205 protein-coding genes, 2 tRNA genes, 1 pseudogene and 1 riboswitch (2 of these 209 only partly in view) are annotated in these 229,677 nt (G+C 70.1%); of the genes and pseudogenes, 100 read left to right on the top strand and 108 right to left on the bottom strand.

What is annotated here, in order from left to right:
• Positions 1-382: the end of a sensor histidine kinase gene (locus J2853_RS44755; protein WP_307567999.1), read on the top strand. Its footprint begins 1,385 nt before the window's first position; only the last 382 of its 1,767 coding nucleotides appear in the window; the start codon falls outside the window, past its left edge; it ends in the stop codon at positions 380-382.
• A gap of 167 nt (positions 383-549) precedes the next feature.
• Here the strand turns inward: J2853_RS44755 and J2853_RS44760 are convergent, their stop codons facing one another.
• Positions 550-1,371 carry a spermidine synthase gene (locus J2853_RS44760; protein ID WP_307568001.1) on the bottom strand — a complete coding sequence of 274 codons (822 nt, stop codon included), beginning with the start codon at positions 1,369-1,371 and terminating at the stop codon, positions 550-552.
• Between the two features lie 174 nt (positions 1,372-1,545).
• Between J2853_RS44760 and trhA the strand changes: the two genes are divergently transcribed.
• Positions 1,546-2,220: a PAQR family membrane homeostasis protein TrhA gene (gene trhA / locus J2853_RS44765; RefSeq protein WP_307568002.1), complete on the top strand. Its 675-nt coding sequence runs from the start codon at positions 1,546-1,548 to the stop codon at positions 2,218-2,220.
• A 93-nt stretch (positions 2,221-2,313) separates the two neighbouring features.
• On the opposite strand, the gene J2853_RS44770 is transcribed toward trhA, so the two are convergent.
• Entirely contained in the window at positions 2,314-3,513 is a 1,200-nt protein-coding gene (locus J2853_RS44770) for a M20 metallopeptidase family protein (protein ID WP_307568003.1), read from the bottom strand.
• Between the two features lie 122 nt (positions 3,514-3,635).
• Here J2853_RS44770 and J2853_RS44775 point away from each other — a divergent pair, with 122 nt between their 5' ends.
• Together J2853_RS44775 and lat are read left to right on the top strand one after the other, a co-directional pair.
• Positions 3,636-4,193 (top strand): HdeD family acid-resistance protein, encoded by a 558-nt coding sequence (locus J2853_RS44775; protein ID WP_307568004.1) that lies wholly within the window; start codon positions 3,636-3,638, stop codon positions 4,191-4,193.
• 102 nt (positions 4,194-4,295) lie between these two features.
• Complete coding sequence (gene lat / locus J2853_RS44780; RefSeq protein WP_307568005.1) at positions 4,296-5,597, top strand: L-lysine 6-transaminase; 1,302 nt, start codon at positions 4,296-4,298, stop codon at positions 5,595-5,597.
• Between the two features lie 203 nt (positions 5,598-5,800).
• Here the strand turns inward: lat and J2853_RS44785 are convergent, their stop codons facing one another.
• From J2853_RS44785 to J2853_RS44820, 8 genes are all read right to left on the bottom strand, one after another.
• The gene (locus tag J2853_RS44785) at positions 5,801-6,079 is read right to left on the bottom strand and encodes a helix-turn-helix domain-containing protein (RefSeq protein ID WP_370879502.1); all 279 of its coding nucleotides are present in this window, start codon (positions 6,077-6,079) and stop codon (positions 5,801-5,803) included.
• Positions 6,080-6,235: 156 nt separating this feature from the next.
• A tRNA-His gene (locus tag J2853_RS44790) sits at positions 6,236-6,311 on the bottom strand.
• Between the two features lie 76 nt (positions 6,312-6,387).
• Positions 6,388-6,990 carry an oligoribonuclease gene (orn, locus tag J2853_RS44795; protein WP_307568007.1) on the bottom strand — a complete coding sequence of 201 codons (603 nt, stop codon included), beginning with the start codon at positions 6,988-6,990 and terminating at the stop codon, positions 6,388-6,390.
• A 22-nt stretch (positions 6,991-7,012) separates the two neighbouring features.
• A complete protein-coding gene (locus J2853_RS44800; RefSeq protein ID WP_307568009.1) occupies positions 7,013-8,155 on the bottom strand; it encodes a DUF2510 domain-containing protein in 1,143 nt (380 codons plus the stop codon).
• A 55-nt stretch (positions 8,156-8,210) separates the two neighbouring features.
• Complete coding sequence (locus J2853_RS44805; protein ID WP_307568010.1) at positions 8,211-9,602, bottom strand: protein kinase family protein; 1,392 nt, start codon at positions 9,600-9,602, stop codon at positions 8,211-8,213.
• A 315-nt stretch (positions 9,603-9,917) separates the two neighbouring features.
• Positions 9,918-11,606 (bottom strand): serine/threonine-protein kinase, encoded by a 1,689-nt coding sequence (locus J2853_RS44810; protein ID WP_307568012.1) that lies wholly within the window; start codon positions 11,604-11,606, stop codon positions 9,918-9,920.
• Between the two features lie 139 nt (positions 11,607-11,745).
• On the bottom strand, positions 11,746-13,689 hold the full coding sequence (locus J2853_RS44815; RefSeq protein WP_307568014.1) for a serine/threonine-protein kinase: 1,944 nt from the start codon (positions 13,687-13,689) through the stop codon (positions 11,746-11,748).
• A gap of 85 nt (positions 13,690-13,774) precedes the next feature.
• Positions 13,775-14,419: a pyridoxamine 5'-phosphate oxidase family protein gene (locus J2853_RS44820; RefSeq protein ID WP_307568016.1), complete on the bottom strand. Its 645-nt coding sequence runs from the start codon at positions 14,417-14,419 to the stop codon at positions 13,775-13,777.
• Positions 14,420-14,486: 67 nt separating this feature from the next.
• Between J2853_RS44820 and J2853_RS44825 the strand changes: the two genes are divergently transcribed.
• Positions 14,487-16,067, top strand: coding sequence for an aminotransferase-like domain-containing protein (locus tag J2853_RS44825; protein WP_307568018.1), 1,581 nt, complete (start codon positions 14,487-14,489; stop codon positions 16,065-16,067).
• 174 nt (positions 16,068-16,241) lie between these two features.
• Here J2853_RS44825 and J2853_RS44830 read toward each other — a convergent pair whose 3' ends face one another.
• Positions 16,242-17,327 carry a GNAT family N-acetyltransferase gene (locus J2853_RS44830; protein WP_307568020.1) on the bottom strand — a complete coding sequence of 362 codons (1,086 nt, stop codon included), beginning with the start codon at positions 17,325-17,327 and terminating at the stop codon, positions 16,242-16,244.
• Positions 17,328-17,542: 215 nt separating this feature from the next.
• Between J2853_RS44830 and J2853_RS44835 the strand changes: the two genes are divergently transcribed.
• Complete coding sequence (locus J2853_RS44835; protein ID WP_307568021.1) at positions 17,543-18,568, top strand: phosphotransferase family protein; 1,026 nt, start codon at positions 17,543-17,545, stop codon at positions 18,566-18,568.
• A 245-nt stretch (positions 18,569-18,813) separates the two neighbouring features.
• On the top strand, positions 18,814-20,187 hold the full coding sequence (locus J2853_RS44840) for a GH39 family glycosyl hydrolase (RefSeq protein ID WP_307568023.1): 1,374 nt from the start codon (positions 18,814-18,816) through the stop codon (positions 20,185-20,187).
• A 76-nt stretch (positions 20,188-20,263) separates the two neighbouring features.
• Here the strand turns inward: J2853_RS44840 and J2853_RS44845 are convergent, their stop codons facing one another.
• The 8 genes from J2853_RS44845 to J2853_RS44880 form a co-directional block, all read right to left on the bottom strand.
• Positions 20,264-23,125 carry a hypothetical protein gene (locus J2853_RS44845; RefSeq protein WP_307568025.1) on the bottom strand — a complete coding sequence of 954 codons (2,862 nt, stop codon included), beginning with the start codon at positions 23,123-23,125 and terminating at the stop codon, positions 20,264-20,266.
• Between the two features lie 271 nt (positions 23,126-23,396).
• On the bottom strand, positions 23,397-24,200 hold the full coding sequence (locus J2853_RS44850) for a polysaccharide deacetylase family protein (protein WP_307568027.1): 804 nt from the start codon (positions 24,198-24,200) through the stop codon (positions 23,397-23,399).
• The gene (locus J2853_RS44855) at positions 24,197-25,138 is read right to left on the bottom strand and encodes a glycosyltransferase family 2 protein (protein WP_307568029.1); all 942 of its coding nucleotides are present in this window, start codon (positions 25,136-25,138) and stop codon (positions 24,197-24,199) included. The genes J2853_RS44850 and J2853_RS44855 overlap by 4 nt, the downstream gene beginning before the upstream one ends.
• A gap of 2 nt (positions 25,139-25,140) precedes the next feature.
• On the bottom strand, positions 25,141-26,019 hold the full coding sequence (locus tag J2853_RS44860) for a glycosyltransferase family 2 protein (protein ID WP_307568031.1): 879 nt from the start codon (positions 26,017-26,019) through the stop codon (positions 25,141-25,143).
• A 145-nt stretch (positions 26,020-26,164) separates the two neighbouring features.
• A complete protein-coding gene (locus J2853_RS44865) occupies positions 26,165-27,292 on the bottom strand; it encodes a GNAT family N-acetyltransferase (RefSeq protein ID WP_307568033.1) in 1,128 nt (375 codons plus the stop codon).
• The gene (locus J2853_RS44870; RefSeq protein WP_307568035.1) at positions 27,289-27,660 is read right to left on the bottom strand and encodes a hypothetical protein; all 372 of its coding nucleotides are present in this window, start codon (positions 27,658-27,660) and stop codon (positions 27,289-27,291) included. The genes J2853_RS44865 and J2853_RS44870 overlap by 4 nt, the downstream gene beginning before the upstream one ends.
• 152 nt (positions 27,661-27,812) lie before the next feature.
• Positions 27,813-29,498 (bottom strand): RNA polymerase sigma factor, encoded by a 1,686-nt coding sequence (locus J2853_RS44875; protein ID WP_307568037.1) that lies wholly within the window; start codon positions 29,496-29,498, stop codon positions 27,813-27,815.
• A 203-nt stretch (positions 29,499-29,701) separates the two neighbouring features.
• Positions 29,702-31,477, bottom strand: coding sequence for a substrate-binding and VWA domain-containing protein (locus tag J2853_RS44880; protein WP_307568039.1), 1,776 nt, complete (start codon positions 31,475-31,477; stop codon positions 29,702-29,704).
• Between the two features lie 521 nt (positions 31,478-31,998).
• Between J2853_RS44880 and J2853_RS44885 the strand changes: the two genes are divergently transcribed.
• Together J2853_RS44885 and J2853_RS44890 are read left to right on the top strand one after the other, a co-directional pair.
• The gene (locus J2853_RS44885; protein ID WP_307568041.1) at positions 31,999-32,772 is read left to right on the top strand and encodes a DUF4184 family protein; all 774 of its coding nucleotides are present in this window, start codon (positions 31,999-32,001) and stop codon (positions 32,770-32,772) included.
• Positions 32,765-33,769: a TrmH family RNA methyltransferase gene (locus J2853_RS44890; RefSeq protein WP_307568043.1), complete on the top strand. Its 1,005-nt coding sequence runs from the start codon at positions 32,765-32,767 to the stop codon at positions 33,767-33,769. Before J2853_RS44885 ends, J2853_RS44890 begins: the two co-directional genes overlap by 8 nt.
• Before the next feature lie 613 nt (positions 33,770-34,382).
• Here J2853_RS44890 and J2853_RS44895 read toward each other — a convergent pair.
• Together J2853_RS44895 and J2853_RS44900 are read right to left on the bottom strand one after the other, a co-directional pair.
• The gene (locus J2853_RS44895; protein WP_307568045.1) at positions 34,383-35,360 is read right to left on the bottom strand and encodes a D-alanyl-D-alanine carboxypeptidase family protein; all 978 of its coding nucleotides are present in this window, start codon (positions 35,358-35,360) and stop codon (positions 34,383-34,385) included.
• Between the two features lie 75 nt (positions 35,361-35,435).
• Complete coding sequence (locus J2853_RS44900) at positions 35,436-36,014, bottom strand: DedA family protein (RefSeq protein ID WP_307568047.1); 579 nt, start codon at positions 36,012-36,014, stop codon at positions 35,436-35,438.
• A 236-nt stretch (positions 36,015-36,250) separates the two neighbouring features.
• Between J2853_RS44900 and J2853_RS44905 the strand changes: the two genes are divergently transcribed.
• Positions 36,251-36,715, top strand: a complete 465-nt coding sequence (locus J2853_RS44905; protein WP_307568049.1) for a hypothetical protein — start codon at positions 36,251-36,253, stop codon at positions 36,713-36,715.
• Here the strand turns inward: J2853_RS44905 and J2853_RS44910 are convergent.
• The 3 genes from J2853_RS44910 to J2853_RS44920 are packed head-to-tail and all read right to left on the bottom strand — an operon-like array spanning position 36,705 to position 42,080.
• Positions 36,705-40,073: an ATP-binding protein gene (locus J2853_RS44910; RefSeq protein WP_307569036.1), complete on the bottom strand. Its 3,369-nt coding sequence runs from the start codon at positions 40,071-40,073 to the stop codon at positions 36,705-36,707. The two genes, J2853_RS44905 and J2853_RS44910, sit on opposite strands and share 11 nt — an antisense overlap.
• A 53-nt stretch (positions 40,074-40,126) precedes the next feature.
• Positions 40,127-41,188, bottom strand: a complete 1,062-nt coding sequence (locus J2853_RS44915; RefSeq protein WP_307568050.1) for a lysylphosphatidylglycerol synthase domain-containing protein — start codon at positions 41,186-41,188, stop codon at positions 40,127-40,129.
• 34 nt (positions 41,189-41,222) lie between these two features.
• Entirely contained in the window at positions 41,223-42,080 is an 858-nt protein-coding gene (locus J2853_RS44920) for a PIG-L family deacetylase (RefSeq protein ID WP_307568052.1), read from the bottom strand.
• A gap of 35 nt (positions 42,081-42,115) precedes the next feature.
• Here J2853_RS44920 and J2853_RS44925 point away from each other — a divergent pair, with 35 nt between their 5' ends.
• Positions 42,116-43,390, top strand: a complete 1,275-nt coding sequence (locus tag J2853_RS44925) for a glycosyltransferase family 4 protein (RefSeq protein ID WP_307568053.1) — start codon at positions 42,116-42,118, stop codon at positions 43,388-43,390.
• A gap of 237 nt (positions 43,391-43,627) precedes the next feature.
• On the opposite strand, the gene J2853_RS44930 is transcribed toward J2853_RS44925, so the two are convergent.
• Positions 43,628-44,020, bottom strand: a complete 393-nt coding sequence (locus tag J2853_RS44930) for a DUF8711 family protein (RefSeq protein WP_307568055.1) — start codon at positions 44,018-44,020, stop codon at positions 43,628-43,630.
• A gap of 133 nt (positions 44,021-44,153) precedes the next feature.
• On the opposite strand from J2853_RS44930, the gene J2853_RS44935 reads away from it, so the two are divergent.
• From J2853_RS44935 to J2853_RS44950, 4 genes are all read left to right on the top strand, one after another.
• Positions 44,154-45,494 (top strand): APC family permease, encoded by a 1,341-nt coding sequence (locus tag J2853_RS44935; protein ID WP_307568056.1) that lies wholly within the window; start codon positions 44,154-44,156, stop codon positions 45,492-45,494.
• A 485-nt stretch (positions 45,495-45,979) separates the two neighbouring features.
• Entirely contained in the window at positions 45,980-46,321 is a 342-nt protein-coding gene (locus tag J2853_RS44940) for an STAS domain-containing protein (RefSeq protein WP_307568057.1), read from the top strand.
• A 96-nt stretch (positions 46,322-46,417) separates the two neighbouring features.
• Positions 46,418-46,783, top strand: coding sequence for an STAS domain-containing protein (locus J2853_RS44945; protein ID WP_307568058.1), 366 nt, complete (start codon positions 46,418-46,420; stop codon positions 46,781-46,783).
• A gap of 108 nt (positions 46,784-46,891) precedes the next feature.
• Entirely contained in the window at positions 46,892-47,620 is a 729-nt protein-coding gene (locus tag J2853_RS44950) for a DUF427 domain-containing protein (RefSeq protein ID WP_307568060.1), read from the top strand.
• Between the two features lie 385 nt (positions 47,621-48,005).
• On the opposite strand, the gene J2853_RS44955 is transcribed toward J2853_RS44950, so the two are convergent.
• Positions 48,006-48,290 (bottom strand): hypothetical protein, encoded by a 285-nt coding sequence (locus J2853_RS44955; RefSeq protein ID WP_089205839.1) that lies wholly within the window; start codon positions 48,288-48,290, stop codon positions 48,006-48,008.
• A 228-nt stretch (positions 48,291-48,518) separates the two neighbouring features.
• Between J2853_RS44955 and J2853_RS44960 the strand changes: the two genes are divergently transcribed.
• The 7 genes from J2853_RS44960 to J2853_RS44990 all read left to right on the top strand — a co-directional run bounded on the left by J2853_RS44960 (position 48,519) and on the right by J2853_RS44990 (position 54,681).
• Positions 48,519-49,952 carry a helix-turn-helix domain-containing protein gene (locus J2853_RS44960; RefSeq protein WP_307568061.1) on the top strand — a complete coding sequence of 478 codons (1,434 nt, stop codon included), beginning with the start codon at positions 48,519-48,521 and terminating at the stop codon, positions 49,950-49,952.
• Complete coding sequence (locus tag J2853_RS44965) at positions 49,952-50,857, top strand: phosphotransferase enzyme family protein (protein ID WP_307568062.1); 906 nt, start codon at positions 49,952-49,954, stop codon at positions 50,855-50,857. Before J2853_RS44960 ends, J2853_RS44965 begins: the two co-directional genes overlap by 1 nt.
• 68 nt (positions 50,858-50,925) lie before the next feature.
• On the top strand, positions 50,926-51,315 hold the full coding sequence (locus J2853_RS44970) for an SRPBCC family protein (RefSeq protein ID WP_307568063.1): 390 nt from the start codon (positions 50,926-50,928) through the stop codon (positions 51,313-51,315).
• A gap of 92 nt (positions 51,316-51,407) precedes the next feature.
• The gene (locus tag J2853_RS44975) at positions 51,408-52,154 is read left to right on the top strand and encodes an IclR family transcriptional regulator (protein ID WP_307568064.1); all 747 of its coding nucleotides are present in this window, start codon (positions 51,408-51,410) and stop codon (positions 52,152-52,154) included.
• A gap of 214 nt (positions 52,155-52,368) precedes the next feature.
• Positions 52,369-53,547 carry a 4-hydroxybenzoate 3-monooxygenase gene (locus tag J2853_RS44980; RefSeq protein WP_307568066.1) on the top strand — a complete coding sequence of 393 codons (1,179 nt, stop codon included), beginning with the start codon at positions 52,369-52,371 and terminating at the stop codon, positions 53,545-53,547.
• Positions 53,540-54,217: a protocatechuate 3,4-dioxygenase subunit beta gene (pcaH, locus tag J2853_RS44985; protein WP_307568068.1), complete on the top strand. Its 678-nt coding sequence runs from the start codon at positions 53,540-53,542 to the stop codon at positions 54,215-54,217. Before J2853_RS44980 ends, pcaH begins: the two co-directional genes overlap by 8 nt.
• On the top strand, positions 54,217-54,681 hold the full coding sequence (locus J2853_RS44990; protein ID WP_370879503.1) for a peptidase associated/transthyretin-like domain-containing protein: 465 nt from the start codon (positions 54,217-54,219) through the stop codon (positions 54,679-54,681). The genes pcaH and J2853_RS44990 overlap by 1 nt, the downstream gene beginning before the upstream one ends.
• Before the next feature lie 80 nt (positions 54,682-54,761).
• Here the strand turns inward: J2853_RS44990 and J2853_RS44995 are convergent, their stop codons facing one another.
• From J2853_RS44995 to J2853_RS45010, 4 genes are all read right to left on the bottom strand, one after another.
• Positions 54,762-56,519 (bottom strand): bifunctional metallophosphatase/5'-nucleotidase, encoded by a 1,758-nt coding sequence (locus J2853_RS44995; RefSeq protein ID WP_307568071.1) that lies wholly within the window; start codon positions 56,517-56,519, stop codon positions 54,762-54,764.
• Between the two features lie 120 nt (positions 56,520-56,639).
• Entirely contained in the window at positions 56,640-57,248 is a 609-nt protein-coding gene (locus J2853_RS45000; protein WP_307568072.1) for a response regulator, read from the bottom strand.
• A gap of 126 nt (positions 57,249-57,374) precedes the next feature.
• Positions 57,375-58,355 (bottom strand): aldo/keto reductase, encoded by a 981-nt coding sequence (locus J2853_RS45005; protein WP_307568073.1) that lies wholly within the window; start codon positions 58,353-58,355, stop codon positions 57,375-57,377.
• Complete coding sequence (locus J2853_RS45010) at positions 58,352-58,714, bottom strand: MerR family transcriptional regulator (RefSeq protein ID WP_307568075.1); 363 nt, start codon at positions 58,712-58,714, stop codon at positions 58,352-58,354. The genes J2853_RS45005 and J2853_RS45010 overlap by 4 nt, the downstream gene beginning before the upstream one ends.
• Positions 58,715-58,950: 236 nt before the next feature.
• Between J2853_RS45010 and J2853_RS45015 the strand changes: the two genes are divergently transcribed.
• The 5 genes from J2853_RS45015 to J2853_RS45035 all read left to right on the top strand — a co-directional run bounded on the left by J2853_RS45015 (position 58,951) and on the right by J2853_RS45035 (position 63,178).
• A complete protein-coding gene (locus J2853_RS45015; protein ID WP_307568077.1) occupies positions 58,951-59,616 on the top strand; it encodes a DUF998 domain-containing protein in 666 nt (221 codons plus the stop codon).
• Positions 59,617-59,648: 32 nt separating this feature from the next.
• On the top strand, positions 59,649-60,623 hold the full coding sequence (locus J2853_RS45020; protein WP_307568079.1) for a phosphotriesterase family protein: 975 nt from the start codon (positions 59,649-59,651) through the stop codon (positions 60,621-60,623).
• Between the two features lie 65 nt (positions 60,624-60,688).
• Positions 60,689-62,131: a WGR domain-containing protein gene (locus J2853_RS45025; protein WP_307568081.1), complete on the top strand. Its 1,443-nt coding sequence runs from the start codon at positions 60,689-60,691 to the stop codon at positions 62,129-62,131.
• Positions 62,132-62,365: 234 nt separating this feature from the next.
• Positions 62,366-62,563, top strand: coding sequence for a hypothetical protein (locus J2853_RS45030; RefSeq protein ID WP_307568083.1), 198 nt, complete (start codon positions 62,366-62,368; stop codon positions 62,561-62,563).
• 93 nt (positions 62,564-62,656) lie between these two features.
• Positions 62,657-63,178: a GNAT family N-acetyltransferase gene (locus J2853_RS45035; protein ID WP_307568084.1), complete on the top strand. Its 522-nt coding sequence runs from the start codon at positions 62,657-62,659 to the stop codon at positions 63,176-63,178.
• 69 nt (positions 63,179-63,247) lie between these two features.
• Here J2853_RS45035 and J2853_RS45040 read toward each other — a convergent pair whose 3' ends face one another.
• Together J2853_RS45040 and J2853_RS45045 are read right to left on the bottom strand one after the other, a co-directional pair.
• A complete protein-coding gene (locus J2853_RS45040) occupies positions 63,248-64,522 on the bottom strand; it encodes a nucleotide disphospho-sugar-binding domain-containing protein (protein WP_307568086.1) in 1,275 nt (424 codons plus the stop codon).
• A gap of 74 nt (positions 64,523-64,596) precedes the next feature.
• Positions 64,597-65,517 carry an alpha/beta hydrolase gene (locus tag J2853_RS45045; RefSeq protein WP_307568088.1) on the bottom strand — a complete coding sequence of 307 codons (921 nt, stop codon included), beginning with the start codon at positions 65,515-65,517 and terminating at the stop codon, positions 64,597-64,599.
• Positions 65,518-65,692: 175 nt separating this feature from the next.
• Here J2853_RS45045 and J2853_RS45050 point away from each other — a divergent pair, with 175 nt between their 5' ends.
• A complete protein-coding gene (locus J2853_RS45050) occupies positions 65,693-66,556 on the top strand; it encodes a metalloregulator ArsR/SmtB family transcription factor (protein WP_307568089.1) in 864 nt (287 codons plus the stop codon).
• Positions 66,553-67,152 carry a dihydrofolate reductase family protein gene (locus J2853_RS45055; RefSeq protein WP_307568091.1) on the top strand — a complete coding sequence of 200 codons (600 nt, stop codon included), beginning with the start codon at positions 66,553-66,555 and terminating at the stop codon, positions 67,150-67,152. Before J2853_RS45050 ends, J2853_RS45055 begins: the two co-directional genes overlap by 4 nt.
• A 223-nt stretch (positions 67,153-67,375) precedes the next feature.
• On the opposite strand, the gene J2853_RS45060 is transcribed toward J2853_RS45055, so the two are convergent.
• Complete coding sequence (locus J2853_RS45060; protein ID WP_307568093.1) at positions 67,376-69,766, bottom strand: Tex family protein; 2,391 nt, start codon at positions 69,764-69,766, stop codon at positions 67,376-67,378.
• A gap of 101 nt (positions 69,767-69,867) precedes the next feature.
• Positions 69,868-70,800, bottom strand: coding sequence for a DNA-3-methyladenine glycosylase family protein (locus J2853_RS45065; protein WP_307568095.1), 933 nt, complete (start codon positions 70,798-70,800; stop codon positions 69,868-69,870).
• Positions 70,801-70,936: 136 nt separating this feature from the next.
• Here J2853_RS45065 and J2853_RS45070 point away from each other — a divergent pair, with 136 nt between their 5' ends.
• The 4 genes from J2853_RS45070 (at position 70,937) to J2853_RS45085 (ending at position 76,870) form a co-directional block, all read left to right on the top strand.
• Positions 70,937-71,212: a hypothetical protein gene (locus tag J2853_RS45070; RefSeq protein WP_307568096.1), complete on the top strand. Its 276-nt coding sequence runs from the start codon at positions 70,937-70,939 to the stop codon at positions 71,210-71,212.
• 251 nt (positions 71,213-71,463) lie between these two features.
• Positions 71,464-72,975 (top strand): bifunctional cytidylyltransferase/SDR family oxidoreductase, encoded by a 1,512-nt coding sequence (locus tag J2853_RS45075; protein ID WP_307568097.1) that lies wholly within the window; start codon positions 71,464-71,466, stop codon positions 72,973-72,975.
• Complete coding sequence (locus J2853_RS45080; protein WP_307568098.1) at positions 72,972-74,969, top strand: hypothetical protein; 1,998 nt, start codon at positions 72,972-72,974, stop codon at positions 74,967-74,969. Before J2853_RS45075 ends, J2853_RS45080 begins: the two co-directional genes overlap by 4 nt.
• 14 nt (positions 74,970-74,983) lie before the next feature.
• Positions 74,984-76,870 (top strand): CDP-glycerol glycerophosphotransferase family protein, encoded by a 1,887-nt coding sequence (locus J2853_RS45085; protein WP_307568099.1) that lies wholly within the window; start codon positions 74,984-74,986, stop codon positions 76,868-76,870.
• 87 nt (positions 76,871-76,957) lie between these two features.
• Here J2853_RS45085 and J2853_RS45090 read toward each other — a convergent pair whose 3' ends face one another.
• The 5 genes from J2853_RS45090 to J2853_RS45110 all read right to left on the bottom strand — a co-directional run bounded on the left by J2853_RS45090 (position 76,958) and on the right by J2853_RS45110 (position 81,899).
• Positions 76,958-78,718: a sialidase family protein gene (locus J2853_RS45090; protein ID WP_307568100.1), complete on the bottom strand. Its 1,761-nt coding sequence runs from the start codon at positions 78,716-78,718 to the stop codon at positions 76,958-76,960.
• Positions 78,719-78,962: 244 nt separating this feature from the next.
• Positions 78,963-79,166 (bottom strand): hypothetical protein, encoded by a 204-nt coding sequence (locus J2853_RS45095; RefSeq protein ID WP_307568101.1) that lies wholly within the window; start codon positions 79,164-79,166, stop codon positions 78,963-78,965.
• Positions 79,167-79,361: 195 nt separating this feature from the next.
• Positions 79,362-80,210: a DUF4097 family beta strand repeat-containing protein gene (locus tag J2853_RS45100; protein WP_307568103.1), complete on the bottom strand. Its 849-nt coding sequence runs from the start codon at positions 80,208-80,210 to the stop codon at positions 79,362-79,364.
• A 56-nt stretch (positions 80,211-80,266) separates the two neighbouring features.
• On the bottom strand, positions 80,267-80,791 hold the full coding sequence (locus J2853_RS45105; RefSeq protein ID WP_307568104.1) for a histidine kinase: 525 nt from the start codon (positions 80,789-80,791) through the stop codon (positions 80,267-80,269).
• Between the two features lie 115 nt (positions 80,792-80,906).
• On the bottom strand, positions 80,907-81,899 hold the full coding sequence (locus J2853_RS45110) for a GTP-binding protein (protein ID WP_307568105.1): 993 nt from the start codon (positions 81,897-81,899) through the stop codon (positions 80,907-80,909).
• 84 nt (positions 81,900-81,983) lie between these two features.
• Here J2853_RS45110 and rpmG point away from each other — a divergent pair, with 84 nt between their 5' ends.
• Genes rpmG through rpmF form a run of 5 tightly spaced genes read left to right on the top strand, consistent with a single transcriptional unit; the run spans position 81,984 to position 83,100 of the window.
• Positions 81,984-82,148: a 50S ribosomal protein L33 gene (gene rpmG, locus J2853_RS45115; RefSeq protein ID WP_307568107.1), complete on the top strand. Its 165-nt coding sequence runs from the start codon at positions 81,984-81,986 to the stop codon at positions 82,146-82,148.
• 3 nt (positions 82,149-82,151) lie between these two features.
• Complete coding sequence (locus J2853_RS45120) at positions 82,152-82,397, top strand: type B 50S ribosomal protein L31 (RefSeq protein ID WP_307568108.1); 246 nt, start codon at positions 82,152-82,154, stop codon at positions 82,395-82,397.
• Positions 82,397-82,633: a 50S ribosomal protein L28 gene (gene rpmB, locus J2853_RS45125; RefSeq protein ID WP_307568110.1), complete on the top strand. Its 237-nt coding sequence runs from the start codon at positions 82,397-82,399 to the stop codon at positions 82,631-82,633. Before J2853_RS45120 ends, rpmB begins: the two co-directional genes overlap by 1 nt.
• Entirely contained in the window at positions 82,633-82,932 is a 300-nt protein-coding gene (gene rpsN, locus J2853_RS45130; protein ID WP_307568112.1) for a 30S ribosomal protein S14, read from the top strand. The genes rpmB and rpsN overlap by 1 nt, the downstream gene beginning before the upstream one ends.
• A 9-nt stretch (positions 82,933-82,941) precedes the next feature.
• Entirely contained in the window at positions 82,942-83,100 is a 159-nt protein-coding gene (rpmF, locus tag J2853_RS45135) for a 50S ribosomal protein L32 (protein WP_307568113.1), read from the top strand.
• A gap of 76 nt (positions 83,101-83,176) precedes the next feature.
• Here rpmF and J2853_RS45140 read toward each other — a convergent pair whose 3' ends face one another.
• From J2853_RS45140 to J2853_RS45150, 3 genes are all read right to left on the bottom strand, one after another.
• On the bottom strand, positions 83,177-83,788 hold the full coding sequence (locus tag J2853_RS45140) for a cellulose binding domain-containing protein (RefSeq protein ID WP_307568114.1): 612 nt from the start codon (positions 83,786-83,788) through the stop codon (positions 83,177-83,179).
• A 147-nt stretch (positions 83,789-83,935) separates the two neighbouring features.
• Positions 83,936-85,009: a lytic polysaccharide monooxygenase auxiliary activity family 9 protein gene (locus J2853_RS45145; RefSeq protein ID WP_307568115.1), complete on the bottom strand. Its 1,074-nt coding sequence runs from the start codon at positions 85,007-85,009 to the stop codon at positions 83,936-83,938.
• A gap of 344 nt (positions 85,010-85,353) precedes the next feature.
• The gene (locus J2853_RS45150) at positions 85,354-85,836 is read right to left on the bottom strand and encodes a GNAT family N-acetyltransferase (protein WP_307568117.1); all 483 of its coding nucleotides are present in this window, start codon (positions 85,834-85,836) and stop codon (positions 85,354-85,356) included.
• A gap of 155 nt (positions 85,837-85,991) precedes the next feature.
• On the opposite strand from J2853_RS45150, the gene J2853_RS45155 reads away from it, so the two are divergent.
• Positions 85,992-86,201 (top strand): EF-hand domain-containing protein, encoded by a 210-nt coding sequence (locus J2853_RS45155; RefSeq protein ID WP_307568119.1) that lies wholly within the window; start codon positions 85,992-85,994, stop codon positions 86,199-86,201.
• A 152-nt stretch (positions 86,202-86,353) separates the two neighbouring features.
• Here J2853_RS45155 and J2853_RS45160 read toward each other — a convergent pair whose 3' ends face one another.
• The 4 genes from J2853_RS45160 to J2853_RS45175 form a co-directional block, all read right to left on the bottom strand.
• The gene (locus J2853_RS45160) at positions 86,354-89,230 is read right to left on the bottom strand and encodes an ATP-binding protein (RefSeq protein WP_307568121.1); all 2,877 of its coding nucleotides are present in this window, start codon (positions 89,228-89,230) and stop codon (positions 86,354-86,356) included.
• 68 nt (positions 89,231-89,298) lie between these two features.
• Complete coding sequence (locus tag J2853_RS45165) at positions 89,299-89,919, bottom strand: TetR/AcrR family transcriptional regulator (protein ID WP_307568122.1); 621 nt, start codon at positions 89,917-89,919, stop codon at positions 89,299-89,301.
• 617 nt (positions 89,920-90,536) lie between these two features.
• Positions 90,537-90,887 (bottom strand): STAS domain-containing protein, encoded by a 351-nt coding sequence (locus tag J2853_RS45170; RefSeq protein WP_307568124.1) that lies wholly within the window; start codon positions 90,885-90,887, stop codon positions 90,537-90,539.
• Positions 90,888-91,282: 395 nt separating this feature from the next.
• Positions 91,283-91,651, bottom strand: coding sequence for an STAS domain-containing protein (locus J2853_RS45175; RefSeq protein ID WP_307568125.1), 369 nt, complete (start codon positions 91,649-91,651; stop codon positions 91,283-91,285).
• 271 nt (positions 91,652-91,922) lie between these two features.
• Here J2853_RS45175 and J2853_RS45180 point away from each other — a divergent pair, with 271 nt between their 5' ends.
• Positions 91,923-93,059, top strand: coding sequence for an acetate/propionate family kinase (locus J2853_RS45180; RefSeq protein ID WP_307568127.1), 1,137 nt, complete (start codon positions 91,923-91,925; stop codon positions 93,057-93,059).
• Positions 93,060-93,174: 115 nt separating this feature from the next.
• Here J2853_RS45180 and J2853_RS45185 read toward each other — a convergent pair whose 3' ends face one another.
• On the bottom strand, positions 93,175-93,627 hold the full coding sequence (locus J2853_RS45185) for an isoamylase early set domain-containing protein (protein ID WP_307568129.1): 453 nt from the start codon (positions 93,625-93,627) through the stop codon (positions 93,175-93,177).
• 330 nt (positions 93,628-93,957) lie between these two features.
• On the opposite strand from J2853_RS45185, the gene J2853_RS45190 reads away from it, so the two are divergent.
• Positions 93,958-94,587 carry a nucleoside/nucleotide kinase family protein gene (locus J2853_RS45190; protein WP_307568130.1) on the top strand — a complete coding sequence of 210 codons (630 nt, stop codon included), beginning with the start codon at positions 93,958-93,960 and terminating at the stop codon, positions 94,585-94,587.
• 107 nt (positions 94,588-94,694) lie between these two features.
• Here the strand turns inward: J2853_RS45190 and J2853_RS45195 are convergent, their stop codons facing one another.
• On the bottom strand, positions 94,695-94,979 hold the full coding sequence (locus J2853_RS45195; RefSeq protein ID WP_307568132.1) for a hypothetical protein: 285 nt from the start codon (positions 94,977-94,979) through the stop codon (positions 94,695-94,697).
• A gap of 134 nt (positions 94,980-95,113) precedes the next feature.
• Complete coding sequence (locus tag J2853_RS45200) at positions 95,114-95,320, bottom strand: hypothetical protein (RefSeq protein ID WP_307568134.1); 207 nt, start codon at positions 95,318-95,320, stop codon at positions 95,114-95,116.
• Between the two features lie 88 nt (positions 95,321-95,408).
• On the opposite strand from J2853_RS45200, the gene J2853_RS45205 reads away from it, so the two are divergent.
• The 3 genes from J2853_RS45205 (at position 95,409) to J2853_RS45215 (ending at position 97,348) form a co-directional block, all read left to right on the top strand.
• Positions 95,409-96,077 carry a cupredoxin domain-containing protein gene (locus J2853_RS45205; RefSeq protein ID WP_307568135.1) on the top strand — a complete coding sequence of 223 codons (669 nt, stop codon included), beginning with the start codon at positions 95,409-95,411 and terminating at the stop codon, positions 96,075-96,077.
• A 114-nt stretch (positions 96,078-96,191) separates the two neighbouring features.
• Positions 96,192-96,851, top strand: a complete 660-nt coding sequence (locus tag J2853_RS45210) for a hypothetical protein (RefSeq protein ID WP_307568137.1) — start codon at positions 96,192-96,194, stop codon at positions 96,849-96,851.
• Between the two features lie 23 nt (positions 96,852-96,874).
• Positions 96,875-97,348, top strand: a complete 474-nt coding sequence (locus J2853_RS45215; RefSeq protein WP_307568138.1) for a hypothetical protein — start codon at positions 96,875-96,877, stop codon at positions 97,346-97,348.
• Between the two features lie 22 nt (positions 97,349-97,370).
• On the opposite strand, the gene J2853_RS45220 is transcribed toward J2853_RS45215, so the two are convergent.
• The gene (locus J2853_RS45220; protein WP_307568139.1) at positions 97,371-98,585 is read right to left on the bottom strand and encodes a cytochrome P450; all 1,215 of its coding nucleotides are present in this window, start codon (positions 98,583-98,585) and stop codon (positions 97,371-97,373) included.
• A 593-nt stretch (positions 98,586-99,178) separates the two neighbouring features.
• On the opposite strand from J2853_RS45220, the gene J2853_RS45225 reads away from it, so the two are divergent.
• On the top strand, positions 99,179-100,102 hold the full coding sequence (locus J2853_RS45225) for a 4-hydroxy-3-methylbut-2-enyl diphosphate reductase (protein WP_307568140.1): 924 nt from the start codon (positions 99,179-99,181) through the stop codon (positions 100,100-100,102).
• 183 nt (positions 100,103-100,285) lie between these two features.
• Entirely contained in the window at positions 100,286-102,577 is a 2,292-nt protein-coding gene (locus J2853_RS45230) for a family 2 encapsulin nanocompartment cargo protein terpene cyclase (protein ID WP_307568141.1), read from the top strand.
• Here the strand turns inward: J2853_RS45230 and J2853_RS45235 are convergent.
• A complete protein-coding gene (locus J2853_RS45235) occupies positions 102,574-103,590 on the bottom strand; it encodes an alpha/beta fold hydrolase (RefSeq protein ID WP_307568143.1) in 1,017 nt (338 codons plus the stop codon). The genes J2853_RS45230 and J2853_RS45235 overlap by 4 nt on opposite strands.
• Positions 103,591-103,789: 199 nt before the next feature.
• Here J2853_RS45235 and J2853_RS45240 point away from each other — a divergent pair, with 199 nt between their 5' ends.
• Both J2853_RS45240 and J2853_RS45245 read left to right on the top strand, forming a co-directional pair.
• Positions 103,790-103,984 (top strand): hypothetical protein, encoded by a 195-nt coding sequence (locus J2853_RS45240; protein ID WP_307568144.1) that lies wholly within the window; start codon positions 103,790-103,792, stop codon positions 103,982-103,984.
• A gap of 301 nt (positions 103,985-104,285) precedes the next feature.
• Positions 104,286-104,834 (top strand): hypothetical protein, encoded by a 549-nt coding sequence (locus J2853_RS45245; protein WP_307568146.1) that lies wholly within the window; start codon positions 104,286-104,288, stop codon positions 104,832-104,834.
• Between the two features lie 162 nt (positions 104,835-104,996).
• On the opposite strand, the gene J2853_RS45250 is transcribed toward J2853_RS45245, so the two are convergent.
• The gene (locus J2853_RS45250) at positions 104,997-105,992 is read right to left on the bottom strand and encodes a helix-turn-helix transcriptional regulator (protein WP_307568147.1); all 996 of its coding nucleotides are present in this window, start codon (positions 105,990-105,992) and stop codon (positions 104,997-104,999) included.
• Between the two features lie 276 nt (positions 105,993-106,268).
• Between J2853_RS45250 and J2853_RS45255 the strand changes: the two genes are divergently transcribed.
• Together J2853_RS45255 and J2853_RS45260 are read left to right on the top strand one after the other, a co-directional pair.
• A complete protein-coding gene (locus J2853_RS45255; RefSeq protein ID WP_307568148.1) occupies positions 106,269-106,664 on the top strand; it encodes a hypothetical protein in 396 nt (131 codons plus the stop codon).
• A gap of 181 nt (positions 106,665-106,845) precedes the next feature.
• On the top strand, positions 106,846-108,216 hold the full coding sequence (locus J2853_RS45260) for a cation:proton antiporter (protein WP_307568150.1): 1,371 nt from the start codon (positions 106,846-106,848) through the stop codon (positions 108,214-108,216).
• 17 nt (positions 108,217-108,233) lie between these two features.
• On the opposite strand, the gene J2853_RS45265 is transcribed toward J2853_RS45260, so the two are convergent.
• Both J2853_RS45265 and J2853_RS45270 read right to left on the bottom strand, forming a co-directional pair.
• Positions 108,234-109,145, bottom strand: a complete 912-nt coding sequence (locus J2853_RS45265) for a bile acid:sodium symporter family protein (RefSeq protein WP_307568152.1) — start codon at positions 109,143-109,145, stop codon at positions 108,234-108,236.
• Positions 109,146-109,250: 105 nt separating this feature from the next.
• The gene (locus tag J2853_RS45270) at positions 109,251-109,835 is read right to left on the bottom strand and encodes a GNAT family N-acetyltransferase (RefSeq protein ID WP_307568154.1); all 585 of its coding nucleotides are present in this window, start codon (positions 109,833-109,835) and stop codon (positions 109,251-109,253) included.
• Positions 109,836-109,867: 32 nt separating this feature from the next.
• Between J2853_RS45270 and J2853_RS45275 the strand changes: the two genes are divergently transcribed.
• Positions 109,868-110,512: a DUF2461 domain-containing protein gene (locus tag J2853_RS45275; RefSeq protein WP_307568156.1), complete on the top strand. Its 645-nt coding sequence runs from the start codon at positions 109,868-109,870 to the stop codon at positions 110,510-110,512.
• Positions 110,513-110,524: 12 nt separating this feature from the next.
• Here J2853_RS45275 and J2853_RS45280 read toward each other — a convergent pair whose 3' ends face one another.
• Both J2853_RS45280 and J2853_RS45285 read right to left on the bottom strand, forming a co-directional pair.
• On the bottom strand, positions 110,525-110,749 hold the full coding sequence (locus J2853_RS45280; protein WP_307568157.1) for a hypothetical protein: 225 nt from the start codon (positions 110,747-110,749) through the stop codon (positions 110,525-110,527).
• Between the two features lie 30 nt (positions 110,750-110,779).
• The gene (locus tag J2853_RS45285) at positions 110,780-111,592 is read right to left on the bottom strand and encodes an AfsR/SARP family transcriptional regulator (RefSeq protein WP_307568159.1); all 813 of its coding nucleotides are present in this window, start codon (positions 111,590-111,592) and stop codon (positions 110,780-110,782) included.
• 233 nt (positions 111,593-111,825) lie between these two features.
• On the opposite strand from J2853_RS45285, the gene J2853_RS45290 reads away from it, so the two are divergent.
• Entirely contained in the window at positions 111,826-112,749 is a 924-nt protein-coding gene (locus J2853_RS45290) for a UbiA family prenyltransferase (RefSeq protein ID WP_307568161.1), read from the top strand.
• Positions 112,750-113,022: 273 nt separating this feature from the next.
• Here the strand turns inward: J2853_RS45290 and J2853_RS45295 are convergent, their stop codons facing one another.
• On the bottom strand, positions 113,023-115,572 hold the full coding sequence (locus J2853_RS45295; RefSeq protein ID WP_307568163.1) for an amino acid adenylation domain-containing protein: 2,550 nt from the start codon (positions 115,570-115,572) through the stop codon (positions 113,023-113,025).
• Between the two features lie 177 nt (positions 115,573-115,749).
• On the opposite strand from J2853_RS45295, the gene J2853_RS45300 reads away from it, so the two are divergent.
• Positions 115,750-117,063 carry an MFS transporter gene (locus J2853_RS45300; RefSeq protein ID WP_307568165.1) on the top strand — a complete coding sequence of 438 codons (1,314 nt, stop codon included), beginning with the start codon at positions 115,750-115,752 and terminating at the stop codon, positions 117,061-117,063.
• A 130-nt stretch (positions 117,064-117,193) separates the two neighbouring features.
• Here J2853_RS45300 and J2853_RS45305 read toward each other — a convergent pair whose 3' ends face one another.
• The gene (locus J2853_RS45305) at positions 117,194-118,258 is read right to left on the bottom strand and encodes a winged helix DNA-binding domain-containing protein (protein ID WP_307568167.1); all 1,065 of its coding nucleotides are present in this window, start codon (positions 118,256-118,258) and stop codon (positions 117,194-117,196) included.
• A 212-nt stretch (positions 118,259-118,470) separates the two neighbouring features.
• On the opposite strand from J2853_RS45305, the gene J2853_RS45310 reads away from it, so the two are divergent.
• On the top strand, positions 118,471-119,652 hold the full coding sequence (locus J2853_RS45310) for a sensor histidine kinase (protein WP_307568169.1): 1,182 nt from the start codon (positions 118,471-118,473) through the stop codon (positions 119,650-119,652).
• Positions 119,630-120,319: a response regulator gene (locus tag J2853_RS45315; RefSeq protein WP_307568170.1), complete on the top strand. Its 690-nt coding sequence runs from the start codon at positions 119,630-119,632 to the stop codon at positions 120,317-120,319. The genes J2853_RS45310 and J2853_RS45315 overlap by 23 nt, the downstream gene beginning before the upstream one ends.
• A gap of 121 nt (positions 120,320-120,440) precedes the next feature.
• On the opposite strand, the gene J2853_RS45320 is transcribed toward J2853_RS45315, so the two are convergent.
• The gene (locus J2853_RS45320) at positions 120,441-122,033 is read right to left on the bottom strand and encodes a tryptophan halogenase family protein (RefSeq protein WP_307568172.1); all 1,593 of its coding nucleotides are present in this window, start codon (positions 122,031-122,033) and stop codon (positions 120,441-120,443) included.
• Between the two features lie 213 nt (positions 122,034-122,246).
• On the opposite strand from J2853_RS45320, the gene J2853_RS45325 reads away from it, so the two are divergent.
• Positions 122,247-123,749, top strand: coding sequence for an aldehyde dehydrogenase family protein (locus tag J2853_RS45325; RefSeq protein ID WP_307568174.1), 1,503 nt, complete (start codon positions 122,247-122,249; stop codon positions 123,747-123,749).
• A 138-nt stretch (positions 123,750-123,887) separates the two neighbouring features.
• Here the strand turns inward: J2853_RS45325 and J2853_RS45330 are convergent, their stop codons facing one another.
• The 6 genes from J2853_RS45330 to glyA form a co-directional block, all read right to left on the bottom strand.
• A complete protein-coding gene (locus J2853_RS45330; protein ID WP_307569037.1) occupies positions 123,888-124,979 on the bottom strand; it encodes an acyl-CoA dehydrogenase family protein in 1,092 nt (363 codons plus the stop codon).
• 58 nt (positions 124,980-125,037) lie between these two features.
• Positions 125,038-126,165 (bottom strand): acyl-CoA dehydrogenase family protein, encoded by a 1,128-nt coding sequence (locus J2853_RS45335; RefSeq protein ID WP_307568176.1) that lies wholly within the window; start codon positions 126,163-126,165, stop codon positions 125,038-125,040.
• A gap of 11 nt (positions 126,166-126,176) precedes the next feature.
• A complete protein-coding gene (locus J2853_RS45340; RefSeq protein WP_307568177.1) occupies positions 126,177-127,616 on the bottom strand; it encodes a condensation domain-containing protein in 1,440 nt (479 codons plus the stop codon).
• Positions 127,613-130,939: a non-ribosomal peptide synthetase gene (locus J2853_RS45345; RefSeq protein WP_307568179.1), complete on the bottom strand. Its 3,327-nt coding sequence runs from the start codon at positions 130,937-130,939 to the stop codon at positions 127,613-127,615. Before J2853_RS45345 ends, J2853_RS45340 begins: the two co-directional genes overlap by 4 nt.
• Before the next feature lie 21 nt (positions 130,940-130,960).
• Positions 130,961-135,019: a non-ribosomal peptide synthetase gene (locus J2853_RS45350; protein WP_307568181.1), complete on the bottom strand. Its 4,059-nt coding sequence runs from the start codon at positions 135,017-135,019 to the stop codon at positions 130,961-130,963.
• A gap of 67 nt (positions 135,020-135,086) precedes the next feature.
• Positions 135,087-136,421, bottom strand: coding sequence for a serine hydroxymethyltransferase (gene glyA, locus J2853_RS45355; RefSeq protein WP_307568183.1), 1,335 nt, complete (start codon positions 136,419-136,421; stop codon positions 135,087-135,089).
• A gap of 271 nt (positions 136,422-136,692) precedes the next feature.
• Here glyA and J2853_RS45360 point away from each other — a divergent pair, with 271 nt between their 5' ends.
• From J2853_RS45360 to J2853_RS45390, 7 genes are all read left to right on the top strand, one after another.
• Complete coding sequence (locus tag J2853_RS45360) at positions 136,693-137,928, top strand: AMP-binding protein (RefSeq protein ID WP_307568185.1); 1,236 nt, start codon at positions 136,693-136,695, stop codon at positions 137,926-137,928.
• Between the two features lie 75 nt (positions 137,929-138,003).
• Positions 138,004-138,693 (top strand): NADPH-dependent FMN reductase, encoded by a 690-nt coding sequence (locus J2853_RS45365; protein WP_307568187.1) that lies wholly within the window; start codon positions 138,004-138,006, stop codon positions 138,691-138,693.
• Positions 138,694-139,042: 349 nt separating this feature from the next.
• Positions 139,043-140,836: a non-ribosomal peptide synthetase gene (locus J2853_RS45370; RefSeq protein ID WP_307568189.1), complete on the top strand. Its 1,794-nt coding sequence runs from the start codon at positions 139,043-139,045 to the stop codon at positions 140,834-140,836.
• Positions 140,833-141,585: a thioesterase II family protein gene (locus J2853_RS45375; RefSeq protein ID WP_307568191.1), complete on the top strand. Its 753-nt coding sequence runs from the start codon at positions 140,833-140,835 to the stop codon at positions 141,583-141,585. The genes J2853_RS45370 and J2853_RS45375 overlap by 4 nt, the downstream gene beginning before the upstream one ends.
• Positions 141,586-141,597: 12 nt before the next feature.
• Positions 141,598-141,795: an MbtH family NRPS accessory protein gene (locus J2853_RS45380; protein ID WP_307568193.1), complete on the top strand. Its 198-nt coding sequence runs from the start codon at positions 141,598-141,600 to the stop codon at positions 141,793-141,795.
• A 10-nt stretch (positions 141,796-141,805) separates the two neighbouring features.
• Positions 141,806-143,017, top strand: a complete 1,212-nt coding sequence (locus tag J2853_RS45385; RefSeq protein ID WP_307568195.1) for a cytochrome P450 — start codon at positions 141,806-141,808, stop codon at positions 143,015-143,017.
• A 56-nt stretch (positions 143,018-143,073) separates the two neighbouring features.
• Positions 143,074-147,582, top strand: coding sequence for a non-ribosomal peptide synthetase (locus J2853_RS45390; RefSeq protein WP_307568197.1), 4,509 nt, complete (start codon positions 143,074-143,076; stop codon positions 147,580-147,582).
• Between the two features lie 164 nt (positions 147,583-147,746).
• Here J2853_RS45390 and J2853_RS45395 read toward each other — a convergent pair whose 3' ends face one another.
• The 3 genes from J2853_RS45395 to J2853_RS45405 form a co-directional block, all read right to left on the bottom strand.
• A complete protein-coding gene (locus J2853_RS45395; protein ID WP_307568199.1) occupies positions 147,747-148,484 on the bottom strand; it encodes an aspartate/glutamate racemase family protein in 738 nt (245 codons plus the stop codon).
• Between the two features lie 92 nt (positions 148,485-148,576).
• Positions 148,577-149,212 carry a response regulator gene (locus J2853_RS45400; protein ID WP_307568201.1) on the bottom strand — a complete coding sequence of 212 codons (636 nt, stop codon included), beginning with the start codon at positions 149,210-149,212 and terminating at the stop codon, positions 148,577-148,579.
• The gene (locus J2853_RS45405) at positions 149,209-150,312 is read right to left on the bottom strand and encodes a sensor histidine kinase (RefSeq protein ID WP_307568203.1); all 1,104 of its coding nucleotides are present in this window, start codon (positions 150,310-150,312) and stop codon (positions 149,209-149,211) included. Before J2853_RS45405 ends, J2853_RS45400 begins: the two co-directional genes overlap by 4 nt.
• 129 nt (positions 150,313-150,441) lie before the next feature.
• Here J2853_RS45405 and J2853_RS45410 point away from each other — a divergent pair, with 129 nt between their 5' ends.
• Positions 150,442-151,509: a hypothetical protein gene (locus J2853_RS45410; protein ID WP_307568205.1), complete on the top strand. Its 1,068-nt coding sequence runs from the start codon at positions 150,442-150,444 to the stop codon at positions 151,507-151,509.
• A gap of 148 nt (positions 151,510-151,657) precedes the next feature.
• Entirely contained in the window at positions 151,658-151,888 is a 231-nt protein-coding gene (locus J2853_RS48085) for an inositol monophosphatase family protein (RefSeq protein ID WP_370879504.1), read from the top strand.
• Here the strand turns inward: J2853_RS48085 and J2853_RS45415 are convergent.
• The 3 genes from J2853_RS45415 to J2853_RS45425 all read right to left on the bottom strand — a co-directional run bounded on the left by J2853_RS45415 (position 151,866) and on the right by J2853_RS45425 (position 154,521).
• Positions 151,866-152,294, bottom strand: a complete 429-nt coding sequence (locus tag J2853_RS45415; RefSeq protein ID WP_307568207.1) for a VOC family protein — start codon at positions 152,292-152,294, stop codon at positions 151,866-151,868. The two genes, J2853_RS48085 and J2853_RS45415, sit on opposite strands and share 23 nt — an antisense overlap.
• 52 nt (positions 152,295-152,346) lie before the next feature.
• Positions 152,347-152,808 (bottom strand): helix-turn-helix transcriptional regulator, encoded by a 462-nt coding sequence (locus tag J2853_RS45420; protein WP_307568209.1) that lies wholly within the window; start codon positions 152,806-152,808, stop codon positions 152,347-152,349.
• A 162-nt stretch (positions 152,809-152,970) separates the two neighbouring features.
• Positions 152,971-154,521: an OmpA family protein gene (locus tag J2853_RS45425; RefSeq protein ID WP_307568210.1), complete on the bottom strand. Its 1,551-nt coding sequence runs from the start codon at positions 154,519-154,521 to the stop codon at positions 152,971-152,973.
• Positions 154,522-154,902: 381 nt separating this feature from the next.
• Between J2853_RS45425 and J2853_RS45430 the strand changes: the two genes are divergently transcribed.
• The gene (locus J2853_RS45430; RefSeq protein ID WP_307568212.1) at positions 154,903-155,973 is read left to right on the top strand and encodes a glycerophosphodiester phosphodiesterase family protein; all 1,071 of its coding nucleotides are present in this window, start codon (positions 154,903-154,905) and stop codon (positions 155,971-155,973) included.
• A gap of 141 nt (positions 155,974-156,114) precedes the next feature.
• On the opposite strand, the gene J2853_RS45435 is transcribed toward J2853_RS45430, so the two are convergent.
• Both J2853_RS45435 and J2853_RS45440 read right to left on the bottom strand, forming a co-directional pair.
• Entirely contained in the window at positions 156,115-156,831 is a 717-nt protein-coding gene (locus tag J2853_RS45435; protein ID WP_307568214.1) for a polyprenol monophosphomannose synthase, read from the bottom strand.
• 282 nt (positions 156,832-157,113) lie between these two features.
• On the bottom strand, positions 157,114-157,290 hold the full coding sequence (locus tag J2853_RS45440; RefSeq protein WP_307568216.1) for a hypothetical protein: 177 nt from the start codon (positions 157,288-157,290) through the stop codon (positions 157,114-157,116).
• 73 nt (positions 157,291-157,363) lie between these two features.
• On the opposite strand from J2853_RS45440, the gene J2853_RS45445 reads away from it, so the two are divergent.
• Positions 157,364-157,888, top strand: coding sequence for a PadR family transcriptional regulator (locus J2853_RS45445; RefSeq protein ID WP_307568218.1), 525 nt, complete (start codon positions 157,364-157,366; stop codon positions 157,886-157,888).
• Positions 157,889-158,091: 203 nt separating this feature from the next.
• Here the strand turns inward: J2853_RS45445 and J2853_RS45450 are convergent, their stop codons facing one another.
• Positions 158,092-158,778 (bottom strand): TenA family protein, encoded by a 687-nt coding sequence (locus tag J2853_RS45450; protein ID WP_307568220.1) that lies wholly within the window; start codon positions 158,776-158,778, stop codon positions 158,092-158,094.
• A riboswitch (TPP riboswitch) is annotated at positions 158,766-158,864 on the bottom strand. It overlaps the preceding gene by 13 nt.
• Positions 158,865-158,914: 50 nt before the next feature.
• Here J2853_RS45450 and J2853_RS45455 point away from each other — a divergent pair.
• Complete coding sequence (locus J2853_RS45455) at positions 158,915-159,526, top strand: hypothetical protein (protein ID WP_307568222.1); 612 nt, start codon at positions 158,915-158,917, stop codon at positions 159,524-159,526.
• A 277-nt stretch (positions 159,527-159,803) separates the two neighbouring features.
• On the opposite strand, the gene J2853_RS45460 is transcribed toward J2853_RS45455, so the two are convergent.
• Positions 159,804-160,676, bottom strand: a complete 873-nt coding sequence (locus J2853_RS45460; RefSeq protein ID WP_307568223.1) for an aldo/keto reductase family oxidoreductase — start codon at positions 160,674-160,676, stop codon at positions 159,804-159,806.
• Between the two features lie 133 nt (positions 160,677-160,809).
• On the opposite strand from J2853_RS45460, the gene J2853_RS45465 reads away from it, so the two are divergent.
• Complete coding sequence (locus J2853_RS45465) at positions 160,810-161,256, top strand: winged helix-turn-helix transcriptional regulator (RefSeq protein WP_307568225.1); 447 nt, start codon at positions 160,810-160,812, stop codon at positions 161,254-161,256.
• A 111-nt stretch (positions 161,257-161,367) separates the two neighbouring features.
• Here J2853_RS45465 and J2853_RS45470 read toward each other — a convergent pair whose 3' ends face one another.
• Positions 161,368-163,197, bottom strand: coding sequence for an ABC transporter ATP-binding protein/permease (locus tag J2853_RS45470; RefSeq protein WP_307568227.1), 1,830 nt, complete (start codon positions 163,195-163,197; stop codon positions 161,368-161,370).
• A 91-nt stretch (positions 163,198-163,288) separates the two neighbouring features.
• Positions 163,289-164,131, bottom strand: a complete 843-nt coding sequence (locus J2853_RS45475) for a LysR family transcriptional regulator (RefSeq protein WP_307568228.1) — start codon at positions 164,129-164,131, stop codon at positions 163,289-163,291.
• Between the two features lie 77 nt (positions 164,132-164,208).
• Here J2853_RS45475 and J2853_RS45480 point away from each other — a divergent pair, with 77 nt between their 5' ends.
• Positions 164,209-164,949: a CTP synthase C-terminal region-related (seleno)protein gene (locus tag J2853_RS45480; protein WP_307568230.1), complete on the top strand. Its 741-nt coding sequence runs from the start codon at positions 164,209-164,211 to the stop codon at positions 164,947-164,949.
• A gap of 100 nt (positions 164,950-165,049) precedes the next feature.
• On the opposite strand, the gene J2853_RS45485 is transcribed toward J2853_RS45480, so the two are convergent.
• Positions 165,050-165,559, bottom strand: coding sequence for a monooxygenase family protein (locus J2853_RS45485; RefSeq protein ID WP_307568232.1), 510 nt, complete (start codon positions 165,557-165,559; stop codon positions 165,050-165,052).
• A gap of 463 nt (positions 165,560-166,022) precedes the next feature.
• Entirely contained in the window at positions 166,023-166,235 is a 213-nt protein-coding gene (locus J2853_RS45490) for a 2TM domain-containing protein (RefSeq protein ID WP_307568233.1), read from the bottom strand.
• 126 nt (positions 166,236-166,361) lie between these two features.
• Here J2853_RS45490 and J2853_RS45495 point away from each other — a divergent pair, with 126 nt between their 5' ends.
• From J2853_RS45495 to J2853_RS45505, 3 genes are all read left to right on the top strand, one after another.
• Entirely contained in the window at positions 166,362-167,156 is a 795-nt protein-coding gene (locus J2853_RS45495; RefSeq protein WP_307568235.1) for an alpha/beta fold hydrolase, read from the top strand.
• Positions 167,157-167,233: 77 nt separating this feature from the next.
• Positions 167,234-168,487: an MFS transporter gene (locus tag J2853_RS45500; protein ID WP_307568236.1), complete on the top strand. Its 1,254-nt coding sequence runs from the start codon at positions 167,234-167,236 to the stop codon at positions 168,485-168,487.
• 39 nt (positions 168,488-168,526) lie between these two features.
• Positions 168,527-170,149, top strand: a complete 1,623-nt coding sequence (locus tag J2853_RS45505; protein WP_307568238.1) for an FAD-dependent oxidoreductase — start codon at positions 168,527-168,529, stop codon at positions 170,147-170,149.
• Positions 170,150-170,679: 530 nt separating this feature from the next.
• On the opposite strand, the gene J2853_RS45510 is transcribed toward J2853_RS45505, so the two are convergent.
• Entirely contained in the window at positions 170,680-171,867 is a 1,188-nt protein-coding gene (locus J2853_RS45510) for an ISAs1 family transposase (protein ID WP_307568240.1), read from the bottom strand.
• Between the two features lie 319 nt (positions 171,868-172,186).
• On the opposite strand from J2853_RS45510, the gene J2853_RS45515 reads away from it, so the two are divergent.
• Positions 172,187-173,587 carry an IS30 family transposase gene (locus J2853_RS45515; protein ID WP_307568241.1) on the top strand — a complete coding sequence of 467 codons (1,401 nt, stop codon included), beginning with the start codon at positions 172,187-172,189 and terminating at the stop codon, positions 173,585-173,587.
• 7 nt (positions 173,588-173,594) lie between these two features.
• On the opposite strand, the pseudogene J2853_RS48090 reads toward J2853_RS45515, so the two are convergent.
• Both J2853_RS48090 and J2853_RS45520 read right to left on the bottom strand, forming a co-directional pair.
• Positions 173,595-173,803: pseudogene (locus J2853_RS48090) on the bottom strand (DDE-type integrase/transposase/recombinase); the annotation flags it as partial.
• A 593-nt stretch (positions 173,804-174,396) separates the two neighbouring features.
• Positions 174,397-174,470: transfer RNA gene (locus J2853_RS45520), tRNA-Arg, on the bottom strand.
• A gap of 331 nt (positions 174,471-174,801) precedes the next feature.
• Here J2853_RS45520 and J2853_RS45525 point away from each other — a divergent pair.
• Entirely contained in the window at positions 174,802-175,602 is an 801-nt protein-coding gene (locus J2853_RS45525; protein WP_307568243.1) for a phosphotransferase enzyme family protein, read from the top strand.
• Positions 175,603-175,705: 103 nt separating this feature from the next.
• Positions 175,706-176,671, top strand: a complete 966-nt coding sequence (locus J2853_RS45530) for a cobalamin biosynthesis protein (protein ID WP_307568245.1) — start codon at positions 175,706-175,708, stop codon at positions 176,669-176,671.
• 416 nt (positions 176,672-177,087) lie between these two features.
• Here the strand turns inward: J2853_RS45530 and J2853_RS45535 are convergent, their stop codons facing one another.
• The 4 genes from J2853_RS45535 to J2853_RS45550 form a co-directional block, all read right to left on the bottom strand.
• A complete protein-coding gene (locus J2853_RS45535) occupies positions 177,088-177,867 on the bottom strand; it encodes an SDR family NAD(P)-dependent oxidoreductase (RefSeq protein WP_307568247.1) in 780 nt (259 codons plus the stop codon).
• A gap of 168 nt (positions 177,868-178,035) precedes the next feature.
• Complete coding sequence (locus J2853_RS45540) at positions 178,036-178,227, bottom strand: hypothetical protein (RefSeq protein ID WP_307568248.1); 192 nt, start codon at positions 178,225-178,227, stop codon at positions 178,036-178,038.
• A gap of 109 nt (positions 178,228-178,336) precedes the next feature.
• The gene (locus J2853_RS45545) at positions 178,337-179,242 is read right to left on the bottom strand and encodes a LysR family transcriptional regulator (protein WP_307568250.1); all 906 of its coding nucleotides are present in this window, start codon (positions 179,240-179,242) and stop codon (positions 178,337-178,339) included.
• 318 nt (positions 179,243-179,560) lie between these two features.
• Positions 179,561-180,178, bottom strand: coding sequence for a DsbA family protein (locus tag J2853_RS45550; protein WP_307568252.1), 618 nt, complete (start codon positions 180,176-180,178; stop codon positions 179,561-179,563).
• Positions 180,179-180,612: 434 nt separating this feature from the next.
• Between J2853_RS45550 and J2853_RS45555 the strand changes: the two genes are divergently transcribed.
• The 3 genes from J2853_RS45555 to J2853_RS45565 are packed head-to-tail and all read left to right on the top strand — an operon-like array spanning position 180,613 to position 182,469.
• Positions 180,613-180,747, top strand: coding sequence for a hypothetical protein (locus J2853_RS45555; protein WP_307568254.1), 135 nt, complete (start codon positions 180,613-180,615; stop codon positions 180,745-180,747).
• Positions 180,744-182,255, top strand: coding sequence for a cobyric acid synthase (locus J2853_RS45560; RefSeq protein ID WP_307568256.1), 1,512 nt, complete (start codon positions 180,744-180,746; stop codon positions 182,253-182,255). The genes J2853_RS45555 and J2853_RS45560 overlap by 4 nt, the downstream gene beginning before the upstream one ends.
• A 10-nt stretch (positions 182,256-182,265) precedes the next feature.
• The gene (locus tag J2853_RS45565) at positions 182,266-182,469 is read left to right on the top strand and encodes an SHOCT domain-containing protein (protein WP_307568257.1); all 204 of its coding nucleotides are present in this window, start codon (positions 182,266-182,268) and stop codon (positions 182,467-182,469) included.
• Between the two features lie 249 nt (positions 182,470-182,718).
• Here J2853_RS45565 and J2853_RS45570 read toward each other — a convergent pair whose 3' ends face one another.
• Positions 182,719-183,753 (bottom strand): 1-acyl-sn-glycerol-3-phosphate acyltransferase, encoded by a 1,035-nt coding sequence (locus J2853_RS45570; RefSeq protein WP_307568258.1) that lies wholly within the window; start codon positions 183,751-183,753, stop codon positions 182,719-182,721.
• Positions 183,754-183,788: 35 nt separating this feature from the next.
• On the bottom strand, positions 183,789-184,622 hold the full coding sequence (locus tag J2853_RS45575) for a patatin-like phospholipase family protein (protein ID WP_307568260.1): 834 nt from the start codon (positions 184,620-184,622) through the stop codon (positions 183,789-183,791).
• A gap of 135 nt (positions 184,623-184,757) precedes the next feature.
• Here J2853_RS45575 and J2853_RS45580 point away from each other — a divergent pair, with 135 nt between their 5' ends.
• From J2853_RS45580 to J2853_RS45590, 3 genes are read left to right on the top strand one after another with little or no spacing between them, the layout of a single operon-like run.
• Complete coding sequence (locus tag J2853_RS45580; RefSeq protein WP_307568262.1) at positions 184,758-185,678, top strand: ABC transporter ATP-binding protein; 921 nt, start codon at positions 184,758-184,760, stop codon at positions 185,676-185,678.
• On the top strand, positions 185,647-186,447 hold the full coding sequence (locus J2853_RS45585; protein ID WP_307568264.1) for an ABC transporter permease subunit: 801 nt from the start codon (positions 185,647-185,649) through the stop codon (positions 186,445-186,447). Before J2853_RS45580 ends, J2853_RS45585 begins: the two co-directional genes overlap by 32 nt.
• The gene (locus tag J2853_RS45590) at positions 186,447-187,574 is read left to right on the top strand and encodes a PucR family transcriptional regulator (RefSeq protein ID WP_307568266.1); all 1,128 of its coding nucleotides are present in this window, start codon (positions 186,447-186,449) and stop codon (positions 187,572-187,574) included. The genes J2853_RS45585 and J2853_RS45590 overlap by 1 nt, the downstream gene beginning before the upstream one ends.
• A gap of 96 nt (positions 187,575-187,670) precedes the next feature.
• On the opposite strand, the gene J2853_RS45595 is transcribed toward J2853_RS45590, so the two are convergent.
• The 12 genes from J2853_RS45595 to J2853_RS45650 form a co-directional block, all read right to left on the bottom strand.
• Entirely contained in the window at positions 187,671-188,567 is an 897-nt protein-coding gene (locus tag J2853_RS45595) for a hypothetical protein (RefSeq protein WP_307568268.1), read from the bottom strand.
• Positions 188,564-188,872 carry a hypothetical protein gene (locus J2853_RS45600; protein WP_307568270.1) on the bottom strand — a complete coding sequence of 103 codons (309 nt, stop codon included), beginning with the start codon at positions 188,870-188,872 and terminating at the stop codon, positions 188,564-188,566. The genes J2853_RS45595 and J2853_RS45600 overlap by 4 nt, the downstream gene beginning before the upstream one ends.
• Positions 188,869-189,231: a YbaB/EbfC family nucleoid-associated protein gene (locus J2853_RS45605; RefSeq protein ID WP_307568272.1), complete on the bottom strand. Its 363-nt coding sequence runs from the start codon at positions 189,229-189,231 to the stop codon at positions 188,869-188,871. Before J2853_RS45605 ends, J2853_RS45600 begins: the two co-directional genes overlap by 4 nt.
• 187 nt (positions 189,232-189,418) lie before the next feature.
• On the bottom strand, positions 189,419-190,378 hold the full coding sequence (locus J2853_RS45610) for a quinone oxidoreductase family protein (protein ID WP_307568274.1): 960 nt from the start codon (positions 190,376-190,378) through the stop codon (positions 189,419-189,421).
• Between the two features lie 87 nt (positions 190,379-190,465).
• A complete protein-coding gene (locus J2853_RS45615) occupies positions 190,466-191,041 on the bottom strand; it encodes an RloB family protein (RefSeq protein WP_307568275.1) in 576 nt (191 codons plus the stop codon).
• A gap of 62 nt (positions 191,042-191,103) precedes the next feature.
• Positions 191,104-192,393, bottom strand: coding sequence for an AAA family ATPase (locus J2853_RS45620; protein ID WP_307568276.1), 1,290 nt, complete (start codon positions 192,391-192,393; stop codon positions 191,104-191,106).
• A 91-nt stretch (positions 192,394-192,484) separates the two neighbouring features.
• On the bottom strand, positions 192,485-194,284 hold the full coding sequence (locus J2853_RS45625; protein WP_307568278.1) for a serine/threonine-protein kinase: 1,800 nt from the start codon (positions 194,282-194,284) through the stop codon (positions 192,485-192,487).
• Between the two features lie 37 nt (positions 194,285-194,321).
• The gene (locus J2853_RS45630; protein ID WP_307568279.1) at positions 194,322-195,080 is read right to left on the bottom strand and encodes an HAD family hydrolase; all 759 of its coding nucleotides are present in this window, start codon (positions 195,078-195,080) and stop codon (positions 194,322-194,324) included.
• Positions 195,070-196,155: an ABC transporter ATP-binding protein gene (locus J2853_RS45635; RefSeq protein ID WP_307568281.1), complete on the bottom strand. Its 1,086-nt coding sequence runs from the start codon at positions 196,153-196,155 to the stop codon at positions 195,070-195,072. Before J2853_RS45635 ends, J2853_RS45630 begins: the two co-directional genes overlap by 11 nt.
• Positions 196,152-197,012, bottom strand: a complete 861-nt coding sequence (locus J2853_RS45640; protein ID WP_307568283.1) for an ABC transporter permease — start codon at positions 197,010-197,012, stop codon at positions 196,152-196,154. Before J2853_RS45640 ends, J2853_RS45635 begins: the two co-directional genes overlap by 4 nt.
• Positions 197,000-197,881 (bottom strand): ABC transporter permease, encoded by an 882-nt coding sequence (locus J2853_RS45645; protein ID WP_307568285.1) that lies wholly within the window; start codon positions 197,879-197,881, stop codon positions 197,000-197,002. Before J2853_RS45645 ends, J2853_RS45640 begins: the two co-directional genes overlap by 13 nt.
• A 3-nt stretch (positions 197,882-197,884) precedes the next feature.
• The gene (locus J2853_RS45650) at positions 197,885-199,051 is read right to left on the bottom strand and encodes an ABC transporter substrate-binding protein (RefSeq protein WP_307568287.1); all 1,167 of its coding nucleotides are present in this window, start codon (positions 199,049-199,051) and stop codon (positions 197,885-197,887) included.
• Positions 199,052-199,406: 355 nt separating this feature from the next.
• Here J2853_RS45650 and J2853_RS45655 point away from each other — a divergent pair, with 355 nt between their 5' ends.
• Together J2853_RS45655 and J2853_RS45660 are read left to right on the top strand one after the other, a co-directional pair.
• A complete protein-coding gene (locus tag J2853_RS45655) occupies positions 199,407-200,162 on the top strand; it encodes a GntR family transcriptional regulator (protein ID WP_307568289.1) in 756 nt (251 codons plus the stop codon).
• 72 nt (positions 200,163-200,234) lie between these two features.
• Positions 200,235-200,501 carry a DUF6504 family protein gene (locus tag J2853_RS45660; protein WP_307568290.1) on the top strand — a complete coding sequence of 89 codons (267 nt, stop codon included), beginning with the start codon at positions 200,235-200,237 and terminating at the stop codon, positions 200,499-200,501.
• Between the two features lie 90 nt (positions 200,502-200,591).
• Here the strand turns inward: J2853_RS45660 and J2853_RS45665 are convergent, their stop codons facing one another.
• The 3 genes from J2853_RS45665 to J2853_RS45675 all read right to left on the bottom strand — a co-directional run bounded on the left by J2853_RS45665 (position 200,592) and on the right by J2853_RS45675 (position 203,269).
• Positions 200,592-201,374: a DUF4328 domain-containing protein gene (locus J2853_RS45665; protein ID WP_307568291.1), complete on the bottom strand. Its 783-nt coding sequence runs from the start codon at positions 201,372-201,374 to the stop codon at positions 200,592-200,594.
• Positions 201,375-201,509: 135 nt separating this feature from the next.
• Positions 201,510-202,160, bottom strand: coding sequence for a response regulator (locus tag J2853_RS45670; RefSeq protein WP_307568292.1), 651 nt, complete (start codon positions 202,158-202,160; stop codon positions 201,510-201,512).
• A gap of 89 nt (positions 202,161-202,249) precedes the next feature.
• The gene (locus tag J2853_RS45675) at positions 202,250-203,269 is read right to left on the bottom strand and encodes an LLM class F420-dependent oxidoreductase (protein WP_307568293.1); all 1,020 of its coding nucleotides are present in this window, start codon (positions 203,267-203,269) and stop codon (positions 202,250-202,252) included.
• Positions 203,270-203,377: 108 nt separating this feature from the next.
• Between J2853_RS45675 and J2853_RS45680 the strand changes: the two genes are divergently transcribed.
• A complete protein-coding gene (locus tag J2853_RS45680) occupies positions 203,378-204,880 on the top strand; it encodes a sulfatase family protein (protein ID WP_307568294.1) in 1,503 nt (500 codons plus the stop codon).
• Between the two features lie 16 nt (positions 204,881-204,896).
• Here the strand turns inward: J2853_RS45680 and J2853_RS45685 are convergent, their stop codons facing one another.
• Positions 204,897-205,802, bottom strand: coding sequence for a FadR/GntR family transcriptional regulator (locus J2853_RS45685; protein ID WP_307568296.1), 906 nt, complete (start codon positions 205,800-205,802; stop codon positions 204,897-204,899).
• A 69-nt stretch (positions 205,803-205,871) separates the two neighbouring features.
• Between J2853_RS45685 and J2853_RS45690 the strand changes: the two genes are divergently transcribed.
• From J2853_RS45690 to J2853_RS45750, 13 genes are all read left to right on the top strand, one after another.
• The gene (locus J2853_RS45690; RefSeq protein ID WP_307568298.1) at positions 205,872-206,702 is read left to right on the top strand and encodes a (Fe-S)-binding protein; all 831 of its coding nucleotides are present in this window, start codon (positions 205,872-205,874) and stop codon (positions 206,700-206,702) included.
• A gap of 85 nt (positions 206,703-206,787) precedes the next feature.
• Positions 206,788-208,203, top strand: coding sequence for a lactate utilization protein B (locus J2853_RS45695; protein WP_307568301.1), 1,416 nt, complete (start codon positions 206,788-206,790; stop codon positions 208,201-208,203).
• Positions 208,200-208,955, top strand: coding sequence for a LutC/YkgG family protein (locus J2853_RS45700; RefSeq protein WP_307568303.1), 756 nt, complete (start codon positions 208,200-208,202; stop codon positions 208,953-208,955). Before J2853_RS45695 ends, J2853_RS45700 begins: the two co-directional genes overlap by 4 nt.
• Before the next feature lie 275 nt (positions 208,956-209,230).
• Entirely contained in the window at positions 209,231-209,773 is a 543-nt protein-coding gene (locus tag J2853_RS45705) for a GNAT family N-acetyltransferase (RefSeq protein WP_307568304.1), read from the top strand.
• Between the two features lie 313 nt (positions 209,774-210,086).
• Positions 210,087-210,914 (top strand): sirohydrochlorin chelatase, encoded by an 828-nt coding sequence (locus J2853_RS45710; protein ID WP_307568305.1) that lies wholly within the window; start codon positions 210,087-210,089, stop codon positions 210,912-210,914.
• A 50-nt stretch (positions 210,915-210,964) separates the two neighbouring features.
• Positions 210,965-212,152, top strand: a complete 1,188-nt coding sequence (locus tag J2853_RS45715) for a nicotinate-nucleotide--dimethylbenzimidazole phosphoribosyltransferase (RefSeq protein WP_307568307.1) — start codon at positions 210,965-210,967, stop codon at positions 212,150-212,152.
• Positions 212,153-212,306: 154 nt separating this feature from the next.
• The gene (cobA, locus tag J2853_RS45720; protein WP_307568308.1) at positions 212,307-213,539 is read left to right on the top strand and encodes a uroporphyrinogen-III C-methyltransferase; all 1,233 of its coding nucleotides are present in this window, start codon (positions 212,307-212,309) and stop codon (positions 213,537-213,539) included.
• Positions 213,540-214,594: 1,055 nt separating this feature from the next.
• Positions 214,595-216,769 (top strand): dynamin family protein, encoded by a 2,175-nt coding sequence (locus tag J2853_RS45725; RefSeq protein ID WP_307568310.1) that lies wholly within the window; start codon positions 214,595-214,597, stop codon positions 216,767-216,769.
• On the top strand, positions 216,766-218,406 hold the full coding sequence (locus tag J2853_RS45730) for a GTP-binding protein (protein ID WP_307568311.1): 1,641 nt from the start codon (positions 216,766-216,768) through the stop codon (positions 218,404-218,406). Before J2853_RS45725 ends, J2853_RS45730 begins: the two co-directional genes overlap by 4 nt.
• A gap of 203 nt (positions 218,407-218,609) precedes the next feature.
• A complete protein-coding gene (locus J2853_RS45735) occupies positions 218,610-219,467 on the top strand; it encodes a single-stranded DNA-binding protein (RefSeq protein ID WP_307568313.1) in 858 nt (285 codons plus the stop codon).
• 561 nt (positions 219,468-220,028) lie between these two features.
• A complete protein-coding gene (locus J2853_RS45740; protein ID WP_307568315.1) occupies positions 220,029-221,327 on the top strand; it encodes a sensor domain-containing diguanylate cyclase in 1,299 nt (432 codons plus the stop codon).
• A gap of 25 nt (positions 221,328-221,352) precedes the next feature.
• On the top strand, positions 221,353-223,017 hold the full coding sequence (ettA, locus tag J2853_RS45745; RefSeq protein ID WP_307568316.1) for an energy-dependent translational throttle protein EttA: 1,665 nt from the start codon (positions 221,353-221,355) through the stop codon (positions 223,015-223,017).
• A gap of 72 nt (positions 223,018-223,089) precedes the next feature.
• Entirely contained in the window at positions 223,090-223,533 is a 444-nt protein-coding gene (locus J2853_RS45750; protein ID WP_307568318.1) for an acyl-CoA thioesterase, read from the top strand.
• 129 nt (positions 223,534-223,662) lie between these two features.
• On the opposite strand, the gene J2853_RS45755 is transcribed toward J2853_RS45750, so the two are convergent.
• The 4 genes from J2853_RS45755 to J2853_RS45770 form a co-directional block, all read right to left on the bottom strand.
• Entirely contained in the window at positions 223,663-225,198 is a 1,536-nt protein-coding gene (locus tag J2853_RS45755) for a glycoside hydrolase family 13 protein (protein WP_307568320.1), read from the bottom strand.
• Positions 225,199-225,221: 23 nt separating this feature from the next.
• Positions 225,222-225,620, bottom strand: coding sequence for a globin (locus J2853_RS45760; RefSeq protein WP_307568322.1), 399 nt, complete (start codon positions 225,618-225,620; stop codon positions 225,222-225,224).
• A gap of 245 nt (positions 225,621-225,865) precedes the next feature.
• Positions 225,866-226,891, bottom strand: coding sequence for a mechanosensitive ion channel family protein (locus J2853_RS45765; protein WP_307568324.1), 1,026 nt, complete (start codon positions 226,889-226,891; stop codon positions 225,866-225,868).
• Between the two features lie 449 nt (positions 226,892-227,340).
• Positions 227,341-227,625, bottom strand: coding sequence for a hypothetical protein (locus tag J2853_RS45770; protein WP_307568326.1), 285 nt, complete (start codon positions 227,623-227,625; stop codon positions 227,341-227,343).
• A 336-nt stretch (positions 227,626-227,961) separates the two neighbouring features.
• Between J2853_RS45770 and J2853_RS45775 the strand changes: the two genes are divergently transcribed.
• Entirely contained in the window at positions 227,962-229,518 is a 1,557-nt protein-coding gene (locus J2853_RS45775; protein ID WP_370879505.1) for an NsdA family TPR-like regulatory protein, read from the top strand.
• Positions 229,515-229,677: the 5' portion of a GNAT family N-acetyltransferase gene (locus tag J2853_RS45780; RefSeq protein ID WP_307568331.1), read on the top strand. It continues 332 nt past the right edge of the window; the window shows 163 of its 495 coding nt (coding positions 1-163); it begins with the start codon at positions 229,515-229,517; the stop codon falls past the right edge of the window. The genes J2853_RS45775 and J2853_RS45780 overlap by 4 nt, the downstream gene beginning before the upstream one ends.

Here is a 229,677-nt window from a genome sequence, read left to right on the forward strand (position 1 = left end):
CCAGGGTGGCCTGGTGGAGGCGGTCGAGGAACGTTGCTCGGGCCTGCCGGTGGCCACGAAGGTGGCCGCCGACCCGGCCCTGCGCGCACGGCGCTTCCCCGACGAGGTGGAGGGGGCGCTGTACTTCACGGTGAGCGAGGCGATCGCCAACGCGCTCAAGCACGCCTCGGCCTCCCGGATCGAGGTACGGCTGACGCAGTCCACCGGCCGGCTCGACGCCGTCGTCCTGGACGACGGAAAGGGCTTCGACCTGGACGCGACCGGCCGCCGGGGACTGGGCGCGCTGGCCGACCGGATGACCGCCCTCGGCGGCGGGCTGGACGTGTCGGGCGGACCCGGCGAGGGCACGCGGGTGCGCGCCTGGGTGCCCGTGCCCGGCTGAACGGACGCGGACCGTCCGGGCGCCGAGAACGGCGGACGCGGGGGCGGAGACCGGCCGGGCACGGCGGACGCCCCGAGCGGAGACTCCGATGGTCGGCCGGGTACGGCGGGCGCTCCGTGCGGGGACCTCCGATGGCCGGCGGGGGACGGCGGGCGCCCGGACGGAGGTCAGCCGAAGACGGCCGGCGGCGGGACGGGGACGACCACGGCGTCGCCGTCGTTCAGCGACCGGGCCCCGGCGACGAAGTTGACGAGCTCGTCGCCGTACACGCACCGGGCCTGGGTGAGGCCGCCCGCGGCCCTCCGGGTCAGGCCGGCGAAGGGGAGTTCGACGCGGGACGCGGCGACGATGAGATTGCCGAAGCGGCGTCCCCGCATGACGCCGGGCTCGGCGAGCAGAGCCACCTGGGGAAAGGTGCCCCGGATGGTGGCGATCATCCGGCGGGCGAAGGCCAGGCCCTTGCCGTCCGCGACGTTGACCAGCAGGGTGCCGGCCGGGCGCAGGACCCGGGCGGCGTCGCCCATGTATTCGGAGGTGGCCAGGTCGATCGGCATCGTGGCGCCGCTGAAGGCGTCCAGCACGATCAGGTCGGCCGAGTCGTCCTGGAGCCCGGCGGTGGCCGTACGGCCGTCGAGGACCCTGACCTTGAGCCGGGGCACCGACTTGAGCCGCAGCTGATCCCTGACGAGCTGGACGAGGTCCCCGTCCGGCTCGGCGACGATCTGCCGGGATCCGGGGCGGGTCGCCGCGACGTAGCGGGGCAGGGTGCAGGCGCAGCCCCCCACGTGCACGGCGTCCAGCGGGCCCTCACCCAGGAGGTCGATCACCACGGCCATCAGCTGAACGTATTCGAAGTCGAGATAGGTGGGGTCGTCCAGATCCACGTAGGACTGCGGGACGCCGTCCTTGGAGATCACCCAGCCGGAGGAACGGTCCAGGTCCTGGAGGAGGTCGACCTCGCCGAAGGTCACCGGATAACGGCCCGGCATCGGCCCCTTTGATTCCCGCCTGACCATCAGATCCGTGCCTCTTTCCTCTGATACACACCCGGAGGGAAATCCTTGGAAGAAACCGTATGTGTAGTCGAGCGGTCCTCGCGCTCGTCGTCACCGTTTACGGCAGATCACAACCTACGGTGACGTAACTTACGCTACCGTAGGTTTATGACCATGACCGGCACCGAAAGGCTCGCACTTCCGGAGTCCATCAAGCCTCGTCTCCGCGGCTGGCTGCACGCCGCGGCCCTGCCCGTCGCGCTCGTCGCCGGGTTCGCCCTCGTCGCCCTGGGCCCCACCCTGCAGGCGCGGCTCGCCGCCGCGATCTACGCGATCACCTCCGGCCTGCTCTTCGGCGTCTCGGCCACCTACCACCGGGGCACGCTCTCCCCGCGTCTCGAAGGGGTGCTGCGCCGCCTCGACCACGCCAACATCTACCTGATCATCGCGGGCACCTACACCCCGTTCGCGATGCTGGCCCTGGACGGGCCGGCCAGGACGGCGGTGCTCGGGGTGATCTGGACCGGCGCGATCGCCGGGGTGCTGTTCCGGGTGCTGTGGACCGGCGCGCCCCGATGGCTGTCGACCGCGCTCTACATCGGCCTCGGCTGGACGGCCGTCTTCGTGCTCCCCCAGCTGGTGGAGGGCGCGGGAGCGCTCGCGGTGGCGCTGCTTTTCGCGGGAGGGCTGCTCTACACGGCGGGCGGGGTCGTGTACGGCCTGCGCCGCCCCGACCCCTCTCCCCGCTGGTTCGGCTTCCACGAGGTCTTCCACGCCTTCACCGTCGCCGCCTACCTGGCCCAGTACGTCGCGGTGTCCCTGGTGGTGTACGCGGCGAGGTAGGGCGCCGGCGGTGCGAGGTCGGGCGGGCCTCCGGGTTCCGCGCCGGTCGGCTCGCGGCACGCCCAAAGCGGCGTGCCGCGAGCTCCGGGCGGGTCAGCTCGCCGCGAGCCCGAGACGGCGCATCGCGAGCTCCGCGTAGAGCGCGGCGCCGTCGGGGAGGACCGCGTTGTCGAACAACGCCTCCGGGGCGTGGTTGTAGGCGGTCTTGCCCGGATCGGCGCCCGTCGGGCACGCGCCGAGCGCCACGAACGCCGACGGCACCTCGTCACAGACGAAGGAGAAGTCCTCCGAGCCGGTGAACGGCTGGGGAGCCGGGAGGAACCGGTGCTCGCCGTACACCTCGCGGACGGTCGAGCCCACGAAGTCGGCCTCGGTGTGGTTGTTGACCGTGACCGGGTAGTTCACCTCGTAGTCGGCGTCCACCTCCAGCCCGTGGGCCGCCGCGATGCCCTTCACCAGGGTCACCACCCGCTCCTGGATCCGCGCGTGCGCGTCGGCGGAGAACGACCGGATCGTCGTCTCGAACCGGGCCTCCTCCGGGATGATGTTGTCGGCGGTGCCCGCGTGGAAGCTCCCGACGGTGACGACCACCGGGTCGAACACGTCGAACCCCCGCGTCACCATGGTCTGCAGCGCGGTGACCATCTCGCAGGCGGCGGGGATCGGGTCCTTGGCGCGGTGCGGCGACGAGCCGTGGCCGCCCGCGCCGCGCACGGTCACGACGAACTTGTCGGCGGCGGCCATCATCGGCCCGCCCTTGGTGACGAACGTCCCCTGGGGGATCACCGAGCTGATCACGTGCAGGGCGTAGGCGGCGACCGGGCGCTCGCCCGTCGCGTCCAGCACACCCTCGTCGATCATGATCTTCGCGCCGCCCTGGCCCTCCTCGCCCGGCTGGAACATGAAGAGCACGTTCCCGGCGAGCCGGTCACGCCTGGCCGCCAGCAGGTGCGCCGCCCCGGTCAGCATGGTGGTGTGCAGGTCGTGGCCGCAGGCGTGCATCCGTCCGGCCACCTGCGAGGTGACGGCCGCGCCGCTGCGCTCGGAGACGGGCAGGGCGTCCATGTCGCCCCGGAGCAGCACGGTCGGACCCGGCTGGGAGCCCCGAAGCACCGCGGTGATCGAGCTCAGACCTTCGCCGAGTCGTACCTCCAGGGGGAGCCCCGAGAGCGCCGTCAGCACCTTCTCCTGGGTGCGCGGGAGGTCGAGGCCCAGTTCGGGCTCCTGGTGCAGGGCGTGGCGGAGACGGATGAGTTCGTCCCGCATGTCGATGGCGGACTCGTGAAGGGACACCGAGCATCCTCCTGGAGATCTGGCAGTAAATGTCCTGGAGTGGACGATAGCTCTGTTTTAACCGAATTGTGGTCTCTTGGTGGCGATCTTCTGGAAAGGAACAGGACACACGGGGAGGGAACATGGAAGAGCTCGCTCGCACCTGGTGGGTGTATCTGATTCGCGGCCTGTGCGCGCTCCTGTTCGGTCTGCTGGCGCTCATCTGGCCGGGGATCACGCTGTACGCCCTGGTCGTGGTCTTCGGCGTGTACGCCATCGCCAACGGCGTCTTCGAGTTGTTCAGCTCGGGCCGGGGAGGAGCGCGGAGCTGGATGGTCGTATCCGGCGTCGGCAGCATCCTGATCGGCGCCGCGGTCCTCCTCTGGCCGGGGATCACCGCGCTCGTTCTGCTGCTCCTCATAGCGGCCTGGGCCGTCGTCGTCGGCATTCTGGAGATCGTGGCGGCGATCAGGCTGCGCAGGGTCGCGGCGGGGGAGTGGACGTTCGTCGTCAGCGGGGCGCTGGCGGTGCTGTTCGGCGTTCTGCTGTTCCTCTGGCCCGTCGCGAGCGCGATGGCCGTCCTCTGGCTCATCGGCGTCATGGCGATCCTGTACGGGATCTCCCTGGTGGCGATGGCGTTCAGGCTGAGGGGGGTCGGCTTTCACCGCCCGGGAACCTCGGAAAGACCTCACCCCGTCTGACGGGCGAAGAATCTTCACAGATAGTGAACTGTCTGCGTAAGATTTCCGTATAGATGCGTCATGAGCGGGGGATCATCTTTTCAGGTTCAACGTGGAGGAGACATGGACGTACACGGCTGTCTCGCTCGTCATCTGCTCGTCGACGGCTACCGGCTGGTGCTGGACCTTGAACGGAGCCGGGGCTCCCGGCTCGTCGACGCCCGCAGCGGCCGGAGTTATCTGGACTTCTACACCTGCTTCGCCTCGGCGCCGCTGGGCATGAACCCGTTCGACGATGATCCGGACTTCCTGGCCGTGCTCGGACGGATCGCCGCGAACAAGCCCGCCAACTCCGACCTCTACACCAGCCATCTCGCCGACTTCATCGAGACGTTCACGCGTGTCCTCGGTGATCCCGAGCTGCCGCACCTGTTCTTCGTGGAAGGCGGGGCGCTCGCCGTGGAGAACGCGCTGAAGTGCGCCTTCGACTGGAAGAGCCGCCACAACGAGGCGAACGGGCGCTCCCCGGAGCTGGGCGCCAAAGTGCTCCACCTCACCCGCGCCTTCCACGGGCGCAGCGGATACACCCTCTCGCTGACCAACACCGACCCGGTCAAGACCGACCGGTTCCCGAAGTTCGACTGGCCCCGGATCGAGGTGCCCGCGATCCACCTCGGCGACGTCGAGGCGGCCGAGGAGCGGGCACTGGCCGCGGCGCGGGCGGCTTTCGAACGGCACCCGCACGACATCGCCTGCTTCATCGCCGAACCCATCCAGGGCGAGGGCGGGGACAACCACATGCGGGCCGAGTTCCTGCTGGCGATGGAACGGCTCTGCCACGAGTACGACGCGCTTCTGATCATGGATGAGGTGCAGACCGGGGTGGGGATCACCGGCACTCCCTGGGCGTACCAGCAGCTGGGCATCCGTCCAGACATCGTCGCCTTCGCCAAGAAGGTCCAGGTGGGCGGGATCATGGCGGGCCGCAGGGTCGACCTGGTGCCGGACAACGTGTTCCAGGTCAGCGGCAGGATCAACTCGACCTGGGGCGGCGGCCTGGTCGACATGGTCCGCTCCCGGCGGATGCTGGAGATCGTGGAGCGCGACGGCCTGATCCCGCGTGCCGGGGAACTCGGCGGCGCGCTTCTCGCCTCCCTGCTGAAGGTCCGGGACCGTTTCCCCGAGCTGGTCGAGAACGTCCGCGGGCGCGGCCTGATGTGCGCCTTCGACCTGCCGGATCCGGCGGAGCGTGACCTCCTGGTCTCCTGCCTCAGGGAGAACGAGGGGGTGCTCGTCCTGTCGTGTGGCGAGCGGTCGGTCCGGCTCCGCCCGGCGCTCTCGGTCACGTTCGACGAGCTGGAAGAGGGGGTGGCCGCCGTCGACCGGGTCCTGGAGTCCTTCAGGGACCTGCGGCTGTCGGCGTAGCGGTCCGGAGGCCGTCCGTCGGCGTGCGGGGCGTCGCTCTCCCGGAGGCCGCCTGCCGGCTCGGAGATCGTCTCCCGGTCGTGAGCCGCCCGTCGGCCCGTGACCGCCTGTCAGCCTGGAAGCCGCCTGTCGGCCTGCGACGGCCCGTCAGTCTGGAAGCCGCCTGTCAGCCCATGACCGCCCGTCAGCCCGCGAGCCGCCTGTCAGCCTGGAAGCCGTCCTTCGGTCTGGAGGTGCGTCGGCTCCTCGCAGGCGGCTCGCTCCAGCCAGAGGCCGATCGCGGTGACCCGGGAGTCCACGCCGAGCTTGGCGTATATCCGGTTCACGTGGTTCTTCACGGTTTTCTCGCTGAGAAACAGGTGCTGGGCGATCTGCCCGTTGGAGCGACCTGTCGCGATCAGTTCCATGACCTCGGTCTCGCGCCTGCTCAAGCCCGTCACGACTCTGGGTTCGGCGTCGAACGGGGCATCGTCGACTCTCATCCGGCCTCCGTGGCAGCGAACACGGTCAGGTCGCCGAAACCCCCGGTCTTACGGCGTAGCGATAGCAGCGAGCATAACCCGCTATATCCATTTTTGGTGGCAAGTGGCAGGTTCAGAAAAACAGAACGGCCGGTCCCGTAGGACCGGCCGTTCTTCTGGGGTGAGTGACGGGACTTGAACCCGCGACATCTAGGACCACAACCTAGCGCTCTACCAGCTGAGCTACACCCACCATGTCTGCCGCAGCAGCACATGGAAAAGCATAGCGGTTTCTGGGAGCTGTTTCGCACAGGCTTTCCGGCGAAGGCTCAGGGAGTGCGGCTGGAAACGCTCTCCGCCAGCTCGCGGGCGGTGGCGGAATCGGGTCCCGGCTGGGGCACGAAGACCGCCGCGCGGTAGTAGCGCAGTTCCCTGATGCTCTCGGTGATGTCGGCCAGCGCCCGATGCCCGCCCTGTTTCTCGGGCGAGGCGAAGTAGACGCGTGGGTACCACCGCCGGGCGAGTTCCTTCACCGAGGAGACATCGATCATCCGGTAATGCAGGAAGGCGTCCACGGAGGGCATGTCACGGGAGATGAACGACCTGTCGGTGGAGATGGAATTGCCGCACAACGGAGCCTTCTTGGGCTCCTTGATGTGGCTCTTGATGTATTCGATCACCATGGTCTCGGCCTCGGGCAGCGTGACGCCGCCACCCAGCACCTCCAGCAGGCCGGAGGCGGTGTGCATCTCCCGCACCACCTCCGACATCTGCTCAAGCGACTCGGGCGGAGGCTTGATGACCACGTCCACACCCTTGTCAAGCTGGTTCAGCTCGCCGTCGGTGACCACGCAGGCCACCTCGACGAGCGCATCACGGCCAAGGTCGAGTCCGGTCATCTCACAGTCGATCCAGACCAGCAGATCACTCATAGCCTTCAGGGTAGTACTCCCTTCAGGAGAGCTTGAGCGACTTGACCACTCGGTCGGTCACCGACGCGTCGAGATTGTCCGGCACGGACACGTAGACCAGGGCCGGAGGGTTGGCCGTTCCCCGGTCCACGATCACGAAGGCGCCTCGCTCCTTCTTCCACTTCCAGCCGTTGGCCTCGGCCTCCTTGGAGAAGTCCAGGTCGAACATGAGCACCCAGGCGTCCTTGCCGCTCACCTTGATGGCCTTGTCCTGGGTGATCTTCCGTAGGTGCTCGGGGCTGTAGTAGACGGGCTCGACGGTCTGCAGCAGCGTCGCCGCGATCGTGCGCATGCTGTCGACGCCGCTGTAGGGCAACCCCCGGGGAAGCTCACCGGTGAAGATGTTGCCCAGCCAGTTGGAGCCCTCGCCGTCGTAGTCGGCATGGGATACCGCGACGGCCGCGGTGTTCCACCGCAACCCCAGCGGATCGGGGGCGACGCTCGCGGGCACCTGCCACGGTGAGTCGGGAAACTCGTAGGACAGGCCGGTTACGGGGTCCTGCACGCGTCCGTCCCTCGGCTGGGGCAGCGGGGGAGCGCTGTCCGAGGGATCCGGGACGGACGGCGGGAGCGTCGTCTCCGGCGCCGTCTCCGGCGTCGGCTCGAAGCTCGGCTCCTGCGCCGAGGGCAGCGGGACGGGAGCGCTCGCGCCGGTCTCGCTGCCGGGGTTGATCAGGAACATCGCGGCGACCACGATGACGACGATCAGGGCCACCGCTCCGCCGCCGCCCAGGATCCACGGCAGCGGGCTCTGCTTCCGCGGCGGCGGGCCCGACGGGTACCCGAACGAGGGGGCGGGCATCTGCATCGTGTTGCCGCCGGGCGCGCCCCAGTGCGGCCGGTCCATGCCCCCCTCCTGCGTCGGCACGGCCGGCCGGTTCCACTGCGGCCCCGTGGTCTCCCGGGACTCGGGCGGAGGTCCGCCGGGCACGGGAGGCCCGGCGGGGCTGGGGTGGAGTCCTGTCGGCTGGGGCGAGGGCCCGGTCTGCGGCGCCTGGGGCGCGGGCTGCCCGGTGGGGGCGTCCGTGGGGTGCGTGGCGTCGGTCCACTGACTTCCGTCCCACCACCGCAACTGTGGCGAGCCGTAGGGGTCGGGGTACCAGCCGGGTGGGGTCTGCGTGGTCATGGCCGCCAGAGTAGTAAGAACCGCTTAGCAGTGCATTATTGCCCTTGCGTGTCACTCATGAACATTTGTAGGTAAATGTCGCCTTGTCCTGGAGCTTCCTGCCCTGGGGGAGCGGGGAGAGCACCTGCAGGGTGGCGGTTCCCTTGAAACTTCCCTCGCCCTTGACCGTCCACTCCAGGCTCACCTCGTGTGAGGTCTTCCCGGCCATGACCTGGTCGGTCTGCGTGATCGGGGCCTTGCGGTCGCTTCGCTTCCACTGATAGCGAACCTCCCCGGCCGAGCCGTTGGTCGAGAGCACGCCCACGATCTTGACGGTCGTGTCGCACCCCTGTGTCTTCTTGGGGGCGACGACGTCCACCCCGGCCACCTCCAGGGGGGCCGACGAGCCGCGGAACAGCCAGAGCGCCAGCCCGCCCAGCACCATCAGCGCGAGGATCACCGAGGCGAGGATCGTCCGGCCCCGCCGCTGCCTGGCCGGGACCCGGCCGGCCCGGGACCCGGCCGCGGGCGCCTCGGTCCACTGCTGGTCACGGCCGGCCCGCCAGATCTGGGCGGCCGTGGTGTCCGCCGGCACCCCCGGCCCGAACCGCATGACCACGTCTTCGGTAGGGCGCTCGCCGGGCCTCGGGGCCCCCAGCAGCGTGACGATCTCTCCCTGGTCCGGTGTGACCGGCGTCCGCGCCGGGCGCCTGACCTGGGTGGGCATGTCGCGTTCCGCCCGCCGCCGCATGATCTCCACCAGCCTGTCGCGGGTGACGAACCCCGGTGGCAGCAGATCACGCCCGGCGAGCAGGACGTCGCGGGCCGGGGCGAGGCCGAGGTCGGAGGCCGTCGCCGCCGCTCGGTCGAGCAGTCCGGCCGATCGGGGGTCGTGCGGGGCCCAGCCGGCGGCCAGGCCCCGCGCGAGCGAGGCCCAGGCCGCCACGTCCCGCTCCGGAGCGGGGGGACGCCCGAGCAGCGCGTCGGCCAGTCCCCGCTCGGCGAGCAGCGCCGACCCGTCAGGGGCGATCACCACGGTGCCGGGATGCAGCGCCCCGTGGGACAGCCCGGAGGCGTGTACGGCCAGCAGCGTCTGGGCGACCTCCACGAGGACGGTGGCCGCGCTGCCCGCGTCGGGCCGTGGGATTCCGGGCACGTCGGACAGCAGATCGGCCACGGTCGGGCTGACCGGTGCGGCGGTGAGCAGCCAGATCTCGTCCTGGGCCGTGATCAGGTCGGCGATCGGAACCAGCCCGGTCATGCCGCTCTGGGCCAGCCTGCGGTCCGCGATCACGGCCGAGACCAGGCGGTCACGCGTCGCGCGATCGGTGATCAGCTGTGGATCGAACCTGAGCGCGGTCCCGGGCCGTCCGTCGGCCGAGACGGCGGACGACCAGGTGCCCAGATCGTCGACCCAGGTGTGTCCGGCCAGCCGGTATCCGGCGATGTTCGCCCCGCCGGTGTTCATCGTCGTGCTCGTTCAGCCATTACCGCCACCTCTGGTTCGCCTTCTCTCCGACGTGAACGCCGGAGAGGACTCCCATCGCATCGGGCGCGGGGGTTCGCGCTTCACGAGCCTGCCCGGCGGCAGGGCTCCCCGCGCCGCCACCGTCGATCCGGTGACCTCGTCGGACCGATGAAACGATGAAACACAGCCGCACCCGGCGGCGTGGTTGTCGCACGCCCGTTCGACCAGAACAGACATTGTCACGGGTGTTCGCCTTACTTCAAGGAGTTTCACCGAAGACGTGGCCGGCTCCCCGGAGAGCGCTCCACACGGCCCTCATCTCCCGATCGACAACCGGAGTACGGGGGTCGTCCCGACGGTGAGAGAGACGGTCAGTCTCGGCGGGTCCTCCTTGCCGGGAGGGTTCTCCTCGACCGGGGGCGTGGGAACGGACGGATCGACGGGCGGCGGGTTGGAGGGCGGTGTGGAAGGTCTTCCCGTCGGGGACGGCGGCGGTGGCGGCGGTGTCGTCGGTGGCGGGGTGGGAGTGGTCCGCGGCGGCCGAGCCGACGGCCGGGCGGGCGTGGGGAAGTCCGGAACGCCGATGGTGGAGCTGCCGGCGGAGGGGGTCGGCGAAGGCGTCGTGCGGGGCTTCCTCGTCGGTACGGCGGTCGGTTCGACCGGCGGCCTCCTGGTGGGTTTCACCGACGGCTCGGGCTTCGGGAGGGGATCGCCGGTGGGGGGCGCGGGAGGAGGGGTGGGCGCGGGGGTGCTCGCGGTGGCCGCCGGCTCGGGTGTCTCCCCGGTCGGCTCCTCTGTGGGCTCCTCGGTGGGCTCACCGGCGTCCTCGGCCGGGACGATCGTCTCCGCCGGCTCCGAGGGGCTCGGCTCCTGCGTGGTGGCCGTGCCCCTCGTCCGGAGGTCGGTCGTGCTGCCGGCGTTGACCAGCACCGCGGTCATGCCGCTGATCGTCGCGACACACCCGAGGCCGACGAGGACCTTGACCCCCAGCTTGCCGGCCAGGGACGTTCCCCCGTTCTGGCTCCGCCCCCGGTTTCGGTTCCGGCTACGGTTCCAGCCCCGGCCCCCGCCCTCGCCGAGATCCGTCTGGGCCAGAGAGGTGCTGGCGCTCCCGGGGGCCGGTGCGCCCTGCGGGAACAGCGAGGCCAGGAGCAGGGCGATCCCCGCCAGGCGCCGACGGCCGCGCTCCTGCCACTCCGGTCCGTAGGCGTCGGCGGCGACGGCCTCCAGCTCGGTGAGGAAGGCGGCGGCGGACGGCGGACGGTCGGCCGGATCCTTGGCCAGGCCCCGCTCCACCAGCCCCCGCAGGGGCGGCGGCACCTCCTCGACGGGCGGTGGCGCGACCTGGTGCTGCCGGGCCAGCGCTGCGGTGTTCGTGGCGCGGAAGGGCCGGGTGCCGGTCAGGCACTCGAAGAACACGACGGTGGCGGCGTAGACGTCGGTGGAGGGCCCGGCGGGGCCTCCGCTCCACTGCTCGGGCGCCATGTAAGGCGGCGTGCCGGCCGGGGCGTCGTCGTCGCCGGAACGGACCGCGATGCCGAAGTCGACGAGCTTGCTCGTCCCGCCGGCGTCGACCATCACGTTCTCCGGCTTGAAGTCGCGGTGCACGACGCCGGCCGCGTGCGCGGTGGCCAGCCCCAGCAGGGAGCCCTTGAGCACGACCAGCGCGGCCTCCGGGCCGGTCGGCCCCTCGGAGCGCAGGAGCGCGCGCAGGACGACCCCGTCCACCAGCTCCATGACGATGGCCGCGCCCTCGCCGGTTTCGATGTAGTCGTACAGCCGGACGGAGTGGGGGCTGTCCAGAGCGTGGAGCACCCGTGCCTCGCGCCGGAAACGCGCCACGAAACCGACGTCGTTCCGGAGCTCGTCGGACAGATACTTGATCGCCACCATGACGCCGTCGTCGTCGTGCCGCGCCATCACGACGGAGCCGCCGGCACCTGCGCCCAACTCGCGGATCTCGGTGTATCCGGGGACTCGCCATCCTGACGCCGTACCGTGCATAACGGTCTCCTCAGTTGCCTGGGCCCCCACCCATAACAGACGAACCGTAGCTTAGCGATCCACGATCGTTTTTCCGGTACCAACCGCAAAACAGTGTCACAGAGTGAGAGCGATCAGTGACCATCCCGTGACACCGCGATCACGTGACCCGTTTCGGGGGCGCCTGGGCGGTGTCCTTCGATGACGGCGGCGCGCTCGGGGCGGGGATCGGCGAGATCGTACGGACGATCGTCGTCTTCGGCTTCACCCGCACCGTGTGGGCCACCGTGGGGGTCGGCCTCGGCCTGACCGTGGGTCTCGGTTCGGGTCTGACCGTGGGCCTCGGCCTGATCGTGCGGGTGGCCGTGGGTCTCGGTTCCGGTTTCACCGTGCGGGTGGCCGTGGGGCCGGGGGCCGGCTTGACCGTGCGGGTGGCCGTGGGCTTCGCGGTCGGTTCGGGACACGGCGGAGTCCTGCCGTTCGCGCTGCCCGAGGCTCCCGCCGGGTCGCCGGTCGCCACCACGCTCCACGCCGTCCCGCAGGCCACCCTCGGGAAGGCGAACCTGACCGTCGGCGTGTAGCTGGTTCGCCCGGACAGCGGCACGACGGCCTGCCGTACCGTCTGGCCGGCGCGGAAGACCACCCGCAGGCGCACCTGCCGGGTGTTCGAGGTGTCCACGATGACCGAGACCACCCCCGCGCCTCGCGCGTTGAGGCCCGCCCGCGAGACGTCCACCCGGCGCACCTCGGGCTTCGGCGGGCCGGGGGTGGGAGGGGGTTCGGGGGAGCCGGAGGGGGACGGGGTGAGGGTCTCGGACGGGGGCCGCGGCGACGGGGAGGCGGTCGAGGAGGAGGGGGACCCGGACGGCGAGGCCGAGGAGGACGGCGGGACGGGCTGGGAGACCGACGGCTCGGCGGAAGGGGGCTCGGAGGGCCCCGGGGGTGATCCCGGCGGGGACGCGGAGGAAACCGCGGAGGCGGAGCCCGTGGGGGCCGGCGGCGAGGAAGGGGGATCCTGGCCCGGCACCCCGGGAGACGGGGCCTGCGGGGGTTCGGCGGCGGCGATATCGATCCTCTGGGTCTCCGGTGACCGCTCGCCGGCCAGCGCGTACATGCCGACGCCGCCCGCGATCACCACCAGCCCCGCCCCCACCGCGACTCCCACGCTCTTCGTGCGCAGCCTGCCGAGCACCGTCCGGAACAACGTGGTCCCGGCCGCCGGGCCGGGCTCGTTGAGCCGGAACAGCAGGGGGAGCAGCGCCACCAGCGCGGCCAGTTTGCGGCGCCCGCGTTCCTCCCAGTCCTCGCCGTACCCCGCGACGGCCGCGGTCTCCAGTTCGGTCACGAACCCGGCGGCGGTGGACGGGCGGTCCGCCGGATCCTTCGCCAGGCCTCTGGTGACCAGTGTCCTGACCGCGTCGGGAACCTCCTCCACCGGGATCGACGCGTTCTGGTGCTGGTACATCAGCACGGCCCGCTCGGTCGCCCGGTACGGCCGGTGCCCGGTCAGGCACTCGAAGAAGACGATGGTCGCCGCGTAGACGTCCGTGGCGAAGGACGCGGGACCGCCCGTCCACTGCTCGGGTGCCATGTAGGGAGGGGTGCCCGCGGGCCGGTCGGTCTCTCCGGCGTGTACGGCGATGCCGAAGTCGACCAGCTTGCTGTTGCCGTCGGCCTGGACGAGGACGTTCTCCGGTTTGTAGTCCCGGTGCACCAGCCCGGCGTGGTGGGCGGCCGCCAGCCCCGTGAGCGAGCCCTTGAGCACGACCAGGGCCGCCTCGGGGCCGGTCGAGCCGTGTTCGCGGAGCAGCTCCCGCAGGGAGACGGCGTCGACGGCCTCCATGACGATCGCGGCGCCCCCGGCCACCTCGACGTATTCGTAGAGCTGCACCACGTTGTCGTCCGCCAGCTCGACCAGGAGCCTGGCCTCGGCGCGGAAGCGGGCGAGGAAGTCCGGGTCGTCCCTGAGCTGCTCGGCCAGGTATTTGATGGCGACCTGGGCGCCCGAGTCGTCATGCCGGGCGAGCACCACCCGGCCACCGCCGCCCGCGCCGAGCTCGCGCAGCTCGGTGTATCCGGGGAGATTCCATTCGATGGCCGTCATCTGCCGCACTCCAGCTTCCGGGTCCCGGGCGAGGGACGTCCCTAGGAAGACGTGTGCCCTCTGGGACCGGTTTGCCGGAGGGGCCTTACCTAATGGGTATGGTTCGGGACGAGACGTGTTCGGGGACGTCCAGATCCAGGGTCATCGCCGGGTCGGCCTCGGGGACGCCCCAGGCCGAGTGGAGCGGCAGGACCCCGGCCCAGACCGGCAGCGCGTAGTCCTCCTCGTCGTCGAGCGGCGGGCCCTGCCGTACCTTCACCGACGCCTCGGCCAGGGAGAGGGCGAGGACCGAGGTCGCGGCGAGTTCCTTCCTGGTCGGCTTGCGCGCGGCGTCCCACTGACCGGGGGCGAGCTGCTCGGTGATCGCGCGCAGACCCGCCAGCCGCTCCTCGTCCTCCTCCACCGGGCGGAGATGGCCGTAGATCATGGCGGAGCGGTAGTTCAGCGAGTGGTGGAAGACCGAGCGGGCCAGTACGACACCGTCCAGATGGGTCACCGTGACGCAGACGTCGCCGGTGCCCCGCAGGGAGGTGGAGCCGGTGGAGCCGTGCAGGTAGAGGGTGTCGCCGATCCGGCCGTAGCCGGTGGGGACGACCATCGGGGCCCCGCCGACCACGACGCCCAGGTGGCAGACCAGCCCGGCGTCCAGCACCGCGTACAGGTCCTCGCGGTCGGTGAGCCCCCGGTGCTTCGAACGGCCGAGGGTGGTGCGGGGAGTCGTAGAGAGCATGGCCCTAACCTAAGGAGAAGTGGATATCGGGAACACATCCACTCATTGCCGCTTCCGGGAGACCACTTTGCCGCGACGCTCCGTCGACCTGCCCATCTCGGTGGACCGCGGGGCCGCCACGGCTCTCGTGGTCCAGCTCGGCGACCGGCTCCGCACCGCCATGCGCGACGGCACCCTCAAGTCCGGGGAGCGCCTGCCCTCCACCCGGGCCCTCGCCCGGCAGCTCGCCGTCAGCCGCACCGTCGTCACCGAGGCCTACCAGCAGCTCTACGCCGAAGGCTGGCTCGACGGCCGTCACGGTTCCGGCACCTACGTGGCCGAGATGGTCGTCCACGTCCCGCCCGCCGCCGGCTCCGAGCCCGGGTACGGCCTGCGATACGGAGACGCTCCCGAGCCCGGCCGCGGGGACGCCGGCGCGCCCGGCCCCGGCTTCGCCGCCGCCCCTGGAGCCGGCGACGGGCGCGACCTTGGAGCCGGTCCCGTCCCCGGAGCCGGTGACGGGCGCGGACCGGGGTACGGCCTCGCCTCCGGGTACGGCCTCGCCTCCGGGTACGGCGGCGCGCCCGCGTCGCCCGCCGGGACCACCCGTCCCCGATCCGGCGAGTCCATGATCGACCTGCGCCCCGGGCAGCCGTGGGTCCGCGACTACGACCAGGCGGCGTGGCGCAGGGCGTGGCGCAGGGCGGCCGACCTGCCGCCGGGCGTCAGCCCCGACCCCTACGGCCTCCCCAGGCTCCGCGAGGCCCTGGCCGAGCACCTCCGCAGGACCAGGGCGATCCCCGTCGGGCCGGAGAACATCATGATCACCAGAGGTACCGGCAGCGGGCTCGACCTCATGGCGGCCACGGTCCTGCGTCCCGGTGATCGGGCGGGCGTCGAGGAGCCCGGCTACCGCGTCGCCAGGAACGTCTTCGCCGCGAGGGGCGCCGAGATCGTGCCCTGCCCGGTCGACGAGGACGGTGTCATCGTGGACGGGCTCCCCGGCGACCTGCGCGTCCTCTACACCACTCCCGCGCACCAGTACCCCCTCGGCGGGCGCCTCCCCGTCCCGCGCAGGGAACGCCTCCTCGCCTGGGCCCGCCGTACGGGCGCCCTCGTCGTGGAGGACGACTACGACGCCGAGTTCCGTTACGACGTCGCCCCGTTGCCCGCCCTCCACGGTCTCGACCCCGAACGGGTGATCCTGCTCGGCACCCTCTCCAAGTCCCTGTCGCCCGACGTCGGCGTCGGCTGGCTGGTCGCCGCGCCGCTCCTTCTCGCCGCCGTCGCCCAGACCCGGTACGACCTGGCCGACCGCACCAGCGGCCCGGTCCAGCAGGCGGTGGCCGTGCTCCTGGAGAAGGGGGACCTGGACCGGCACCTGCGCCGGATGCGGCTGGAGTACGCGCGGCGCCGCGCCGCGGTCGTGGACATCCTCGGCTCCCGGATCATGGGCGACACCGCGGGGCTGCACGTCATGGTGGAGTTGCCCGCGCACACGGTCGAGCCCCTGGTCGAGGCCGCCCGGGACCGGGGCGTGCTGCTCGACGGGACGACGCGCCACCACCACGGCCCGCCGGTCAGGCACGGCCTGGTGATCGGGTACGGCTCCGCCTCGCTCGCCGAGGTCAGGCGGGGAGTCTCGGTGATCGCCCAACTGATCGGTTGACGCGGCGGCGGGGCGTGGGGAGGGATCGGGCCACGGCCGTGGAGAGCGGCCGGACGGCGCGCCGACGGGGAGAGGGATCGGCCACGGCCGTGGAGAGCGGCCGGATGGCCCGCCGTCGGGGCGGGGAGAGGGATCGGGCCGCGGCCCGGTGAGCGGTCCGGGCTCAGTCTCGGCTCATGGCTCCTGGATGGAGGTGCGCAGGCGGCCGAAGGTCTTCAGCACGCGGTCCGCGGTGCTCCTCAGGGCCGGGTTGGACAGGATCGTTCCCCGCGCCTTGCGGGCCGGCACCCGGAGCATCCAGTGCACCCCCGCTCCGGCGGTCGGCCGGGCGATCCGGCCCTCCGCCACCTCGTACTCGCCGTTCTTGAGCTTCTCCTTGTACTCCTTCTCGCCACGGCCCATGTCGATGATCTGGATGCCCGCCTCGGCCGCCTTCTCGGCCATGGCCAGGTGGTGGATCAGGCCGGGGGAGTACTTCGCGTAGGAGGTGTCATAGGCGGGGAACCAGCCCGCGAGCGTGGTGCCGGTGCGCACGCCGAAGTGGCCGGCCACCGGCCTGCCGTCGACGTAGAGCATGTCCAGGACCCCGCCGAAGTGCTCGGTGTCGGTGGCGAGCAGCCGCTCGACCAGTTCCACGATCCAGGGCCTGGCGAACCTGTCGGTGCGGCCGGTGCGCCGGTACTGATCGGTCTTCCAGCCGAGCAGCGTGTGCAGCGGCGCGAGATCGGTGGTGGCGTAGTCGTGGTGGATCGATCCCGCGTCACGCTGGAGTTTGCGGGTCTTGTAGGCCGTCGAGCGGTAGGTCTTGCCGGATTTCAGCTTGATCGTCTCGATGTACGACGCGTAGCCGTCCCGGAGATCGATGATCGGCGACGGATACCGGGCATGCCCGGACTGGAGCAGCGGCTGCCCCGGGATCAGGTGGTCGAACTCGAACACGGCCAGATCGCAGGCCTTGATCAGTTGATACGGATCGATCTCCAGGTCCTTGGCGTGGACCAGTCCCTGCGCGTCGGTCAGCCCCGCCGCCACCGGCATGCCGATGCCCATCGGGTGCCGTTCGAAGGGGAGGAATCCCACCACGTCGGGCCCGTCGTGCAGCACCGCGACGCGGACGCGGTCCTGCAGGGCACCCACGGTGAGGGTGAACTCCGGCGACAGGAACGGGCTGTCGAAGGCGGGATCGGCCCCTTGAAGGGTCCTCCACTGGTCGAGGTCGGAAGTTCCGAGGTCACGGGGACGAACGATTGAGATGCGCATGAGCTCCTACCGGGGTATGGGGGGTTCCCCTACGACATCCTGTGTGCGTTGAACCCAGCATGCTGGTCGGCACGTAATGTAGCGATAAAAGAGCTGAGAGTGTTCGACGGCTCTCGGGACCGCCCCGTTTCGGGGGTCTCGATCAGGTCCTCGTCCCCTCGGCCGGGGCGTTCCGACTAGCGGCATCGACCCGAGTGGCGTTCTAATTGAGGGCTATGAGCACCCCTGGGATCGACTGGAACCGTCTGGTCGGATGGATGGCCGCCAACGCACCCGATGCCGGGGAGCCCACCGGGATCTCCCTGATCGCCGGTGGCAGGTCCAATCTCACCTACGTCGTCGAGGCCCGGGAGCGCCGCCTGGTGCTGCGCCGCCCGCCGCTGGGGCACGTGCTGCCGACCGCCCACGACATGAGACGCGAGTGGCGGGTGATCTCGGCCCTCGCGCCGACTCCGGTCCCCGTGCCCGAACCGGTGGCCTTCTGCGGTGACGAGGACGTGATCGGCGCGCCGTTCTATCTCATGGGACACGTGGAGGGCGCGGCCGTGAGGAACGAGGGGGACGCCGCCGGAATCCCCGCAGGGCAGATCCGCCGGCTGTCCGAGCGGCTGGCCGAGGTGCTCGCCGCCATCCACGCGATCGACTACGAGGAGGTGGGGCTGGGCGACTTCGGCCGCCCCGAGGGCTACATGGCCCGCCAGCTGAAGCGCTGGGGCCAGCAGTGGGAACGGTCGAAGACCGCCGAGTTGCCCGAGTACGACCGGCTGGTGGCCCGCCTGCGCGACCGCCTGCCCACCCGTTCCGCCTCGGCGCTGGTCCACGGTGACTACCGGCTGGACAACACGCTGGTGCGGCTCTCGCCCGATCCCGACATCCTCGCCGTCGTCGACTGGGAGATGTCCACGCTCGGTGACCCGCTCGCCGACCTGGGCCTCACCCTGACCTACTGGCAGGACCCCGGCGATTCCGAACGCGCCTCGATCCCGGTCGCCGCCGGCGTCACCCTGGCCCCCGGGTTCCTCGACACCCGCGAGTTCGCCGCCCACTACGCCAAGATCTCCGGCGCCGACCTGTCCGATCTGAACTTCTACGTGGCGTTCGGCAACTACAAGCTCGCGGTGATCGTGGAGGGCATCCACGCCCGGTTCAAGCAGGGCAAGACCGTGGGGGAGGGCTTCGAGAACATCGGCGCGTCCGTTCCCACGCTCATCGAGCGGGCCCATCGCATCCTGGAGGGCTGAGGGACGCCAGGGCGCCTCCCGCCGCGGAGCCCGGGGGGCGCGTCACGCCTCCGAGGGTCGCGGCGCGGATCCCGGTAGAAGATTCAAGTGATCTGAAAGTCACGGCGATTACGCTGAGAGAGTGACCGGTAACACTTGGCTGTGAGCCGACCTGGTCACGGGCGGGTCGGTTCTCGGTTGTGGAACGCTGCAATGGCTTGGTCACGGAACGCTTCAACGGGTTGACGGTGAGGAGCGATGAACCGGTGATACCGACTAACGGACGGCATCAGCGACGGCGCCAGGTCTGGCCGATCGCGCTGGGGGCGACGGCTGTGACGGTGGTGCTCCTCGTGGGGATCCTCACGCTGGCCTCCACACCGGTCGAACCCAGGGGAGAGGTCATGACGGCCGCCCCGTCCCAGGCGGCGCCGGTGATCGAGCCGCCTCCGGCGTTGCGGGGCTGGCCGCGCTGGGGGCTCACCCACACCGAGTTCAGCGCGGGCAACGAGGCCGACCGGGCCTCCCGGTCCGCCTCGCACCTGCTCAGCCGGGTGCCCATGCTCCAGAACCAGCACATCATGGGCTGGGGTGTGGGCAACCCGGAGCCCGCCCCGGGCAAGTACAACTTCCGTGACCTCGACGACCGGATCAAGTTCATGGGCGCCTCCAGCGCCGTCCCGGTGATCACGCTGTGCTGCGCACCCGACTGGATGAAGGGCGGCACCGCGGGACGCACCGACTGGACACGGCTGGAGACCGCGCCCAAGCGCGCGAACTTCGACGACTTCACCGACCTGGCGGTGACGGTGGCCAAGCGCTATCCGACCGTCAAGCACTACATGGTCTGGAACGAGTTCAAGGGCTTCTGGAACCCCGCGAACAACCGCTGGGACGCGGAGGGCTACACCGAGCTCTACAACAAGATCTATGTCGCGCTGAAGGCGGTGAACAAGGACATCCAGGTCGGCGGGCCGTACATGTCGATGGTGAGTTCCAAGAACGACAAGAACTCCGAGATCCAGGGCGCCTGGGGGGTCGTCGACCAGCGCGACCTGGACGCGGTCGAGTACTGGCTTGAGCACAAGAAGGGCGCCGACTTCATCGTGGTCGACAGCGCCTCGCCCACCAAGGACGCCGGGCTGATCCCCGACGAGTTCACCGCGCTCGGCAAGTTCAGCGCGATCACCAACTGGTTGCGGCAGAAGAGCGACCTGCCGGTCTGGTGGGCCGAGTGGTACGTCGAGCCGCAGGCCAGCGGCTGGACCGAGGAGCGCCGCATCGCCGTGCAGACGGTGGCGATGATGGAGTTCGCCACCAGCGGCGCCACCACCTCGCTCTACTGGAGCCCCCAGCGCAGGTCCGGCAAGGCCGGCCAGGCGTGCCCGGGCTGCCTGTGGCACCCGAGCCAGGGCACGGAGCTGCCGATGGCGGGCATGCTGAGCGGCTTCGTCAAGTGGTTCCCCGCGGGGGTCACCCTGGAGAGCGTCACCTCCTCCGATCCCAAGGTGCGGGTGCTGGCGCAGGAACGGCAGCTCGTGATGGTGAACACCTCCAACGCGGCCGTGAGCACGACCGTGGACGGCAGGGTGTTCGACCTGAAGCCGTACGAGATCCAGTGGAGCGACCGCGGCGCCTAGCGCCGCGGTCCACCGCCCGCCCCCGGTCAAGGTTGCTGGGCCCGCCCCCGGTCAGGGCTGCTGGGCCTGCCTTCGGTCAGGGCTGCTGGGCGCCGATGACGACGAAGCGCTCAGCGATCACCACGAGGGCCACCAGGAAGGCGGGCACCGCGACCAGCAGGATCCACCGCCTCGCCCTGGAGACACGGCCGCGGCCTCGGCCGCGCAGGACGGACAGCTCGTAGGCGAACAGCGCGATCCACGTGACGCCCAGCGCGCCCAGGCCGATCGGGGTCCACGGAGAGGTGGGGTCACCGATCCCTGTCGAGGCGCCGGGCTCGGGGATCTCGACGCCCTCGGGGAAGGACTTCATCGTGTAGACGGCGGCGTCGTCACTGGTGAAGACCCGCTTGAGCTCCGGAGAGGCGTCGAGGGCGGTGCGGAACCGCGAGGCCCAGTCGTCCGGGAAGTTGTGGTTGAGCTGCAGGTAGCCCGCCTGTCCCCGGGTGGTGATGAGGTAGGTGTTGGGCGGCGAGACACGGAACTTGTCGATCACGGATGAGATCTGGGCCGGGTCTCTGGAGACGAGCGCCTGCTCGTAGGAGATCCTGTCGAAGTCCTTCTCCCCCCACGGAATGGCGGGGGTGACCTCCTCGCCGATCAGCGGGACCAGATACAGGACGCGGGCGCTCGGCTTGTCGTGGTCGTAGATGTAGTGCATAGCCGCGACCTCGTCGGCGGAGACCCGCTCGAACTGCTCGTTGCCGTAGCGGGCGACCAGGAAGGCCATCGACAGCGCCAGCGCGCACACGGCCGCCGACACCAGGGAGATCCGGCGGGTCAGCGCCGGGCCGAACCGGAAGCGCCCGCGGGCCGGCGCCGTCTCCTCGGGGGCGCCGGCCGTGGCGGCGGGAAGGTTGGGGAAGAAGGCGTAGGCGGCCAGGACGCAGGCGCCCGGCAGCGCGAACAGGTAGATCCGCAGGCCGATCTCGCCCCCGTAGTTCTGCAGGCCGAGGGCCAGCACGGGGGTGCACAGCAAAAGGAGCGCGGCCCTGTCGCCGACGCCGCGGCGCAGGCGGCGCAGCAGGCCGGTGGCGGCCAGGGCCAGGATGACGGCGCAGATCCCGAGCCGGGCCGTCAGCACGGGCGCGTGCTCGGGGTCGCTGCCGTCGATCCGGTCACCGGTGTTGCTCTGGAGGTTGTCCAGCACCCGGCCCAGGTCGCCGAAGAGCTCGTCGATGTGCCCGCTCCAGAAGGCCACCGTCTGGTAGCTGATCCAGGACAGTGCCACCAGGCCCAGGAGGAACGGGAGCCCCCAGCTGAGCGAGGTGCGCCGGAACAGGAGCAGGCCCGTCAGGATGCCGAGCATCATGAACGGGGTGATCTGGTGTGACGCCGTGGCGATTCCGAACAGGCCGATGAGCACGATGAGCATGATCGAACGGTCGTAGACGCCGGTGGGGCGACTCAGCTCGCCGGGGGTCAGCCCGCCCAGCCGGGCGGCCGCCCGCCGGATGAGGCCCCTGGAGGGCTGTGGTTTCCCGCGAAGGTCCCCACGGAGGTTCCCGTGAAGGTCCCCGCGGGGGTCCACCCTGCCGAACCAGCGCAGCAGGATCGCCACGAAGGCGAGGTAGACGGCGTAGGTGAAGCCCTGGGAGGAGAAGTAGTCCTGGCCGATCCACTGGACGATGACGAACAGCAGCGCGGCGAACCATCGGGCGCGGGTGGTGGCGACCACCTGGCGCAGGATCAGCACGAACGGCAGCAGGTAGAGGAGGTTCGACAGCAGAGGCGTCCACTGCATGATCGTCGTCAGGTCGGTGATCCCGGCCGCCTTCGTGACGAACGCGACCAGTGCGAAGAATCCCGGCCAGGCGAGGCGGGCGTCGAGGATGGCGGAGGACTCCCCGGTCCGGCTGATGTACTCCACGAAACCCGCGTGGACGTAGGCCGTGTGGAAACGGGCCTCGTTCTCGACCAGGGCCGCCGCGCCGTGGAGGGCGAAGGTGATCGCCGCGAGCTGGAAGAGCAGCAGGAACTTGCGGTCGGTGTTCTGCGCGATCGTGACGAAGAACGCGACGATCATCAGCATGATCGCGGCGAACGCGGTGCCCGGCAGGGCCGAGACGAGACCCAGGCCGTCGACCTCCGCCAGGTCCACGCCTCGCCACGGGCCCGGCGCCACCCGCAGGGCCAGCACGTACATGATCAGGCCCTCGACGGTGAGCAGCGGCGGCAGCCACACCGAGGCCGTCCGCATCAGCGTCGTCACCCGCGATCGCCTGACGGCGGGCGCGGCCGTCCCCGGCGGGTCGTCGGCCGGCGTCCGCGGGGGTGCGGGGAGGCGCACCTCCGCCGTGGTGTCGGTCTCCTCGGCCGGTGACGCCGTGGCGTCCGGAGCGCCGGCCGATGGACCCGCGGGGAGCGCCCCGGCCACGACGGTCTCGCCTCCGGAGCCGTCGCCTTCGGCCCGTGCCCCCTCGGGCGGAGCACCGGCGGCGTCCGCCGGGGTGGTCCGGCCCTTCGTGGTCTCGCCCTCGATGACGCGCACTCCCACCCCGCCGATCTCACCCGCGAAAGCGCCCCGCCCGGAGACGTTCCCCTCCGGGGTGTCCGAGGCGGGGGTGTCGGACGCCGGGGTGTCGGACGCGGGGGTGTCCGAAACCGGCGTGTCCGACGCCGGGGTGTCGGACACGGGGATGCCGGATGCCGACGTCCCGGCGTCCGGTCTTCCCATGGGATGGAAGGGCACCCGGAACGCGGGGATCCGGACGGTGGCGGTGACCTCCGGCGCGCCCTCCTCGCGCGACGAGCCGGAGGCGCCGGGAGACACCGGCCCGGTGGCCTCGCCTTCGGATCCGGCCGGCACCGGAGGCGCGGAACGCGTGGACCCGTTCTCATTGACCTCGGCGGTCTCCGCCGCCCCCGTTGTCACGTCATCGCCTGCCCGTTGCCTCACGTCGAACATCATGATGGTTGCGCGAACCCGGCTGGGGTGATCGGTTGTGAAGATTCGCCAAGGTTGAGCGTTATGCATGGGCAGGTAAAGACCAATGCCGCGATCGAAGATCGGCTCGCCGGCGGCGTCGGCTCCTGCCCGCCGAACCGCGCTCCCGACCGGTAATCCGTCGTCGTACTCATGTCCTGCCTCCCCCACGCCTCGGGCGTGTCTTTACGCGAGGCGATGCCTCGGGCGCTTTTTATGGCGAGGTCTCGCCCCGGGCGTGTCCCTATACGAGTCCGCGTACCTTGCGCAGGCCGTACCTGGTGCGCCTGACGACGGCGTAGCCCCTGGTCAGCATCCGCTCTCTCAGATAGATCAGCGGGACCCGGCTTCCCTCGACCGCGCGGCTGAACAGCTTCATGGAGGTGTTCTCGGCGATGGTCAGGCGCGGTAGCGCGAGCTCGTCGTGCCGGTCGGCGGCGAGGGCGTTGCTCACCGCGCAGGCGGCCCGGTATCCGGCCCGCCGGACCTCGCGCCGCACACGCACGCTGGAGTATCCGTACGGGTAGGCCATCGTGGAGACCGCCGTGCCGACTCTGTCTTCCAGCAGGGCCTTGTTGCGCCACAACTCCTGGCGGAGTTCGTGGTCGGAGAGCTGGTCGAGCTGGGGATGGCTGTGGCTGTGGCCGCCGATCTCGATGCCGCACGAGGCGGCCTCGCGGACCTGGCTCCAGGTCAGCATCGTGTCGAGCGGCCTGCCCGCCGCGTCCTTGCCCGCGTCGCTGACCCACCCGCTGGTCAGGAAGACCGTCGCGGGGAAGTCGTAGCGCCTCAGCAGGGGCAGCGCCTCGCGGTGGAAGTCGGCGTAGCCGTCGTCGAAGGTCACCACGATGGGTCGTTCCGGGAGAGAACGGTCATTCTCCTCATGCAGGAGGGCGGCCAGGCCGGCCATCGTCAGGGGCGTGAAGCCGCTCTCCTTGAGATAGGACAGGTGCTCCGCGAAGGTCGAGGGCCGTACCGCCAGCGGTTTCGTCTCGGCGTTGGGCCGGTCGGAGACCGAGTGGTACATCAGAATCGGCACGCGGATCATGAACGCCCCCGCTTCAGACGAAGGGAACCGACAACGTAACCCCAGGTGGTCCAGGCGAGGCCGACGACGATCGCCCCGGCTCTGCCGAGGCCGGACGGATCGCCTCCGAGCGCCTCCCCGACCCCGCGCAGCGCGCCCAGCGGAAGCGTCCTCAGCGCGTGCGCCCGCTCGCTCGCCAGCCCGTCGCCGGTTCCGACGTATCGGGTGACCAGCGCCTTGGAAAGGCCCTCGGCGTAACACCGGGACCGGAAATAGGCGAACGTGGAGCGCACGGCCGGCACCTTGTGGCCGATCACCGCGCCGGGTTCGAACAAGAGCACCGCGCCCGGCGTCCGCTGGGAGAGCCGGATGCAGAACTCGGTCTCCTCGCAGCCCAGGGGCCGGGGTCCGCGCCCCCGCACGCTGCGTCCGATGCCGGTGTGGAATCCGCCGACCTCGCCCACGATGTGCCTGCGGAAGGCCGCGTTCCCGCCCATGACATTGCGGATCGGCGCCCTTTCCGAGGGCATGCCCCGATAGGTGCAGCCCACGGTCCAGTCGAACTCGCGGGGAAACCAGCGCGGACGGCGCCCGACCGCCCACAGCGGCCTGGTCAGCCCGCCCACTCCCATGACGGCCGGGTCGCGGAAATTCTCCTCCAGCGCCTCCAGCCAGCCCGGCTCGGCGATCGCGTCGTCGTCCAGGTAGGCCACGACGTCGCCGGAGGCGGCCGCCGCACCGGTGTTCTTACCGCCGGACAGTCCCTTCTCCTGGAGGTTCTCGATCACGATCGCGCCGGGATACTCCCGTTTGAGCGACAGGTGAAGATCCGGGTTGTGGTCGACGACCAGGATGATCTCGTACGGCTCGCGCCGCTGGTTCTTGACCGATTCGACGGCTTCCCGGATGTCCTTCCAGCGCTCTGCGGTGTAGACGCAGATGACGACACTGCTTCTCATGATCAGGCGGCGCCCTGGTCCGCCGTGGGGGCGGCGGCGGCCGGCTGCGGCGGCGCGGGCGCCGGTCCGGTGCGCCACTCCCTGATGATGGTCTTCAGGACCCGGATGCCGTCGCGGACCGCGTGCAGGTTGCTCTCCCCGTGGATCCGGCAGCGCTCGTGGCTCGGGACCTCCTGAACCTTGAGCCCGGCTTTGGCGGCCCGGATGTTCAGCAGCGTCTCCACCTCGAAGCCGTCGCAGTCGAGGTTCAGGACGTCCAGGTGACGTGACCAGAAGGCGTTGTAGCCGTAGCAGAGGTCGCTGTAGCGGGTGCCGTAGAGCCTGTTCACCAGCGCGGTCAGCACCTTGTTGCCGAACTTGCGGTTGAAGGTCAGGTCGTCGCTGCCCCCGCCGGTCGCGTAGCGCGACCCCTTGACGAAGTCGGCGCCGGTGACCAGCGCGCCCACGAACTGGATGATCTCGCGGCCGTCCGTGGACCCGTCGGCGTCGATCATCACGATGATGTCGCCGGTGCAGGCGGCGAAACCGGCCGCCAGCGCGTCGCCCTTGCCTTTTCCGGTCTGCGTTATCACCCGGATGTTGGGACGCAGCCTTTTGGCGACGGCGACGGTCTCGTCGGAGGAATTGCCGTCGACCAGGACGATCTCGTCAATCCAGTGCGGCAGCGTCGCGAAAACGTGCGGCAGGTTCTCCGCCTCGTTCATGGCGGGAACCACGACGCTGACCGTGGGGGAAATGGCCACGTGGGGAGTAAGTGGGGTGAATCGTTCGATCGGTGGCATGGATCTCAGGGGCGGTTTGCCGTTGTACTGCTTGGTGATATCGGGACTCATGCTCAGAGATGATTTTCCGTTGTGGTGCTTGGTGGTTTCGGGGGTCATGACGGAGATCCTTCCGGGCGGTCGGTCGTCAGGGGTGACTAGCGGACGGACCCGGGGCCATACGCGATCTGGATGATCGGGAAAATGGCGAATGCGAGGAGGGATGCGCGGGGTCCTGACGGGTGATGTGCGGTGCGGGAGCGGGTCAGCCCACTCCCCATGGCTCCTTGACGGCAGGCGCGGATGATTGGTTCTGCGCTGGACTGCGCATTCGGCCGAAACCTTTCAGCACGCGATCGGCGAATCTGTACAAATGCGGATGGTCTGTGATGATTGTGCGAATTTTATTGACCGGTGTACGACCCATCCAATGAATCGCGGCTGTCGGGGAAGGGCGGGAGATCCGGCCTTCGGCGACGAACAGGTCACCGCTTTTCAACCAGCTTTTGTACTCGCGGCCGCCCTTGCCCATGTCCACCTGTCGCAGGCCCGACTCCGCGGCGTGCTCCGCCATGCGGAGGTGGTGCACGATGCCGGGTGAGTAGCGCGCGAACTCCGGGTCATAGGCCGGGAACCAGCCGACCAGAGTGGTCGCCGTGCGGAGGCCGAAGTGCCCGGCGACGGGCCTGTCTCCGGCATAGATCATGGTCAGGACGCCGGCGAAGGTCTCGGACCCCTCCGCGTGCATCTCGTCGAGCAACCGGACGATCCACGGCTGGGCGAAGCGGTCCACGCGGCCGGTCCGGCGGTACTGGCAGGACTTCCAGCTCATGAGCGTGCGGAGCGTCCCGACGTCGGCCGAATTCCACTCGAAGCGGAGTTCGCCCTGCTCGCGGCCGAGCTTGCGCTCCTTGTAGCGGACCGTCTTGAGGTTCTTGGGGGAGTTCGCCTTGACCTGGTCGATGTAGGCCTCGAAGCCCAGGCTGAGGTCCATGACCGGCACCGGTCGCACGTCGGACTCGTAGGAGACGAACGTCGGCTGGCCCGGGACCAGGTGGTCGAAGTCGAAGGCCGAGATCTTGCATGCGCGCAGCAGCGCGCGGATGTCCACCTTCAGCTCGGGGACGGAGATCAACCCATGGCAGGTAGTGAGAAAGCCCCCTAAAGGTTTGCCAATCCCGAAACTATGGCGTTCGTATGGGAAAAATCCTCTAATCGTGCTATTCTCTTGAATGACCGCGACTCGGACATAATCACGAAGGCGTCCCATCGCCAGCGCGAACTCTACGGACAGGAACGGATTGTCCAGAGACGGGTTCGCCTCTTGTAACTCCCGCCATCGTGATATTTCGGACTCCCCGAGGTCCTCCGGGCGAACAATGACGATGGTCACCTTGATTTGACCCCCTGTTCGGTCTGCACGCTTCCGCTCCCCCGGTACAACAGGCGTAGTACGTATACAAATCCGCCGAGAACGGCGATTGTCGCCACCCCGGCCCGTGGTGACCATGCGTCAAAAGTCAGCATGGCGGTGGCAAGGAATACGTTTACAACCAGGCTTGCCGCCACGCCGACAGATGGCGCTGCAAGAGGGTCACGATCACGCAACAGTCCAATTACCGCTGCGCCAGGTACCACTAAAAGGAATAAAGGGGTCAAAGTCAGACGTAGCGGGGTATTGATATCCGCTAGAGCGATCACGGCTCCCGCTGTGCACGCGAGGGTGAGCGCCCATTTGAGCACCCTGAGGCTGATCGACATCTCCGAGCTCCTGGCTGGTAACGAAGCGATTGATCGCGCCTTCATATGACCAATCAGTTAACGCAGAAGTCAATGCCGACGCTCGGCGCGAGTTAATGGTTTACCGCATATCGGAGCCACATCTCAGCGTTGCGTAAAATCGCGCCGGGGAATCAGCCGGTCTCGGCCTCGGAACTGGACTCGGGGGAAAGGGAGGGCGTCGGTGTCGGCGCCGGGGGCGGCGTCGTGTCGCGGGGAGGGTCGGGGACCTCCGGCTCGGGGCTCTCCCAGGAGATCGCGCACAGGGCGTTGCCCCCGGCGGACTTGAACGCGACCCGGCCCGCACCGCTCTCGCCGGGGTCGGCCGCGGTGACCCAGATCAGGATCTTCGTTCCGGCCTTGAGCTGCCCGCGCCGGGGGTGCACGTTCAACCCGCCGGAGGTGGTCGCCGACCAGGAGACGGCGGCGTTGCGGGCGGCGAGCTGGATCCGGCCCGCGCCCTCCCCGATGCTCGACGGGCACGAGACCGTCAGCTGGGCGGCCGCGGGCCGGGAGGCGGGCTTGCGGCCGGAGGGTGACCGCTGGGGAACCTGCCGCCGGCCGGCCGTCGGCCGTGCCGTACTGGGGAGGGGGGTGGGAACCGCGGCTTTCCTGGACGCCAGGGTCGGTTCGGGGGCCTCGGACGGGGAGTCCTCCGGCAGGGGCTCCGGTGAGCCGGGGTCGAGCTCGGGCTCCAGGATCTCCATCGCGGGTTCCGGCTCAGGCGTGATCCGGAGGTTCACGGACGGCCCGGCGGTGAGATCCTGGCCGTTGACCACGACCATGGCTCCCGTGGCCGCCAGAACGCACGCGGCGGCCAGGACCACCGGTCCCTTGCGCCGCTGCCGGCGCCGCTGCACCGGCAGCGGGGCCGTACGGCGTGGCTCGGCGGCGGCGATCCGGTGGCTTCCCTCGTCGCGTGCCCGCTTCGCGCCCGTACCCTTCCGCCGGGTCCACCCGCGGCCCTTCGCGCGGCTCTCCGCCGCGACGGGAAAACCGGTCCGGTCGAAACGGCCGCCCGCCTCGACGACGGAGGCCCGGAACTCCTCCAGCTCCGGGTTCACACAGGTCTCGATCACCCGGCTGCGCAGGGAGAGCGGAGGGAAGGCCGCGGGCACCATGTCGAGCAGCCGTCCGGCCGAGACGTGACGGTCGCGTCGCTCGATGCAGACCTCGCAGCGGCCGATGTGGCCGGACAGCCGCCTGCGCAGTATCGGGGTCAGCGGGCCCTCCCAGGAGTCCACCATCGCCGACAGGTCCGGGCAGTGCGCGCGGCCGACCTTGGCGAGGACCACGGCGGCGGCCGCGTTCTCCAGGTGGTCGCGGGCGCGGGCGAGCCGGGCGGTGGCCTGCCGGGAGGACAGGCCGAGCACCGAACCGGCCTCGCCGGGGCTGAGGTCGTGCCGCAGGGACAGCTCCAGCACCTCGCGTTCCTGCCTGCCCAGCTCGGTCAGCGACTCGTGCACGAGCGCGGCCAGCTCGCGCTCCTCGGGATCGTCGTGGTCCTCCTGCGCGGGCGCGGGCAACGAGCTCTGCGAGCCCCGCGTCCTGGCCGCGCACTGGAACCGGGCCAGCGCGTACAACCACGGGCGCAGGCGTCCGGGCTCGCGCAGCCGGTCCACACTGCCGTGAGCGGTCACCAGGGCGTCGTGTACGGCGTCGGCCGCGGCGTCCCTGTCGCCCAGCAGCGAGAGGGCGTAGTCGTTGAGACGTTCGGCATAGGAGTCGTAGAGGCTCGCGGGCGCCGTGTCGTCGGCGCGCCTGAGCGTCTCCACGAGTTGTTGATCGTCGGTTCGGCCGACGGCCGGCCATCCGGGCACAGACATTCCTCCCCGCGGGACGGGCTCGTTCACGGGCGTCACCACCTGCCCGCTCCAGGCCCCACACGCGTAGGACGCCACCTGACCGCGGTGGGTTGTCCATAAGGGTCGATATCATGCCGACCCGGCATAACCTGGGAAAACTGGAACGGCTGAGGTCCATGGGACTCCCAGCCGTTCGGGGTGAACGAGGTGAGGAAGGGTCAGTCGCAGTTGGGCGAGCAGAGGCGGCGCTTCATGCCCTCCAGGAAGAACTTGCGGACCTCGAGGATGTCCTTGGCGATGAAGGCGTCGCCGTTGGTCGCCTTGGCCAGGGCGTCCATCTGACGCTTGCCCTTGGGGGCGTCGGGACCGAAGGCGATGATCAGGACGCTGACCGGCTTCTCCGGGTTGAACTCCTCCTTCAGCGTCCTCAGGATCTCCGCGTTGCTGATCCCGCCCTCGGGGTCGTCGTTGCCGGCGCCGTCGGTGAGGATCAGCACCGTGTTGATCTTGTCGCCCTGGTAGTCGTCGGTCATCTGCTTGTAGGCGGCGGCGAGGGTGTCGTTGAGCCCGGTGTCGCCGGTCGGCTTGGCCTGGGTCGTGGCCAGCCTCTGGTTGAGCAGATCCCGGCGCAGGACGCCGTTGATGTTCTCGGTGAGCGGGCCGACCGGGATCGTCTCGCGGTAGTCCACTCCCTGGCCGTTGAGGTTGGTGGAGTACTGCCAGAGCCCGAGCTCGCTCTTGATCGGGAACAGCTTCATGCCCTCGATGGCGATCTTCGTGATCGCCTGCATCCGGGTCACGCCCATGCCGGGCACGGGGAGCGCCATGGTGCCGGAGACGTCCAGCAGCGTGAGCAGCCTGGTGCCGAGGTTGAGCCGGGACCACGACTGGGACATGCTCGCGACGGTCTTGGCGTCGGGCATCTTCAGCGTCACCGGGGCCTTGGCCTGGAAGCCGCCCGCGCCGGCGACCGGCTTGCCGCCCTTGCCGTCCGGGGTGCGGAAGCCCTGGTCGCGAAGGGTCTTCTTGGAGGCGTCGGTGCCGAGCTCCTTCTGGAACGCCTCGGCGGCCTTGCGGACGGTGGCGTTCTCGGTGGTGATCACCACCGGGTAGTCGAGGTTGAGGGTGCCCTCGGCCGGATAGAGCGGAACGGCCGGGACCTCCGGCTTCTTGGCGTTGTTGAACGCCCAGACGCCCTGCTCGGAGGCGACGCCCAGCGGGACCTTGGCGCCCTTGACGCCGAGGCTGGCCAGGAGCGCGTCCTGGTCGCGGACCGTGCTCGCCGACAGGGACTTGAGCGCGCCGACCAGCTGCTCCTCACCGGCGCCCGAGGCCGTGGCCACCCCCGACGCCGCCAGCAGCGCGCCGAGCCCCGCGGCGTTGAGCGAGGGGTCCAGCGCGAGCACGCGCACCTTGCGGCCGGGCCCGTCGACGTTGGCCACGTTGGCGGCGTTGATCATGCCGCCCCAGCTGGCCTCGCCGAAGCTCTTCTTCAGGCTCGGGACCACCGAGTTGGAGGCCACCATGACGATGGGGGAGTGGGCGATGGACGCGCCGGGGGCGGGCACGTCCGGGTTCTTCGCCCGGAGGCCGGACACCCACAGGGCCGAGTCGGGGATCCACAGGTCCATCGCCTCGGCCTTGCCGCCGCCTCCGCCCAGCGCGGAGGCCACGGTCGCCGGGACGCCCTTGGCCACCGTGACGGTGGCGCACCTGCCGTCGATGTCGTGGCCCGCCTTGTTGTAGCGCTCGGCGATCTGGGACACGGCGGGCTGGATGTCGGGTGAGGCGGTGACCCGCAGGGCGACCGGGTCGCCCGAGCATTCCCGGTCACGGTTGATGATCACAAAAGCGGCGACACCGAGGAGCACGGCGAGGGCGACCGACCCGGCGAGGGGGACCAGTACTTGGCCACGTCCCCCGCGGCGTCGTCTGGGCGCTTCTCTGTTGGGGGTGTAGCCATCGTCGAGTTCATCAGTCCGGTGACGTCCCATGATGCCCTCTTCGGTGTCGATGTCCTGGAGCTAGCGGGTCACCCTATCGGGAGGTTCCCTGCAATATTCACGGAACTGTACTGGGAACACTTAATGTGGCAAAACGCTCTTTTTGGTGCGGGTATCACCGTACGTGCCAGTAGTGAATCTCTGCGTTGTATGAGGAAGACCGGAAGTCGGCGGTGGTAGGGGCTCCAATACCGAATTTTCCGGCTTTCTCGTGCAACCGAGGCCGGTCGGCGTGACCGATATGGCGACGCCGTCGACCGCCGTGTGATGCGATTCACGGCGAATGCGGCGCACCCGCCGGATCCCGGCGCCCTCGCGCCGGCCGGCCTGTCGTCCGGCGGATCGAGGTGATCCGGAGGGCCGGAGCGGCTTCGGCGTTTCCGGATGACAGCGGTGGGTAATTCATCCCTTACTCAAGGTGGCATCGCTGTGGAGTCGTAAAGATCTCGATGGGAGCGGGGGGCGTACTCTCCCCCGGGAACACGTCATCAGATTCTCGGGGGAGAAGGTCCTTGCCGTTCACGCCCAGTCACGTCGCCGCCGTGCTGCCGTTGATCTCTTCGGGACGGATCCGCCGGGTGCTCGACCCCTGGGCCCTCGCGCTGGGGGCCATGATTCCCGACCTGCCGTCCTTCTTTCCCTTCCTGCTGGACTACTCGCTCTGGCATTCCCTCAAGGGCGTCCTCACGGTCGACCCGCTCGCCGTCGTCGTGCTGCTCGCGGTCTTCCACGTCCTGATCCGCGACCCGCTGACCACGCTGCTGCCACCCGGTCTCGCGGGTCGCGCGGCCTCGGTGGGACCCGGCATGTACGGCCTGCGACAGCTGCCCTCCGTGGTCGCCGGAGGCATCGTGGGAGCCCTCACCCACAAGTTCTGGGACTCCTTCACCCACTCCTACAGCTCCGGCGTCTGGGGCTGGGACTGGCTGGACGGCCGGGTGGCCGGCCTCCTTCCCCTGTTCCGTCTGCTGCAGTACGTCTCCACGGTGATCGGCCTGGCGATCATGGTCTGGTGGGCCTGGCGGGGGCTGTCCCGGATGGAGCCGCAGGCGCCGCCGGAGCGCCTGGTCATCCCCGCGGGCGTACGGCGCCGCATGCTCCGGATCACCGCCGTGTCGATCCCCCTGGGGGCGATCGCCTGGCCGGTGGTCTTCTCCTGGGAGGGCACGGCGGAGCTCGTGACGAGGCTGGGCGCGGGGGTGGTCGTGGGCTGCGGCCTGCCGCTGCTCGCCTACACGCTGATATGGCAGCTCAGACGGGCCATGGCAGTATTCGAAGGTGTCTAACCTCTCGGACCCCCGTCTGGCCGACTACGCCAACCTCCGCGACGTCGAGCTGCGCAAGAGCCTGGAGGCCGAGCACGGCCTCTTCATCGCCGAGGGGGAGAAGGTCATCCGCCGCGCCGTCGCGGCGGGCTACCCCGTGCGTTCGGTCCTGCTGACCCGCCGCTGGGCCGAGCCCCTCGCCGACCTCCTCGGCGAGCTCGGAGACCGGGTCCACGTGGTGGACGACGCCGTCGTGGAGGACATCACCGGGTTCCCGGTCCACCGCGGCGCGCTGGCCGCGATGGAACGGCTGCCCCTGCCCACGGTGGAACAGGTGCTGGCCGGGCGGGTCCCGGCCTCCGACGATCCGGCCGTGCGGATTCAGGCTCCCGAGGGTTCGTCCGGGCGGGTTCCGGCTTCCGGTGACCCGGCCTTTGGTGACCCGGCCGGGTGGGACGTGCCGTCCCCCGAGGACCTCTCCGGCCACGTTGACGCCGAGCGGGCGGAACCGCACGCCGAGCCGCCGCGCCGCGTCCTGATCCTTGAGGATCTCGTCGACCACGGCAACGTCGGGGCGATCTTCCGGTGCGCCGCCGCGCTGGGGGTCGAGGCCGTGATCCTGTCGCCCCGCTGCGCCGACCCCCTGTACAGGCGTTCGGTGAAGGTCTCGATGGGCGCGGTCTTCGCGATCCCGTACGCGCGGATGACCGACTGGTACGGAGGGCTGGCGGAGTTGCGCGGGGCCGGGTTCCAGACGCTGGCGCTCACGCCCGACCAGTCCGCCGTGCCCCTGGACGAGGTAGCGATGGCGGACCGGGTGGCGCTCCTGCTGGGCTCGGAGGGCGACGGCCTGTCCTCCCGATGGCTTCGCGAGGCCGACGAGGCGGTCTGCATCCCGATGAGCCCGGTGGCGATGGGCCTCGGCGTCGACTCCCTCAACGTGGTGGCCGCCGCCGCCATCGCCTGCCACGGCCTCATGCGCGGACGTCCGGCGGACGGGTCCCGTCAGCGGGGCTGACCGGGATCACGGACGCCTTCCAGCGTGCGTGCGAAAGGTGATCCCGTCCGGGAAAGGCGTCTTGTCGTCCAGGAAAACATCCGATCAAGGGAATTCCGGAGATTCCCCCTTTACGGCCGCGGCCCGCTTGTCCGGGGCGCGGATGAACCGCAGAAAGCGGAATCGTGGTCACGGTGGATTGCCCGGAACCGTTGCCGCCCGCGTCGTTTCCCGGGGCGTCGGCGCCGACCGGTCGCCTTTCTCCCGATCCGGCGGACCGCGCATATGCGGGCTTAATTCGAAAAGCGCGCGATTTGGAAGATCCATCGAGATTCACCGAGGTAGCGGGTGATTTCCTCGGGTGATCGCCGACGGCGGGAAGGTCCGCGACGGGCCGTTCTCCTGTCCTTGGGAAAAGGGCGAAGGGAGGAGAAGGTAAGCGATGCGGGCCGTTCCCGATAATGGAAGATTTGTGATCGACGACCCGTGACGCGCGTGACGAATTCGCCGGTGGGTGACCCCGGCTGATCGAGCCGATCGAAACCCGGCGGTTGGAGGCGGACCTCGGCGGACCCCGGCGGGCCCGTGCCGATTCGCCGGGTCGCCGGGTCGCCGGCGAACGGCCGAGGAGATCTCAGAGGTCGATGTCGTCGATCGTGGTCTGCTCGCTCGCCCAGTCGAGGAGCCGGGTCGCGGTCTGGAAGCGCCGGTCGGCGTTGGACTCGCCGAGGATGACCCCGATGAGCCGATGGCCGTCGCGGTCGGCGGCGAACGACAGGCAGTACCCGGCGGCGTTGGTGTAGCCGGTCTTGAGCCCCAGCGCGCCGGGCGCCTTGCCGAGCAGCTTGTTGGAGTTGGTCCAGGTGTGCGCCCGGTGAGACCTGGTCTTCGTCACGGCGTGGCGCCCGGCGGAGGCGATGATCCGCAGCGTCGGGTCGCGGAGCGCGATGTCGGCGAGCTTGGCCTGGTCCCGGGCGGTGGAGTAGCCGGGGCTCGGTTTGGGCAGCCCGTCGGGGTTGGCGTAGCGGGTGTCGGCCAGCCCGAGGGAACGGGCCGCGAGGTTCATCTTGGCGACGAACCTGGCGTTGCCCGGACCGTAGACGCGGGCCAGCGCGTGGGACGCGTCCGCCCCGGAGGGGAGCATCACCCCGTAGAGCAGGTCTCTGACGGTCAGGCGCTCCCCTGAGCGCAGACCGGCGTGCGTCGCCCCGTTGGCCGAGGCGTGCTTCACATCTTCGGCCTTGACCGTCACGGTGTCGCTCAACGTCGCCTCCCGCAGCACGACGTACGCCGTCATGACCTTGGTCAGGCTGGCCACCGGCATCCGCTTGGCGGCCTGCTTGCTGAGGTGGACCGTTCCCGACGTGGCGTCGAACAGGTAGGCGGCTCGTCCGGGAACCGGGGGAACGGCACGGTGGTCGAGTCGTCCGGCGGCTCGCCGGATCTGGGCGGGCGCGGCAGGCCCGGCCGTCCGGGTGATCGTCGCGAGTCCGCCGGTCGGGGCGAGCGTTGTGAGCGTGTCGGCCTCGGCCGGCGAGATGGAGCCGGTGGCCAGAGTGGCCACGGTGACCAGCGCGGTGCAGACAATCAGGTGCATTCCCCTGGTTCGCATGCGAATCATGGTGGCAGAGCCTGCTGCCAAAGTGCGTAACTTGGCACTTTAGCTATGGAAATGTTGACATCGGTGTCACGCGGAGGTGAGCTGCTCCGCCTCGCGCCGCGCGGCCCTGCGGCGGCGCCGGTGGACGAACCCGATGATCGCGGCGATGACCGCCACGGCGACCGTGCCGGCCAGGATCGGCGACTGCGCGGCCAGCTTCAGCCAGCCCCAGATCACCGTGTAGAGGCCGAAGGAGGTCACCGGCACCCAGGTCAGGCAGCCCAGCGCGCTGGCCACGACGTACCACGGATAGGAGATCCGCAGGACCCCGGCCACCCAGGGCAGGGTGTGGCGCAGGCCGGGCACCCAGAAGCAGGCGTAGACGGCGAGCGCGCCCCACTTCTCGACGACCTTCTCGACCCGCAGGATGTTCGGCTGGCCGATTCTCCTGCCCAGGCGCGAGGTGTAGAGCCTGGATCCCAGGACATGGCCGATCCAGTAATAGGCCTGGAACGCGCCGAAGAGGGCGATCGCCCCGATGACGACCCAGAACCACAGGGGCAGGCCGGTGAGCCAGGTCCACAGCGTGCTCACGAAGGAGACCGGGGCGGGCTCGGAGGCGCCCGCCGCAACCCGTCGCATGCCGAACATCACCACCTCGCTCACCCCCTGGTCTTACCTGATATTAGGCCAGGCTTACCTGTTTCCACACGGGTGGAGCCCTTGAAAGGACATCAAGGAGGCGGTCTCGGCAAGAGAAGACCAAGGACGGGGCACTGCAAGCGGACATCAAGCAGAGATCAAGCATCCCGGCGTACACCTGTGAGCAACGAAGAAAGGTGTACGCCATGAGTCCGCGAAGCAGCATTACGCCAGTGGTGGCGAGTGGAGCCGCGAATGTCGTGAAGCTGCTGATCGCCACGCTCGCCTTCGCCGGTGCCTACGTGGGGGTGGAGGCCTCTCAGGGCGCCTCCGTCCGGGCGCCGGTGGGCGTGGACGCGGAGGCACCCGTGCACACGGTGACCCTGTCCGCGGAGTCACTGCCGGTCGTCGCCGAGAAGATCCCGACGGTGGGCACGATCACCGTCACCGCGCTCGGCGCGTGCGACAGGCCGTACCGGATCCAGAGCGTGATCGACAACGCCCACCCCGAGAAAGTCGTCTCCTACGGCTGGCGCCTGCAGCGCTGGAGCGAGGCCACCCGGAGCTGGCGGCCTTACCTGAGCGCGCACTCCGGTTTCATCGGCGAGAGCCAGACCGCCGAGTGGGAGCCGCGCGTCGTCGGCAACCCGGGCTGGTACCGGGCCGTGCTGGCGGTCTCCGGCGAGGCTCCCCTGCGTGGCGAGAGGTTTTTCGTCAGTTGCTGAGGGAGCGCTGCGCCGCCTCCACCCAGCGGCCCACACCGACCCGCTGGGCCACCGAGAGGGCGTTCTCGTAATGGGGTTTCACCGCGTCGGTGAACCCCAGCCGCAGGGCCAGGTCGCCGAGGGTCAGCGCGACCGGCCACAGCGCCACCACACCGGTGCCCGCACCGGCGATCCGGTCGGCGAACGGCTTCAGCGTGTCGTAGGCCTCGATCATCCGCTCCCGGTCGTCCAGCAGCATGCCCGCCAGAGCCCGCCAGATCATCGCCAGCTCGTAGAGGAAGTCGGGACGCACGGGGGTCTTCACCGCGATGACGGCCCGCGCGTCGCGCAGGTGCCCCGCTGAGGCGAGTGCCACCGCGTAGGCGTCGAGGGTCCACTTGGCCCCGCGCTGATGGGCCTCGGCCAGCGGCTCCACCATCTCGGCGGCCTGGCCGTTGACCAGGTGCAGGCAGAACGTGGTGATCAGCGGCAGATCCTGCCGGCCCTCCAGCATGCCCGCCTTGGCGGTCTGCCGGGCGGCGTCGCGGTAGGCGAGCGCCGCCCCGGCGAAGTCACCGGCGATCATCAGCCGTTGCCCGGCGTACCAGGCGACGACGGCGGCCGGCGCCGACAGTCCGTACTGCCTGGCCAGCCGCTCGGCGGAGGCCACATGCGCGTCGGCTTCGGCGAACGCGCCCGAGGCGGCCGCGCACTCCATCAGCACGAGATGGGCCAGGGCCTGGACCGCGACCTGGCCGGTCGCCTTGCCGACCCCCAGCAGCTCCTGGCCGATCACCTCGCGCTCGCCGACCGGGGTGATGCCGTAGGACTGGCGCAGCCGCCCGCTCAGCGCCGTCGCCAGCAACCCGGGGTCGCCGCTCCGCCGGGCCAGTTCCTCGGCCTCCAGCGAGGCCTGCTCACCCCTGGGGGTGGCGGAGCCTTCCAGCTCCAGCGCGAGCGTGGCGAGCAGGCTCGCCCGCAGCGACTGCTCGCCCGCGGGCAGTTCGACCAGTGCCTGCTCGGCGACGTCGACGATCTCCCACGCGGTGCGGGTGAAGTCGCGGGCCATGCCCTTGTGCGGCACGGCCAGGGACGCCGCCACGCGGGCGGTGAGTTCCAGATTGCCCAGCGGCAACGCCGCGTCCATCGCCTCGCGCCGTTGCCTGCGGGCCGCCGACATGTCGCCGCACAGCGCCAGGGCCTTGATCAGCCGCAGGGTCAGCAGCAGGCGTTCCCTGGTGCGGTCGGAGGTGTGGGTGATGCCGGACCGGTCGAAGGCGGCGATGGCCTGCGCCCACAGGGTGGCGGCCTCGCGGTGGGCGAAGCGGCGCTCGGCCTGTTCGGCGGCGAGCCCGGCGTAGTGCACCGCCTTGGTCGCGGTCTCGGCGGTTCCCGCCGCGTCGTAGTGGTGGGCCAGCGCCGCCACGTCGCCGGGATTGCGGTGCTCGATCGCCGCGGCCACCGCGGCGTGCAGCCGGGAGCGGCGCAGCCGGGAGGCGTCGGAGTAAAGGGTGTCGCGGACCAGGTCGTGGTCGAAGCGGAGCATGCCGGGCCCCGGCTCGGTGACCAGCCCGGCGAGGAGCGCGGCCTCGACGGCGTCGACCACGGCGTCCTCGTCGACGGAGACGTCGACCAGCACGTCGACGTCGACGTCGCGGCCGATCACCGCGGCCTGCAACAGGATCTGCTGGGCGGCCGAGGGCAGCCGGGAGATCCGCCGCCGCAGCACGTCGCGGACGCCGGAGGGCACCCCGGAGATCACCTCGGCGGCCGTCGCGCGGTCGCTCACGGCCTCGGCGTCCAGCAGGCGCACCGTCTCACGGACGAAGAAGGGATTGCCGCCGGTTCGCTCGACGATGCTGTTGACGGCCTCCTCGTCCACCTCGCGCACACAGGTCGCCCGGACCAGCTCCGCCACGGCCTTGGGATCGAGGCCGGTGAGGCCCACCCGGACGGGACCGAGCCGGGCCAGCGCGGCGAGCACGTCGGCCTGCTGGTCGCTCAGCTCGCTGTCACGGCAGGTGAGCACCAGCAGCACTCGGCTGGTGGACAGCAGGCTGGGCAGCGCGCGAAGCAGCGCGAGGGTCTGGTCGTCGGCCCAGTGCAGATCCTCAAGGGTCAGCAGGATCGGCGTCTCCTTGGCGACGGCGGCGAGATATCCGCCCACCGCCCGGTGCAGCCGGAAACCGCCGGAGACCTCGTCGTCGGGCTCGGGGGCCGCGTCGTCCAGAAGCGGGGCCAGCAGCTGGGCGTACTCGCCCGGACCGGCCACGTTGACCAGCGTGCGGAGGATCTCCACCCACGCCCAGCCGGGAGGCGTGGCGCTGCTGTCGGGACAGGCGCCGGAGGCGATGCCCCAGCCGTCGTCGGAGAGCCGTTTGATGAGCTGGAGGACCAGGGTGGTCTTGCCCGCGCCCGCGTCGCCGCTGATCACCGCGACGGTGAAGCGCCCGCTCCTGGCCGCGGCCGTGGTCAGCCTGGCCAGCTCGGCGTCGCGGCCGACGAACGGCTCGGGCTCCAGCGGAGGCAGCTCCACCGGGGTGGCCGTGGGCCGGGGCGGCCAGGTGTCGGCGGACACCGCCGAGCGCTGCCGGGCGGCCTGCGGAACGAAGAGCTGGAGGCCCGGGTCCTGGGCCAGGATGTCGGATTCCAGCTTGCGCAGCGCCGGGCCCGGGTCGATGCCCAGCTCGTCGGCGAGGATCGTGCGGGCCTTGCGCAGCGCCGCCAGCGCGTCGCCCTGCCGTCCGCCCCGGTAGAGGCCGAGGGCGAGCAGCCGCCATCCCTCCTCGCGGAGCGGATGCTCGGTGGTCAGCGCCTCCAGGTCGGGCACCACCTCCGAGGGCATGCCCATGCGCAGGCCGCTGTCGGCATGCCGCTCGCGGGCCACCAGGCGCAGCTCGGTCAGCCGGTTGACCTCGGCCTCGGCCCACGGCTGGTCGGCGAAGTCGGAGTACGGGGTGCCGCGCCACAGGCCCAGCGCCTTCTCCAGGCGGACCCGTGCCGAGGAGGGGTCGTCGCCCTCCAGTTGCTCTCCGGCGCTGCGGACCAGCGTCTCGAAGCGGAGCGCGTCGACCTGGTCGGGGGCGACGCGCAGCGCGTAGCCGGAGGCCACGGTGACCAGCAGCCGGTTGGGGCCCCCGCGTGGACGGCCGGGTTCGAGGACCCGGCGCAGCCGGGAGATGTAGACCTGCAGACCGGACTGCGCGCCCTTGGCGGCGTCGTCGTCCCACAGGTCGTACAGGAGGGAGTCGACGGGCACGACCTGTCCGCGTGCCACGAGTAAACGGGCGAGGACGGCCCGTTGCCGTAACCCGCCTAGGTCGAGCTCGTCATCATGTGAATGCGCCTCGACCGGACCCAGAACCCGGAACGCCACCATGTCAGCCGCCACGCTATGCGGGCCTTTGAATCACGCACAAGGTATTTCCCAATCTAGCGGCTGATCGGCTCCTTTTCAGGGGCCTGGGTGGAGTTCTCACGCCGGCGAAGGAATGCCCACGCGCCAAGCGCCAGCCCACCGAAGGGGATTTCGACAGTGTAGGTCCAGAAGCCGAAAAGCAGGGCGGCGGCGGCCGCGGAATCGAGGGGTGCTCCGAAGTAAACCAGCGCGCCGCTCGTGCCCGCCTCCATTATCCCCATTCCGCTGGGGGTCACCAAAGCCGTTGTGAGAACCCTCGACAGGGCGAAGACCGCGATCGACTGCGCCAGGCCGGGATAGGCGCCGGTCGCGTGCAGGCAGCAGACCAGGATCAGCCACTGGAACCCGAGAAAGAAGATCATGCCGAGGGTCAGCCCCGGCCAGCGGGTCCGTACGATCGCGGAGGTGTCGGCGCGCAGCTTCCGCAGCGCCTCGGAGAGGGCGTGCTCGGCCGGCCGGATCCTGCGGGGAACCACTCGCGCGAGGCCGTCGAGGGCGCGGCCGAGGACGGCGGCGGCGCGGTCCCAGAAGAGGGCGACGGTCACCACGGCGACCAGGACCAGGATGGACAGCACGCCTGCCCAGGCCGCGTTGGCCACGGCGGGGCTGAGCCGCTGCCCGCTGAACAGCAGGGCGACGATGCCCGCGGCGGGCAGGAGGAACCGGAACAGGGTGTTCCAGATGCCGCTGGTCAGCGTTGACACCACGACGGCCCGGGTCGGGAAGCCCCACCCCTTGGTCAACGCGAAGGTCACCGCGACCCCGGCCGCGCCGCCGAACGGGAGCAGGTTGCTCACCGCGCTGCCGCCGGCGTTCAGCACCAGGGCCTGCGGATGGGTCAGCCCGGGCAGGGAGGCGGTCAGCACGAACGTGTAGGCCAGCAGGCTGAGCAGCCAGACCGCGGCCATCAGCGCGATCGCCTGCGGGCTCAACGCGGAGAACTGGGCGTAGATCTGGGCCCAGGAGACCTGCTGGCCGGTCAGCGCCCTTACCAGTTGCGGCATGAAGACAACGAGTGTGACGGCCAACGTCAGCGACACGACTGACAGCCCGATCTGTCCCCATCTGTTCTTCACGTAACCCCCCTGACCAAGTGTGCCGGTCCGAATCTCATCCTTTGGGAGGATTTTCGAAAGGGTGCCTCAACCTGGTGCCCGGAGGAACATCGCGCCGGACGTACCACTCGGTGCCGAAGACGAGACGGTAGAGCGGCTGGGGGATCTTGAGCATCACCCCCAGCGTGCGGGTGTCCGCGCCGGTGGCCTGGGAGGCGTGGGCCGCCATGCTCGCCCTCTTCTGGCGGGCGAAGCGCCGCACGTTGACCCGGTGGGTGATCGCCTCGCCGGGGGAGTATGCCCGCTCGAAGGCTCGGACGTCGAGGGCGGGGTAGAACCTCCGGACGAGTTTCAGCCCTTTGAGCAGGGGGTCGCGGTTGACCGTCGCCTCCAGCACGGCCGGGGTCCCCGCGATCTCGGCCGCCCGGCCGCCGACCCGGTGCACCTGGACGTGGTCGGGGTGCCCGTAGCCCCCCGCGGGGTCGTAGATCGTCAGCAGGTCGGCTCGCTCCTCGGTGAGGATCGCGGCGAGCCGCCGGGCGGCCTCCTCGCCGTCGGCGTCGATGAAGGCGTTGTCCGGCCGGTCCTCGGCGATCCCGCCGCCGGGTGCCAGCCCGGAGTCGCCGTAACCGAGGTTGACCACTCGGGCGCAGCCGAGCGCCGCCGCCGATTTGTACAGTTCGGTGATCCGCGCGGCCCCCAGCGCCTCACCGGGTTCGAGGTCGGCCTGCCCGCGCTCGCCGGAGGTCGCCACGACGAGGACCACCCGATGCCCCTCGGCGGCGAGCATCGCCATGGTGCCCGAGGTCAGCAGGGCCTCGTCGTCGGGATGGGCATGGAAGAACACGGCTGTCCTGACGGTGCTGATGAGGCTCACTCCGTTCGCCCGGTGCGGATGCGCCCTTTCGAGCACGCAGGCATAATCTCATGCGGGGCTACGCTGGCACGGTGAGGATCCTCCACGTCAGTGACTGTTACCTACCGCGTCTGGGTGGGATCGAGGTGCAGGTCGGCGATCTGATCCGGATGCAGCGGGAGGCGGGTCACGAAGTCGAGGTGGCGACCGCCACCCCGGGCGCCCCCCTCCCCGGAGTGCACAGAATCATCGCGAAACTCCCCTTTGATCTGCCCGTCCATCCTTTCGGGGTCGGCCACATGCTGCGGCTGATGAGAGCCCGGCGTCCCGATGTGGTGCACGTGCACACGGGGGCGGTCTCGCCGTTCGCCTGGATGGGCGTGCGCGCGGCCGTACGCGCGGGGCTGCCCGTGGTCGTGACCGTGCACAGCATGTGGGACCCGATCACCCGGCTCGTCTACCGCGGGCTGCGGCTGCTGTTCGAGTGGCATCGCTGGGGGCTGGTGGGCACCGCGGTGAGCGAGGCCGCCGCCCGGCCGATCCGCGCGGTGGCCGGGCGGAGGGTGCCGGTGCACGTGATCTCCAACGGGCTGGACGTCTCCGGCTGGCGTTCCGACGGTGAGGCGGGGTCGGCCGGCGCCGCGGGACCCGACGAGGCGGTGGAGCCCGTCGAATCCGTGTCCTCCGCCGATCCGGCGCGTTCCCCCGAGGCGGTACGGCTCACCGACTCCGGGCCCCCCTCCGATCCCGTACGGCGGGAGCCGGGCGATGAGCCGGTGCACGTCGTCGCCGTGGGGCGGCTGGCGCCACGCAAGCAGCCGATCCGGCTGCTCAAGCTGATGAGGGAGGCCCGCGCCCGGGTGCCGCAGGAGACGCCCATGCGGGTCACCATCGTCGGCGACGGTCCGGCGCGCTCGCAGATGGAGCGCTACCTGCGCGCCAACGACATGACCGGCTGGGTGTCGATGCCCGGCCGCTACAGCCGTGAGCGGATTCACGACCTGCTCGTCTCCGCGGACGTGTTCGTCGCGCCCGCGCCCCGGGAGTCCTTCGGGCTGGCGGCGCTGGAGGCGAGGGTGGCGGGGGTCCCGGTGGTGGCGCGGACGCAGAGCGGGGTGGCCGACTTCGTCCGGCAGGGCAAGGAAGGGCTGCTCGGGCGAGACTTCGACGGCCTGGTCGCGTCGGTGGCCAGGCTGGTCCGCGACCGCGAACTGCGCGAGTCGATCGCGGCGCACAACCGCGAGACCGAGCCCGTCCGGAGTTCCTGGCCGGTGGTGCTGGAGGGCTTCGAAAGCTGCTACCGGGCGGCGGGCCAGGGCTCCGGCCTGAAGACCGGGGGTGAAGGCCCGCGCGGGAGCGACCGCTAGCACGCGAGCGCGCCCTGACCTTCGAAACCGCGACGAAGCCGGTGCTCGCGGCCGGGCGCGACGTTTGAGGCGGTGTCACGGCGAAGGTGACGAAGAGACGGGATGTGACGCGCGGAGCCCCCGCCGCGTGGCGGGGGCTCCGCGATGTTCGGTACGGTCGCCGCGCCGCACTGCCCCCCGCAGGCGGAGCGGCGACCGTACCCGGGTGCATCCTGTCACCAGGAGGCACGGGTCACGCTAGGAACAGGCGGAGGCGAGCTTGGTGGTGGCCTCCTGGAGCTTCGTGGTCATCGTGCCGGCGGCCGCGGCGGCGGCGGCCGGGTCGCTCGGGTCGATCTTGAGTCCTTCGAGCGACGTGGCGAGGTCGTTGAGCGCGGTGGCCACCTCGCCGTCGGCGGTGCCCGCCAGGGTCTTCAGGTCGGCGGAGAGCTTGGCGGTGGCCTCGTTGAACTTGTTCAGGTCACCCGCGCTGGATGCCGCGGCGGCGGAGTAGTCCGTGAAGGACTTCGTCCACGCGGCGTCGGTGCAGATCTCGCTGCCGGCGGACCCGCCGCAGGCGGCGGTCATCGATATGAGAGCGACCCCCGCGAGGGCGACGGAGACACGGCGGGGGGTGAGGGCGCTGAACATTTCTGCCTTTCATTGCATTCGGGTACAGACGGAACCCTAGGAAAACGCCCTTGCGGATCGCTTTCACGATGCTTGCAGGAGTGACTCCTGTGACTCGGTGTGATGACCGTCCTCCGGTGGGTAAGAGGGGGGTATGGCTGAGGCGATCGTCGATTCAGGTTCCGGCCAGCACTCGCTCAAACGGGTGATCGGGCGCAGGGTCCTGCTGTTGTTCGTGGTGGGCGACATCCTCGGGGCGGGGATCTACGCCCTGGTCGGGAAGGTCGCCGGGTACGTCGGCGGGGCGCTGTGGCTGCCCTTCCTCGTGGCCTTCGTGCTGGCCGCGTTGACGGCGACCGCCTACGCGGAACTGGTCGGGAAGTATCCCCAGGCCGCCGGGGCGGCTCTCTACGTGAACAAGGCGTTCAACGTCCCCTTCGTCACCTTCATCGTGGCCTTCGCCGTGATGATGAGCGGGATCACCTCGGCGAGCGCCGCGGCGCGGGCGTTCGGGGGCAATTATCTCGCGGAGTTCGTCACGCTCCCGGTGATCGTCGGAGCGTTCATCTTCCTCGGCCTGGTGACGCTGGTGAACTTCATCGGCATCTCCGAGTCCGTCAAGGTCAACGTGGTTCTGACGGTCATCGAGGCGTTCGGCCTGCTGGTCATCATCGCGATCGGCGTCTACGCGCTACTGTCCGGACAGGGCGAGCCCGCCCGCGCCCTGGAGTTCCACCCCGCCAACGGCGCGTTCCTCGGCGTCCTGGGCGGTACGGCCCTCGCCTTCTACGCGCTGCTCGGCTTCGAGGACTCGGTCAACCTCGCGGAGGAGTCCAAGGATCCGCAGCGCGACTTTCCCCGCGCGCTCTTCGGCGGCCTGATCGTCGCCGGGCTGATCTACGTGGCGGTCGCGTTCACCGCGACCATGCTGGTGGACACCCGGACGCTGGAGAGCTCGACCGGCCCGTTGCTGGAGGTTGTCAAGGTCGCCGGTCTGGCGTTCCCGCCCAAGCTGTTCGCGCTGATCGCGCTGCTGGCGGTGGGCAACACCGCACTGATCAACATGCTCATGGCCTCACGGCTGGTGTACGGCATGGCGCGGGAGGGGATCGTGCCGAAGATCTTCGCGGCGGTCCATCCGGCGAGGTCCACCCCGTGGGTGTCCATCGTGTTCACCGTGGGCATCGCGGCGGTGCTGGTCGCGACCGGAGACGTGGGCAACCTGGCGGACACGACGGTGCTTCTGCTGCTGTGCGTGTTCGTGATGGTCAACGTGGCCGTGCTGATCCTCCGTAAGGACCGGGTGGAGCATGACCACTTCCGGGCGCCGAGCTGGATGCCCGTCCTGGGCGCGCTGGTCTGCCTCGTCCTGGTGCTGCCGATCACGGGCCGGGGCGCCGACGTCTATCTCCGCGCGGGCGTTCTGATCGCGATCGGTGTGATTCTCTGGTTCGTCAACCGGTTGTTCTTGTCAGAAGGGGAGCACCCGTCCTGAGGGCGTGCGCAGATCAAGGGAGATCGGTTTGCGGGGCGGGCGGGGTTTTTGGGTGATTAATACCTTTTTCATGTTGTACTCCCTCTTTGTTGGAGTTTGAGAGAGACTACGTCAACCGGCCGACGTTTTCGAAGGCTTTTTGATGACCGTCCGCAGGTTCCGGGTAAAATTTTCCGGCCGTGACCTGCCGACATCGCGTGATCGCGGTGAAGCGGCGGCCCTCCGCCGTCCCGAAGGGCCGCCGCCGGGCCCGGTTCCGCCCGTCACGGTGCGCGGCGAACGCGCCGGGGCCGCCTCGTGTCCCACGCCGTACGCGGCGACCGGAGGCATCCCGGGGGCCGCGACCGCGATCACGCGCGGGTTTCCCGTGCCGGCCGTTCTTCCGGCGGGTCTCCTTCGTTGGGTTAGCCCCGTGTGTCTGGGGCACCGGTGACATGAGAGGGGGGAAACCCATGTCGGATACTCCGGTTGATTCGAGATTTCACGTGCGGACCGACAGGGGTGATCGCTGCACAACCCTGCACGCGACGGGCGCGCTGGACTACGGATCCTCCCCGCTCCTTAAGGAACAGACCGACGCCGTTCTGAAGTCGGCGGACCACCCTCGCCTGGTGATCGACCTCACCGAGGTCACCTTCTGCGACTCGACAGGCTACGGTGTGCTGATGTATGCCCTGGCCCATATCCGGAGCATGGCGGGCTCGTTGATCCTCGTGGGCATCCCGTCCATCATGAGGCAGCGGCTGAACCGCCTCGGAGTGGGAGGATTGTTCGACACCCGTGGCACGGTCGAGGAGGCGATGAACGCGTTTCCCGCCACCGGCTGAAGGCGTGTGGAGATGCGCTGCACGCGCGCTATTCGGTCCGGCCTGCCCCATATGAGAAAGTTGCAGGGCTGGGAAGGGCAGGGCAGAAGGTTGGACATGTCCATCGAAAATGGACCGGAGTCGGTTTTCACCGCCACCTCCGGACTGCACGGTACGACGCTTGTCGTGCAGGCGAGCGGAGAGCTGGACTACTACCACACGCCGGTGCTGCGAGCGGAGCTGGACAAGGCATGGAAGGCCCTGCGGTCACCGACTCTGATCCTCGACCTCTCGGCTCTCACCTTCTGTGACTCCTCCGGAATGGGCGAGCTGCTCCAGGCACGTCACCACGGCCTGAACGAGGGCGTCCGGCTCATCCTCACCGGGGTCCAGGGCAACCTGGCACGCCGGCTCAATCTCGCCGGACTGACCCAGGTCTTCGAGGTGCTCCCCTCCGTGACGGACGCGCTCGAGGTCGCCTGAAAGGCCCGGGAGAGCGAAAGGCACGCCCCGGAGGGGACGGGCGGTCCCGCCCGGGCCCTCCACGCCGCCACCTGGAATAACCCGGTGACGGGCGGGGTTGGCGCGGTCATGGAGCCGATAACACGTGGACGTGTCCGGGTCGAACGCGGGGCCAAGAGAGTAAGGGCCTTCCTCGGCGGCCGGGCGATCGCCGACACCACCCGGGTGCTGCTGGTGTGGGAGGTGCCCTACTACCCGACCTACTACTTCCCCCGGGATGACGTCGCCGTAGAGTTGAAGCCCAACGGCCGGACCTCGCACGTGCCCAGCCGCGGTGACTCGGTGCTGTACGACGTGGAGGGTGTGACCGACGCCGCGCTGGCCTACCCGAACTCCCCGATCGAGGAACTGCGCGACCACGTCCGGCTGGACTGGGAGGCGATGGACGCCTGGTTCGAGGAGGACGAGGAGGTCTACTACCACGTCCGCGACCCCTACACCCGGGTGGACATCCTGCCCTCCTCCCGGCGCGTGCGGGTCGAGGTGGACGGCGTGACCGTCGCCGACTCCCACAACCCCCGGATCCTCTTCGAGACCGGCCTGCCGCCGCGCTACTACCTTCCCAAGACCGACGTCCGCCTGGACCTGCTCACTCCCACCGACACCGTGACCAGGTGCCCGTACAAGGGAGAGGCCGAGTACTGGAAGGTGAACGGGCACGCGGACCTGGCCTGGTCCTACCGGACCCCGCTGGAGGAGAGCCAGCGCATCGCCGGACTGATCTCCTTCTACAACGAGAAGGTCGACATCTACGTGAACGGCGTCATCCAGGAACGCCCGAAGACGAAGTTCGCCTGAGGCCGGCGGCCCCAGGTTCTCGGCCGGAGGGCGCGGACGGAGCGACGACGGACGCCTCCGCGCCGACGAACGTCTCCGTGCCCGTCCGTGCCCGCGAACACGGAGGCGCCGGGGACGGGTGGATCCCTCGCGACGTGGAAGAGGGTGTCTCCTTCGGCCAGGGGGCGCCGGCGGGCGCGCGGATCCCTCGCGACGCCGGAGAAGGATCTCCTTCGGCGCCGGAAGGCGTCAAAAAGGGAGCGGACGGCCTGAGGGGCTCCGGAGATCGAGCGGCACAGGCTCACGAGGCGGACGCGGACGCTGGACGACCTGGATCCTTTTCACGGTCCCGCTCCATTCTGGGCTTGCATCATCGGGTGTTACCCATGTGAAGCCCAAGAATCACCTATCTGCGTATCACATGAAGCACACTAGCCACACGCTCCGCAGCTGTGGCGACATCTTCGGCATGTCCGATGCGGCCGGCCCAGGACAGCCAGAACCACCACTCGCCGTCGTCCTCGTAGGCGGCGAGGACGTCCTCGGTCCTCGCCGGAGCCATCGGGTTGATCACGTGGAGGCGTGGGAACAGCCCCGCCGGCGATCTCAGGCACACCTGGAAGGCGTGCGCCTCCAACTGTGCGGCCAACCGCTGCAGATGGTCGACGGCCTCGCCGCGCTCTGCCATCATCCCGATCACTCCTGGCGGACGCTGGGACATGCTTCTCTGCAGAGTGCGGTTTTATGGCAGATCGGGCAATCGTCCTTTCTCCCGTCCGAGGCCGGATCAGTGGAATAGACAGGAAACTCCTCGATGTTCCGTGGGAAAACCACGAATAAAGGGAATGCAATGCACAGGCGTGCTTACGCTGTGGTGCGTCCTCGTTAACCTTGTGTAAACAGCGACTGGAGGGGTGCCGTGGCGCGAGGTGAGCATTCGCCCGCATGTGCACGACGATGGCGCGAACAGGCGGAGTCCCGGCAGTGGACGCCTTGGCAGACCGCCCAGGCCATCCACGGTTGCTGTGGGGTCAGCCTGCTCAAGGCGCACCGGCTGGCCAGGGGGTGGTCGGCCAGGCAGTCCGTCCAGGAGCTGGAGGAGCTCTGCGAGCGCCAGAACCTCGGCGAGGCCAGGGCCAGCATCGACCTTCTCAACGCCTGGGAGAACAACCGGGCCAGACCGCGCCCGCAGACCATCGACCTGCTCGCCCGGCTCTACCGCGCCAACTCGGTACGTCTCGGCCTGGCGGGAGACTACTGCGACGACGACGACGGGGCCAGGGTCGTGGTCGTCTCGGGTGCCGAGGGCCGCACGCCGTACCAGACGGAGGACCGGGCCGACGACGACATGGAGCGCCGCGCGCTGTTCCACCACGCGCTGCTCGGCTCCCGGTTCGTGATGACCGGGCGGCTGCTGGCCGAGGTCGAGCGGACCCGCCAGGACCTGGACCGCACGCTCGCCGTCGCCACCGTCTCCGAGGAGCAGCTCGACCGGCTCGACGAGCAGGTGCTGCGCTACCGCCGCGAGTACATCACCAGCGCGCCGCTGCCCATGCTCTACCGGATGATGCTGGAGCTGTCGGACGTCCGGACGCTCTCGGCTGCCCGCCAGCCCGCGATGGCCCAGCGGCGCCTGCTCAACGCCACCGTGATGCTGGCGCTGCTGTCGGCCGACGCGCTGATGAAGCTCGGCGACACCCGCCAGGCCCACGCCTGGTACGGCACCGCGCGCACCGCCTCCGACGACATGGGCGACGTGCGGCTGCGTGCCCTCGTCCGGGCGCAGCAGGCGATGCTTCCCTACTACTACGGTGATCTGGCCGAGACCGTACGGCTGGCACGCGAGGCCAGGATGCTGGCCGGAAGCGCGCCCAGCTCCCCGGCGGCGCTCGGCGCGGCGGCGGAGGCGCGGGCACTGGCCCACATGGGCGAGCACAAGGCCGCCAGGGTCGCGCTGGCCGAGGCCGAGCGGATCTTCGCCAGGATGCCCCCGGAGGGCCACGACCACCTGGCCTTCCGCTTCTCCGAGCGGCGGCTGCAGTTCTACCGGATCGGCACCCTGATCGAGCTGGGCGAGGAGGTCGACTGGACCCCGGGCCCCTCGGGTCCCTACGCCATCGACCCGGTGCTCATCCTGCTCGACCAGGCCGCGCACCTGGTCCGTGACGGCAAGGTCGAGGACGCCTGCAACCTGGCGGAGAAGGCCCTGCTCCAGGTGCCGCCGGAGCATCGCACCTCCATCGTGCTCAACCGTGCCCGGTCGCTGCTGTCGGAGGTGCCGGCCGTCAGACGCAGGGCGACGGCGGTGCGCCGCCTGACCGACCTGCTCGCCGACGCCGCGCCGGCAAGCTGATGGGCTCCCTCGCGGAGGAGGCGTTCACGGTCCTGCGTGAGGTCTGTGAGGACCTCGGGATCGACCACAGGGACGCCGAGTTGCTGCGGGTGCGGAGCAACGCCGTCTTCAAGCTGCGCAGCGAGATCGTGGTCAGGATCGCCACCGCGCCCAACGCGCTGACCCGCCTGCCGCTGGTCCTCGCGGTGGCCCGCTGGCTGGCCGAACAGGGGTTCCCCGCGGTGCGTCCGGCCGATGAGATCTCCGACCAGCCCGTCGTGCACGAGGGCAGGGTCGTCACCTTCTGGCACTACGTGCCGGCCAGCGGCCGCCCCACCACCACGGAGCTGGGCGAGATCCTGCGCAGCCTGCACCTGCTGCCGGTGCCGCCGGTGGCGCTGAAGCGGTTCGCCGACCCGTTGTCCGAGGTGCGCCGGGCCGTGGACCGCTCCGAGGAGCTCACGCCCAGCCAGCGGGCCTGGCTGCGCGACCGCATCGCGGAGCTGACCGACCGCTGGTCGGGTCTCGGCGTGGACGGCGCCCCGGTGCTGTTGCACGGTGACGCCTGGATCGACAACCTGCTGCGCTGCACGGACGGCCACGTGGTGCTCTGCGACTGGGACGGCGTGGCGGTGGGCCCCCGCGAGTGGGACCTGGTCCACACCTACCACGGCCAGCGCCGCTTCGGCCTGACCGCCGCCGACGTGGACGCCTTCGCCGACGCGTACGGCAGCGACCTGCGTTCGTGGCCCGGGTATTCCACCCTCATGGAGGTCCGGGACCTGTACGCGGTGGGCATTCACATCCGCAACGCGGGAGCCGATCCCTTCTCCCGCAGGGAATTGCCCCGGCGGCTGAATTCCCTCACCCGAGGTGAGCAACATGCCCGGTGGTACATGGCCGAACCCGTTACTGTCTCCCAGTAAAGAGCTTTATACGGGGGTAAAGCATGCCAAAAGTAACGCTGCGCAATATCTTTCATGTCAATAACAGCGTGGAGACGCTCCGCGCGCACCTGAGTCAGCCGCAGAGCCACGTGGGGCTCTCGCCGCTGGTGGTGGCGGTCAAGGACGTCGAGCGGGGCGAGGACGAGACGCGCTACACCTCGGTCGAGCGGCTCAGGTTCCTCGGCCTCGTCAAATACGACAACATGATCAAGGTGACGGTGCGGAGCACGCCGAGGACCGTGGAGGGGGAGGTCAAGAGCCCCGGAGGGGTGCGCCTGGACTACCGGTTCACCCTCACCGAGAAGGGCGGCGGGACCGAGGTCGAGGACATCCTCGTGGTGCACGCGTGGGCCAGGCCGTTGCTGGGCTACGCGGCCAGGAAGGCCCGCGAGGTGCAGCTCGCCCGCGCCGGGGTCCTGGTCTCGCGCCTGGGCTGAGGCGGCCGGGCTGAGGCGGCCGGGCTGAGGCGGCCGGGCTGAGGCGGCCGGGCTGAGGCGGCCGGGCCGCGGAGCGCCCTAGGCTGGGGGGTGTGAGAGCGCCCACGGTCACGGGGAAGGTGATGGCCATCCTCGGCGCGTTCCTGCCCGGCGACGTGCGGCTGACGCTCACCGAGATCTGCCGGCGGGCCGAGCTTCCCCTGGCCACCGGGCACCGGCTGGTCGGGGAGCTGGCGGACGGCGGATTCGTGGAGCGGCTGCCCGACGGGACCTACCGGGTCGGGATGAGGCTGTGGCAGATCGGGAGCCAGGCGGCCGAGCCGCGGGAGCTGCGCGAGCTGGCCCTGCCGTACATGGAGGACCTCTACGCCGCCACCGGCGAGAACGTCCAGCTCGCCGTGCTCCGCGACGATCGGGCGCTGTACGTGGAGCGGCTGCGCGGTCCCCGGTCCGTGCCGATCCTCTCGCGGGTGGCGGGGGAGCTGCCACTGCACGCCACCGGGGTCGGCAAGGTCCTGCTGGCCTTCGCGGCCCCCGAGACGGTGGACCGGGTGCTCGCGAGGGAGCTCACCGTGCACGCGCCGAACACGGTGGTGGATCCGGTGCGGCTGCGAGCCGAGCTGGAGGAGATCCGGCGGACCGGGGTGGCCTGCACCCAGGAGGAGATGTCGATGGGCACCTGCTCGGTCGCGGTGCCGGTGCGCCGGGGCGCGGACGAGGTGGTGGCGGCGCTGTCGCTGGTGACCTGGCGGCACAACGCCGACCCGCGGCGGCTGGCGCCCGCGGTGCTGACGGCGGCGAGCGCGCTCTCCCGCGACCTCGCCGCGACGTGCCGCTGAGCGTCGTGATCGGCGCTCGCGGTGCCGACGGCGGCGAGCGTGCTCTTCTACGACGTGCCGCTGAGCGTCGTGATCGCGGCGGTCGGCGCTCGCGGTGCCGACGGCGGTGAGCACGCTCTCCCGCGACGTGCCGCCGGATGTCGTGATCGCGGCGGTTTCCGCTGAGCGGAAGGTTGTGGCGCGAGCGGTGTGACCGGTACGGAATGCTCGGATCATGCGAACTCAGGTCGGGATCGTCGGCGCGGGACCCGCCGGACTGCTTCTCTCCCATCTGCTCCATCTGCGGGGCATCGACTCGGTGGTGCTGGAAGCTCGCAGCAGGGAGTACGTCGAACAGCGGGTGCGCGCCGGCGTGCTGGAGCAGGGCACGGTGGACCTGCTCAACGAGGCGGGCGTCGGCGAGCGGATGCGGAAGGAGGGGCTGCCCCACCACGGCATCGAGCTGAGGTACGGCGGGGCCGGGCACCGGATCCCGTTCGAGAAGCTCGTCCCCGGGCGGGCCATCACCGTGTACGGCCAGCAGGAGGTCGTCAAGGACCTGATCGCCCGGCGGCTGGCCGACGGGGGGAAGATCCTCTTCGACGTCCCCGACGTGGCCCCGCACTCGCTGGAGAAGAGCCCCTACCTCACCTTCCAGGGCGAGCGCCTCGACTGCGACGTCATCGCCGGGTGCGACGGTTTCCACGGGGTCTGCAGGCCGTCGATCCCCGAGGGGGTCCTGTCGATCTTCCAGCGGGACTACCCGTTCGCCTGGCTGGGCATCCTCGCCCGGGTCCCGCCGTCGTCGGAGGAGCTGATCTACGCTCACAGCGACCGGGGCTTCGCGCTGCACAGCATGCGGACCCCGGAGATCAGCCGCTTCTACCTCCAGGTTCCGACCGACACCTCGATCGACGACTGGCCGGACGAGCGGATCTGGGCCGAGTTGCGGGCCCGCCTGGAGACGGTCCCCGGATTCGAGCTGACCGAGGGGCCGATCTTCGCCAAGGACGTGTCGGCGATGCGCTCCTTCGTCGCCGAGCCCATGCGCCACGGCAACCTCTACCTCGCCGGGGACGCCGCCCACATCGTGCCGCCCACCGGGGCCAAGGGACTCAACCTGGCCGTCGCGGACGTCCGGCTGCTGACCGCGGCCCTGGCCGACTTCTACGAGACGGGCTCCACCGGGCTGCTGGACTCCTACTCCGCCACCTGCCTGAAGAGGGTCTGGCGTGCCCAGCACTTCTCCTGGTGGATGACCACGCTGCTGCACACCTTCGAGGCCGACGACGCCTACGGAGGGCGTCTGCAGACCTCCCACCTCGACTACGTCACCTCCTCGACGGCCGCCGCGACCACGCTCGCGGAGAACTACGTCGGCCTGCCCTTCGAACCCGGAGCATCCCATGCATGACGATCCACACCCGCACTACCTCACCCCCTCCTACGGCAGTACGGTGCTGCGCGCCCCCTCGGAGTCGCTGGTGCGGCCCGCCTTCGATCCCGAGGCGATGGAGCTGGTGGACCCGGTCTACGGCCACCAGCCGGTCGGACCGCTCGACAACGATCTGACCAGGCAGCACGAGGGCGAGCCCATCGGCGAGCGCATCGTCGTCACCGGCCGGGTCCTCGACAGCCGGGGGCGGGCCGTACCGAACACGCTGGTGGAGCTCTGGCAGGCCAACGCCACCGGCAGGTACGCCCATCCGGTGGACCAGCACCCGGCCCCGCTCGACCCCAACTTCACCGGCGCCGGCCGCTGCCTGACCGACGCCGACGGCAACTACCGGTTCGTCACGATCAAGCCCGGCGCCTATCCGTGGCGTAACCACCACAACGCCTGGCGGCCCGCGCACATCCACTTCTCGGTGTTCGGGACCGCGTTCACCCAGCGGCTGGTCACCCAGATGTACTTCCCCGGAGACCCGCTCTTCGCCTACGACCCGATCTTCCAGTCGGTCCCCGACCCCAAGGACCGCGAACGGCTCGTCTGCGCCTTCGACATGGACGTCACCGAGCCCGAGTGGGCGCTCGGCTACCGGTGGGACATCGTGCTGGGCGCGACCCCCTTCGAGGAGGAATGATGCTGACCCCGTCACAGACCGTGGGCCCGTTCTACGGGTATGCCCTGCCGTACGCCGAAGGGCCCTTCGTGGCGCCCGAGGACCACCCGGACGCGATCGAGTTGCACGGAGTGGTGACGGACGGCGCGGGCGAGCCGGTGCCGGACGCGTTGCTGGAGATCTGCCAGCCGGGCCTGTTCGGCCGCTGCCCCACCGAGGCGGACGGTTCCTACCGTTTCCGCACCGCCAGGCCCGACGCCTACATCCCGGTGCTCGTGTTCGCCCGTGGCCTGCTCAAGCCGGTCTGGACCCGCGCCTACCTCGACGACGAGGCGCCGTTCCTGGCCCAGGTGGACCCCCTGCGGCGGAGCACGCTGGTCGCCTCGCCCTCGGGGGAGCGGTCCTACCGGTTCGACATCCGGATGCGGGGCGACGGGGAGACCGTGTTCTTCGATCACACCGGATACGCGGGCCCGGAGGCCTGACGCGATTTCCCGAAGGGGGCGGCCGGTTTCCCGGCCGCCCCCTTCCGTTGTCACATGTCGTGCGAGGAGCCCTCGTCAGGTCAGAAGAGCGGCTTGCCGTCGCGGGTCAGCTTCCAGTTGGCCTCGGTGAAGCCGGCGGGGTCGATGACCCCGGTCGCCGTCGCGTAGTCGATCAGCGCCTGGCGGATCTCCACCTGGGCGTTGTAGACCACCGGGGCGGTCGTGACGTGCGGGAAGCCCCCGCCGCCCGACTGGCGGTAGTTGTTGATCGCGACCACGAACTGCTGGTCGGCGGCGACCGGGGCGCCCTGGTAGGACAGCCCGGCGATCCGCTGGCCGACCGGCTTGGCGACGTCCACGTCGTAGGTGACGCCGGAGAACTGGTCGTAGTTGTAGTCCGGGGTGCCGCTCGCGTTGGTCAGCGCGGAGAGGTCGACCGGGGCGTCCGGCGCGAGCTGGTTGAAGTACCTGGCCGAGTACTCCAGGTAGTCCTTCAGCTGGGCCCCGGTGAGCTTCACGGCCATCAGCGTGTTGTCGTAGATGTACAGGCCCGCCATGTCACGCACGCTGATCGGCCCGGCCGGGAAGGTCGCGCTCCGGCTGAACGGCGCGGCGATCGACAGCACCGGCAGCGCGGCGTCCGCCGTACCCTCCAGGGCCTTCTTCACCGTCTCGGTCTGGACCTTGTGGATGTAGTCCAGGATCGGGGTGTCCTTGTACGGCGACTCGGCCGCCAGCAACTCCTCCTTGGACTGGGCCACCACCGTGTTGACGTACTTGACCGTGGTGTCGTGCTGCTTCTTCATGAGAGCGACGATCTTCGGGTCCTCGCCCACCGTGTTGGTGTTCAGCGTGGCGGAGGACTTGCCGGTGACCGTCCACTTGCCGCGCTTCTTGGTGAGCTGGAAGTCGATCACGCTCAGCCGCTGACCCCACCGGCTGGGCTCGGTGAGCAGCACCTGCTGCCCGGTGACCTTGTTGGTGACGAACTTCTGCGCCACCTCGTTGTGCGCGTGCCCGAACAGCACCGCGTCGATGCCCGGAACCTGCTCGGCGACCATGGCCGAGGCGTTCTCGATCGGCAGTTCGCTGCCGTAGGAGGACATCCCGTTGTCGCCCGCGTGCGCGGTGACCACGACGACGTCCGCGCCCCGGCCGCGGATGACCGGCACCCACTTCTTGGCGCTGGCGACCAGGTCGGTGAAGCGGAGCTTGCCCTCGACGTTGCCCTTGTCCCAGATCGCCACGCCCGGGTTGGTCAGGCCGAGCACGCCGACGCGGATCGGCTTCTCGCCCTTGACCTTCATCGTCTTGATGGTGAACGGCTCGTAGGCGGGCAGGCCCGACTTGGCGTACACGGCGTTGGCGCCGAGCACGGGGGCCTTCATCTGCTTCACCCACGTGGCCAGCAACGGCAGCCCGTAGTTGAACTCGTGGTTGCCGAGCGTCACCGCGTCGTAGCCGATGGCGTTCATCGCGCGGGCCATCGGGTGGAGTTCGCCGGTCTCGTTGACCGGCTCGACCTTGGCGTAGTAGTAGGCCAGAGGCGTGCCCTGGATGGTGTCGCCGGAGTCGAACAGCAGGGTGTGGTCCGCGCCGCGCTCGCGGCGGATCTTGTTGACCAGCGTCGAGACCTTGGCCAGGCCGATGTCGTTGGCCCTGCTGTCGTTGTACTCCGCGTTGTTGAAGTAGTCCCAGTTGAGGGTGTTGCCGTGCAGGTCCGAGGTGCCCATCACGGTCACCGTCACGGACTTGTCGGGGGAGGCGTACGCGACGGTCGGAGCGGCCATGACCGTCAGTCCGGCCATGCCGAGTATGGCGAGTTTCTTACTACGCATGTGACCACAGAGTAACCATTCAAGGTTGCCCGCCGATTACGGCATCCTTACAAGCTGGCATGATCACAGGCCAGAAGGGTGAAAACGGGGTAAATCATCCATCTGGTCCGTCGGAGGCGGTCATTCACCCTCGCGGGGGCGGACGAGGCCGTGCTCGTAGGCGTACCGGACGGTCTCGGCGCGATCGCGCAGGTGGAGTTTGGCCAGCAGGCGGTTGATGTGGGTGCCGACCGTGGACTCGGTGACGAACAGTGCGGCGGCGATCTCGGAGTTGCTCAGGCCGCGGCAGATCAGCGTGAGGACCTCCCGCTCCCGCCGGGTGACGGTCTCCGGGACGGGGGCGGCGCCCACGTAGCCCGCCATGACCCGGGCGGTGACCGCGGGGTCGAGCACGGCCATGCCGCTCACCGCCGTGCGGATCGCGGTGAACAACCGCTCGGGCGGCGACACCTTGAGCAGGAAGCCGCTGATCCCGGCGCGCAGCGCCCCGTCGAGGTTCTCGTCGGTGTCGTAGGTCGTCAGAATGAGGATCTTCGGCGGGTCCGGGTCGGCCAGGAGTTCGCGGGCGGCGGCGATGCCTGACAGACGGGGCATCGAGATGTCGAGCAGCATCAGATCGGGCCGGAGCCGCCTGGCCGTCTCCACGGCCTCGCGTCCGTCCACGGCCTCGCCGATCACCTGGATGTCCGGCTGGGTGCCGATGACGAGCCGGAGCCTACGGCGGATCATGGCCTGGTCGTCTTCGGCGCCGTCGGCGTGGCGATGATCCGGATGACCGACGGGGAGTGGAACCCCGCGCGGGAGCCGGTCTCTGTGTGAGATCGCGGTGTGAGATCGCGGCCCCCCGCACGTGGATCAGCGCTCGAGGCCGGACATGTCCCGGTAGCGGTCGCCCTGGACGGCCCCTGCCGGCACGGCGGCCTCGAGCGCGGCGAGCTGGCCGGAGGTCAGCGTGACGTCGGCCGCCGCCGCGTTCTCCTCCAGGTAACGCAGTCGCTTGGTGCCCGGGATCGGGATGACGTCCTCGCCCTGGGCCAGCAGCCAGGCGAGGGAGAGCTGGGCCGGAGTGCAGCCCACCTCTTCGGCGATCCTGCGGACCTCGCCGACGAGCGTCTCGTTGTGCGCCCCGTTCTCCCCGCTGAAACGCGGAATGTTCTTGCGGAAGTCGCCGTCGGGCAACTCCTCGGCGGGGGGCAGCGTGCCGCCGAGGAGCCCCCGGCTGATCGGCGAGTAGGCCACCAGCGCGATGCCCAGCTCCCGGGCGGCCGGCAGGATCTCCGCCTCCAGCCCACGGGTGAACAACGAGTACTCGCTCTGCAGGGCGGAGATCGGGTGGGTGGCGTGGGCCCTCCTCAGGGTCTCCGCGCTCACCTCCGACAGGCCGATCCTGCCGACCTTGCCCGCGGCGACCAGTTCGCCCATCGCGCCGACGGTGTCCTCGATGGGCACCTTCGGGTCGCGGCGGTGCGCGTAGTACAGGTCGATGTGGTCCACGCCCAGCCGCCGGAGCGAGGCGTCGGCGGCCTTCCTCACGTACTCGGGGCTGCCGTCGACGCCTCGGTAAGCCGGGTCGTCGCTCCGGAGGATGCCGAACTTGGTGGCCAGCACCACCTCGTCCCGGCGATCGGAGATCGCCCGGCCGACCAGTTCCTCGTTGTGGCCCCTGCCGTACGTATCGGAGGTGTCCAGGAAGTTCACGCCGAGGTCGAGGGCGTGGCGGATGACCGCGATCGACTCGGTCTCGTCGGCCTCGCCGTAGAACTCCGACATTCCCATGCAGCCGAGCCCGATGGCCGAGACCTCCGGGCCCTTCCGGCCGAGACGGCGCCTGTTCATTCGTTCTCCTGAGTGTTGTAGAAGTCAATCTTGTGGTCGAGGACCTCCAGGTCCCCGGTGAGCTGCGAGATCTGTGCCCTGACCCGTTCCCGGTGGGTCTCCAGCAGCCGCCGCCGCGTGGCGAAGGTCTCCGGGCCCTGCCTGCGCAGCTCGGCGTATCGGCACATGTCCGCTATGGGCATGCCGGTCGATCTCAGCCTGGTGAGGAAGTCGAGCCAGGTCAGATCGGGCTCCGTGTAGCTGCGATGCCCGTTCATGCTCCGGTCCACCGCGTGAATGAGCCCGATGCGCTCGTAGTAGCGCAAGGTGTGCGCGCTCAGCCCCGACTTGCGCGAGGCCTCCTGGATGGTCATCCCCATGCACACCACCTTGCGCCTTAGAGTGCGCTCGAAGTCAAACCGGGTCCCCCCGGGGCGGCGACCCTGAGGGGGCGGGCCCTACCGCCGCCTGTCTTCGCGCAGCTCACAGGGGAGGAGACAGGGGTCGGCCCCTCCCATTCGCCCTACCTCGGCTCGGGGCTTCTCCGGGGTCCGTCAGGGGCCGCTGGGGGCCATTTCGGATATTCCGTGATCTTGATCGTCGCCATGGTTGAGGCATGGAGAGTCAGGCGGTTCCGGGGACCAGGATGATCCTCGGCGGCTACGCGGCGATCGGCGCCGGGGCCGTGACGATGCTCGGGCTACACGTGGTCACGGGCCTTGATCCGGTGCACACCGTGATCAGCGAGTACGCGTTCGAGGCGGACGGCTGGCTGCTGCCCGTCTCGCTCACCCTCTTCGCCGTGGCCGCGACGGTCGTCGCGGTCCTGCTGGCCCGGCGCGGCGAGGATCGCAGGGCCGCGCTGCTGGTCGGGCTCTGGGGCCTGTGCATGCTGCTGATCGGCGCCTTCCCCACCGACGAGCCCGGCGTGCCGCTGTCGATGTCCGGTGGCATCCACCGGTACGCGGCGTTCGTGGCCTTCCTGACGATGCCGATCGCCGGCCTGCTTCTGGCCCGGCGGCACTCGGCCGGTTCCTGCGCCCGGTGGGTGCGGCTGCTCAGCCTGGCCTCCCTGGGCGTCCTGGTCACGGTCGTCATCCCCTACGTCGTGCGGATGTTCGGCATCGACCTGACCAACGAGGAGATCCCGGCCGGCGTGACCCAGCGGCTGCTGGTGGTCTTCGAGGTGACGGTGCTGACAATGCTGGCCGTGATGGAGCGAGTCCGGTTGACACCTCCCGGGCGCGGCTCTACCGTCTCAGCAACCGACCGCTCGGTATGAAGTCTGGTCGGTACCGCTCCGGGAGGCCACGCATGCCCGTCGTGAACACCGTCCGAGGCCCCGTCGAGGTCTCCGAGCTCGGCCAGACCCTCATGCACGAGCACATCTTCGTCCTCTCCACCGAACATGTCGACAACTACGGCGTGGGCGCGTGGTGGGACGAGGAGCACCGGGTCGCCGACGCCGTCGCCAAGCTGAGGGCCGTGGCGGCCAAGGGCGTGAAGACGATCGTCGACCCGACGGTGTGGGGACTCGGCCGCTACATCCCGCGCGTCCAGCGGGTGGCCGAGCAGGTCCCCGAGCTGAACATCATCGTCGCCTCGGGGATCTACTCCTACGACGAGCTCCCGCACCAGTACGAGCACCGCGGCCCCGGCCTGATGATGGACATGCCCGAGCCGATGATCGACGACTTCTCCCGCGACATCGTCGAGGGCATCGCCGGCACCGGCGTCAGGGCCGCGTTCCTCAAGTGCGTGGTCGAGCACAGGGGACTCACCCCCGGGGTCGAGCGGATCTGCCGCGCGGTCGCCCAGACCCACCTGCGGACCGGTGTGCCGATCACCGTGCACACCAACGCCTTCACCCAGAGCGGCCTGCAGGTCCTGGACCTCTTCGCCAAGGAGGGCGTGGACCCCGCGAAGGTCGTGCTCGGGCACTCCGGCGACTCCAACGACCTGGACCACCTGATGCGGCTGGCCGACACCGGGGCGATCCTCGGCATGGACCGGTTCGGGCTGGACGCCTACAACCCCACCCCGCAGAGGGTCGCCACCGTCGCCGCTCTCTGCGAGCGGGGCTACGCCGACCGGATGGTGCTCAGCCACGACAGCTCGTGCTTCATGGACTACTTCGGCGATGCCTGGGACGCCGTGGCGCAGGCGGCTCCGAACTGGCGCTTCGACCACATCCACGACGACGTGCTTCCCGCGCTGCGGGAGGCCGGGGTGAGCGATGCGCGGCTCGACCAGATGCTGATCGACAACCCTCGCCGCTACTTCTCCTGACTTTTCATAATTTGTCGCCCGCCTGCCGTACGCTCCCGAGCAATCGATCAACGGAGAGGTACGGCATGGCCGCGCGGAGCACGTATCTGGAGCTGTCCGAGGACGGCGGAAACTCGCACAAGTTCTACGAGGTCGTGCTCGACGGAACCCAGGTGACGATCAGCTACGGCCGGATCGGGGAGAGCGGACAGGCCAAGGTGTCGGCCTTCGCCACGGAGGAGAAGGCCGCGGCCGCCGCGGCGAAGAAGATCGGCGAGAAGGTCCGCAAGGGTTATGCCCCGGCCGTCCGGGGAGTGCGCCAGCGCCGCGCGGTCACCCGGCGCAGCGTGGAGAGCGTCCGCTCCACCGCGACCCAGGCGCCGGTGCTGTGGCGCTTCGCCAGCGGTGCGGCGGCGTTCGGCATCTTCGTGGACGAGGACCGCTGCTGGGTCGGCAACCAGAACGGCGACGTCTACACCGTCACCCACGGCGGCACCGTCACCGGCCGCTTCCGGCTGCCCGACGGCGTGAAGTGCATCGTCGCCGACGACTTCTGGATCTACGCGGGCGCCGACGACGGCAAGGTCTACGACCTCAGCGGGAAGGTCCCCCGGCTCGCCTACGAGATCGCCGAGGACGTCGACATCTACTGGCTGGACATCCACGACGGGGTGCTGGGCGTCTCCGACCGGGCGGGCCGGATCACCACGATCGACCACGAGGACGAGTTCCAGTGGGCGCGCAAGGGGCGGGGGAACTCGGCCTGGATGGTCCGCTGCGACGACGAGGCCGTCTACCACGGACACTCCACCGGCGTGGCCCGCTACGACGCCGCCGACGGAGCGCCGGTCTGGGAGACGAGCCTCAACGGTGAGGTGCTGTTCGGCTGGCAGGAGTCCGGTTCGGTCTACGCCGGCACGTCGCGCGGGGCGGTGCACCGGCTCCGCAAGTCGGACGGCGCCACCGAGACGGTCTACCGCTGCGACGCCACCGTCTTCTCCTGCGCCACCGCTCCCGACGGCCGTTACGTCTTCGCCGGGGACAACCACTCCTCGGTGTACTGCTTCGACCAGGGCGGCGAGCGACTGTGGAAGCTGGCCACCGGCTGCGGCTCGGCCTTCTCCATGCAGTATCTCGACGACCGCCTCTACATCGTGACCACCGACGGCACCCTGGCCTGCATCGACGCCACCGAGGAGGCGATCAGGGCGGCCCAGGCGGGAACCGTTCCCGAGGTGATGGACGTCAAGGCGGCGGCCGGTCTGTCGGTGGTGGAGCCGACCACCGTGCTGGAGACCGTCGTGCTGGAGACCGTCTCCGGCGCCGACGGCGGCGTGGTGGTGGAGTGCTTCAGGGAGGGGGAGCGGCTTCGGGTGCGGGTCGTCAGCGAGGGCTACGACTCGCTGCGGAACGTGCAGTTCCCCAAGGGGGTGCGCGAGGCCGGAGCCCGGTATCTCGTCGAGGGCGTCCGCTTCTCCGAGCGGGGCGGCTTCTACCGCGCGTACGGGGACATCCGGCGCCTGCTGTGACCGCCTTCGCCTCCTCGGCGCGAGGAGGCGAAGAGGGCGATCCGGCCTGATCGCGGGCTTTCGGGGTCCCGGGCCGTTCGACGGGGGCGGCCCCCTGGATGGCGGACGCGAAGGCCGGGCTCGTAAGATCGCGCCTATGACCGTCGGCCGGGGTCACGAGCCTGCCGATCGATGCGACCGGCAGGCGCGAAGAACCCTGCTCCGTGATTTCCGCAACCACAGGACCGGTGTGCGATGAAAACCTGGCTCCCGATCGGCCTCGGCGTGATCCTCATCCTGATGGGCGGCCTCTGGACGCTGCAGGGTCTCGGCATCGTGGGCGGCAGCGTCATGAGCGGCGCCGGCCAGTGGATCTGGATCGGCCTGGCCGTGCTCGTCGTCGGACTCCTGCTCGCCGTTCCCGCCCTGCTGCGCACCCGCCGCCGTTCCTGACCGGTCCTCGCCGTCCGTCTCTCCCCGGAGCGGTTCCGGGAGAAAACAGGACTGAACGGGCCATCCGGCCGGTGAGGCGCTAGGGTGCCGACCATGCTTCGTGGCGAGAAGGTTCTGCTGAGGGCCATCACCAGGAACGACGTGATCGCACTGCACCGGCTGCACGACGACGTGGAGACCAAGTCCGGCGCCATCGTGGTGCCGTGGGTTCCCGAGTCGGCCGAGCAGGCCGTCGCCCGATACGAGCGGCGGGAGCCCGACCCGGCCCATGTCGGCTTCGCCGTCGAAGCCCTCTCCGGTGAGCTGCTCGGGTCCGGCGCGGTCTGGGGAATCGACACCTTCAACCGCAACGGGCACCTGGGCATCTCGCTGCTCGCGGAGGCCCGGGGCCACGGATACGCCCCCGACGCGCTGCGGCTGCTGTGCGACTACGCCTTCCGGATCCGCGGCCTGCACCGGCTGGGGCTGGAGACGCTCGCCACCAACACCGCGATGATCGCCGCCGCGGAGAAGGTCGGTTTCCGGCGCGAGGGCACGCTGCGCGAGCACGCCTGGTTGGCCGGCGCCTTCGTCGACGAGGTGCTGTTCGGGCTGCTCGCCGCCGAGTTCTCGTAGCCGGGGCGCTGCCGGGGCTGCCCGCCGCGGAGTTCTCGTACGGAGTCCTCTTGACCGGTGAGGAGGGCGTCAGGCCGGGGCCGCCGGGCCGGGTACGGTCTCCAGTTCGCGGATCAGGGCGTCGCTCCCGGCGTCGCGGCGGACGACCTCGCCGAGCCGGGCGGCCCCGGCGCGGTAGGAGGAGACTTCGAGGATCCGGCGCACCGAGGCGGCGATGGCCGCGGGACTGGCGGTGCGTCTCACCGACAGACCGGCGCCACGCGCGGTGACGCGTACCGCGTTGTCGGCCTGGTCGCGGCCGTGGTGCATCACCACCAGCGGGAGCCCGGCGGCGAGCGACTTCATGACCGTGCCGTGGCCGCCGTGGGTCACCACCGCGGCGGCGTGCCTGAGGACCTCGCGGTGCGGGGCGGCGGCGACGACGGTCACGTTCGCGGGCGCGCGGAGTGCCGAGGGGTCGAGCGCGGGGCCGGTCGTGACGAGAGCCCGTACCGGCAGGGTGCCCAGGGCGTCGGCGATCCGCTGCAGGCAGGCGGTCTGGTCCTGGAAGGTCGACGACATCGCCACGAGGACGAGCGGTCCGTCTCCGGGGGGAGGGGCCCACGGCTTCGCGGCCCACACCGGATCGTCCAGCACGGGCCCGACATAGCGGACCGGAGGGGGAAACGCCGCGGGGAAGTCGAAGCCGGGCGAGGTCATGACGAGCTGGCGGTGGGCGCGGTGGACCTGATCCCAGAGCGTCGTCAGCGGTATCAGACCGTATTGGGATCGCAGCCTGTTGAGACCGGCCAGGCCCCTGGTGTCCCAGGACCGCCGGATGAACCCGCCGAAGGCCCGGTCGCGCAGCCGCCCGACAACGCCGCGGGCCGGTCGCAGGCCGAGCCCGAGGGGCGGCATCCCCTCGGCGGGCAGCAGGTAGACGTTGGGCATCAGGACGTGGAAGGGGATGGCGGCGGTCTCGGCGGTCACCATCGCCCCGAGGGCGAACATCGAGCAGACCACCAGGTCGGGCCGGGCCTCGACGATGGCGTCGCGCACGTCCGCGGCGTAGCCGGCCGCGGGCCCGACGAGTCGGGTGGCGATCATCCGGTCGAGCAGCCGCAGGGGGCCGCCGCACTCCCAGTCGCGGCTGAGGTCGTTCTCCGGCCTGCGGTCCGGGCGGTTGGGCGCCTGGCGCCAGGGCCTGAACACCGCGCCGGTCGCGCGAACGTCGGGCTCCGTGCAGTCCTCGGCGAGGACGGTGACGGCGTGGCCGCGCTCGACGAGGCGGCGGACCGCCCCGAGCTCGGGCGGGACGGTCCCGCCCCCGTCGACGAGGGCCACCAGATAGGTGAGTGGGGTCATCGATCTCTTCCGTTCACGCGCTGGGGGGCGAATGGCGGTGGTCGGCCTTGTGTGCGGGGGAGTGAATCCCGGGGCTATGTCGCGAGGAGATGCTCGGCGAACCAGTCGCGGGCGGCGGCCGAGGCGAGGTGGAAGATCTCGCCCGTGTAGACGCTGAAGTGCCCTCCGGGCAGCAGGATCAGCTTTTTGGGCTGGGCCGCCGTCTCGTACGCGGCCAGCGCCCACTCCCCGGGAGTCAGCCGGTCGTGCGGCGCCACCAGCATCAGCAACGGCGTGGGACTGATCTTGGGCAGGTAGGGGCCCGGTTCGTAGCCGTACATGTGCTCCATGCTCCGCAGCGTCACCTCGTTGCGCCAGGCGGGGAAGCGATCTCGCTGCGCGATGGTGAAGTACGCGTAGGACTCGGCGGTGGGCAGCGCCGCCATCGCCGTGGAATCACCGGTGACCACCGGCAGCATGCCCGGCGCCTCCCTCCTGGCACGGGCGGCGCGGTCGGCGGCGAGCAGTTCGAGCGCCGGAGGGATGATGTCCGCGCGTACAAAGGACTCGAAATTGCGGCGACCGCTGATCACCGGGGTCTGCCCGACGATCGCCTTGACGCGCCGGTCCGTCGCCGCGACCACGAACGCGTGCGCGGCGGAGTAGCTCGTTCCCCACAGGCCGATGCGGCCGGCGTCGACGTCCGGGCGGTTCGAGGCATAGGTGATCGCGTGCTGGTAGTCGCGGATCTGCTCCCAGGGATCGATCTCGTGCCGGGGTTTGCCCGAGGCCGCGTCGGAGGCGCCGAACCCCCGGAAGTCGAACACCACGACCGCCAGGCCCGCCGCGGCGAACACCGCCGCGAAGTCGTCGAGGTACATCTCCTTCGTCGACGCCCAGCCGTGCGCCATGACCACGCAGGGGGCGGGCCACCCGTCACCGGCCGCCGGGTAGAACCAGCCGCGCAGCGTCACACCCTCGGCGTCGAACTCGATGTCTTGGCGGTCTTCGTTCACAGATGTCCCCCTGGCTATGTGCTATGCACCAGATTGCGTGCTATATGCCAGTTTGCGGTTTTCAGTAGACACCCACTCGGGCCGACGTCGCCAGCTGGCCGCGTTCACGGCGCCGACCGGTCGATCTCAAAGTATTCGTTGACACGAATATTCTCTATGGAGAATACTTACCTCCATGGACGCACTCCTCGCCGCACTGGCCGACCCGGCCCGCTGGCGGCTCGTCAGCCTGCTGGCCGAGCGGCCCCGGCCGGTCGGTGTCCTCGCCCGGCTCGCCGAGGCGCGCCAGCCGCAGACGACCAAACACCTGCAGGCCCTTGAGCGCGCCGGCGTCGTCACCTCCCAGCGCACCGGCCAGCGCCGCATCTACGCCCTCCAGCCCGCTCCCCTGCGGGACCTGGCGGCCGCGCTCAGCCGGCTCGCCGACGCCGCGGACCAGGCCGACGGCCCGCGCGAGACCTACGACCGCTACGGGCTCGGTCTGCACGCGGAACGGCTCGCGGCCAGGGAGCCGGGGTGGGCAGACGGCCGCTCGTTCGGATTCCTCCGGTCGCTGACGGGGAGCCCCGAGCTGGTCTGGCGCCACCTGACCGAGACCCCCCTGCTCGCCCGCTGGTGGACGCCCGACGACCTGCGCGTCTCCGAGCTCGTCTTCGAGGCGCGACCGGGCGGGCGGATCGTCCAGGAGTACCGCGACGCCGAGGACGCCGACGGCTCCGACCCGGTCGCCGGGCGCGCGGAGGGAGTCGTCGACGACGTACGTCCCGGTGAGCGCCTCGCCTACCGGCTCTCCCCGATGCTTCCCGGCGGCGGCCTCGCCTTCACCGCCCACCTCGACTTCGGGCTCCGGCCCGTCGACACCGGCACGGACCTCGAGGTCCACTACCGGGTCACCGACAGCACCGTCGACGCCGCGGACTTCATCGCGGGCATCGAGATCGGCTTCGGCCAGAGCCTCGACAAGCTCGCGGCGATCCTCGCCGCGGATTCCGACACCACCGATGACACCACCGACACCGACACAGGGAGCAAGAAATGACCACCTCGACCGGCCGCAGGGTGACCGCGAACATCAACCTCACCCTCGACGGGCGTTACAACGGCCCCGGCGGACCCGGTGATTTCGGTGCGTTCGCCCCGTATGTGACCACCGAGGTCGCGCGAGACCACATGACCCGCATGTGGGAGGGCGCGACGACGGCGCTGCTCGGCCGGCTCAACGCCGAGGGATTCATGGGGTACTGGCCGTCGGTCGCCGAAGACGAGAACGCCGATCCGCGTGATCGCGGGTACGCGAAGTGGCTGGTCGACGCGGAGAAGGTGGTCTTCTCGACCACTTTGACCGAAGCGCCGTGGGAACGCACCCGCGTGGTGAACGCCCCCGCCGCGGACGTCGTCGCCGAACTCAAGGCCACCGGTGAGGGCGACATCCTCGTCAACAGCAGCGCGAGCGTCATCAAGGCGCTCCTGTCGGCAGACCTGCTCGACCGGCTGTACCTCATGGTCTTCCCCGAGATCGCCGGGGGTGGGCAACGACTGTTCGACGACGGCCTGCCGGCTTCGACGTGGACGCTCACACACCAGGAGACCGGTGCGCTGGGCGAGATCGCCATGGTCTACGACCGGGTCCGCTGAGCCGGCCGATCAGCGCATAGGTTTCGTCACCGGGACCGGATGGGACTCCCAGCCGCTGTGACCCCAGCCCTAAAACTCTCTCGCACGGGCAGGATCCGGGTGCGGGTGGGCACCCTCGCCCTGTCGCCGCGGTCGTGTCTCCACGCCGCTGTCCCCCCGGGAACCTCGGTCATCCAGGGGGCGAGCCGGCCGTGACGGTCGCGACGGCGCCCCCTGGAGAGACCTAGCGCTTCTTGCCGGTGCCGTCGAGTCCGGCACGGCGCAGCGCGTCGGCCATCGCGCCGCTCGGCGCGTTGCGCTGCTGGCCGCCGCGGTCCTGCCGCTGCCGATCGCCGCGTCCCTGCTGCCGGCCGCCGCCCCTGCCGTCGCCCTCGGACCGTCCGCCGCCGTCGCCGCCGCGCCGTCCGCCGCCGTCACGCCGGCCGCCGTCACCCTGCTGGTCACGCTGGCCGGAGCCCTTGGCGACCTCGTCATCCAGTCGGAGGGTGAGGGAGATGCGCTTGCGGGGGATGTCGATGTCGAGCACCTTCACCCGGACGATGTCACCGGGCTTGACCACCTCGCGCGGGTCCTTGACGAAGTTGTGTGACAGCGCCGAGACGTGGACCAGGCCGTCCTGGTGCACGCCGACGTCGACGAACGCGCCGAAGGCGGCGACGTTGGTGACCACGCCCTCCAGCAGCATGCCCGGTTTGAGGTCGGAGAGCTTCTCCACCCCCTCCAGGAAGGTGGCGGTCTTGAAGGCCGGACGCGGGTCGCGCCCAGGCTTCTCCAACTCGGTCAGGATGTCGGTGACGGTCGGCAGGCCGAAGGTGTCGTCCACGAACTCCTGCGGCCGCAGGGTCCGCAGCACCGTGCCGTTGCCGATCAGCTTCGTGATGTCGCCGCTGGTGGCCTTGAGGATCCGCCGCACCACGGGGTACGCCTCGGGGTGCACGCTGGAGGCGTCGAGGGGGTCGTCGCCCCCGCGGATGCGCAGGAAGCCCGCACACTGCTCGAAGGCCTTGGGGCCGAGCCTGGCCACGTCTTTGAGCGCCTTGCGGGAGCGGAACGGGCCGTTGGCGTCGCGGTGCTGGACGATGTTCTCCGCGAGGCCCGAGCCGATGCCCGACACCCGGGTGAGCAGCGGCGCCGAGGCGGTGTTGACGTCGACGCCCACCGCGTTCACACAGTCTTCCACCACGGCGTCGAGTGAACGGGAGAGCTTGGTCTCGGCGAGGTCGTGCTGGTACTGGCCGACGCCGATCGACTTGGGGTCGATCTTGACGAGCTCGGCCAGCGGGTCCTGGAGCCGCCGGGCGATCGAGACGGCACCGCGCAGCGACACGTCCATGCCGGGCAGTTCCTGCGAGGCGAAGGCCGAGGCGGAGTAGACCGAGGCCCCGGCCTCCGACACCACGATCTTGGTCAGTCCGGGAACCAGCTTCACCAGCTCGCCCGCGAGCTTGTCGGTCTCCCGCGACGCGGTGCCGTTGCCGATCGAGACCAGCTCCACGTCGTGCGTCTTGGCGAGGGCGGCCAGCGTGGCGAGCGACTCGTCCCAGCGCCTGCGCGGCTCGTGGGGGTAGATCGTGTCGGTGGCCAGCACCTTCCCGGTCGCGTCGACCACCGCGACCTTCACGCCGGTGCGCAGGCCGGGGTCCAGCCCCATGGTCGCACGGCTCCCGGCGGGGGCGGCGAGCAGCAGGTCGCGCAGGTTGGCGGCGAACACGCGCACCGCCTCGTCCTCGGCGGCCTGCCACATCCGCATCCGCAGGTCGATGCCGAGGTGGACGAGGATGCGGGTGCGCCAGGCCCAGCGGACCGTGTCGGTCAGCCACTTGTCGGCGGGCCGCCCCTGGTCTTCGATGCCGAAGCGGTAGGCGATGCGCCCCTCGTAGGTGCCGGTGGGCTCCGCCTCCGGCTCCAGGGTGAGAGTGAGGATCTCCTCCTTCTCGCCCCGGAACATCGCCAGGATCCGGTGGGAGGGCAGCTTGGCGAACGGCTCCGCGAAGTCGAAGTAGTCGGAGAACTTGGCCCCTTCCGCCTCCTTGCCCTCGCGGACCGCCGCGAGCAGGCGGCCCTTCGTCCACATCCGCTCGCGCAGCTCCCCGACCAGATCGGCGTCCTCGCCGAACCGCTCGACCAGGATCGCCCGTGCTCCCTCCAGCGCGGCGGCGGCGTCGGCGACCCCCTCGCCGAGGAAGGCGGCCGCGGCCGCCTGCGGGTCGACCGACGGGTCGGCGAGAAGGCCGTCGGCGAGAGGTTCGAGCCCCGCCTCCCTGGCGATCTGCGCCTTGGTCCGGCGCTTGGGCTTGAAGGGAAGGTAGATGTCCTCCAGCCGGGCCTTGGAGTCGGCCTCCATGATCTGGGCCTGCAGGGCGTCGTCGAGTTTCCCCTGGCCGCGGATCGACTCCAGGATCGCGGTGCGCCGTTCCTCAAGCTCCCGCAGATAGCGCAGCCGCTCCTCAAGCGTGCGCAGCTGCGCGTCGTCGAGCATCTCGGTGGCTTCCTTGCGGTAGCGGGCGATGAACGGCACGGTGGACCCGCCGTCGAGCAGGTCCACCGCCGCCTGCACCTGTCGCTCGCGCACACCGAGCTCTTCGGCGATCCGCTGATGAATAGACGTCGTCACGGTCCTTCTTCCCCTGTGGTGGCGGCTGTTACGGCGGCCTTGGTGAGAGCCACCAAGCTACCGCGTCGTTCCGACATCGGACCGGTCGGAGAGCAAGGAGGTCAGGTCGTTGCGGTGGGCGGCAGGCGGTTGACGGCGTGGTCACCGGTGGCCCACAGGTATTGCACGGCGTAGGAGCGCCAGGGCCGCCAGGCGGCGGCGTGGCGGGTCAGCGCGCCAGGAGTCACCGGAAGATCCAGCGCGCGAGCCGCGGCACGGACGCCGAGGTCGGTGGCCACGAAGGCGTCGGGGTCGCCCAGGGCGCGCATCGCGATGGTCTCGACGGTCCACGGGCCGAGCCCTCGCAGGGCGGTGAGCTGGGCACGGGCCCGCTGCCGGTCACTGCCGGGGCCGAGGTCGATCCGGCCGTCGGCCAGGGCCGTGACGAGCGTGATGAGAGCGTTCCGGCGGGCCTGGGGAAGGGCGAGCCGGGCCGGATCCAGTGACGCGAGGGCCGCGGGCTCGGGGAACAGATGGGTCAGGCCCCCCGCCGGGTCGGTGATCGGCTCGCCGTGGGCGGCCACCAACCGGCCGGCGTGGGTGCGGGCCGCCGCGGTGGACACCTGCTGTCCCAGGACCGCCCGTACCGCGAACTCGGACGCGTCGACGGTGCGGGGCACCCGGCGGCCCGGGCTCTTGCCCACGAGCGGGGCGAGCGCCGGATCCCTGCGGAGAAGGTCGTCGACGGCGACGGGATCGGCGTCCAGGTCGAGTAACCGCCGGCACCGGGCGATCGCGGCGGACAGGTCCCGCAGGTCTGTCAGGATGAGTTCGCAGCCGATGTGGCCGGTGAGTGGTCGCAGCGTGACGATGCCGTGCCCGTGCCGCAGGCGCAGGGTGCGCCGGTAGGCCCCCTCCCGCCACTCCTCCACGCCGGGGACGCCGGTCGCCGCGAGATGGCCGAACAGGTTGTCGGGGCAGAGCGGGGCTCGGAACGGCAGGCGTAACGACAACTCCCCGGGAACGGCCGAGGGGTGCCCGCGGGCGCGCAGCACGTCAATGTGTATACCGGCACCACTGCTCGCAGCCACCTTTTCAGGCTAGCGAGAATACGACATAAACCTTGTTCCGGGTCATCGGTAACCTTACTGTCGCAAACTTGCCAGACCGCGTCCGGCGCCGGTTGCTGAGATGTCTCCCACGACGATTCCGTACACCGAAACGGTGGCGGGGCCGTCGAACGTGCCGGCCGGCCCCGGCGCGCCCGCCGTCGCGGCACCGGCCGGACTCGGGGTGGCCCGCATCGGCCTCGGGTCCTCGATCGCCGAAGCCGCCTACGCCGTCGCCCGGCACGCCGCTCGCGAACCGTTCACCACCGGCACCTACGAGTCCCTGGCCGGCGCGCTCGACGACGGCCGGCTCAACGCCCTCCTCGGCGGCCGCCCCACCGGAGGCTCCACACGGTGACACGGCGCGCCACGAACGCCGCCGGCTTCTGGGTGGCCATGACGAAGGTCCTGGGTATCCGCCCTGGTGGGAGGCACTCGAACAGCTCTCGTTACCAAACGTTAACCTGGACTTTTGTCCTAGTTTGGGCTAATTTTGGTGATCTACTACTCATCGGTAGTTGCTGGCGTTGAGCATGTTCGGCTTAGCCATCTCCCAAAGGGCGCGCTCGTAGGCGTACTCGCGGAGGGGGAGTACAGGACCCATTGCACATGAGCACTTCACAGGGGCCACTCCGTAACGTGGCGGTCATCTTGGCCGGGGGCACCGGCCAGCGGATGGGGCTGGCGATCCCCAAGCAACTGGTGAAGGTCGCCGGAAAACCGATCATGGAGCACACGCTGCAGGTGTTCCAGAGCTCCCCGCAGATCGACGAGATCATCATCGCGATGGCCCCGGGGTTCGCAGCCGAGGTGGCCGCCATCGTCGCCCGCAGCGGGTGCACCAAGGTGTCCCGTGTGATCGAGGGCGGCGCCACCCGCACCGAGACCACCATCCGTGCGATCAACGCGGTGGCCGCCACCGGCGGCGCCGAGGTCAACGTGCTGTTCCATGACGCGGTCCGGCCATTCGTCGATCACCACATCATCGAGGACTGCGTTCGGGCGCTGGAGCGGTACGAGGCGGTCGACGTGGTGATCCCCTCGGTCGACACGATCATCAACGTCGACGACTACCGCGGCACCGTCATCAAGGGTGTGCCCCGTCGTGATCTGCTGCGCCGCGGTCAGACACCGCAGTGCTTCCGCCTTTCGACCATCCGTGACGCCTACCGGCTGGCCATGGCCGACCCGGACTTCACGGCGGGCAAGGTTTCCGCGACCGACAACTGCAGCGTCGTGCTGCGCTACCTGCCCGATGTGCCGATCTTCGTCGTGCCCGGCAGCGAGCAGAACATGAAGATCACCAACCCGGTCGACGTCTTCCTCGCCGACAAGCTGTTCCAGCTCTCGTCCCACCATCCGCCGCCGCCGGGCACCTTGGAGGACTACACCGCCCAGCTGACCGGCAGGACCATTGTGATCTTCGGCGGTAGTTTCGGCATCGGTGCGAAGATCGCGGAGCTGACCCGGTCCTTCGGTGCCAGGGTCTTCACCTTCTCCCGTTCCACGACCGGCACCCACGTGGAGAACCCCGTCGACGTCGAGACCGCCCTGGCCAAGGCTTATGTCGAGACCGGGCGCATCGACTACGTCGTCAACACCGCCGGTGTCCTGCACATCGGCAGGCTCGACGACACCGACGCGGCCGTCATCGAGGAATCGCTGAGGATCAACTACTTCGCCCCGGTCATCATCGCGCGGGCCGCGCTCCCCTACCTGAGGCAGACCGGGGGCCAGTTACTGCTCTACACCTCCAGCAGCTACACGCGCGGACGAGCCGGCTACAGCCTGTACTCCTCGGCCAAGGCCGCCACGGTCAACCTCACCCAGGCGCTGGCGGACGAGTGGACCGAGGACGGCGTCCGCGTCAACTGCATCAACCCCGAGCGCACCGCCACCCCCATGCGCAGCCGAGCCTTCGGCGAGGAACCGGCCGGCACGCTGCTGTCGTCCTGTGACGTCGCCCTGACCTCCATCGACGTGCTCATCTCGGATCTCACCGGCCATACCGTCGACATCCGGCGTCAGGACCCCTTGAGCAGAGACGCCCTGACCCCTCAAGTGAGCGCCCTGGCCCCTCAAGTGAGCAGGGACGCTCTGACCCCTCAAGGCGTCTCGTGAATCCACCCGGCCGCAGTCGACGGACCACCGTCGGGGTCGTCGGGATCACCGCCCTGGTGCTCTCCTGTCCCGCCACGATGATCGCCGCACTGTGGCCGAACGCCTGGGTCTTCGCCCTCGCCGCCGCGATCGGGTATGCCGCCGAGCTGCTGGCCTTCCGCCATGTGGCCGACCTCGTCGAGAAGCTGTCGCAGGTGAACGCCGGCATCACTCTACGGTTCGTCATCCGGGAGATGGCGCTCGTCCTGCTGCTGATCCGCCTGGACCGGACGGACACGGCGAGCTCCGTCATCCTGGCGGCAGGGCTGCTCGGCCTGCACGTGGTGAGAGGCGTTTACTCGATCCCGACGCTCCACGTGGCCGAGCGGCGACGACTCCCCCTGGTCACCCGGGGGATCGACCTGTCAGAGCTGGCGATTCCCGACGCGCCGCACCGGCTTTTCACGCTGCACCCCACCAGAACCATGCTTCACCTCGACGTGCCGGTCGTGGCGGGCACACTGATCGGCCTTGCGGCCGGGACCTCCTGGCCCGGCGTCATCGGGCTGGCCGTCGGCTACGCACTCGGCCTGGCCGGGGTCGCTCATATGGCTCGTCACGCCCTGCGCAACCGTCACCTCGACAACGATGAGCGGGCGTTCGCCGTCGTCAACAAGCGGCTCGCCGAGCTCAAACCGGAGGTCGCCCTCTACTTCTCCGGTTCACGCGAGTCGGCCTATCAGGTCAACATGTGGCTGTCCACTCTCGACGAGGTGGACCGCCGCACCCTGATCATTTTGCGCGAGCGGGCGATGGTTCCCCTGCTCGGCCCGACCCGGACACCCGTGGTGTGTGTGCCGAAAACACTGGACGTCGTACGGCTCGACCTTTCCGGCCTGCGGCTCGCTCTCTACCCGGCCAACGTCGGCAACAATCTGCACCTGCTGCGGGTGCCCGGCATCCGGTCCGCCTTCATCAACCACGGAGACAGCGACAAACCGGCGAGCTTCAACCCCTTCGCCAAGGCCTACGACGAGGTCTGGGTCGCAGGACCGGCTGGGCGCGAGCGCTACCTGAGCATGCCCACGGGCGTACGCGACGAGGACATCGTCGAGGTGGGCCGCCCGCAACTCGCCTCCATCCAGGTGGGCGCCGCGACGCCCGGCCCGATGTTCACCGTGCTGTACGCCCCCACCTGGGAAGGCTGGTCCGACGACCTTCTCCACAGCTCGGTCGCGACGATGGGACCGAAGATCGTACGAGCGTTGCTCGACCACACGCCACACGTGCGGCTGCTCTACAAGCCGCACCCGCTCACCGGCACCCGGGACGCTCGAGCCACCGAGGCCCACCATGAGATCGTCGCGATGATCGAGCAGGCCAACGCCGCCCGCGTGGCACGTGGCACATGGGCGGTCACCGCCGGGAAGGCACGGGAACGCGGCCGCCTCGAGGGCCTCACCCGCCGGCTGGAGGCGCCCGCCGGCGACGGGGCCGTCGGCGACGAGGCTCAGATCTCGCGCGACACCGGCGGATCCGCCCTCGTCGGAGACCGGCAGGAGGCCGAGGACATCCGGCACGAGTCGTACTGGAAGGCCGTCGACTGGTGGCGCCACCGCGTCATCACCGGCCCCCGTCCCCATGTATACGACTGTTTCAATCGCACGGACCTGCTCATCACCGACATCTCCAGCGTGGCCGGCGACTTCATCGTCAGCGGCAAACCCTTCGCCGTGACGAATGTGGGTGGGTTGGGGGTTCCGGAGTTCCGCCGTCTGTTCCCCACCGCCGCGACCGCGGCCTACCTGATCACGCCGGACTGCGCCGAACTGCCGAAGATCCTGGCGGAGACGCAGGGTCTTGAACCCGATGTCATGGCCGAACGCCGCCGCGAGCTCAAGAACCACCTGCTGGGCCCCGACGAGCCCGACTCCGCGACGAGGTTCGCCGCGGCCGTCGACGCTCTCATCGCGAAGGCTCCCGTTCGTGCGGGTGAGGGGCGGTACGTCGCATGAGGCCCGCGAACGCCATGACCTTGATCCGCCGGCGGCTCCACGGCGAACAGAGGGTCGCCGTCGTCCTGGTCCTGTCCTATCCGCTGATCATCGTCGCGGCGCTGTGGCCGGTCGCCTGGCTCTTCGCCGTACTCGTCCTGATCAGCTATGCCGCCGAGGCCGCGGCGGTTCGCCGTGCGAGCCACGTCTCCGCCAGGCTGACCGAGGTCGGCCTCGGTCTCACCCTGCGTTTTGTGGTCCGCGAGGCGGCGCTGCTGCTTCTGCTCGCCCGCAGCGCGGCGCTGGACACCGGATGGTTCGCCTCGGTGGCGATCGGGCTGATATTCCTGCACGTGGTCCGGGCCGCCCATTCATCCGCCGTGGTGCTGGTGACCCAGCGACGACGGTTGCCCATGCTCACCCGGAGAATCAACCTGTCCTCGTTGCACGTTCCCGCCCCACCGCCGCGGCTGCTCACCAGACGGCACATTCGGACCATGCTGCACCTGGACGTCCCCGTAGTGGTCGGCGCGCTGATCAGCCTGGTGGCCGGCACGGCGTGGCCGGCCCTCGGCGGGCTGGTCATCGCCTTCGCCGCCGGACTCTCCGCCGTCACCGTCATGGCCTGTCACGCCCGGCGCAACCGCCATCTGGGCGACAAGGAGCGGATCCTCCGGCTGGTCGCGGACGAGGTCACGAGGCACCTGCCGGAGGTGGTGCTGTACTTCTCCGGAGCGACCGACTGCATGTACCAGATCAACATGTGGCTTGAGACGCTTGACCGGCTGGAACGCAGCACAATGATCATTCTCCGCGAATCCGCCAACCTTCGCCTTCTCGGCCGGACCACCTCTCCCGTCCTGTGCATCCCGGCCGGCGCCGACATGATGAACTTCCCGATGCCGGACAGCGTGCGCGTCGCACTGTTTCCGGCGAACGCCGGCAAGAACATCCACATGCTGCGCCTGCCGGACATCAGGTCCGTGTTCATCGGCCACGGGGACAGCGACAAGGCCGCCAGCTTCAATCCGTTCAGCAAGGTCTACGACGAGGTCTGGGTCGCCGGCCCGGCGGGGCGCGAGCGCTACCTGCGCAGCGACGCCGGCGTTCGCGACGAGGACATCGTCGAGGTGGGCCGCCCGCAGCTCGCCTCCATCCAGGTGGGGGCTCCGACACCCGACCCGATGTTCACCGTCCTGTACGCCCCCACCTGGGAAGGCTGGACGGGGGACGAATTCCACACCTCCGTCGCGACGATGGGGCCGGAGATCGTACGAACACTCCTTGACCATGACCCTTCCGTACGGCTGCTGTACAAACCGCACCCGATGGCGGGGAAGGACGACCCCGCCGTACGACGTGCGCACCGGAAGATCGTCTCGATGATCAAAACGGCCAACAGGGCCCGCGACGCCGGCGGTGAATGGGGCGCCGACCGGGACCAGGCGTACTGGGGAGCCAACGGCTGGTGGCGGCACCGCGTCATCACCGGCTCCCACCCGCACCTGTACAGCTGCTTCAATCGCGCGGACCTGCTCATCACCGACGTCTCCAGCGTGGTGGCCGACTTCATCGCCAGTGGCAAGCCATATGTGGTGACCAACGGGGCAGGCCTGGCCGATGAGGAGTTCCGGAGGCAGAACCCCAGCGCGTCGGCGGCGTACCTGCTCAGCCGGGACTGCTCGGAGCTCAAGGGGCTGCTCTCGGCGGTCATCACCGACGGCGACGACCCCATGGCCGAACGCCGCCGCGAGCTCAAGAACCACTTGCTCGGCCCGGACGTCCCGGACGCCAGGACCCGCTTCGCTCAGGCGATCGATGCGCTCATCAAGACCGATAGGGCGACTCGTGGACATTCCGACGAGGAGGTGCTCACCCCCATCGAGCACGAGATGTTCCATCCGAACGCCCAGCCGGCATGAGAGTCCACCACGCCGGCGTCACCGAACCCGGGACGGTTCAGGCAGAGCGCCATCGGGTCTCGTCCAGTGCGGGGCGGCCTCGCTGGGCTATCGGGTCTCGTCCAGAGCGCGGGTCTCGTCCAGGGTGGGGGTGAGGCGGGTCCACTCGACGATGGCCCCGGCCGCGTTGCCGCCGGGGGTGCCGATCACCCAGTGCGTGAGCTGAGGCCTCTCCCTGCTGTCCTGGATCACCCAGGTCGCCCCGGTGTCGATGCCGTCGCGGAACAGGCGGGCCACCCCGGAACTGTCCACCCTCACCGTCCAGGTCGTGAGCTGCCCCGCCGTACCCAGCGAGTAGATCTTCTCCCAGACGGCGGAGCCCTTCCGCATGCTCCAGACCCCGCTCCTCTGGACCGTCAGCATGAGCCGTCTGGCGCCGTTGGACACCTTCACCCCGAGGCAGACGCCGTCGCCGGTGCGCGGGTCCAGCGCGCTGTCGTCGTCCACCCGCCCCCGGAACTCCAGCGTGAAGTCGCAGCCCCTGGAGACGTCGAGACCGAACGACGCGCCGCACGCCCCGGCGCCGGTGCTCCTGAGGCGGAGTCCGCCGCCGGTGACCCGCGCACCGCCGCTCAGGACCCAACCGTCCGGTGTCGCGCCGCCGGTGGTCCAGTCGCCCTCGGCGAGGGGGGCGTCGCCGAGGGGCCGGGTGATGTCGAGCCTGGCGACCTTGATGTTGGTCTGGTTGTGTTCCCAGACGACGAAGAACCGGCCCGGCTCGTATTCGTCGGCGCTGGCGTAGACGTCCCAGCCCCGCGCGGCGCCGCTCGTCAGCCGGGCGCCGTCGGCGAAGAGCCGTCCCGGCTCCCAGGGTTCGCCGGGCCGCCTGACCTTGTAGTAGAGGACCTCGCGGTACTGGTCGGGCTTGCTCGCCGAGGCGCCGGTGAACGGCCCGGCCAGCGTGTTGAAGATCGCCAGGTAGCGACCGTCCGAGTCGCGGGTGAAGAACGTCTTGACGTAGTAGTTGGGCAGGTTCTCGTCCAGCGTCATCGGCGACCAGGTCAGTCCGGCGTCGGTGCTGGTCGCCGTGGCGCAGTGGGCCGCGTTGGCCCGGTAGTGGGCGTCGCGAGCGGCGGCCGAGGTGCCGCCGGTCAGGTTCAGCGTCCGGGTCACCATGACCAGCGTCCCGGGGTCGTCCTGGGAGACGGCGATCTGCGGCTCCTCGATCGCCACACCGGGCGGGTTCTCCGCGAGGCCACCGGAGGTCCAGGTCCGCAGATCGGCCGAGCGCAGCACGCCCGCCCTGGTCGTGGAGCCGGAGTGCCGCCAGTACGGCACCAGCCACAGGTCGCCGGATCTCACCGGTTTTCCGGCGATGACCACGCCCCGGCTGTTGTCCGGCACGTCGACGGTGACGGGGAAGTCGGTCCACGTGCGGCCGTCGTCGGTGCTCCTTCTGACCACCAGCGAGGTGGGGAAGCCGTCGACGCCGCCCTCACGGTCCCGGTCCCGGTCGATCGTGATCCGGCCGAGCAGCGCGTAGAGCGTGCCCGCGTCGTTGAGGAAGATCACATAGTGGTAGCGGTGGGTGGCGGTGGCGGCGGCCAGGGTGCCCACCGTCCAGCTCTCACCACCGTCGCTCGATCGAGCGCACATGATGGCGCCCTGGTCCGTCGGCGCCGGGTCGAGTCCGTCCCGCACCCCGGCTCGCCAGCCGACCACCAGCCGCCGGTCGTCCAGGGCGACGATGTCGGGGATCCGGTTTCCCTCGTGGGCGAGCTCGCCGCCGGGCCCCCTGTCCACCGTGCCGTAGACGGTGATGGGGCGACTGACATCTGATCCGACGGCATCGGTATCCGGCCACGACATGGATCACAGCGAACAGGTGGGAGATGGACGGGAGGTTGCCGGAGGGTGGCGTCCACGCGTCCGTCGTGGGCCTCGACGTCACCACGGTGACCGGTGACAACCTGCGGCGTCCACGCGTCCCTCGTCGTGGGTGGAGGAGTGAGACGGGTCTTGCGAGGTCACGGGGCCGGCGTCTGCGCGTCCGCCGCGAGGGGCCGGAACCTCCTGGCCTGCCGCGGGGCGGAGGGCCGTCGCGGGGTGGTGGTCACGCGGCCCTCGGCACGCGAGAGGCGGGACGGTGGCCGCGGGAGGGCTCCGGGTTGATCCGGTCGGCGAGCCGGTGAAGGGTCCGGGCCGCCCACAGGCGGGAGGCGCCGGAGTGCTTGGGCGTCGCGCGCCGGGCCTCCGCCTCGGCGATCATCTCGGCGTGCTTCTGCCGGTGGAGGGTGTAGGCCTGCGTGACGTTCATCGTGGTCTCCTTTTGAGGAACGTGTACGGATGACGGAGGTGCCGCCGCTCGTGCCGGGGAGCGCGAGCGGATGGGGAGGCCGTCGCTCGTGCCGGAGACGTGCGGACGACGGGGGTCGTCGGCTCGCGCCGGAGGCGTGCGGACGGTGGAGAGGTCGTCGCCCGTGCCGGGGGCGCGAGCGGATGGAGGCGTCGCTCAGGTCAGGGGCGCGCGGACGATGGAGATGTCGCCGCTCAGGGTGTGGACGCGGATCTCGACCTGCTCTCCGCTTTCGGCGGGCTGGTCGGCCTGGTCGAGGGAGGAGCCGACGTCGCCCGATGTCGACGAGACGTCGAGCCACGCGCTGGTCCCCGGGACGACGCCGATCTCGACGTCGCCTGACGCGGTGTTGACCGCGACGGTTCCACGGACGACCGAATCGACGGTGACGTCGGCCGAGGCGCTTTTCACCTCGACGGAGCCGCCGGCCGCCCGGATCCGGGAGCGTCCGGAGGCGGTCCGGACGAAGGCGGCGCCGCCGACCGTGCCGAGATCGGACCTGCCCGAAGAGGTGGTGACCCTCGTCTCCCCGTGGACGTTCCCCAGGGTGACGTCTCCGGAGGCGGTCTTCACCCAGGCGTCGCCCTCGGTGACGTCACAGATGACGTCACCGCTGGCCGTCTTGGAGGAAAGGCCGGCGCAACGGTCGATCCGCATGTCGCCGGAGGCGCTCTTGGCGGTGATCTCCCCCAGGTGTCCGGCTGCCCGGAAGTCGGCGGACGCGGTCTTGAACTCCACCCGGGACCCCTCCGGCAGGCCGATGAGGACCTCCAGTTTCGGGCCGTGGCCCAGTGACAGGAGCCGCTCGGGCGCACTGACGATGATCGTGCCGTCGAGCTGTTCGACGCGGGTCTGCTCCGCGTACTCGACGTCGGCGGTCCTGGACGGGTTGGCGGGCCGTACCTCGACCATGGTGTCCGCCCGGGGCGCGGCGGTGACGTGCAGGTTGCCTGCGGGGAACCTCACCTGGAGGTCGGCGGGTTCCGGAGTCTGGAAGACGGGCATGGCGAAATCTCCCTTACGGGTTCGGGGGGAAACTCGTGGAGCTCGGGAAGGGGAGGTCAGCGGGCCCAGCCGCTGATGCGCCTTCCCGGGGCGGAGGGGCGGGCGTCGCGGGGGCCCTGCGTCAGGGCCGTGGACACCGCGCGCACGAGCCAGGCGTTGACCGAGACGCCCTCCAGGCTGGAGGCCTCCTCGACACGGCCCTTGAGTGGCTCGGGCAGCCGCAGCGTGATGCGCGCGACGCCCGCCTCACCGGGGAGGGGGGGTGTCTCGGGGGGAGAGGGCGGCGTCGGCGGGAGCGGGGGCAGGGGCGGAGGTGGTGGCACGAAGGCGTCGGACGCCGTCGTCGGCGTCACCACGAACTCCAGTTCGCGGTTGCGGACCCGGACCTCCACCGAGCCCGGTGCGAGCTCCCTGGTGACCTCGTCGGCCGCCGCGGAGAGCGCGTCGATGAGCGTGAGCCGGACGGCGGAGTCGAGCGCCGTCGTGAGGTTCTCGACGGTGGTCCGGGTCGCGGGATCGGCGACCGCCGCCGCTGCGATCAGTGCGCGGCGGAGGTTCTCGACAAATGGCGTGACGTCCATAGGCATTAATATGACGTCACAGTGACGCCATGTCAATCCATGTGACGTCAAATCCGGAAATTTGGTTCTGAGTACGGCTGGCAGGTGAAGCTCCCCTCGGGCGCCGGGTGGTGCCTCACCTCTCCGACCTGGGCCGGGAGGAGGGGGAGAGGGGGAGCAGGGCCATCTCGCGGGCGTTCTTGATGGCCGGGGTGAGCAGGCAGGAGTCGAGCAGTGAGTGGATGCGGTCGTGGTCGAGCTCGGGGCCGGTGAAGACCAGGTGCTGGACCCGGTCCCCGAGGATCGGCGACCAGTCGAGGGAGGCGGCCATCTGGCGCGCGGGGGAGACCATCTCCCAGGCGGCCTCGAACAGGCGTCCCGGGTGCAGGGGGCGGAGCCGGTGCCACACGACCGTGCTGATCTCCCCGGTCCGGGCGTCGCAGGGCAGCTGGGCGGTGGCCGGGTCGACGCGGGCGGCGAGCTCCTGGACGCAGAGCGCGGGTCCGGTGACGATGGGCAGGGGTTCGTGCGTGAGGGGGGCCGGGGTGTTCGGCGCGAGGTGGCCGAGCACCGCGCGGGAGAGCTCGACGTCCTCGTCGTCGCCGTCTCCCAGGTGAAGCAGCAGCCCGGTGGCGTACTCGATCTGCCTGGCCAGGACCTCGGCCAGGTAGCGCTCGTCTCCCGAGGCCGCCCGCATGCCCGTCTCGGCGAGTCTGTCGCCGCGGCAGATGTCGACCGGCATGTGCTCGGCGTCCAGGGCGGTCAGCACGGCGGTCAGCCGCAGGGTGCCGTGGACCTCCTCCCCGTCCAGGGCCTCGGCGACCGAGCGGGGCTCGACCGAGTCCCACAACTCGGCGATCAGCAGCGGTGCGGTCGCCGCGTGCCGTAGCAGCTCGGGCACGAGGTCCTCGCGGACCGTGCAGGTCACGCAGCCGTGCGCCAGCCGTACCTCCGTACGGTCGAGCACGTCGGAAGCGTCGCGGGTGACGCGTTCGACACGGCCGCGGGTGACCTCGCGGAGGTCGTGGTGGATGGCCACGGCGCCCGGGTGGTCCTCAAGGAGCCTGTCGACGACGGTGGCGCGGGCCTGAGCGTGCAGGCCCGCGACGAGAACGACGGGAGTGGACACAGATCCTCCTCGCGGGAATGTTGTAGATATGAAAACCGTTATCGGTATCATTGCACAGCCCGCCACCCAGGAGAGGAACCGATCTTGGCCAGGAACGAGCTACGCCCCGTGATCAAACTGCGCTCGACCGCGGGCACCGGCTACACCTACGTGACCCGCAAGAACCGGCGCAACGACCCCGACCGGCTCACTCTCACCAAGTACGACCCGATCATCCGCCAGCGCGTTCTGTTCCGAGAGGACCGATAACCCATGAGGAAGAACATCCACCCCGACTACCGCCCGGTCGTCTTCCGCGATCCGAGTGCGGACTTCGCCTTCCTGTCCCGCTCGACCGTCACGAGCGACAAGACCATCGAGTGGGAGGACGGCAACGTCTACCCGCTGGTCGACGTCGACGTCTCCTCGGCGAGCCACCCCTTCTACACCGGACGGGGCCGCGTCCTCGACACGGCCGGCCGCGTCGAGCGCTTCAAGCAGCGCTACGGAAGCCGTTGATGTCCGCGCACTGCCGGCTCACCGGGGTCGCGCCGGTCTTCGGCAACCGCGTCTCGCACTCCCACCGGCGCACCCGGCGCCGGTGGGACCCCAACATCCAGTCCCGGCGATACTGGGTGCCCACCGAGGGGCGTTCGGTACGGCTGACGCTGAGCGCCCGCGGGATCAAGACCATCGACAGGATCGGCATCGACGCCGCCATGGCCCGCATCCGGGCGCGGGGGGAAAGGGTCTGATGGCCAAGAAGAGCAAGATCGCGGCCAATGAGCGCAGGAAGATCGTCGTGGCCCGCCACGCCGGGCGCCGGGCCGAGCTCAAGGAGATCCTCAGGACCGGCGCTCCGGAGGAGAGGGCGCGGGCGGCGAGGGAGCTGGCCCGCCAGCCACGCGACGCCAGTCCCGTCCGCGTCCGCAACCGCGACGCCGTCGACGGCCGTCCTCGGGGGCATCTGCGCACGTTCGGCCTCTCCCGGATCCGCTTCCGCGAGATGGCCCATCGAGGCGAGCTTCCCGGTGTCACCAAGTCCAGCTGGTAGGAGTACGACATGGCGGTTCCCAAGCGGAAGACCTCCCGCGCCAACACGCGCCACCGCAGGTCCCAGTGGAAGGCGAAGGCCACCGACCTCGTCCCGATCGTCGTGAACGGGCGGCGGCTTCTCGTCCCGCGCCCGCTCGTCCGCGCCTACCACCGCGGCCTCGTCTGAGGGGCGGATCCTCCCGTCCCTCGCGGTCCCCGCGCCCGATCGCCGGGCGCGGGGACACTCTTGTTCCGGGGGGTCGCTAACCGCAGGTGATCTCGGTGAAGGTCGGGGGTACGGCGGCGGCGCCCACGAAGCCGATGTCGGAGAGGGTCGCCCCCGCGGGCAGGGAGGGCTTCTCCACAGGAGCGTGGATCATCGCGATGGGGCCGCTCTGCATGTGGGTGCCGTTCCAGGACTGGGTGAAGGTCGCCTCCCGAGGCTGGACCCACTGGATGTACCAGCCCTGGATCGGGCGGTCGGTGAGGTTTCTGATCGTCGCCTCGCCCCGGTAGCCGCCCGGCCAGGATTCGACCAGGGTGACCGTGGCCTTGCACCCGGATCCGGAGGCGGTCGGATGAGCGGAGGCGGGGGGAGAGCCTGAGGCGGTGGGAGAGCCGGAGGCGGTCGGATGAGCGGAGAGGGCGGGGGAAGCCGAGGCGGCCGCCTGAGTGGAGGCGGCCGTTTGGGCGGAGGCGGTGGGGAGGGCGGAGGCGGCCGGGTGCGTCGGGTGGGTGGTGGCGAGGGCGGCCGGATGCGTCCCGCTGTGCCGCTCCTGCGGCCCCTGGCCGATACAGGCCGCCGCGACGAGGGCCACCGCCGCCCCGAGCGACACGAAGCCCAGCAGTGGCGCGATCTTCTTTCTGGACGTCACCGGGGGTGCTTCCCTTCCTTCCCTTCCGCGGGGCCGCGAGCCCGGGGGCCGTGGGGCGTGGGTCCGTGGGTCCGCGAGGACACGACAGGTGACACGACGGCGGTCTCGGCCGGCGCCCCGCAGGGCACCGGCCGAGACCGGACGTTCCTAGGGGCTGCTACAGGTGACGGTGGGAGAACCACTCGTCCCGGTGGCGGTGAATCCGACGGTGGTCGAACCACCACCCGCTATGGTCCGGTTCCAATCGGCGTTCTTGGCGGTGACGGTGGATCCCGAAGCGGTGAAGGTGCCGTTCCACATGCTGTTGATGGCACTGCCGCTGCCGAGCGTCCAGCCGGCCGTCCAGCCGTTGATGCTGGAAGAACCCGGATTGCTCACCGTCACCTCGGCCTGGAAGCCTCCCGACCAGGAGTTGAGGGTCCGGTAGGTGGCGGTGCATCCGCCGTTACCTGTCGGAGGCGGGGTGACCGGAGGGGTGACGGGCGGGGTGACCGGGGGAGTGACCGGAGGCGTGACGGGCGGGGTGGTGGGCCCCCGGCCGACGCCGGTCACCTGGCCGTTGCCGCCGTCGAAGACGACGTCGGAGCAGTTGTAGAACGTCTCGTTGCTGTCGGAGCGCTTCCACACCGAGTAGATGATGTGACGGCCTGACTTGCCCGAGGGCAGCGTGGCGTTCCAGTAGTAGTTGGCGTCGTTGGTGCCCGGGTTGCCGACACTCTGCGGGTGATCGGCCGTGTGGAAGGGCTGGGTCTCAAGGTCGCCCCAGGTGAGCGCCCGGTTGGGGTTCCAGCCGTCCTTGGTGATGTAGAGGTAGAACCAGCCGGGGTGGGCGGCCCACTTGTTGTACTTGAACTGGATGTTCGCCCCGGCGGTCAGGTGGGTCACCGGCCAGTCCGAACGCGGGAGGTCGAACCCGCTGTAGCCGGGGTTGCCACCGCTGCACGCCTGACCGTCGGGAATGAACCCGCTGGTCCTCCCGGCGCCGTCGGATCGCAGCACGCTGAACCAGTTGTACAGGGAGTTGGCGCCGCTCTGGGCCACGGCCGCCGCGCACGCCGGGTTGATGGGAACGATGTTGCCCTGCGGCGAGAGCCCGTCCTGCCAGCAGAAGTAGGTCCGGCTGCCGGGCGTCATCATGGCGCCGTGCGCCGAAGCCGGATTGGGAATGAGGACGACGGCGAGCAGCGCGGTCATAAACGCGACCACACCGGTGACAGCCATCCTTCGCCATTTACTCACAGAATTGACTTCCCTTTCGAGGTATGACGAATCGCTGATCAATGGCAGTGAAGCGCTCACGCGAGACGGACTCTAGGTCGCCGCTCTCGGGGGTGTAAACGGCGCGCTTTTCACCGCTGGCTTATCCGGGTCGTCGACGCAGCTCAGAAAGGGTTTGGCACGGTCTTCGGAGATGAAAGATTCACGGTCGGCGGCGGTTCCCATCCCCGGGGCGGAGCGGGGTGGGGAGCACGCCGTACGGAAAGGAAAAAGACCAGCCCAAACGGTGTCCGGGCTGGTCTCGGTCCGAGTCTTCGCGGGGGTCGGCCCCTCGCCCTCGGCGGGGACTAGCGGGTGCTGTCCGTCGCGGCGAGTTCGTCGAGCGCCGATCCGGTGATCCGATATGTGATCCATTCGTCGAGAGGCGCCGCACCGAGTGACCGGTAGAACTCGATGGCCGGCGTGTTCCAGTTGAGGACCGCCCATTCGAACCGGCCGTAACCACGTTCCACACAGATGCCGGCGAGTCCGGCGAGCAGTGCCTTGCCGTACTTCTTTCCCCGGTGGTCGGGGTGAACGAAGAGATCCTCTAGATATATTCCGTGCTTTCCGCGCCAGGTGGAATAGGAGACGAACCAGAGCGCGTACCCCGCGACCTTGTCCCCGTCGGCGGCGATGTGGCAGAACACGGCGGGGGAGGCTCCGAACAGCGCGTCGTGGAGCTGCTCCGCCGTGGTCTCGACCTTGTCCAGCGCCTTCTCGTACTCCGCGAGTCCACGGATCATGTCGATGATCGCCGGAACGTCGTCCGGCGTTGCGGGGCGAATCATGCTCGAAGTCTAGGCATCCGGGACGGCTGAACCGTGCAGGAAAAACCCCCGTTTGCCCTGCGAAATACCTGATCATGGTTGTATGGCCGTAAAGGTGATGGCTGCCGTAGGTTGTCTGTTGATCGAGTGCGGGTCGTTGAGGAAGGCGGATCACCATGTCGGCGGAACCCACCGGTGAGCGGTTGACGGAACTCAGGCGGGCGTTCGCCGCCATCGACACCGACGGGGACGGCTTCATCACCGAGAAGGAGTTCGGCGATCACTTCCCCGACCTGCCGGCCGACGCCATCGGGTCGCTGAACAGGGCCGACTCCGACAACGACGGCCGCTTCTCCTTCGAGGAGTTCGTCCGGCTCGTCTCCTGACGATCGGAGGGCCGACCCGCCGTTCGCCGTGCCGTTGGCCGTGCCGTCCGCACGCTTCGCCGTCGAGCGGTTCGCCGCCGCGGCGCGTGCCGGAGGGCTGGACGATCCGGCCGGCGTGAGCCGGCTCGGCCATGGGCCGGCCGCGCGGCGGGTCAGCCCGACGTCTCGGCCATCCGGTACGCCAGCGCGGTGCGCGTGCTCACGCCCAGTTTCTGGAACACCCGGGCGAGATGGGTCTCCACCGTGCGGGGGCTGAGGAAGAGCCGCTCGGCGATCTGCCGGTTGGTCAGCCCCCGCGTGGCGAGTTCGGCGATCTCCCGTTCCCGGCCGGACAGCCCTGTCGCCTGCTCGTGCCTGCGGGTCTTGCGGGCACCGGCCCGGCGCTGTTCGCGTCCGACCCGGTCCGCCAGCCACGGCGCGCCGCACTCGACGAACAGTTCCCTGGCCTTGCCGAGCTGACGCTGCGCGGTACGGGGGTCGCCGAGTTGCGTGGCGAGCTCCGCGAGAAGTAGCCGCGCCAGGCCCTCGTCGATCGGAAGTGTCTCCTCGGTGAAGCAGTCCACCGCGCACTGCGCGGCGGCGACCGCCGCCGTGTGGTCACCGTGAGCCTGGGTGATGACCGCCCTGGCATGGGCCACGGAGCCCAGCTGGGCGCGTGGCGCGCCTTTTTTCGCGACCGCCACCGCCCGCTCGTACCACTCCCGGCCGCCGGCCAGATCGCCGCAGGCGACCTCGGCCCGCGACCGCAGCGCGTACACCGAGGGGGCGTGGGGCCCCAGCCCCTCGGGGTCGGCGCTGAGCCTCGTCGCCAGCAGGTCCCGGCATCCGGCCGGGTCTCCGGCCAGGAAGCGCACCTCCGCCATGGCATGGTCGGAGATGTTCCGCCACCACACGGAACGCAGGTTGTGCCGGTCCAGCAGGTCCGTCACCAGGGGAAGCGCCTCTGTGGGGCCGGCCCGCCACAGCAGCGGCCGGGACTTGACCGCCAGGGCGAAGGCGTGCATCTCCGCGCTGTCGAGATGCCGGGCGATCTCCTCCCCGTCCTCCGCGTCGGCCAGCGCCTGGGGCGCCATTCCCAGCCGGGCGTGCACGATGGAACGCACCGCGTAGAGCTGTGGCACCACGTCGTGATGTCCGTGCCGGCGTGCGATCCGCAGCCCGCGCTCCACGTGGCGGAGCGCGTCGTGATGCTCGTCCACCAGGAACTCGGCCCAGGCCAGCGGCGGCATCAGTCCCAGGTTGGCGCGTAGCTCCGGGTCGGTCATCGCGTCGGCGAGCCGGCGAGCCTCCTCCAGCAGCGTGCGGCCCTTGGCGAACCGGCACCGGTACAGCTCGGCGAGCGCCAGCAGCGCGATCGCGACGACCGGGAGTCCGCGCCGGCTGCCGGGGCCGGCCGACCGGAGCGCCTCGGCGGCCATCTCGGCCCCGCTGCGCCAGTCTCCCCGCAGGATGTCGACGGCGGCGAGTTCCACCAGCAGCGCGCTCCGCACGCCGGGCCCGTGGTCGGTCGTTCTAGCCAGTTCGGAGCCGAGCAGGGCACGCGCCTCGGGCAGCCGGCCGAGTGCCCGCTCCGTGGCGCCCAGCCGTTCCAGAGCGGTGTACCGGTGGACGCCGTCACCGGCGGCCAGCTCGTGCAGGATGGTCCGTGCCTCGTTGAAGCGGCCCGACAGCCTGAGCGCGTTCGCCAGTTCCAGCCGCAGCGCCGCCCGCCGTTCCGCCGCCTGAGGGTCGTCGGGCAGCGCCCACAGAGCGGCGCGCAGCCAACGGGCCGCGGTCGTGGGAGCGATGTCCACGGAGTTCATCGCGGCGGTGGCGAGCAGCTCGGCGCCGATGGCGTCACCGGGCCTCACCCCGTGCCGGAGGTGTTCGGCGCGTAGCGCCAGCGGCGCGTTCCGCCGGGCCAGGTGGTCGGCCGCGCGGCGATGGGCGGCGACCCGCCAGGACGGACCGGTCATGCGATAGGCGGCGGCTCGGATCAAAGGGTGACGGAACCGGAAGTGCCCGTCGGTGACGCGCAACACGTCTCGTGCCACGAGCCCGTCCAGCGCCACCCTGACGTCGTCTTCCGGCATCTCGGCGACGGACGCGACCAGTGCCGGATCGAGGGCGTCGGCGGCGATGGAAGCGGCCCGGACGACCGTGGCCAGAGTCGTTTCCAGCATTTCGAGCTCTCTGGCGATCAGGGAGTCGAGCCCTATCCGCCCGCCGTCCTCGCCACCCGGCACGTTGCACAGCTCGTTGACCGTGCGCTCGGGCAACTGGCCCAGGATCTCCAGGTAGAGCGGGTTGCCCCTGCCGACCTCGTACAGGCGGCGCCGGTAGGCGGGCCGCTTCCCCGGCAGCAGTGATTCGGCGTCGTCCGATGACAGCGGGCCCAGGGGCGTGCGCACCACCTGGGCGGCGGAGCTCGCCAGCGAGCGCTCCAGCACCGACGGCAGGAGACCCGTGCGGGCGGTGAGGACGGTGACGGTCGCCCGGGGAGGATGCCGCACGAGATAGTCGATCAGCTCGGTGGACGCGGCGTCGGCCCAGTGCACGTCGTCGAGCAGAAGCAGCAGACCGGACGGCAGGGCACACGCCTCGAGCAGGGCACGGGTCTGCCGGTGCGTCCGGTGCCGCTCCACTCCGATGACCTGGTCGCCGTCCTGGGCCGAGGGGGTGCGCGCGGCGAGCCTGACCCGCAGCCAGTCGGCGTGCGCGGCCAGTTGCGGATGGCTCCCGGCGTCGTCCAGGGCGTCCAGGACCAGCGCCCAGGGCGCGCCGCTCTCGATCTCCGTGGCCCGGCCCGAGAGCACCGGGACGCCGTCGGAGGCCGCGGAGGCGGCGAACGCGGAGAGGAGCCGGGACTTGCCGATGCCCGGTTCGCCGGTCACCACCACGAAGGCCGGTCGGTCTCCGCCGGCCAGCAGTTTCCGCACTCGCGCCAGTTCGGTGCCGCGACCCGGCAGGACGTCGGTCGCGTTGCCGGGGCGACTCATGGCGGTTCTGCCCAAGCCGGCGGCTCGGGCCGCGAGCGAGCGCACGTCCATGGCTCAAGTCTCCGTACGTGAGGGGAAGGAGGGAGATGCCGTCCCGCCACGCGGAGAGCAGGGCGGGGCTAGTCGCCGGACCGGAGGGCGCGCATGCGGCCGACCGGCGGCGGATCGTCCTGGATGACCGAGGTCTCGGGGGAGGGGAGTCCGTACATCTCATACAGGCGGCGGCGCACGCGTTCCAGCGGGTACTGGTCCTGGTAGACCGAGGCCTTGAATATGACGCCTTCCAGAACGCTGCGGAGCATCACCTCTTCGAGGGCGGGGTCGGCCGCGCCGCGGGCCGCGAACAGCTCGCGCAACCCGTCTTCCAGGCGACGCACCCCGGCCTCCTTCCTGGCCTCCGCCTGTGCGAAGAGCGGGTGCGTGGAGGGGTGGATCACCAGGCTGAGTGTCATTTGCTGTACGGGCAGGGATTGGGCCACTGTGAGCAGGACGCCGTCGATGATGGCCGCCAGCCGTTCGTCGGGCGTGCCCGTCACGTTCAGGATGTCGGTCACGCTGTCGATGTAACGGTCCAGAAGGTTGTCCACGAGATTCTGCTTGCCTGGGAAGTAGTAGGTGATCAGACCGCGAGAGACCCCGGCACGGGCGGTGATGTCGGAGATCGTGGCATTGTGGTAGCCCTTCTCGCTGAAGACCTCCAGTGCGGCGGAGAGGATCCTCTCCATTGACTGCTCGCGCATCACTTCGTTGGCCCGCGCTGATCGTGGCGACACTCTTACCCACCTCACTGGCTCGCGTCATGGCTCGTACGAGGCGAGAGCCGCCCTGAAGCCATTCTCGCGTGCGGCACCCGGCAGGATGCTCAGCGGCGAGTAGTCAGCCATAAACCTTCTTTCCCGTTGACGGACGCGGCCCGGGGCCATCGGTGATGCAATGTTGACTGTACAGCCATCCAGCCAAAAAACGATCAAATCCAATGGTCGAAAAAGTGAACTTCACCTCAGGTCGGACGAAACGACCCCATCGGCTCCCACGGGCAACGGCGGCGCTCAGACGGGCCGTCGGGTCCCGTCGTCTTCGCCGGTGAACGCGGGGGGCGCGGCAGCCGGGCGCCTCGACGAGAGGGCCGATCGCCGGCCGGAGATCGCGGGTGGAGGTCGTCCGGGGCGGTGTTCGCCCGCCGGAGGACGGTCGACGCCCGCCGCGCGGTCAACCTGGTGACTGCGGGCGGGCCTGGTGAGGACGGTGGGCGGGACGGCGGGGCCGATGGCGACGCCGTCGCCGGACCCGGGAACTCGGGGGCTCGGGGGCTCGGGGGGAGTTCCCCGAGCCGTGACCTCGAAGCCTCGGGGAGGCGCTAGGACGCCATCAGGCGCATGTCCGGCAGCGGCCTGGTGGTCCGTGCGCCCGTCAGGTCGGAGCTGACGGTGAACCTGGCGAGCAGTCCGGTGGCCCTCAGCACCATGCAGACGGCCGGAGACGGTGAGAGCAGGCGCAGGGTGCCACCGCGCTGTGCGGCCCTGCGCAGGGTGGAGATCAGGACGGCCACGCCGCTGGTGTCCATGAGGGTCACCCGTGACAGGTCGAGGAGAAGGCGGCTGCCCGGACGGTCGAGGGCGCTGAGAAGGTGCTCGCGGAGTGTGTGGGCCGAGAAGATGTCGATCTCTCCGTCGACGCGGCAGACGGTCCAGTCGAGTCGGTTTTCCATGGAAAGGTCCATCAGGACCTCCAATCAATGGACGGAGATCACCGGCTCGAACCAGCCGTGGTCTGCGCGTCCGTTAGGGCGAATCGAGCCGACAGGCCAGGCTTTCCACCGAATCTCGGCCGCGTGGTTCTCGTCCGCGGGGCCCGGGGTGCCATCGCTGGCTGACTGCTTCGACTACATAGTGTACATCCTGATTACGCAGTGTACGGCGTGACCATGATCCAACGGTGTCACCGACACGCCGGTGTTCTTCCCGATGGTCGCGATGATCCTCAATCGGGGGTCACCGAGGTTCGTCGAGCCAGGCCCGGAACCGGGATGGAGGCCGGAGGGGAACGGTGGGCGGAAGCCGGGGGACGAGGCCCGGCCTTCACCGTCATCGTCCGTCTCGTGACTCAGTGAAAGGCGGATATGCCCTGGTCGGAGACCATCCGCACGGACTGGCCGAGGTCGGGGTCGATGGGAAACGCCTCCCTCAGCCTGGTCAGCTCCAGCAGGCGGCCGAGGAATCCGTGGACCCCGACGAGCCGCAGCCAGCCGTTCCGTTCGTAGGCGCGACGCAGAGTTGCCAAAAGCATCCAGATGCCCGTGGAATCACAGAAATCCAAATCTGTCGCGTCGATGATGAGGCAGACGCGGCCACGATCCAGCAGCTCCGTGAGCTCTTCGTCGAGCCGGGGAACCGAGAGTTTGTCCAGATCGCCCACGAGGGACACCACTGAAAACCGGGGGTGATCTTTCACGATGACGGAAAGTCGATTCATGATTACCCGTTTGTCTACGGTGACGGAAAGCCGAGTGTCACGATGTTTCGCTGTCTACGGCCGTTGAGGGGGCAGCGCCGGTACGGGAGCCGCGCAGGGACGGAGGCCATCACCACCGTACGCCCGCGGCTCGCGACAGTTCAACGGGTGAGGCGAACCGCCGGCCGCCGGGGCGCCCCGGCTCACCTCCGTGGCCCGGCCGGGGTGACGAACCGTGAAGACGCCGTCGCGGGATTCGTTTGCCCCTTGCGGCCGGGGGCACGCGGAAATCATGGCAACCACCGGTCCGGCAGTGCTCACCGTCAACGCGGGGTCATCGAGCCTCCAGCTCCATCTCGTCCGGGACGGGCTGGTCCTGGAGGCCGAGCACAGCGAGCGGAGCCCCGATCCGGAGGCGGCCGGGCAGGCCGTCGCCGCCTTCCTCGGCAAGGCTCCGGAATGCGACGTCGCGGCGGTCGGCCATCGCCTCGTGCACGGTGGCGAGGCCGTGCGGAGACCGACGGTCGTCGACGACGACGTGCTGGTCGCGGTGCGTGAGTACGAGGACCTCGCCCCACTGCACGTACCGCCCGCGCTCGCGCTCGTCGACGCCGCGCGCGGGCGGCTGCCCGGCGTCCCGCACGTGCTCTGCCCGGACACCGCCTTCCACGCGGACCTGCCCGAGAGCGCCGCGACCTACGCGCTGCCGCCGGAGTGGAGGAGCCGGTACGGCCTGCGCCGCTACGGATTTCACGGGCTGTCCTACACCTGGGCGCTGGGGCGGGCGGCGGAGCTCCTGGAGCGGCCCGCCTCCTCCCTGCAGGTCGTCCTCACCCATCTCGGCGGGGGCTCCTCGGTGTGCGCGGTCCGTCAGGGCCGCAGCATGGACACCTCGATGGGGTTCACCCCGCTGGAGGGGGTGCCGATGAGCAAACGATCGGGCAGCGTGGACCCCGGCATGATGCTGTGGCTGCTGTCGGGCTCCCGGCTCTCGATCGAGGAGCTGCGCGACGGGCTGGAGCGCAGGTCGGGGCTGCTCGGGCTGTCGGACGGCAGATCGGGCGACACGAGGGAGCTGGTGGCCGCCGGGGACCCCGCCTCCGCGCTGGCGCTGGAGGTGTTCGTCCACCGGGTGAGCCGGGAGATCGCCGCCGCCGCGACGAGCCTGGGACGGCTGGACGCGCTGGTGTTCACCGGGGAGATCGGCTGGGACCAGCCGGAGGTTCGTGACGCCGTCTGCCGCAGGCTCGCGCTTCTCGGTGTCGAGCCCCCCGCTCGCGCCGATCTCGACGCCGACGGGACGATCAGCGCGCCGGGTGCGATCGTCCCCGTGCTGGCCGTACGGCCGCGTGAGGAGCTGCAGCTCGCCGTCGACACCCTCGGTGCGCTCGGCCGCCCTGCCGGAGACCTGGAGAGGAGCCGGAGGTGACGGTCGCGCCGCTGTGAACGCCGCCCGGATGGAGCCCCCGGATCCCGCGCCGAGGTGGGGGGAAGGGGGGAGGCCGCCTTTCACGGACGGTGGTCGTGAAGACGGCGGATTCGTCCTACGAGGCCGACATCCGGGTTCCGTTCATGGGAACCCCGTTCGTGGGCCTGGGCGTGGCCGGCCGTCGTACCGCCTTCTTGATGGCGGCCGCCGCGCTGTTCTCAACCGCGCTGTTCTCAACCGCGCTGTTCTTAACCGCGCTGTTCTTCACCGAGGAGTTCTCCAGGCATGCCGGATTGATGCGGCCGCCGTGCTCGTCGTGGTGATCGGCGTCGGCGTCGTCGAACCACACACCGCCGTCGGCCAGGTAGCGGAAGCGGATGGGCTGCTGCGACGAGACGGTGAGACTCACCTGGTACGTGCCGTTGTTCATACGCTCCATCGGATGGGCATAGGGGTCCCAGTTGTTGAAGTCACCGACCAGGGAAATCCCACCGATGGACTTGTCGTTCGGTACGACAAAGGTGAGTTTGACCTGCCCGTTTTTCATGGGCTTGCCACGCTTGATCACTGAAGTCCTCCTGACATCACTGCCTCCATGGATAGCTCGCCGTGATCTTGTTAACGGAAAGACGTGAAGATCACGTCAACTGCCCGAATCGCGCCCTCCATGACGGGTCGCGATCGGGAGGCCGACGTTCAGTCACGGCCGAGCCGTCGATCCACCTGGATCGTTACCGTCCGCTACGGGAGGACAACCCGGGCAAACCAACTTTTGATCAGTATTACGTCCGACCTTGACCAGGTCATGATCGTTGGCGGGTTCGGGGGGTGTGGCGGGAACTTTCCCCGGAAGTGTGACAAGGTCGGCCGCGTGGTCGCCGTCCGCCAAAATGGTGGGGTGGACGTACGGCCGATCTCCCCGTCGCTGCTGGTCGAGGAACTCGCCGACCGGATAGCCTCCGCGCCCCGTGAGTCCTGGGTGCGGGTCGCGCTCGACGGCGCGCCGGCGGCGCGGCCGGGCGAGCTCGCGGACGCGCTGGCGGGCCCGCTCCGCCTCCGCGGCCGGGAGGTTCTCCGGGTGTCCTCCACCGACTTCCTGCGCCCGGCGTCGCTGCGTTTCGAGCACGGCCGGACCGATCCGGACGCCTTCTACACGGACTGGCTCGATGCCGGGGCTCTGACGCGTGAGGTGCTGGGGCCGCTCGAACCGGGCCGGTCGGGAAAGGTCCTGCCCACGCTGTGGGACAGCGTCGTCGACAGAGCCACCCGCGCGCCCTACGTCACCCTGCCCGAGGGCGGGGTGCTGCTGCTGGACGGGGCCCTGCTGCTCGGTCAGGGACTGCCGTTCGACCTGGCCGTGCACCTGTCGCTCTCATCCGGCGCGCTCGCCCGGCGGACCGCCGAGGAATGGCGGTGGACGTTGCCCGCCTACACGCGATACGAGGAGGAGGCCGCACCGGCGAGCGTCGCCGACGTGGTCGTCAGGGTCGACGACCCGAGACATCCGGCGGTGGTCACCCGGCGATGAGCGCGCGGCGCCGACCGGCCGGGAGCCGGGGATGGGAAGGGGGCCCCGCCGAAAGACGGGACGCGCCCCCCGGACGCGTCCCGTCCCCGAATGTTCGGCCGTCGTGCTCACACTCCGGCGCGTGACGGCATCCTGCCCTCGTTGTAGGACTCGCTGAGCTTCTCCTGCTCCATGGGCCGCTGGTCCATGTGGGTCTCCTCGATCCGCAGCGCGACCCCGATCGCGAAGAAGGTCGGCGCCCATTCGCCGACGAAGATCCCCCAGCGGTCCGCCCGATCCGTCCCGGCGTTCTCGGCCGCCTGGGAGGTCAGCCACGATGCGACCGACAGGCCGATCGACGCGATTCCGGCCATGTACATGACGTTCGAACTCACGCCCATCTTGTGAAGCATGCTGATCATTTTGTCCCCCTGGTGATGGTTCGTTCTTATCGTTACCCCATGCTCTGGTGTGTAACCGAAAGTGATGAACCGCAGGTGGTGGCGTGGCGTTCCGATGGAAGGCGCCGGTGACGGCCTGACCGCTCCTATTCGAGGCGTTTGAGTAACTCATCCCGCCAGCTCTCCAGCTCGGCGACACGCTCCTCCTGCTCGTCGGCCAGGTTGATCATCATTGCCCGCTCGGTGGCGTCCGTCGGGCCGAGGTCGCCGACCTGGTCGCGGAGCTCGGCGGCTTCGGCGCGAAGTCGCGCCAGGTCCTCCTCGACCTGCCGGAGTTCTTCCTGAGTGCTCATCCGGGGTCAATACCCCTGTCTCCGGGCCCGACTCCACGCGTCCGGCTCCTTGAAGGAACCGAACCGGCCCGGCCGGTGTAACTTCCGCATGAGACGAATCCCGCCACTCCTGGCGATCATCGTTCCCCTGCTGGTGATGGCTCTCGCGGCGCCGGCGCGGGCCGGCGGCTGGGCGATCACCTCCATGGACCCGGTCCCGGCCGGAATACGCCCCGGCACGACCTACACGCTCGGCTTCTGGCTGCTTCAGCACGGTACGCACCCCTACGACGGGACCGACCTGGGGGAGGTCGGGCTGAGGTTCACCGACGGGAAGAAGACCCTCATGTTCCCCGGCGTGCCGTTGAAGGAACCGGCCCACTACGCCGCGGCAGTCTCCCTGCCGGCGGGCACCTGGCAGGTGGAGGGCGTCCAGGGATGGTTCTCGCCCTACAAGGTCGGCACCCTCGCCGTGCCGGGGAACCTGACGCTCGCCCCCGTTCCCGAAGACCTCAGGCGGGCGATCGCCGCACAGGCCCCGCAGGACCACTGGGGCGAGATCCGCCCGCCCGGCATCCCACGCGGCGACGCCGTCCCCCTGCCCGACACCTCCCGGCCCGCCGCCGCCTCGCCCGCGCCCGCCGCGAAGGCGCTCGACGGCGTGACCACGGTCGCGGTCGTGGAGCCGGACTTCCGGTGGCGCACACCGCACACGCTGGTGGCGCTCCTGGGGCTCGCCGCCCTCACGGTCGTGGCCTACCGGCTGCGGCGGCGCTGAGCAGGCGCCCGGTCCCGCCCGGAGAGCCGGCGGGGTCCGGGGGGGAGTCCCGGCGCTGAACCCGGCACGCCGGCAGTGCGTATCTCCGCCTGAACGCGAGCTCAGAGGAGAACCATGAACGACGTCACGGCCTCCGTGAGGACTCTCAGCCTCCCCGCCGCCCCAGCGTGCCCGCCGTGGTGCGAGCGCGAGCACCCCACCACCTACGTCACCCACACGGCCGATGTCGCCGAGCTGGAGAACGCCGACGGATCCACCGTGGTGATCACACTCTCCCAGCACCTCCAGCCGGGCTACGTGGGGGAGCGGGTCGTGCGGGTCTACACCTGCGTGGGCGAGGAGGCCACCATCGCCGACCTGCCACCGCACTCCGCCGAGGCCCTCGGGCGCTCGATCGCCGCCTTCTCCCCGGACGGGTCCATGCGCGCGTACGGCCTGGCCCTGCGGAGGGCCGCCGCCCGCCTGCTCCTTCCCTCCCCGGCCCGGCCCCGGGCCGGGGAGGGCGCGCCCGCGTCCCGGCCGGGCGAGAACCCCGGCCCCGCTCCCACCGGGTCGCACTCGCAGGAGAGGCTGTTCCGGATAGCGTTCCTGTCCGGTTACCTCAACGCGGCGAGGACCCCGCCGATCCTGGACGGAGGCGTCGTCGAACACCGGCTCGGCCAGGTGCTGTCGCCGAGGGAGACGGGGGAGCTCCGCGACATCGTGCGCGGCATGCTGACGCGCCGGGCGGCCGCGGGAGTGTCCGGCGACGACGGATGGGCGGTGAACCGATGAGGGCCGCCGTCCGTACCTCGAGGATGTCGACACATTCACGCCAGGCCGGTGTCGCGAGGAACGTCCGGGCGATCGCCGCGACGGCCCTCGCCCTCTCGCTCTCCCTCGCCTGCAGCGGAGACCCGGCCACCGGCGAACCCCGGGCCGCGGGCGAGGCGATCCCGGCGGCCGTGCCGTCCGGCCCGCCGCCCACCGTCGAGGAGCTGGCGGGCAGGGTGGACTGCGAGCCCGACATCCAGGTCGACGCCGTCGACATGCGTCAGGGGTACTGCGAGACCTCCGTCGGCCGGTTCTTCGTGACGACCTTCGTCACGCAGAGCGGCAAGGACCAGTGGATGGACACGGCGCCGGAGTACAACCCCCACCTCGTCGGCAACCTCTGGACGGTGCTCGCGAGCCGGAAGGTGCTGGACGAGCTCCGCGAGGAGCTCGGCGGCGACCTGCACCTGACCGACCACAGAGTGACCCCGGCCCCGGCCGTGACCCCGGCCGGGTGACGGCCGCCGGTCGGCGTGCCCGCTACCAGGTGACCGGGATGCGGGTGAACCCTCCGGAGAGCGACGCCTCGCGCTCCACCAGCTCCCCGGCGGGGACGGCGAGGGCCAGGGTGGGAAAGCGGCGGAACAGGCCGGTGAACACCGACCGCAGCTCCACCCTGGCCAGACTCGCCCCGATGCAGTACCGGGCCGCGTAGCCGAACGAGAGCTGCGGGTCGCCGAGGGGACGGCCGATGTCGAAACGGTCGGGTTCGGGGAAGACCCGCTCGTCGCGGTTGGCCGACATCGTGACGATGACCACCGCCTCGCCGCGCCTGATCGTCACGCCGCCGATGGTCACGTCCTCGTGGGCGTACCGGGGCAGGCCGTGGTTGCCCGGCGCGGCCATCCGCAGGATCTCCTCCACCGCCCCGTCCGTCAGCGACGGGTCGGCGATCAGGGCGTCGCGCTGCGAGGGGTTGGAGAGCATCAGCAGCACGCCGTAGTCGATCCGGTTGACCGTCGTCTCGTGACCGGCGAACAGCAGTCCCGCCGCGAGCGAGGAGATCTCGTCGTCGGACGCGTCCATGGTGGCCAGGTCGGAGAACACGTCGTCGGCCGGGTTCGCCCGCTTGCCGATCAGGATCTCGCGGGTGTAGCCGGTCAGCTCGGCCTTCGCCGCCCCGGCCCGCCGCCGATCGCTCAGGTCCGTCATCGCGTCGGCCAGCTTCCTGAAGTATCTGCGGTCGCCGTACGGCACGCCGAGGAGCTCGCAGATCACCAGCACGGGCAGCGGCAGGGAGAGCTCCTCCCGCAGGTCCACCGGGGGCGGCAGCTCCGCCATGCGGTCGAGCAGGCCGTCGACGAGCTCCTGGACGTGGGGCCCGAGGGCGCTCATCCGGCGGGCGGAGAAGGCCGGGACGAGCATCCGGCGCATCCGATCGTGTTCGGCCTTCTCGGTCTCGATGGCGCCGCTCGGACCGCCGATCAGCACCGAGTCGGAGATGCGCGCGGCCCTGTCCGGATCGGGGGACGAACGGCCGAGACGCGGATCGGCGAAGGCCTGCCTGGCCTCCTCGTAGCCGGAGACCAGCCAGGCGAGGTCGCCCGCCTGGGTGCGAACCCGGGTCACCGGCCGGGTGGTCCGCAGCGTCCGGTACATCTCCGGCACCTCAAGCGGGTCCTCCCGCTCGAAGGGCAGTCTCGGCAGGCCGGTGGGATCGATGTGACCGGTGTGATCGGCGAGGCGGTCGTCCATGGCCGGAGACACCTCCTGGGGCTCGACGTCACGTGCACCTTCGAACGTGCCACCCGTGGGAGCGTTCGGCAAGGTGCCACGACCACAGGCTCTCACCTGCGCGTTCGTCCGTGCGGAGGGTGTGGGGGCGCGCGGTCGGCGCCGCGGGGAAGGAGGCTCGCGCGGCCGGGCCCGGGGAGGCGCCCGGCGCGTCCGGCCTCACGGCCTCGCAGGGAGGCGAGACCGGCCGTCCGGGGCGCGGCCCGAACAGGCGGGGCGGCGCGTGCCGTAAATCATTCTTGGTCTTGACTATTCCGTGGGATTAATGATTACACTCCGAAGCCATGCGGATTCGGAGCGAGACGTCACCGTCGGGGTCGCGCGCCGGAGACGCCGGGTCCGGATCCCCTGTCCGGGCGTGGTCGCGGCGGACGAGCCGGTGCGTCGGGCGCTCCACTCCCCGGGGGCGGGTTCCCCTACTCTTCGTGGCCGTCGCACGACGTTCCGCTTGCCAGTGCTTCCGGAAGGGCAGATCGTCCCTGTCGTAGATCCCGAGGTGCTCACGATCAGCCGACCACTTCTCACCCACCGCATTCGACCAGGGGGAACCACTGATGGGACGCGTAATACTGGCAGCTCCGCGTGGATACTGCGCGGGCGTCGAACGGGCCGTCGTCACCGTGGAGGAGGCACTGCGGCGGTACGGCCCGCCGGTGTACGTCCGTAAGCAGATCGTGCACAACACCTTCGTGGTGGGAGATCTCACCCGGCGCGGCGCGGTGTTCGTCGACGAGCTCGACGAGGTACCCGACGACGCGCTCGTCATCTTCTCCGCCCACGGCGTCTCCCCGGCGGTCAAGGAGCAGGCCCGGGAGCGCGGGCTGCGCACCATCGACGCGACCTGCCCGCTGGTCACCAAGGTCCACAAGGAGGCCGTACGGTTCGCCGAGGTGGGATACGAGATCGTCCTCATCGGCCACGCCGAGCACGAGGAGGTGGAGGGCACCATCGGTGAGGCCCCCGACCACATGCACCTCGTCGACCCCGGGCGCCCCGACGACCTCCAGTTGCCGAAGGGCACGCCGGTGGGCTGGCTCTCCCAGACCACCCTGTCGGTCGACGAGACCATGACCGCAGTCAGGCGCCTTCGCGAGCGCTTCCCGGACCTGGTCGACCCGCCGAGCGACGACATCTGCTACGCCAGCCAGAACCGGCAGGAGGCCGTCGCCAGGATCGCCCCGCACTGCGATCTCGTCGTCGTGGTCGGGTCCTCCAACTCCTCCAACTCGCAGAGGCTGGTCGAGGTCGCCCTGGGAGCGGGAGCCCGCACCTCCTACCTGGTGGATCAGGCCGGCGACGCCGACGAACGCTGGCTCGACGGCGTGGAGACGGTCGGCGTCAGCTCCGGGGCCTCCGTCCCCGAACACCTGGTCGCGGAGCTGCTGGACTGGCTCGCGGAGCGGGGCTACACCGACACGGAGTCGGTGACGCTGACCGAGGAGACCCTGACGTTCTCCCTGCCCCAAGAGCTCCGGTAGCGGGGCCGGCGGTTCCCGGATCCTCGGGTTTTCCCGGTTTCCCGCGGCCCCCGCGGCTCCCGTGGATGAGACGGGCGGTGTCCGGCGTGACGGAACCGGCCGCCCCGCACGACCGGAGGCGGCCGCGTCCCCGCCCGGATGCCGCGCGACCTGGCGACGACCATCAAGCAAGGAAGGAAGGACATGCAACAACCCTTCGAGCTCCCCGACTTCTATCTGCCGTATCCCGCCAGGCTGAATCCCCATCTGGAGACCGCCCGCGAGCACACCAGGGGCTGGGCCCACGACATGGGCATGCTCGACCCCGACCTCGGCGTCTGGGACGAGCGGAAGCTGGAGGCCATGGACTACGGCCTGATGTGCGCCTACACCCACCCCGACGCCGACGCCCCCGAGCTCGACCTCATCACCGACTGGTACGTGTGGGTGTTCTTCTTCGACGACCACTTCCTGGAGATCTTCAAACGCAGCGGTGACCTGGCCGGGGGCAGGAAGTATCTCGACAGGCTGGCGGCGTTCATGCCGGTGCACCCCACCGGTCCCCCTCCCGCCCCGGAGAATCCGGTGGAGCGCGGCCTGGCCGACCTGTGGGCCCGCACGATCCCCGCCATGTCCGAGGCGTGGCGGATCCGGTTCGTCGAAAGCACCACGAACCTCCTCAACGAGTCCCTGTGGGAGCTCGCCAACATCAACGAGGGCCGGATCTCCAACCCGATCGAGTACATCGAGATGCGGCGCAAGGTCGGCGGAGCCCCCTGGTCCGCCAACCTGGTCGAGCACGCCGTGGGCGCCGAGGTGCCCGCCCGCATCGCCGGCACCCGGCCCATGCGCGTGCTGAGCGACACCTTCTCCGACGCGGTGCACCTGCGGAACGACCTCTTCTCCTACCAGCGGGAGGTCGAGGAAGAGGGCGAGCTCAGCAACGGCGTGCTGGTCTTCGAGCGCTTCCTCGGCTACGACACCCAGCGGGCCGCCGACGCCGTCAACGACCTGATCACCTCCCGGCTGCACCAGTTCGAGAACACCGCCCTCACCGAGCTGCCCCCGCTCTTCGAGGAGCACGGCCTGGATCTGAAGGCCCGCCTGGACGCCTTCGCGTACGTCAAGGGACTCCAGGACTGGCAGTCGGGCGGCCACGAGTGGCACATGCGCTCCAGCCGTTACATGAACGGGGGCGCGGAGACCGCACCGTCCCCGTGGAACGTTCCCGGCCTCGGCGGTCCCACGGGACTGGGCACCTCGGCGGCGCGCGTCAGGCTGGCGCCCGGGGTGACGGGCCCGGGGGGCGTCAGGAGCTTCACCCACGTCCCGTACGAGCAGGTGGGGCCGGTGCCGCTGCCCGAGTTCCACATGCCGTTCCCCGCCCGGATGAATCCCCGCGTGGACACCGCGCGCCGCAACACCGCGAAATGGGTGCGCGAGATGGGGATGTTCGAACCGCTGCCGGGCTTTCCCGGGTTGGTCATCTGGAACGAGCACAAGCTCGACTCCTATGACTTCGCCGTCTGCGCCGGGGCGCTCGACCCGGACGCGCCCGGCCCCCAGCTCGACCTGTCGACGTGCTGGCTCGCCTGGGGGACCTACGCCGACGACTACTTCCCGGTGGTCTTCGGGCCCCGCCGCGACATGATCGGCGCCAAGGCGCAGAACGGGCGGCTGTCGGCGTTCATGCCGCTGGATCTCGGTGCCACCCCGCCGCCGGCGAACCCGCTGGAACGCGGACTGGCCGACCTGTGGTCCCGTACGGCGTCCTCGATGCCGATGGCGGCGCGGGGCCGGTTCCGCCAGGCCGTCGAGGACATGACGGAGAGCTGGCTGTGGGAGCTCGCCAACCACATCCAGAACCGCATTCCCGACCCGATCGACTACATCGAGATGCGTCGCAAGACCTTCGGCTCGGACCTCACGATGAGCCTGTCGCGGCTGGCCCACGACGAGACGGTGCCGCCGGAGATCTACCGGACGAGCACGATGCGCGGGCTGGACAACTCGGCCGCCGACTACGCCTGCCTGACCAACGACATCTTCTCCTACCAGAAGGAGATCCAGTTCGAAGGCGAGCTCCACAACTGCGTTCTGGTCGTCCAGAACTTCCTGAACTGCGATCTGCGGCAGGCCGTCGACATCGTCAACGACCTGATGACGTCCCGGATACGCCAGTTCCAGCACATCGTCGACACCGAGCTTCCCGTCCTTTTCACGAACTTCGATCTGGATGAAAGCGCTCAGGAGGTGCTGAATGGATATGTGGGAGAGCTCCAGGACTGGATGGCCGGCATTCTGCTGTGGCACAGGGAGAGCCGGCGCTACGACGAATCCGAGCTGAGCTATCCGCCCACGACGGCGCGGCCGGTGAACGGCCCCACCGGGCTGGGGACCGCGGCCGCGCACCTCGGATCGTTTCTCCGCGCCGGAGCTCCGGCGCCGGGAGCGGAGGCGCCCGTGACGCGGGGGGCGACGGCGCCCGCGATCTAGGCTTCTCTCGCGAGAAGCTCCTTGAGCGAGTCGTCGATGAATTTCGTGTCCACCGGATTGAGGCCGCCCCCGGCGAAGTGACCCCACGCGCCGGGGATGACCCTCAGCTCGGCCCCGGGCAGGTGGGCGACCTCCCACTCGTTGTCCTCGGGTGGGAAGTAGAGGTCCTGGCGCGCCGGCATGACGATCGCCGGCGCGCTGATCGAGGCGAGGGCCTCCTCGACGCCGCCGAAACCCGGAGTCGCGCCCAGGTCGGCGTTCTGCCAGGTCCACAGCATGGCGAGCAGGTTGTTCGCGTCGCGCTTGATGAACAATCCCTCCCAGAAGCCGACGAGGAAGTCGTCGAGGGAGCCGTAGCCGAGCGGCTCGTCTTCGTAGATCTTCTCCCGGTAGAACTGCTGGGAGAAGCCCCAGCCCGCGTAGACGCGGGACATCGCCCGAAGCCCGATCCACGGCTGCTCGTCGTACCAGCCGTTGTTCCACCCCGCGTCGGCGGTGATCGCGGCCTTGACGCCTTCGAGGAAGACGATGTTGTGAAGGCTGGTCTTCGCCGCGCCGCAGAAGGGAAGGATCCGCCGGACCGCCTCCGGGTGGCTGACCGCCCACTGGTAGGTCTGCCCGGCCCCCATCGACCAGCCCGTGACGAGCTCCAGGCGCTCGATGCCGAACCGTTCGGTGACCAGGCGGTGCTGCAGCTCGACGTTGTCGTACATCGTCACCCGCGGGAACCGGGCCCGGTCTTGGGGCGGAGGGGTGTTGCTCGGGGACGAGGAGAGCCCGTTGCCGAGCATGTTCGGGATGATGATGAAGTATCGCGACGGGTCGAGCGCCATGCCCTCCCCGATGAGCCATTCGTTGTCGTGGTGCTGACCCGAGTACCACGTCGGATAGACGATCGCGTTGCTCCTGGCGGCGTTGAGTTCACCGTAGGTCTTGTACGCCAGCTTGGCGTCGCGCAACGTGGCGCCGTGTCGCAGCCGGACATCGCCCAGGTCGAAGATCTCGTAATCCATCGGGGCCCCCTTGTCGGCCATCGGTCTCGACCGTCTGATTCCTCCCCTCGCTCCACATTAGGTCTCGCCGCCGGACGGGAACGGGGCCGCCTCGGCCTCGGCCGGGCGGGGTTCCTCGCGTCATCATGATCCAAGCTCCGATCCGGCGAGCGTAAAGGACCTGCGAATTGTCGGTGGGACAGGGAAGAATGATCCCATCATGGTTATCTCCCCCTCTCTCCCGTTCACTGCCACGACGTCCCCGAGCGGCGACATCGTGATCTTCTACGTCGGCACCGAGCCCCGCATGACCCCGGAGCAGGCGCTCGCGTTCGCCGACCAGCTCCGCGACCTCGCGGCCGGAACGCTGCGCCCCAGCATGGCCGGGGAGCTGGTCGGCGCCCACGGGTGCTGACCGGGAATCACCGGTCCTCGATCGTCACCGGCCCTCGCGCCTGGTGAAACGGCTCGGCGCCCGTCCGCGGGACGGGGCGCCGAGCCGTTTGATCTCCAAAGGGGTGTGAGGCCGGCCCGCATATACTTTGAAGCTTGACGAGTGCCCGAGTGCCCGCCGGGGGCCGGGCCGGTGACGACCACGGACGGGAAGTGGTGCCTGTTCGGCGACAGGGCAGGCCGCGCGCCGTAGAGGAGACCCTCCGGCGAAAGAGTGATTTCCCGCTCCGGCGCTTACCGGCGTTCGGGATGGAGGGACGACGATGACGAGTTCCGTTGCCGACCTGAGGCTCCATTACCGTGATCATGCCGGCCTGGTGCTGCTGCTGATGGCGGCGTGGGGGTTCGGCAACCTCTACGAGGCCGTGACGGTCATTCCGTGGCTGGCCACCCTGCCTCCCGGCTCGGCGGCGGGACAACTGGAGATCGGCAGCCCGCTGTTCTACTTCCTCCCGATCGCCGTCTGCCTTCTCGTGCTCGCCTGGGCCCTGGTGATCCGCCTGGTCCGCGGCGGCGCCGACCGCGTCATGCCCGGCTCGGTACGGTCGGCCGGGACGGCCGCCGTGCTGGTCACCCTGGCCGGGGTCACCACGGTGATGCTGGTCACCACCGTCAACCCGGCCTTCCACGACACCACCGCGACCGTGGACGCCGTCCAGACGACCCTGCTGATCTGGGAGATCGGCAACGCGTTACGGATGACGCTCATGGCCAGCGCCGCCGTGTGCCTGCTGGCCTGGCGGATCAGGCTGGCCGACGTCGCGGCGGTCCAGGCCGGACCTTCGCGGGTCGACGGGCAGGGCGACCGCTAGGTTCGCCGTGTCGAGTTTCCGGCCGGCCTGGTGGGCTCGGCCTTCTCGTGAGCCGGGCATGACGGCGATCGATCGCCCGCGCGCCGGCGCGGACGGGGCGTCACTTCGGGTGAGGCCTGAGCGAGGTCATGGGGCAGGCGGGTCGGGATCGATCCCGGGGGTTCACCGCCGGGCGGGTATCCAGCCCCGGTCGGCGGCGAGGTAGCCGGCCTGGAACCGGCTCCGGGCGTCGAGGCGCTCCATCAGCTCGGCGGTGATGCGCCGCAGGGTGCGCACGGAGATGTCGAGCTTGCGGGCGACGGCCTCGTCGGTGTGGCCCGTCGACAGCAGGCGCAGCACCTCGCGTTCCTGGCCGCTCAGCCCGCGCTCGTCGCGCCGCGGCTCCTCGCCGAACGCGTCGGCCCTCTCCCAGGTCTGCTCGAACAGCGCCGTCAGCGCGGTGACGATGCCCGCGCCGTGGAGCAGCACCGCGCCGACGCTGCTGTCGCCCGGGTCGATCGGGAGCAGCGCCGCCTCCCAGTCGAAGATGATCATCCTGGTCGGAAGGGTGGGGGTCGCGCGCACCTGGCCGCCGAGCTCGGTGAGCCAGGTCGCGTAGGTCGCGATCGACTGGTCGTTGCGAGCGCTGGCGAGATAGACGATGCGGATCTCCACGCCGTTTTCGAGCAGGGTCCGGTCGAGCGGCCTGCTCGCGTCGATGTTCGCCAGCGTCTGGGCGCCCTGAGGGTCGAACACCCGCAGTTCGTTCCGGCAGCGCAGGGCCAGTTCCTCGATCCGGGTGCGGACGGTGTCGATGCCCAGCAAGGTCTCGGCGCCCTCGCCGGGCTGGGCGGGGTTCAGGTCGGCATAGGTCGCGATCATCTGGGCGATGATCGCCCGGCTCCGCTCGATCTCCTGCTGCCGGTGCAGAAGCGCCGTCTCCTCCCGGGCGAGCAGCGCGGACAGCCCGACCTCGGGACGCACCAGGCGGAACACGCGGGGGTCCTCCCAGGAAGGCCGCAGCAGTGACAACCTCGCCAGCTCGTCGAGCGCGTCACGGACCCGGCGAACCGGCCAGCCCAGTTCCTCACTCAACTGGTTCACCCCGTGGGAGGGGTTCTCCAGAATGGCGCGGTAGACGGTTTCCCCGGCGGACCCAAGGCCAAGTAGCGAAAGCACGGCCCCTCCCAACGTCAAACACGAGCGTGACGCGACCGAGGTGAGCCGATCCCCCAGGGGTCGCATCACGAAGGTAGAGGAATGAAATTATGGCGAGGTTATGAAAACGCCGGACAGGTGGTCGCCGGCGACCGGACGGGGTGATTCTCACCCCGTCCGCGGCGTTTCTCGCCGGCCGGTGTGAGGCGGTTCTCCGCCCTGGCAGTCTCCTGCAATGCAGGTGCCTGCCAGCGGGAATCCCTGGTGAATCCGACGCCGGGTGGTCACCGTCGATTCATGTATCTCATCACCGCTCGCCTGCGGGCCCCCGGGGGCGACGACCGCAGGCCGCCGCCCGCGACACGGATGCGGGCGTGCGAACTTCGCGACCTCGTCCTGGCCCTGGCGGCCCCCGCCGACCGGATCGAACACGTCTATGGAGCGGCGAGCCCCGCCGGAGTCGACCTCGGCGTCTTTGTCCTCCAGCCCACGTTCGACGACGCCGAGTCCGTCGTGGACCGGTTGTGCAGGCGCTGTGTCGAGGTGACCCCCCGGCTCGCGGGCTGGTCCCTGGACGGCTGCGGCGCCGGCCTGGCCCCCGGGATCGCCGACGCCGTCCTGCTCTCCGAGGCGCCTGGCAGTGTCCTGCCATTGCAAGCTGCTGCCAGTCGCCGGGACTTACCGGAGAACTGATCTCCCGGAAAGAATCCGAGGGACCGGACAGCGCGTCATGAATGTCCGGGAAACGCGCCGAACCGCGAACGGATGACATAGCCGATCCGTTGCCGGCGGAATGCAAAGGAAGAAGAGGCGACCACAGTGAACAACCAGGACGTCGAATTCATTTCGGAGAGCCGGCACCACATCGAGAACGGTGGATGATCACATGATGCTCGCCGCGGCACCTGTCGCCGTCATTCCCGCCCACCACCTCATGACCTTCCTCCTCCAGCTCGGTCTGCTCCTCGGCCTGGCGACCGTCCTCGGGCGGCTCGCCGCCCGGTTCGGGCTGCCGGCGCTTCTCGGCGAGCTGTCCGCGGGCATCCTGATCGGGCCGTCGCTGCTGGCGCACGCCGCGCCGGACCTCTTCGCCTGGCTGCTGCCCCAGGACGCGGCCCGATTCCACCTGATCGACGCCGTCGGCCAGCTCGGCGTCCTGCTCCTGGTCGGCCTGGCCGGTATGCACCTCGACGCCGGCTTCCTCCGGCGGCAGGGCAGGGCGGCGGCCTGGATCAGCGGCGCGGGACTGATCATTCCGCTCGTCCTCGGCGTCGGGATCGGGTTCATGGTTCCCGCGGAGCTGATCGCCGACGGTGTCGACCCCACGGTCTTCGCTCTCTTCATGGGAGTCGCCCTGTGCGTCAGCGCCATCCCGGTGATCGCCAAGATCCTCACGGAGATGCGCCTCCTCCACCGGAACATCGGCCAGCTCATCCTGAGCACCGCCGTGATCGACGACGTGGTGGGCTGGCTCCTGCTGTCAGTGGTCTCCGCGCTCGCCACCGCCGGAGCCCGCACCGGCCAGGCGGTGATGACCTCGATCGCGCTGCTCGTGGCGTTCGTCCTGGTCGCTCTGCTCCTGGGCCGCAGGGCGGTCGCCGTCGTGCTGCGCGTGGCCGATCGCGGCCAGGGGAACAACACGACGATCGCCGCGGTGACGGTCATGTTCCTGCTCTCCGCCGCGGTGACCCACGCGATGGGGTTCGAGGCCATCCTCGGCGCCTTCGTCTGCGGAGCGCTCATCGGATCGTCCCCCGACCTCAAGGTGGCCAAGCTGGTACCGCTGCAGACGTTCGTCGCCGCCGTACTGGCACCGATCTTCTTCGCGACGGCGGGCCTGCGGATGGACCTCACCGAACTGGCCAACCCCGTCGTCCTCGTGGCGGGAATCGTGGTCCTCGTCGTCGCCATCGCGGGCAAGTTCGCCGGCGCCTACATCGGCGCCCGCATCGCGCGGCGCAGCCGGTGGGAGGCGCTCGCCCTGGGAGCGGGCCTCAACTCCCGGGGCGTCATCGAGGTGATCATCGCCATGGTCGGGCTCAGGCTCGGCGTGCTCACCACCGCGTCCTACACGGTGATCGTGCTGGTCGCGGTCGTGACCTCGATGATGGCGCCGCCCCTGCTCCGCTTCGCGGCCTCCCGTATCGCCCCCACCGGGGAGGAGGCCGTCCGCGAGGAGTTCTTCGACGCCCTGGAGAACTCCGACAGGGAGCTGATGGCGACCGCCAGGGAGACACGACCGTGACAGCGGACCACCCACGGTCACCGCGACGCGCTCCTGACGGGTTCCGGCGCGGTGACCAGGTTGAGCGCGGGACGGACGCCGCGGCGCGCGGCGAATCCCGCGACGGACGCGACGAGGAACACCAGCACGCCGTACACCACGGCGGGGATCGCCATCTGCGGGTTGTTCAGCAGGGCGGGGCTCATCGCGACGGCGATGGCGAGCGTGCTGTTGTGGATGCCTATCTCCATGCACGAGGCGAGAGCCTGGCGGGGGGCCACTCCGGCCAGGCGCGGCAGCCAGTAACCGACGCCGAGACTGACGACGCTGAAGACCAGGCAGATCATGCCGACGGTGCCGACGTAACCCGAGAGGTTGGCCGCCTCGGCGGCGACCGCGACGCCGATCACCGTCACCAGCGTGATCACCGAGAGGACCTTGACCGGGCGGTTCATCCGGTCGGCGAAGGCGGCGGCCCTGACCTTGATCAGCATGCCGAGCACGGCGGGGATCAGCACGACGGCGAAGACCTGGACGATCTTGTCGAACTGCAGCCCCAGCGCACCCGCGTCGGCGTAGAAGTAGGCCATGGAGAGGTTGGTGACGATGGGGAGCGTGAAGACGGCGGTCACGGAGTTGATCGCGGTCAGCGTGACGTTGAGCGCGACGTCTCCGCCGAAGAGGTGACTGTAGAGGTTGGCCGTCGGCCCGCCGGGCGAGGCGGCCAGCAGCATCATGCCGACGGCCAGCGCGGGGGGCAGATCGAAGGCCAGGACGAGTCCGAAACAGACGACGGGCAGCAGGAGCGCCTGGCAGGCGATGGCGACGAGGACGGCCCGGGGGTGGACCGCCACCCGGCGGAAGTCGGCCGCGGTCAGGCCCAGGCCCAGACCGAACATGATGACGGCGAGAGCCGCGGGCAGCAGTACTCCGGTGACGGTGGGGCTCATGGTTGGCCCTGCCTTTCTGACGGGGGGGTCGAGCCGGTCGCCCCGGCCGGCCGTCCGCCTTCGCCCGGCCGGAGCGGAAGGGCCGGCCGGGCGAAGGCGGGAGGGTCACTCCTCGCCGAGATCGAGACGGACGATCCAGCGGTGTCGCCGGTCGCTCTTGGCCGAGGTCTTGAGAAGGCGGCGGAATCCGGCCCGCTCGAACATGCCGATGGTCCCGACGTAGGCGAGGGAGGGGTTGACCCGCCCGCCCTCGGGGTCGACGGGGTAGCCCTCGATGGCCGGTGCGCCGTACTTGCGGGCGTGCTCCACGGCACCCAGCAGGAGGGCCTCGGCGACGCCGCGGCGCCGGTGGGAGGCCCGGACGACGAAGCACACCACCGACCACACCGGGACGTCGTCGACCGGGGGAATGGTGCGCGAGCCGGTCAGGCGGTCCATCGCCGAGCGGGGTCCCACGTTGCACCAGCCGGCCACCTCGCCGTCCACGTAGGCCAGCAGTCCGGGCGGAGGGTCGCCGTCGACCAGGGCGCGCATGACGTCCCCCCGCTCGTCGGCGGTCCTGCTGTTGTACTCGGACGTGGTCAGGCGCCAGGCCAAGCACCAGCACGTCTGCCTGTTCTCGGTGGGGCACAGGACGGTGCGGAGATCGGCCCAGCGCTGCGCGGTTGCCGGGTGAATTTCGACGGGCATATCGTGGATCCGTTTCTGTGGGAGGCTGAACCATGAGTTTCTCTGGTTTCTCCCACGAGACCTTCGATTTTTACAGGAATCTGACGGCGGACAATTCCAAGGAATTCTGGAAGCGGAACAGGGAAATCTACGATCGGGCGGTCAGGACGCCGATGGAGGAGCTCGCCGGGGAGCTGTCCGGGGAATTCGGCGAGGTGCAGGTGCTGCGTCCCCAGCGCGATTCGCGATTCTCCAACGACAAATCGCCTTATAAGACCTATCAGGGCGCCTATCTCGACATCGAGCCCTGTCTGGGCTACTGGGTTCAGATCGACGCCTCAGGCCTGTACGCCTCCGGCCGCTTCTACCCCTACGACCCCGCGGAGGTCGTCCGCTATCGGGAGGCGGTAGACGCCGAGGGAAGCGGGACGGAACTGGCCGAGCTGGTGACGAGGCTGCGTGAGGAGGGGTTCGAGGTCGGGGGAGAGCGGCTCAAGACGCGTCCCCGGGGTGTGCCGGCGGACCATCCCCGGCTCGATCTGCTCCGGCACAGGAAGCTGGACGTCGGCCTGACGCTCGCCGCCGGCCCGTCGCTCGGGTCGCCGGAGCCGCTCGACCGGGTCCGCTCGATCTGGCGCGAGGTGCGTCCCCTGCTCCGCTGGGTGTCGCAGCACGTCCGGGCGCCGGACCGAGCCTGATCGGGGAGCCGCTCACGCCATCCGCGTCCACGCGGACTCCCCGTCGAGAAAGGCCAGCAGGAGCGGCCACCGGCGGCGGGGTGTCACGAGCCGGGTGGGGCCGGCGCCGTACCGCCGGGACGCGGGTCCGTGGGAGACCGGTTTCCCACCGGACAGGCCCGCGGCCGTGGTGATGGTGATCAGCAGTTTCAGCAGTGGGTTCGCCGCGTCGGCGACGGTTCCGGCGGTGCTCTTCATGAAAAGTCCTTCTCGTGGGGCGGGACGATCTCAGAAGGCCGAGGACGGGCCGGCCAGCGCCGGGACGAGCGGCCGGTTCCTTCGGCGGGTCAGGGAGGCGAGAATCCGCTCGGTGCGCTCCGCGGGCTCGGCGTCGAGGTCCTTGCTGAGACGGCGGCGGCACAGCTCGTACCAGTCCCTGGCTCTGCCCAGCTCACCCAGCTCGCCGTGGATCATCATCAGCGTCTGGTAGGTGTCCTCGTGGTAGGGGTCGAGGGCGATGATGCGCCGGCACCAGTGCATGGCCGCCGCCCAGTCCTCGCGCTCCAGGGAGTCGGCGCGCAGCACCGCCAGCGCCCGAAGCGCGAGGCCCTGCGCCCACTGGCGCTGCTCGTTGATCCAGTCACCGGTCTCGCTGGCCAGGAAGTCGCCGGTGTAGAGGTCGGCGGTGGTCTGGAACCATTCGAGGGCGCGCTGGTGGTCCTTGAGGGCCCAGGCGTCCCGTGCCCTCTGGAAGGCCCGCTCGAACTCCTCCAGATCGACCCAGGCGTTCTGCGCCTGCAGCATGTATCCGTGGTCCTGATGGATCAGCCGGAACCCGTCGTCTCTGTCGTACGTTCCCAGGACGCGGCGTACGGCGTGAACCGCCACCTTGAGGGAGCTGGAGCTCCGGTCGTCGCTGTCGGGCCAGAGCACCTCGTGGAGCCGGTCGCGGTGGATCAACCGATCACGGTTGACCAGGAGATATTGGAAGAGTGCCCTGGCCTTACCCGCGCGCCAGTGGGCCACCGGCCGGCCGTTGATCTCCAGACGGAAGTTGCCCAGGCAGTGGACCGTCACGGCAGGCGTGGAATCCGTGAGCATGGGGGCCGTCCTTTCAATGGGACGCGGAGGGCCGCCGAGGCACTCCGAACCCGCTTGTCGGGTCTGACCTGAACGCTATGGAACCTTGAATGCCCTGATCAAGGGCGCTGCCCGCAAGGTGCAAGGGGGCTACGACTTTAGTTGTAGCCGGGTGCACACCTCGCGCTATATACGGGTGGCGATCGCCCGGAAACGATGAACGGGTCGATACAGCCGGACATTGAGGCATTCCAATGACGCAGCCGATGTACAAGGTCAACACAGGGATTCGACCGACGAGCGTGATCAACGGCCGGACGGTACGACTGGCCTGGATCGAGGCTCGACCCGCGGTACAGGTGATCTTCCAGCTCCGACTGCTCGCCGGCGCGCTCATCGGCGCCGGAGCCCTGGCCGACGTCTCGTGGAAGGTGATGGCGGTGGGAGCGGTCACCTGGCTCCTGCTGACCTGGTCGGCCTACCTGCTCAACGGCGCCGCCGACGTCGTCGAGGACGAGTCCAACGGCTCCACCCGCCCGATCGCCCGGGGCGACCTCGCCGCGATCACCGGGGGGCGGCTCGCCATCCTGCTCGCCGCCGTCGGGCTGACGCTGTCCGTGGCGGTGTCGGAGAGGTTCTTCCTCCTCGCGCTCCTCCTCCTTGTCCTCAGCTGGGCCTACTCGACCGGTCCCGCTCCCCTGAAGAACACCGTGGCGGGGGTGCAGGTGGCCGTCGTGGGCGCGGGGCTCGTCACCTACCTGGCGGGCATCAACGCGGCCGGCGTCCCCCTCGCCGACACCGTGCTGGTGTTCGCGGTCGCGATGTCGGCCTGGATGGGCATCGGCGGGCTCGCGAAGGACCTGTCCGACGTCGCGGGAGACCGGGCCGCGGGGCGGCACACCCTGCCGCTGCTGTGGGGTGAGCGCCGGGCCAAGCTGGCCATCGCGACCGCCGCGACGGCGGTGGGCGCGGCCTTCTTCCTCGCCGCGCTGACCGTCGCGCCCGGTCTCCTGTTCGTCGCGGGCCTGGTCCTCACCGGAAGCGTCGTCCTCGCCGTCGTCGCGCTCGGCCGGTGGAGCAAGGGAGACCGCGTGGCGCAGCGCCGGCCGTACCGTATCTTCATGATCACCCAGTACTCGGGGCACCTGAGCGTCCTGTCGGAGCTCGTGATCCGGTAGGTCGCGCAGACGTCGAGGGCGGGGCCGGATATATCCGGCCCCGCCCTCGACGTCTGCGCGACCGGGCCCCGGGGCGTTCGTGACGGCGGTTTCGGCGGTACGCGGACACGGTTCCTCCCCGGGGGAGGACACGCGGACATGGTTCCTCCCGGGGGAGACCACATGGACGGGCGAGAGGGCGCGCATGCGAACGGCCACCGCGTGCTCGTCCGGTGTCGGGTGGACAGCTGGGGAGCACGCGGTGGCCGTGGGCGCGGTACCGTCATCGGGCTGTTACGAGAGAACCGGCTCCTGTTCCTCGCTCAGGTCCATGACGAGCTCGGCCGCCTCCACCGCCGTCGCCCCGTGTACCGGGACGGAGGAGATGGCGGCGGCGAGATCCGCCGGGACGGGGTTGTCGAACACCTGCCGGAGCGGCACCTCGACGCCGAGCAGCTCCCTCAGGGCGTACGCCAGGCGGGTGCCGCTGAGGGAGTCGCCGCCGAGCCGCAGGAAGTTGCCGGTGCGCTCGACCGGCTCGCAGCCCAGCACGTCGCCCATCAGCACGCCGATGACACGCTCGAGTGCGGTCCCGGGCACCTCGGCGTCCTCCGCGGGAGCCGTCCGGTCCGCCTGCGTCGTCTGTTCCGGCCCCGGCTTCGCGGAGACGGCCGGGCCGACGCCTCCGGCCCGCTCGATGAGCGTAAGCCGGTCGATCTTGCCGTTGCGGGTCAGGGGCAGCGTGTCGAGCACCTCGACCTTGGCCGGGACCATGTACGAGGGCAGCAGCTCCCGGAGACGGGTGCGCAGCTCGCGCGGGTCGGGACCGTCCTGCCCGACGACAAAGGCGTGCAGCCGGCGCACCCCCCACCCGCTGCGCGGCGCCACGACGACGGCCGCCTCGACCGAGGGCTGGTCCCGCAGGACCGTCTCGATCTCCCCCAGCTCGATCCGGTATCCCTGGATCTTCACCTGGTGGTCCTCGCGGCCCAGGATCTCGATGTTCCCGTCCGGGAGGTAACGCCCGAGGTCTCCGGTCAGGTACGCGCGGCCGCCCTCGGGGAGCGTCACGAACTGCGCCGCGGTCCGGTCGGGGTCGTCGAAGTAGCCGTGGGCCAGACCGACGTCGCTCACCACCGCCATCTGCCCGGGCGCCCAGATCGGGCGCGGCCGCAGCTCGTCGTCCACGATGTGGTAGCGCTGGTTGGTGATCGGCTTGCCGTACGGAATGCTCGGCCAGGACGGGTCGACCTCCCCGACGGGTGAGAACACCGACCAGCAGATCGTCTCCGTTGGCCCGCCCGAGCCCACGAACGTCAACGCGTCCGCCTGCGCGCGCAGACGGCCGGGAAGGGTGAGCGGGATCCAGTCGCCGGACAGCACGGCCAGGCGCAGCGTGGCGAGGGGGCGGTCGTCCCGGATCTCGGCCTGTCCGACGAGCATCTCCATGATCGCCGGGACGGAGTTCCAGAGCGTCACGCTCTCCTCCCGCACCCGGTCGGTCCACCGGTCGGGCTGGGCACGCTCGAACGGGTCGGGCAGCACGACGGTGCCGCCTGCGGCCGGCACGCCGAACACGTCGTAGATCGACGCGTCGAAGTGCAGCCCCGAGATGCCGAACAGGCGGTCGTCCGGGCCGACGCCGAACCGGGCGTTGACATCGGTGATCAGGTTCACCACGCCGAGGTGGTCCACCATCACGCCCTTGGGCTCGCCCGTCGACCCGGAGGTGAAGATGACGTAGGCGAGGTCGGTCGGGCGCTGGACGGAGGGGAGCGGGCCGTCGTCACCGGTCTCGAACTCCTCGTCGACCCGGTGCAGGACCACGCCGTCAGGCCAGGTCAGCCGCTCGGCCAGGCGCGACTGGGTCAGCACGTGGCGGACGTGCCCGCGCTCGATCAGGTGGGCCAGGCGCTCGGGTGGCACGGTGGCGTCGATCGGAAGGTAGGCCGCGCCCGAGGTGAGCACGCCGTACACGGCGGCGTACTGCTCCCAGCCCTTCTCCATGACGATCGCGACGAGATCGTTCGCGCGCACCCGGTCGCGCCGCAGGCGGCGGCCGATGCGGTGCGCGTAGCTCGACAGCTCGCCGTAGGTGAGCCGCCGCCGGCCGTCGACGACCGCCTCCGCGTCCGGCCGCTCGGCGGCCCGGGCGATGACGATCTCGTGCAGCAGCGTGTCGGGGACGGGGCCGTCGGTCGCGTTCACCTCGTCGAGGATCGCGCGGTCGGCCTCGGGGACCACGTCCGGGCGCGTCTCCCGCCAGGCCGCCTCCTCGGTGGTCAGCCGCTCCAGCAGGGCGACCAGGGCGCCGGACATCGACGCGCACAGACCCCGTGGGAACGCCGTCCCTTCGGCCTCCCAGCGCAGGTACAGTCCCCCGTTCTCCTCGCGGAAGCCCAGGTCGAGCAGCGCGGGCTCCGGCACCTGCCCGGCCTCCAGCGCGCCGACGACCACCGGCGGGCCGCCGGTCTCGGTGAACGGCGCGGCGCCGGCCACGGCGCGGGCGATCGCCTGGTCGAGCTTGGCCGCCCGGACGCCGAACCGGTCGTCGGTGCGTGAGGCGACCACCGGAACGAGCCCCGTTCCGGGCGAGCGGTAGGCCAGGGTGAAGTGCGGGCTCTTGGACCAGCCCCGCAGCACCTCGGCGAACGCCGCCACCAGCAGGGCCTGCGGGCGGGCACCGTGAACACGGGCGGCCTCGGCCAGCGCTTCCCAACGGTCGGGAGACAGCCGGTGCTCGTGCCGCTCGGCCGGGCCGGGCGAACGCGGACCCACCGCGGTGGGGAGATCCGGCGAAGACGGGAGCGCCAGTTGATCCGGCTCCTCGTACAGAGCGGTCATGGAGTCCTCCATTCGAATGACGTTGGCGCCGCGAATCTAAAGAAGGGGGGTTATGTAAGGGAAAGTCCTGACATTTCTCATGACTCATAGTTGGTGTCATAACTGGGTGATAACCCATCTCGCCTACGCTCGCCAAAATCCACACGGCCCTACCCCAACCGGAAAGAGGACGCTGGCATGGCAAAGGCATCCCTCGGCCGACACGCCGATTTCAATCGGCTGTGGGCCGGGCAGACGATCAGTAATTTCGGTGACAAGATCTCACTGCTGGCCCTTCCGACCATCGCGATCGTCACACTCGGGGGCGGTCCGATCGAGGTCGGCGTACTGGGAACCCTGCGGTTCCTCCCCTTCCTCCTTCTCGCCCCCCTCGCGGGGCTGGTCGCCGACCGGATCTCAAGACGGTCCATCATGATCGCCGCTGATCTCGGACGCTTCCTGGCGCTCGCGACCATCCCGCTCGCCTTCATGTTCGACGCGGTCACGCTCACCCATCTCTACATCGTGGCCGCGGTCGTCGGTGTGCTCACGACGTTCTTCGAGGTCTCCTACCAGTCCTGGCTGCCACAGCTCATCGGCACCGAGAACCTGGTCGAGGGCAACACCAAGCTGCAGATCAGCCGGAGCCTCGCCGAGGCCCTCGGCGCGGGCGCGGGCGGCGCGCTCATGCAGGTCCTGGGCGCTGCCAGGGCCGTCACGGTCGACGCGTTCACCTTCCTCGTCTCGCTGACAGCGCTGCTGCTCATCCGGCAGCGCGATGTCCGCGAGCGGGTCGAGGGCCAGAAGGCGTCAGCGGCGGCCGACATGAAGGAGGGCCTGCGCACGCTGTTCGGCACCCCGGTCCTGCGGAGCCTGTTCACCTCCAACGTCGTGGTCAACTTCGGCGCGGCCATCGGTGACGCGCTGATCCTGGTGTACGCCTACAACGTGCTGGGCCTCAGCCCCGGTCAGGTCGGCATCGCCTGGGCCGTCATGGCCGTCTTCGTCATCGTCGGAGCGGTCCTGTCCGAGCAGGTCGCCAAGGTCTTCACCCTCGGCCGGACGCTGGTCCTCGTCGCGGTCGTCCTCGGCGCGGGCTACATCCTGGTCCCGTCGGCCGGCGCGATCGGCGGGTTCGCCGGCCTCCTCGTCATCCAGGCGGTCCTCGGGTTCGTCAGCCCGATCTTCGACATCCACGTGCTCAGCCTGGTGCAGGGCGTCACGCCGAACGAGCAGATGGGCCGCGTCGGCGGCACCGCGCTCGCCGCGGTCTACGGCGCGCTGTCCATCGGCTACGCGGTCGGCGGCGTGCTCGGCGAGGCCATCGGCCTGACCGCCGGACTCATCCTGGCCGGTGCGATCATCGCTCTCGGCGGGCTCCTGCTGCTCTTCGGGCCTGTGATCGCGATTCGCGAGCAACCCTCGGGGGAGTCGCCGGAGGAGACCCCGGCGGACGGCTCCGAGACCCCGGCGGACGACTCCGAGCGCCCGGCGGCGACGATCGCGGGATGACGGCCGTGGCGGCGACGCGCCGTCGCGTGACACGAACAAGCTGAGGCGGACCCGATCGTCGGGGTCCGCCTCAGTCCTTTTTCACCGGACATTCAGGGCGGATGCCCCATCCTTCAGGGCGGGGAGGACGTCAGGTCCAGAAGCGTGCGACGTCCGCCGTCTCGGCGGCGACCCCGGCCTGGATCTCGGGTGGGAGCGGCTCGAACGGCGTGACCTCGACGGCCGACCGCCGTCTGGTCCAGGTGGCGACCGCACGCCCTTCCGCCAGCACGGTCGGGCGGATCTGGCCGCCTCCGGGCCACACGCGTCTTTCGTGAGAGGCGGGCACCGACAGGGCGCGTGTCCGGTAGCCCACGAGATAGTTGTCGTAGGAGGGGAGCAGCCGCACGTCGGGTGCCTCCTCCCGCGCCGGCTCCGCCAGGCGGGCCGGGGGCAGTGCGTACGCGCCGCCCTCGATCTCGACGGTGACGACGTCCTTGAGGGCGCGCCACCCGTTCCGGGCCAGTGGCACGGGCAGGCCCGACCACGAGGCGAAGTCCTCGGCCGAGGCCGGGGCGTACGCGGCGAGATACCGGCGGGCCAGCTCGGCGACGGCCTCCTGGGCCGGGCGGCCGGGATCGCCGGCCGGCACCCAGTCGTCGAGGGTCACGAACGTCGCCTCGTCCTCGCGGGCCGGACCGTGGCAGATCCGCCCTCGCAGCGCGGCGCGGCGGATGAGGTGGAAGGGCGCCTGGCCGGACGGCTCCACCCCGATGCCCGCCAGCCGGGTCGTGAGGTCGGCGCGGGTGAGCGGACCCTCCGTGGACACGGCTTCGGTGATCAGGTCCTCGGCGCGGTCCTGGAGCCGTTCGTCCAGGCCGAGCTCGGCGTATCGGCGGCGGCTCGCCGCCAGGAAGATCGGTCCGAGGAGTCCGAGCAGCCATCTGACGTCGTGGGCCGCCACCGTGTGCAGCGTGCCGCGCATGAACCATCCGCGCACGACCGCGCGGTCGGCGTCGAACGCGCGGGAGACGTCGCGCCTGGTGATCCCCGTACCGCGGACCCGGAGGCCGAGGGCCGCCGCGCCGGTGTCCTGGGCCTGTATCGCGAAGACGCGCTCGATGACCGCGGTCACACCGTCGTCTCGGACGCCGCCGGCCAATCCCTGCGCCCGGGCACGTAACAATCGGGCCCGCTCGGGGGTGATGATCGGCATGAGACTTCACCCTAGTGGGACCCGCCGAGATCAACCAGATCATTTATGATCATGTAGGGTTTTTACTTCCTGCATGTGTCTGTTTTCGGCATTGTTTCGAACGTTCGAGACGACCACTTGCCCGGCCTAGAGAAATTTCGTACTATTTGGCTTTTAAGTGACATTTGACGTTGAATGAAATTGCTTTGGCGGGCGACAAGAATTGCTCTCTAGTGTCGGGGTATGGGATGGCGCTGCGCGGCGATGGCGAGCATGCCGATGAGGAAATGATCGGTTACGACAGGGATGCTGTTCGTGCGGAGGTGGTGGAGTCCTACCGGTCGCGTCTGCGCTCCGTGGGAAGCATCGCGCTGAGCGAGGAGGCCGTGGTCGAGCAACTCGTCCAGCAGGCGAGCCTGGTCGTCGACGACGTTCTGTCCCAGTTCTATGGAATCCTCTTCGAGGACGTCATATCGCTGCCCCTCAGCATGGAGATCGGCGCGACCCGCGCGGAGCAGGGCGTGCATCCGACGCAGTCGCTCCTCGCGGCGGCGCTGATGTTCGAGGCGGCCTTCCCGATCCTCGCCCGAAGGCTCGCCGACGACCTCGACCAGGAGAAGACGATCACCATCGGCCTGGACCTGCAGCGTTCCATCATGGTGCGGCTCGCCGTCGGGTCGGTGCCCTACGTCAACTTCCTGCTCGCCAAGCTGCTCTCGGCCTACCAGGACGAGCGCCACCGGATCGCGCGGGACCTCCACGACCGGATCGCCCACGGGATGGGAGTGGCGCTGCAGCAGCTCGACCTGTTCGAGTTCTACCGGGACGACCCCGAGCGCGCGGCCGGCAACGTGGCGATCGCCCGGGAGGCGATCCGCGAGGGACTGCGGGGCACCCGGCAGCTCTCGGCGGACCTCTGGGAACGGGTCGGCGACGACAGCCTGGAGGTCGCGCTCGGCAAATACCTGCGGACCACGGTGCCACGCTCCACCCGGACCACCCTGACGACGTTCGGCGACGAGACGGATCTTCCCTGGGAGGTCAGGGAGGAGCTCTACATCCTGCTCAGGGAGGCGGTGCGCAACGCCCTGCTGCACTCGGGCACCACGGAGATACACGTGGAGCTGGAGGGGGCGGACGGCGTGCTGCGCGCGGCGGTCAGCGACCGCGGATGCGGGTTCGACGTGGTGGCGACGCGACAGGCGCGCAGAGGCGGGGGACTGACGTCGATGCGGGAGCGGGCCGCGCTGCTCGGTGGGACCGTCAACCTGTCGAGCCGGGTGGGAGAGGGAACCACGGTCGAGGTCCTGGTGCCGCTGGCGGAAGATCCGGGACTGGGCCCGTGGAACGGATGGGGGGCGAGAAGTGACGCCACAGACGGGGGAGGAACGCGTGACGTTGACCGATCCGGATGAGCGGCGCATCAGGGTGATGCTCGCCGACGACCACACCCTGTTCCGTGACGGCCTGGCGGAGCTGATCCAGACGGATCCCGCCTTCGAGGTCGTGGGACAGGCGGCCGACGGCGACAAGATCATCGAACTGGTGCCGATCATGCGGCCGGACATCGTCATCGTGGACGTCGAGATGCCGGGACCGGGCGCCCGGGCGGTCGTCAGCACGCTGAGGCGGGTCTGCCCCGAGGCGACGGTGATCGTCCTGACCATGCACCAGAACGCCAGGATCGTGCAGGAACTGCTCGACTGCGGGGCGGCGGCCTACCTGGTCAAGAACATCGCCCGTGACCAGCTGATCGCCGCCCTGCACGCCGTGCACCAGAGCCCGCGCAACATCCTGCTGTCGGTGTCGCGCGAGACCCTGGGGCACGGGGAGCCGGCCGCGGGGGACCGGCCGTTGTCGGCGCGGGAGATGGAGGTGCTGCGGCTCACCGCCGACGCCTACTCCAACTCCCAGATCGCGACCAGGCTCGGCATCACCGAGGCCACGGTGAAACGGCACCTGTCCAACATCTACGCCAAGCTCGGCGCCGTCTCCCGCGTGGACTCGGTCCGTAAGGCGATGGCCGCCCGGCTCATCAACCCGGCGATCGACTCAGGCCGGAACGGCGGGCGTCCGGGCTGAGCGCGTCCCCGGCGGGTCCGTGCCGTGCCGGGAAAGCGCCGGGAAAACGTCGGGAAAAGCCGGGAAGGCGCTGGGACCTTTCCAGGTGAAAGGCGCTGGGACCTCCACGTGGAAGGCGCGGTCACTTGCCGTGCAACTGCCGGAGGAACTCGTAGTTGCTCGGCAGCGAGGCCAGCAGCTCCCGCTGCTCCTGCTTGACGTCGGCGAACAGCGCCTGCGCCTGCTCGATCGACCGTTCCTTGTAGGTGAGCGAGGGAAGCGGCTGGTCGGGCAGGCAGCCCAGGCCGGCGAAGATGCAGTAGTAGCTGCCGTTCGTCCAGAAGTTGCGGAACTCGGCCTCGAAGTTGCCGTAGTAGTTGTTCTCGTCCGTGATGGGCTGGTTGATGGGGAGCCCGGCCTTGTAGGTGGCCATCTTCTCCTTGATGTTCTCGGTCAGGTGCAGCTCCTTGTTGGCCTTCCAGAACGGGGTGTCCACGCGCGGGGAGAAGTAGAAGTGCGCCTGGAGGAAGTCCCGGGTGTCGTCGAACATCTCCTCGATCTCACGGTTGAACCTGTCGATGAGGGTGGCGTTGAACCCCTTGTCGGGGAAGTGCTTGGAGAGCTGGAAGATCGCGGCGTAGGTGAAGTAGATGCCGGTGGACTCCAGCGGCTCCAGGAAGCACGAGGCCAGGCCTATGCTGACGACGTTCTTCACCCAGGCGCGGCGGTTGCGGCCCACCCGGAAGCGAATGTGGTTGAAGGACGTGTTCTCGGGGTCGAGGTTCCACAGCCGGGCGAAGTCGGAGGTCGCCTCGTCCTTGGAGGCGAACTCGCTGCTGTAGACGTAACCGCTGCCGAAGCGGCCCAGCATCGGGATCTTCCACGCCCATCCCGAGGGCATCGCGATGGCCGAGGTGTACGGCTCGACCCCGTTCGCCTCGTCGTCGTGGGGAACGGCGGTCGCGACGGCGCTGTCGTTGATCAGGTGGTCGCTCATGTCGATGAACGGCTCCGCCATGGTCTTGTTGATGAGCAGGCTGCGGAAACCCGAGCAGTCGATGAACAGGTCGCCTTCGAGCGTGAGGCCGCCCTTCGTCCGCAGGGCCGTGACGAAGCCGCGTTCGTCGAGGACGGCCTCCGTCATCTCGTCCTGGACGTGCGTGACGCCCTGCTTGCCGGTGGCGAAGCGCCGCAGGAAGTCGGCGACCAGATGGGCGTCGAAGTGCCAGGCGTAGGCGGTCGAGCGCCGCCCGTCCAGCCAGCGCGGCGACAGGTTGGCGTCCATCAGGGGAGGCTCGCGGAAGCACGCGTAGTCGAACGGCTCGTCGGTGCGGCCGTTGTGGACGTTGTTGTACCAGTAGTGCGACAGGGGGATCCGGTCGTGATCGCGCAGGATTCCGAACGGGTGGTAGAACTGGTCCTTCCCGCCGCCTTCCAGCGTCTTGGGGGTGCCCGAACCCTCGCCGGGCGAACGCCAGTTGACGAACTTGACCGCCATCTTGAAGCTCGCGTTGCACTCGGGCATCCACTCCTCCTCGGGGATGCCCAGGACGTCGAAGAAGGCGCGCTGCAGGTTCGGCACGGTCGCCTCGCCCACACCGATCTTCGGAATCGTGGGGGCCTCCAGGACAGTGATCCGCACGCTGCCCTGGAGCACCTTGCCGAGGTAACTGGCGGCCATCCATCCCGCCGTGCCTCCGCCGAGGATGACCACGTTATTGATGCGGTGATTCACTACGCATCCTCCGTTTCGTGGGACCGTGCCGGCCTCACCGGCGCGGAACGTCGTCGTTCACGGTGGACTGTAGGCCGACCGGGTTGGGCAGCGGTTACGCCGCCGCCCGAGGTGCCGCCGCCCGCGTAACCGCGGCCCAACCCGGTCGAATTAGGCTCCGGCCGAAGCCGGCCGTGGCCCGGCCGGGAGAGATCCGGAGAGAAGGAGATCGGTATGACCGCGACCCTGTCCGACACCGGCACGACCCCCCGGCCGGCGCCGCTCGGCCACCGTGAGGCGCTGTGGATCGGCGGCCGGTGGACACCGCCGATCACCGATGAGAGGTTCACGGTCCTCGACCCCGCGCGGGAGGAGGTCATCGGCAGCGTGCCCGCGGGCACCGCCGAGGAGGCGCGGCGGGCCGTGGAGGCCGCGGCCGCCGCCTTCCCCGGCTGGGCGGCCCTGCCGCTGGAGGCCAGGCTGCGCCCTCTGCGGAAGCTGCTGGAGCTCATGGAGGCCGAGGCGGACATCCTGGCCGACACGATCACCCGCGAGGTGGGCATGCCCCGCCACCTGGTCCGCGGCGTGCAGGTCGAGTTCGCCCTCGGGCTGCTCCGCTCCTACCTCGACGCGCTCCCCGATCATCCCTTCGAACAGTGGGTGGGCGGATCCCTGGTCCTGCGCGAGCCCGTCGGCGTCGTCGCCTGCATCACACCGTGGAACGTCCCGCTGCTGCTCGTCATGCAGAAGCTGGTGCCCGCGCTGGCGGTGGGGTGCACCGTCGTGCTCAAGCCCAGCGAGATCACGCCGCTCAACACCTTCCGCCTGGTCGACCTGCTCGCCGAGTGCGACCTGCCTCCGGGCGTGGTCAACCTCGTCAGCGGGTCCGGTCCGGTCATCGGGTCGGTCCTGGCCGCGCACCCCGCCATCGCGATGGTGTCCCTGACCGGTTCGCAGCGCGCCGGGCGGCACGTCTCCGGGCTCGCCGCCGAAACCGTCAAACGGGTGCACCTGGAGCTCGGGGGCAAGAGCGCCAACGTCGTCCTGGAGGACGCCGACCTCGAGACGGCCGTGGGCGCCGGAATCCGTCAGGCGTGCTTCAACTCGGGTCAGGCCTGCCTGGCCTGGAGCCGCCTCCTCGTCCCGGGATCCCGGTACGAGGAGGCGGTGGCGATCGCCGCCGCGACCGCGGACTCCCTCGGGGTGGGCGACCCGTTCGACGCTCGCAACGACCTGGGCCCGCTGGTCTCCGAGACCGCGCGGGCACGGGTGCGCGACTACATCCGGCTCGGGGAGCAGGAGGGCGCCCGGCTCGTCGCCGGCGGAGCCCAGGCTCCCGAGGGACTGGACCGCGGTTTCTACGTCCGTCCCACCGTCTTCGCCGACGTGCACAACGGGATGAGGATCGCCCGGGAGGAGATCTTCGGGCCGGTCACGGTGCTGATCCCCTACGAGGACGAGGCCGACGCGGTCCGGATCGCCAACGACAGCGACTACGGCCTGCACGGCGCCGTGTGGTCGGCCTCGACGGAGCGGGCGCTGGCGGTCGCCCGCCGGATCCGCACCGGAAGGATCGACGTGAACGGGGCGCCGTTCAACCTGCTCGCGCCGTTCGGCGGTTACAAGCACTCGGGCAACGGGCGCGAGCTGGGCACCTGGGGCCTGGAGGCGTTCTGCGAGGTCAAGGCGGTGCAGGTCGGCGCGGGCCCGGTGCAGGTCGACCTCGGCGCCCGCTGACCCCCTTTCCCCCGGGGCGCGGCCTCGCCGGCCACCCCGGGCGGATCGCGGGGTCTCCGTTCCGCCGCCGGGCGGTTCTCCCGACGAAGGCCCCGCCCACCGGTACACCGGTGGGCGGGGCCTTCGTCGTGGCGGGCGTCAGTACGTGCCCGCGGCGGTTTCCCAGAGCAGGGTCGGCCGGCCGCCGCGCAGCGCCTCCCAGGCGACCCGCCGGTAGCAGGAGGCCACGACGGAGTCGCGGGCCAGCCCGGACGCGCCGTGCAGGTGCACGGCCTCACGGGTGACGTCCAGGGCCGTCTCCGCGGTCAGGGCGAGGAGCCCGGCCGCGTCCGACGATCCCAGCGCCCCCTTGTCCAGGGACTTGGCGGCGTCGGCGACGGCCCAGCGGATGGCGTCCAGCCGGGCCAGCAGTCCCGCGACCCGCAGCCGGGGCGCCTGGTGCTTCACCAGCGACTGACCGAACTGCTGGCGGCTGCGGATCCGCTCCACCACCGCCGTGAGCGTGGCCGCGGCCAGTCCGGTCAGGAGCGCGGCCTGGTAGACCGCCACGCGCAGGCCCACGCGGGCCAGCGCCTGCTCCGCCTCATGACCTCGAAGGAGCACCGACTCCTCGGAGACGCGCACGTCGGTGAGAACCGCCGACGCGGTCGGCCCACCGCCCCGGTCGGCCAGTTCGCGCAGCTCCACGCCGGTGGCGGGCAGGGTGACGAGGCTCGCCTCGGGACCCTGCCCGGTCTCGGTGAGCAGCAACAGGGCGCCCGGCTGGACCCCCACGGAGAAGGGGCCCGCGGTGCCGGACAGCAGGCCGCGGCCCCCGGCCGGATCCGCCCGCCACTCCAGGCCGGTGGACAGGCACCCGGCGAGGCCCGGAAGCCGGCCGGGGATCGGGACCGGCAACTCGCCCGTCCTGACCTGGTCGAGCAGGCCGGGGTGGGTGGACGAGGCGGAGAGCAGGTCCAGGGTGACGAGCGTGCCGAGCAGGGGCAGCGGCTGCGTCGAGCAGCCGACCTCCTCGCACAGCATGCTCACCACGGCGTGCCCCAGCTCCAGTCCGCCGCGGTCCAGCGGTACCCCGAAATCCCAGGCGCCGACGTCGGTCAGCGCGTCCCACGCCTGCTTGGGGCTCCCGCCGCTGTCGCGTAACGTCTGCCGCACGGTCAGGCGGAGCTGGCGGAAGAGCGGATCCTCCTCCTCCCAGTCGGTCCACCACTCGCCGGTCATCGGTTCCATCGTGGTCACCGTGCCTCCCCCTTCCGGTCGTCCGGTGTCCTGGCGCCGCCGTGTTCGTTCACGGCCGTACCTCCACCCCGGAGTCGAGACGTAGCCGGGCCAGCGTCTCGAGCATCATTTCCGAGGTCCCGCCCGAGATCCGCATTCCCGGCGCCTCGCGTGCCGCCACGTCGAGGGGATCGGCGATCCCGTCCTCCTCCGCGATCATCGCCCGGTCGCCGCCGCGTTCGGCGGCCCACCAGGCGATCTCGGCGGCCAGTTCGGTGGTGTACCACTTCGCCGCCGCCGCCTCGTCCTCGTTGAGCTCACCCCGGTCCAGCCGGGTCAGGACCCGCCGGACCAGCGTGCCCGCCGCGACGAGACGGGTGTTGAGCCGGGCCAGGCCGATCGCGTCGTGCTGCGTGAACTCGTCCCGCATCCGCTCCGTGGCGGCGCGGTGCCAGCGCAGCGCCTTGACGTAGTAGTCCAGACCGGTCCGCTCGTAGGCCAGGGTCTTGACGACGATGGCCCAGCCCTGGCCGGGATCGCCCACGACGTCCTCGGCGCCCACCGTCACGCCGTTCAGCGTGACCTCGTGGAAGTTGTCGTCCATCAGGGCCGGGATCGGCTCGATGCCGACCCCCTCGCCGGTGAGGGGGACGAGGAACAGGGTCAGCGCGTCGTTGTCGTCGCGGGCCAGGCAGAGGGCCGAGTCGGCGAGTTTGGCGAAGATCGAGTGCGTCTTGGTGCCGTACAGCCGGTAGCCGTCGCCGTGGCGGGCCGCCCGGGTGGACAGCACCGAAAGGTCCGATCCCGCCTGCGGTTCGCTGAACAGCACGCAGCCGTAGGAGGTGCCCGCGGCGAAGCCGGGCAGGTGCCTGGCCCGCATCTCCGGGCCGGCGCAGTTCAGCAGCGTCGTGCCGACGATCGACACGGTCAGCGTGTGCAGCAGGTCCGGGACGTCGTGCATGGCCAGTTCCTCGACCAGTACGGCGGCGGTCACGTGGCTCACGCCCCGGCCGCCGTACTCCACGGGCCACTGCGGCGCGAGCAGCCCCGCGCGGCCCAGTGCCCGGTGGATCGGCCGAGGATCACGCCGCCGCCGGGCCTCGGCGATCGGCGCCGTGGCGAGGATCTCGCGGATCTCGTCGCGCAGTGCCCGCACCGGCGCCTCGCTGTGCTCCCACAGGAGTTCAGACGTGAGCATGGTTCCTCCTTTCAGGTGAGTAGGGCGGATTCCGGCTCGCCGACGGCCGCGGACAGTACATCCCCGATGCCGTCCACGAGGTCGCCGACCTCGGCGGCGGTGGCCGCGAGGCGGTTGTACTCGGCGGTACCGGATACCCGGCCGTCCCGCTCGACCAGCCCCACGCAGGCCAGGGTCCCCGCCGGGACCGGGCTGTAGAGCTCCAGGTGCCGGGCCGGAGGGCCCGGGACCTGGCTCACCTCGATCCCCGGCAGGTCGAGCGGGACCGCGGGGTAGTTGTGCAGCGCGAAGAGGACCGAGTACGGCGGGACGGACCGATCCGTGCCCTCGCCGAACAGCGTGTCCACCGGCAGCCGCTGGTGGGCGAGCGCGTCCGCCACGGCCGCGCGCACCCGGCGCAGCAGGGCTCGGAACGACGGCCGTCCCGAGCAGTCCACCCGGATCGGCACGACCGTCGTGAACTGCCCCACCATGTCCTCCATCCCGGGGAAGACCCGGCCGGCCATGGGGGTCCCGACGACCACGTCGCGGCCGTCGCCCCGGCGTTCCCCGCGGCGCGCGAGCACCACGGCCAGCGCGGCGAGCAGTGTCATGAACGGCGTCGCGCCTTCGGCCGAGCCCAGCGCGAACCCGGCGGAGGTGGCCTTCGGGTCCAGGCCGACGGGGAGGTGGCCGCGGTCGAATCCGCGCTCCGGGCGGACGGCGGGCAGCCCGGCCAGGGCCTGCCTCCAGTGGTCGAGCTCGGCGGTCCCGCCGGGCCCGTCGAGCCAGCGGTGCTGCCAGGCGGCGAAATCGGGGAACTGCAGCGCGGGCGGGGCGCAGACGCGCCCCCGGTAGGCGTCGGACAGGTCTTTGAGGAACACCGCCGACGACCACCCGTCGAAGACCGCCAGGTGCGCCGCGAGGATGAGCACGTGGTCGTCCTCGCCAAGGCGAAGCAGCCGGAACCGGGTGCTTTCGCCCGAGGCGAGGTCCAGGGCCCGCCCCGCGCTCCGGGCCACCTGCCGCGCCGTCTCGGCGGCGCGGTTCGCCGCCGAGACGTCGGAGAGGTCCAGCGTCCGCAGCCGCAGGTACGGCTCCGCCGAGACGCTCTGCAGAGGACCTCCGGGGCCGTCGGCCAGCCGCGTGCGCAGCGCCTCGTGCCGTCCCAGCACGGTGGTGAGCGCGGTGGCCAGGGTTCCCGGATCGAGCGGACCGCGCAGCCGTACGGCGTGCGATCCCGTCCCCGCCGAGGGGGCGCCGCCCGCGTGCCGCCACAGCCGGGCCTGCGTCGGGGTCGCCGGAACCGGGCCGTTCTTCTCGCGTGGCACCGGATGGGCGGGCACGGGCGCCCGTGCTTGCAGGAGGAGACGCGCCAGATCCCGCTTGTGCGCCGGAAGCCCGGCCAGGAGGTCCTCGTCGCGCGTCCGGGCGCCCGCCTCCGGGCGGGGGCTCGTGAGCCCGGCGGTCACGACGGCTCACCGCCCAGCGAGCGGAGCATCTCCGCCGCCTCCTCGTCGCTCATCTGCTCGATCTGGGCGAAGACCGACAGCAGCCGGTCCTGCTGGGCGGCGGCGTCACGCTGGGTGTCGCGGACCAGCGTCGCCAGGCCGGCGACGGTCGGCAGGGAGAAGAAGTCCGCCAGCGCGATGTCGACGCCGAAGTGACCGCGCACCCGGGAGACCACGGTGGTGGCCTGCAGCGAGCTGCCGCCCAGGGCGAAGAAGTCCCCTTCCACGTCCACGTGCTCCCGCTCCAGCAACGGCGCCACGATGTCGCGCGCGATCTTCTCCTCGATCGCGTCGCGCGGGGCCGTCCTCTCCGTGTCCGTCGCGTCGGCGGGCAGGGGCAGGGCCGCGAGGTTCACCTTTCCGTGGGGGGTGAGCGGCAGCGCGTCGATCATGACGACGACCGGGACCATGTATCCGGGCAGCAGCGCGGCGGCGCCCCGCCGTACGGTCTCGGCGTCCGCGGTCCCGACGGCGTAGCCGACGAGCACGCGCTCGCCGTCCGATCCGGGGACCACGGTGACCACCGCCCGCTCCACGCCGGGCTGCAGGGCGAGCACCGACTCGACCTCGCCCGGCTCGATCCGGAACCCCCGCAGTTTGAGCTGCCGGTCGGTACGGCCGAGGAAGTCGAGGTTGCCGCCGGGCAACCAGCGGACCAGGTCGCCCGTCCGGTACAGCCGCGCGGTCGCCTCCCCGTCGGCGTGGGGGTTGCGGACGAACCTCTCGGCGGTGAGGCCGGGCCGCCCGAGGTAGCCGCGCGCGATGCCCGGTCCCGCCACGCACAGCTCGCCGGGGACGCCGGGCGGCACGGGCCGCAGCCGCTCGTCCAGCACGAACGCCTGGTGACCGGTCATCGGCCGCCCGATCGGCGGGTTGCGGTCGTAGGAGCCGACGCAGTTCATGAGCGTCACCGCGACGGTGGCCTCGGTCGGTCCGTAACCGTTGACGAAGCGCCGGTCCCCGGCGGTCCACTCGGCCACGAGCCTGCCGGGGAAGGCCTCACCGCCCACCGACACCAGCCGCAGGCCGGGCAGGCGCCGCTGGTCCAGCAGCGGCATCAGCGCGGGCGGCAGCTCCGCCACCGTCACCTCCGCGCGCCGCATGAGCGCTGTCAGGAGTTCGGGATCGTGCCGTTCGGCGTCGTCGGCGACGACCAGTTCGGCACCGGCCAGCAACGTGGTGAAGATCTCGAACACCGACACGTCGAACGTCAGGGGCGCGAAGTGCAGCACCCGGTCGCCCGCGGTGATCTCGTAGTCCGCCGCGATGGCCCGCGAGAAGTGGGTGACCGAGCGGTGCTCGACCATGACGCCCTTGGGGGTGCCGCTGCTGCCCGAGGTGTAGAGCACGTAGGCCAGGTCGCCGGGCTCCGACGACGCGGGCACCTCGGCCACCTCCCCGGTGGGCGGCGGCGCCCCGACCGGGAGGGTCTCCAGGTGCGCCGGCAGCGGACCGGGCGCGGCGGGCTCGACCAGGGCGAGGCGCACCGACGCGTCGGTGACGATCGCGTTCACCCGCTCCGGCGGGGCGGCCGGGTCGATCGGCAGGTAGGCGGCGCCCGCCTTGAGCACGCCGAGCACCCCCGCGACGGCCGAGGGGCCTCGCCCGAGGCAGACCGCCACCGGCTCGTCCCGCCGGGCGCCGCGGGCGCGCAGCTCGCACGCGACGGCCTCCGACCAGCGATCGAGCGTCGCGTAGTCGATCACCGTGTCCCCGGACCTGATCGCGGTCGCCCCGGGTGAGGCCTGGGCCCGCTCGCGGAACAACCGGTCCAGCGTCGTGGTGTAGGCCGCCTCGTCGACGGGGCCGCCCCGGGAGAGCTCACGCGCGTGCCGGGAGGCGCCGGGCTCCTCGACCAGGCTGAGCTCGCCGATCCGGACCTCCGGGTCCTCCGCGACCTGCGTGAGCACCTGCCGGAAGGCCTCCAGCAGCCCGGTCGCGGTGCCGTACCGGTAGAGGGAGGTGTTGTACTCCAGCGACAGCTCCAGGCCGTCGTTCTCCCCGGCCAGAAAGCTCATGTCGAATTTCGCGGCGCCGTCGTGCTTCTGCTCCACGGAGAACTCCACGCCGCCGGCCTCGACGCGGTGGGCGCCCCAGCGGCCCAGGGAGGTGAACTCGATCTGGAACAGCGGGTGGCGCAGCGGGTCGCGCGGCGGGCGCACGGCCTCCACGACCTGTTCGAACGGCAGCTCGCTGTGCGCGAACGCGTCCATCACCGTCGAGGAGGTGCGGCCGAGGAGCTCCTGGAACGTCAGGTCGTCGCTGACCTCGGTACGCAGTGTGATCATGCTGACGAAACAGCCGATGAGGGGTTCCAGGTCGGGATGGGGGCGCGAGGCGCTGGCGGTCCCGACCACGATGTCCTCGGAGCGGGTCCAGTGGCGCAGCAGCGCGTTGAACGCGGCCAGCAGGGTCGTGAACACCGTCGTGCCCGCCGCCTCCGCCGTCGCGGACAGCCGCCCGAGCGTCTCGCCGTCCAGGGTCAGGGAGAGGCCCTTGCCCTCGCCCCGGGTCTCGGGCGTCCGCGGGAAGTCGGACATGACCTCGGTCGCCTGGGAGCCCGCCATGATCCGCCGCCAGGCCTCGGCCAGCGCCGCGGACCGGTCGGCGTCGAGCTTCTCCCGCTGCCAGGCCGCGAAGTCGGCGTAGTCCACCGGGAGAGCCGGCAGGTCGTGCTCGCGGCCGGCCACGGCCGCCTCGTAGCCGGAGGTCAGCTCCTCGGTGAACACCCGGGTCGAGTTCGGGTCCCAGACGATGTGGTGGACCACCCACAGCAGCACGTGCTCGTCGTCGGCCAGGCGGACCAGCCTGGCCCTGATCGGCGGACCGGCGGCCAGGTCGAACGGGGCCGCCGCGTCGGAGGCGGTGAGCTCGGACAGCTCCCGCTCCGGATCGTCCTGGCCGGACAGGTCCGTCTCCTGGACGCCGACCACGTAGCCGGGGATCGGCTCCTGCCAGGGCAGCCCGTCCACCTCGATCAGCCTGCTGTGCAGGACCTGGTGGCGGCGGACCACGGAGTTCACCGACTCGCGGAGCGCGGTGGGGTCGAGGGGGCCGCGCAGCCGTATCGACAGCGCGATGTTGTTACGGTTGCGGCCGCCTCCGAGCCGATCGACGAACCACATCTGTTCCTGCTGGAACGAGGTCCTGGCCCGGGAGCCGTGGTCGAGACGTGTCAGCGCGGTACGGTTGCCGGCCGGGGCGATCTGGCCGCGCATCTGCCGTAGAAGCCGTGATCGCTGGCCCTGGGGCAGTCGGCCGAGCCGTTCGGCGAGGTCGCTCATCGTATCCTCCGTCAGCGGTGGTCACCGGCTTGGCCGGTGAAGCTCGGTCAGCAGCTCGGCGAGCTGCCGTGGCAGGTGTTTGGCGAAGTAGTGGCGCCCATCGGGGACGACGGCGAGACCGACTTCGGCGGCGTACCGGCCCCAGGCCAGGTGGCCCTCCCGGTATCCCTCGGTCGCCTCGTCCGCGTCGCCGATGACGCAGGTCAGCGGGGTCGACAGCCGCGGCTGGAAGCCGTCCGCCGTCTGGCCGAAGAAGCGGGCGGCCTGGGTCATGTCGTGCCTCACCATGCGGACCACCGCGGTGAGGTCGCGCTCGTCGAGCACCCCGTCGAAGCCGTCCATCGACCGCAGGTACGCGACGAGCGCCTCGTCGGTGGAGACCCGTTCCATCTCCAGCGAGTACTCGGGGTCGTCCTCCGGCAGCGCGGCGGCGAGGTACAGCGCGCGGGGGTGGTGGCCGTACGTCTCCAGGACGCGGGTGGTCTCCAGCGCCGCGACGACGCCGGCGCAGTGGCCGTAGACCGCGAACGGCCCCCGCACCGTGCGGGCGATCTCGGTCGCGGCGAGCTCGGCGAACTCGGTGACGGGAATCATCGGTCCCGGCGCGATCGGGTCGTGCCCGGGGGGTGAGACCGCTATCAGGGCGATCTCCGGGGGAAGCTCGGCGGCGAGCGGCTGGTAGACGACGGCGTCGCCGCCGCCGTGCGGGAAGCAGACCAACGTCAGCTCCGGCTCCCGGACCGGCTCAGGGGTGAACCGGTACAGCAGCCGGTGCGGGCCGGCGACCCCGGACGCGGTCGCCGCCGTGAGCTCGGCGATCCGGGCGGCGAGCCGTCGCGGTGTCGGGTTGACGAACAGCTCGACGACCCGCAGATCCTCCCGCACCGCCCGTACGGCGCGCACCGCGGCGAAGGAGTCGCCGCCGAGGTCGAAGAAGTCGTCGTCGGGGCCGACGGTTCCGACGTCCAGGACGTCGCGCCACGCGCCGGCTACGCGCTCGACGAGCGGGTCGTCCGGGACCTCGCCCCGTTCGTCCCGCCGGTCCTGCCCGCTCGGCGTGCTCCGCGCGGCGGGCGCGGGCAGCGCGGCGCGGTCCACCTTGCCGTTCGGGCTCAGCGGCAGGCGGTCGAGCGTCACCAGGACGGACGGGACGGCGTGGGGCGGCAGGACGCCGCCCAGCGCGGTCCGCACGGCGCTCGGCTCCACCTCGGCCCCCTCCTCGGGGACGAGGTAGCCGACGAGCCGCGCCGCGCCCTCGCCGCCGTGCGCCACCACGACGGCGTCGCGCACGCCGGGCTGCGCGCGCAGGGCGCTCTCGACCTCGCCGGGTTCGATGCGCAGCCCGTTGAGCTTGATCCTGAAGTCGGTACGGCCCAGCAGTTCGATGACGCCGTCGGGGCGGTGGCGCGCGACGTCGCCGGTGCGGTACAGGCGCTCGGTGAGCCCCGGCGCCGGCTCGACGGTGACGAACTTCTCCGCGGTCAGCTCCGGCCGGTTGAGGTAACCCCTGGCCAGGCCCACCCCGCCCAGGTGGAGCTCGCCGGGGACGCCGATCGGCACGGGGCGCGACCGCTCGTCGAGGATGTAGGCCCGCTGGTTGGCCATCGGCCTGCCGTAGGGGATGTGCGTCCAGGCGGGGTCGACCCGGTGGACCGGGAACTCGATGGAGTGGATGGACGCCTCGGTGGCGCCGCCCAGCGCCGCGAACGCCAGGCCGGGGGCGAAGGCGCGGATCCGGTCCGGCTGGGTGACCGGGATCCAGTCGCCGCCGAGGAAGGCCGCCTTCAGCTTCGGCAGGTTCGGGCCGCCGGCGTGCTCCAGTTGATCGAGGAGCAGGTCCAGCAGGGCGGGGGCGGAGTTCCACACCGTGACCCCGTGGCGGATCATGAGGTCGGCCCAGTGAGCGGGGTCCCGGGCGGCGGCGGGTTCGGGCAGCACGAGGGTCCCGCCCGCGCCGAGCATGCCGAGCACCTCGTAGACGCTCATGTCGAAGCTGGGGGAGGACAGTGACAGGACCGCGTCGCCGGGGCGCACGCCGTACGACCGGTTGAGGTCGAGCAGGTTGTTGACGACCCCGCGGTGCTCCAGCGCGATCCCCTTGGGGGTGCCGGTCGAGCCCGAGGTGTAGATGACGTACGCCAGGTCGCGGGCGGTGACCCCCGTGGCGGGGCGGTGGGACGGCCGGGCGTCGATCTCCGCGCGGTCGGCGTCCAGCAGCACCCGAGCGGCGTCCTCACCGGCGGGGACCCGCGCGGCCAGCTCGGAGGTGGTGACCACGACCGGCGCCGCGGCGTCGCGCAGCATGAAGGCCAGCCGGTCGGGCGGGTAGTCCGGGTCCAGCGGCACGTAGGCGCCGCCGGCCTTGAGCACGGCGAGGATCGCGACCACCAGGCCGGGGCCGCGGCGCAGGCACAGCGCCACCGGGTGGTTCGGGCGCACCCCCAGGTCGATCAGGTGGTGGGCCAGCCGGTTGGCGCGCTCCTCGACCTCCCGGTAGGTGATCGTCCAGCCGTCCAGGCCGCCGCAGATCAGGGCGGGCGCGCCGGGACGGAGGTCGGCGTGCTCCTCGAAGAGCCGGTGCAGGCAGCTCGTCGCGGGGAAGGGCGTCTCGGTGGCGTTCCACTCGCGCAGGACGGTGTGCGTCTCCGCCTCGGTCAGCAGGGGCAGGTCGCCCAGCGGGACGCCGGGCCGCTCGACCGCGGCCTGGAGCAGGGTGAGGAAACGGTTGAGCAACCGGTCGACCGTCGTGGCGTCGAACAGGGCGGTGGGGTACTCCACCAGCGCCCGGACGGCGTCGCCGGTGTCGTGGACACTGATCATCAGGTCGTACTTGGTGACGCCCGACTCGAAGTCGATCGGCTCGGTCCGCAGGCCCGCCAGCTCCGGCGCGGTGTCCGGCGTCTCGTCGAGCAGGAACATCACGGACGTGAGCGGCGGCCGGCTCGGGTCACGCGGGATCTTGAGCGCGTCGACGATCAGATCGAACGGCATCTCCTGGTGGGCGTAGGCCTGCAGGGTGGTGGCCCGGACGGTGCGGATCAGCTCGTTGAACGTCGGGTCGCCGCCCGTCCTGATCCGCAGCGGCAGCGTGTTGACGAAGAAGCCGATGAGGTCGCCGACCATGGGGTGGTCGCGCCCGGAGACCGAGGTGCCGACCACGACGTCGTCCTGGCCGGCGTGGCGGGCGAGGACGGCGGAGAACCCGGCCAGCAGGGTCATGTAGAGCGTGGCGCCCTCGGACCTGCCGTGCTCGCGCAGGGCCGCGACGAGCGGGGCGGGCAGCTCGACGTAGCGGGAGTCCCCCTCGTGACCGAACAGCGGCGGCCGGGGCCGGTCGGTGGGCAGGTCCACCGGCGTCACGCCCGCGAGCTCGCCGGTCCAGTAGGCCGTGAGCCGCTCCAGGCGATCGCCGTCGATCCGCCCACGCTGCCAGGCGGCGAAGTCGGCGTACTGGATGGGAAGGTCCGGCAGGCCCGCTCCGGCGCCCCCGCCCGCCACGCGGGCGGCGTAGCCCTTCTCCAGCTCGGTGAAGAGCAGCCGCATCGACCAGCCGTCGGTGACGATGTGGTGGACGTTCAGCAGCAGGACGTGGTCTTCGGGTCCCAGCCGTCCGAGGGCCGCGCGGACCGGGACGTCGGACGCGAGGTCGAACGGGGCCGTCGCGTCGGCGGCGTAGAACGGGCCGATCGCGGCCTCGTCCGGCAGGTCGACGACCGGCAGGGGCAGCCGGTGGCCCCGCAGGACCTCGGGCACCGCCTCCTCGCCCCGCCCGGGATAGACGGTGCGCAGGACCTTGTGCCGGTCCACCACGTCCTGCAGGGCGCCGTGGAGTGCCCGGTGGTCCAGCGGGCCGCGGATGCGGGTGGCCACCGGCACGTTGTAGGCCGGGGACCCCGGCTGGAGCTGGTCGATGAACCAGAGCCGCCGCTGGGCGAACGACATCACCGCCGGCTCGCCGTCGGCCTGGGGAGCCGGATCCTCCTGCTCGGAGGGCTTGGCGCTTGCGCCCGCGAGTGCCTCGAACAGCGCCCGGCGGGAGGCGGGCAGGGTGGCGATGCGTTCGGCGAGGGTGTCGCTCACCGGGAACCTCCATACGTCTTCGGGGGGCGTCGCCGGCGGTCGGAACGGGCCGGTGACCGGGACGGGATCAGTGGTCGTAGCCGGGCATGGGGAATGTCCGGCACAGCCGGGCGACGGCGGCGCGGATGTCGTCGCGGGCCGCCGCCGGAAGCCGGTAGTCCACGTCGCCGAGCTGCTCCACGGCCTCGACGGCCCCGCAGAAGAGGTCGGCGCAGGCGGCCATGTCGCCGGGCTCCATGCCGCGCAGCGCGAGCGTGTTGGTGCCGAGACGGACACCGGAGGTGACGTGGGCCGGTTTGGTGTCGCCGACGATGCGGTTCTTGTTGACGATGATCCCGCACTCCTCCAGCGCCCTCTCGACGACGACGCCGGTGTGGCCCTTGGCCCCCACGTCGATGAGGACGAGGTGGTTGTCGGTCCCGCCGGTGATCAGGTTCTGGCCGCGGTCCACCAGCTCCATCGCGAGCTTCCCGGCGTCCAGGCGCAGGCGCAGGGCGAGCTCCCGGAAGGCGCCGGTGGAGGCGGCGGCGAACGCCCGGGCCTTGGCCGCCACCGCCGCGAGGTCGGGCGTGCCCTGGGCCCGGGGGAAGACCGCCCGCTGCAGCGTGCCCGCCAGCGTCCCCCGCCCGTTGAGGCCGGGCCGGTCGGCGTCCGGGCCGGACAGGATGAGGCCGCCGCGCGGCCCGTAGAGCTGCTTGTAGGTGCTGGTGGTGGTCACGTGGGCGTGCGGGACCGGACTCTGGTGCTCGCCGGCCACGACCAGCCCGGCGATGTGGGAGATGTCCGCCAGCAGCCAGGCGCCCACCTCGTCGGCGATCTCCCGGAACCGGGCGAAGTCGATGGCGCGCGGGTAGGAGCTCGCGCCGCAGACGATCAGCTTGGGCCGGCTGCGCCGGGCCAGCTCGGCGACCTCGTGGTAGTCGATGAAGCCGTCGGGGCCCACCCCGTAGCCCACCGTGCGGAAGTACCTTCCGGTGACCGACGCCGGGGACCCGTGGGTGAGGTGCCCGCCGGCGTCCAGGTCCATGCCCAGCACGGTGTCACCGGGCTCCAGCAGGGCGAACAGCACCGCGAGATTCGCGGAGCTGCCCGAGTGGGGCTGAACGTTGGCGTAGGCGGCGCCGAACAGCTCGCGCGCCCGTGCCACCGCCAGCCGCTCGACGTCGTCGACCACCTCGCAGCCCGCGTGGAAGCGGGCGCCCGGGTAGCCCTCCGTCGTCACGTTCGCCAGCGCGCTGCCGGCGCAGGCCAGCACCGAGGGCGGCGCGGTGCTGCAGGCGGCCACCATCGCCAGGGTGTCGGTCTGGCGGCGCAGCTCGCGTTCCAGCAGGAGGAAGATCTCGGGATCCTCGGCGGCCAGGCTCTCCGCGGCGCGCCGGTGAAATTCGGCCAACCGGACCATGTGGGCCTCCAGTCGTCAGATGTCCCGTCCGGAGAAAGGTCTCCGGGCGGGCGATTGAATTCGATCCACGACCGGAAAATAATCACCTTCAGTTAAGCGCTGGTTATGATGATTTATTGGAATTAGTTGCGATTAAATTGCGACGTTCTCAGCGCGGAGAGGCGAGGGCCCCGGACACGGATGTCCTGCATAACCACCCAGTAACCGCCGGGCGGGAGGGTGGTGGCGAACCGCTTGACGGCCGCTTTGACGGGATGCCTCTGGAGGGCCAATGACGACGGGACCGCCGCTTCGGTACTTCCAGGTCGTGGTCAATGTTCGCGGGCAGTACGGCATCTGGCCCCTGGACGACGCCATGCCCGGAGGCTGGTCGCAGATCGGGTTCGTCAGCACGCGCGATGAGTGTCTGGTCCACGTGGCCGAGCTGTGGTGGGACATGCGGCCACGCGGGAAGCCGGACCTCGCCGACGACGAACCGGACGGCTGGCGCAGCCGGATCACCGAGGTCGCGGCCGCCCGCCCGGACGCCGTCGCGCTGAGCGACGCCTCCCGGCACCTCACCTACGGCGAACTGGTGGAGGACGCGCGGCGGCTCGCCGGACGGCTGGCCGCGCTCGGCGTCCGCACGGAGGACCGGGTCGCGCTGTGCCTCCCGCTCGGCGCCCCCGCCCTCACCGCGATCCTCGGCGTCGCCCTCACCGGCGCCGCCTACCTGCCCATCGACAGCGCCGACGACGAGGACTGGCGGGACCTGGTGATCGCCGACAGCGGGGTGCGGGTGGTCGTCACGGATCGCCCCGAGACCCTGGCGCACATCGGCGCGGACCTCGTGACCTGGCCGGACCCCGAAGGCCGGCGGGACGCCGGTCCGCCGGCCCCCGAGTCCGAGGCGCTCTCGTCCGACGCGGCCTGCGTGCTCTACCATCCCGCCGACCGCGGGTCACGGGGCGTCGTGCTGGAGAACCGGCAGCTGGACGCCCTGCTGGCGGGCGCGCCACCGATCCACGCGGGCGACCGCGTCTCGGTGTCGGGACGCCTGTCCTGCGAGCTTGTCAACGCCGACGTCCTCTACACGCTGAGCGGCGGGGCCGAGGTGGTCCTGTCGCACGACGACCCCACGGCCCGGCCCGGACCGTGGCGGCACTCCTCGTACTTCTACGGGTCTCTGGAGACCGGCGTCGTGTGCGCCGCGTGCACCGTGCTCAACGGCGGGACCGGCCCGGCGCGGGTGCTGATCGGCCCGCCGTTCCCCGGATGCCGCCTGTACGCCCTGGACGAGGACATCCGGCCGCTCTCCGTGGGCGACGCCGGCGCCCTCTACGTCGGGGGCCGGGTGGTCGCCCGCGGCTACCTGGACGATCCCGCGGCGACGGTGAACCGCTTCGTCCCCGACCCCTTCGCCGCGGACGGCAGCCGCATGTTCGCCACGGAACACCGCGTGCGGCTGAACGACGACGGCGTCCTGGAGCGTCTCGACGACGGCCCGGTCAGGACACCCGGAGGGTAGACGCCCGGACTGCGGTGCTCCTGCCCTCCGCTCAACCGCGACTCATCCCGCCAACCGAACAGAGCAGGAGCGAAAATGCCTACCACTCCTCATGTCGCCGTGCTGAGCGGCGCGTTGAACGCCGACTCGCGCACGGAACGACTGGCCCGCTGGTGCGCCGGGGAATGCGTTTCGAGGGGCGCCACCGCCACCCTCTTCCGGGGCGCCGAGCTGGACTTCCCGTTCTACGGGAAGGCCGGCCTCCACGGTCCCCACGTGATCCGCTTCCTGGACGACCTGGCACGCGCCGACGGCATCGTGCTGGTGACGCCCTCCTACCACGGCAGCGTGTCGGGCCTGCTCAAGAACGCCCTGGACTACGTCAACGAGCTGGCCGCCGACGAGCGCCCCTTCTTCGACGAGAGAGCGGTGGGATGCGTCGCCCTGGCGGGCGGGGAGCAGGGGGCGGCCGCGACCCTGGCCACCATGCGCGCCATCGTGCACGCCATGCGAGGGTGGCCGACACCGCTGGGCGTCGGCGTGACCACGGCCTCCCTGCAGGACGGCGACGCCGCTCCCACGGACGAGCGCACGAGGCGGCAGCTCGACCTCATGCTCGACCAGGTGCTGTTCCTGGGCTTCACGATGCGGAGGCTCTGGCCCGAGGACGCCGAGCCGGACGCCGCGGAGACACCGGACGCCCTGAGCGTCCTGGCCGGCCCCTCCCTCGGGGGCTCGGAGCCGTACCGGCACTCCTGGTCGCAGCCTTCCTCGCGCTCGGTCTGAACCTCACCGGCGGGTGATCGCCCGCGCCAGGGCCGCCGAGGGCGACGCCTCCTCGCGTTCGGTCCGAACCTCACCGGCGCGCGGGCCCCGCGCTTTTTCACGACGCCCGCGACCGCCGTCCCGGCGCCCACCGCGCCGGAGATCCCGACGCCGGGCACGGCGGCGTTTCCCGGAATCCTCCACGGTACGTCCCCGGGGATTCTTCGTCGGTTCCGCCTTTCGTCACCATCGCTGACATGGATAACCCGGCTTTAACCGACTCTATTTATTTTCTGAATATGTCGGATATCAAAGTCAGCTATCGGCTGGGCGGACTGTGCGCGAGCCACGTCACGAGGCAGGAGTTCCGATGACCTACAGCTTGACGCCGGGCGCGCCGGGTGAGTATCCGGCCGCCCACCGCGTCCTCGAGGCGGTGACGCGGTGGGCCCTGCGGACTCCCACGGCCACAGCCGTCCACGCGCCGGACGGCGAGTTCTGTTTCGCGGAGCTCTCCCGTCACGTGGACGCCATCGCCGCCGCTCTCGTCAACGCGGGAGCCGGCCCGCAGACCCCTGTCGGCCTCTGCGTCGGCAGGTCGCGCTGGCTCGTGCCGAGCCTGCTCGCGATCTGGCGGGCGGGCGCGATCGCCGTGCCGGTCGACGACCGCCATCCCGCCGACCGGCTCAACTTCGTCCTGCGCGACGCCGGGGTGCGGATCCTGCTCGGCGACCGGTTGCCGCCCGGCGCGACGGTCCCGAAGTCGCGCACGCTCATCCCGGCGGAACTGGTCGAACGGCGCGCGAGCGCGTGGGCCACGGCGCCGGATCCCGACGACTGCGCCTACATCATCTACACCTCCGGGACCACCGGATGGCCCAAGGGCGTGGAGGTGACCTACCGGGGGCTCGACACCCTGCTCGACGCCCTCGCGTTCCTGGAGCTGCCCCCGGGCGGGCTCGGCGTCAACGCCGTCTCCCCGGCGTTCGACGGGTGGCTGTGGTGCACCCTGCTGTATCTGTCCCACGGGCAGGGCGTCGCCCTCGTCGATCTGGAGGAGGGCCTCGACGCGGCGCTCGACGCGGTTCGCCCGCGCACCGTCTGTCTCACGCCGTCGCTGCTCGCCTCCTGCTCGGGAGACATCCCCAGCGCCCAGGTGCTGGTCGTGGCCGGTGAGCCCTGCCCGCCCGAGCTGGTGAGAAGGTTCGCCGGAAAGCGGAGGTTCCTCAACGTCTACGGCCCCACCGAGATGACGATCGCCGCCACGTGGGCCGACAGCCGCCGCGGCGACGACGTCTCGACGATCGGCCGGCCGCTTCCCGGCTACCGCGCCCACGTCCTCGACGACCACCGCCGCCCGGTGCCGCCCGGCGTCCCGGGAGAGCTCTATCTCGCGGGCACGGCCCTCGCCCGCGGATACCGCAACCGGCCGGGCCTGACCGCCTCGCGTTTCGTGCCCGACCCCTTCGAGGGCGAGGGCGCCCGGATGTACCGGACCGGCGACGTCGTGGTCGAGCGGCCGGACGGGCAGCTGGAGTATCACGGCCGGTTGGACGACCAGGTCAAGGTGCGGGGCCTGCGGGTGGAGCTCGGTGAGATCGAACGCGTGGCACTGCGCGTACCCGGCGTCCGCGCCGCCGCGGCCTTCGTCACGGAGACCGGCGACGCGGTCGGTCTCGCCGTGGTGCCCTCGTCCGGCGGCCCGGCGGAGTCCGGCGCCGGGGCATCGGACTCCGCCGGGAACGTCCGGCTGGCGGCCGAGGTCAGGGAACGCTGCGCGGCGGGACTGCCGGAGGCGATGGTGCCCGCCGCGGTCGACGTCGTGACGGCCCTGCCGACCCTCTCCACGGGCAAGGTCGACCGCGTCGCGCTCTCCCGGTCCTTCCGGCCCGCGTCGCCGGCCGGACGGCCGCCGGAGGGCGAGAGGGAGCGCGTGGTGTGCGACGTGCTGAGCGACCTGCTCACCCATCCGGTCGAGGACGTGGAGGCCGACTTCTTCGAGCTCGGCGGGCATTCACTGCTGGCCGCCCGGGCGGTCTCGGCGCTGCGCCGCCGTACCGGGCTGCGCCTGACGATGGCGCACCTGCTCTCCAGCCCCACCGCGGCGGGGCTGGCGGCGACGCTGGACGAGCTCGACGAGGCGTCTCTCGTGGGGTCGTCGTGAGCCGCCCGTGGCTGGTGTCGTGGCTGCCCGAGCCGTACACCCGCCCGACGCTGCTGTGCCTGCCGCAGGCGGGCGCGGGCTGCGGTCAGTTCCGCCCGTGGCAGGACGCGCTGGGGACGGAGGTGTCCGTGGTCGGCGTGCAGCTCCCCGGCAGGGAGAACCGCTTCACCGATCCGCCCGCCCACAGCGTCGGGGAGGTCGTCGACGCGGTCGTCGCCGAGCTCGCCGGCGCGCTCACCCCCGGACTGCCGCTCGTCGTCTTCGGCAACAGCTTCGGCGGGCTGCTCGGCTACGAGATCACCCGCAGGCTCGGGTACCACCACGACCGATGGCCCGACGCGCTGGTCGTCGCGGCCTGCCGTCCCCCCGGCATGTGGGCCGGCGCCGGCCGGGGCCTGGTCGAGGGGGAGGAGGAGCTGGTGCGGCTGCTGGCCGCGCGGGGACTCGGCGAGGACGACCTCGACGAGGACAGCCGCGAGCTGGCGCTGGAGGTCCTGCGGCACGACGCCCGGCTGTCCCTGACGTACACGCACGACGACGTCGGCCAGGCGCTGTGCCCGGTCGAGGCCTGGGGCGGCGAGACCGACGAGACCGTCACACCCGAACAGCTCACCGGCTGGCGCGACCACGCCGGCGCCGGGTTCCGCCGCCGCCTGTTCCCCGGCGGCCACTACTTCTGCCTGGAGTACCCGGGAGCGGTCCTGCCCCTGCTGCGTGCACGGTTTCGCGACGCCGCCCGAGTCGTCTGAGAGGAGCGAGAGGTGAACGACAAGATCCGCCACTACACGGTGCTGGTCAACGACGCCGGCCAGTACGCGCTGCACCCGGACGGGACCGGCGCGCCCCGTGGCTGGTGCCCGGCCGGCTTCACCGGCACCGAGGAGGAGTGCGCCCGCCACGTCGACGAGCACTGGACCGACACGCGCCCGCCTCACCTGCGCCGGACGGCGGTGCTCTGACATGGCCGACATGGAGGTGAACCTTCTCGATCCGGGCCTCTTCGCCCGCGACGCCTTCTGGCCCGTCTTCGCCTGGCTGCGGAGACACGCGCCGGTCCACCGGCACCCCGAGGCGGACGGCCCCGGCTTCTGGGTGGTCAGCCGCTACCGGGACATCGCCGCCGTCTACGCCGACACCGAGTCGTTCAGCTCGCGGTACGGCATGCGCCTCGACAGCGACCCCGGCGCCGTCGCGGCCGTCTCCCAGCGCATGCTGATCGTCTCCGACGCCCCGGACCACACCCAGCTCAAGCGCGTGCTCCAGAGGTCCTTCGGCCCCTCGACCATGCCCGGGATGGAGGCCCTCGTGCGGAAGGTCGTCGCCGAGGTGATCGGTGAGGCGGCCGAGGCGGAGGAGGTCGACTTCATCGACGTCGCCAAGAAGATCCCCAACTACGTGGTGTGCGCGCTCATGGGCATTCCCCGCGAGGACTGGGAGTGGATCGGCGACATCACCACCGCCGCCTTCGAGTCGGAGGACGAGGCCGAGCGCAGCGGCGCGCACGGCGAGATCTTCCTCTACTTCGCCGACCTGCTGCACGAGCGCAGGACCAGGCCGGGTGACGACTTCGTCAGCGTCATCGCCGCCGAGCGCCGGGCCGCCGACGTCCCCGGCGGCGAACGGCCGCTCACCGACGAAGAGATCATCTTCAACTGCAACGGCGTGCTGGCCGGAGCGAACGAGACGACGCGTTACTCCGCAGCCGGAGGCGTGCTCGCCCTCGCCGGCGATCCCGGCCAGTGGGCCCTGCTGCGGGCGGCCGGCCCGGCAGGGGCGCCCGCGGCCGCCGAGGAGATCCTTCGCTGGACGACACCCGGCGTGCACGCGCTGCGTACCGTGATGCGTCCCGTCCAGGTCGGCGGTGTCCGCGTGGAACCCGGCGACCGGGTGACGCTGTGGAACGTCTCCGCCAACCGGGACGAGGAGCTGTTCGCCCACGGCGACCGGTTCCTCGTCGACCGCACGCCCAACCGGCACATCGCCTTCGGCCACGGACCCCACCTGTGCCTGGGCGCCAGGCTCGCACGCCTGGAACTGAGCGTGTTCGTGGAGGAGCTGGCACGACGGATCGAGCGGATCGAGCTGACCGGCGACCCGCTGTACAACGCGTCGAACTTCACCTGGGGCCTGCGCCGGCTGCCGGTACGGCTCTCGCCGGCCAGGGTTCCCGTAACCGCCTGACCCCTTCCCCTTCTCCTTCCCCCGAGTCTTCACCGCGTCGCCAAGGAGGCATCACCGTGGCTATCAAGATCACTGATCACGACGGGCGGACGGCCGTACCCGAATATCTCGACCTGCCGACGGACCGGAGCAGGTCCCAGGAGGGACCCACGGATTACGTGAGCGTGCCGGTACCCGTCGCGAACCGGACCGAGACATGGTGGACCGCCGTGTTTCTCGCGTTCCTGCACCGCTACAGCGGTGCGGTGGACATCGCCCTGACCGGGCCCGACGGGCTGACCCACCGCTACGGGGTCACGGCCGCCGACAGCGTGCGCGTGCTGGCCGCGCGCGTCACGTCGCGGGCGGTCGGTCAGGGCGTTCCCGAGGCGGAGGCGGAGACCCGGGGCGTGACCGTGGCCCTGACCACCACCCCGCACGGCGGGGGAATCAGCGCGGATCTCGCCCTGCTCGCCACCGGAGACGGCGCGGTGCTGCTGGCCGCCGCGGACCTGTGGCTGCCGGAGACGGTCTCGCGGATGGGACGCCACCTGGGCACCCTGGCCGCCGCCGCGCGCCGTGCCGCGGACGTGCCCATCGCCGAGCTGCCGCTGCTGACCGAGGACGAGCGCAGGCGGCTGCTGGTGGAGTGGAACGACACCGCCGCGGACTGGCCGGACGACGACTACCCCGCGCTGGTCGGCGCGTGCGCCGCCGCGGCGCCGGACACTCCGGCGATCGTCCACGGGACCCGAGTGATCACCTTCGGCGAGCTCGACGCGCGGGCCAACCAGATCGCCCACTTCCTGCGAAGGGTGGGCGCGGACGTGGGCGAACGCGTCGGTCTCCTCTGCCCGAGAGGGGCCGACTTCGTCGTCGCCGCCCTGGGCGTCATCAAATCCGGTGCGGCCATCGTGCCGCTCGACCCCGTCAACCCCGACGCGCGCGTCGTCCAGATGGTCGAGGACTCGCGACCCGTCGCCGTCCTGGCCCCCGAGGCGCTGCTCGACCGGATTCCCGGCGGGGTGCGGGCGCTGCGCGTCGACAGCCCCGAGTTCGACGCCGAGCCGACCGGCGCCCCGGCCGTGGAACTCACCGGGGAGACCGTCAGCCACCTCATCTACACCTCCGGCTCGACCGGACGGCCCAAGGCGGTGCTGGAGCGGCACGCGGCGCTGGTCAACCTGGTCCACTGGACCCGGCGCGCGTACGGCGTGCGCCCCGGCGACCGGGCCTCCTGGCTGTCCACGCCCGGGTTCGCCGTACAGCTCATGGAATGGATGCCCTACCTCGCGCTCGGCGTCACCGTCCACGTGGGAGAGGTCGAGGAGCGCACGCCCGAGCAGGTCAGAGACTGGCTGGTCGCCGAGCGGATCACGCACACGATGCTCGTCGCCGCGCTGGCCGAACGCGTGTGGCCGCTGGAGTGGCCCGCCGAGACCCGGCTGCGCGTCCTGGTCACCACCGCCGAGCGGGTGCACAGTTGGCCTCCCGCCGACACGCCGTTCCAGGTCGTGATGACGTACGGCTCGACCGAGACCACCAACGTGCTGTCCTGCCTCGATATCGGCGCCGGGTTCGACTTCACCTCCCAGGCCACGCCCGAGGAGGTCCGCGCCGCGCGACAGGTGCCGGTCGGCCGCCCGGTCGCGAACCTCAGGGTCTACATCCTCGACGAGTTCGGCAGCCCGGTTCCCGTCGGAGTGGTCGGACGCCTGCACGTCGCGGGTGCCGGCGTCGCCGGGGGATACCACGACCGCGAGGAGCTGACCGCGGCCAAGTTCCGGCTCAACCCGCTGCCGGAGGAGCCGTCGGCGGTGCTGTACGACACCGGTGACCTGGCCCGCTACCGGCCGGACGGGGTGGTCGAGCTCCTCGGCCGCTCCGACGCCCAGGTGAAGGTCCGGGGGTTCCGGGTCGAACTCGGCGAGGTCGAGACCGTGACGGCCGCGGCGCCGGGCGTGACGGAGGCGGTCGTCGTCGCGAGGGAGGAGGAGTGGGGCGGCACCCGGCTGGTCGCCTACGTCGCCCCCGCCACCGTGGAGGCGCGGACCGTGCGCACCTACGTCTCGCGGAGGCTCCCGCAGTACATGGTCCCGGCCGCCGTCGTCGCGCTCGACGCGCTGCCCCGGCTGGCCAACGGCAAGCTCGACCTTCAGTCGCTGCCCGAGCCGGCGACGCTCGACACCGGCGCGGACCTCGTCGCCCCCCGCGACGAGACGGAGACCAGGCTGGAGCAGATCTGGGCGGTGCTGTTCCGCGCCGAGCGGATCGGCGTGCACGACAACTTCTTCGAGCTGGGCGGACACTCGCTGCTGGCCTTCCGGCTCATCGACGAGGTCCGCACGGCGTTCGCCGTGGAGCTGAGCCTGCCCGACCTGTACCGCAGCCCGACCATCGCGGGACTCGCCGAGCTCATCACCACCAGCCGGACCACCGGCCGGTCCGACTTCGGCGGGATGTCCGCCATCGAGCCCGACCCCGAGAACCGCTTCCAGCCGTTCCCGCTCACCGAGTGCCAGCAGGCGCTGTGGGTCGGCCGCGGCGACGCCGTCGACCTCGGCAACGTGGGCTGCCACGGCTACTTCGAGTGGGAGAGCGACCACCTCGACGTCGAACGCTTCAAGACCGCCTGGCGCAAACTGGTCCTGCGCCACGACGCGCTGCGCACCGTCATCCGGCCCGACGCGCTCCAGCAGGTGCTCGCCGAGCCGCCGGAGTACGACATCGACGTCCTGGACCTGCGTGACGCCGACCCCGGCGAGGCCGAGGCCACGCTGCTGCGGCTGCGCGAGCGCCTGTCGCACCAGGTGCTGGACGACGGCCACTGGCCGCTGTTCGACGTGCGGCTGTCGATCCTGCCCGGACCGTGGAAGGTTCGCATCCACCTGAGCCTGGACTTCCTCATCTCCGACGCCTGGAGCTACTTCCAGGTGCTGATCCCCGACCTGGTCCAGCTCTACGAGCACCCGGACGAGGACATGCCGCCGCTGCGGCTGACGTTCCGCGACTACGTCATCGGCAGCCGCGAACGGCTCACCGCCAGCGACGTCCATCGCCGGTCGGAGATCTACTGGCTCGACCGCATCGACTCCCTGCCGCCGGCGCCGGTGCTGCCCGCCAGGCCGGCGGAGCAGGAGACGCTGCCGATCCGGTTCGACCGCCGAGACCACCGCCTGGACCCGGTGACCTGGGACCGGGTGAAGGCACAGGCCACCGAGTTCGGGGTCACGCCGTCGGTCCTGCTCTGCGCGATATTCGCCGAGACGCTGCGGGCGTGGAGCGGCATGGAGCGGTTCACCGTCAACTTCCCGATCTTCAACCGGTTGCCGCTGCACCCCGACATCAACGGGCTGCTGGGCGACACCACGACCACGATGCTTCTGGCGGTGGAGAAGCTCGACGGGACGTTCGCCGAGCGGGCGCAGGCGCTGCAGGCCCAGCTCTGGGCGGACCTGGAGCACCGTTACTTCAGCGGGGTCCAGGTGCTGCGCGCCCTGGCCCGCAAGCGCGGCACGATGGCTCCCGCCATGCCGATCGTCATGACCAGCCTGGCCGGGCACCCGCCGCGTGCCTTCGCCGCCTCACTCGGCGCGGCGACCTACTCCATCTCGCAGACGCCGCAGGTCTCCATCGACTTCCAGGTGTTCGAGGTCGCCGGGGAACTGCTGTTCAACTGGGACTTCCTGCCCGGTCTCTTTCCCGACGGGCTGGTGGAGGAGATGTTCGACGCCTACACCGAGATCCTGCGGCGGCTCGTCGACGACCCGGCCGCCTGGCAGTGCGAATCCTTCGGCCTCGGCCCGTTCGACGTCGCTGCCATGGCCACGGCGGAGGCCGCGGAACGGGAGACCCGCGACACCGGCAACGCCTGGGAACAGTTCTGGGCGGGGGTCGAGCGAACCGGGGCCGGCGGCGACGTGCTGTGGGACCCCGACAGCGACTCCGAGCTCGCCGCGTGGGTCTCGGTGGCCGTGCACCGCATGAACCGGGCGCTTCCCGTCGTCGACATCGGCTGCGGCAACGGGCGGTTCACCCGGGCGTTCGCCGCCCACTTCCCCGCGGCGATCGGCACCGACGTCTCGGCGAGCGCGATCGCCCACGCCGTCGCCGAGTCGGAGGGCTGCCCGCGCACGGCGTTCCAGACCCTGGACGCGACCAGGCCCGAGGAGGGCGCGGAGCTCGCCGAGGAGATCGGCGACGCCAACGTGTTCGTCCGGGCCGTGCTCCACGTGCTCGACGACGCCGCCCGCGCCGGCTTCGTGGAGACGGTGAGCGAGCTGATGGGCGACCGGGGAGTGCTCATCCTGCTCGAACCCGCCTACGAGGAGTCGTCCTTCGGCTACGTGGGAGCCGTGGGCGGCGACCGCGGCCGGGCCACGACGCTGGTGCGACCGCTGGAGCGGGCCGGTGTCCTGCACTCCAGCCGGTTCGGCGACGCCGAACTCGAGCGGTTCTTCGACGTCGCCGACGGCTGGGAGCACGTGGCGTCCGGTTCCGTCGAACTGGACGCGGTGGATCCCGAGTCCGACACGGCGTCCGTCAAGGTTCCCGGCTACTTCGCCGTCGTGCGCAGAGCCCGCTGAGCCACCCCAAAGCTGGATGCGGTCCGCGAGAGAAGAGCGCCGGGCCGCATCCAGCGGGGTCCAGCCCGGGACTCCCCGGTGCGCGTGCGTTCCAGGGTTCCACGTCTCCGCCGGTCGTGACCCCGATCGACGGTTCGCGCCTCCCCCGGACGAGAAGGCGTTCGTCACCGTGCGATCGGGACGCCCAACGCCAGGTCCAGCGCGTGCTCGACGTGGATGCGGGTGGAGTCGAACACGGGGACCGGGCTGTCCCGGGGGCCGACGAGCAGGGTGATCTCGGTGCAGCCGAGGACGACCCCCTGGGCGCCGCGCCCGGCCAGGTCGGCGATGATCCGTCGATAGGCGGTGCGGGAGGAGTCCTCGACCCGGCCCTGGGTGAGCTCCCGGTAGATGACGTCGTGCACCAGCGTGCGGTCGGGCTCGGCCGGGACCAGCACCTCCAGGCCGTGCTCGCGCATCCGGGACCGGTAGAAGTCCATCTCCATCGTGAACCGGGTGCCCAGGAGCCCGACGGTCGTCAGACCTGCGGCGGTGATCCGCTCCGCCGTGCTGTCGACGATGTGGACGAAGGGCACGCCGATCCCGGCCTCGATCACCCCGGCGACCCGGTGCATGGTGTTGGTGCAGAGCAGGACCATCTCCGCCCCCGCCCGTTCGAGGGTCCCGGCGGCCTCGGCCAGCAGCCGCCCCGCGGTCTCCCAGTCGCCCGCGCGCTGCAGGGCCTCGATCTCGGCGAAGTCCACGGTGAGCAGCAGGCTTCGGGCGCAGTGGTGGCCGCCGAGACGCCGCCGGGTCTCCTCGTTGAGCAATCGGTAGTACTCGGCCGAGGACTCCCAGCTCATGCCGCCGATCAGGCCGATGTTCCGCATCACGGGCCCGTGATGAGCGTTGTTCGAATCCATGGTGGACGTGACCTCCTCGGCGACATCGAAACAATACTCACGACACGGACGCGGGTCTCCCGCTCGCTCTCCCTCACCGGCCGGCACGGCGCCTACGGGCCGATGACGACGCCGCGGCTCCACGCCCAGGCCGCGATGCCGACCCGGTTGGCCGCGCCCAGCTTGCGCTGGACGTTCGCGACGTGGGTCTTCACCGTGCCGGGACCGATGAACAGCTCGGCGGCGATCTCGGCGTTGGTACGGCCGTGGGCGACCAGGCGGGCGATCTCCAGCTCTCGCTCCGTCAGCGGTTCGGTGAGCGCGGACGGAGCGGCGGGCACGCGCAGGTGGGCCAGCAGGCGGACGGTGACCTGCGGACTGATCAGCGTGTCACCGGCCATCGCCGCACGGACGGCCTCGACCAGCAGCGCCGGGCCCGACCGCTTGAGCAGGAAACCGCAGGCGCCGTTGCGCAGCGCCGCGTGCACGTACTCGTCAAGGTCGAAGGTCGTCACGACGATCACCCGGGTCTGCCCGGCCAGCAGTCGGGTGACCTCCAGCCCGTCGAGTCTCGGCATGCGGATGTCGGCGAGCACCACGTCGGGCCGCAGATGCCGGGCCAGGTCGACGGCGGCGCGGCCGTCGGCGGCCTCTCCCACCACGGTCATGTCGGGCTGAGAGTCGAGGATGAGCCGGAACCCGATCCGCACGTCCTCCTGGTCGTCGGCGATCAGGATCCGGGTGGTCACGCCGGCTCCCCGAGGTCGGCGGTCGGACGGCTCACGCGCGCCCCGGCGTCCCGAGATCCCCGGTGGGGGTGGGCGGGCACGAGCGCCTCGACCCGCCAGCCACCCGGCTGCGGCCCGGCCGACAGCGAGCCGCCGAGTATCCCGACCCGCTCGGTGAGCCCGACCAGGCCGAAGCCTCCGCGCCCGGCCGCCTCCGAGTAGCCGCCGCCGTCGTCGGTGACCCGTACGCGGACCGACTCCTCCACGCGAGCGACGGTGACCCCGACGGAGGTCGCCTCACAGGCGTGGCGGCGCACGTTGGTGAGTGCCTCCGTCACGACCCGATAGACGGTGGCGGAGGTCTCCTGGGAGAGGCGCCGCTCCAGGCCGGGCTCGACCGAGAGGTCCACCCGCACCGACGGGGAGTAGCCGTCGACGAGCCGCGCCAGGCCGTCGACTCCGGGCAGCGGCTCTCCGGCGCCCGATCGCGTCTCGTCGGCCTCGTGGAGCATCTGGACGGTCCGGTCCATGGCGGCCAGGGCTCGCAGGCCCGCCGCCTCGATGCGTCGCAGCGCGTCGGTCACCTGCGCGGGGAGCGGCCCTGGAGCAAGCTGGGCGGCCTGCGCCTGCACGAGGATCCCGCTCACGTCGTGGGCGACGAAGTCGTGCAGGTCGCGGGCGAGTATGAGCCGCTGTGCCCGCTTGGCCTCGGTCACCGCGCGGCGGCGGCCGTTGTCCAGCATGCGGACGTAGAGGCCGGCCCCCGCCGCCGCGATCGCCAGGAGGGACCAGGCCGCGCAGGCCCCGACGATGATCGCGAGGTCGCCGGGCCAGAGCACGCGCACGAGCATCAGCGCGACCGCGCCTCCCGCGAGCCCGGCCGAGGCGGCGCCCCGCGGGGCAGGCGCGTGCCTCACGGCCACGAACGTCAGCACGAGCAGGGGCGGAACCTCCGCCAGCATCCAGGGGGCGGAGTCACCGTGCCGGCCGGTCAGCGGATGGGCGACGGTGATCGCGATCGAGATCGCCCCGGCCGTGGCGGCCGGCCACTCGGGCGGAACGCGCGGCGCGAATGCCACGATCATCGCGGCGAGCGCCAGGAGCGTGGCGACCAGGTCCATGGATCGACCCTATGAGGTTGTCCGGTCGCGGGAAATCCACCAGAAGGGGGAGGAAACGCGGCGTCCGCCGGGCGAGATCCGCCGAACGGCAGATGGGTCCGGCACCCTCCGCCGCCCGACGCTTGAACCATGGAAACGACGACGGAGAAGCAGAGGGCGAACGCCCGATGGCCACGCTGGGCGGCGTACGCGGCAGGCGCGTGGTCGCTGGTCTACGGCGGGCTCGGGCTCTACTGGGCGCTGGGCGGCGCGGGTTTCCCCTTCGGCGAGGGCGACATCCCCGACGCGAGGGCGGAGTCGCTGCTGGGCGGTGCGACGGCTGCGGGCACCGCGCCGGTCATCGCGGCACTCGGGTTCGCGGGCGCGGTGCTCGCGTTGGTCATGGCCCACCTGCGACTGCGCGGCGCGGCCCGCGTCGCGGTGCTCGCGACGGCCTGGCTCGCCGCGTGGACGCTCGTGGCGCTCATCCCCGACAGCCGAATCATGACCGCGGTCGGCTACGCCCCGATCTTTCTGGTCGGGCTGCCGTTCGGCTGGCCGGACGTCGACTACTTCGGGCTCGCGCTGCCGTGGCCGGTGCTGAATCTGATCGTCTGCCTGGGTGGAGGGCTGCTGTGGACGGGCGCGGCGCTGGCCTTCCAGCGACGTACCGGTGACTCCTGCGAGAGCTGCGGCCGTTCCGGGCACGGGACCGCCACCTGGACGACGCCTGCCTCGGCGGCCCGATGGGGACGCTGGGCGGCCTACACGGCCTTCGCCGTCCCGCTCTTCTACGCCCTGGTCCGCTGGGCGTGGGCGCTGAACATCCCGCTGCTGTTCCCGGAGGAGGACCTGCGACGGCTGCACGAAACGGGCCTGGTGTGGGCGGGCGCGGGACTGGCGACGTTCGCGGCGGCGGGTGGCGTCCTCACGCTCGGGCTGGTACACCGCTGGGGCGAGGTCTGGCCCCGCTGGGTGATCGGCCTGGCGGGCAGGCGGGTGCCACCCGGGCTTCCGGTCACCCTCGCGACGGCGGTCACCGCCGTGCTGATGTCGGCGGGCACGCAGGCCGTGCGGATGATGGACTGGAGCGACCCGGCCGCCTGGTTGAGCAACCCGCTCGCGTACTGGCCGATCTGGGCCGTGGCGCTCGGCGTGGCGACGCTGGCCTACTACCTGCGCAGGCGGGGCAGGTGCCGCTGGTGCGGGCTGGTCTGATCGGCTGCCGGACGCGCCGTCCGATTCCACCAGGCGGCCCCGATCCCGGAGTCCCGTCGCGGACTTCGACGGCGCGGCGCCGGGGGAGGCACGCCGACTGACGGTCCGGGGCGGTCGCGAAGACCTGTCCGAGAGCGGGCTCGGGATCGTGCCGCCGGTCGGGTCCCTACCGGCGGCACACCGGAATCTCATCGAGGATCTCGCCTCGGCCGCTCGTTCCCGCGAGTGGGAGTGGGCGCACGCCGCCCTCCTGGTGGCCGCGGGTGAGTTTGACCTGGCGGTGCGGGCGGGCGGCAAGGTGTGGGACCACGCCCCGCTGTCGTTGATCGTTGAAGAGGCCGGCCGTCCGGGTGCGGTCAGGCGAAGTCCTCGGGCGTGAACTCCTTGGGCTCCACCAGGACCAGCCAGTTTCCGGTGTTGTCCCGCATGACGGCCTCGACGCCGTACGGCCGGTCCGACGGCTCCTGCAGGAAGGTCACGCCCTTGGCGCTCAGTTCCTCGTAGGTCTTGCGGCAGTCGTCGACGGTGAGTCCGAGGCCACCCACCTGGCCCTTCTCAAGTTGACGCCGGACGAAGTCCGCGGCATCGGCGTCGAGCGGCGGCCCGGGCGTCATCAGGGTGACCTCGAGCTCGGGCTGACTGGGGTGGCCGATGGTGACCCAGCGGAACCCCTCGCCCATCATGATGTCGTTGCGGGGCTCGAAGCCCAGGTTCTCGACGTAGAAGTCTCGCGTCTTGTCCTGGTCGAGGCAGTGGACGGTGACCAGTGAGATGTTGGTAATCATGTGGCCACCGTAGGCGGCGTGGCCCGGCCGGCGCTTCTCTCAGATTGCTCTCTCAGGTCGCGTGATCGGGCTCTCCGTTGACGGGTCCCGTCGTGCCACCGGGATCCAGCGCCCCACGCATGAACAGGAAGCACCCCGGGACGTGCGGGACGCCCCGGGCGGCCCACCGGTTCCGGTACGAGGTGGGACTCTCACCCACCAGCTGGGCGAACCGCGACGAGAAGGACCCGAGGCTGGCGAACCCGACCAGCATGCACACCTCGGTCACCGTCAGGTTGGCGGTGCGCAGCAGATCCTGGGCACGTTCGATGCGGCGGCGGGTGAGGTAGCGGATCGGGGTCTCTCCGTACGCCGCCTCGAAGCTGCGGACGAAGTGGAACTTGGACACCCCGGCGACGCCCGCGAGCCGGTCGAGGTCCAACGCCGTCCGGTAGTGACGGTCGATGTGGTCACGCGCCCGGCGCAGGTGGGGGAGCAGCTCGACGGCCACCGCTCGGGTCGTCGTCACTGTCATGCATACGAGGGTATGCGACGGGCGAGAAGAACGTACCGGGTCTGCGGGCATACGGACGGCGGGGATCCGCGTTGAGCGGCCACGATCGCCGATCGTGGACGGGCCGCTGCGACAGCCGGCCCTCCTCGGATCACCGGACAGGCGCCCGCAGGTCGCTTCGGATCACTGGACGGGCACCTGCAGGTCGCGGAAGCTGGCGATCTTCACCTTCATCGTGGAGGCGTCCGCGGGCAGCGCGAAAAGGTTCCAGAACTCCCTTTCCTGGCCCGGCCCGAACTTCTCGGTGCCCAGGCGCACACCGGACACATCGGTGCAGGCGCAGTAGGAATCGACGCCGCCGTCGTCGGTGGGCACCTGGAGCCGGCCGGGTAGATACCGGCGCCCGGCGGTCACGTCGGTCAGCGTGACGTTGGTGGCCGCCTGATACTTGAAGGACACCCAGTCCTTCGCATGGTGCAGCTCGTTGAACCAGGCCTCGCCGTCGCCCTCGTTGGTGACGCGGTAGGTCAGCAGACCGAGGCCGCCGGGGATCCGCCGCAGGCCGGTCACCTCCATGGAGATCGGCTGGCCGTCCGCTCTCGCGGTGCCCTTCAGCTCGGTCGCTCCCGGAGCGAGGGTCGTCGAGGGAGTGGCCGCCCGGTCCGTCTCGGCGGGCTGCGGCTTGGCGAACGTCACCGTGACGCGGCGGTTACGTCGCTTGCCCTCCTCGCTGTCGTTGCCGTAGAGCGGGCGGCGGGAGCCGTACCCCTTGGCCTGGAAACCCACGCCCTCCCTGGTGACCAGCGCGGACAGCGCCTTCTGCACGGCCTGGGCGCGGCGCACGGACAGCGGGTCGTTGATGGCGTCGGTGCCGGAGGAGTCGGCGTGCCCCTCCACCCTCACCGTGGATCCGGACGAGGATTCGATCAGCTTGGCGGTGCGTGCCAGGATCGCCTCGGCCTTGGGCGTCAGCGTGGCCTTGTCCACTGCGAACAGCACGTCGGAGGAGAGGCTGACCTGGAGGTCCTTGCCGTCGTCCGCGGTCTCCTCCGACGCGTCCAGCGACTCCGACGGCGTCACGACCTGGCGGGTGACGGTGGTGACGGGCTCGGCGTCGGGATCGGGGATGTCCACGCCGGGCGGGGTGACCGGCGGCTCGTCGCTGATCGGCACGTTCAGCATGGGCGGGCCGACAGGAGTGACGACCGTGGTGACGGCGGGGTTGCCGGAGGGGGCGGGCATGACCGCGTACACGGTGATCGACTGCCCGGGGTCGATGAAGTAGCCGAGGTTGTCGCGGTCCTCGTCGCTGCACAGGCAGGGGAAGTCGGCGGGTTTGTACGGCAGGATCCAGGTGTGAGCCCGCGCGTCGAGCACGCCGATGCCGGAGGCCCATCGGATCTGCCCCAGTGGACGCGTGCTGTCGCCCATCTCGCCGGTCCACGACAGGTGATCGTCGGTGCCCGTGTTGGTGAGCCTGAGCTGGGCGACGAGGTGTTCGCCCTTGACCCGGTTCAGTCCGACGACCTCGACCTTGAGGTTCGGGGTGAGGGTGCTGCGCGTCTCGGCCAGCGCGGGCCGCGTGTCCTGTCCGGGGGCGCCGGGGGAGGCTGAGGCGGTCGCCGCCGGAGCGCTGGAGGAGGGCGCGGGAGGCGTCGGGGAGGAGGGCACGGGAGGCGGCGGGGAGGGGGGCGGGGGTGCGGCCTTCTGCGCCACTCCACATGCCGACGGCACGAGCAAAGCGCGGCGATCCGATAAATCACTTTATCGATGCTGTCGCACTTTCCGGCGAGAGCGGGCGTTCTAGAGAAGGTGGTCACAGATCACGTCGCGGACGGTGTTCCCGTATGCGGTCACCGGCTTCGCGGTCACCGCCATGGGCGTCCCGGACACGGCGCCGGCCCGGCACACGGCGCGTGAGGGAGAGTCCACGGCGTCCAGACGTCTCCGTGGTTTCGCCGGGGATTTGGCCGCAGGTCATGAAAGATCGGCAAGTTGGTGAGTGGCGCAGCCGATCGATGCCGGGCGGTTTCGGTGATCGCCGTCGTCCTGCCCGCCGCTGTGCCTTTCCCCTGCAGACTCGCACGACCGACGCGTAGAACGGGAAGACTCACGATGATCAGAATCCGTACGGCCGCCGTGATCGCCGCCCTCTCCGGAGTGGCCGTCGCGGCCGCCCCCGGCGTGGCCGTGGCCGACCATGACAGGCCCGGGAGGGGCCACAAGAGCTTTGACCTGCAGGCTCACCGGGGCGGGCTCGGGCTGGTGGTGGAGAGCACCCTCGACTCCTTCGCCAACGGCCTGCGGGTCGGTGTCAGCACGCTCGAACTGGACATCCAGATCACCAAGGACGGCAGGGCGGTCGTCACCCACGACCGCAAGGTGGACGGCAGGAAATGCCAGGACACCGGCCCCGTGTCTCCCGGTGACACCGCCTACCCCTACGTCGGCAAGTACGTCAACACCCTCACCCTCGCGCAGGTCAGGACCCTCGACTGCGGCTCCGGGACGTTACCGGACTTCCCCGGCCAGCGCCCGGCGCCCGGTGCCCGCATGCCGTTGCTCAGCGAGGTGTTCGACCTGGTCAAGAGCTACCGGGCGAAAGACGTCATGCTGAACGTCGAGACCAAGGTGGAGGCGGGGGCGCCGAGCGAGACCGCGCCCCGCGAGCAGTTCGTCCAGGTCGCCGCCGAGGAGATCCGGCGGGCCCGCATGACGAGGCAGGTGACCATCCAGAGCTTCGACTGGGGTTCCCTCATGCGGATGCGCCAGGTCGAGCCGCGGCTGCCGCTCGTGGCGCTCACCGACTACACCTTCCTCCAGACGGGACAGCCCGGCGCGTCGCCGTGGCTGGGCGGGATCGACATCGACGACTTCGGCGGCGACCCGTTGAAGGCCGTCAAGTCCTTCGGGGCCGGCGCGTTCTCGCCGGTGCACGGATTCCCCCAGAACGGGAAGGTGACCGACCCCGGATACCGGCCCTACGTCACCAAGACGATGGTCGACGAGGCGCACCGCCTGGGCATCAAGGTGATCCCGTGGACCGTCGACGACGCGCCCACCATGAACAAGCTCATCGACGACGGCGTCGACGGCCTCATCACCGACTACCCCGACCGCCTGCGCACGGTGCTCGACTCGCGCGGCTTCAAGCTGCCCAAGCAGTATCGCCGCCCGCGAGGCTGATCCGTCCCCCTCCGGCACACCCGGGTGCGCGTCGGCGCGCGCCCGGGCTCCGCCGGAGGATTCGTGAGCCCGTGGCGCGCCGGGCGACCGTCGGACACCCGGGCACCCGGAACCGTGAGGACCGATCCTCAGGCACCCGTTTCAGCGTCTGAACCTCAGCCGCCACGGCATCAGCGCCGACTCCAGTTGCACCCGCAGGCTCATCTTCGAGGTGCCCGCCCGGCGATCGGAGAAGTGGATGGGAATCTCAACGATCGTCATCCCCGCCCTGGTCGCCCGGTAGTGCATCTCCACCTGGAAGCTGTAGCCACCCGAGGAGATCCCGCCGAGGTCAAGCGCGGCGAGGCTCTCGGCCCGCCAGATCTTGAACCCGGCGGTCACATCCCGCAACCTGATGCGCAGGATGGTGCGGACGTAGAAGTTCGCCCAGGCCGACAGGGCCCGCCTGCGGCGGCTCCACTCGGCGGCCAGCGTCCCGCCCGGCACGTACCGGCTGCCGATCACGCACGCCGCTCCGGTCGCCTGCGCGGTCCCGAGCAGGCGCGGAACGGCGTCGACGGGATGGGAGAAGTCGGCGTCCATCTGCACCACGAAGTCGGCTCCGGCCGCGAGCGCGGTCTCCATGCCCTCGATGTAGGCGCGCCCGAGCCCCTCCCTGTTCGGCCGATGCACCACGCCGACCCGGCCGGGATGCGCGGCGGCCAGCTCGTCGGCCACCTTCCCCGTGCCGTCGGGGGAGTTGTCGTCGACGACCAGGAGCCGCAGGTCGTCGAGTGGCAGTGCGAGCAGGGCCTCCGCGATCAGTGGAAGATTGTCCGCCTCGTTGAACGTGGGGATCACGACGGTGACGGTGGCCATGTTCGGGGTCAGGCCTTCCGGGCTCGATGGTCAGGTGTTCTTGCCGCAGGTCTGCGTGACATCCCCGTCCGGCTGATCTCGAAACCGGAAGTGGCGAAGAACGTCCATGATATCGGCCGGTAGGGAGAAGACGCCGGAGGCTCTCACCGGCGGCGACGGCGGCTTCGCGGAGCGAAGACCTGGAGTGGAGCGCCGCCGACCATGGGGCACCGGTCACGGCTGGACCGACCGGCACGGCGCCCGGTACGGCGGGCTGACGAGCGGCCGGGACCTCGCCGGGTGTCACGCCCCCTGCGCGACGCCGCCGATGGGCGCGGCGGTGAGGTGGGCGACGGCGGCGGCGAAGTACGGCGCGGCGCAGGCGCCGAGGCCGTGGACGTAGACGCGGGCGGGGCCGGTGCCGGGCAACTCGACCCAGCGGATCTTGGCGCCACTCGGGTGGACGATCGCGGTGTGCATGACAACCTCCTGATGTATCGGAGGCAATGTATATCGGCATCTAGGTATATCGCAAGCGAGGTATAGTGGCGTCATGCTGGAGCTGGCGGTACTCGGATTTCTGTACGACCGGCCGTCGCACGGGTACGACCTGCGCGGACGGGTGGCGGCGTTGCTGGGGCACGTACGTCCGGTGGCGGACGGGACGCTCTATCCGGCCATCAAGCGGATGGAGTCGGCGGGGTGGCTGGTGCGCCAGGATGAGCCGGGCGTGGCCGCGGCGCCCCGGCGGACGCTCCACCTGACCGACGCGGGACGGGCGGAGATACTGCGGCGGCTGCGGGAGCCCGACGACCTGGAGATCAGCGACGAGAACAAGTGGTTCGTGTTGCTGGCGTTCCTGCGCCACCTGGGTGATCCCGCGGCGCAGGCGGCGGTGCTGCGGCGTCGGCTGGAATTCCTCGCCCGGCCGAGCAGCTTCTTCTACGAAGGGGACCGGCCGGTGCGGGCCGAGGAGTTCGACGACCCGTTCAGGCGGGGGTTGCTGTCCATCGCGAGGGCCACCAGCCTGGCGGAGCTGACGTGGTTGCGGGAAACCCTCGGCTCGCTGGAGGCGTAGCCGGGCCGCCACGCCGTACGGGGGAGGGGCGGGCGCCGGCCCGGTCGCCGTCCTTCGCGGCATTTCGGAGCTTCCGGAATCACCCTTCACCCCGCACCTCGAACACAGTACCGAACCTGGGTTGACCTGGCGGTAAAACCAAACAGGTCAGGACCCGCTCGCGCCCCAGCGCGTGATCGGGTCAGCGCGTGGACGCGTCGGTGTCAGTCGCCCGGCAGCCACTGCGCCGTGGGCCACGCCTCCCGGTGCCATGCGCTGTCCCAGAACATCCACTCGTACTCCGTGGCCTGGACGAACGCCTCGGTCATGGCGGCGCGGGTCACGCCGTCCGCCGTGGCCGCCAGCCGATCGGCGATCTCTTTGGCCTGCTCGACCGACTTGGCGAAGTCCGGATCGGCATAGGTGGAGATCCACGCCCGGTAAGGATGGCCGGCGATGTCGCCGGTCCGCTTCAGAAGCGCCGCGCCCACATCCTGGTAGACCCAGAAACACGGCAGAACGGCGGCCACGAGCACCGGGTACGGCGCGGTGAGCGCGACGGCCTGCAGAAAGGAGGAGTAGCCGAGGCAGGTGGGTGAGGTCCGGATGCCGGCGAGGTCGGCGGCGGTCAGACCGTACTCCTCGATGTAACCCTCGTGCAGGGTCCGCTCGGCGTCCAGCGCGGCGTGCGCGCTGCGCGACCAGAACGCGGCCTCCTGGGAATCGTCGGCCCGCACCGAGGCGGTGGCGAGCGCTTTGGAGAACGCCCCGAGATATCTGGCGTCCTGCACGATGTAGAAGGCGAAAAGCCGGCGGTCGAGTGTGCCTTCGCCGAGTGCGGTGTTGAAGGGGTGCCGATGGATGGCTTGTAGCAGTGTGGCGGAACGTGCCCAGACGTCGTCGCAGAACATGACGTCCCTTCGCTAGTTCGAACTAGATCAGGTTCGACGGGTGTGCTCTCAGCCCCGAACGTCTCGGGGCACCCCGCGTCGCGGACCAGGGTAACAGCCCGCTCGTCCGTGCCTGTTCGGGGCCTAGCCTTCTCGCATGGGATTGGACATCACGGTCCTGGTCGTCGACTGGGCGCGCATCACGGAGGCCCCACCCGGCCGGCGCCTGGAACTGCTCGTGGACGCCGCGTACCCGGAAGATGATTCGGACCTTGAGGATCCCGAGCGCGGGTGGGTGTGGCCCTCGGCGGGCGTGCCCTGGTTCGCGAGGTATGAGTTCTACCGCACGCTGGGCTCGTTCAAGGCGCATTTCTGGGCCGGCCAAGCCTGGGAGAAGGTCCGGGGCTCTGCCGACCCGGACCTGCGCGCGACGCTGGACGGATTCTTGTCAGGGCTGTTCTGGTACGGGCCCGACCCCGACAACGATGCTGTGCACGTGCATGGCGAGCTGCTCCCTCCTGACGGCGACAGGGGCTCGGGCCTGTCGCTCGCCTGCCCTCCGGAGGCCGTAGCCGCCCTGGTCACACTCTGGGCCAGGGCCGCACCGCGCCTTGAGGAACTTCGTGAGCCGTTCGCCGTGCACGCCGTGCGGCCTTCAGGGTGTTGGATCAAGAACTTCGAGGAGTTCACCGACCTGCTCAGCGATTGGGGAGAGGTGGTGGGCGAGGCCCACCGTCGCGGGTGGGGGCTGATCGGACTGCCGATCTGACCCGCGCTCGACGGCTTGAACCGCGCCTCCACAGGACCCGGGGCAGGCCGGAGTCTCCGGTGATCCCGGTGCGGTTCACTCCCGCACCTGAGAGCGGGCGCCGAGGTCTGCCGTCAAGCCGAGGCCTGCCGTCAAACCGTGACGCAGCCGCGGATCATCCTTTTCCGCCGGTGAACGCTTTTCTTCCTTGACTCCTGACCTGCCCGGAGAACACCGCCACGGCGTGAACGCGCAGGTCACCGCCGCCGTTGCAAACAGTGGGCCGGCGGATGCCTCGTCAGAGGCCGATCTTGTCCAGTTCGGCGAGGTCCTCGTCGGAGAGCGAGAGTTCCGCGCCGGCGATGTTCTCGCGCAGGTGCGCCGCGGACGAGGTGCCGGGGATGAGCAGGATGTTCGGCGACCGCCGCAGTAGCCAGGCCAGGGCGACAGACATCGGCGTCGCGTCCAACCGGGCGGCCACGGTCGAGAGCGCCGAGGACTGCAGTGGGCTGAAGCCGCCGAGCGGGAAGTAGGGCACGTAGGCGACGCCCTGTTCGGCGAGCCCGTCGATCAGGGCGTCGTCGTGGCGGTACGCGAGGTTGTACATGTTCTGCACGCACACGATCGGCGCGATCGCCTGCGCCTCGGCGACCTGTTCCGCCGTCGCGGTGCTCACTCCGAGGTGCCGGATCAGGCCCTGCCGCTGGAGTTCGACGAGCGTCTCGAACGGTTCGGCGAGCGAGCCGGGCTGGGGTCCCTCGGCGTTGCCGAGCCGGAGGTTGACCAGGTCGAGCACCTCCAGGCCGAGACTCTCAAGGTTCTCGTGGACGGCCCGGCGCAGGTTTTCCGGCTCCCGGGCCGGGGGCCAGCCGCCCTGCTGGTCGCGGGTCGCGCCGACCTTGGTCACGATGTGCAGCGATTCGGGGTACGGGTGCAGCGCTTCACGGATCAGCTGGTTGGTGACGTGCGGCCCGTAGGCGTCGCTGGTGTCGATGTGGGTGATGCCGAGGTCGACGACCTCGCGGAGGACGGCGAGTGCGCCGTCGTGGTCGGCGGGCGGCCCCATGACCCAGGGGCCGGCGAGTTGCATGGCGCCGTAGCCGAACCGGGTGACGGTCAGGTCGCCCAGCGTCCAGGTGCCGCCGGGAAGGGAAGTGGAGAACATGCTCATACCTCTGGTTTCAGTGTTGAGCCAGGCGGTGCTGGTGCCTGACGGATACCTGCTTCACTATGGAGGGGTAACTTCCTGACGGGAAGTACGTACTTCCGAGTTCGTAAGGCACCCACGGGTGGAGGAGCGGTCGATGGCGACGATGACGGCGGCACAGAAGAGGGCACAGACCAAGGCGGAATATGACGCTTTCCTTGCGGCCTGTCCTAGCCGCAAGCTGCTCGACCGGATCTCCGACAAGTGGGTCACGTTGGTCCTGGCCGCGCTGGGCAGCGACGGCTCGCATCGGTTCGGCGCCGACTGCGCCGGTGAGCCCCGGTCGATGCGCTACTCGGAGTTGTCCCGCCTGCTGGCCGGCGTCAGTCAGAAGATGCTCACTCAGACGCTGCGCTCCTTGGAGCGTGACGGTCTGATCACCCGTACCGCGACGCCGACCGTGCCCGTCACGGTCTCCTACGAGCTGACCGATCTCGGTCTCTCGCTGCACCAGATGATGAGCGGCCTCAAGGCCTGGGCCGAGACGCACATGGACGACGTGCTCGCCAACCGTGCGACGTACGACGACACCCGCGCCGTCTGAACCGGGGAGCGAAGGCGTCACATCAGCCCCTTTCCGGCCCTTCACCCGGCCGGCCATCGGCGATCGTGCACCTGGCGGGTCGAGACCAACCGTTCCACGGACGAAAACGGCCTACCCGCCTCCCGGCGCCATGCCCCAGCGTCCCGCACCGAGCAGTTCCAGATAGTGGGTGTGGAAGGCGTTCAACGTGCTGCGATGGCCGACGCTGACGAGGATGCACCGGGGCAGGCGATCGCGGATCAAGCTGTACAACGCGTGTTCGAGACCTTCGTCGACGGCGGAGGTCGCCTCGTCGAGGAAGGCCAGGAGGGGCCGCTGCAGCAGGACCCTGGCAAAGCCGAGGCGCTGTTGCTCGCCGGGAGACAGGGTGCGGGACCACTGGGCCTCATCGTCGATCTGACCCTCCAAATGGCCGAGCTGCACCCAGCGCAACGCCTCGCACGCCTGCTCGTCGCCGATCCGGTGCGCGGGCTCGGGGTAGGCCAGCGCGGTACGCAGGCTTCCCAGGGGCAGGTAGGGCTGCTGCGACAGGAAGAGCGTGTGAGCTCCGGTGGGGCGGCGGACGGTGCCGTGGGCGTGCGGCCAGAGACTGGCCAGGCTGCGCAGCAACGTGGTCTTCCCGCTTCCCGAGGCGCCCCTGACCAGCAGTGATTGCCCTGGGCTCATGCTCAGCGTCAGGCCCTCGATCAGCGGTTGCCTGTCGGGACGCCATACTCCCAGGCCCTCGATCTCCAGCGCGTCGGGGCGATGCGTGAAGATCGGCGACGACAGGCCGCGCGACTCCCTGTTCGCGTCCATCAGCGCCGTCAGCCGGTTCAGCGTCGCCCGGTAGGTGGCGAAGGAGTCGTAGGAGTTCCTGAAGAAGGACAACGAGTCGTGCACCTGGCCGAAAGCGTCGGCGGTCTGGGTGATGTCACCGAGGGAGATCGTTCCGCTGAAGAAGCGCGGCACCTGGATGATGAAGGGGAACACGACCGAGATCTGGGTGACCGTGTCGTTGAACACCTGAAGCTTCAGGGACCGCTTGGTGATCGCCCAGGTGTTCCCCATGACACTGGAGAACCTGGCCGACAGCGCCGTCCGCTCGACATCCTCGCCACCGCAGAACGCGATGCTCTCGGAGTTGTCCCGCAGGCGGACCAGGGTGTAGCGGAAAGAGGCGGAGAGGCCCTCTCGCAGGAAGTTCAAGTGGATCAGCGGGCGACCGATCCTGAAGGCGAGGAACGACGCCATGATCACGTAGACGTAGGCGAGGAAGACCATCGCACGCGGTACCGCGTGGCCGAAGACGGACATCGGTCCTGAGAGCCCCCAGAGGATGGCGGTGAACGACACCAACCTCAAGGCGGCGTCGATCGCACCGATCGACAGGTCGTACGAGTTCTCGACGAACTGCGTGACGTCTTCCTCGATGCGCTGATCCGGGTTGTCGACCGGGAAGCTCACGAACTGGCCCCGATGGTAGGCGTGCCCGTCCAGCCAGTCGGCGATCATGCGGTCGTTGAGCCAGGTCCGCCAATGGATGAACAGTCGCTGGGTGATGAGATACGCGAGCTGTGCGCTGGAGACGACGATCACCGCGAGGACCATGAAGACGGTGACGCAGAACCAGAACATCTTCGCGTCCAGCCCCTGCAGCGCCGTGTAGAGGCCGTTCGTCGCATAGGAGATCAGCACTTCGAGGCGCACCGCGAGGACCGTCATCCAGAGCAGCAGCAGGAGGGTGAGCAGCGGTCGCCAGGTGATCCAGCCGCGTCCAGGCTTGAGATAGGGAAAGGCGAGTCGCCGGAACTGCCGCCCCCAGTGCGTGTAGCGGGTCAGCACCCAGACCACCAGGGCGCCGACCAGAATGGTGGCGGCCCAGGTCATCGCTGTCGAAGTAAGGGATGTGAGCCATTCGTGCTGCCAGTCCACGGCGCCGCTGGCGGATCGAGTCGACACCTGTAAGAAGATACGTCCTTAAAGTCCGATTTGTACCATTTTTTATGGTAAAGTGAAGGACTGAACGAGCGGGGGCTCGATGCGCTCTGTCCTAGCGGAGCCGCTCGGCGACGGCCTGGGCCGGACCCGACGTGAGGAGACCGTGGAGCATCTCCACCCGGTGCACGACGCGCGGCGCGGTCAGCGGCACTCCGGCCGCCACCGACGAGGGCAGCAGGGTCAGGCCGTGTCCGGCGGCGGCGAGATTCAGGAGGGTGTGCACGTCCTCGCCGCCGTAGTGGAATCCGGCACGGAACCCGTCCGTACCCGCCACCTCGCGCAACCGCTCCACCGACACGGCGGCGGGGGCCTGCAGCCACAGCGCGTCGGCCAGGTCGGTCAGCGCGAGCCCGCGCCTGCGAGACAGCGGGTGATCGCCGGGCAGGACCACCACCAGCTCCTCCTCGGCCACACCGACGGCGGTCAGCGGTCCCACGTCCGGCAGGCGCAGCGGATCGCTGGGCGCGGCGATCCCGTCGACGAACCCGAGGTCGGCGGCGCCGGAGGCGACCTGCTCGGCGACATTCTCGCGTCCGGCCGTGCGAAGGGTCACCGCCGGCCGCTCCTGCGCCAGGCTCCGGGCGATCACCGGGGTGCACGCCAGCGGGGAGGCCACCACGGTCAGCCGCTCGATCGGGCCGGCGGCGGCGCGCAGGACGTCGGCGCGGGCGGCTCGATGGCGTAGCAGCAGCGGACCGGCGTGTTCCAGCAGTCGTTCCCCCGCAGGGGTGGGCGTCACCGGGCGGCGGTGCACCAGAGCCAGTCCCAGATCCGCCTCCAGCACGGCGATCTGCTGGGACACCGCCGACTGGGTGTAGCCGAGATCCTCGGCCGCGGCGGAGAAGGACCCCCGGTGAACGACGGTCACGAACGTGCGCAGCAGATGTGGATCCACGACGCATCAGTATCGCTTATCAAGCGAGCAAGAATCATCGTTGGCGCTTACCTTGGAGCTCCGGCGAGGATGAGGACATGACGGTCGCAAGAATCGCCCTGGTCGGCGACAGATCTCCGAGTGTCCAGGCCCATGTGCGCATCCCGTCGATTCTCGAAGCGCTGCGCGAGCGCGACGAGTCGACGCTGGACGCCTACTGGATCCCCACCACCGAGGCCCAGGACCTGGACGGGTTCGACGGCGTCTGGATGCTGCCCGGCAGTCCTTATCGCAGCGAGGCGGGCGCGGTGAACGCCGCCAGGATCGCCCGCGAGCGTGGCATCCCGTTCCTGGGCACCTGCGGCGGCTTCCAGCACACCCTGCTGGAGTACGCGCGCAACGTCCTCGGCCTGCCGGTCGCGCACGCCGAGAACGACCCGGACGCCGATGACTTCCTGCTGCTGCCGCTGGCGTGCTCGCTCGCCGGCCATGAGGACGAAGTCCTGCTGGTGCCCGGCTCGCTGGTCGAGAGGATCATCGGCGCCGGCAGGAGCGTGGAGAAGTACTCCTGTGACTTCGGCCTCAATCCCGACTACCTGTCCGTGCTGGAGGAGGGTGGCCTGAACTTCACCGGCCGTGACGGCGCCGGAGCCGTACGAGTGCTCGAACTGTCCGGTCACCCGTTCTTCCTGGCCACACTCTTTCAGCCTGAGCTGGCCGGGGACGGCACCCGGCCACACCCGATCATCACCGCGTTCGCCTCGGCCTCCGTGGAGCTGGCCGCCTCGAAAGCCCCGGCCTCGCTCCAGGCGGCCCGTCACACGGCCCTGGCCGGGTAACCGGTCCGCTTCGGACGGGTGAGCCGACGACGAATCGGCGGCGGGCGGCGGGCGTCACCGGGCGGACACCCCCTGTGGCCGTCGACGACGGCCCGCGCGGCTAGGACCCGTAGAGGTCCGTCTCGCTCAGGGCCGGGCTGCCGTCGTCGTCGGAGCGTCCCAGGCGGGACGCGGAACCGAACATGGGTCCACGAGCGCGCTGGAGCCCGGCGAACCGTCCGAACCCGAGCGGCTTGGGCACGTCGTCGTAGACGGCCTCCATGCCGCCCCTGACCGAGTACGTCTCGTGCCAGAAACCGGTGCCGCCCGAGTCCCGCAGGAAGTCCAGCCACCACTGCCGATGCGGCTCGGACCGGGCGAAGGCGAGCAGCGAGGGCAGGTCCCGCCAGTACTGGCGCATCCCCATGTTCATCGGGAAGAACGAGTAGTACACGGGCTCGTGCAGCAGCAGTCCGTCCGGCTTGCCCTCGACCGACTCACTGATCTTCCGGCCGAAGCTGAAGAAGGTCCGGACCCCGTACAGCCGGTTCACCCGCATGCCGAGGTACAGGACGATGAGGTCCGGGTAGGCGGACAGGTCGACGGTCTGCCGGTTCACTCGAGTTGGCATTCAACGCTCCTTACGGCTCGGGTCACGCACGGGCTGGGGTGGAAGGCAGGTCGGGTGCCTGCGCGGCGGACGCGCCGAGCGGTGCGCCGGTGGCGACCGCGGCGGATCCGGCCGGCGGTGTTCGGCGGGTGGTCGTCATCGTTGTGGTCCCCTCGGCTTGAGTCCGTTCCCAGCGGCCTCAATGTACGAATGCGAACTTGACTGACACTGAACGAACCCCGCGAGGAGTGAACGGCGACTTCCCCGCCGGCTGATGTCCGCGCGACCTGAGGCAAACGCCGGCCGCTCGACAGGTGCCCGGGGAACCGGCCGGGGTGCCACCCCTGTCGCCACCCCTGGCCGGTTCCGGGCCGCTCGGTGCGACCGCGCCGGCCGTCACGGGATCGCACACGAATCAGCCGTCATGGGATCGCGCACGAATCACAGGAAGAACGCCACGGCTTATCGCCTGGCATTCGATTCATCACCTGGAATTCGATGTGGACGGCGAGAAGACCGCCCGGGCGTGGAAGGCCAGCGCGATGCCCCAGAAGACTATCGACCACACGGGCCAGAAATGGTGTTCCTTGTCGTAGGCCCACCACACCACGACCTGGGTCAGATTGGCTACGACATACCAAAACAGGTGCACCCACAGGCCCCATTTTCTGGCGCTTTCACTTTTCAGCGATCTCATTCTCGCAGGCTAGATCGACGCACTTGACGACGAGTGAACCGGTGGTTCAGTGATCGTCAAGTACCCGGTCTTTACATTGATCCCGCAATTGAGGTTCGAACACCATGTGTTGAAAGGTTGACATTGATGACGACTCGTAGAGCGGTGCTGGCCGGATCCGCCGCGGCCGCGGCCGGCGCTCTGCTCGGAGCACCCGCGGCGCAGGCACACTCCCGGCCGAAAACCGAGCCCAAACCCACCGTGGTGCTCGTGCACGGCGCGTTCGCCGACGCCTCCGGCTGGAACGACGTCGCCGCCCGGCTCATCCGCGAGGGCTACCCGGTCATCGCCCCGGCGAACCCGTTGCGCAGCGTGGCCGCCGACTCCGCCTACCTGGCCGGCATCCTCGCCACGCTCAGCGGCCCGATCGTGCTCGCCGCGCACTCCTACGGCGGGATCGTCGTCACGAACGCCGCGACCGGTAACCCGAACGTGAAAGCACTGGTCTACGTGGCCGCGTTCGCCCCCGATGAAGGTGAGACGCTGCTGGGCCTGCAGACGAAGTACCCGGGAAGCAAGCTCAACGAGGCGGCGCTGGACTTCCGTCCCTACGGTGATGGCCTCGTCGACGGATACATCAAGAAGGAGGTCTTCCGCGGCGTCTTCGCCGGCGACGTGCCGAGGGCGACGACCGACCTGATGTGGGCCGGCCAGCGTCCTGCCGACGCGCGCACGCTCGGGGAGCCGTCCGGCGCCCCGGCGTGGAAGACCATTCCCTCCCACTACCTCGTCGCCCGCGACGACCAGGTGCTCCCCGCCGCGGCGCAGCGGTTCATGGCGCGGCGGGCCGGGTCGCAGGTCCGCGAGGTCGGCGCCTCGCACGTCGCGATGATCTCGGAACCCGCCGTGACGGCCGACCTCATCAAGCGCGCCGCGCGCTGACACCACGAAGGAGACGGCGGTGTCCGGTCCCGTACCGGCACATACGCCGTTCGGCTGAACCTCCAAAGGACAAGACGATGCATCAGCGTGCGTACGAAGGCCAGTGCACTGCCGAGGAGAAACGGCACACCTCCGCCCGGTCGCCCATCGGCAATCCGAAGCTGACGTTGTTCGCACTGGCGCTGGGCACCTTCGCGATCGGCACCGGCGAGTTCGGCAGCAACGGCATCATCCAGCTGTTCGCGTCCGACCTGAACGTGTCGATCCCGGTCGCCACATACGCGATCACCGCGTACGCCTTCGGGGTGGTGATCGGCTCTCCGGCGATCATCCTGCTCGCCGTCCGGGTCAACCGGCGCACGCTGCTGCTCGGCCTGATCGCGCTCTTCCTGGTCGGCAACGGGCTCTCCGCGCTGGCGCCGAACATCGCGCTGCTCGTCGTCTTCCGGTTCGTCGCCGGCAGCGTGCAGGGTGCGTTCTTCGGCGCCGGGGCCGTCGTCGCCGCGTATGTGTACGGCCCGGGCCAGGGCGGAAAGGCGTTCGCCACGGTGATGGGGGGACTCACCGTCGCCACCATCGCCGGGTCACCGCTCGGCACCCTCATCGGCCAGAACGCCGGCTGGCGCTTCATGTACTGGACCGTGGTCGCCGTCGGCCTGCTCGCCGGCGCCGCCCTGGTGGCCTGGCTGCCCCGCACCGACGACCTGCACGGCAGCTCCATCAGGAACGAGCTGAACGGCCTCCGCCGGCTCAACGTCTGGCTGATGGTCACCGTCGCGGCGCTCGGCATCTCCAGCATCTTCGCCGTCTACACGTTCATCGGCCCCTTCGTCACCGACGCGGCGCTGCGGGACGCCGCGTTCATCCCGATCGCACTCGCCGTTTTCGGCCTCGGCATGGCAGTCGGCAACCATCTCGGCGGACGCGTCGCCGACCGGTACGAGCACCGCGGCCTGGCCTGGGGCTATGGCGGTGTCCTGGTGCTCCTGGCGCTGATCGGTGTGGCCGGCGACAACCTGCTGATCCTGCTGCCCTGCCTGTTCGGCGTCGGCGCGACCATGATGTTCGCGATCCCCACCATCCAGGTCCGGCTGACCGGCTTCGCGCCGGATGCCCCGACCCTGATGGGCGCGCTCAACCTCGCCGCCCTCAACCTGGCCAACTCCCTTGGCGCGATCGGCGGAGCGGTCACCATCGAAGCCGGCTGGGGAACCCTGTCCACCGTCTGGGCCGGTTTCGCCCTCACCACCGCCGGTCTGCTCCTGTACGTCGTGACCGTCGCCCGGGTGAATCCCGTTTCCCAGCTGAGCCCCGCTCGACCAGTGTCATAGCGGAAGATCCGTTCTGGTCCGGTGCGACGGAGGAACCACATGAAAGACGGCGCGGCGCGGCGCGGGCCGGTCCTGGACGACGAGCAGTTCCGCCGGCTCGCCGAGTACGGCGAGGTGGAGCACGCCGAGACCGGCCGGGACCTGTACGCGTCCGGCGACGACTTCTACGACTTCTTCCTGCTCCTGACGGCGACTGTGGACATCGTCCGGGACGCGACGGCGATCGAGCCGGAACGTCTGGTCTACCAGGGCGGCCCCGGAGACTTCCTCGGCGAGCTCAACCTGCTGACCGGCCAGCACGTCTACCTGACCGCCCGGGTGGTGTCCGCCGGGACGGTCGTCCGAATCGGGGCGGTGAATCTGCGCCGAGTCCTCGCCGAACAGGACGACATCGCCGACCTGTTGCTCGCGGCGTTCCGGGAACGGCGCGAGGTCATCCGCTCGGCCGCCGGCAGCGCCTTGGAGATCGTCGGCCGGCCGGACGACACGGAGACCCTCGAACTGCGCACCTACGCGACGCAGATGCTCCTGCCGCATTCCTGGCGCGATGCCACCTCGCACCCCGGGCGATCGCTGATGGCGGCGGCCGGGCTCACGGTGGACGACCTTCCGGCGGCGGTCGTCCACGGTTCGGTGCTGCGGCGCGCGACGCCCGGAACGGTCGCGCAGGCGCTCGGCCTCACCTACCGGGCCGACGGGCGTCCGGTCGATCTCGTCGTGGTGGGCGCCGGCCCGGCGGGTCTGGCCGCCGCCGTGTACGGGGCGTCCGAGGGCCTCGTCACCGTGCTCCTGGACCAGAGCGGGCTCGGCGGTCAGGCCGCCAAGAGCGCCCGCATCGAGAACTACCTGGGCTTCCCCCAGGGGGTCAGCGGCGCGGACCTGACCCGTCTGGCGATGGTCCAGGCGCTCAAGTTCGGCGTACGGATCCACTCGCCCTGTGCGGTGACAGGCCTCGACCTCTCCGACGATCGACGGCCGGCCGTCCTGCTGGAGGACGGCGTGCGCATTCAGTGCCGCGCGGTGATCGCCGCTACCGGGGCGCGCTACCGGCGTCTCGACATCCCGCGATGGGCGGCGTTCGAGCGGGCCGGCTGCATCCGGTACGCGGCGACCGAACTGGACGTCCGAGGCTGTGAGAACCAGCCGGTGACGGTCGTCGGGGGCGCCAACTCGGCAGGGCAGGCGGCCCTGTCCCTCGCGGCCCGAGGTGCGACGGTGGATTTGATCATCCGCGGCCACGACCTCGGAACTCGGATGTCGTCCTACCTGACCGACCGGATCCGTGCGCACCCCCGGATCCAGGTCCACACCGGCAGCACGGTCCGCGAGCTGGCCGGCGACGGCACCCTCACCTCGATCGTCGTCGAGAGGCCGGGCGGACGGCACGACCGGCTGGCTTGCCACGCGCTGTTCTGTTTCGTCGGCGCCGACCCGGTGTCGGGCTGGCTTTCCGACGTGGCCAAGGCCGACGACGGCTTCATCCTCACGGACAGCCGGCTGCCCGCCGGATCGTCCGGTAAGCCCCTGCCGTTCCAGACGAGCGCACCCCGGGTCTTCGCGGTCGGCGACCTCCGCTCGGGTTCGACGAAACGAGTGGCCACCGCCGTCGGCGATGGCGCGAGCGCGGTCTCCTCCGTCCACGCGGTACTCGCCGACGACTGACGCGTGATCGGCCGGTCGCGCGACAGGCACGGTTTCCTCTTCGGATCAGGTGGCGTCAGAGACCTCTGATCTTCGGGAACCGTGCCTTTCCGCCTGTGACGGCCTGGCGTTTCCTGACCTGCCTCGGCAGATGCCCACGAACAAACCCCATCAAAAGTTCGACTCGCCGGGGCTCCGAGCGAAGACCGGTGGGAAAGAAGACCGCGGAAATCTCTTTCCGCGGTCACCCGCCGGCTTCGGCTCCTTCGATCAGAGGTACGCCCAAAGCTCGCTGTAGCCGATGCTGAGTGGTACGTGCCACTTACAGTAGGAAGGGATCCCCTGCCGGTAGTAGGCGTTGGACCGATCCGCGCACCTACGATCGGTGGTGGTCTCTACTGAGCCGATCATAAGTTTTGGTACTTGTTGGGTGGCGGTGGGAGATCGCGTTCCGGCGGGGACATGCTTGGAGTATGGCCAGAAAAGGTCGCAGAGCGACGTTCGAGGAGAAGGTCTTCGCCCTCCGGTTACTGGGCAGGGCCGAAGCGTTCTCATGTTGTGAGACCGAGTAGCTGAAGGCCGTCCGTGGGGTGGCTGCGGTAGTGGTCGATGGCGGCGGCGATGTTGGTCCAGCCGATCAAGCGGGCCAGGCCGATGGCCAGGTTACGCAGGCTCGCCATGACCCGTGGGGCGGTGCCGGTCCGAACGCGTGAGGCGTCTTCGCGGTAGGTGACGTCGCGGATGTGGTGCAGGGCCTCGATACTCCAGTGGCCGCGGATCAGTGTGGCGAGGTGGGCGTGGGTGACGCGGCCGGGCGGCAGGCTGGTGATCGCGTAGATCGTGACGATGGTGGTTTTGCCGGTGCGGCGGTCGGTGCGGCGGCGTTTGACCTGGATGGCCTGGGCGGCGTGGGGGAAGGGCAGGCCGGGCCGGACGGTGCAGATCTTCAGGCGGCGGATCTCGCGGCGGCCGTGGCCGCGGGTATCGGTGCGGTCGTTGAGCAGGGCGTGGCGCCAGGGCAGAGCCTTGAGCCGGCGGTGCAAGGTGGGCTGGTTGCCTTTGACGATGAATAGGTAATGGCCGCCGGAGTCGATGATCTGGCGGGCATGGGCGTGCTGGGTATGCAGGGCGTCGGCGGTGACTACCACGTCGGACAGGTCCAGGCCGGACAGCAGGGGCGCAACTGCAGGGATCTCGTTGCTCTTGGCGGTGACCTGGCGTTGGGCGACGACGGTCTGGGTGTCGTGGCGCAAGGCGGCCAGCAGGTGCACCGTGCCGTTGGCGGTGCGACTGCCGCGTAGGGTCTTGCCGTCGATGGCCAGGCCGGTCAGCGGTGGTCGGCTTTCGGGGTGGTCGGTGGCGGGCGGGCCGTCGGCGGCGAGGGTGGCCAGGTAGGTGCCGGTCGTGGTGTCGAAGGCGTCGCCGTCCAGGCGGGCGAGTAGTCGCCGCAGGGTGCTGGCGGCCAGGCGAACGGTGCCGGGGAGCCCGGCACGAGACAGGATGTCCGGGTCGTATCCGTGGATGGATCTGTTGATCGCCGCTATGGAGGTGGCTCCGCTGAGTACGGCGAGCAGGGTTAGGGCCAGCAGTGGGCCGAGTCGGTAGCGACGTCCGCGGTGGCTGCGTGGGTCGGGCAGGGTGCCCAGTACCTCGGCCAGCGCGGGCAGATCGGTCGATGGGTCGAAAGCGGGGACGTGCTCCAAGTGGCGGGCGAGCACGTTGATCGGGAATGATGGCACGCGAACGCGGCCCCTGTTCTTGATCGACTGGCTAGACACCGACGATCATCAGGGGTCGCGTTTGTCATCTCCGCATCGGGGTGGCCTCTACTGCCAGCCCGCTGCAGGGCTGCGACCGTCTCAGCAGCCGAGAACGCCTCAGCCTTGACCTGCATACGAGACCAGAATGCCTCGATCATGGCGTTGTCGTAGCAGTCGCCGACACTGCCCATCGAGGGCACCAGACCGGATGCTTTGGCACGCTCGGTAAAGGCCCAGGAGGCGAACTGGGTGGATTCAATCGGTGCTCGCAACACTTCGTCGGTGGAGGTGTTGGTGAATGGGCCTGGGCAAGAAGCAGCAGGCTGTCCGGTTGTATCGCGGTCAGATCCCCTCGCCGGGACGGCCGACTGTCGCCTGGCGTGAAGATCGCGTGCGATTCTGGCAAGCGATCGCTCGGGGGGCGACCTCGCAGGACGCCGCGGCACAGATCGGCGTGTCGCCGGCGGTGGGAACGCGCTGGTTTCGCCAGGCTGGCGGGGTGGGACCATGCCTTGCCCCGACGGTGTCGGGCCGTTATCTGTCGTTCGCGGAGCGGGAAGAGATCGCGTTGCACCGTGCCCAGAAGGTCGGCGTGCGCGAGATCGCGCGGCGTCTGGGGCGGTCGCCGTCAACGATCTCCCGCGAGATCCGGCGCAACGCCTCAACGCGGACCTATGACGTGGAATATCGCGCGACGGTCGCGCAATGGCACGCCGAGCGTCGAGCCCGGCGGCCGAAGACCGCCAAACTGGCGGCCGACCAGCGGCTGCGCGCGTATGTGCAGGAGCGGCTGGCCGGACAGGTCCGCCACCCGGACGGCACGCCGGTGGCGGGACCGCAGACGACGCCGTGGAAGGGGCGCAACAAACCTCGGCGTCAGGACCGCCGCTGGACGACATCGTGGAGCCCGGAACAGATCGCCCACCGGCTGAAGGTCGATTTCCCCGAGGATGACACCATGCGGATCTCCCACGAGGCGATCTACCAGGCCCTGTTCATTCAGGGGCGAGGAGCGCTCAAGCGGGAGCTGGTCGCCTGTCTGCGCACCGGGCGTGCACTGCGGGTGCCGCGCGCACGCGCACGGCACAAGGCCGGCGGCCACGTGACCCCCGAGGTGCTGATCAGCGCCCGCCCCGCCGAGGCCGACGACCGTGCGGTCCCGGGCCACTGGGAAGGTGATCTCATCATCGGCACCGGACGATCGGCGATCGGCACCCTCGTGGAGCGCACGACACGGTTCACCCTGCTGTTGCACCTGCCCCGGATGGATGACTACGGCACTCAGGAGCGCGTGAAGAACGGCCCGGCGTTGGCCGGCCGCGGCGCCCAAGCCGTGCGGGACGCGATCACCAAAGAGATCACCGGGTTGCCTGAGCACCTACGCCGTTCACTGACCTGGGACCGTGGAACGGAGCTGGCCCAGCATCCTCAGCTGCGCATCGACACCGGGCTGCAGGTCTATTTCGCCGACCCCCATAGCCCCTGGCAGCGGGGCACCAACGAGAACACCAACGGCCTGCTGCGCCAGTACTTTCCCAAAGGCACCGATCTGTCACGATGGGGTGCTGAGGAGTTGGCGGCCGTAGCATTCGCGCTCAATACCAGGCCCCGAAAAACCCTCGAATGGAAAACGCCGGTAGAAGCCTTCAGTGATCATCTAAACTTGCTGCTGAGCAGCAGTGTTGCGACGACCGGTTGAGTCCAGGCTGCACGCCCCGGTCGGAGTGGATGATCGTACCAACCGGTGGGATGCGCGACTGGATGGCCATGCCGAGCGCGTTGGTCACCAGCGCGGCCGTTGGCGAGGAGTCGATGGACCACCCGACCACCCGATCACTCGGCGCGAGTAGGCGTCCAGCACGACCGCGCAGTAGACCGTGCCCTCGCGGGTGGGATGCTCGGTGGTATCGGTGACTCACAACTGATCCGGCGCCACCTGAGCCGGTGGGTGACCCCGGCCGGCCCGGCCCGGCGCATCAACATTCCTACTGCCCCGTGCCCAAGGGCTGCTCACGCTGGAGAGGACCAAGCCGCAGAGTAACAAGCGGTTCACCGACTCGGGGGAGACCCACGACGAGCGCGGTCTCAAGCATCGGGGCCAGCGGGAGACGAGGTTGATGCCGATCCCACCAGAGCTGGTGACCATGCTGCGCGACCACATCGACACTCACGGCGTCGCCGCTGATGGCCGGCTGTTTCGTACGCGCACGGGTGGTCTGATCTCCGGGTCCGCGTACGCCAAGGTTTGGAAGGAGGCTCGGCTGTATGCCTTCGCGCCCGATCAGGTCGCCTCACCCCTGGGAGTCCTTCATCGTTCCGGCCCCGGAATCCTTCCGCGAACCTGCGAAACCGCCGGTCCCACCTGGGAAAACGGGGCCGGATCCATTCCGCGTATGTTCCGCGAGCAGTGGCATACGGCTGCTTTCGGCGGCCTGCGGCTGCATGAGGGGTGTGGGTCGCGGGCAAGCAAAAGGCCAGGTCAGCGCGTGGATGACCTGGCCTCGACAGTGCACCCTGCAGGATTCGAACCTGCGACCGTCGGATTAGAAGTCCGATGCTCTATCCAGCTGAGCTAAGGGTGCTCCCGCCTAATTGTGCATGATCCTGGGAGCATCCATGTATCGGTTTTCCTCCTGTGTCGTGAGGATCACCTGTGATGTCGATCACCAACCGCCCAGAGGGGGCGACGAGGACGTCCAAGCCGAGGAATGCCCACCTTTGAGGTGGTCAATCCTGAAAAAATATTGCGATATATCGCGATTTGGCGAAGGCTTGAAATTGAGCGCCGAGGTGCCGACCGGCACGGCCTTCGGCCTGTCCGGTCCCAACGGGGCTGAGAATTGCCTTCGAGTACGGGCCGGCCCACCCCAAACCGTCTCCGGTGGTGGGCGGACCGGTCTAGGCTCGTGTGCCATGTTCGGCGTCACACTCCAGGAAGAGATCCCCCTGGTGGGCGGTGATGTCACCGATGGGGTGGTGCGGGTCGGCGACACCGTCCGCAGACCTGTCAGGGCCTCCACACATTCCGTGCACGCCTTGCTGCGTCACCTTGAGGCGGCGGGGTTCGACGGCGCCCCTCGCGTGCTGGGCCTGGACGAGCGTGACAGGGAGATCCTGACCTACGTCGAGGGCGAGTCCGCGCTCAGGCCGCTGCCCGCCCACGCGCTCACCGGCGAGTCGCTGGTCGCGCTGGCGCGCCTGATGCGGAGTTTCCACGACGCCTCGGCGAGCTTCGTCCCGCCGCAGGACGCCGTGTGGGAGGCCGGGTCGAACGACGACGCGCCCCCGGAGCTGATCGGTCACTGCGACGTCAACCTCGACAACGTGATCTTCCGCGACGGGCTCCCGGCCGCACTGATCGACTTCGACATGGCCCGTCCGACGACCCGGTTGTTCGACCTGGTGACCACTTTGCGCCACTGGGCTCCGATCGCCGACCCCGTCGACCTGGAGCCGCTCCAGCGTCGCCTGGACATCGGCTCGCGGCTGCGTCTGTTCTGCGACGCGTACGGTCTCGCACCCCGTGACCGCCGCCACCTTCTGGATCTCGCCCTGCTCCGTTTCGACCGCTCCTACCAGGCCATGCGCAACAAAGCTCTCACCATCGGCGGCGGCTGGGCCCGCATGTGGGCTCAGGGAGCGGGCACGCGCATCCGCCGGGCCGCCGTCTGGCTTGAGACCCACCAGGATGAGCTCCATGAGCATCTCATCTAGCCCCTCTGGATCACCTGGTCTGTCCGGTTCGGGCGGTCGAAGCGGATGGCGAGGGCAAAAATCCGGGCAGCCGAAACCCGGGCAGCCGAAATTCGGGCTGGCGATGTCCGGGCTGACGACGTCCGGGCGGCGCGAGGCGAGGTGGGCCGAGGCACTGGGAATGCTCGCCGGGGTCGCGATCGACGCCGCGTTCGCCGATCCCCGGCGAGGGCATCCGGTGGCGCTGTTCGGGACGGCCGCGGCCGCGCTGGAGAAGCGGGTGTACGGCGACGCCCGGAGCAGGGGAGTGCTCTACGTGGGCCTGTGCGTCGGTCCGGTGGCGCTGCTCGGATACGCCGCGACCCGGCGGGGAAATCCGGTGGTGCGAGGCGCGCTGAGCGCCGTGGCGACCTGGTCCGTCCTCGGCGGAACGACGCTGGGCCGTGAGGGCGTGGCCATGGCGGAGTTCCTGGAGGACGGCGACCTCGCGGGGGCACGCGGGAGGCTGTCCCACCTGTGCGGGCGCGACCCGTCGCGGCTGGAGGCGCCGGAGCTGGCCAGGGCCACCGTCGAGTCGATCGCGGAGAACACCTCCGACGCCGTGGTGGCTCCGCTGTTCTGGGGCGCGGTGGCCGGGGTTCCCGGACTGCTCGCCTACCGGGCGATCAACACGCTGGACGCGATGGTCGGCCACCACAGCGCGCGCTACGAGCGCTTCGGCTGGGCCGCGGCCCGGCTCGACGACGTGGCCAACTTCGTTCCGGCCCGGATCACCGGGCTGCTCACCGCGCTCGCCGCCCCCCTGATCGGGGGCTCGGCGCGCCAGGCGGCGGCCGTACTGCGCAGGGACGGCCATCGCCACCCGAGTCCCAACTCGGGCCGGTGCGAGGCGGCCTTCGCGGGGGCGCTGGACGTCACGCTCGGCGGCACCAATGTCTACGGCGACCGCGTGGAGCACCGGCCCGAGATGGGCGAGGGGCCCAAGCCGTCGGTCCAGGACATCCGCAGGTCCGTACGGCTGGCGCGAGCAGTGGGCTTCGCGGCCGCCGGGCTGGCCGTCCTCGCCGCGCTCAGGGGCACGCGCCGGTAGCACCGATGGCACTGAGGCACACCGGCAGGACCGGGGCACGCGCCGGTAGCACTGAGGCGCATCGGCAGGACCCCGGGCGTGGCCGTTGTGTGGCTGTCGTGTCGTGGTTCGGAGGAGCAGGCCGCCTGAGGTGCTCCGCCCATCGCCGGCCGGTGACACGGTTCAGGGTGCCGGTGAGACTCGCGCCACCGGGCACACGCGATCGCATGGACCCGTTCGTCGGCTCCTGCCGCTGACCGGACAGAACCGGCAGCGCATGCGTATTGTCCGGTATCCCCCCGACCCCACCTGTACCGACACCTGATGACGCGAGCCTTGACCGACACCCCGTCATGGTCCAGGTGCCGTTCGCGCGGGCCGCCGCCCCGGCGTGAGGCGGTGGGTCCGCGCGGTCGTTATCACCGGCCGGAAGGCGGTCAGTGGCGTCCGGCCATGACGCCGCCGTCGACGTCCCAGACGGCGCCGGTGACCCAGTCGGTCTGGTCGGACAGCAGGAAGGCCACGGTGGCGGCGACGTCGTCGGGGGTGCCGGTGCGGCCGAGAGGGTGGAAGGCGTTGAACCCGTCGAGGACGGAGTCGACCTGGTCCTTGGGGATGAACGCCTCATAGATGGGAGTGCGGACGACGGCGGGGGCGACCGCGTTGACGCGGATGCCGTGGGAGGCGAGTTCCAGGGCCAGGTGCTGGGTGAGGGAGTGCAGCCCGGCCTTCGCCATCGAGTACGCCGACGAGGGGGTGGCGGCGATGGCCTGGTGCGCCCACATGGAGCCGATGTTGACGACGGCTCCCTTCGCACCACGGTCGATCATGTTCCGGATGACGGTCTGCGTGATGAGGAAGAAGGCCCGGTTCAGGGCCTGGTAGCGGTCGTAGTCCTCGGGCGTGTGCTCCAGGAAGGGCTTGGGGGCGAAGACGCCGGCGGCGTTGACAAGGAGGGTGGCGTCCGCGTGCCGGTCGGTCAGGACGGCGCGCAGACGGTCGACGGCCGCCGGGTCGGCGAGGTCGGCGGCCAGACCGACGGCGGTGCCGTGAGCGGCGAGGCCGGACACCGCTTCGTCGGCGCTCTCCTGCGTACGACCGGTGACGACGGCGCTGCCACCGCCGGCCAGGACGCGGCGGGCGACGGCGTGGCCCATGCCGCTGGTGCCGCCGATGACGACGACCTTCCGTCCGGTGAAGTCGGTGGTGGTGGACATGTGGTGCTCCTGACAATGGTTGAAGGTGGCCGTCGACGCGGCTGAGATGATCCGATTCGAGGCCGGACGGAAGAAGACGGCCGAGGGCCCAGCGGCTGACGGACGAGGACTTCGGCGGACGGCCGGCTCATGTCCGTCTGGGGCCGAGGCCGGGGTTGCCCGACCGTCTCACTGCTCTTGCGGGCATGCGGGCGGGACGGTGTGCCGCGCCCGCGCCGTGGCCCCGGAGCCGTTGAGGAGTTCCTTGCCGGTGGCTCCGGCAACGGTGTCCGGGAACGGCTGCCTGTGCTGCCTGCGAACGCCGGCGGCGGCGACCCGGTTCGCGGAATCCACCTGCGGGGTGATCTCAAGATATGCCATGGTTATGCCTCGCTCGATCGGCAGGGGAAACGAGGCGGCCCGGGAAGTACCGCAACGTGCCTGCCACGTTAGGCATTCTGCATGGCGTCCGGTAGAGGATCCTGCTGAATCAGCCCATAAGCGCTGTGTATGGCTGACGTGCGGCGGCGAGCTCTCCGGCCAGCCGGGTGAGATCGGCGCCGAGCGGGGACTCGGCGCTCCACACCGCCTCGAAGGAGATCTGCACCTCGCGGCCCTCGTCCATCAGCGGCCGGTGAGGCACGTCGGGCGAGGTGAGCTTGGAGCGGGGGACCATCGCCGATCCGAGGCCGAGCTGCGTCCACTCCTCCAGGACGCTGTAACTGGCGGCCTCGCCCGGATACGTCCGCAAGGGCATTTCGCGAGACTGGAAGAGCCGCGTCGTGAACGTCGTCAGGCCGCACGTGTCCGGGACGAGGATGAACGGCTCCTTGCCGGCCTCGTCGAGTTCGATCGGGGTGCCCAGGGCGGGACCGGAGCCGACGACGACCATCGGCTCCACGTCGATGACACGGTGCTCGAAGCGCGGCATCGCGGCGACCGCCGGGATCAGGATGATGTCGAGCCGGCCGGCCAGGAGGCACTCGCGCAAGTCCTGCATGTTCGCCTCGCGCAGCACCAGGTCGCGGGGTTCGGGCAGGTCGCGCACCACGCTGAACGCCCGGGCGACCAGGGATGAGGCGATCAGGGGCGAGACGCCCATGCGGATCTTCTGCTCACCGGGCTCGGTCAGCCGCTTGGCCTCCGCCGCGACGGCGCCGAGCGAGGTCAGAGCGCGTTCGATCAGGGGCAGGATCCGGACCCCGAAGGCGGTCGGGGTCACCCCTCGCGGCGACCGGTCGAACAGCTTCCCGCCGAGGCGCTCCTCCAGCTTGGCGATCCCGTTGGACAGGGCGGGCTGGGTGACGCCGTACGCCCGGGCGGCTGCGCTGAACGACTTGGTCTCGGCGACTGCCTGGGCGTACCGGAGTCCTTCGAGATTCAGGCGATCCATCATAACCATGCCTTATCGCTGCATCCGTTGTCGTCCCCTGCCGGCTTTTTTACCTCTGCCTACGTCGGGGCTCTACAGGTCCAGCATAACCAGCGGCTATATGGATCGTGATGCTCGGAACGGGTTCCCGCAGCCGCGGCCACGGTTGCGGGAACCCGTTCCCCGTCGCACCTGGGCATGAGGCCGCCCGTCATCCTGCTCTCCGAACTCGGAGAGCAGGATGACGGGCGGCCTCCGCGCGCTTTGCCACCGGATGACCGGTGACCCGATCGGCGTTCACGACCCCGCTGAACGGGTGGGCCGCGAGCGTCGCCGGCGGTCTCAGTCGAAGGTCGGTCGACGGGTGCGGCTGCGCTTCAACTCGTAGAACCCGTCGGTGCCGGCGACCAGCAGCACGCCGTCCCACAGCCTCCCGGCCGCCTCACCGCGCGGAATCGGCGTCACCACCGGCCCGAAGAAGGCGACGAGCCCGCCGTCGGGGGCGGGGACGTGGATCGCCGGCGTGCCGAGGTCCTCGCCGATGGGGGTCAGCGCGGCCCGGTTGCCGGCCAGCAGGGCCGCGTCGTGGTCGGTGGTCTCGGCCGCGTCGGCCGGCTCCGGCGGCAGGCCGACCTCGGCCAGCGCGGCGAGGTACAGGTCACGGTCGATCGGCGCCTTCCGGTGGTGGATCCGGGTGCCCAGCGCGGTGTAGAGCTCACGAAGGGGCTCGGCGCCGTACTTCTGCTCGACCGCGACGGCGACCCGCGCCGGGCCCCAGCCGGTGTCCAGCCACTGCCGGTACCACTCCTCCAGCCCTTCACGACCCTCGTTGAGCATCGACAGGCTCAGCACGTGGAAGCGCACCCGTACGTCGCGAACCTTCTCCACTTCGAGCAGCCAGCGGGAGGCGATCCAGGCCCAGGGGCATTTGGGGTCGAACCACATGTGGGCGATCGTCATATCAGTCTCTCCTCACGGGAGTCCGCTGTTCAGCGCCACGCCAGGGGGCGGGCAGCAACCATTGTCGGCACCGGATTGGCCAGTTGTAAGTTCCAATTCGGGCCGAACCGATTGGGCCGATGTGGCAGGCGGGGACCTCCCGCTTCGGGACGCGCCCGTGGTTCGGAGAGGCGGACGTTCTCACGCGCACGAGGTGCCGCGGTCGCGGCGCGGACCCCCCGAGGCGACGACCGCGGAGGGCCGACGGCGATCCGGAGGCCGGAGAGGTTCCGCGGTCGCGCGAACCCCAAGGGGATGCGGTCGAGCGAACCCAAGGGGATGCGCTCGCGCGGACCCCAAGGGGGCGCTCCCGAGCCCGAACCGCACGTTCGCTCTCGGAGCCTTCGGGTGATCCAGGTGGGCGGTACGGCGCGCGGCGCGTCATGCTGGTCACCATGATGGTCGATTCCCCCCGAGAACTGCCCGTGGTTCCGGCCGGGCCCGGTGCCGCCGGACCGGTCGTGGCCCGTGCCGGAGCGCTCGCCCGCTCCGGAGTCCCGCTCGCCGAGTCGCGGCCGGTGGGAGCGTGAGAGGGGCGCTGCTGGTCGCCGGGACCACCTCCGACGCGGGCAAGAGCGTCGTCACCGCCGGCATCTGCCGCTGGCTGGCCCGGCAGGGCGTGAAGGTCGCGCCGTACAAGGCACAGAACATGTCGCTCAACTCCTTCGTCACCGCCGACGGCGCCGAGATCGGCCGCGCCCAGGCGATGCAGGCCGCCGCGTGCGGCCTGGAGCCCAGCGCGGACATGAACCCGATCCTGCTCAAGCCGGGCAGCGACCGGCGCAGCCAGGTCGTGGTCATGGGCAGGCCGATGGCCGAGGTCGACGCGATGGAGTACTGGCAGGTCAAGGAGCGGCTCAGGCAGGTCGCGACGGACGCGCTGGAACGGCTGCGAGACTCCTACGACGTGGTGATCTGCGAGGGCGCCGGCAGCCCGGCGGAGATCAACCTGCGCAGGGGGGACGTCGCCAACATGGGCCTGGCCCGCGCCGCGAACCTGCCGGTCGTCGTGGTCGGCGACATCGACAGGGGCGGGGTCTTCGCCTCGCTCTACGGGACGGTGGCCTTGCTGGAGCCCGCGGACCAGGCCCTGATCGCCGGTTTCATGATCAACAAGTTCCGGGGGGCGCCCGAGCTCCTCGAACCCGGCCTCGACATGATCAGGGAGCTGACCGGCCGCGAGGTCTACGGCGTGCTGCCCTGGCTGGACGGCCTCTGGCTGGACGTCGAGGACTCCCTCGCCCTGGACAACCGGCCCGCGATCGGCGCGCGCACGCCGTACGGCAGGCAGACCCTGCGGGTCGCGGTGGTCAGGCTGCCGCGCATCTCCAACTTCACCGACGTGGACGCGCTGGCCTCCGAGCCCGGCGTGACGGTCCGCTTCGTGACCTCTCCCGCCGAGCTCGACGACGCGGACCTGGTGGTCCTGCCCGGTTCCCGGGCCACGGTCTCCGACCTGGCGTGGCTCCGCTCCACCGGTCTGGCCGAGGCCCTGCCCGGCCGGGCCGTGCTGGGCATCTGCGGGGGCTACCAGATGCTCGCCGGAACCATCCACGACGACGTCGAGTCGGGGACGGGCCGGGTCGAGGGGCTCGGGCTGCTGCCCGCGACGGTGGAGTTCGCGGCGGACAAGACGCTGGGCCGCCCGGTCGGCACCGCGTACGGCTGCCGCGTCGCGGCCTACGAGATCCACCACGGCGTCGTGACGGCCGAGGGCGGCGAGCCCTTCCTGGACGGCTGCCGGGTCGGGTCCGTCTGGGGTACCACCTGGCACGGGGCCCTGGAGAACGACGACTTCCGCCGGGCGTTCCTCGCCGACGTGGCGGCCGTCTCCGGCCGCGACTTCACCCCCGCCCCCGACGTCTCCTTCGCCGCGATGCGCGAGGAGCGGCTGGACGCCCTGGGCGACCTGATCGAGCGGAACGTCGACACCGACGCCCTGCTCAGGCTCCTGGAGGGGGGCGCCCCGCGCGGTCTTCCGTCTTTGCCGCCCGGGGCCCTACGCGAAGCCCCGGATTTCTCGCACAATGGAACGTAGGAGGTGAACGATGGGCCGGATCGCGTTGGTCGTCTTCATCGTGGCGGTGATCGCCGTGGTGGTCATCGGTGTCGTTCTGGTGCTTCGCGGCTCCACGCCGGGCAAGCCCGTCCTCGACGACCCCCGGGAGATCCTCAAACGCCGCTACGCGGCCGGTGAGATCGACGAGGACGAATACCTCCGCCGGATGTCGGGCCTGTCACAGGACTGGTAGCCCCGCCCTCCGCTGCTCGTCCGGGGGCGCCGGGCTCATGGACGTCATGGGCAGTGGCACACGGCGACGCGGGGGGCCGAGAGCCTGCCGTGCGCGCCCGAGAAGCTGGACGAGTATGAGGGCGCGCTGCCTGGCCAGGTTCGAAACCGGTGAACTCCCCCTGCGGATTTCTCCGATTCGGTTCGCGCTGGGCAGGAACTGCATAACTCGTCCGCTCTCCGTCCAACGACGCGGATTGGGCTGCTGTAGTCAGGTCGTGGCGGAGGAAGAGGGCTGGTTCTCGGCGATCCAGGCGTCGATCTTCTCCCACTGTTCGAAGAGCCAGCGGGTCTGGCTCTCGCGGTCGCGAGGGATGTCGGCGGCCCGGATGCGCCACCACTTGGCCTTGATCTCGGCGCGCACCGGGAGCCTGCGCCAGATGTCGCCGAGGGTGATCAGGTCGTCGAGGCCGGTGTGGGCGACGAAGACCACGTCCGCGGCCGGGCAGGCGTCGATGGCGGCGATGGCCCCGCCCGGATGGGGAGGGAGGAGGTGGTGCATCTTGCGGGCTCGGGCGGCCTCCTCGGTCAGGCCTTTCTGCTGGAGCCGCAGGATGGCCCGCCAGCGGCGCTTGGGGGTGAAGTTGCCCCCCTCGGGGAAGATCACCAGGGCGTCGTCGGCGTCCATGTCGGAGGACAGGCGGCTGATCTCGGCGATGATGCCGCTCTCGGCGGTCTTGCGGGGGACGAAGGCGTTGGGCAGGCGGTTGATCATCACGTCCAGGGACGGGTCGAGCTGCAGCGCCGCCTTCATCACGATCCTCGGGCGCCTGCCGTACAGGGTGAGAAGGTGATGGACGAGCAGGAACGAGTCGCCGGGACCCGCGTGGCGGGACAGGACGATGACCGGGCGGGTGAGGCGGCGGGAGAGCTCGTTGGAGGTCCGTGGCGGCTCGTCGATCTCGACGCTCAGGTGGAAGATCCGTACGGCCACGGTGTACACCTTGAACAGGAACCACTTGATCAGGGCGTAGTGCCGTTCCTGGTATTCGTCCTTGTCGAGCCGTCCGCCCAGTCCGGCGGCCACCCAGAGTCCCAGGCTGGCGACCAGCGCCATCGACTCCAGGGTCAGCCAGGCCAGCGCGAACCAGACCAGCCGGGTGCCGCGCCGCTGCGGAACCGGCAGGCGCAGCGAGGCCGCGGTCACCACCGCCAGCCAGATCGGCAGGGTGATCACCGCCACCACGGTGAGCACGAGAACCATGGGGGCGAGGACGAGCCGGCGGATGATGCGAGGAGGGAGCACGGGTGACTCCTTCCTGTACGGCACCGCTCAATGGGTCAGGTGGACGAGCATTGAGCCAGGTAGGTGGATGAGGCCTGGTAGGCGCGGTCGATATACCCAGATATATGCGATGAATCGCGATAGCGCAGTTGGGAGAGATCCACTCCGGGGCGGGAGACGCTTCCCGCCGGCATGACGTGGACCTCGATGTCGTCGGGAAGGGTGGCCATCTCCTCGGTGAAACGGTGGCGGCGGGCGATCTCGAAGGCGATCAGACCGACCTCCCACGGTTTACGCGGCGCGACCAGGGGGCGTTCGATCCGGCCGACATGCAGCACGTAGACGCGGCGCGCGCCGAGGGCGACGGCACGGCCGACCGGGATGCTGTGAACCAGGCCGCCGTCGAGGAAGTGGTCGTCGCCGATGCGGACCGGGGGCAGCAGCCCCGGGACGGCGCAGGAGGCGAGGACCGCGTCGACCAGCGGGCCCTTGTCGAACCAGTGCGCGGCGGCGCGCTCGACGGAGGCGGCCACGCACTGGAACGGCACGGAGAGGTCCTCGATGCGGGCGACCGGGAGCATCTCGGTCAGCAGTCCGCGCAACGGGCCGGCGGAGTGGAGGTGGGTGCCGGTCTTGGCGAGGGTGGACAGGCGGGTCACCCACGACCCGGCGAAAGCCGTACGGACCACATCGGACTTCCACAGTGCGGTCAGGCGTGCGACGGCGTCGCCGGGGGCGGCCGCGAACATGACGCCGTTCAGCGCGCCCACGGACGTGCCGACGATCAGGTCGGGCTTGATGCCCGCCTCGTCCAGTGCCCTCAGCATGCCCACCTCGTGGGCGCCGAGGACGCCTCCGCCGCCCAGTACGAAGGCCGTGTCCACGCTCATGGGATCACGATAGACCGCATCAGAGGGCCGGGACCCAAAGCGGGCGGTGGATTCCGGGTTCGGGCAACGAAGGGGCGTCCAACTGTCGGGGTTCGGTCATGGTCCGGCCAAGGCGAAACAGGCACGATCAGAGGCATGACAGCGGTAGTGGAGACCGAGGGACTTACCAAGTTCTACGGTAAGCGCCGGGGACTCGAGGATCTCGACCTCGTGATCCGTCCCGGAGAGGTGTTCGGGTACCTCGGCCCGAACGGTTCAGGAAAGACGACCACGATCCGGCTGCTCCTGGACGTGATCCGGCCCACCAGGGGCCGGGTGACCGTGCTCGGGACGGACCCCCGTGACGCGAGCGTGCGGAGCCGGATCGGGTACCTGCCCGGGGAACTGGTCCTGGAGGGCAGGGAGAAGGCGAGTGACTACCTCGCCTTCCTGGGCGCGGTGCGTGGCGGCGTGCCCGTGGGCCGGATCGAGGGGCTGGCCGAGCGGCTGGAGGCCGACCTGTCGGTGCCGATGGGCAGGCTCTCCAAGGGCAACAAGCAGAAGGTCGGGCTGATCCAGGCGTTCATGCACGAGCCGGAGTTCCTGATCCTGGACGAGCCCACCAGCGGCCTGGACCCGCTGGTGCAGCAGGAGTTCCTGTCCATGGTCCGCGAGGTCCGCGTCTCGGGCCGGACCGTGCTGATGTCCTCCCACGTGCTGGCCGAGGCCGAGCACGTCTCCGACCGGGTCGGCATCGTCCGCGGCGGCAGGCTGGTGGCGGTGGAGGACATCTCCGCGCTGCGGGAGAAGGCGGTGCGCCGGGTGGAGTTCCACTTCGACGCCCCGGTGCCCCGCGAGGCGTTCGAGAACCTGCCCGGCGTGCGGGAGCTGCGGGTGGAGGGGGCGGCGGTGAGCTGCACCATCGACGGGCGCCCGGACGCGCTGATCAAGGCCGCGGCGCGGTTCACCGTGGTGCACATGGTCAGCGCCGAGCCCGACCTCGAAGAGATCTTCCTGACCTACTACAGCGAAGAGGAGGCGCGTCATGCCCGCGCTGGTGTCGAAAAGTCTGCGTGACTACCGCAGGGGGCTGATCGGCTGGACCGTCGGCATCGGCGCCTTCATGCTCCTCTACCTGTCGGTCTACTCCTCCATCGTGGCGGATCCGGAGGTCTACGGCCCGGCCGCGCTGGCCAAGTTCCCGGGGGCGATGAAGGACCTCATGGGAGGGCTGGACAACTTCACCAGCGGCGCCGGATACCTCCAGGCGGTGGCCTACCAGCTGTTCGGTCCGCTGCTGTTCGCCATGTGCGCGGTGGCCCTCGGCAACCAGGTGATCGCCCAGCCGGAGGAGAAGGGAACGCTGGAGCTCACCCTCACGCTGCCGATCGACCGGAGAAGGCTGTTTCTGGAGCGGTTCGCCGCCCTGGCCCTGGGCCTGTTCGGCGTCGCGCTCCTCACCTTCGCGCTCATCGCGGGGATGGCCTCGGCCCTCGACATGGGGGTCCCCTTCGGCAACATCGCCGCGGCGCACACCGGACTCTATCTCCTGGTGTTGTTCCTCGGCACGGTGACCGCGACCGTGGGCGCGGCCACGGGACGCAAGAACCTGGCCATGGCGGTCACCGGGGTGTGGGCGGTGGGCGGTTACGTGGTGGAGACGCTCGGCAGGGACGTGGCGGCCGTCTCCTGGCTGCGCTGGCTCTCGCCGTTCCACTACTTCCTGGACGGCAGGCCCGTCTACCAGGGGCTTCCCGTCGGGGACTACCTTGTCCTGGCGGGCGCGACGGTCGTGCTGCTGCTGACCGCGATGCTCGCCTTCGATCGGCGTGACGTAGGAGTCTGATGGACGAGCTCCTCGGCGGCCACCTCCGGACGTTACGGGAGGCGGCCGCCACCGGCAGGCTGCCGGATCGGACCGAGCTGGACGACTGCCGTGCCACCGGCGCGCGGGCCGCCGAGCGGGGAGTGTCCGTGCGTGCCCTGGTCGAGGCCGCCCTGCTCATGGCCGAGTCCATGAGTACGGCTCCGCCGCTCCCTGCCCTCAGGCGGACGGTCTCCGCCCTGATGGAGGGATACGAGAACGCCCAGCGGTCGGCTCTGCGCCAGGAGGAGGACGCGCGCAGGGAGTTCGTGAACGATCTGCTCCAGGGCCGGGCGGACAGGCTCGCCGAGCGGGCCGAGCACTTCGGCCTCCGATTAGCCGAGACCTACATGGTCGCGGTGGCCCGGCCTGCCGGGCCGAAGGCGGACGGTCCGGCGCCCGACCGGGCCGCAGGCGACCAAGTGGGCGACCACGTGGGCGACCGGGCGGGCGACCGGGCGGGCGACCGGGCGGGCGACCGGGCGGCGGGCGACGGCGGGATGCCGGCCCGGCGGATCGAGGAGGCGATGATCACTCGGTTCGGCTCGCACAACGTGCTCATCGCCGTCCGCGAGGGGATGCTCGTCTGCGTCGTGCCGGGCAGTCTCGCCGTCGCGACCGGGGAGTTCACCCACCACGTGAGGCAGATGTTCGCGCCCGGCTGGCGGGTCGGGCTCGGCCGGTCTCATCGTGGCCCCGGCGGGGTGGTCACCTCCTACAGGGAGGGCGCCAACGCCATCGAGCTCGGTGACCGGCTGGGACTGCGGGCACCCGTGCTCAAGGCCGCCGACCTGCTGGTCTTTCCGGTGCTCCTGCGCGACCGGGCGGCCATCGAGGACCTGGTGACGACCGTGCTCAGCTCGTTGCTGGAGGCGAGGGGCGGGCCCGGGCCGCTGCTCGACACGCTGGAGGCAGTCTTCGCCTCCCAGGGCAACCAGGCCGCCGCCGCGCGCAAGCTCGGCGTGAGCACCAGGGCGGTGACCTACCGGCTGGAGCGGATCCGCCGTCTCACCGGGTTCTCGCCCGACGATCCCACCCAGCGGTTCACCCTGGAGACGGCGGTGCTGGGCGCCCGCCTGCTGGACTGGCCCGCTCACCCGCTGGGCTGACCACATCGCCTCCGAACGGCGCCGCGCTCCTCACCGGGAGGAGCGGCACACGCACCCCGCAGACCATCGGCCCCCGCGATGCCCGTGATCGCGGGGTCAGAGGCCGAGTATCACGCGGACGACCTCCCGATCCTTTTCCTTTTCGAACTCGGACAGCTCGCTGTAGGGCACCTTCTGCTCCTTCGGAGCCCACTCGCCGTTCCGTTTGAGCCATTCGACGTGCACGTCGCTGCTGGCGGTCTCCATGAAGTCTTCGGTGCCGGTGTCCACGCCGCGTTTCCGGGAGTTCTCCACGATCCGGAGCGCCGAGGTCGCGGAGTCCACGTTCTCCTTCTGAAGATCGGTGGGCAGGTCCCTGTTCCGGCTGGCGGCGATGTCGACCCTGTCCGTGCCGTGCCTTCTGATCCAGGCTTCGTCGGTGGTCACCTTGATGCGAGGTTTGTCGCCTTCGCGCAGCCGGTAGTTGGCACGCCACTTGTCGTGCAGCCGGTCGGCGGCGGTCTCGATCCTCCTGGCCCGGGGGGTCTTGAGGAGCTGTCTGAAGATGCGCCCGACGCTGTTCAGGATCGTGCGCAGCATGGAGACGAACCGCCGGGCCATGGAGACCAGGCGGGGCAGGAGCTGAGGGGCGGCGAGGACGGCTGCCCCCGCGGCGACGGCCACTCCGGCGAGGAGGCCCGCGATCCATTCGATGGTGTCCCGCGAGACGCGGAGGCCGTCGGCCGTGGTGGTGAGGCGGGCGGCGAGGTCTCCTGCCTGGGGCAGGGTTCCCTCGTGGCCGGTCACGAAGGTGCGCAGCGCGTCGGTGGCCGGTCCGTCGTTGACGCCGGCGAGCTGGTACGCGTGCCCGCCGTCGATGACGAGTCGCCGGTGGTAGGCCGCGGCCGTGTCCAGCTCTCTGATGTGCTCGTTGAGGACGTCGACGTCCGGCAGCGAGGGGATGCCGAGGATGCTGAGGCCGGCGACGACCGCCGGATCGGTCATCACGCTCATGCCTGAACCCTGAGGACGTTCGTGACGCCGAGGTGCTCGACGTGCTCGTTCCTGGCCGCCATGACGATCTGACCGTCACCGGTGTGGCACAGGTCCTCACCGAGCCGCTCGCACCCCTCCAGCAGCGTGCGTCTCAGGTCACGATAGGGACCGGCGAACTCCTCGTACGGCAACGGGCTCTCGTCGTTCCACCGGCTTCTCAGTCCCGCGGCGAACAGCGCGTACTCGCCGGCCAGGGTCTGGAAGCCCTGTCCGGAGCGGCGTCGGCCGACGGCGTCGACGGTCACCTCGGGGGGAGTGATCACGGCCGTCCGCCGTCCAGGTGCCGCAGCGTCTCCTCGAGCGTCGAGGTCACCCGTTCGAAGCCGCGGGCGGCGTGGATCTCCATCTCGTCCAGACGCCGGATCAGGGCCGCCGGGTCCAGTCCTTCCGGCGCCGGTGGTTCATCTGATCCGTCCGGGGAGATCCGGCCGAGCCGATCCTTCTGTGCCGCCCGTACGGCGGAGACGACGTGCTCGGCCAGCGCGTCCGAGCCCAGTCGCAGCGCCCGCGGGTTCAGACGGAGTCCCGTGAGCAGCCCGTCGGTGCCGACCTCGGCGCCCACCAGCCCTCCGGCGGCCTCACCGACCCCGTGGACATCGTCACTTCCGCCATCGAAAGCCACGTGCAGCCTCCCGAATCGCGTCGACAGCAGATCCAATTGATCATCGCCAAGCTAACAGGAGGGCAGCCCGATATCTCTGCAAATCAGGTATAAAACCCGCGATTGCGTCGGGAGCGCCACGGCGGGCGCCGACGTCGCCGTACAGCCGCCGAGGTGGTGCGGTGGCCGTACGGCGACGGAGGGACCTTCAGGGAACGAGCAGCACCTTGCCGGTCGTGCGGCGGGCCTCGAGGTCCTCGTGCGCCTGGGCGGCCTCGGCCAGCGGGTAGCGGTGGGAGATGTGAACCCGGAGCGCTCCGGAGGCCACCCAGCCGTAGAGGTCGGCGGCCCGCCAGGCCAGTTCGTCGCGGGTCGCGATGTAGAAGTCGAGGGTGGGACGGGTCAGGAAGAGCGCGCCCCGCTGGGAGAGGATCTGCGGGTCGACGGGCGGGACCGGGCCGCTCGCCTGGCCGTACAGGGCCATCATGCCGCGCGGGCGCAGCGCGGTGATGCTCTCGTCGAAGGTGGTCGCGCCCACGCCGTCGTAGACGACGTGCACGCCGGAGCCGGTCAGGTCACGGACCGCCTCGGCGAATCCGCTGTAGCGGAGGACCTCGTCGGCGCCCGCCTGCCTGGCCAGGGCCTCCTTCTCGGCGGTGGAGACCGTGCCGATCACCCGGGCGCCGCGCAGCTTGGCGATCTGGGTGAGCAGCAGGCCCATGCCTCCCGCGGCGGCGTGCACCAGCACGCTGTCGCCCGGCTTCACCTCGTAGGTGGAGTGGGTCAGATAGTGCGCGGTCAGCCCCTGCAGCGTGACCGCCGCCGCGACCTCGGCCTCGACCCCGTCGGGTACGGCGAGCAGCTGGGACGCGGGCGCCACGACCTTCGAGGCGTAGCTGCCGATCACGCTCGCCCACGCCACGGTGTCGCCGACGGCGAGCTCCGACACGTCCTCGCCGACCGCGGCGACGGTGCCCGCGCCCTCCTTGCCGGGAACGAAGGGCAGGGACAGCGGATAGCGGCCCATCCGGTGGTACACGTCGATGAAGTTCACCCCGGCGGCGGTGACGTCGACCAGGACCTCACCGGGATTCACCGTGGGGTCCGGGTGATCGGTATAGGTGAGAGCATCGGGGCCGCCCGGGGCGGAGACGACTATGGCGCGCATCGTGTGGGGCTCCTTCGGTCAGGTGAACGCTCTGATCGTCCCCAACCTCATGGCGATCACTCGTTGTTCCTTGAGAGAAGCCGGAATTCAGACGGGTCGTCCGGCCTGCCTGATCGTCTCCACGACCAGCCAGACATTGGTCGAGGGATTGCTTCCCCGCCGGTTGGGCTCACAGTGATCGGGATCCGCCTTCTCCGCTCGCTGCTGGGCGGTTGCGTATCGCTCAAAGGGGAAATCCAGGCCGAGATGTTTGTCGTATTCGGGAAGATGTCTCTTGAGCTTGCGCCGGATCTCGATCCTGTTCGTGGACACCGGGTAGTCCTGGAAGTGATAGAGCACCCACAACTCGAAGCAGGGAAAGGAGACGACCAGATTGACTTTGCCCCGGCGGGCGTCGACCAGCGCCTGGCCCAGAGTCATGTGGTCGTCGACGTTGACCACACACCAGACCTCGTCGTAGGCGATGTTCGAATCGTGCTGGGTGCGAGCTTCGCGCTTCTTTTTGTCGCGTTCCTGAATCGCGTGGCCGACCACGGAGGCCGGGTCGCGCCCCAGCCCGATCACCCGGCAGTCATGGATCTCGACGGACAGCGATCTGAAATGATCGCGGATCCCCTGGAAATACTCGATCTCGGTGACCCGTCCCTCGCAGACGATGAGCACGCGTTTCCTGGGATTTCTACGGCCGGTCGGCCGATCAAGGCGTGGGGGGCTACGCCGGGTGCTCATCCTGGCTCGTCGGTCCTCTCGTCGAACAGTTCGCGGATCTGGTCGTAGCTCAGATACGGCACCGCACCGTAGCGACCCTGGAGGTAGCCGCGCTCGATGTTCTCGTCTCTGCGGGGATGGAACTCCGCGAGCGCGTAGAGAGTCGTGGCGCCGGCGGCGTCCTTCTCGGTGAACCAGACCTCGTCACGGGCGAGGAGGTCGTCATCGAGCATCGACCCCAGCAAGGTGGTGTCGTGCGAGGCGAAGATGAGTTGCGCGCCGTACCTGTTGACCTCGGGGTCCTTGAACATCCGGATCAGGGTGGAGCTGAGGAGCGGGTGCAGGCTGGAGTCGATCTCGTCGATCAGGAGGACGTCTCCGGTGTCGAGCGTGGCGAGGGTCGATCCGATCATGGACAGCCAGACTCTCGTTCCCGCGCTCTCCTGCTGTATCGGCAGGGAGGTCGTCGTTCCGCTTCGCGTCAGACGGATCTCGTTCTTCAGCCGATATTGGATTTCGCCGCGTATCTCCTCGGTCATCTCGTCGAACTGGGCGATGATCTCTTCGACCTTGGGACTGAGGTCCACCTCGACGATCTCCGCGGAGGTGATCCCGAAGTCGGCGACCTGGAGAAGCCGGTTGACGCGTGAGGCGCTGGCCGGACTCGCCAGCAGTCGTTTCGTCGCGTGGAGGCGGCTGCGCTCGTCATCGTCGCCGTGCTTGGCGAAGTGGACGCGCTGGGTCAGATGATGATGGAGCCCGCCGAGCAGAGGATGGTTGTTCGACGCCGCAGAGGACAGGTACAGGGAGTTTTCCCTGGTCAGGATGGCGATCTGCTGAACCTCGCCGGTGAGCGCGCGCCCGAACTCGTACGTGCTTGGTCCGGTCCGTTCGAAGAGGCGCCTGGGCCTGCCGTGTGGAAACGAGTGAAGCCACTCTCCGGTGACCGTCAGATCGTCCACCTCGAAGCCGTAGGAGTGGCGGACGCCCTCATGGACGAAGTCGACCTCGAAGAACGAGGGCCTGCCGGAGCCGTCGGCGGACAACAGGAAGGGGCGGCGCGGGACCCCTCCGTCGGGTGCCCACGTTGTCTGCGAATTCTGGATCGCGCGAAGCATCCAGCTCATCGCGTCGAGGAGGTTCGACTTGCCCGAGGCGTTCGCGCCGTAGACACCCGCGACGCTCACGGTCGGCGGTATCTCGGAGACCCGTGGCTTCGGCTCTCCCCTTCGAGGAACCGTGACCAGGGACAGGGTCTGCTCGTCACGGATCGAGCGGTGGTTGGCGACCCGGAACCGCAGCAGCATCGGGCATCCCTTCGGTGAACCAGAACCAACTATACGATCTGAGGGTCGATAACGAAGGTATTCCCCTTAATGAGGGGTTCAAAGCGTGGTCTCAAGGCTGTTTGGCGGAGAGGGGGCCGTGCATGGTGAAGTTGTCGAACGACGTCTTGAGCGTGGCCTTGCTCTTCTCGCCGACCCGGGCCATCATGCCGACCTCTCCGGTGGGCAGGGGGTTGGTGTCCCGGACGGACTGGACCCGCTCGCCGTTGACCCACATGGTCAGCTGCACGCCGTCCGCGTCGCCGGAGCACTCGGCCTGGAGCCGGGTGGTCCGGTTCTCGGGCAGGTCGACGGGGACGGGTGCGGTGAGCTCGCCTCCCGCGCTCTCCACGGACTTGCGGATGCGGGCGTTGCCCGCGGTGTCGAGCAGGAACTCGTAACGCGTGGCCTTGATGTCGTCCTTGCCGCGGCAGAACAGCCCGTACTCACCCACGCCGGAGCTGCCGGAGCGGATCCCGACGTCGACGCCGAGAAGCAGCCGGGCGGGGGTGATCGGCGTGGGGCTGGCCGTGGGGTCGGGGGTCGCCGGAGGGGCACTCACGAAGCCGGTCGGCGCCTCCTCCCGCAGGAGGGAGTTGTCGCCGTTCACATCCATGGCGTAGTAGCCCTCGGGGGCGTAGCCGTACCTGCCGACGGACGGATCGTAGGAACCGCCGCTCCAGCCGGTCCCGCTCTGGGTGAAGTCGTCCTGGTAGAGCAGGGCGAGGTCGTCGGGCGGACCGCTGGGGGAGAGCGCGAGATACAGGCCGAGCCCCGAGCCCGCCGCGACCAGGACCGCCACCGCCGCTCCGACGAGCGTCTTCCGCCGGCCGGCCGGCCGCCTGGCGGGCGGGGACGCCGGGGCCGTGAGCCCGGGACCGTCGGGCCGCACCGCGGCCGCGGTGGTCTCCGCCCAGGGCGCGGTCCCGTGCGCCGCGGGCGGGCTCTGCACGGTCGAGCCATGCATGGGTGGGTTCTGCACGGTCGAGCCATGCATGGGTGGGTTCTGCATGGGCGGGCTCTGCTGCCAGGCGGCCTGGACCGAGTGGGCCGTCTGCTCGGGTGCGGCGGAGCGGCCGACCAGGTGGTCGAGGACCTGCTGGGAGGTGGGCCGGTGGCGGGGGTCCTTCGCGATGGCGTAGGTCACCAGCTCCCGCAACGCGGGCTCCATGGCCTCCAGCGAGGGCTCGGTGTTGAGCACCTGGTACAGGATCGCGGGCAGCGCCTCCCCGCCGAACGGCGGCCGGCCGCTGGCGGCGAAGGCCACCAGGCAGCCCCAGGAGAACACGTCGCACGCGGGAGAGACCGGCTCGCCGCGCAGCACCTCGGGCGCCATGTAGCGGGGCGTGCCGATGATCTCGCCGGTTCCGGTGATCCCGCTGAGCGTGTCGAGCGCGCGGGCGATGCCGAAGTCGATCACTCGGGGGCCCATGGGGGACAGCAGCACGTTGGACGGTTTGAGATCGCGGTGCACCACCCCGGCGCTGTGGATCGCGGTCAGCGCGGTCGCCACGCCGACCGCCAGCGCGTCGAGGCTGGAGCCGCGCAGCGGCCCCTGAGCCCGTACGGCCTCCTCCAGGTTCGGGCCGGTCACGTATTCGGTGACGACGTAGAGCTGGTCGCCGTCGAGCGCCGCCTCGATCACCGCGGCCGTGCAGAACCGGCGAACCCGCTGGGCCGCGTCGGCCTCCCGGCGAAAGCGCATCCGGAACTGCTCGTGCTGGCTGTACTCCGGATTGATCACCTTGACGGCGACCTGTTGCCCGTCTGCGGACTCACCGAGGTAGACCGTGCCCATCCCGCCTCTGCCCAGCTGGCTGAGCACGCGGTATCGCCCGATCTGGAGAGGGTCACCGGGACTGAGATTGTTCACAGTCGTACCTAACCGCATATGTGGTCACATGAGTGGCTCAGCCTACCGATGTCCTCCCCCCGGCCAGCCGCCGCAACAGCGGCAGATCCACTCGTTCCAGGCTGTCCACGATCAGTACGTCGTACGGCACCGGCATGGCGTCGGAGACCGCGACCACCCGGCACCCGGCCGCGTGAGCGGCGGCGAGGCCGGTGGGGCTGTCCTCCACGGCCACGCACACGGCCGGATCCAGGCCCAGGGCGGCGGCCGCCTTGAGGTACGGATCAGGCAGGGGCTTGGCGCGTACGGTGTCCTCGGCCGCCACGACCAGGGCGAAGCGTTCCGCCCCGATCGTGCGCAGCACCATGTCCACGATCTGCCGGGGGGAGGCGCTGACCAGTGCGACGGGCATGCCCGCCGCCCCCAGGTCGTCCAGCAGCCGGATCGCGCCCGGCAGCGGCGTCACCCCCTCCGCGATCCGTTCCGCGAAGGCCTCGATGAGCCGCACACCGACCTCGGTGAGCCGCGCGTCGGCCGGCTCGGGCCGTGCGTCGGCCGGGACGGGCCGTGCGTCCGGGGCGGGGGGAGACAGGGCGTCCGGGACCGGGGAGGACGGGGCGGGGGAGGACGGGGCGCGCCGCAGGAGGTGGGCCGCCACGTGCTCGGCCGCCCGGCCGAGCACGTGATCGATTTCGGCCTCGCTCAGCTCCAGGCCGAGTTCCGCCGCCACCGCCACACAGGCCTCCCACCACATTCCCTCGGTGTCCACGAGCGTGCCGTCCATGTCGAACAGGACGGCCCGGAGCTCAACTGACACCGGCGGGGTTCCCTGATGTGGCGGGCGTGCTCACCGCGGCGGCGGTGCGTTCGGCGACCAGGACGGGACGCTGCACCAGGCTGACGCTCACCCGCGTGCCGGGGGCCAGCCGCATCGCCTCGTGCCCGGGGACGTCGGAGAGGACCTCCAGCTCGCCCAGCTGTACGCGCAGCCGCGCGGACGAGCCGCGGAACGACGACGCCAGGATCATCGCGCTCCCCTCGGAGGAGGGAGTGACGAGCACCGCCTCGGGGCGGATCAGCACGTCGACGTCGGAGGAGGAGGGAACCGGGCCGTCCACCGGGAGCAACTGGCCGAGGGCCGTGACCTCGTCGCCGGACAGCCGGCCGGGGATGTGGTTCATCGTGCCGACGAACTCGGCCACGAACGGCGTGGACGGCCGGTCGTAGACCTCGGCCGGAGGCCCGACCTGCTCCAGCCGTCCGTTGCGCAGCACCGCGACCCGGTCGGCGGCCGAGAGCGCCTCCTCCTGGTCGTGGGTCACGAAGATGGTGGTGATGCCCAGTTCGAGCTGGAGCCGCCGGATCTCCTCCCGGAGCGTGACGCGGACCTTGGCGTCCAGCGCCGACAGCGGCTCGTCCAGCAGCAGCACGCGAGGCTCCAGCGCCAGCGCCCTGGCCAGGGCGACGCGTTGCTGCTGGCCGCCGGACATCTCATGCGGGTAGCGCTCGGCGTGCGTGGGAAGGCCGACCAGCTCCAGCAGCTCCGCCGCCCGCGCGTGGCGCTTGGCGGTGGGAACCTTGCGGACCCGGAGCCCGAACGCCACGTTGTCGCGGACGTTGAGGTTGGGGAACAGGCTGTAGGACTGGAAGACCATGCCCGCGTCCCTGCGGTTGGCGGGCAGGCGGGTGATGTCCTTGCCGTCCACGAGCACGGCGCCCGCGTCCGGGGTCTCGAAGCCCGCCACGCACCGCAGCGCCGTGGTCTTGCCACAGCCGGAGGGACCGAGGAGAGCTATCAGCTCGCCGGGCGCGATGGTCAGATCCAGGCCGTCCAGGGCGACCGTGCGGCCGAACACGCGGCGCAACCCCCTGAACTCGACGCTGGCGGTCATGAGGTGCTCCTTCGTTTGGAACCCGCGCTGGACAGGGTGAGCAACAGCAGCCAGATGATCAGCAGGCTGAGGATCGAGACGGCCACGGAGAGCTGGCCGTTGGCCCCGGAGATCGTCACGATCCAGACCGGGAAGGTTCGGTAGCCGAGAAGCGCGGCGATGGTGTATTCGCCGAGCACCAGCGCGAGGGTGAGGAACGAGGCACTGGCGATGGCCGTGCGCAGGTTGGGGATGATGACCCGGAACACGACCTCGGGCCACGACGCGCCCAGGTTGCGGGCCGCCTCCACCAGGGTGCGCACGTCGATCGCGCGCAGCCCGGAGTCCAGCGAGCGGTAGACGAACGGCAGCGCCAGCACCACGTAGGCCAGCACGAGCACCACGGGGAACGTCTCGTTCTGGATCGCGATCAGGGTCGCCCACAGCGGGGTGGCGGCCAGGTAGTCGGGTCCCCAGCGCAGCACCGTGCTGATCCCGGCCACGAAGGTGATCGGCGGCACGACCAGCGGAAGCGTGCAGATCACCTCCAGCACGGGGCCCAGCCTGGGCGCGCTGAGCCGTACGGCCAGCATCGCCGGGAGCGTGAGGGCGAGGACCACCACGATGGTGGCGACGGCCATCGCGAGCGAGAGCAGCATGCTGGTGCCGAAGCCCTCGGCGCCGAAGATGTCCAGGTAGGCGCTGAGGGAGAAGCCCTGCTGGTCGTTGTAGACGGAGTACCAGAACGAGGCTCCCAGCGGGACCAGGAAGTAGACGGCCGCGATTCCCAGCACCACTCCGCGCCAGATCCTCGGGCGCCGCGGGCGGGCGGGGGAGACGGCCTGTGGGGTCTCCAGGACGGGAGTCACCGCAACCATCGGCTGCTCCTCTTCTGCAGCGGCAGGTAGACCGCCATGACCAGACCTGCGATGACGATCATGTCGAGGCTGAGCGCGAGCGCCATGTTCTCGTGCCCGATGAGCACGTTGCCGGTCAGGGCATCCGCGATCTGCAGGGTGACCAGCGGGACCGTGCTGCCGACCATCGCCCTGGCGGTGGCGTAGGCGGCGAACGCGCCGCCGAACAGCAGGACCACGCCGCCGAGCAGCGAGGGCGTCAGCACCGGGATGCCGACGTGACGCCAGTACTGCCAGGTGGTGGCGCCGTTGTTGCCGGCCGCCTCCCGCCACTGCGGCTTGAGGCCGTCCAGCGCGGGGACCACGGTGAGGACCATCAGGGGCACCGAGAAGTACATGTAGACCAGGGCCAGGCCCCAGAAGTTGTACAGGCTCCAGCTCCCGTCGGCGAGCCCGAAGGCCTTGGTGATCACACCGGCGTTGCCCAGGGTGGCGATCCAGGCGAACGCCAGCGGCACGCCGCCGAAGTTGGCCAGAACGCCCGAGGCGGTGAGCACCGACTCGCGCAGCGCCCGGGAGTGGGAGGTCACCACGGCCTGGGCGAGGAAGGTGCCCAGGATCGCGCCGAGCACCGCGACCACGGCCGACAGCTGCACGCTGCTGATGAGGGTGTTGAGGTAGTTGCCCTGAAGGCTCTCGGTCAGGTTGGAGGTGCTGAACGAGGAGGTGAGGGTCTTCGGGTCCTTGACGGTGAACGCGCCGAACAGCAGCGCGATCGCCGGGATCCCGAAGGCGAGCGCCACGAAGGCGAGCAGGGGCAGGGCGGCGAGCCATCCCTTGGAGCGAGTACGGCTGCCGCCCCGGGCAGCCGTACCTCCGTCGGTCGTCATCGATCAGCCCGCGACAGCGGCGCCCCAGCCGGAGGCCAGGACTTCCTTCGCCTTGTTGTTCTGCTCCTCGGTCGGGAAGGTGGGCTCACCCTCCACCGCGGGCAGGTTGGCCTCGGCGGCGGCGTCGACCGTGCCGTCGGCCTTCATGGCGGGCAGCAGCACCGGGCGGGCGAAGCCGGCCAGGTAGAGGTTCTGGCCCTCGGCGCTGTAGAGGAACTCCTGCCACAGGCGGGCGGCGGCCGGGTGCGGGGCGTCCTTGTTGATCGCCTGCGCGTAGAGCTGGAGGAACTTGCCGTCGGACGGGATGTTCGTCTTCCAGTCCAGGCCCTTCTCCGCCATCTTCGGGGCGTAGGCGGCGTTGTTGTAGTCCCAGTCGATGCTGATCTGGGTCTCGCCCTTCTCGATGGTGGCGGGGGTGGTCTCCACCGGGTTGAAGTTGCCCGCGGCCTTCAGCTTCTTGAAGAAGTCCAGGCCGGGCTGGATGTCGTCGAAGGAGCCGCCGTTGGCCAGGGCCGCGGCGAACACGCCCGCGAACGCCGAGCCGGACTGGGTCGGGTTGCCGTTCATCGCGACCTTGCCCTTGTACTCGGGCTTGAGCAGGTCGGCGAAGCTCGTCGGGCAGGTGGTGATCTTCTTGGCGTCGCAGCCGATGGAGACGTAGCCGCCGTAGTCGTTGAACCAGAGGCCGGTCGCCTCCTTCTGGTTCTCGGGGATCTTGTCCCACGTCTGGACCTTGTAGGGCGCGAACAGGCCCTCGGCGGCGCCGCTGATCGCGAAGGACTGGGCGACGTCGAGCACGTCGGGGGCGCGGTCCTGACCCTTGCGGGTCTTCACCGCGTTGATCTCGTCGGCGCTGGCGGCGTCGGGAGTCTCCTCCTCGATCTCGATGCCGGGGTACTTCGCCTTGAAGGCCGCGATGATCTTGCCGTAGTTCGCCCAGTCGGGCGGGAGTGCGATGACGTGGAGCTTGCCCTCCTTGTTCGCCGCCTCGACGAGCTTGTCCAGCCCGCCGAAGTCGGCCGCGGAGGTGGCGGTCCTGGCGTCCACGCCGGCGGCGCTACCGCCGGAGGCGGCGGGGGCCGCGGTGGTGCTCGGAGCGGCACCACATGCCGTGGCGCCCACCAAGAGGAACGCGGCCAGGCCTGCGAAGCGAATTCGAGATGCGATCACTTTGTCTCCCAAGGGGATGGCGCGATAAGCAACGAAAGTAGAGGAACTTGTACAAACAAGCTAGACCTGGCAGGTCGGTAGTCGGTTTCCGTTCAGTGAACACCTGAAGTACGTCAGTGAAATGCAACAACTGGGGCTTTACGAATGGCTCCACGTGCCTAGGGTGTGGTCAGGACCGGCCGCCCAGTGCGCGCAGATGGAGGTTTCCGTCGCGCGCCGGGGCGGGGCACGAGAGGGCAGGCGTGAGGAGCGGGGCGAGGTTGCGTAGCAGTCGGGGATCGAATCGGTTGTCCGGGAGGGCGTTTCGGAAGAGGCTCGGGCGGATGCCCGGACGGATGTCCGAGGGGGCGCGATCATGACGGCCCGCTACATGGACATCGCGGGAGAGCTGCGCGACGCCATCGTGCGCGGCGAGTACGCCGTGGGCGCGCAACTGCCCTCCGAGGCCGAGCTCGCCGTTCGCTTCTCGGCCTCGCGGGGCACGGTCCGCCAGGCGGTGGCCGTGCTCGCCACCGAGGGGCTGGTCGGGTCCAGGCAGGGGGCCAGACGTATCGTGCTCGGCCGCGAGCGCAGCCAGAGCTTCGCCGAGCTGAACAGCTTCGCGCAGTGGGCGCGGGCGATGGGCTACCGGGTCAGCGGGCAGGTGCTGGAACAGCGCCGTCTGGGCGCGAGCGTCACCGAGGCGGCCCGGCTGGCGCTCCAGCCGGGTGATCCGGTGCTGGCGGTGCTGCGACTCCGCTCGCTCGACGGTGAGCCCGCGATGCTGGAGCGGACGGTCTACGCCGGGTGGATCGCCCCGGCTGTCGAGCGGATCGCCCACGACTGCGAGTCGATCACCCAGGCGCTCTTCGAGAGCGTCGGCCTGGTCTTCGCCTATGGCGAGCACCTCATCGACGCGGTCGCGGCGGGCGTCCAGGACGCCCAGCTGCTGGCCGTACGGCGCGGCAGTCCTCTGCTGCGCCAGCGCCGGGTCACCACCACGCACGACGGACGCCCGGTCGAATGGTCCGACGACCGCTACCGCGCGGGGAGCGTGACCTTCAGCATCCGCAACTCGGTGGACGCCAATCCGTTGGTACGGCAGATGGGCGACTTGCGCCCGAGCCCATAAGAACGTATGTTCGACACAGTGAACCCGCCTTCCCCCGGGTGCTCATCCGAAGGCCGCGGGGGGAGAGATGTCTTGAGCAGACTTTACGGCGACCCGATCGAGGTATGGACCCGGGAGGGGCAACCGGTCCAGTTCGTCTGGCGCGACCGGCTTCACACCGTCCGCCGGATCCTCGATCACTGGGTGGTCTCGCGTGAGTTGTGGAAGATCTCCGAGAGCGATCCGGGCGAGCGGCGGTTCTGGCGCCTTGAGGCGGGCCCCGGCGGCGGGGCCGGCACCTACGAGCTCCGCTTCGACACCGCCGCCGAGGGCTGGCTGCTGATGAGGGCACTGGACTGACCTCTCGCCCTCGGCCCCTGCGCCGGGACAACCCACGAGATCGCCGGGCCTCCGGGGCGGATGCCCTGTCCTTTGGGGCCGGGGGCGGCCTCAGTTCGGAGCGGTCTGCGGGACGGCCTGCGGGGCCTGCTCGCCGGTGATGGCCGGGGCGACGCGCGAGGGCGGCTCCGCGCTGAGGAACGGGGCGGTGTGCGAGGCCGGCCCCGCGCCGGTGTGCGGGGTCAGCTCCGCGGCGATCTGCGGAAAGGGCCGCGCGACGCCGCCGCCTTCCGCGATCCGGCGCCGGCGCTGCGCCCCCACGGCCTGGATCCTGGAGATCTGCCGGACGGTCGCCGCGCACAGCAGGGCGGCGATCGTGACGGCGGCCAGCTCGACCGGGCCGAGACCGGTCAGGGCGGTGCTCCCCTTGGACGTGCCGGACGACAGCCTCACCAGGACCAGCGTGAGCGCGGCCAGCCAGCTCAGCCACCAGGCGGTGAGCAGCGTCAGCCAGCGAGTACGGCGGTTCACCGGAGGGCGTGAGGCCCACCACAGGCGATCCATCATCACCGGCGGGGCGATCAGGTTGACCCCCGGCACGAACCAGCCGGCCAGGACCGAGGGGGCCGCCGGCCTGGCCTGCCCCGTGTCCCGCCTGGCCCGGATCAGCCAGATCATGCACGCGACGACGACCGCGATCGTGGTCGCGGCGACGAACATGATCAGGATGGCGAAGAGGGTGACGGCGCCGACGACGGCCTGCGCGCCGGGGGCATGGGGGTCGCCGCCGAGCGCCGAGATCTCCCGGGCCAGTTGCCGGCCGCGGGCCTGTTCGAACACGACCAGGGCGGCAGTCGCGAACACCTGGGCGGCAAGAGTCGCATAGACGGTCAAAACTGACCTTCTTGGCGAAAACTTCTCTGAAGGCGAGGTGAAGCGCATGTATATCTCCCCCCGGCATGCGCTGAAGGACTTGCCCTTCTTTTATCCCGTCTGCTCCTCTGCTAATCAGGCTCCTCCTTTGCTAAATCAGCTCACAACACCTGACTCCCATGCCCAAGCCGCGATCTCCACCCGGTTCCTGGCGCCGAGCTTCACCTGGATGCTCCCCAGATGTGTCTTGACGGTGGACAACGAGACGAACAACTCGGCGGCGACCTCCTGGTTGGTCCGCCCCCTGGCCACCCGGCGGACCACGTCCAGTTCGCGTTCGGTGAGAGGTTCGCTGGGCGACCGGGTGGCGCCGACCCGGGGAGGGGCCAGGTGTTCGAGCAGGCGGACGGTCACCGAGGGCGACACCAGCGCGTCCCCGGCCGCCGCGGCCCGGATCGCCTCGATGAGCAGCGCCGGTCCGCTGTCCTTCAGCAGGAACCCGGTCGCCCCGGCGCGCAGTGCTCCGTAGACGTACTCGTCCAGGTCGAAGGTGGTGACGATGACCACCCGCAGCGGGTCGGGAACCCCCGGCCCGGCCAGGATCCGGGTGGCCTCCAGGCCGTCCAGCCGGGGCATCCGGATGTCCAGCAGGCACACGTCGGGCCGGAGTCTCCGTGCCTGCTCGACCGCCTCGGCGCCGTTCGCGGCGGTCGCCACGACCTCCATGTCCTGCTGGGCGTCCAGAATCATCTGGAAACCGGTCCGCACAAGCTGCTGGTCGTCCGCGATGAGCACCCGAATCGTCATTCGATGGATTCTGCCAGTTGGAGGCGTGACATCGACCTTTCAGACGATGTCCTGATATATGGACCCGCCCGGCGCCCGGTGGGCGGAGCTCAGCCCAGGACCAGGTCGCGGATCGTCTTCAACGAGGTCTCGTCACGGGGGCCCATCACCAGCAGGTTGGTGACAGGGCTCTTGCGCCACAGCTCCAGGCGCTCGCGGATCCGGCCCGCCGGGCCGACCAGGGAGATGCCGTCGGCCAGTTCGTCCGGGATCGCGTTGAACGCCTCGTCCTTGCGCCCGGCCAGATAGAGCGCCTGGATCTCCTCGGCGGCCTCGGCGTAGCCCATCCTGCCGATGATGTCGGCGTGGAAGTTGCGGCTCTTGGCGCCCATGCCGCCGATGTAGAGGGTCAGCATCATCTTCACGCCGTCCAGCGCGGACCTGACGTCGTCGGTGATCACCGTCATGACCATGGCGGCGATGTCGAAGTCCGGCCCGGTGCCGGCCAGGGACGGGCCGTACATCTGCTCGATCTTCTCCGGGAACACGAACAGCGGCAGCCAGCCGTCGGCGATCTCACCGGCGAGCGCGACGTTCTTGGGTCCCTCGGCGCCCAGGTAGAGGGGGATCTCGGCGCGGAGGGGAGTGGTGATCAGCTTCAACGGCTTGCCCAGGTTCGCCCCGCCCGGGTAGGGGAGCGGGTAGTGCTCGCCGTCGCTGGTCACCGGCCCCTCGCGCCGCCAGATTTTGCGCATGATCTCGACGTATTCACGGGTGCGGGCCAGCGGCTTGGGGAATGGTCTTCCGTACCAGCCCTCGACCACCTGGGGTCCGGACGCGCCGATGCCGAGCAACAGCCGACCGCCTGTCAGATGATCCAGTGTCATGGCGGTCATCGCGGTCGCGGCGGGGGTCCTGGCCGAGATCTGGACCACGGAAGTGCCCAGCTTGATGCGGGAGGTCCGCGCCCCGTACCAGGCCAGTGGGGTGAAAGCGTCGCTGCCGTACGCCTCGGCGGTCCAGACGGACTCGTATCCCAGTCGTTCGGCGACCTGGACGAGTTCGGTGGAGTCGTCGGAGTTACGCTGCCAGTAACCGAGATTCAGGCCAAGCTTCAGATCACTACCCATGGAGGTCTCCTCCGAACACCGAATATGCGCCTCGTAATTAGAACACGTTCTACCTTTGTCGGTCGAATGGGAGGTGTCAAAATTCAGTCTTCCGGGAAACGAGCATCTGTGCTTAACGCTGTCCGCAGGGTTTTCTCCCTGATTTTGCTCCTCACCATCGCCGCCTCGGGAACGGTCTCTGCCGTGGCGCAGGCGGATGAAAAGCCCAATATCGTGTTCATCCTCGCTGATGACCTGGAAGACGGCGACCTACAGAAATTTCCAAATATCTGGAAACTGCTCGCTCTTGGCGGCACCCGCTTCGACCGGTTCTTCGTCCCCGACTCCTGGTGCTGCCCGTCCCGCGCGTCGATCCTGCGCTGCCAGTACGTTCACAGCCACGGTGTCCTGACCAACACGGCGCCCGAGGGCGGTTTCGAGAAGTTCTTCACCTCCGGCCTGGAACGTTCCACAATCGGCACCTGGATGAAGTCGGCCGGCTACCGAACCGGACTGCTGGGCAAATACCTCAACCACTATCCGGGCACCGTCGCCGCGCCCACCTACGTGCCAGAGGGGTGGGACGACTGGGCTGTTCCAGTGCGAAACCTCTACCAGCAGTACAATTACACGCTTAACGAGAACGGCGTGCTGAAAGACTACGGAGCCCTGGCCCAGGACTATCTGGGGGACGTGCTCACCCAGAAGGCGAATTCGTTCGTCACCCAGCAGGGCGATGATCCGTTCTTCCTGTATCTCGCCCCGATCAGCCCGCACAACCCGGCCAGTTACGCTCCCCGGTACCGCGACGCCTTCGCCGACGCCATCGCGCCTCGCACCGGCTCCTTCGACCAGAGCGACGTGAAGGACGAGCCCGCCTGGCTGCGGGCCCTGCCGAGGTTCAGCGAGCGAACGATCGCGAAGATCGACGAGCGCTACCGCAACCGGCTCAGGTCCATGCTCAGCGTGGACGACATGGTCGGCACTCTGATCGAGAGCCTGCGAGCCACCGGAAAGCTGGAGAACACCTACATCTTCTTCAGCTCCGACAACGGGTTCCACCTGGGCCAGCACCGGCTCGCGCAGGGGAAGACCACCCCGTTCGACGAGTCGATCAAGGTGCCCCTGCTGGTGCGCGGGCCGGGCATCCGGGCCGGTGGCGTCGTCGGCGACATGAGCTCCAGCGTGGACCTCGCCCCGACCTTCACCCAGCTCGGCGGAGCCGTGCTTCCGAGCTTCGCCGAAGGCCGTTCCCTGCTCCCGCTCCTGCGGGGCCGGACCCCTCCGGGCTGGCGCCAGAACGTGCTGCTGGAGTTCTATCGCCCGACCAACCGGAGTTCGGCCCGGCAGACGCCGGTCCCCCCCTACTCGGGCATGCGAACCGCGGAGAGCCTCTTCGTCCGCTACGCGACCGGTGAATACCAGCTGTACGACCTGGCCAGGGACCCCTATGAGCTTCACAACCTCGCAGCCAGGGTCCCGCTGTCGGTGATCGCCGAGTTCAACCAGCAGCTCGACGCGCTGGTCTCCTGTTCGGGTGCGAACTGCCGTTCGGCCGACTCCGTCCGGCCGCCCTCGCTGCCCGTCCTGTCTACGGCCCCGTCCCTGGTCCCGGGACCGAAGGGGCAGTGAGCCCCGTGTCGAGGGATCAGCCGATCCTGTCCCCGGGGTCGTACGGCGGTGAGCCTTCCGCCGCGGACCACCCGGCCCCGGGGTCGTACGGCGGTGAGCCTTCCGCCGCGGACGACCCGGCCCCGGGGCCGGACAGCGGTGAGCCCTGTGCCACGGGACTTTCCGCCCCTGTCCCCGGGCCGGACGGCAGGGGGTCGGCCGGCCACGCCTCCTGCCCCCCGGGCCGAAGGGCCGGTGAGATGTCGGGGTAGGCGTACCGCAGGTGGGCTTCGACGGCGGCCGTCGCCCCCGCGGAGTCTCCGGCGGCGATGGCCCGGTGGATCCGATGATGGTCGGCCATGAGCCCGGCCGTGCCGCCGAGACGTTCGACGGCCTCGACGGCGTAGCGGCGGAGCGAGTCCCGAAGGGAGAGCATGATGGCGGCGATCAGCCGGTTTCCCGAAGCCTCGGCGATGCCGACGTGGAACGCGGTGTCGTGCTCGACGAACTCCTCCGCCGTCGTGGCACGTTCCATCCGCTCCAGCGCGGAGGTCAGGGCCGACAGATCGGCGCCGTGGACGGAGGCGTGCGCGGCGGACCACTGCTCGATCATCAACCGGGCGTCGACGACCTCGTCGAGGGAGAGGCTCGACAGCCCGAGGTGGAGTCTGAGCAGGTCGGTCAGGGCCTCCGCGGGCTTGGAGATCAGTACGGCGCCCGCGTCGGGGCCCCGTCCGGCCTGCGACGACACCACGCCGAGCGTCTCCAGCACCCGCATCGCCTCGCGCACCGACGAGCGGCTGACCCGGAGCTGTTCGGCGAGGTGGCGCTCGGCCGGCAGGCGGTCGCCCACCGTGAGCCCGTCGCCCGCGATGCGCAGCTCGATCTGGGCGATCACATCCTCGAACGCCCGGGTGCGCCGGACCGGCTGCCATTCGCTCAAGAGTCCTCCTCTTGTGGGAAAATATGGTCAGACCATACTGTGGTCAGACCATAAAGCGAAAGGAGTGTCGTGCGCGTCGCCCTGTTCATCACATGTGTGAACGACACACTGTTCCCCGGCACCGGACAGGCGGTCGTGACGCTGCTACGCCGCCTCGGATGTGACGTCGAGTTCCCCCAGGCGCAGACCTGCTGTGGTCAGATGCACGTCAACACGGGATATCCCGAGGAGGGCAGGCTGCTGGCCCGGCACTTCGTGGACGTTTTCGCCGAGTACGACGCGGTCGTCGCCCCGTCGGGATCGTGCGCCGCCATGGTCCGCGAGCAGTACCCGAGGCTGACCCGCGCGACCGCCCCCGCCGCCGTCCCCGCGGCCGGGACGTCCGCGGACGCCACCGTGGCCGGCGTCGCACCGGCGGGACGGGTGCGGGTCCCCTCCTCCGGAGGGCCCGTCTCCTTCGCCGACGAGGTCGCCGCGCTGACGCCGAAGGTCTACGACCTCTCCGAGTTCCTGATCGACGTCCTCGGCGTCACCGACGTCGGCGCCTACTTCCCGCACCGGGTGACCTACCACCCGACCTGTCACTCCCTGCGGGGCCTCCACCTGGGAGACCGTCCCACCCGCCTGCTCGAACAGGTCAGGGGCCTGGAACTGGTCCCGCTCCCCGGGGCCGACGAATGCTGCGGGTTCGGCGGCACCTTCGCGGTGAAGAACCCGGCGATCTCCGCGGCCATGTGCGGCGACAAGGTGCACAACGTCGTCAGCACCCGTGCGGAGGTGCTGTGCGCCGCCGACAACTCCTGCCTGATGCACATCGGAGGCACCCTCAAGCGGCAGCGCACCGGGGTCCGGATCATGCATCTCGCCGAGATCCTCGCCGCCACGGAGGTCACCCGATGATCGACGCCACACGAGTGCCCGCGACGTCCGGGCACCGCGCTCCTCACGACCGCGAAGCGCCGTCGTCCGGGGAAGGGGCCGTGCGATGAGCGGGGGCAACAACACATTCCTCGGCATGCCCGCGTTTCCCGAGAACGCCGCGGCGGCCGTACAGAACTCGCAGCTCAGGTTCAACCTCCGCAAGGCCACGCACACGATCCGCGGCAAGCGGGCCGGCGTGGTCGCCGAGTTGCCCGACTGGATGGAGCTCCGCCAGGCGGGCAAGGAGATCAAGGACCACACCCTGCGCAACCTGGAGCGCTACCTCCTCCAGCTGGAGGAGGCCGTCACCGAGGCGGGCGGCCACGTTCACTGGGCGGCCGACGCGGATGAGGCCAACCGGATCGTCGCCGATCTGGTCAAGGCCACCGGCGAGACCAGCGTGGTCAAGGTCAAGTCGATCGCGACCCAGGAGATCGGCCTCAACGAGGCCCTCCAGGCGGAGGGCATCACCGCCTACGAAACCGACCTGGCCGAGCTGATCGTGCAGCTCGGCGACGACTGGCCCTCGCACATCCTGGTTCCGGCGATCCACCGGAACCGTTCGGAGATCCGCGAGATCTTCCAGGACAAGATGGCCGACTGGGGTCGCGCGGCACCCGAGGGGCTGACCGACGAGCCCAGCGCACTCGCCGAGGCGGCCCGGCTCCACCTGCGAGAGCGCTTCCTGTCGACCAAGGTCGCGGTCTCCGGCGCCAACTTCATGATCGCCGAGACCGGCACGCTGGTGATCCTGGAGTCCGAGGGCAACGGCCGGATGTGCCTCACCCTGCCCGAGACGCTGATCAGCGTGGTCGGCATCGAGAAGCTGCTGCCGAGCTGGCGGGACCTGGAGGTCTTCCTCCAGCTTCTGCCCAGGAGCTCCACCGGCGAGCGGATGAACCCCTACACCTCCGCCTGGACCGGCGCGGTCGAAGGCCAGGAGTTCCACCTCGTCCTGCTCGACAACGGCCGCACCCAGGTCCTGGCCGACGAGGTCGGCCGCCAGGCGCTGAGGTGCATCCGCTGTTCGGCCTGCCTGAACGTCTGCCCGGTCTACGAACGCGCGGGCGGCCACTCCTACGGTTCGGTCTACCCCGGCCCGATCGGTGCGATCCTCACCCCGCAGCTGCGGGGAATGAGCTCCGCGGTGGACGCGTCCCTGCCCTACGCCTCCACGCTCTGCGGCGCCTGCTTCGAGGTCTGCCCGGTGGCGATCGACATCCCGGAGGTCCTGGTCCACCTGCGGGGCAAGGCCCCCCACGCGCGTGCCGAACGCCTGGGCATGCGGGCCGCCGGATGGGTGCTCAACCGTCCGGGACGGCTGGGGCGCACCCAGCGCCTCGGTAGTCGTCTCCGTAGGTTCGTCCCCAAACGCCTCCCCGGACCGCTGTCCGGCTGGACCAACACCCGCGACATCCCCGACATCCCCGCCGAGTCCTTCCGCGACTGGTGGAACCGTACCGATGGAGGCGCCCGATGAGCGGCGGAGCAGCCGGACCCCAGCCCGGCCTCGAACCCCCGGCGGAGGCACGGGGGCGGGACTCGCGAGATCACCGGGGACCCCAGGCGAGCGCGAGAAGCAGGGAGCTGATCCTGTCGAGGATCCGCGCGGCCGTGGCCGGAGCCCCCGACGTCGAGATCACCCGGGCCTACCGTACGTCGTCGGACCTGGCCGGGGTGGTGGAGCTGTTCGCCGAGAGGGTGGCCGACTACCGGGCCGTGGTGCACGTGGCGGACCCCGGCGAGGTGGCGGGAGTGATCACGTCCGCGCTGGAGCGGCGGGCGGTCACCCGGGTGGTGGTGCCGGACGGGCTGCCCGCCGAATGGGCGGCGGGGGTGGAGGCGGCTCGCGTGGCGGAGGCCGTGCGGTCCGGCTCCGGAGCGGGGGCCGTGCGGTCCGTGCGGGACGAGCCCGCGCTGAGCGCGGCGGAGCTCGACGCGGTCGACGGGGTGATCACCGGGTGCGCGGTGGGGATCGCCGAGACCGGCACGATCGTGCTGGACGCGGGAGCGGCCCAGGGGCGGCGGGCGCTGACCCTGGTGCCGGACTACCACCTGTGCGTGGTGCGGGTAGGGCAGATCGTGGCGGGTGTGCCCGAGGCCGTCGCCCGGCTCGACCCCGTCAGGCCGCTGACCTGGATCAGCGGTCCCTCGGCGACCAGCGACATCGAGCTGAACCGCGTCGAGGGCGTGCACGGTCCGCGCACGCTCGAGGTCGTGATCGTCCGCTGAGAGGCGGGCGAGTGAGAACGCCCGGCCTGAGGTCGCGCTCGGGCCGGGCCCGTCAGAGCCTTTTCCTCCCGATGCCCCATCCGAGCGCCGCCGCCTTTCCCGCATTCCCGAACGTTCCGTCCGGCGGCGACCGGAGGGCGTCGATCACCGTGTCCGGCGCCTCCCCGTTCGACGGCCGTCATCCCTTTCACACTCGAACGGGCGAACATCCAGGTTCCGCAGCACATTTCGTGTGACGAACCCGACATCACCCCATTCCGCGACAAGGTAAGCGCATGACCGCCTTCGCCCCCGATCTGTCCGTCACGACCGAACGGCTCGTGCTCCGCCGCTTCGCCCCCGGCGACGAGAGCCGCATCCGTGAGGTGGTGGGGGCGCGGGTCCGGTTCCTTCCGCCCAACGCTCCCGGCCACCGGTCCGGCATCTCCCAGTGGCTCGCCCACGGGGTGCACGAGCTGCACCGCTCGGGCCAGGGCGTGCACCTGGCGATGGAGGCCGAAGGGCTCATCGTGGGCGCGGTCAGCCTGTACAAGACCCTTTGGGGCGCGGGAACCACCGAGGTGGGGTACGGCGTGCACCCGCTGCACCGGGGCCGGGGATATGCCCCCGAGGCCGTGCGCGGTCTGGCGGCCCGGGTGTTCGCGACCACCACCCTGCACAGGATCGAGCTGCGCGCCAACCTGGACAACACCGCCTCCCTCCGGGTCGCGGAGAAGGCCGGGTTCGTCAGGGAGGGGGTGCTGCGCGCCGCCGGGACGAACGCCGACGGCCCGTGCGACCTTGTGGTGTTCGGCCTGCTCAGAACCGATCGGGCCTGACGGATGACCGATCGCGGCGCGGGGGAGGAGAATCCCCGGTGTCCGGGTGGGTCCCGGGCGCCACGCGGAGCCGGTCGTGCTGGACGTCTACGGCGAGCGCGGATACCGTGCCGGAGGCGCGTGGGCCCACGTCTTCGGGTCGGCCGTCCACCCCGGCGCCCGCGGTCGATTTGATCTTCTTTGCCCATCGTGCTCGTATATGACCAGGGAAAGTTTATTGATCCGTTACCTGTTCATGGCGCGACGTTATCGGATATCCTCGCGACTCGCGATCGCATAATCCCAGGTCAAGGTCATTGGAGTCCTGTTCTCTATGAAACCGCCTCTGCTGCTCATCGAGCAGGGCTCGCACTATGACAACGGATCAGCTGAATTCGGTAGATTCATTCACCGCCTTCGCTGTCGCCTGGATCAGACGGCGGCCGATGTGTCCGGCGGATACATCGCCAGAGCCAGGCCCCGTCTCAGCGACTCGGTCTCCTCTCTGATCGCGCGCGGGCACCACCGGATGGTGACGTTGCCGATGAGCCTCACGGGAGACGCGTGGCTGGGCGCCGACATCCCCTCCGCGATGGCCCGTGAGCAGGAGAGACATCCCATGCTCACCTGCGACCACGGTCGTCCGCTGGGTTCGGATCCCCGCATCCTGTCGCTGCTCGCCGAGCGTCTGGCCGACGCCGCGGCCGAGGTGGCCAGTCTCCGGCTGGTCCCGGCGGCGGCGGGGCCGCTCGACGAGGAGCCCGAGCACATCGACATCGGCGAGACCGCCGTGGTCCTGGTCGGCGACGGCTCCACCGACCCGGCCACCAACGCCGACGTGCACCGCGTCTCCCGCCTGTTCTGGGAGACCCACGCCCACGAGTACATGACCGTGGAGACCGCCTTCATCTCCCTCACCCCGCCCGGCGTCCCCGGGGGCATCGAGCGCTGCCGCCGCCTCGGCGCCAAGCGCGTGATCCTCGTGCCCTACCTGCTGTTCGCCGGTGGCCTGCTGGATCGCGTCTGGGCCCAGGCCATGGCCTACTCCGCGGGCCACTCCGACCTGGACGTCCGCTGCGCCGACGTCATCGGCGACTGCGAAGGGCTGGCCGACGTGGTCATCGAACGCTACGAGGAGGCGCTCAGTGGCATCGCCTGGTGACCTTTTCGTCCAATCCCCTGGAATCCGGTTTCCAGGGGACACTGGACCGCATGACCATCCTTGAGCAGACCATTGCCGCGATCCGGCCGGCCGATCCGGTGGCCGTCGCAGAGGCACGTGCCCACCAGGACCGTCTGACCAAACCCCGAGGCGCGCTGGGCGCGCTGGAGGAGGTGGCGGTACGGCTGGCCGGAGCCGCGGCCGTCAGCCCGCCGCCGCTTCCCGCTCCGGCGGCCTTGGCGATCTTCGCGGCCGACCACGGCGTCCACGCTCAGGGGGTGAGCCCGTGGCCGCAGGAGGTCACCCTCCAGATGGTCGGCAACTTCCTCGCGGGCGGCGCCGTGGCCAACGCCTTCGCGACACAGGTCGGCGCCTCGGTGACGGTCGTGGACGTCGGGGTGGCCGCCGACCTCGATCCGGCGCCCGGCCTGAGGATCAGCAAGGTCGCGTACGGCACGGCCGACCTGTCCCAGGGGCCGGCGATGACCGCCGAGCAGGTGACCGCGGCCCTGGAGGCCGGGGTGGTCGTGGCTCGCGAGCTCGTGGAGCAGGGGGCCCGCTGCCTGATCACCGGAGACATGGGCATCGCCAACACCACGGCCTCCGCCGCCCTGATCTGCGCGTTCACCGGGCAGGACGCGGCCGTCGCGACGGGCAGGGGGACCGGCGTCGACGACGAGACGCTGGAGCGCAAGGTCGAGGTGGTCCGGCGGGCTCTCCTCGCGAACGGCCTGACGGGCGGACCGGACGGCGCCGCCTCCCCGGGGGCGCAGACGGCCCATGCAGCACAAATGCCGCAAATGGTACATATAGAGCAAAAAGAATATAAAGAACAGTCAGCTCAAATAGAGCAAACGGCGCAGGCAGCATCGGCCATGAAGACGCTGGCCGCGGTCGGCGGCCTGGAGCACGCGGCGATCGCGGGCTTCATCCTGGGCGGCGCGGCCGCCGGGGTGCCGGTCATCCTGGACGGCGTCATCGCGGGCTCGGCGGCGCTGGCGGCGGCGGCGCTGGCCCCCGCAGTCGTGGACCACTGCGTGGCCGGACACCGTTCCGCGGAGCCGGGCCACGCCGTCGCGCTGAGCCACCTGGGCCTGCGTCCCCTGGTCGAGCTGGAACTCCGGCTCGGCGAGGGCACCGGCGGCCTGCTCGCTTACCCGCTTGTTTGCGCGGCTGTCAGGGTCATGCACGAGGTGGCGACCTTCGATTCGGCCGGTGTCAGCGACAAGGAGGCCTGACCTGCGAAATGCTGGGGGCGTGCCGGTGAATGATGCTCCGCCGCTTCTTTACCTCCGTTAACGCGGAGGCAGCAAAGAAGGAGCCATTAGCCGGTAGGTTTACCTATTAACATGCCATGCTTCACGGTTCATCGCGAACGGGAGATTTGTCACCATGTCGCCCTACCTGCTCGGTTTGCGCCTATCCGGGCGGCGGGTGCTCGTCATCGGTGGTGGACGCGTCGCCCAGCGGCGGGTTCCGGCGCTGCTGGAAGCGGGCGCCCTGGTCACCGTCATCTCGACGAGTGTCACGCACGCTCTCGACGATCTCATCGCCACCGGCCGCGTGGTCTGGGAGGCCCGGCCGTATCAGGTCGGTGACCTGGACGGGGCCTGGCTGGTCCATGCCTGTACCGACGACCGCGCGGTGAACACCGCGGTGGCCGCCGAGGCCGAGGCCAAGCGGATCTGGTGCGTGCGCGCCGACGACAAGGACGCGTCGGCCGCCTGGACCCCCGCCAGCGGCAAAGTGGACGAGATCGGCGTGGCGGTCACCGCGGGCGGCGACCCCCGGCGGGCGGCCGGGATCAGGGACGCCGTCGTGGAGGCGCTCCGCGACGGTACGGTCGACGCCCGGCGCAACCGCACCAAGCCCGTCGGCGTCGCCCTGGTCGGCGGCGGGCCCGGCGATCCCGGACTGATCACGGTCCGGGGGCGGCAACTGCTCGCCCAGGCGGACGTGGTCGTCGCCGACCGGCTCGCCCCGCAGGCCCTGCTCGACGAGCTGTCCCCGGACGTCGAGCTGATCGACGCCGCGAAGATCCCCTACGGCCGTTACATGGCCCAGGAGAAGATCAACGAGCTGCTGATCCAGCACGCCAAGCAGGGCAAGTTCGTGGTCCGGCTCAAGGGCGGCGACCCGTTCGTCTTCGGGCGGGGCGGCGAGGAGATGCTCGCCTGTGCCCGAGAGGGCATTCCGGTCATCGTGGTCCCCGGAATCACCAGCCCGGTCGCGGTGCCCGCCGCGGCCAACGTACCGGTGACGCACCGCGGCGTGAGCCAGGAGTTCCATGTGATCTCCGTGCACGTTCCGCCGGGTGACGAGAAATCCACCGTCGACTGGCCGAATCTGGCAAGATCCGCTGGGACCCTGGTGCTCATGATGGCCGTTGAGCGAATCGGCGCAATCGCCGAAACGCTCATCCGAGACGGACGTTCGCCAGAAACTCCCGTAATGGTGGTACAGGACGGTACTCTTCCCACCCAGCGAGCTCTTTACGCCACGCTCTCCACCGTGGCGGAGCGCGTGACCGCGGCTGGGATTCGGCCACCTGCGATCGTGATCGTCGGCGATGTCGTGAAGGTCGGCCAGGAGGTCGAGATGGTTCGAGCGGAGCGCGTACCGTGAAATCGGCTGCCAACAGGCCCCCTCACAGGGGTGGGCGTGACGACCACCGCGCCGGCACCCCCCCGGAGCCGCCCGGCGACACCTCGCCGTACGACGACGAGTCCCCCGGAGAGCGAACGGTCACCTTCGGCGCCATCCGTCCCGACGATGACGCGGCCTCCGTCCAGGCCCGCGACTCGGCTCCCAGCGGGAAAGAAACCGGTGGTGCCGCACCGTCGTCCTCGGATGATGCGTTCGCTGCTTTCCGTGCTGCGGCGGCTGCGGCTGAGGCCACCATCGCCTCGTTGACCGCGGGTAAGGACGTCTCGCGGGGGGAGGGCGCGAATGCGCCGGTCTCCGGTGCCGGGGCCTCGCCGGCGGGCGGCGGCGCGCCGTCCGCGCCTCCGGGTGTCTCCCGTGCGGACGTTCCTCCCAGGGAGGTCTCTCGTACGGTCGCCTCCCGCGCGGACGCTCCTCCCACGGGTGTTCCCCGCGCGGACGCCTCCCGTGCGGACCGAGGCGGCGTCTCGTCGCCTTCGGATGACGCGTTCGCTGCTTTCCGTGCTGCGGCGGCTGCGGCTGAGGCCACCATCGCCTCGTTGACCGCGGGCAAGGACGTCTCGCGGGGGGAGGGCGCGAATGCGCCGGTCTCCGGTGCCGGGGCCTCGCCGGCGGGCGGCGGCGCGCCGTCCGCGCCTCCGGGTGTCTCCCGTGCGGACGTTCCTCCCAGGGAGGTCTCTCGTACGGTCGCCTCCCGCGCGGACGCTCCTCCCTCGGATGCTTTCCGGACGGATGCTCCTCCCTCGGATGCTTTCCGAGCGGACGCTCCTCCCGCGGATGCCCCTCCTGCGGACGTTCCTCCCGCAGGCGTTTCCCGCGCGGATGCCCCTCCTGCGGGCGTTTCCCGCGCGGGTGCCTTCACCGCCGACGCTTTCCGTACGAACGGCGGCGTCACCCCCTCACGAACCTCTTCCACGGCGGAGAGCGCCGAGCGGACACCCCCGGCGGAGGCCGGGGAGAGGAGCCCCGGTGGGAATGCCGGTGCCCCGTCTCCGGATGCCCCCGTCAGAGCGGACGTGGACGCGCCTCCTCTCCGCGCGAGCAAGGCGGACGCGAGCGAAGACGGACCCGAGGCGGATGCGGAGCCGGACGTGGCGGGCATCGGCCCGGACTCCTCCGGTACGGACATGGGCCCGGACGTCGTCGTCCTCGACTCCGAGACCGACTTCGACGCCGAATCCAGTTCGAGCTCTGCTTCCGACTCCGACGCTTCCGATCCCGACCCCGACCCCGGCTCCAGGGATGAGACCGACGCTTCCGACCTCGGCTCTTCCGAGACCGATGCTTCCGGCCTCGACCTCGACTCCGAGGACGAGCCTGACGCTTCCGGCCTCGACCTCGGCTCCGAGGATGAGACCGACCCCGGCCTCGGCTCCGACCCCGGCCTCGGCTCCGAGGCGGGTCCCGGTTTTGAGGACGGCGACGAGACCGACGAAGAGACCGACGGTGCGGCCGAGGGCGACGAGGAAGGAGCGGAGGAGGCGAAGGGCGACCGGGTGCGGGAGATCCCGCTGCCGGACGTCGTCTCCGAAGCCCTGACCAACGCGCTCACCGCCCTGCGCGGCAGCGTCACCGATCTCCGTTTCAACCTGGACCTCCCGGGTGCCGAGGAGGCCAGGCGGACCCAGAGCGAGATCCTGGCCCAGCTCGACGACTACGTCATTCCTCGGGTCCACATGAGCACGGCCCCGGCGCTCGTCGTCATCGCGGGCTCGACCGGAGCGGGCAAATCCACACTTCTCAACACCCTGGCCAATGCCAAGGTCAGCGCCACCGGCGTGCGCCGCCCCACCACCGGCACGCCGGTTCTCGCCTGCCACCCCGACGACCACGAGTGGTTCGCCGAGGGCGACCTGCTCGGCAGTCTGCGGAGGCAGAGCGAGCCCGACTCCGAGGCGGCTCCCGGCAGCCTCGTGCTCGTCTCCACGGAGCGCCTCCCCCCGGGGGTGGCGTTACTCGACACCCCGGACATCGACTCGGTCGTCGAGGAGCACCACGAGATCGCTCACCGCATGCTCGACGCGGCCGACCTGTGGATCTTCGTCACGACCGCGGCCCGCTACGCCGACGCGCCGGCCTGGCGCCTGCTCCGCCTGGCCAAGGAGCGCGGGGCGCGGATGGCCATCGTGCTCTCCCGGGTGTCGCCCCTGTCCCGCGAGGTGGTCACCAAACACTTCGTCAGGATGCTGACCGAGTACGGCCTCGGTGAGGTCGACCGGTTCGTCATCAACGAGGGCAGGACCACCGACGGAATGCTTCCCGACCACGAGGTCACCGAGCTCCGGCTCTGGCTGACCGAGCTGTCGGTCGACGACCGGCGGCGGGCGCAGGCCGTACAGACGACCCTGACCGGAGCGTTGAACAGCTTCCGCACCCGTATCCCCGCGCTGGCCAGGCAACTGGAGGCCCAGGTCGCCTTCAGGAGCGATCTCCGTACCGACGTGGACGCCGCGTACATCCACGCGCTGGCCGAGATCGAGGAGGCCACCAGGAACGGCTCTCTGCTCCGCGGAGAGGTGCTCGCCCGGTGGCAGGACTTCGCCGGGTCGGGCGATCTCATGCGGACTCTGCACCTGCGCAAGCCCGGTCGCCTCACGGGGAAGGCGACCCAGCAGGCCCCCGAGCGGCTCAGCGCGCTCAAGTCCGCGCTGCGGGCGGGGCTGGAGTCGGTTGTCGTATCGGCGGCGCAGCGGGCCGCGGAGGAGACCGCCGCTCGCTGGCTGCACCGCCAGGAAGCGGGGGAGAAGGCCCTGATCGCCACCCCGGGCCTCGGCCGCGCCTCCGACGATCTCCTGCGCAAGGTCGGCCGGGTCATCGGCGCCTGGCAGGACCACATCACCGAACTGATCCGGACCGAGGGCGTGACCAAGCGGTCGGTCGCCAGAGTGGTCTCGTTCGATGTCGAGTCCCTGGCGCTGATCCTGACCGTCGAGCTGTTCGGCAACGGGTCAGCCGAGGCCGGGGGCATCGCCGGGGCGTTACCGCAGCGGCTGGTGCACGCGTTGCTCGGTGCCGAGTCGTTACGCAACATCGGCGTCAAGGCCCGAAGCGATCTCCGCGCCCGGATCGGCATGCTGTTCGACGACGAGACGTCGCGCTATGTCCAGGCCCTTGACGGGGCGGGCGTGCCGGACGAATCCGCTGCCACCCGCCTCTACCAGGCAACGTACAACCTCGAGGTCGCCCGATGAGTGTTGGCACCACCCAGACACGCCAAGGTCTCGCCGGCCGGCTCGCCGCGCTGGCACGGATCGTGGAACTGGGACCGGGCAAGGTCGAGCCCAAGCTTCTCGCCGACTCGGGGCAACTGCTGCTGCGTGCCGGTGACAGGCTCAAGCTTTCCTCCGACCACACCGTGGTCGCGCTCGCCGGAGGCACGGGAAGCGGTAAGTCGACGCTGTTCAACTCGGTCTCAGGGCTGGAGCTGTCACCGACGGGCGTGCGCCGCCCGACCACGGCCCGTACGCACGCCTGCGTCTGGGGTTTGGAGGGCGCGGGCCCGCTGCTCGACTGGCTGCAGATCCAGTGGCGGCACCGCTTCGCCAGGGCCAGCGCCCTCGACAGGGGCGAGAGCCAGCTTCACGGCCTGATCCTGCTCGACCTGCCCGACCACGACTCCATCAGGGCGCTGACCGACACCGAGGCCGACCGGCTGATCCAGATCGCCGACCTCGTCGTGTGGGTGCTCGACCCGCAGAAGTACGCCGACGCCTCCACGCACCGCCGCTACGTGACCGACCTGGCCGGCCACGAGGCAGTGGCGATCTTCGTGCTCAACCAGGCCGACCGGCTGGAGGCCGAGGAACTGGCCGAGTGCGTCGCGGACCTGAACGGATTGCTCCGCCGCGAGGGCGTCGCCGACCCCGTCATCGTCGCCACCTCCGCGATCACGGGCAGGGGGGTGGACAGCCTCAAGGCCGTCCTCGCCGAGACCGTGTCCAAGCGCAGAGCCGCGGTCCAGCGGCTGGAGGCCGATCTCGACCGCCTGACGCTCCGCCTGTCGAAGCTCGTCCCCACCGGGGAGATTCCGGCCGCGCCGGCCTCCGTCGACGACGCCCGCAGGATCGGCCTCACCGACGCCCTGTGCGACGCGGTCGGGGTGCCCGCGGTGGGCGAGGCGTTGGAGAACGTCTACGGCGTGCGGTCCATCGAGTGGATCGGCTGGCCGTACGCCCGCTGGGTCGCGAAGCTTCGTCCCGACCCGCTCAACAGCCTGCGTCTGAGTGACCTGAGGGACGAGATCCGGGGGGTCGCGGGAGACTCGGTCAGCGCGCAGCCGGCCGAGGTGGACAACGCGGTCCACGCCCTTTCCGACGGCCTGACCTCCGGGATGCACGAGGCCTGGCAGAACGGGATCAGGGACGCCGCGCGTTCCCGCTCGGCCCAGCTGCCCCAGGTGCTTTCCGAGGAGCTGTCGGAGATCGCCCCACGCCTGGACCGGGTCCCCGTCTGGTGGCGGCTGCTTCTCGTCTGGCAGTACCTGCTGGTCCTGCTGTTCGTCGCGGGCGTCGCCTGGGTCGGCACGACCGTCCTCTACGGCGTGCTCGGCATCGGCAAACTGCCCTCGAACCTGGTCGTCTTCGGTGAGACGGCGTCGTTGCCATGGGTGGGGCTGATGATGCTCTCCGTTCTGGGGCTCGGACTCCTCACCGCCGTGGCCAGCCGGAACTTCATCGTGCTCGGCGCGGGCAACGAGCGCGACCGCCTGGAACGGGAGATGCGCCGCAGGGTCGCGGGGGTGGCCGAGAGCATGGTGATCGAGCCGGTGGAGCGTGAACTGGCCCGGTACAACGAGTTCTCCATGGCCATGCGGAGCATGCGGGGCTGATCCCGCACCGCTCACGACTCCGCTGGTAGTCGTGGTGTTCCCCGCGTCGGTGCCTTCCGAAGCCGTGCCGCCGTCGTCCACAGCCGTGCCGCGAGCCCGGACGGTTTTCCCCAGAACGTGATTCGGCAGTCCGGGCCGGGGCCGGTGCGGGCCATCGTGTGTCCCATGCCGCCGGCAGTCCGCCGGCATCCATGGGAGGCACGATGAACGACATCTACGTCACGCTGACCGGTAACGTCGCGGCCCCGCCGCGCCAGCACACCTTCCCCGACGGCTCGCGGGTCACCTCGCTCAAGGTCGCCACGACGAGCCGTTACTTCGACAGGGAGAACCAGCAGTGGCGCAACGGTGACACGACCTACTTCGGTGTCCGCTGTTTCCGCGGGCTCGCCGACAACGTCGCCCAGTCGGTCCACCTGGGCCAGCCGGTCGTCGTCCAGGGGCGGTTGCGAATCCGTGAGTTCACCCATGAGGGCGAGCGCCGCTTCATGCCCGAGGTGGAGGCCAACTCGCTCGGGCACGACCTTCGCTGGGGGCTCGGCAGCTTCGCCAAGCCACAGCGGGGCGGAGCGACCCCGACCCTGGGCAGGGAGGAGCGGAGCGAGCTCGATCGCGAGACGTTCGACTGGGCGATGGGCGGCGCGGCCCCCGACGAGGCGAGTGCCTCCGGGGCCCTGGCCCTGGTGAAGGCCGCAGGTGGAGACGGCGAGGTGACGGAGACCGAAGGCGGCGCGGCGAGTGAGGGCGCCGCCGGGAGCGAGCCGGGCACGACGGGTCGCGGGCCGGAGGGCGAGGCTCCGGAGACGAGCGAGGAGACGGAGGACGAGATGGTCAGCTGGGAGCTTGGCATGGGAAACCCCGGCGGGGGAAAGCCGGAGAAGCCGGGTGCGGGCAAGCCGGGCACGACGTCGAGGGAGACGACCCGTAGAAGGGCCGCGGGTAAGGAAACCGGAGCGGGGGAGGGCCTGGCCGGTGGGAAACCGGGGGAGAAGGAGAGGCGGGCCGACCGGGCGGCGAAGGACGACACACCGTGGCCCACGGAAGAAGACGTGGCGGCCTGAGCCGGGTTTCCCGCGACGGCGGAGCCGGGCCGCAGGTGGGCCCCATGCGGCGGTATCTGAGGATGAGGCCGGGGAGCACCCCGGCGGTGCCCGGGCACGAGGTGGGCGGCGCCCTCGACGGAGCCGGAGAGAAGAGGCGCGTCGACATCCGGGGGTGAGATCCGGAAGGAGCAGGATGCGTCGGAGCCTGGAGGGTGAGATCGAAGGCCGGGAGGTGAGGTCGGAGCCTGGAGGGTGAGGTGCATCGGAGCCCGGAGGGTGAGACCGGAGGGTGAGGGGGCATCGGCCGGACGCGGTCGGTGCCTTCGCGAGAGCGCGGCGGCGCCGAGATGAAACCGGCCGATGGTCATGCCCGTGTCGGATGCCGAGACACCTGTTAGGTCCAGGTCACGCCCCGCCGCATGGCTGCTCCTTTCCCACACGGTCCGCTCGCGAGCGAGCGGTTCCATTCGTGAACCAACTGGTGAGCTGGCCCACTCCGCCAAAGGTAGCGGTTCCCATCGCATGCCGCACACTCCGCAACTATTGTGTTACACATCGTTAGTCGGAGAGGGGGACGACATGGCGGCTCCCAGTCACACCTCGGTCAAGCCACACGGCGGCGTGACACTCTTGGCCGATAGATGGCCTCTGCTTGGGCAGCGTCGCGCGCTGGTTGGTTACATCTGCGGGGTCGTGGCCCTGGACGTCGCCGCAATCCTGTTCTTTGTCGTATCCGGCGATTTCCACTGGTCTGATCTGCTCACCTTCACCGCTCTGATGGCGTGTGGCGCCGTCTGCATCGAGGCGACCCGCAGGCTCGGGATGCCCGCGGGCGTCTCCCGTGATCTGCTCTCCGCCTGGTGGCTGCCGGCCGCGCTGCTCCTGCCGCCGCTCTACGCCCTTCTCGCGCCCATCCCGCTCCAGTTCCTGCTGCAGAAACGGGTGCGTGAGACGGTCGTCTACCGAAGGGTCTTCAGCTCGGCGGCGATCGGCCTGGCCGGATGCGCGGCCTCGCTGCTCTTCCACGGCACCACCGACGGCCTGGCCGCGCTGACCAAGGGCGCCGGGGGGCCCATCCTCGCCGCGATCGGCTGCGCCGTGCTCTTCACGGTGATCAACACCGCGCTGATCGCCATCGCCGCACACGCCGCCGACCCCGACAGCCGCTGGCGGGAGGTTCTGTGGAATCGGGAAAGTCTCCTGCTCGACGTGGTCGAGCTCTGCCTCGGCGTCATCGTCTCTATCACCTGCGCGCTGAACCTGGCGCTGCTGGTCCTGGCGCTGCCGCCGGTGGTGCTGCTCCAGCGCAGCCTGCTCCACGCCCAGCTGCAGGCGGCGGCCCGCACCGACTTCAAGACCGGTCTGCTCAACGCCGCCGCGTGGCAGCGCGAGGCGGACACCGAGATCGTCAGGGCGCGTCGCACCGGCGAGACGCTCGCCCTGCTCATCGTCGACATCGACCACTTCAAACGGGTCAACGACACCTACGGCCATCTGATCGGCGATCAGGTGCTGGTGGGCGTGGCCTCCACCATCCGCAGCCAGCTCCGTGACTACGACGTGGTGGGCCGCTTCGGCGGCGAGGAGTTCGTCGTCCTGCTGCCCAGAGCCGATGTCACCGAGGCCCGCAGGGTCGCCGAGCGGCTGCGGTCCCGGGTGGGGCGGATGGCGGTTCCGGCCGACGACAACATGATCACCGTGACGATCTCGGTCGGGGTCGCGATCATGAGCGTGCACGGCGACGACCTGATCGAACTGCTCGCCGCAGCCGATCTGGCCCTTTACCGAGCCAAGGAGCTCGGCCGCGACCGAATCTGCCTGCCCGCCACGGTTGTGCCCCCTGCCCGTCGCGCTGGAGCGGAGTCCGCCCCTAGCTGAGCTCAGCAGGCCCTAAACTAAAGGCATGCCGGAGTACATCTACACAATGCAGCGCGTGCGCAAGGCGCACGGCGACAAGGTCGTCCTCGACGATGTGACGCTGTCGTTCCTGCCGGGCGTCAAGATCGGCGTCCTGGGCCCCAACGGCACCGGAAAGTCGACGCTGCTGAAGATGATGGCGGGCCTGGAGCAGCCGTCCAACGGCGACGCCCGGCTCATGCCCGGCTTCAGCGTCGGCATGCTTCAGCAGGAACCCCCGCTCAACGAATCCAAGACCGTGCTCGGCAACGTCGAAGAGGGCGTCGCCGAGACCAAGGCCATGCTCGATCGATACAACGAGATCGCCGAGCTCATGGCCACCGACTACAGTGACGCGCTCCTGGACGAGATGGGAACGCTGCAGGAAGCGCTCGACCACCGTAACGGGTGGGATCTCGAAAGCCAGCTGGAGCAGGCGATGGACGCCCTCCGCTGCCCGCCGCCGGACTCCGAGGTCACCCAGCTCTCGGGTGGTGAGCGCCGCCGGGTCGCGCTGTGCAAGCTGCTGCTCGAACAGCCCGACCTGCTTCTGCTCGACGAGCCCACCAACCATCTGGACGCCGAGAGCGTCCAGTGGCTTGAGTCCCACCTTGAGAAATACCCCGGCACCGTCCTGGCCGTCACCCACGACCGTTACTTCCTGGACAACGTGGCCAACTGGATCCTGGAGCTCGACCGCGGTCGTTGCCACCCCTACGAGGGCAACTACTCCACCTACCTGGAGGCCAAGGCGGCCCGGCTCAAGCTTGAGGGCCAGAAGGACGCCAAGCGCAAGAAGCGCCTGGAGGAGGAGCTCGAATGGGTCCGCTCCAACGCCAGGGCGCGCCAGACCAAGAGCCGGGCGCGTCTGCAGCGCTACGAGGAGATGGCCTCCGAGGCCGACAAGCACCGCAAGCTTGACTTCGAGGAGATCCAGATCCCGCCGGGCCCGCGCCTGGGCACCACGGTCATCCGCGCCGAGAAGCTCACCAAGGGCTTCGAGGACCGGGTCCTGATGGACGGCCTCTCCTTCGACCTGCCGCGTAACGGCCTCGTCGGCATCATCGGGCCGAACGGCGTCGGCAAGACGACGCTGTTCCGGATGATCACCGGAAGCGAGACGCCGGACAGCGGTGAGATCGTCGTCGGTGAGACCGTCAAGATCTCTTACGCGGACCAGAGCCGGGGCGGCATCGACCCGGCCAAGAACATCTGGGAGGTCGTCTCCGACGGGCTCGACTACATCAAGGTCGGCCAGGTCGAGATGCCGTCCCGCGCCTACATCGCCGCGTTCGGGTTCAAGGGCCCGGACCAGCAGAAGAAGGCCGGCATCCTGTCCGGTGGCGAGCGCAACCGGCTCAACCTGGCGCTGACCCTCAAGCAGGGCGGCAACGTGCTGCTGCTCGACGAGCCCACCAACGACCTCGACACCGAGACGCTCTCCAGCCTGGAGAACGCGTTGCTGGAGTTCCCCGGCTGCGCCGTCATCACCTCGCACGACCGGTGGTTCCTCGACCGCATCGCCACCCACATCCTCGCGTGGGAAGAGGGCTCGAACTGGTTCTGGTTCGAGGGCAACTACGCCGACTACGAGAAGAACAAGATCGAACGGCTGGGCGTCGACGCGGCCCGCCCGCACCGTGTCACCTACCGCAGGCTCACCCGCGACTGAGGTGAATCGGCCAAGGAGCCCCCGGTACCCCGCCGTACGGCGGGGTACCGGGGGCTCGCTACCGTTCTCGGTGTGTTAGGACAGAGCGTCACGGACGGCGTCAGCCGTAGCCACCGGCATGTGTTCCCCCGAGCGGTGAGGTTCGCCGACGTCGACTCGCTCGGCCACGTCAACAACGTGCGATTCCTCGACTACCTTGAGGACGCGCGGCTGGCGATGTTCCACATCGACCCCCACCGGGAGGGCATGCCTCCTTTCAGGGGGCTCGTGATCGCCCGGCACGAGATCGACTATCGGCGTCCCCTCACCTTCCGGCCGGATCCGGTCCGGGTGGAAAGCTGGGTGACCGAGGTCCGGCCGGTGCGGTTCACCCTCGACTACGAGATCCGCGACGATGAGGAGACCTTCGTCCGGGCCCGCTCGGTGCTCGTCGCCTACGACGTGGCGCGGGCCGCTCCCCGGCGGCTGAACCAGGAGGAACTCACCTACCTGCGCCGGTTCGTCCCCGCCGGGTAGCGCCCACCGGATCTCCCGCGTTCGTGTGAGGTCACCGAGCCGACCCGGGCGCCCGTGCTCGGGACGGCCCCGTGTACGGGCAGGCCGCCGTCCCGGGCGCCCGTGTTCAGGACGGCGTACGCCGGTGGGTCACGGGGTGTACAGCCAGGCCGCCGTGTCCGGAAGGAGCAGATGGCCCTCGATGGGGGCGCTGCCGATCAGGACCCGGTCGTGCGGCGGAAGCTGTACCGGCTCGGAGCCGCAGTTGATGACACAGGTCAGCGGGCCGCGGCTGAAGAACAAGGCGTCCGCGGGGGACTCCAGCCAGGTGACCCGGTCGTCGAGGGAGCCGCGCAGCGCGCGGCGGGCGCGCAGGGCCTCCTGATAGAAGCTCAGGGTCGAGCCGGGGTCGCCCGCCTGGCGCTCGGCGTTCAGCGTGGCCCACTCGGCGGGCTGGGGCAGCCAGGGCCGGACCCCGTCGGGGGAGAAGCCGTACGGCTCGGCGGCGCCGGACCAGGGAAGGGGGACCCGGCAGCCGTCCCGGCCGGGCAGCCTGCCCTCGGAGCGGACGAAGATGGGGTCCTGACGGGCCTCCGGGGGAAGATCCTTCACCTCGGGGAGGCCGAGTTCCTCCCCTTGGTACAAATATGCCGATCCGGGCAGGGCGAGCATGGCGAGCAGCGCCGCGCGGCCACGGGCGAGGCCCGGCGTGGAATCGGTCAGGCCCTCGCCGTACCGGGTGACGTGACGGACCACGTCGTGGTTGGAGAGCACCCAGGTGGGGGCGGTCACCGCGTCGAGGGTGTCGTCGATGATCTTTCTGAACGCCGGCGCGGACCAGGGGGCCTCCAGCCAGGCGAAGTTGAAGCTCTGGTGCAGTTCGTCGGGACGGACGTAGAGCGCGAGGTCCTCGGCGGAGTCGGTCCAGACCTCGCCGATGGCCATCCGCTCGCCCGGGTAGGAGTCGAGCACCTTGCGCCACTCCCGATACACCTCGTGGACCTCGGGTCGTCCCCAGATCGGCGACTCGGCCTTGAACGCCTGATCCTCCGGCGGGGTGTCCGGCAGGCCCTCGGCCTTGTACAGGCCCATCGCCACGTCGATCCTGAACCCGTCCACCTCCCGATCCAGCCAGAACCGCAGCACGTCGAGAAACTCGGCGTGCACCTCGGGGTTGCGCCAGTTGAAGTCCGGCTGACCGGAGGCGAACAAGTGCAGGTACCACTGCCCGTCGGGCGTCTTGGTCCAGGCCGGGCCGCTGAAGGTGGACTGCCAGTTGTTGGGCGGCAGGTCCCCGCCGTCGCGGAACATGTAGCGCTCGCGTCCCTCGCCCCGTAGCGCGGCCTGGAACCATTCGTGCTCGGAGGAGCTGTGGTTCGGCACGATGTCCACGATCACCCGCAGCCCGAGCCGGTGAGCCTCCGCGACGAGCGCGTCGAAGTCGGCGAGGGTGCCGAAAAGGGGGTCGACGTCACGGTAATCCGCCACGTCGTAGCCGCCGTCGGCCATGGGGGAGCGGTAGAAGGGGGTCAGCCAGATCGCGTCCACGCCGAGTTCGGCGAGGTACGGCAGGCGCTGCCGGATACCGGGCAGATCGCCGACGCCGTCTCCCGAGGCGTCGGCGAAGCTGCGAACGTAGATCTCGTAGACGACGGCATCACGCCACCAGGGGATTTCCATGTGCATCGATTGCCCCCGCTTGAAGGGGTTTATGCGTGAGGGGCGTTCATCATGCTCTGCGCCGCGTAGACCAGGTAGTCCCAGAGGCGCTTCTCCAGCTCCTCGGGGAGCTCCAGCGAGGCCACCGCGTCATGCATGTGCCTCAGCCAGGCGTCGCGCTCGTCAGGGCCGATGACGAACGGGTTGTGCCGCATCCGCAGACGGGGGTGACCGCGCTGGAGACTGTAGGTGTTGGGGCCACCCCAGTATTGGATCAGGAAGAGGCGTAGCCGTTCTTCGGCTCCGGTGAGGTCTTCCTCGGGGTAGAGAGGCCGTAGCAGCGGGTCGTCCGCCACTCCCTCGTAGAAACGGTGGACGAGACGTCTGAAGGCCTCTTCGCCGCCGACGGCGTCGTAGAAGGACTGAGGTTCCTCGGGGATCGCGGACACGCGTTAAGCCTAATTGACGTCGTCACCGGTTTGAAAATCAGAGATTCCAGCACCCGGCCTTCCCGCCGGGTCTGTCGGTTCACGGTTCACCGGCCCGGGCGGCCCGGGAGCTCCGCACCCGCGCGGCCGCGGCACGCCTCGCCGCGTTCGAACAAGAACATCCCGCTTGGCCGGCGCGGAACACCCTGGCCCGCACACCCCCGCGAAAACACAAGCGGTGCCTCCTCGCGGAGTGTCCGGTGACGTCAGCCCGCGATCGGGATGGAGGCGCGGTCCAGAGCGGACTTGACGCGGATGCGGAGCTCCCGGGCGACCTGGGCCTGCTTGGACGGGAGGGTCTTGGCGCTGATCCGGAAGATGATGGCCGTGTCGGAGATCTGCTCGATCCCCCAGACCTGGGGCTCCTCGACGATGACGGAGTCGCGGTAGGCGGGATCGGCCCAGATCTCGTTGGTCACCTCCTCCAGGATCTCGCGGACCGCGGGGATGTCGGAGGTGTAGGCCACCGGCACGTCCACCGCCGCGCGGGACCAGCCCTGGGACTCGTTGCCGACGCGGGTGATGGTGCCGTTGCGGACGTACCAGACCCGGCCGTCGATGTCGCGCAGGCGGGTGATGCGCAGGGTGACCGCCTCGACGGTGCCGATCGCGGCACCGGCGTCGATCACGTCGCCCACGCCGTACTGATCCTCCAGGAGCATGAACATGCCCGCGATGAAGTCCTTGACGAGTTCCTGGGCGCCGAAGCCGATCGCCACGCCCAGAATGCCGACGCTGGTCAGCAGGGGGGCGATGGGAATGGAGAGTTTGTCGAGGACGGTCAGGACCGCGGTGCCCAGGATGACGATCGAGGCGATGTGCTTGAGCACCGAGCCGATGGTCTCGGCCCGTTGCCTGCGCCGCTCGGCCACGATCGCGTCGAGCCCCTCGGGGGTCGACGGCTCCCGGCCGCGCAGGCGTCCGGCGAGGGAGGCGCGCCCGGAGGACGCGCGCCTCACCACCCGGGTGATCAGACGATGGGCCACCTTGCGGAAGATCAGGGCGATCAGCAGGACCAGCACGATGGCGACCAGACCCGCGACCAGGGGTGCGAAAGTGTCCGGCAGGACGGTCCGCATGAGATCGCAGAGAGCCCCTCCGCTGCCCTCGCAGCCCCTGGTCAAGCCCATGCTCGCGTTCACCAGATCGTCGATCGCCGCATCGATGGGTGGCGCGGACGGAGGTGGGGTGGGAGGGGGGCTTATCGCGAGCATGGGGACAAGCAAGGACACGGAGTGGATCCCCCTCGGATCGGATCGTTCGACAAGACGGGCAAATCAAGCGACCCACCTATTTTGCCGACCGAACCGGCCGCCGTCACATCACGCCGGGGAAGACGGGGACATCCGAGCTCAGGGCCGCGGGGGGTGAGTTCGAATGCTCCGGTGACGGACGGCTCGTACGGGACGCGCACCCGGAAGCGTGTCCCGTGCCGTTTCCGAGAGAGATCCCTCCGGTTGCCGCCCGGACGAGACCCGGGCGGCAGCTTGTGTTCTCCGTGTTTCGAAGCCGATCGACGGGCCGGCTGAGAGGGCCTGTCGACGGGTTCGATCGGGAGGTTCGAAGCCGACGGGGTGACCAGCGTCCGAGGACGCTCCGCACCGGTCACCCCGTCGGCCCCGTCGAGCCGCGGTAGGAGCGGTGCGCCCGGGCGACGAACGCCGTCAGGCGCACCGCTCACTCACTCCCCCACCGCGGCGAGTACGCGTGCGACCTTGGTCGCGGCACCGGCGGGGTCCTCCGCCGTGTGCATCCGCTCACCCCAGGACCACCAGTAGTACCAATCCGGGCAGCTGGGGGCGGCCTGCGCTCGGCAGGTGACGTTCTCCGCCAGGCTGGTCGCGTTCGGGTTGATCACACGGACGAAGGCACGACCCGACTGGGTCCGTACCACCCGGGCGTGCAGCCCGCGGGAGTCAAGTTCTGACACCAGTCGTTCCAGGTGCCCGAAGTCGTTTTCCCCCACCTCGTCCCTCCTTTTGGGTTTTGGCGTCCGCACCGAATCGCGTTCGATTGATCACGTATTCGGTGCTGTGAGCCAAACATGGCCCACTGAGGCCCGTGGGTCAACGTGAGGAAAACCCAGATCAGGGTATGCCTTCTCCCAAGTAGGTTGAAAGAAACAGTCCGGCGGTGGACGATCCTTAGCCGGTGGCTTTATTTGCACGTTCCGGATGAGTCAAGCGTGGTCCATCATTCTCAATAGGCACAGTGCGACAACCGAATCACACTGAGTCAAGGGAGAGGACCGGTCGGGACAAGTGTGCCAGCCAGCCCAGCTGGCCACGAGAGAGGGGCCGGTATGTCCGGCAGGCAGCACAGGGAGACGGAATTAGCGCGGCAGATTCGGGCCAAAGGCCTGGCTGTCGGGCAGGGCTCGGCGCATATCGCCGAGTTGATCTATGAAAAGTGTAATCCACAATTTGGGACAACAAGGATTAAAGGTCATCGCCTTGCGCATGGCGTCGCCCTCGCGGATGTGATCGAACAGATAAGGGCGCTGTTCGAACGTGACGGAAAATCGGCACCAGGTATAGGTGAGACGCTTCTCTCCGCCTATGAGAGCGGGCTGAAACGGCCCGGTCCCGAATACCTCCACTACCTGTGCACCGCCTACCGGGTCGAACCGGTCTCCCTCGGATACGACGGCCCCTGCATCTGTGGCCACGGTCACAGGCTGTCAGGGGTGGTCCGAGGCGATCTCCACGATGGAAAACCCGATACGTCCCCCGGTCGAGACGAGTCGCTGATCCAGGCGATCAGAGGCGCCTCTTCTGTGGTCGGGGGTGAGGAGGACGAGAACGTGCTACGGAGAACGCTTTTACAGCTCCTGGCCGGGACCGGCATCGCGCTGGACGGGCAGGTACTCGGATCTGTGGAGAACATTCGCAGAAGGATGGACGACACCCTGGTGTCGGCCACCGTCTCGGCCGCGATGCTGGATCAGTGGGAGGAAGCCACCATCGGCTTCGGCCGCCAATACATGAACACCCCGCCGCTGAGGCTGCTCTGCGACGTGCTCCTGGAGTTCAGCGCCGTGCGCAAGGCCATGGAGCAGCGCCAGCCGGTGGACCTGCAGGAGCGACTGTGTCGCATGGCCGCTCAGCTCTCGGGGCTGAGCGGCATGATCATGATTAACCTCGGTGACCACCGGCTTGCCCGATCCTTCTTCAGGACCGGCAGGACGGCCGCGGACGAGACCGGGGACCGCGCGCTCCGAGCCTGGGTGACGGCCAGGGAGGCCCTGGTCCCGCTCTACTACGGAGATCCGCGCGAAGCCCTCAACCTCGCCAAGAAGAGCCGCGACATGGCCGGCCAGACGCCCTGCGCGGCTCAGGCCATGGCGCCGGTCGTCGAGGCCCGCGCTCTGGCCATGCTGTCGGGTTCGGGCAAGAAGGACGTGGTCGACCAGGCCAAGCGGGCGCTGTCGCGGGCCAGGGCGGCGTTCTCCCAGATGACCGCGAACGAGCAGGACGACTCGACCTTCGGCTACACCGAGCGCCAGCTCTACTTCCACCAGGGAGACGCGCTGGTGAAGCTGGGGCAGGCGATGGAGGCCGACCTCATCCTGGAGCAGGCGCTCACGAAGTACGGTCCGTCCGACTGGCTCGACCCGACCTTCATCAAGTTCGATCGCGCCCAGTGCAAACTTCTCGAGGGTGACATCGACGAGGCGATGGAGATGGCCCAGAAGACGCTCGCGAGCCTGGGCGACGGTTGCAGGCCCGGCATCCTCATGCAACGCGCCCATGAGATGGCCAGGGAGGTGGAGGCCAAGGACCCCAACCACAAGGGTCTCAAGCTCTTCCAGGAGGCGTTGCGCGCCGCGCCGATGGAGGACCCGGGGGGTGATGCATGAAGGCCAGAATCCGGCGTTATCGCTGGTCTGACCTCGAATCCGTCTGGGCGTTGCATCAGATCTGCCTTGCCCAGGTCGGCCTCGCACCGGGAGACGGCGTCTACTACGAAGACGATTTCCCCCGGATCAACGAGATCTATCTCGCCGACGGCGGAGAGT

It is taken from the genome of Streptosporangium lutulentum (genome assembly GCF_030811455.1).
In the GTDB taxonomy this organism is placed as follows: domain Bacteria; phylum Actinomycetota; class Actinomycetes; order Streptosporangiales; family Streptosporangiaceae; genus Streptosporangium; species Streptosporangium lutulentum.

Coding starts and splice junctions, on each gene's coding strand:
- J2853_RS44760 (WP_307568001.1), bottom strand. CDS start 1,371: ATGCCGGGCCGTTATCCGGTGACCTTCGGCGAGGTCGACCTCCTCCAG.
- trhA (WP_307568002.1), top strand. CDS start 1,546: ATGACCATGACCGGCACCGAAAGGCTCGCACTTCCGGAGTCCATCAAG.
- J2853_RS44775 (WP_307568004.1), top strand. CDS start 3,636: ATGGAAGAGCTCGCTCGCACCTGGTGGGTGTATCTGATTCGCGGCCTG.
- lat (WP_307568005.1), top strand. CDS start 4,296: ATGGACGTACACGGCTGTCTCGCTCGTCATCTGCTCGTCGACGGCTAC.
- J2853_RS44785 (WP_370879502.1), bottom strand. CDS start 6,079: ATGAGAGTCGACGATGCCCCGTTCGACGCCGAACCCAGAGTCGTGACG.
- orn (WP_307568007.1), bottom strand. CDS start 6,990: ATGAGTGATCTGCTGGTCTGGATCGACTGTGAGATGACCGGACTCGAC.
- J2853_RS44800 (WP_307568009.1), bottom strand. CDS start 8,155: ATGACCACGCAGACCCCACCCGGCTGGTACCCCGACCCCTACGGCTCG.
- J2853_RS44805 (WP_307568010.1), bottom strand. CDS start 9,602: ATGAACACCGGCGGGGCGAACATCGCCGGATACCGGCTGGCCGGACAC.
- J2853_RS44810 (WP_307568012.1), bottom strand. CDS start 11,606: ATGCACGGTACGGCGTCAGGATGGCGAGTCCCCGGATACACCGAGATC.
- J2853_RS44815 (WP_307568014.1), bottom strand. CDS start 13,689: ATGACGGCCATCGAATGGAATCTCCCCGGATACACCGAGCTGCGCGAG.
- J2853_RS44820 (WP_307568016.1), bottom strand. CDS start 14,419: ATGCTCTCTACGACTCCCCGCACCACCCTCGGCCGTTCGAAGCACCGG.
- J2853_RS44830 (WP_307568020.1), bottom strand. CDS start 17,327: ATGCGCATCTCAATCGTTCGTCCCCGTGACCTCGGAACTTCCGACCTC.
- J2853_RS44835 (WP_307568021.1), top strand. CDS start 17,543: ATGAGCACCCCTGGGATCGACTGGAACCGTCTGGTCGGATGGATGGCC.
- J2853_RS44850 (WP_307568027.1), bottom strand. CDS start 24,200: ATGATCCGCGTGCCGATTCTGATGTACCACTCGGTCTCCGACCGGCCC.
- J2853_RS44855 (WP_307568029.1), bottom strand. CDS start 25,138: ATGAGAAGCAGTGTCGTCATCTGCGTCTACACCGCAGAGCGCTGGAAG.
- J2853_RS44860 (WP_307568031.1), bottom strand. CDS start 26,019: ATGACCCCCGAAACCACCAAGCACCACAACGGAAAATCATCTCTGAGC.
- J2853_RS44870 (WP_307568035.1), bottom strand. CDS start 27,660: ATGTCGATCAGCCTCAGGGTGCTCAAATGGGCGCTCACCCTCGCGTGC.
- J2853_RS44880 (WP_307568039.1), bottom strand. CDS start 31,477: ATGGGACGTCACCGGACTGATGAACTCGACGATGGCTACACCCCCAAC.
- J2853_RS44895 (WP_307568045.1), bottom strand. CDS start 35,360: ATGCGAACCAGGGGAATGCACCTGATTGTCTGCACCGCGCTGGTCACC.
- J2853_RS44910 (WP_307569036.1), bottom strand. CDS start 40,073: ATGGTGGCGTTCCGGGTTCTGGGTCCGGTCGAGGCGCATTCACATGAT.
- J2853_RS44930 (WP_307568055.1), bottom strand. CDS start 44,020: ATGTTCAGCGCCCTCACCCCCCGCCGTGTCTCCGTCGCCCTCGCGGGG.
- J2853_RS44935 (WP_307568056.1), top strand. CDS start 44,154: ATGGCTGAGGCGATCGTCGATTCAGGTTCCGGCCAGCACTCGCTCAAA.
- J2853_RS44945 (WP_307568058.1), top strand. CDS start 46,418: ATGTCCATCGAAAATGGACCGGAGTCGGTTTTCACCGCCACCTCCGGA.
- J2853_RS44950 (WP_307568060.1), top strand. CDS start 46,892: ATGGAGCCGATAACACGTGGACGTGTCCGGGTCGAACGCGGGGCCAAG.
- J2853_RS44955 (WP_089205839.1), bottom strand. CDS start 48,290: ATGATGGCAGAGCGCGGCGAGGCCGTCGACCATCTGCAGCGGTTGGCC.
- J2853_RS44965 (WP_307568062.1), top strand. CDS start 49,952: ATGGGCTCCCTCGCGGAGGAGGCGTTCACGGTCCTGCGTGAGGTCTGT.
- J2853_RS44980 (WP_307568066.1), top strand. CDS start 52,369: ATGCGAACTCAGGTCGGGATCGTCGGCGCGGGACCCGCCGGACTGCTT.
- pcaH (WP_307568068.1), top strand. CDS start 53,540: ATGCATGACGATCCACACCCGCACTACCTCACCCCCTCCTACGGCAGT.
- J2853_RS44990 (WP_370879503.1), top strand. CDS start 54,217: ATGCTGACCCCGTCACAGACCGTGGGCCCGTTCTACGGGTATGCCCTG.
- J2853_RS44995 (WP_307568071.1), bottom strand. CDS start 56,519: ATGCGTAGTAAGAAACTCGCCATACTCGGCATGGCCGGACTGACGGTC.
- J2853_RS45000 (WP_307568072.1), bottom strand. CDS start 57,248: ATGATCCGCCGTAGGCTCCGGCTCGTCATCGGCACCCAGCCGGACATC.
- J2853_RS45005 (WP_307568073.1), bottom strand. CDS start 58,355: ATGAACAGGCGCCGTCTCGGCCGGAAGGGCCCGGAGGTCTCGGCCATC.
- J2853_RS45010 (WP_307568075.1), bottom strand. CDS start 58,714: ATGGGGATGACCATCCAGGAGGCCTCGCGCAAGTCGGGGCTGAGCGCG.
- J2853_RS45015 (WP_307568077.1), top strand. CDS start 58,951: ATGGAGAGTCAGGCGGTTCCGGGGACCAGGATGATCCTCGGCGGCTAC.
- J2853_RS45020 (WP_307568079.1), top strand. CDS start 59,649: ATGCCCGTCGTGAACACCGTCCGAGGCCCCGTCGAGGTCTCCGAGCTC.
- J2853_RS45025 (WP_307568081.1), top strand. CDS start 60,689: ATGGCCGCGCGGAGCACGTATCTGGAGCTGTCCGAGGACGGCGGAAAC.
- J2853_RS45030 (WP_307568083.1), top strand. CDS start 62,366: ATGAAAACCTGGCTCCCGATCGGCCTCGGCGTGATCCTCATCCTGATG.
- J2853_RS45035 (WP_307568084.1), top strand. CDS start 62,657: ATGCTTCGTGGCGAGAAGGTTCTGCTGAGGGCCATCACCAGGAACGAC.
- J2853_RS45040 (WP_307568086.1), bottom strand. CDS start 64,522: ATGACCCCACTCACCTATCTGGTGGCCCTCGTCGACGGGGGCGGGACC.
- J2853_RS45050 (WP_307568089.1), top strand. CDS start 65,693: ATGGACGCACTCCTCGCCGCACTGGCCGACCCGGCCCGCTGGCGGCTC.
- J2853_RS45055 (WP_307568091.1), top strand. CDS start 66,553: ATGACCACCTCGACCGGCCGCAGGGTGACCGCGAACATCAACCTCACC.
- J2853_RS45070 (WP_307568096.1), top strand. CDS start 70,937: ATGTCTCCCACGACGATTCCGTACACCGAAACGGTGGCGGGGCCGTCG.
- J2853_RS45075 (WP_307568097.1), top strand. CDS start 71,464: ATGAGCACTTCACAGGGGCCACTCCGTAACGTGGCGGTCATCTTGGCC.
- J2853_RS45085 (WP_307568099.1), top strand. CDS start 74,984: ATGACCTTGATCCGCCGGCGGCTCCACGGCGAACAGAGGGTCGCCGTC.
- J2853_RS45090 (WP_307568100.1), bottom strand. CDS start 78,718: ATGTCGTGGCCGGATACCGATGCCGTCGGATCAGATGTCAGTCGCCCC.
- J2853_RS45095 (WP_307568101.1), bottom strand. CDS start 79,166: ATGAACGTCACGCAGGCCTACACCCTCCACCGGCAGAAGCACGCCGAG.
- J2853_RS45100 (WP_307568103.1), bottom strand. CDS start 80,210: ATGCCCGTCTTCCAGACTCCGGAACCCGCCGACCTCCAGGTGAGGTTC.
- J2853_RS45105 (WP_307568104.1), bottom strand. CDS start 80,791: ATGGACGTCACGCCATTTGTCGAGAACCTCCGCCGCGCACTGATCGCA.
- J2853_RS45120 (WP_307568108.1), top strand. CDS start 82,152: ATGAGGAAGAACATCCACCCCGACTACCGCCCGGTCGTCTTCCGCGAT.
- rpmB (WP_307568110.1), top strand. CDS start 82,397: ATGTCCGCGCACTGCCGGCTCACCGGGGTCGCGCCGGTCTTCGGCAAC.
- rpsN (WP_307568112.1), top strand. CDS start 82,633: ATGGCCAAGAAGAGCAAGATCGCGGCCAATGAGCGCAGGAAGATCGTC.
- rpmF (WP_307568113.1), top strand. CDS start 82,942: ATGGCGGTTCCCAAGCGGAAGACCTCCCGCGCCAACACGCGCCACCGC.
- J2853_RS45145 (WP_307568115.1), bottom strand. CDS start 85,009: ATGGCTGTCACCGGTGTGGTCGCGTTTATGACCGCGCTGCTCGCCGTC.
- J2853_RS45150 (WP_307568117.1), bottom strand. CDS start 85,836: ATGATTCGCCCCGCAACGCCGGACGACGTTCCGGCGATCATCGACATG.
- J2853_RS45155 (WP_307568119.1), top strand. CDS start 85,992: ATGTCGGCGGAACCCACCGGTGAGCGGTTGACGGAACTCAGGCGGGCG.
- J2853_RS45160 (WP_307568121.1), bottom strand. CDS start 89,230: ATGGACGTGCGCTCGCTCGCGGCCCGAGCCGCCGGCTTGGGCAGAACC.
- J2853_RS45165 (WP_307568122.1), bottom strand. CDS start 89,919: ATGCGCGAGCAGTCAATGGAGAGGATCCTCTCCGCCGCACTGGAGGTC.
- J2853_RS45170 (WP_307568124.1), bottom strand. CDS start 90,887: ATGGAAAACCGACTCGACTGGACCGTCTGCCGCGTCGACGGAGAGATC.
- J2853_RS45175 (WP_307568125.1), bottom strand. CDS start 91,651: ATGAATCGACTTTCCGTCATCGTGAAAGATCACCCCCGGTTTTCAGTG.
- J2853_RS45180 (WP_307568127.1), top strand. CDS start 91,923: ATGGCAACCACCGGTCCGGCAGTGCTCACCGTCAACGCGGGGTCATCG.
- J2853_RS45195 (WP_307568132.1), bottom strand. CDS start 94,979: ATGCTTCACAAGATGGGCGTGAGTTCGAACGTCATGTACATGGCCGGA.
- J2853_RS45200 (WP_307568134.1), bottom strand. CDS start 95,320: ATGAGCACTCAGGAAGAACTCCGGCAGGTCGAGGAGGACCTGGCGCGA.
- J2853_RS45205 (WP_307568135.1), top strand. CDS start 95,409: ATGAGACGAATCCCGCCACTCCTGGCGATCATCGTTCCCCTGCTGGTG.
- J2853_RS45210 (WP_307568137.1), top strand. CDS start 96,192: ATGAACGACGTCACGGCCTCCGTGAGGACTCTCAGCCTCCCCGCCGCC.
- J2853_RS45215 (WP_307568138.1), top strand. CDS start 96,875: ATGTCGACACATTCACGCCAGGCCGGTGTCGCGAGGAACGTCCGGGCG.
- J2853_RS45220 (WP_307568139.1), bottom strand. CDS start 98,585: ATGGACGACCGCCTCGCCGATCACACCGGTCACATCGATCCCACCGGC.
- J2853_RS45225 (WP_307568140.1), top strand. CDS start 99,179: ATGGGACGCGTAATACTGGCAGCTCCGCGTGGATACTGCGCGGGCGTC.
- J2853_RS45230 (WP_307568141.1), top strand. CDS start 100,286: ATGCAACAACCCTTCGAGCTCCCCGACTTCTATCTGCCGTATCCCGCC.
- J2853_RS45235 (WP_307568143.1), bottom strand. CDS start 103,590: ATGGATTACGAGATCTTCGACCTGGGCGATGTCCGGCTGCGACACGGC.
- J2853_RS45240 (WP_307568144.1), top strand. CDS start 103,790: ATGGTTATCTCCCCCTCTCTCCCGTTCACTGCCACGACGTCCCCGAGC.
- J2853_RS45245 (WP_307568146.1), top strand. CDS start 104,286: ATGACGAGTTCCGTTGCCGACCTGAGGCTCCATTACCGTGATCATGCC.
- J2853_RS45255 (WP_307568148.1), top strand. CDS start 106,269: ATGTATCTCATCACCGCTCGCCTGCGGGCCCCCGGGGGCGACGACCGC.
- J2853_RS45265 (WP_307568152.1), bottom strand. CDS start 109,145: ATGAGCCCCACCGTCACCGGAGTACTGCTGCCCGCGGCTCTCGCCGTC.
- J2853_RS45270 (WP_307568154.1), bottom strand. CDS start 109,835: ATGCCCGTCGAAATTCACCCGGCAACCGCGCAGCGCTGGGCCGATCTC.
- J2853_RS45275 (WP_307568156.1), top strand. CDS start 109,868: ATGAGTTTCTCTGGTTTCTCCCACGAGACCTTCGATTTTTACAGGAAT.
- J2853_RS45280 (WP_307568157.1), bottom strand. CDS start 110,749: ATGAAGAGCACCGCCGGAACCGTCGCCGACGCGGCGAACCCACTGCTG.
- J2853_RS45285 (WP_307568159.1), bottom strand. CDS start 111,592: ATGCTCACGGATTCCACGCCTGCCGTGACGGTCCACTGCCTGGGCAAC.
- J2853_RS45290 (WP_307568161.1), top strand. CDS start 111,826: ATGACGCAGCCGATGTACAAGGTCAACACAGGGATTCGACCGACGAGC.
- J2853_RS45295 (WP_307568163.1), bottom strand. CDS start 115,572: ATGACCGCTCTGTACGAGGAGCCGGATCAACTGGCGCTCCCGTCTTCG.
- J2853_RS45300 (WP_307568165.1), top strand. CDS start 115,750: ATGGCAAAGGCATCCCTCGGCCGACACGCCGATTTCAATCGGCTGTGG.
- J2853_RS45305 (WP_307568167.1), bottom strand. CDS start 118,258: ATGCCGATCATCACCCCCGAGCGGGCCCGATTGTTACGTGCCCGGGCG.
- J2853_RS45325 (WP_307568174.1), top strand. CDS start 122,247: ATGACCGCGACCCTGTCCGACACCGGCACGACCCCCCGGCCGGCGCCG.
- J2853_RS45330 (WP_307569037.1), bottom strand. CDS start 124,979: ATGGAACCGATGACCGGCGAGTGGTGGACCGACTGGGAGGAGGAGGAT.
- J2853_RS45335 (WP_307568176.1), bottom strand. CDS start 126,165: ATGCTCACGTCTGAACTCCTGTGGGAGCACAGCGAGGCGCCGGTGCGG.
- J2853_RS45345 (WP_307568179.1), bottom strand. CDS start 130,939: ATGAGCGACCTCGCCGAACGGCTCGGCCGACTGCCCCAGGGCCAGCGA.
- glyA (WP_307568183.1), bottom strand. CDS start 136,421: ATGGTCCGGTTGGCCGAATTTCACCGGCGCGCCGCGGAGAGCCTGGCC.
- J2853_RS45360 (WP_307568185.1), top strand. CDS start 136,693: ATGACGACGGGACCGCCGCTTCGGTACTTCCAGGTCGTGGTCAATGTT.
- J2853_RS45365 (WP_307568187.1), top strand. CDS start 138,004: ATGCCTACCACTCCTCATGTCGCCGTGCTGAGCGGCGCGTTGAACGCC.
- J2853_RS45370 (WP_307568189.1), top strand. CDS start 139,043: ATGACCTACAGCTTGACGCCGGGCGCGCCGGGTGAGTATCCGGCCGCC.
- J2853_RS45385 (WP_307568195.1), top strand. CDS start 141,806: ATGGAGGTGAACCTTCTCGATCCGGGCCTCTTCGCCCGCGACGCCTTC.
- J2853_RS45395 (WP_307568199.1), bottom strand. CDS start 148,484: ATGGATTCGAACAACGCTCATCACGGGCCCGTGATGCGGAACATCGGC.
- J2853_RS45405 (WP_307568203.1), bottom strand. CDS start 150,312: ATGGACCTGGTCGCCACGCTCCTGGCGCTCGCCGCGATGATCGTGGCA.
- J2853_RS45410 (WP_307568205.1), top strand. CDS start 150,442: ATGGAAACGACGACGGAGAAGCAGAGGGCGAACGCCCGATGGCCACGC.
- J2853_RS45415 (WP_307568207.1), bottom strand. CDS start 152,294: ATGATTACCAACATCTCACTGGTCACCGTCCACTGCCTCGACCAGGAC.
- J2853_RS45420 (WP_307568209.1), bottom strand. CDS start 152,808: ATGACAGTGACGACGACCCGAGCGGTGGCCGTCGAGCTGCTCCCCCAC.
- J2853_RS45430 (WP_307568212.1), top strand. CDS start 154,903: ATGATCAGAATCCGTACGGCCGCCGTGATCGCCGCCCTCTCCGGAGTG.
- J2853_RS45435 (WP_307568214.1), bottom strand. CDS start 156,831: ATGGCCACCGTCACCGTCGTGATCCCCACGTTCAACGAGGCGGACAAT.
- J2853_RS45440 (WP_307568216.1), bottom strand. CDS start 157,290: ATGCACACCGCGATCGTCCACCCGAGTGGCGCCAAGATCCGCTGGGTC.
- J2853_RS45445 (WP_307568218.1), top strand. CDS start 157,364: ATGCTGGAGCTGGCGGTACTCGGATTTCTGTACGACCGGCCGTCGCAC.
- J2853_RS45450 (WP_307568220.1), bottom strand. CDS start 158,778: ATGTTCTGCGACGACGTCTGGGCACGTTCCGCCACACTGCTACAAGCC.
- J2853_RS45455 (WP_307568222.1), top strand. CDS start 158,915: ATGGGATTGGACATCACGGTCCTGGTCGTCGACTGGGCGCGCATCACG.
- J2853_RS45460 (WP_307568223.1), bottom strand. CDS start 160,676: ATGAGCATGTTCTCCACTTCCCTTCCCGGCGGCACCTGGACGCTGGGC.
- J2853_RS45465 (WP_307568225.1), top strand. CDS start 160,810: ATGGCGACGATGACGGCGGCACAGAAGAGGGCACAGACCAAGGCGGAA.
- J2853_RS45480 (WP_307568230.1), top strand. CDS start 164,209: ATGACGGTCGCAAGAATCGCCCTGGTCGGCGACAGATCTCCGAGTGTC.
- J2853_RS45485 (WP_307568232.1), bottom strand. CDS start 165,559: ATGCCAACTCGAGTGAACCGGCAGACCGTCGACCTGTCCGCCTACCCG.
- J2853_RS45490 (WP_307568233.1), bottom strand. CDS start 166,235: ATGAGATCGCTGAAAAGTGAAAGCGCCAGAAAATGGGGCCTGTGGGTG.
- J2853_RS45495 (WP_307568235.1), top strand. CDS start 166,362: ATGACGACTCGTAGAGCGGTGCTGGCCGGATCCGCCGCGGCCGCGGCC.
- J2853_RS45500 (WP_307568236.1), top strand. CDS start 167,234: ATGCATCAGCGTGCGTACGAAGGCCAGTGCACTGCCGAGGAGAAACGG.
- J2853_RS45505 (WP_307568238.1), top strand. CDS start 168,527: ATGAAAGACGGCGCGGCGCGGCGCGGGCCGGTCCTGGACGACGAGCAG.
- J2853_RS45515 (WP_307568241.1), top strand. CDS start 172,187: ATGGGCCTGGGCAAGAAGCAGCAGGCTGTCCGGTTGTATCGCGGTCAG.
- J2853_RS45525 (WP_307568243.1), top strand. CDS start 174,802: ATGTTCGGCGTCACACTCCAGGAAGAGATCCCCCTGGTGGGCGGTGAT.
- J2853_RS45530 (WP_307568245.1), top strand. CDS start 175,706: ATGTCCGGGCTGACGACGTCCGGGCGGCGCGAGGCGAGGTGGGCCGAG.
- J2853_RS45535 (WP_307568247.1), bottom strand. CDS start 177,867: ATGTCCACCACCACCGACTTCACCGGACGGAAGGTCGTCGTCATCGGC.
- J2853_RS45540 (WP_307568248.1), bottom strand. CDS start 178,227: ATGGCATATCTTGAGATCACCCCGCAGGTGGATTCCGCGAACCGGGTC.
- J2853_RS45545 (WP_307568250.1), bottom strand. CDS start 179,242: ATGATGGATCGCCTGAATCTCGAAGGACTCCGGTACGCCCAGGCAGTC.
- J2853_RS45550 (WP_307568252.1), bottom strand. CDS start 180,178: ATGACGATCGCCCACATGTGGTTCGACCCCAAATGCCCCTGGGCCTGG.
- J2853_RS45555 (WP_307568254.1), top strand. CDS start 180,613: ATGATGGTCGATTCCCCCCGAGAACTGCCCGTGGTTCCGGCCGGGCCC.
- J2853_RS45565 (WP_307568257.1), top strand. CDS start 182,266: ATGGGCCGGATCGCGTTGGTCGTCTTCATCGTGGCGGTGATCGCCGTG.
- J2853_RS45575 (WP_307568260.1), bottom strand. CDS start 184,622: ATGAGCGTGGACACGGCCTTCGTACTGGGCGGCGGAGGCGTCCTCGGC.
- J2853_RS45580 (WP_307568262.1), top strand. CDS start 184,758: ATGACAGCGGTAGTGGAGACCGAGGGACTTACCAAGTTCTACGGTAAG.
- J2853_RS45585 (WP_307568264.1), top strand. CDS start 185,647: ATGCCCGCGCTGGTGTCGAAAAGTCTGCGTGACTACCGCAGGGGGCTG.
- J2853_RS45590 (WP_307568266.1), top strand. CDS start 186,447: ATGGACGAGCTCCTCGGCGGCCACCTCCGGACGTTACGGGAGGCGGCC.
- J2853_RS45595 (WP_307568268.1), bottom strand. CDS start 188,567: ATGAGCGTGATGACCGATCCGGCGGTCGTCGCCGGCCTCAGCATCCTC.
- J2853_RS45610 (WP_307568274.1), bottom strand. CDS start 190,378: ATGCGCGCCATAGTCGTCTCCGCCCCGGGCGGCCCCGATGCTCTCACC.
- J2853_RS45620 (WP_307568276.1), bottom strand. CDS start 192,393: ATGCTGCTGCGGTTCCGGGTCGCCAACCACCGCTCGATCCGTGACGAG.
- J2853_RS45635 (WP_307568281.1), bottom strand. CDS start 196,155: ATGACCGCCAGCGTCGAGTTCAGGGGGTTGCGCCGCGTGTTCGGCCGC.
- J2853_RS45640 (WP_307568283.1), bottom strand. CDS start 197,012: ATGGTTGCGGTGACTCCCGTCCTGGAGACCCCACAGGCCGTCTCCCCC.
- J2853_RS45645 (WP_307568285.1), bottom strand. CDS start 197,881: ATGACGACCGACGGAGGTACGGCTGCCCGGGGCGGCAGCCGTACTCGC.
- J2853_RS45655 (WP_307568289.1), top strand. CDS start 199,407: ATGACGGCCCGCTACATGGACATCGCGGGAGAGCTGCGCGACGCCATC.
- J2853_RS45670 (WP_307568292.1), bottom strand. CDS start 202,160: ATGACGATTCGGGTGCTCATCGCGGACGACCAGCAGCTTGTGCGGACC.
- J2853_RS45675 (WP_307568293.1), bottom strand. CDS start 203,269: ATGGGTAGTGATCTGAAGCTTGGCCTGAATCTCGGTTACTGGCAGCGT.
- J2853_RS45695 (WP_307568301.1), top strand. CDS start 206,788: ATGAGCGGGGGCAACAACACATTCCTCGGCATGCCCGCGTTTCCCGAG.
- J2853_RS45700 (WP_307568303.1), top strand. CDS start 208,200: ATGAGCGGCGGAGCAGCCGGACCCCAGCCCGGCCTCGAACCCCCGGCG.
- J2853_RS45705 (WP_307568304.1), top strand. CDS start 209,231: ATGACCGCCTTCGCCCCCGATCTGTCCGTCACGACCGAACGGCTCGTG.
- J2853_RS45710 (WP_307568305.1), top strand. CDS start 210,087: ATGAAACCGCCTCTGCTGCTCATCGAGCAGGGCTCGCACTATGACAAC.
- J2853_RS45715 (WP_307568307.1), top strand. CDS start 210,965: ATGACCATCCTTGAGCAGACCATTGCCGCGATCCGGCCGGCCGATCCG.
- cobA (WP_307568308.1), top strand. CDS start 212,307: ATGTCGCCCTACCTGCTCGGTTTGCGCCTATCCGGGCGGCGGGTGCTC.
- J2853_RS45730 (WP_307568311.1), top strand. CDS start 216,766: ATGAGTGTTGGCACCACCCAGACACGCCAAGGTCTCGCCGGCCGGCTC.
- J2853_RS45735 (WP_307568313.1), top strand. CDS start 218,610: ATGAACGACATCTACGTCACGCTGACCGGTAACGTCGCGGCCCCGCCG.
- J2853_RS45740 (WP_307568315.1), top strand. CDS start 220,029: ATGGCGGCTCCCAGTCACACCTCGGTCAAGCCACACGGCGGCGTGACA.
- ettA (WP_307568316.1), top strand. CDS start 221,353: ATGCCGGAGTACATCTACACAATGCAGCGCGTGCGCAAGGCGCACGGC.
- J2853_RS45755 (WP_307568320.1), bottom strand. CDS start 225,198: ATGCACATGGAAATCCCCTGGTGGCGTGATGCCGTCGTCTACGAGATC.
- J2853_RS45775 (WP_370879505.1), top strand. CDS start 227,962: ATGTCCGGCAGGCAGCACAGGGAGACGGAATTAGCGCGGCAGATTCGG.